The sequence below is a fragment of the Pseudomonas sp. LF-5 genome, from assembly GCF_037626295.1.
Classification (GTDB): Bacteria; Pseudomonadota; Gammaproteobacteria; order Pseudomonadales; family Pseudomonadaceae; genus Aquipseudomonas; species Aquipseudomonas monsensis.
Genome location: NZ_JARKMT010000012.1, coordinates 1 through 197890 on the forward strand (window position 1 = coordinate 1; position 197890 = coordinate 197890).

Here is a 197890-nt window from a genome sequence, read left to right on the forward strand (position 1 = left end):
GAACGACCCAGTCTTTGAAGTCGTTGTCGTAGCGTTTGCCCATTTTGGACATGGTTATTCACCTTCGCCCTCTTGATTATTTGAGTCAATCAATAAGGGCGACAGGTAGCCTGACACGGAGGGCGTCTGTAAAAAGTGACCCGCCGTAAGGGCGGAACCGCCAGCCGCAGCACCCAAAGAAACGGATATTCACCCAGTCAGCCAGAGCATGGTCGCCTATAAGGGCGCCATCGCTGGCAAGCCAGCTCCCACAGTGGAATGAAGTCGCCCTCCAAATCGCAGGCAACAAAAAACCCGCAGACAATCACTCATCTGCGGGTTTCCTGTTTAAGCAGCAAGAAAGATCAGAAATCTTCCAGCCGCCACACCTCATAAGCCGGCGTCTCGTACGGATGACTGAGCTTCAACGCCGCCACAACAGCCACGATCAACTCATCCGCCACCACAAGCTCAACCTTCCATTCCTCAACCCGCTCAACCTGCCCCGCCTCGCCAATGAACGGCTGACTGCCGTCCAAAGGTCGAAACTGGCCCAAACCAAGCACCTGCCAAGCACAGTGGTCATAGTCACCGATCCGCCCACCACCGGCAGCGAACACAGCCCCTTTGACCACCTCGACATGACTGTCAGGAACAAAAAACGCCAGCTTGTACACAGGCCTTAGTTCACCCAGACGCGCGCGTTACGGAACATGCGCATCCAAGGAGCATCCTCGGTCCAGTCTTCCGAACGCCACGAGTTCTGCACCGCGCGGAACACACGCTCCGGGTGCGGCATCATGATCGTCACACGGCCATCACGGCTGGTGAGACCGGTAATCCCGCGCGGCGAACCGTTCGGGTTGGCCGGGTAGGCTTCGGTGACCTTGCCGTGGTTGTCGACGAAACGCATCGCCACGCAACCCGACAGATCGGCTTCCAGCAGTGCTTCTTCGCTGGAGAACTCGGCATGCCCTTCACCGTGAGCGATGGCGATCGGCATACGCGAGCCGGCCATGCCCTGCAGGAAGATCGAGTTCGATTCCTGAATCTGCACCATCGCTACACGCGCTTCGAACTGCTCGGAACGGTTACGCACGAAGTGCGGCCAGAACTCGCTGCCCGGAATCAGCTCGTGCAGGTTGGACATCATCTGGCAACCGTTGCACACGCCGAGGGTGAAGCTGTCGTTACGCTCGAAGAAGCCCTGGAACGCATCGCGGGCGCGGCTGTTGAACAGTGCCGACTTGGCCCAGCCCTCACCGGCGCCGAGTACGTCGCCGTAGGAGAAACCACCGCAGGCCACCAGACCTTTGAACTCGTTCAGGTCGACACGGCCAGCGAGAATGTCGCTCATGTGCACGTCGATCGCGTTGAAACCGGCGCGATCGAACGCGGCGGCCATTTCCACCTGACCGTTGACGCCCTGCTCACGCAGCACGGCCACCTGTGGGCGGATGCCTTTCTTGATGTAAGGCGCGGCGATGTCCTGGTTGACGTCGTAGCTCAGCTTGACGCTCAGGCCCGGGTTGTCTTCTTCCAGCAGCACGTCGAATTCTTGCTCGGCGCAGTCGGCGTTGTCACGCAGACGCTGGATCTGGTAGCTGGTCTCGGCCCACTGACGTTGCAGCAGACGACGCTGGCCTTCGAACACGGTGTCACCGTTGAAGGTGATGTTGATCTGGCCATTGTTCATCGGCTGACCGATCACCGACACGCAGTCGCCCAGACCGGCCGCGCTGAATTGCGCGAGGATGTCTGGCGTTGCGTCCTGACGAACCTGGATCACGGCGCCCAGTTCTTCGTTGAACAGGATCGCAGCGATTTCTGCCGAAGACTCGGCAACGCTGTCGAGGTTCAGGCTCAGACCGCAGTGGCCGGCGAAGGCCATTTCCACCACGGAGGTCAGCAGACCACCGTCGGAACGGTCGTGGTAAGCCAGCAGGTGACCGTCGGCGTTGAGGCCCTGGATCACCGCGAAGAAGGCTTTCAGGTCTTCGGCGTCATCGACGTCCGGCGCGTGTTTGCCAAGCTTGCCGTGAACCTGTGCAAGGATCGAGGCGCCCATACGGTTCTGGCCGCGACCGAGGTCGATCAGGATCAGGTCGGTGGTGCCCTTGTCCATGCGCAGTTCCGGGGTCAGGGTCTGACGAATGTCAGCCACTGGCGCGAAACCGGTCACGATCAGCGACATCGGCGAGGTCACGGTTTTTTCTTCGCCGTTATCGTTCCAGCGAGTGGCCATGGACATCGAGTCCTTGCCCACCGGAATGGTGATGCCCAGCTCAGGGCACAGTTCCATGCCGACCGCTTTCACGGTGTCGTACAGACGCGCATCTTCACCCGGGTGACCGGCAGCGGACATCCAGTTCGCCGACAGTTTGATGTCGGAGATCTTGTTGATGCGCGAAGCGGCAATGTTGGTCAGGGTTTCGCCGATGGCCATGCGGCCCGACGCCGGAGCGTCCAGCAGAGCCAGCGGAGTACGCTCGCCCATCGCCATCGCTTCACCGGTGTAGACGTCGAAGCTGGTGGCGGTGACGGCAACGTCGGCCACCGGAACCTGCCATGGGCCAACCATCTGGTCACGGGCCACGAGGCCGGTGATCGTGCGGTCGCCGATGGTGATCAGGAAGCTCTTGCTCGCCACGGCCGGGTGATGCAGAACGCGCTCGATGGACTCGCTGATGTCGAGGTTCGACGGATCGAAGTCATCGCCCAGTTCTGCTTCACGAACCACCGAACGGTGCATGCGCGGGGCTTTGCCCAGCAACACTTCCAGTGGCATGTCCACCGGGTTGTTGCCGAAGTGGCTGTCGGTCACGGTCAGTTGCGGTTCGGCGGTGGCTTCACCGACTACTGCAAACGGGCAGCGCTCGCGTTCGCAGATCGCCTGGAAGCGCTCGAAGTCTTCAGGGCCGACCGCCAGAACGTAACGCTCCTGGGATTCGTTGGACCAGATTTCGTGCGGGGCCATGCCCGGCTCGTCGTTTGGAATGTTGCGCAGTTCGAAACGGCCACCGCGGTCGCCGTCGTTCACCAGTTCCGGGAAGGCGTTGGACAGACCGCCCGCACCCACGTCGTGGATGAAGCTGATCGGGTTCTTGTCGCCCAGCTGCCAGCAACGGTCGATGACTTCCTGGCAGCGACGCTCCATTTCAGGGTTTTCACGCTGTACGGAAGCGAAGTCCAGATCTGCCGAGCTGGTGCCAGTGGCCATGGAAGAAGCGGCGCCGCCACCCAGACCGATGAGCATCGCCGGGCCGCCGAGCACGATCAGCTTGGAGCCAACGACGATCTCGCCTTTCTTGACGTGTTCTTCGCGGATGTTGCCCATGCCGCCGGCCAACATGATCGGCTTGTGGTAACCGCGAACCTCGTCACCGTGCGGGGTGGTGATCGACTGTTCGAAGGTACGGAAGTAGCCGGTCAGGGCCGGACGGCCGAATTCGTTGTTGAACGCGGCGCCGCCGAGCGGGCCCTCGATCATGATGTCCAGTGCGGTAACGATGCGCTCCGGCTTGCCGTACGGCACTTCCCACGGCTGTTCGAAGCCCGGGATTTGCAAGTTCGATACGGTGAAACCGGTCAGGCCGGCCTTTGGCTTGGCGCCGCGACCGGTTGCACCTTCGTCGCGGATCTCGCCACCGGAACCGGTGGACGCGCCCGGGAACGGGGCAATCGCAGTCGGGTGGTTGTGGGTTTCAACCTTCATCAGGATGTGCACCGGCTCCTGCACCGCGCCGTACTGGCGGGTTTCCGGATCCGGGAAGAAGCGGCCGGCGACGTTGCCGACGATCACCGAAGCGTTGTCCTTATAAGCGGACAACACGCCTTCGTTGTGCATCTGATAGGTGTTCTTGATCATGCCGAACAGGCTTTTTTCCTGGCTCTCGCCGTCAATATCCCAACTGGCGTTGAAGATCTTGTGGCGGCAGTGCTCGGAGTTGGCCTGGGCGAACATCATCAGTTCGATGTCGTGCGGGTTGCGCTTGAGACCGTTGAAGGCGTTGACCAGATAGTCGATCTCGTCTTCGGCCAGGGCCAGGCCCAGCTCGGTGTTGGCCTTTTCCAGCGCGGCGCGGCCGCCACCAAGGATGTCGATCGCGGTCAGCGGCTTCGGTTCGGCGTGGCTGAACAGACCGGCGGCCTGTTCCAGATTGCCCAGGACAATCTGGGTCATGCGGTCATGCAGCACGTCGGCAATCTGCTGCGCTTCGGTGTCGCTGAACTGGCCGGCCACGTAGAACGCGATGCCGCGCTCCAGGCGCTGGATCTTGCTCAGGCCGCAGTTGCGGGCGATGTCGCTGGCCTTGCTCGACCATGGCGAGATGGTGCCGAAACGCGGCAACACCAGAAACAGACGGCCGGTCGGCTCTTGTACCGGAACGCTTGGACCGTACTTCAGAAGGCGCGCAAGCACCTGCTGTTCGTCGCCGGTCAGGACGCCGGTGACTTCGGCGAAGTGAGCGAATTCAGCATACAGGCCACTGACAGCTGGAACCTTCTGGCTCAGTTGCTCAAGGAGTTTGCTGTGGCGAAAGGCAGAAAGGGCAGGAGCGCCGCGCAGGATCAACATCTTCGGGACAGCCTCGGGAAGGGGTGTGCTTTGAGGCCGTGCATTCTAGCCTAAACCGCCCTCAACATCACCCGAAACGCTACGCACGGTTGCACTCGGGTATCAATCTGTGTTTCTGCCTTTGAAGTCAGATTTATCGGCTGGGCAACGCCGGCTTATTTTTACTGTAACAAAATGCCCTTGAGCCCCATTTCTGCGGGGTTTCGTCCGGTTTTGTGATCTCTAGCAGACAAGCCCTTCACTGTCGAGATATGGCGCCCGCAGCCGTTTGCGTATACTGCGCAGATGTTTTTCCCAACGGCTTTGCGTCCGCGGTACGCCAAATGGCTGATCGCAACCGGACTCTTCCTGATGCTCGGTGGTTGTGTTGATAAACCCAACACACTCGAGCGCGTAAAGGAGGATGGTGTGCTGCGGGTGATTACCCGTAACAGCCCCGCCACCTACTTTCAGGATCGCAGCGGTGAAACCGGCTTCGAATACGAGCTGGTGAAGCGCTTCGCCGACGATTTGGGGGTCGAGCTGAAGATCGAGACCGCCGACAACCTCGACGACTTGTTCGACCAGATCGGTAAACCGAACGGCCCGGTACTGGCAGCGGCCGGCCTGGTCAGCAGTGAAGATCGCAAGAAGCAGGTGCGGTTCTCCCACGCCTACCTCGAAGTCACCCCGCAGATCATTTATCGCAACGGCCAGTCGCGGCCGACCGATCCTGGGGATCTGGTCGGCAAGAAGATCATGGTGCTCAAGGGCAGCACCCACGCCGAACAACTGGCCGAACTGAAAAAGAAATTTCCCGGCATCGAGTACGAAGAGTCCGACGCGGTGGAAGTGGTCGATCTGTTGCGCATGGTCGATGAAGGTCAGATCGACCTGACCCTGGTCGATTCCAATGAAGTGGCGATGAACCAGGTGTACTTCACCAACATCCGCGTGGCCTTCGACCTCGGCGACGCGCGCAGCCAGAGCTGGGCGGTGGCCGCTGGCGAAGACAACAGCCTGCTCAACGAGATCAACGCCTACCTCGACAAGGTGCAGAAGAACGGCACCTTGCAGCGCCTGAAAGACCGCTATTACGGCCACGTCGATGTCCTCGGCTACATGGGCGCCACCACGTTCGCCCAGCACTTGCAGCAGCGCCTGCCCAAGTACGAGCAACACTTCAAGAACTACGCGAAAAAAGAGAAAGTCGACTGGCGCCTGCTGGCGGCCATTGGTTATCAGGAATCGCTGTGGCAACCGGCCGTCACGTCCAAGACCGGTGTGCGCGGGTTGATGATGCTGACCCAGAACACGGCGCAGGCGATGGGCGTGTCCAACCGCCTCGATCCGAAGCAGAGCATCATGGGCGGCGCCAAGTACCTGGCGTATATGAAGGATCAGCTCGACGATTCGATCAAGGAGCCGGACCGCACCTGGTTTGCACTGGCGGCGTACAACGTTGGCAGCGGTCACCTCGATGACGCACGCAAACTGACGGCCAAGGAAGGGTTGAACCCGGATAAATGGCTGGATGTGAAGAAGATCCTGCCGCGCCTGTCGCAGAAGCAGTGGTACAGCAAGACCCGCTACGGCTACGCCCGCGGTGGCGAGCCAGTGCATTTCGTGGCGAACATCCGTCGCTACTACGACATCCTCACCTGGGTGACCCAGCCGCAGCTTGAAGGCGACCAGGTGGCCGAGGGCAATCTGCACGTGCCGGGGATCGACAAATCCAAACCGGCTCAAGAGCCTGCCCCGCTTTAACCAACACCCCAAATCAATTGTAGGCGTGAGCCTGATCGCGATGGCGGCGTGTCAGCCAACCTGATGTTGTCTGGCACACCGCCATCGCGAGCACGCTCACGCCTACAGGGGTTGTGTGTGGTTGCTTAGTGCTTGGCGGCAGCCAGAATCAGCGCTTTCATCTCGGACACAGCGGACTTGAAGCCGACGAACAACGCATGTGCCACCAGCGCATGGCCGATGTTCAGCTCGTTGATACCCTTGATCGCTGCCACGGCTTCAACGTTGTGATAGTGCAGGCCATGCCCGGCGTTGACGATCAGGCCCTGCGCCAGACCAAACGCCACACCGTCCGCCACCCGCTTCAATTCTTCAGCGACGTCGGTCGGTGTTTCGGCATCGGCATAACGCCCGGTGTGCAGTTCGATTGCCGGTGCGCCAACGCGCTTCGACGCGGCAATCTGACGCTCGTCGGCATCAATGAACAGCGACACTTCGCTACCCATCTTCGACAGACGCTCAACCGCTGCCTTGATGCGTTCCTCCTGCCCCGCTACATCCAGACCGCCTTCGGTGGTCAGCTCCTGACGGGTTTCCGGCACCAGGCAAATATGCGCCGGGCGGATGCGCTCAGCGAACGCCATCATTTCTTCGGTGACACCCATTTCGAAGTTCATGCGGGTCTGCAGCACGTCCTTGAGCAGCAAGACATCGCGCTCCTGAATGTGCCGGCGGTCTTCGCGCAGGTGCACGGTGATGCCGTCGGCGCCCGCCTCTTCCGCGTCCAGTGCCGCCTTGACCGGGTCCGGGTAGCGCGTGCCACGGGCCTGACGCAGGGTGGCGACGTGGTCGATGTTCACGCCAAGAAGAATGCGATTGCTGGTGGTCACGGGTGCGCTCCTGAAATGAGAGATTCGGCGCACAGCATACGGGGTGATCAGGGCTTGCGAAACAGTTCGCGACTCACGAGCGGACGGCCGCCCAGATGCACCGCCAGTGCCTGACGCATCAAGCGCTTGGCGGCAGACAGTGCGCCGGGGGCGGACCAGTCGGCTTCGGCCATGGCCAGCAGCTCGGTGCCGTTGAACAGGCCTGGCTGCAACAGAAAGACTCGCTCAAGACCGGCATCGACTTGCAGACGATAGAGACCGTCTGGCGCGACAGACTCGCCATGGATGTCGGTGTTCAGGGCAAAGCCGTAACCGAGATCGTCGAGCAACCGCCACTCGAAGGAGCGCAGCAACGGCTCCAGCGGTCGGCCCTCGGCCAGAGCCAACAAGGTCGCCGCGTAATGATCGAACACGCCAGGGTGCGGATCTTCAGCCGGCAGCAGACGGATCAGCAATTCGTTGAGATAGAGGCCGCTGAACAGAGCCTCGCCGACCATCCAGGTCGCATTGCCGGCACTTTCCATGCGCCCGACATTCTTCAGTTCACCCTTGCCACGAAACTCCACTTCCAGCGGCACGAACGGCCGCGCCAGCGTCCCGGCCTTGCCCCGTGCACTGCGCAACACCGCCCGCAGCCGCCCTTGGGGCGTGAGGAAATCCACCAAGGCGCTGGTTTCGCGGTAGGCCCGACTGTGCAGGACGTAGGCGGGTTGGGCGGGAGGTGGTGTTGAGGACATGGAGCTCTCATTGATAAAAACGCGGCTTTATATTCACCCCAAAAACCAATGTGGGAGCGAGCTTGCTCGCGAATTCGGTGTGACAGTCAACATCAATGCTGAATGTTACATCCTCTTCGCGAGCAAGCTCGCTCCCACAGTGGGTATCGGTGTTCTCTGGATCGGTGATTACAGGTCGCCGTAACCCAGCGAACGCAGTGCACGCTCGTCGTCGGACCAGCCGCCCTTCACCTTGACCCACAGGTTGAGCATGATCTTGGAGTCGAACAGCAGCTCCATGTCCTTGCGCGCTTCGGTGCCGATGCGTTTGATGCGCTCGCCCTTGTCGCCAATGATGATCTTCTTCTGTCCGTCACGCTCAACGAGGATCAGCGCGTGAATGTGCAGGGTTTTGCCCTGCTGCTTGAACTCTTCGATCTCGACGGTGATCTGGTACGGCAGCTCGGCGCCCATCTGGCGCATGATTTTCTCGCGCACCAGTTCGGCGGCGAGGAAACGGCTGCTGCGGTCGGTGATCTGGTCTTCCGGGAAGAAGTGATCGTTCTCCGGCAGATGATCGGCAATGACCTTTTCCAGCGCTTCGAGGTTATGCCCGTGCTGCGCGGAAATCGGGATGATCTGCGCGTTCGGCAGCTGTTCCTGCAACCACGACAGGTGCGGCATCAGCTCGGCCTTGTCTTCGATGCGGTCGGTCTTGTTCAGCGCAACGATCAGCGGGCCGGTCACGTACTGCACGCGCTCCAGGACCATCTGGTCTTCTTCGGTCCACTTGGTGCGGTCGACCACGAAGATCACCACGTCGACGTCTTTCAACGCCGCCGAAGCGGTCTTGTTCATGTAGCGGTTCAGGGCCTTTTCGCCACCCTTGTGCATGCCGGGGGTGTCGACGTAGATCGCCTGCACGTCACCCTCGGTCTTGATTCCGAGCATGTTGTGACGGGTGGTCTGCGGCTTGCGCGAGGTGATCGCCAGCTTCTGGCCGAGGATGTGGTTCAGCAGCGTCGACTTGCCGACGTTGGGACGGCCGACGATGGCAACGTAGCCACAGCGAGTTGCGTTTGTATCAGTCATTGCCATTCTCCACGCCCAGGGCAATCAGTGCTGCGGCGGCCGCTACCTGTTCGGCAATGCGACGGCTTACACCCTGACCCCGGCTTTTTTCATTCAGTAAGACCACTTCGCATTCGACGAAGAAGGTTCGGCAGTGCGGTTCACCCTGGATATCCACCACTTCGTAGCGTGGCAGTTCGCAACCACGCGATTGCAGATGTTCCTGCAGGCGGGTCTTGGGATCCTTGTTGGTGTCCACCAGCGTCAGGCCTTCGAACTCGCCAGCCAGCCAGGCCAGAACGCGTTCGCGCGCCATTTCCATGCCGGCGTCGAGATAGATCGCACCGATCAAGGCTTCGAGGGCATCGGCCAGAATCGACTCGCGACGGAAGCCGCCGCTTTTCAACTCACCGGACCCCAGTCGCAAGTAATCGCCAAGGTCGAAACCGCGCGCCAGTACGGCCAGCGTCTCACCTTTCACCAGGCGTGCGCGCAAACGCGACAACTGGCCTTCGCGGGCCAGCGGGAAGCGATCGAACAGCGCCTCGCCGGCGACGAAATTAAGAATGGCATCGCCGAGGAATTCCAGGCGCTCGTTGTTACGCCCGGCAAAGCTGCGGTGCGTGAGGGCCAGGAGCATCAGCTCCTGATCCTTGAAGGTGTAACCGAGCTGGCGCTCGAGACGGCTTAGAGAAACGCTCACGGTTTACCCACGCTGAGTTCGTGGCTGGATTCCACCGCCATCGCCGGGGTACGGCGCAGGCCTGGGACAATTAACGCTGTGTTCAAAAATGACGTCCTGAATATCGTGGCTTCATGCCCTGGCGCCGATTTGTGTCGACTCCAGAAATGCATTCGGCGCTGTGGTCAACAGCGCCGTGATTGATTACTTGATCAGGCCAACCCGCGAGAAATTCGGCAGGTGGCTGAGTTTCGGTTCCGGCCAGCTCATCCAGACAGCGAAGGCTTTGCCGACGATATTCTGGTCGGGAACCATGCCCAGCAGATCCTTGGGAATGTTCGGATCATCCCAGTAACGACTGTCGTTCGAGTTGTCGCGGTTGTCGCCCATCATGAAGTAGTGCCCGGCCGGCACTGTCCACGAACGGTCCGGGGTCGCGCGGTAGCGGCTCATTTCCTTGCGGATCAAGTGCTCGGCGGCACCGAGTTTTTCCTTGTAGAGCTCTGCGCTGCCCAGCGTGCCCGGCTCGGAGCCGACCAGTTGCTCGGCAATCGACTCGCCGTTGACGAGCAGACGCTTGTCAGCGGTGTAACGTACCGTGTCGCCCGGCAGGCCGACTACACGCTTGATGTAGTTGACGTTCGGGTCGCTTGGATAGCGGAACACCATGACATCGCCACGCTGTGGATCACCGACTTCGATGATTTTCTTGTCGATCACCGGCAGGCGGATCCCGTAAGAAAACTTGTTCACCAGAATGAAGTCGCCAACGTCCAGGGTAGGTTTCATCGAACCGGACGGGATCTGGAACGGTTCCACCAGGAACGAACGCAGCACCAGCACGATGAACAACACCGGGAAGAACGACTTGCCGTATTCAACCAGCAGCGGCTCTTTGTTCAGCTTTTCGACCACCACGGGCTCGGGCTGGCTGACACTGCCTTGATAAGAGGCAATGGCAGCACGCCGACGCGGCGCCAGGAACAGCAGATCGAGCAACGCCAACAGGCCGCAGACGAACACGGCGATGACCAGCAACAGCGGGAAATTTAGTGACATAGGACCTGACTATTCCAACCTGAGCACGGCAAGGAAGGCTTCTTGTGGAATTTCCACGTTGCCGACCTGCTTCATGCGTTTCTTACCGGCCTTTTGCTTCTCAAGCAGTTTCTTCTTACGGCTTACGTCACCGCCGTAGCATTTGGCCAATACGTTCTTTCTGAGCGCCTTGACGGTTGTCCGGGCGACGATCTGACCACCGATAGCGGCCTGGATCGCTACGTCGAACATCTGACGAGGAATCAGTTCTTTCATCTTCTCGGTCAACTGGCGACCTTTGAAGTGCGAGTTGTCACGGTGCACGATCAACGCCAGGGCATCGACCTTGTCACCGTTGATCAGCACGTCCAGTTTCACCAGATTAGCCGATTGGTAACGATCGAAATGGTAATCCAGCGAAGCATAGCCGCGGCTGGTGGATTTGAGACGGTCGAAGAAGTCCAGGACCACTTCGTTCATCGGCAGGTCGTAAGTGACCTGTACCTGATTGCCGAGGAACAGCATGTCGACTTGAACGCCGCGCTTCTCGATGCACAGGGTGATGACGTTGCCCAGGTGCTCCTGCGGCACGAGGATGTTGGCGCGCACGATCGGCTCGCGCATGTCCTCGATCGCCGAGACGTCTGGCAGCTTCGACGGGTTGTCGACGTAAATCGTTTCACCGGTTTTCAGCACCAGCTCAAAAATTACCGTCGGTGCCGTGGTGATCAGGTCCAGGTCGTATTCGCGCTCGAGGCGCTCCTGGATGATCTCCATGTGCAGCATGCCGAGGAAGCCGCAACGGAAACCGAAGCCCAGGGCGTCGGAGCTTTCCGGGGTGTATTGCAGCGACGAGTCGTTGAGGGTCAGCTTCTGCAGGGCTTCGCGGAAGTCCTCGAAGTCGTCGGAGCTGACCGGGAACAGACCGGCGTAAACCTGTGGCTGGATGCGCTTGAAGCCGGGCAGTACCGGGACATCCGGGGTCGAACTCAGGGTCAGGGTGTCACCGACCGGTGCACCGTGAATGTCCTTGATGCTGGCGATGATGAAGCCCACTTCGCCGGCCTTCAGGTCAGCGGTGGCGGTGTGTTTCGGGTTGAACACACCGACGCTGTCGACCAGGTGCACCTTACCGGTGGACTTGACGAGGATTTTGTCGCCCTTCTTCACGCGGCCATGCCGCACACGCACCAGGGAGACAACGCCCAGGTAGTTGTCGAACCAGGAGTCGATGATCAGCGCTTGCAGCGGATCTTCGATATTGCCGGTCGGCGCAGGAATGGTGGCGACCAGACGCTCGAGCACTTCGTCGACACCCAGGCCCGTCTTGGCGCTGCAGGTGACGGCGTCGGTGGCGTCAATGCCGATGATCTTTTCGATCTCGTCTTTGACGCGATCAGGCTCGGCCTGTGGCAGGTCGATCTTGTTCAGCACCGGCATGACCTCGAGGCCCTGCTCGATGGCGGTGTAGCAGTTGGCCACGGACTGGGCTTCAACGCCCTGACCCGCGTCGACCACCAGCAAGGCACCTTCACACGCCGCCAGGGAACGGCTGACTTCGTAGGTGAAGTCGACGTGGCCCGGGGTGTCAATGAAGTTCAGCTGGTAGGTAACGCCGTCTTTGGCTTTGTAATAGAGGGTAACGCTGTGGGCCTTGATGGTGATCCCGCGTTCGCGCTCCAGATCCATGGAATCCAGTACCTGGGCTTCCATTTCACGCTCGGCCAGGCCACCGCACATCTGGATGAAACGGTCAGCCAGCGTCGACTTGCCATGGTCAATGTGGGCGATGATGGAGAAATTGCGGATATGACTCAAATCACTCACGGATCAACACTCAAAAAGGCTGCAGGCTTGGCCCGCCGAAAAATAGCCGGGAATTGTACCTGATACACGACGCAAGCGTCACGTTCGCCTGTCACCCGGATTGCATACGAAAACGCCCCGATCTGTCGACCGAGGCGTTTTCAAAGTCAAGGCACTGACAACGACAGGGCCATCAACCGGCCCGTCGCAGCAGCCAGACACCCGCCAGCCCACACACGCTGGCCGGCACCAGCACCGCGAACAGCGGCGAGAAACCGAATACCAGGCTTGAAGGCCCCAGCAGATCCTGAACGATGCGGAAGGTAAACCCGACCAGCACGCCGGTGAAGACCCGCTGGCCCAGGGTCACGGAACGCAACGGGCCAAAGATGAAGGAAATCGCCATCAGCACCAGGGCGGCGGTGACCAGCGGCTGCAACACCTTGACCCAAAATGCCAGCCAGTAACGACCGTTGCTCAGGCCCTGCTCGGCCAGATAGTGGATGTACCCCCACAGACCGCTGATCGACAGCGATTCAGGCGCCATCACTACGGTGCTGAGCAATTGCGGGCTCAGGGCAACATTCCAGCGTTCGGTCGGCGCATTCAGGACTTCAGTGCTGCGCTCATGAAACACAGTGGTCGCGACATCGGAGAGTTCCCAGTAAGTGCCGTCGAACTCGGCCTTTTTGGCAAAGCTCGAACTCAGCAGATGACGCTCCTTGTCGAATTGATAACGGGTCACGCCATACAGCAGGCCGTTGGGTTGCACGGCGTTGATGTGGATGAACTCGTCACCCTGACGGTGCCACATACCGTGCTTGGCGCTCTGCGCGTCGCCGCTGCCCTGGGCCAGCGAGCGGTTGGCCTGGGCCATGCTCTCGGTGGCCGGCGCAACGTACTCGCCGATCAGCACGCCGGCCAGCATCAGGACGAACATCGGTTTCATCACCGCCCAGACGATGCGCCCGATGGACACACCGGCCGCACGCATGACCGTCAGTTCGCTGCTGCTGGCCAGACTGCCGAGGCCGATCAGACAGCCGATCAACGCTGCCATCGGCAGCATTTCGTAGAGACGGCGTGGCGCGGTCAGCAATACAAAGCTCAGGACATCGACCAGCGTGTAGGTTTCGCTGACATCGCCCATCTCGTCGATGAAGGCGAACAGCGTCGCCAGGCCCAGAATGATAGCCAGCACGGCGATGATCGCCACGAACACACTGCTGCCGATGTAGCGGTCGAGTTTAACCACGAGCCACCTCCAGCGCAGCGGAACGACGGCTGGCCAGCTTCAGGCGCAGAGGCTCCCAGTACAACAGGCCGAGGCCAATGGCCAGGAAGATCGCGTGCACCCACCACAAGCCCAGGGCCGGCGGCAACTTGCCCTTTTCAAGGGCGCCGCGAGCGGCAATCAGGATGGTCAGGTAAGCCATATAAAGAAGAATCGCTGGCAGCAGCTTGAGGAAACGCCCTTGACGCGGGTTGACGCGCGACAGCGGCACCGCCATCAGGGTCACGATAAAGACCAGCAGTGGCAGGGACAGGCGCCATTGCAGCTCGGCCCTCGAGCGAATGTCATCGCTGCCCAGCAGAGTCGACGTCGCCATCGCATCGCGGTCTGTCACCTCTTCGCTGACTTCCGGCTTGGGCAACTGTACGCCGTAGGTTTCGTAGTGGATCGCCCGATAATCAGCCTGACCCGGGCTGCCGTCATAGCGGTAGCCATTGTCGAGAATCAGGTAACGGGTGCCATCCGGACGTGCTTCCTGACGACCCTTCTCGGCCACCAGCACGGAAATACCGCGATCCTTCTGATCGGCACCGAGGTTTTTCTGCGAGATGAACACACTGCCGAGATTGACGCGATCGTCGCTCAGGGTTTCGGTGTAGGTCACCCGGGTACCATCGCGCAGGGCCTGGAAGCGGCCCGGCTCAAGGGTATCGAATTCGGTCAGGGCGTCCTGCTTGTTCAGCAGCAACTGGAACTGGTTGGCGCCTTGCGGGGCCAGACCCAGGCTCAGCCAGGCCACCACCAGCGCGACCAGCGTGGCCGGGAACAGGGTCATGCGAAACAGCTTCTGCTGGCTCATGCCGGTGGCCGAGAGCACGGTCATTTCGCTTTCCAGGTACAACCGACCGTAAGCCAGCAGGATCCCGAGGAACAGGCCCAGCGGCAGGATCAGCTGCAGGAAGCCCGGCAGGCGATAGCCCATGATCAGGAACAGCGAGCCCGGATCGAGCTGGCCGGCAGCGGCCTGGGACAGGTATTTGATGAAGCGACCGCTCATGATGATGACCAGCAGCACGGCACTCACGGCGCTGAGGGTCAACAGGACTTCGCGGGACAGATAACGGAAGACGATCAAACCAGACACTCCAGGGTTGTCAGGCTAAGGCGGCCAAACAAGCAAACACTTCGACCGGCCCGCAACGCAAAGCCGTCGAAAAAAGATGCGGCATTATCCTGTGATTGAGGGCGCCTGTCACTGCGCACACTCATCCGCACGCGTAATACGTTGAAGATCGTACAACCGAGGGTTGTCAGGCGCGGGGAGCGAGGTTCAAACTGCGGCCCTTGTCGCAGGCTTTGGCCTGCGCCTCTTCTATCTATAAGCAGGCGAGTGCGGACACCGTCGAACGCCTGCGTGTTGACCATTCATTCAGGGATCCGGACATGGAACTGGTTGTAAAAAGCGTTAGCCCAGAAACGTTGAAAACCGCCACCCTGGTGGTTGCCGTCGGCGAAGGCCGCAAACTCGGCACCGCCGCCAGACAGGTCGACGAGTTGAGCGGTGGCGCGATCAGCGCCGTACTCAAGCGTGGCGATCTGGCCGGCAAGGTCGGCCAGAGCCTGCTGCTGCACAGCCTGCCGAACCTGAAAGCCGAGCGTGTGCTGCTGGTCGGCGTGGGCAAGGATGAAGAACTCGGCGACCGTCCGTTCCGCAAAATCGTAGCCGGCATCCTCAACACCCTCAAAGGCCTGGGCGGCAGCGATGCCGTGCTGGCGCTGGATGAAGTCATCGTGAAAAACCGCGACAGCTACGGCAAGACCCGTCTGCTGGCGGAAACCCTGGTGGACGGCAAATACACCTTCGACCAGTTCAAGAGCCAGAAAGCCGAACCGCGCGCCCTGAAGAAAATCACCCTGCTGACCATCAAGGCTGCTCAAGCCGAAGTGCAACGCGCCGTGAACCACGCCACCGCGATCGCCAACGGCATGGCCTTCACCCGTGATCTGGGTAACCTGCCACCGAACATCTGCCACCCGACGTTCCTCGGCGAACAAGCCAAGAACCTCGGCAAGGAATTCAAGGATCTGAAAGTCGAAGTCCTCGACGAGAAGAAGATCAAATCCCTGGGCATGGGCTCGTTCTACGCCGTCGGCCAGGGCAGCGCCCAGCCGCCGCGCCTGATCGTCATGCAGTACAACGGTGGCAAGAAGTCCGAGAAGCCATACGCACTGGTCGGTAAAGGCATCACTTTCGACACCGGCGGCATCAGCCTGAAGCCGGGCGCCGGCATGGACGAGATGAAATACGACATGGGCGGCGCCGCCAGCGTGTTCGGCACCCTGCGTGCCGTGCTTGAGCTGAAACTGCCGATCAACCTGGTGTGCATCCTCGCCTGCGCCGAAAACATGCCGAGCGGCAACGCTTCGCGTCCGGGCGACATCGTCACCACCATGAGCGGCCAGACCGTGGAAATCCTCAACACCGACGCCGAAGGCCGTCTGGTGCTGTGCGACGCGCTGACCTATTCCGAGCGCTTCAAGCCGCAAGCGGTGATCGACATTGCGACCCTGACCGGCGCTTGCGTCGTGGCACTGGGTGCACACACTTCCGGCCTGCTGGGCAACAACGACGAACTGATCGAGCAACTGCTCAGCGCCGGCAAGGCTGCAGACGACCGCGCCTGGCAACTGCCGCTGTTCGACGAGTACCAGGAGCAACTGGACAGCCCGTTCGCCGACATCGCCAACATTGGCGGGCCGAAGGCCGGCACCATCACCGCCGCGTGCTTCCTGTCGCGCTTCACCAAGAACCTGAACTGGGCGCACCTGGACATCGCCGGCACCGCCTGGACCAGCGGCGGCAAGGACAAGGGCGCCACCGGCCGTCCGGTTCCACTGCTGACCCAGTACCTGCTGGACCGCGCCAAAGCCTGAAACCGATGACGTGCGGCGGCGTCACTGAACGGTGGCGCCGCCCGCACATCAGGAACCGTAATGACCAAAGTCGACTTTTATATCCTGCCCAGCGCCGATCCGTCCGCGCGCCTGGATTTTGCCTGCAAGCTCACCGAGAAAGCCTGGCGCATGGGCCACCGCATCTATCTGCATTGCAGCGATGTTGCCCAGCGTGATGATCTCGATGCGCGCCTGTGGGCGTTCAAGGGCGAAAGTTTCGTGCCGCACGGTCCCGCCGACAGCGAACCGGGCGGCTTGATCGTATTGGGCCTGGGTGACGACTGCGGTCAACATCAGGACCTGCTGGTCAATCTCGACCTGAAAGTCCCGGCCTTCGCCAGCAAATTCGCCCGCGTGGCGGAGGTGGTGGTGGAAGATCCGACGATTCGCGCGGCGGCACGGGAGAGTTTCCGTTTCTACCGCGAACAGGGCTATCCTCTGCAAGACCACCGTTTACAGCGACTCTGAGTACGCCGATGGACACTCCAAAACCGCTGCAAAAGTCTGCGCACCTGCTGGACGATCTCGAATCGATCCGCCAGTTGCTCGGCGATGACAACCTGCAACCGCCGCTGCTGACCGATACGGTCGATGAAGGCGAACAGGAACAGATTCCGATGTTGTTCGACCCGGTCGTCAGCGAACCGCCAGCCGTCGAACCACCTCCCGCCCCCGTTGTACCCGCCGCACAACCTGCTGCGCCCGCGGCCAAAGGCCCGGACGCCCTGCTCCACCTGGACAGCGAACTGCGCGCCGCCGCGCAATTGATCATGCAAGACGTGATTGACGACTTCGCGCCGCACATCGAAACCGAAATCAAACGCCGCCTCGACGCGCGGATGGAGCGGCTGCTCAGCCAGTACGAATAACCCCAATCCCCTGTGGGAGGCAGCCTGCTGGCGATAGCATCAGTGCGGTTCTGCGGAAAAACCGCGGTGATGCTATCGCCAGCAGGCTGGCTCCCACATTTTAGATCTCCACCCAGCCCGCCCCGCTCGCCCTCGGCCCCATGCCCCGCTATACTTCCCGGCTTTTCCTGAATAAATGCCAATAGGGTCCCGCCGCGCATGGATAAGACCTACCAGCCGCACGCCATTGAAACTTCCTGGTACAACACCTGGGAGTCCGAGAACTATTTCGCACCGCAAGGCGCGGGCGATTCCTACACCATCATGATCCCGCCGCCGAACGTCACCGGCAGCCTGCACATGGGTCACGGTTTCAACAACGCGATCATGGACGCCCTGATCCGTTTCCGCCGCATGCAGGGTCGCAACACCCTGTGGCAGCCGGGCACCGACCACGCCGGTATCGCCACGCAGATGCTGGTGGAGCGTCAACTGGAAGCCACCGGCCAGAACCGTCATGACCTGGGCCGCGAAAAATTCCTCGAGAAAGTCTGGGAGTGGAAGGATCAGTCCGGTGGCAACATCAGCCGTCAGATCCGCCGCCTCGGTTCGTCCGTGGACTGGAGCCGCGAGCGCTTCACCATGGACGACGGTCTCTCGGAAGCGGTCAAAGAAGCCTTCGTGCGTCTGCACGAGGACGGCCTGATCTACCGCGGCAAGCGTCTGGTCAACTGGGACACCAAGCTGCACACGGCGATTTCCGACCTCGAAGTGGAAAACCACGACGAGAAAGGTTTCCTGTGGAACCTCAAGTACCCGCTGGCCGACGGCGCGAAAACCGCTGAAGGCAACGATTTCCTGATCGTCGCGACCACCCGCCCGGAAACCATGCTCGGCGACTCCGCCGTCGCGGTTAACCCGAACGATGAGCGCTACAAAGCCCTGATCGGCAAGTTTGTCGAGCTGCCACTGCTTGGCCGCCGCATCCCGATCATCGCCGACGATTACTGCGACCCTGAATTCGGCACCGGCTGCGTGAAAATCACCCCGGCTCACGATTTCAACGACTACGAAGTCGGCAAGCGCCACAACCTGCCGTTGCTGAACATCTTCGACAAGAACGCCAACGTGCTGCCAGCGGCCCAGGTGTTCAACCTCGACGGCACACTGAACGACAGCATCGACGGCAAGATCCCGGCTGAATTCGCCGGTCTCGAGCGTTTCGAAGCGCGTAAGCAGATCGTGGCTGCGTTCGACGCCGCCGGCCTGCTGGTCAGCGTCAACGATCACGCGCTGAAAGTGCCGAAAGGCGATCGCTCCGGCACCATCATCGAGCCGTGGCTGACCGACCAGTGGTATGTGTCGACCAAACCGCTGGCCGAGCCAGCGATTGCTGCCGTTGAAGACGGTCGCATCCAGTTCGTGCCGAAACAGTACGAAAACATGTACTTCTCGTGGATGCGCGACATCCAGGACTGGTGCATCAGCCGTCAGCTGTGGTGGGGCCACCGGATTCCGGCCTGGTACGACGAGTCGGGCAAGGTCTACGTCGGTCGCGACGAAGCCGAAGTGCGTGCCAAGCACAACCTCGGCCCGGACGTTGCGCTGCAACAGGACAACGACGTACTCGACACCTGGTTCAGTTCGGGCCTGTGGACCTTCTCGACGCTGGGCTGGCCGGAAAAGACCGAGTTCCTGAAGAAATTCCACTCCACCGACGTGCTGGTCACCGGGTTCGACATCATTTTCTTCTGGGTTGCCCGGATGATCATGCTGACCATGCACCTGATCAAGAACGAGGACGGCACCCCGCAGGTGCCGTTCAAGACCGTTTATGTACACGGTCTGGTGCGTGATGGTCAGGGCCAGAAGATGTCCAAGTCCAAGGGTAACGTCCTCGACCCGCTGGACATCATCGACGGTATTGAGCTTGAAGCGCTGGTGCAGAAACGCACCTCGGGCATGATGCAGCCGAAACTGGCGAAGAAGATCGAGAAGCAGACCCGCGACGAGTTCGCCGACGGCATCGCCAGCTACGGCACCGACGCCCTGCGCTTCACTTTCTGCTCGCTGGCTTCCACCGGTCGCGACATCAAGTTCGACATGGGCCGCGTCGAAGGCTATCGCAACTTCTGCAACAAGATCTGGAACGCCGCGCGTTATGTTCTGGACAAGGGCGAAGACTGCGGCCAGAACGGCGAAGCCTACGAGCTGTCGCTGGCGGATCGCTGGATCATCTCGCAACTGCAACGCACCGAAGCCGAAGTGACCCGTCAACTGGATCAGTTCCGTTTCGACCTCGCCGCGCAAGCGCTGTACGAGTTCATCTGGAACCAATACTGCGACTGGTACCTGGAACTCTCCAAGCCTGTGCTGTGGGACGAGAACGCGCCGGTTGAACGTCAGCGCGGCACCCGTCGCACGCTGGTGCGCGTCCTGGAAGTTGCGCTGCGCCTGGCGCACCCGTTCATGCCGTTCATCACTGAAGAAATCTGGCAGCGCATCGCGCCGCTGGCCGGCATTCAGGGCAAGACGATCATGCTGCAAGCGTGGCCAGTGGCCAACGAAGAGCGCATCGATCCGGCTGCCGAAGACGACATCGAATGGCTGAAAGGCCTGATGCTCGGCACTCGCAACATCCGTGGCGAAATGAACATCGGTCCGGGCAAGCCGCTGCCGATCTACCTGAAGAACGTCAGCGCTGAAGACCAGCGCCGTCTGACCGAGAACGAAGCGCTGCTGAAGAAGCTCGCGCGTCTGGAATCGATCACCGTTCTGAAGGCTGGCGAAGAAGCGCCGCTGTCCGCGACCGCACTGGTTGGCGAGATGGAAGTGCTGGTGCCAATGGCCGGCCTGATCGACAAGGGCGCCGAACTGGCGCGTCTGGACAAGGAAATCCTGCGTCTGCAGGGCGAAGTCCAGCGCGTTGGCGGCAAGCTGTCGAACGCCGGTTTCGTTGACAAGGCCCCGGCCGAAGTCATCGAGAAAGAACGCGCCAAACTGGCCGAGGCTGAACAGGCTTTGGGCAAACTGGCCGAGCAACACGCGCGGATTTCCAGCCTGTAACTGGTAAATCGCATTAAAAAGGCGCGCCACCCGATCGGGTGACGCGCCTTTTTTATTGCCTACTTTCCTTCATCCACTGCCAATCCCTGTGGGAGCGAGCTTGCTCGCAAAGAGGCCGTGTCAGGCGAAAGTGATGTTGACTGAGAGGACGCTTTCGCGAGCAAGCTCGCTCCCACAGAGATCGGTGGTGTTGCTGATATTGAGTTCGCAGCGGCTGGATGTGGGACAATACCCGCCACTTTCAGCCATACCCGAATCGACCACGCCCATGAACGCCCCCCGCACACCCAAACCTGCGCGCAAGAAGCCTGATTCCGCGACCCCGGCCAAGACCGTTGAGCCGCGTGAAAAGGCCAGCCTGCATCCGCGCAATCGCCATCAGGGTCGCTATGACTTCCCGGCGCTGATCAAAACCACGCCGGAACTGGCGAAGTTCGTGATCACCAACCCGTACGGCAAGGAAAGCATCGACTTCGCCAGCCCCGATGCGGTGCGCGTGTTCAACCGGGCGCTACTCAAGGCGTTCTATGGCATCCAGCATTGGGACATTCCAGCGGACTACCTCTGCCCACCGGTGCCGGGTCGTGCCGATTACGTGCATTTCCTCGCAGATCTGCTGGCGAGCATGAACGACGGCAAGGTGCCGCGCGGTGCCATCGTCAATGTGCTGGACATCGGCATGGGCGCCAACTGCGTGTACCCACTGATCGGCAACAGCGAATATCGCTGGCACTTCCTCGGCTCGGAAATCGACCCGACCGCCGTGGCGGCCGCCAGAGCCATCGTTCAGTCCAACGATCTGAGCAAAGTGATCCAGCTGCGCCAACAGGAAAACCGCAAGCACATCCTGATCGGCTTGCTGGAGCCGGGTGAGCGCTTTGACCTGACCATGTGCAATCCGCCGTTCCACGCTTCGATGGAAGAAGCGACCAAGGGCAGCGAGCGTAAGTGGCGCGCACTGGGCAAGGCTGATCCGAAACGCAAGCTGCCGGTGCTGAACTTCGGCGGTCAATCGGCCGAGCTGTGGTGTGAAGGCGGCGAAGCACGGTTCGTGACGCAATTGATCGCCGAGAGCGCGAACTTCCAGCACAAGGTGCTGTGGTTCAGCACGCTGGTGTCGAAAGCCTCGAACCTGCCTGCCATCGAGACCGCGCTGAAAAAGGCCGGCGTGCTGGAAAGCCAGGTGGTGGAGATGTCGCAGGGCCAGAAGCAGAGCCGCTTCGTGGCTTGGACCTTCCAGACCAAGTCCGAACAGCAGATCTGGCGCCGCGAGCGCTGGGTTCGCTAAACATTGCATCGCCGGACACAAATCAATTGTGGGAGCGAGCTTGCTCGCGAATGCGGCGCATCAGTCAATTCAACTTTGACTGACACACTGCCTTCGCGAGCAAACTCGCTCCCACAATGGCTTATGGTGCTCAGGAGTCGGCCATCAAATCACAGGCACAAAAAAACCGTGCCCGGATCGCTCCGGTGCACGGTTTTTTTATCGCTGCGTCTTACTTGTTCACAGCGTCGGTCAGGCCTTTGGCCACAACCAGCTTGATCACTTTCTTGGCAGGAATTTCGATGGCAGCGCCAGTCGAAGGGTTACGGCCAGTGCGGGCAGGACGCTCGGTCACTTTCAGCTTGCCGATACCTGGCAAGGTGATTTCGCCGCCGTTTTCCAGCTGATCGGCAACGATTTGGCCCAGTTGGTCCAGAGCGTTACGCGCGGTGGTTTTCGGCGCGTCGATAGCTTCAGCGATGTCGGCGATCAGTTGGTCTTTAGTAAGAGCCATGTAGTGTTCCTTCCCTATCAAATTCATATGGATTGCAGAGTGCAGTGTCAGCCATCGAGCCCGATCTTCTGGATCTGGCACCCTCGGCGATAACCACGACGAGTCGGGGTTATAGATGCCGAAATCAGGGTTTGGTTCGACCTGACAAATGCTGAATGCACGCTTAACGCAGTGACTTCGCGTAAGACCGGGCAAAACTAGCACAGAGACGGGGAAATATCCGCCTCTAGCTACCCATTTGGTCAGGTTTATTGCGCTAAATCGGTAAAAAACTGCATAAGGGCCGCCGCCCGCCCCGGATTTGCCCTTCACCCCGCGCCAAAACCAGTGGTTGCGGTACACTGGGCGCTTTTTCGGGGGAGCCTGCCCTCCTCCCTTCCAACAGCCGAGAAGCCCATGCCGATCCGTCATTGCATCGTCCACCTGATCGACAAAAAACCCGACGGCACGCCCGCAGTTCTGCACGCCCGTGACACTGAACTGGCCGAATCCGCAGCCATCGAGAACATGCTCGCCGACCTCAACGAGAGCTATAACGCCAAACAGGGCAAAGCCTGGGGTTTGTTCCATCCGGAATCCGGCGCGTTCCCGTTCAGCGGCTGGCTGAAGGAATACATGGACGGCGGCAAGGACTTCACCGCCTTCAGCAAAGTCGCGGTCGAACACCTGCAAAAGCTGATGGAAGAATCGAACCTGTCGGTCGGTGGCCATGTGTTGTTCGCCCACTATCAGCAAGGCATGACCGATTACCTGGCCATCGCCCTGCTGCACCACAGTGAAGGCGTGGCAGTGACCGACGAGCTGGACGTGACCCCGTCGCGCCACCTCGACCTCGGCCAGTTGCACCTGGCGGCGCGAATCAACGTCTCCGAGTGGCAGAACAACAAGCAGTCCAAGCAGTACATCTCGTTCATCAAGGGCAAGAACGGCAAGAAGGTCTCGGAATACTTCCGCGACTTCATCGGCTGCCAGGAAGGCGTCGACGGCCCGGGCGAGACCCGCACCCTGCTCAAGGCCTTCAGTGACTTCGTCGAAAGCGAAGACCTGCCGGAAGACGCCGCCCGCGAGAAAACCAAAACCCTGGTGGACTACGCCAGCAGCCAGGCCAAACTCGGCGAGCCGATGGGCCTGGAAGAGCTCTCGGAGTTGATCGACGAAGAGCGCCCGAAAGCCTTCTACGACCACATCCGCAACAAGGACTACGGCCTGTCGCCGGAGATTCCGGCAGACAAACGCACTCTCAACCAGTTCCGCCGCTTCACCGGTCGCGCCGAAGGCCTGTCGATCAGCTTTGAAGCACACCTGCTGGGCTCGAAGATCGAGTACGACGAAGAGGCTGGCACCCTGGTAATCAAGGGCCTGCCAACGTCGCTCACCGATCAACTGAAGCGCCGCAACTGATGCTCGGCAATGTGCTGAAGAAGGTTGCGCTGGTTCTGCTGGTGGTTGTGATCTATCAGAACTGGGGCAAGATCGAGCGGGTATTCAATCCGTCGCAGATGGTTTCGGAGCAGACCCGGGCGCAGGCCAATGTCGTGCTCTACGCCACCGACTGGTGCGGCTACTGCAAGCAGACCAAACGCTTTCTCGACAGCAAAGGGATTGCGTTCAAGGAGTTCGATATCGAGAAGGATGCCGAGGCGCGCAAGGCGTATGAGGCATTGGGCGGACGCGGGATTCCGTTGATCGACGTTAACGGCACATTGATTCGCGGATTCGACCCGGATGAAATTCTGGCGGCTTTGAAGTAACGCACACCCCTGTGGCGAGGGAGCTTGCTCGCTCGCCACAGGGTCGGTCGCTGTTACTTGGCTTCGATGCGGAAGCCGAAGCGCGGGAAGTGCACATGCACCACACCGCCACGCGGGTCTTCACGGCGCAGGATCAGCTCTTCACGCCCGGCAAACAGCAACTCGCCCACCACCGGATCCACCCCGTAGTCGGTGGCGGCAATCGCCACTTGCTGCCCGGCCTTGAACCCGTTCGGGTCTGCAAACTGCTCGTCCGGCAGCGCCGCCGGCGTCGAGCTACGCGCCACTTCCAGCGCCTCCTCGGCAGTCATCGCGCTTGCCGCACCATGACCGAAGCCCAGCACACGCCCGAGCCATGCCGCGACAGCCGGATAGTCATCGACCAACGGTGCGGTGACGTGCGTCGCCTTGAGGAACCACAGAGGATGCGCCAGGGCGAAGTCGGCAATCGACGGCTCGCCGAACAGGAAGTCGCCCTGCTCGCGCTGCAACTGCTGCTCCAGGCGCGCCATGATCGTTGGCCACTGGTGCTTGGCCTGCTCGGCCGACAACCGGGTGGCGCTGCCGCCACTGAACAACCCGGCCCGATCAGCGATGAACGCCTTGATCGCTTCCGGCGGCAACTTGCCGAAACGCACCGCCACCGACTCCGGCTGGAACACCAGGCTGACGGCATGCTGGAAGACCACCGAATCAGCCCACGCTGCGAAACTGGCGCTGGTCATTTCCTGACCTTCCGGGAAAAACGCCGGCAGGGCTTTTTCCTGCTCCAGGCGACGCGCGATCAGCGAAGTGTCGCAGTAAATGTCGGCACCGATCTGCAGCACCGGGGTCTTGCGATAGCCACCGGTCAGGGCGGTCAGATCTGGCTTGGGCATTACCGGCGAGATGTGCACCGAACGCCAGGACAAGCCTTTGAACCCCAACAGCAGGCGGGCCTTCTCGGCAAATGGAGAGGTCGGGTAATGATGGAGAATCAACTCGGACATGCTCGGCTCCGCCGCTCAGATAGTGAGTCGGCAGCTTAGCGCGCATTGGCTTAGCAGCCTACAGATCTGCCTGATGGGAACTGATCAGTCTGATTGATAAGACGCGACCAGGCATTCCTTGGCGCTCTTGCGCAGCTTTTTGATCAGCCGTTCCTGACGCAAGGCGTCGCTCTTGTCGCGGCAACGCTCGGTGTAGACCAGTGCCATCGCCGGGCTGGAGAGGAAAAACCGTGCGCCTTTGCCGCTCTGATGTTTGGCAAAACGGCGCACCGGGTCGTCACTTATCCCGCAATACAACGAACCGTTGGCTGCGCGAACGAGATAGACGAACCAGGATTTGCTCACCGGTTCGGCAGTATCGACAGAATTTTCGCCAGGGCTGGTCACTTCGGGATCAAGACGTGTAGGAAACAGGCCGCGATCTTATCAGCGACTGGTCTGAAATGCCTTCAGCCCTTTCAACGCCTGCGCACGCACGGCGTTGTGTACCAAAGGCGTCCAGCCCAGCAGCAGGCCTTTGAAACCCAGGGCCTGACGCGACCAGCGCCACAGGTCGAAATGATCGTGATGCTCGCAGATCTTGCCGTCACGGAAGACGAAACGTGCCTGGATATCGTTGATCACCACGTTGCCGGTCTGACTGAACAGATACGTCGCCACCCAGTGCGCACCACCGCTGCGCTCATCGGCGCGGACATTGTCGAAGGTCAGCGAGAAGTCTTTGGCGCGGGTGGTGAGCATGCGCCACATGTCGCCGGCCTCGCGCCCGCGCAACTCGCCGAACGCCGGGTCGCTGAACACCACGTCATCGGTGTAACAGGCGGCCATGGCTTCGGCGTCGAGGCGCTGGAAGGCCTGGTAGAAACGGGTGATCAGGGCGGCGTGGGCTTCGCTCATGGGCAAACTCCAAAATAGGTACAGAGTGCCAGCACCATAATCTGCAATGCGCAGAAACACTATCGGCATTCGTAAACCGAATACCACGCACGATCTTCAAGGCGCCCCAAAAACTGTGGGAGCGAGCTTGCTCGCGAAGAGGCCGGCACATTCAACATGATCTTTGCCTGAACCACCGTCTTCGCGAGCAAGCTCGCTCCCACATTGGATATCATTGGCCCCAAAAAAGGGTTACGCGTCAGATTTTTTCGCTTTGCACTTGCACGTACAGCGCCCGGCCCGCACCCAGCCCGGCAATGATCGCGCCGGTGCCGATGATCCCGAAAATCCAGCCCACCGCGTTCCAGCCACCGGTCCAGTCATGCACCACGCCGACCGCGAACGGGCCCATCGAGGCCAGGGTGTAGCCGAAGCCCTGGGACATGCTCGACAGGTTCGCCGCAACATGGGAATCGCGCGAGCGCAGCACGATCAACGTCAGGGCCAGGCTGAACGTGCCGCCCTGCCCCAGGCCCAGCAGAATCGCCCAGCCCCACAGGCCGTCGATCGGCGCATACAGACAACCGAACAAACCACCAAGGGTCAGGGCCATCACGATCACGATCGCCAGACGCTGATCCTTGCCGCGAGTCGCCAGCCACGGTGCCGCGAGGGAGCTGGCCAGTTGAATGATCACCGAACCGGACAACACCAGACCGGCCTGGGTCGGCGTCAGACCACGACCGATCAGGATCGACGGCAACCAGCCAAACACGATGTAGGCCAGCGACGATTGCAGGCCCATGTACAAGGTCACCTGCCATGCCAGCGGATCACGCAGCAGACCGCGCACACGATAGGCAACATTGTGCGCACCGTGTTTCTGCCCGACTTGCGGCAACCAGAACACTGCCGCAACCAGCGCCGGAATTACCCAGAAACCCAGGCCCATCGCCCAACTGTGATCGAAATGCTCACTCAACGGCACGCTGGAACCCGCCGCCATCGCCGCGCCCAGACACAGCGCCATGGTGTAGACACCGGTCATGGTCCCGGCGTGCCTGGCAAAGTCGCGTTTGACGATGCCTGGCAGCAATACCCCGACAATACCAATGCTCGCGCCACCCAATACGCTGCCAGCAAACAGGCCGATCTCACCAAAGTTGCTGCGCAAAATGATGCCGCCGGCCAGCGTCAGCAGAATCCCCAACACCACCCGCTCGGCACCGAAGCGGCGCGCCAGAATCGGCGCGAGCGGTGCAAACAAACCGAGGCAGAGCACCGGCAACGTGGTCAGCAAACCGGCCTGAGCTGCCGACAAACCAAGGCTTTTCGACACGTCGCTGAGCAGCGGCGCCATGCTCGACAGCGCCGGACGCAGGTTCAGCGCCACCAGAATCAAGCCCAGCAGCAACAGCCATGGCCGGCGCACCAGCGGATGGTTCTGCTGCACTTGTTCATCATCGGCCTCGGCGTCGATCAGCAGCTCTTCGAGTTCTGCCGTGCGCTTCGGGGTTGTGGATATCTCACTGCGTGACATGGACTTCTCGGTTTCAAGGTTCATTGATCAACTGCCTCGACAAGGCTTTGGCCCGTTCCGGATCGCGTTGCTCGACCGCATCGAGCAGCTCGATGTGCAAGTCGAACACTTCCTGACGGCGCGGGACGATGTTCAGGGTCTGGCGCAATTGCGCGCCGACGATGCTGGAGAAATAGCGATACAGCTCGCTGAGGGTCGGGTTGTGCGCGGCGTCGACCAGACGGCGGTGGAACACCAGATCGCAAGCGATGTAGGTGTCGAGATCGCCGTGGTAGTGGCTGCCGCTGGTGCCAAGCGCCTCACGTAATGCGACGAGGTCCTCGTCGGTACGGCGCAACGCCGCCAGGCCGATGGCCTCGACTTCGAGGATATGTCGGGTTTCCCGTGCCTGATCGAGCGAGCAGCGCGACAAGGCTTTGAGCGTGTCGAGCGGATCAACCACGGCGCGCAAGTAACTGCCATCGCCCTGGCGAATCTCGATCAATCCGGAAAACGCCAGCACGCGCATGGCTTCGCGCACGGTGTTGCGGCTGATGCCCAGCTCGGCACACAGCTCCGGCTCGGTCGGCAGACGCTCGCCGACCTTCCAGGCACCGCTGTTGATGCGCTGGCGGAGTTGATCCAGGGCCTGATCGACCAAGGATCGTTTGATAAGTGGAGAAATGTCTGACATAGGATTCGCCCTTTCATCCAATCATAGGATGAATTTTCTGACATGTTAGTCAGACCCGTGTAGGACGGCAACCACCTAGGGTCAATCGGAGACACATGGAGCGGCATTTTCGATTGGTCAAAATTACCCTTTAAGGGTAATTTCAGGGACAGGGTTTTGGTTTCTTATGGAAAAGAACACACCCCATTACGACTTGGCGGTAGTGAAGCAAGAGGTCATCAGACGGGGCGCCAAAGCCTTTACAGGAAGCGCGATGAGCTCGGGCAAGGGAATGGGGTTAAACCTCAAACATATGCAGCAAGCCATCTGCTCGCTGGATCGTCGAATGTTCTACAAGTCCATGACTAGCTACACCAACCACCGACACTGGCAGGACGTTTACCATATTGGATATCACGACTTGGAGTTGTATATCAAAATCACCTACTGCCCCAACGGCGGTCCTCCCGTGATCTCTTTCAAGGAGAAGAATTTATGAATACACGGCAATGCATGAGCTGTGGTACTCAAGAGGCGATGCAACATTTCGAACGTCGCAGTTTGACTGTCAACTACAAGAACGTTTCACGTTGGGTGCACGACATTGCAGGGTGGGAATGCGCAGCCTGCGGCGAGATCATTTTTGATAACGATACTGACAGCGCCGAACGTTATTCCGACGCCGGCGATAAATTGCTCGAAGAGTGCTTCCACGTAATGGGCGCCGAGATGAAACGCATCCGCCGCAAATTGCATCTCACCCAAAAAGAAGCAGTTAAATTGCTATCCGGTGGAGGTCACAACGCTTTTTCCCGCTACGAACGCGGCGAACTTCCGCCGCCTCAACCGTTGTTCAGCCTTATGCGCGTGCTGGATCGTCACCCTCATCTGCTCGCCGAAATACACGCGATGAACGAAGGCAGTGACTTGCGGCGATTGCTCGCCGCGCGCTTCCCGGAACAGGAGACGGCACCGGTGCCCTGACAAAATCCGGTAAAAATAAACCCGGAGCTCGGTCCGGGTTTATTTCAGAACGTAGGTCAGATCAATGCAAAATCTGACTCAAGAACAACTTCGTCCGATCATTCTGCGGATTATCGAAGAAGTCATTCGGGGCCGCCTGTTCAACGATTTCGCCCTTGTCCATGAAGATCACGCGGTTGGCCACGGTGCGGGCGAAGCCCATTTCGTGGGTCACGCAGAGCATGGTCATGCCGTCTTCAGCCAGACCGATCATGGTGTCGAGCACTTCTTTCACCATTTCCGGGTCGAGCGCCGAGGTCGGTTCGTCGAACAGCATGATTTTCGGCTTCATGCACAGCGCGCGGGCAATCGCCACACGCTGTTGCTGACCACCGGACAGTTGCCCCGGAAACTTGTGCGCCTGCTCTGGAATGCGTACGCGCTCCAGGTAATGCATGGCGATTTCCTCGGCCTTGCGCTTGGGCATCTTGCGCACCCACATTGGCGCCAGGGTGCAGTTCTGCAAAATGGTCAGGTGCGGGAACAGGTTGAAGTGCTGGAACACCATGCCGACTTCGCGGCGGATCGCTTCGATCTGCTTGAGGTCGTTGGTCAGTTCCACGCCGTCGACGACGATGCGACCCTGCTGGTGTTCTTCCAGACGATTGAGGCAGCGGATGGTGGTCGACTTGCCGGAACCCGATGGGCCGCACAGGACGATACGCTCGCCCTGTTTGACGTTGAGGTTGATGTCTTTCAGCACGTGGAACTGGCCGTACCACTTGTTGACGCCCTGCATCTGAATAATGCCTTCAGGACCTACAGGCTTTTTGATTGCTTCACTCATTTACAGAACTCCTAACGCTTGTGGCCAGTGTCGAGCTTGCGTTCCAGATGCATGGAATAGCGCGACATACCAAAACAGAAAATCCAGAACACCAGGGCGGCGAACACGTAGCCTTCGGTGGCCATGCCCAGCCATTTCGGATCGGCAGCGGCTTGCTTGACGCTGTTGAGCAGGTCAAACAGGCCGATGATGATCACCAGACTGGTGTCCTTGAACAGCGCAATGAAGGTGTTGACGATGCCGGGAATCACCAGCTTCAGGGCTTGCGGCAGAATCACCAGGCCCATCGAGCGCCAGTAACCGAGGCCCATCGCTGCGGCCGCTTCGTACTGACCTTTGGGGATCGCTTGCAGACCGCCGCGCACCACCTCGGCCACATAGGCCGACTGGAACAGAATCACGCCGATCAGCGCCCGCAGCAGTTTGTCGAAGTTCATGCCTTCGGGCAGGAACAGCGGCAGCATCACAGAGGACATGAACAGCACCGTGATCAACGGCACGCCGCGCCAGAATTCGATGAAGGTCACGCAGACCACACGAATCGCCGGCATGTTCGAACGACGCCCCAGCGCCAGCACAATCCCCAGTGGCAAGGCCCCGGCGATACCGACCGTGGCGATCACCAGGGTCAGCATCAAACCGCCCCACTGGCTGGTCGCCACATTGCTCAGACCAAAACCGCCGTGCAGCAGGATGTAGGCAATGATCGGGTACAGCACCAGGAAGCTCAGCCCGTATACCGCTTTACGCGGGAAGCGCGAGATGAACAGTGGCGCCACGCCGATCACCGCCAGCCACACGGTCAGGTCCACGCGCCAGCGCAGTTCCGTCGGGTAGTAGCCGTACATGAACTGACCAAAACGCTGCTGAATGAACACCCAGCAGGCGCCGTCCTTAGTGCAATCGGCGCGAGTGGTGCCGACCCAGTTGGCATCGAGAATCGCCCAACTGAGAATCGGAGGAACCACCAGATAGATCAGGTAGAACGCGAACAGCGTCAGCAGGGTGTTGAGCCAGCTGGAGAACATGTTCGCGCGCATCCATGCCACCACACCAATGCTGCTGCTCGGTGGGGGCATGTCGGGTTTGAAAGTATGAGTACTCATGCGCTTTTCCTTACCGCTCGATCAGCGCAATGCGCTTGTTGTACCAGTTCATCAGCAGGGAAATGCTGATACTGATCGCCAGGTAAACGCTCATGGTGATGGCAATCACCTCGATCGCCTGACCGGTCTGGTTGAGCACGGTGCCGGCGAACAGCGAAACCATTTCCGGGTAACCGATACCGGCCGCCAGGGACGAGTTTTTCGCCAGGTTCAGGTATTGGCTGGTCAGTGGCGGAATGATCACGCGCAGGGCTTGCGGGATGATCACCTTGCGCAGGGTCGGACCGTTGCGCAGGCCCAGGGAGCGTGCCGCTTCGGTCTGGCCGTGGCTGACCGACTTGATCCCGGAGCGCACGATCTCGGCGATGAACGCCGCGGTGTACACGGTCAGGGCCAGCGTCAGGGCGAGCAGTTCCGGGATCAGCACCCAGCCACCGACGAAGTTGAAGCCTTGCAGCTTCGGCATCTCCCAGTGCAGCGGGGCGCCGAAGATCAGCGCGCACAAGGCCGGGATCACCAGCATGATCGCCAGCCCCGTCCAGAACTTGTGGAACGGCACGCCGGTTTCTTCGAAGCGTTTGTTGGCCCAGCGGCACATCAGGACCGTGGCGATGATGGCCACGACGATGCTGATCACGAACGCCCAGAAACCGTCGGCTGCCAGCGCGGCCGGCATGTTCAGGCCACGGCTGCTGACGAAGAAGGTGTCGCCGAAGTTGTGGCTGTTGCGCGGCCCCGGCATGGTCAGGAACACCGCGAAATACCAGAACAGGATTTGCAGCAGCGGCGGAATGTTGCGGAACACTTCCACATACACGGTCGCCAGTTTGCTGATGATCCAGTTCTGCGACAGCCGCGCCACACCGATGATGAACCCGAGGATCGTCGCCAGGATCACGCCGATCACGGTCACCAGCAACGTGTTGAGCAGACCGATGACAAACACCCGGGCATAACTGTCCGCTTCGGTGTAGTCGATCAGGTGTTGAGCGATGCCGAACCCGGCACTGCGCTCCAGAAAGCCGAAACCGGAGGTAATGCCCCGGTGCTGAAGGTTGGTTTGCGTGTTGTCGAACAGGTACCAGCCCAGCGAGACCACCGCCACAACGGTGATGATCTGGAAGAGCCACGCACGCACTCGTGGATCGCTGAGGCTGAGCCTCTGCTTTGGTGCGCCGATTGAATTTTGCATGAAGTGCCCCGGAAGAAATGGAACAAGAACATCACCCGGCGGTTGGCCCGCCGGGCGATAGAACCATTAGCGCACTGGTGGTGCGTACTGAATGCCGCCGTTGTTCCACAGGGCGTTCAGGCCACGGTCGATTTCCAGCGGCGTGCTCTTGCCGAGGTTTTTCTCGAAGATTTCACCGTAGTTGCCGACTTGCTTGACGATCTGCACAACCCAGTCTTTCGGCAGTTTCAGGTCTTTACCGTATTCACCGTCAGCACCGAGCATCCGCGCGACGTCCGGGTTCTTGGTCGACTTGGCTTCGGCTTCGACGTTCTTCGAAGTGATGCCGGCTTCTTCAGCGTTGAGCAGCGCGTAGCCAACCCAGCGCACGATGGCCAGCCACTCGTCGTCGCCGTTACGCACGACCGGGCCCAGCGGTTCTTTGGAAATGGTTTCCGGCAGAACCACGTAGTCCTTCGGCGACGCCAGCTTGGAGCGCTGGGCGAAGAGTTGGGATTTGTCCGAGGTCAGCACGTCGCAACGACCGGATTCCAGCGACTTGGCGCTTTCATCGGAGGTGTCGAAGGTGATCGGGGTGTATTTCAGACCGTTGCCACGGAAGTAGTCGGAAACGTTCAGCTCGGTGGTGGTACCGGCCTGGATGCAGATGGTTGCACCGTCCAGTTCCTTGGCACTCTTCACGCCCAGCTTGTTGTTTACCAGGAAGCCGATGCCATCGTAGTAGGTGATGAAGCCCGGGAATTTCAGGCCCATGCCTGCGTCACGCGAGCTGGTCATGGTGGTGTTGCGCGACAGGATGTCGATCTCGCCCGATTGCAGCGCGGTGAAGCGCTCCTTGGCGTTCAACTGACTGAACTTGACCTTGGTCGCGTCGCCGAACACGGCAGCGGCCACGGCACGGCAGACGTCAGCGTCGATGCCGAGGATCTTGCCGGTTGCGTCCGGAACCGAGAAGCCCGGCAGACCGTCGCTCACGCCACACTGCACGAAACCCTTCTTCTGCACGGCATCCAGGGTTGCACCCGCCTGAGCGAACCCGCTGACGCCGAGCACTGTTGCTGCAGTCACGATCGCCAGAGTGGATTTCAACATCTTCATTCAAACCTCCAGTTTTGCTCTTGTTGTGTCGGAGCTTGAGTCCAGTCGCACCCTTTTGAGGCGTTGTTGACCCGTGTTGGCTTTTTTTGGGGTCAACCGACGTAAGACCTTCGCTATGAGTCTAGTAGGAGAAAATCCACATCATGGACAACTCACTTCTCACCAATCGGCCGAACGGGCTGTAGCCCTTTCACGTTCGCTAAGCCCGTAGTGGCCATTGGCGAACATCCATCACCGGATTCGTTGCAATCCCGTCGCAAGTCGTACACTGATAGTGTTACCGCCGCGCGCAGGATGCTTCGTACAGAGTCCTCCAAAGCAAAGCCCGTACCACACCGCTTGCTTAAGCGATTGCGCGACAGGTCAATAGCAAAACTTGTAGCCTTGCGACATCTTCTTAACGGATCGACCGGGCGCGCACGCAAATCACGCACTCAATGAGCGCGCCCGCACACTATTGGAGCAGCCATGACCGAGCCCCTTATTCTTGAACCCGTCAAGCCCGCAGACGCCTGCGTTATCTGGCTGCACGGCCTCGGCGCTGATCGCTACGACTTCCTGCCAGTGGCCGAAGCCCTGCAGGAAACCTTGCTGAGCACTCGCTTCGTCCTGCCGCAGGCGCCAACCCTGCCCGTCACCATCAATGGCGGTTATGCAATGCCGAGCTGGTACGACATAAAGGCCATGAGCCCGGCGCGGGCGATTGACCGCGAGCAACTGGAAGAATCGTCAGATCGCATCGTCAAACTGATCGACGTGCAGCGAGCTAGCGGAATAGACGCCTCGCGGATTTTCCTTGCCGGTTTTTCCCAGGGTGGCGCCGTAGTGCTGCACACCGCTTTCAGGAAATGGGAAGGCCCGTTGGGTGGCGTCCTTGCCCTCTCCACGTATGCCCCGACCTTTACCGACGAGATGGAGTTTTCCGCCAGTCAGCAGCGCATTCCCGCTCTGTGCCTGCACGGCCAGTTCGATAACGTGGTGCAGAACTCGATGGGGCGCAGTGCCTATGAGCATTTGGTGAAGCATGGTGTCACCGTGACATGGCAGGAATACCCAATGGAGCACGAAGTGTTACCCGAAGAAATTCGCGATATCGGCATCTGGCTGAGCGAGCACCTGCGCTGATTCGGCCGCTTGGCGGACCGCTTTGATCATCCCACTACGCCGCGCCCGTTTCTTGCATTACACTGGCCGGCGTACATTCCTTAATCAATTGATGAGATGACCGTGCTCGAAGCACTCAAGAAAATGTTCGGTAAAAGCGAGGCTGAGCAGCTCGCGCCAGTTCCCAGTGCGCCGTCGCACGCCCCCGGCCCCCGCAGCGATGCGCCCAAGGCTGAACGTCCGGCTCCGGTAGCGACACCCGAGTCCGAGCCGCAACCTGCTATCGCCGCCGCACCTGTGCGCACCGAAGCACCGAAACCGGCCAGGCCGCGCCGCGAACCGAAGCCCAAGGCACCGGTCATTCCCTGGAAACTCGAAGATTTCGCCGTCGAACCCCAGGAAGGCAAAACCCGCTTTCACGACTTCAAACTCGCTCCAGAACTGATGCACGCCATCCAGGACCTGGGGTTTCCGTATTGCACGCCGATCCAGGCGCAGGTGCTGGGTTTCACCCTCGCCGGCAAAGACGCCATCGGTCGGGCGCAGACCGGTACCGGCAAGACCGCCGCGTTCCTGATCTCGATCATCACTCAGTTGTTGCAGACACCGCCGCCGAAAGAACGCTACATGGGCGAACCCCGTGCGCTGATCATCGCGCCGACCCGTGAGCTGGTGGTGCAGATCGCCAAGGACGCCGCCGACCTGACCAAGTACACCGGCCTCAACGTGATGACGTTCGTGGGCGGTATGGATTTCGACAAGCAGCTCAAACACCTCGAAGCGCGGCACTGCGACATCCTCGTCGCTACCCCGGGCCGTCTGCTCGACTTCAACCAGCGTGGCGACGTGCACCTGGACATGGTCGAAGTGATGGTGCTGGACGAAGCCGACCGCATGCTCGACATGGGCTTCATCCCGCAAGTGCGGCAGATCATTCGCCAGACCCCACCGAAAAGCGAACGCCAGACCCTGCTGTTCTCCGCGACCTTCACCGAAGACGTGATGAACCTGGCCAAGCAATGGACCACCGATCCTGCGATCGTCGAAATCGAAGTCACCAACGTGGCCAACGAAAACGTCGAGCAGCACATTTACGCGGTAGCCGGTGCCGACAAATACAAACTGCTCTACAACCTGGTCAACGACAACGGCTGGGAGCGGGTGATCGTGTTTGCCAACCGCAAGGACGAAGTGCGCCGTATCGAAGAACGCCTGGTGCGTGACGGCATCAACGCCGCGCAACTGTCCGGCGACGTGCCGCAACACAAGCGCATCAAGACCCTGGAAGGCTTCCGCGAAGGCAAGATCCGCGTACTGGTGGCCACCGATGTCGCCGGTCGCGGCATCCACATCGACGGCATCAGCCACGTGATCAACTTCACCCTGCCGGAAGTGCCGGACGACTACGTGCACCGCATCGGCCGTACCGGTCGCGCGGGTGCCGACGGGGTGTCGATCAGCTTCGCCGGTGAAGACGACTCCTACCAGTTGCCGTCCATCGAAGAGAAGCTGGGCCGCAAGATCAGCTGTGAAACGCCACCGACGCATCTGCTGCGTGCGGTTGAGCGCAAGCGTCCGCAGTAAGCGACGCCATTAAAAGAAGCGCAGCCGGCAACGGACTGCGCTTTTTTTTCGCCCGGCAGTTCATCAGGCGCTTGCTAGACAAAACTAAAAGTCCATAATGGACAAATTAGTTTACATCTAGACCGCGGAGCCTGACATGTCCAGTAAGCCCTACGTGATTGACCAAGCCGAGGCTCGTGCGCTGCTGGCGCGCATTGATGTGCCGCAGATCCTGCGCAAGCTGTTCCGCGATCTTGCCGCCGGCCATGCCGTGCAACCGGCGCAGCAACTGGTGGAATTCCCGCAGGGTGCCGGCGACTTCATCAATTATCTGGGCGTGCTGGCCGAGGACGGTGTGTACGGCGTGAAAACCTCGCCGTATATCGTTCGCGAGCAAGGTGCACTGGTGACAGCGTGGACACTGTTGATGTCGATGCACACCGGTCAGCCACTGCTGCTGTGCGATGCCGGTGAACTGACCACCGCACGTACCGCCGCGACCACGGCAGTGGCGGTCGATGCCCTCGCCCCGGTGAATGCGTCGCGACTGGCGATCATCGGCAGCGGCAAGGTCGCTCAGGCACATCTTCATTATGTGAAAGGCTTGCGCGACTGGCAGAGCATCAGCGTGTATTCGCCGAGCCTGTCGGAAGATGCGCAAACCCGGGCGCAGCTGAAAGCGATCTTCCCGGGCGTGAAAATTGCCGACAGCCGCGACACCGCCCTCGACGATGCTGACGTGATCATGCTCTGCACCTCGTCCGCCGGGCCGGTCATCGACCCGACCACCTTGAGCAAACCGGCGCTGATCACCTCGATCAGCACCAACGCCCCGCGCGCCCATGAAGTGCCGCCGCAGAACCTGGGCGACATGCAGGTATTCTGTGACTATCGTCTGACCACGCCGGGTTCGGCAGGTGAGATGCTGATCGCGACCGAACAGCATGGCTGGAGCAAGGATTTGATCGTCGGTGACCTCGCCGACCTGCTCAGCGAGAAAGTGCCGCGCCCCGGTTACAACCGTCACGTATTTTTCCGTTCAATTGGTCTGGGCCTGGAAGACATCGCCCTGGCCAATGCGCTTTATCACTTGACCAACTAACACCCCAAATCCCCTGTAGGAGCGAGCCCGCTCGCGATAGCGGTATATCAGTCAACGATAATGTTGAATGCAAAAGCGCTATCGCGAGCAGGCTCACTCCTACAGGAGATCGCGAACTTCTTGATATCGCGTCCACCCCGGAGACATTCATGAGCCAGGCAGACTTCATCATCATTGGCGGCGGGATTGCCGGCGCTTCCACCGGTTTCTGGCTGTCGCCGCACGCCAAAGTGATCGTGCTGGAACGTGAGTCGCACCCGGCTTACCACTCCACCGGACGCTCGGCGGCGCTCTACACTGCCGCGTACGGAACGCCGCAGGTGCGCGCGCTGACCCTCGCCAGCCGTGAGTTTTTCGATAAGCCGCCGAGTGGCTTCTGCGAGCATCCATTGCTGACCCCGCGCGGCGAAATGACTGTCGATTTCACCGGCGACGCCGCTGAACTGAACAACCAGTACCTCAGCGCCAAAGCCACGGTGCCGGAGATGCAATTACTCAGCGCCGACGAAGCCTGCGCCCGTCTGCCGATCCTGCGTCGGGAGAAAGTCCATGGCGCGATCTACGACCCGACCGCCAGCGACATCGACACCGACGCCCTGCATCAGGGTTACCTGCGCGGCATCCGCCGCAACAACGGCGAAGTGCACACCGATTGCGAGGTGCTGAGCCTGAGTCGCGACGCTGACGGCCAGTGGCAAGTGCAAACCAATAGCCAGACGTTCAGCGCCCCGACCATCATCAACGCCGCCGGCGCTTGGGCCGACAAGATCGGCGCATTGGCCGGCGCCCGCCCGCTGGGCCTGCAACCGAAACGCCGCGCCGCGTTTATCTTCGCCGGGCCCGAAGGCGTCGACATTCATCACTGGCCGATGCTGGTCAGCCTCGACGAATCGTTCTACATGAAGCCCGACGCCGGAATGTTCCTCGGCTCGCCAGCGAATGCCGATCCGGTCGAACCTCACGACGTGCAGCCGGAGGAGCTGGACATCGCCATGGGCATCTACCAGATCGAAGAAGCCACGACGCTGACCATCCGCCGCCCGACCCGGACCTGGGCCGGTTTGCGCAGCTTCGTCGCCGACGGTGACCTGCTCAGTGGTTTCGATCAGCAGGTGCCGGGGCTGTTCTGGGTCGCGGCGCAGGGCGGTTACGGTATCCAGACTTCTCCGGCGATGGGCCAGGCCAGTGCGGCACTGGTGCGCGGTCAGTCGTTGCCGGAGCATCTGCAGCAGTTCGGCCTCAGCAGCGCCATGCTCTCCCCTTCACGGCTGCGCTGATGGCCCCTGCGGATGACGCGCCCAACGGATTGCGGCACACTCGCAGCGCCCCCGTGCACGGGGGCGCTGACGCCGCCTGGAGCTCCACAGTCATGACTGCCCCCGAATTCGATCCGGCACTGGATAACTTCCGTGCCATCGCCGACGCCATCGCCACGCTGTTCTTTCCCCACGCCGAAGTGGTGCTGCACGACCTGCGCACGCAAAAGGTCGACTACATCGCCAACAACCTGTCCAAGCGAGTGATCGGTGATGAGTCGTCGCTGGAAGACATGCTTAGCGAAGATGTCAGCGACCGCAACATCGGCCCGTACGAAAAGCTCAACTGGGACGGTCAGAAAATCCGCAGCCTGAGCACCGTATTGCGCGACAGCGAAGGTCTGCCGCTGGCGGTGCTGTGCATCAACCTGAATATTTCGCTGTTCGAAAATGCGAAGGCGGCGCTGGACCTGTTTCTGTCGCCGAGCAAACTGATCCCGCAACCGGACTCTCTGTTTCGCGATGACTGGCAGGAGCGCATCAACACCTTCCTCCACGCTTGGCTGCGCGAGCGGCAGCTGAGCCTGAATCTGCTGACCCGCGATCACAAACGCGAGCTGGTGCTGGCCCTGCACGCCGAGGGCGCGTTCAAGGGCAAGAGCGCGTCGAACTATGTGGCCAATGTGCTGAACATGGGGCGGGCGACGGTGTACAAGCACCTGAAGGAATTGAAGGGCTAGATATCTTCAACGATAGTTCCGGCCTCTTCGCGAGCAAGCTCGCTCCCACAGGGATTTGTGAATGCCACAGATCCAATGTGGGAGCGAGCTTGCTCGCGAAAGCGGTAGATCAGTCGCCGTAGATGTCGGACTTGAAATACTTCTCGGAAATCTTCTGATACTCGCCACTCGCACGAATCCCGTCGATGGCCGTGTTCAACTGGCTGACCAACTCGGCATTGCCCTTGCGCACCGCAATCCCGGCGCCCTCGCCCACGTACTTCGGATCCTTCAGCTCCGGCCCGACAAACGCATAGCCCTTGCCGCGCGGCATCGACAGAAAGTCGTTCAACGGAATGGTGTCGGCAAAAATGGCATCGAGGCGTCCGGCCGCCAGGTCCATGTAGATTTCTTCGTTGTTGCTGTAGCGCTTGACGTTGATGCCCTTGGGTTCGAACACCTCGGTGGCATAACGGTCGGTGGTGGTGGCGCGCTGCACGCCGACGTTCTTGCCCTTGAGGCTGGCGTACTGATCATCGACGGTGGCGCCGTCCTTCATCACCAGCCGCGACGAAGTGAAATAGTATTTGTGGGTGAAATCCACCGACTTCTTGCGATCTTCGTTGATGGTCATGGACGACAGGGCCATGTCGATTTTCTTCACCTTGAGCGAAGGAATCAGACCGTCGAACTCACCCTCCACCCACACACACTTGACCTTCATCTGCGCGCACAGGGCATTGCCGATGTCGTAGTCGAACCCGACGATTTCGCCCTTGTCGGTTTTCGAGGCGAACGGCGGGTAAGCCGCTTCAATACCGATGCGCAGGGGTTGCTCGGCGGCGAACGCGCTGGTGCACGCCAACAGGCTCAGGGCCAGACCGGTGATGAGGGGGAATTTCTTCATGTTCGTTCTCTCGCGGGTTGTTGTTGGTTTGGCAAGATGAAGAAGAGCAGCTAGAAGCGGGGAGCTACGAGCGGCCAGACTGAAGCTGTTTTTTTGTACTTGGAAATCCATATTGGACTCATAGGTACAAGCCGTCAATCAGGGAGAAGAGAGTGTCTGCGAGGTTATTGGGTGTTGCAGATGGCCTCATCGCTGGCAAGCCAGCTCCCACAGTTTCAGTGGTGCACAAAAAATATGTGCACGACGCAAAACCCTGTGGGAGCTGGCTTGCCAGCGATGGCGGATTGGAAGGCGCTAGAGAACTTATTTCTTCCAGCGATCGGCGGCGGCGTGATCGCTGTCACGCCCTTCGACCCAACGCGGGCCGTCGCTGGTGTTTTCTTTCTTCCAGAACGGCGCACGGGTTTTCAGGTAGTCCATGACAAAGGCGCAGGCATCGAATGCGGCCTGACGATGGGCACTGGCGGCGCCGACAAACACGATCGGCTCGCCGGGCTCCAGCGCGCCGATGCGGTGCAGCACTTCCAGCTTCAGCAACGGCCAGCGCTGCTCGGCTTCGATGGCGATTTTGCCCAGGGCTTTTTCGGTCATGCCCGGGTAGTGCTCGAGGAACATCCCGGCGACATCGAGCCCATCGTTGAAGTCGCGCACATAACCGACAAAACTCACCACCGCCCCGACGCCGACATTGGCCGCATGCATCGCATTGACTTCAGCGCCCGGATCGAACGGCGTGGCCTGCACACGAATCGCCATGCCTCAGCCTCCGGTCACGGTGGGGAAAAACGCCACTTCGTCGCCATCGACCACCGGCTCGTCGAGCTGGCAGAGATCCTCGTTGCGCGCACACATCAGGTTCTGCTCGCTCAATACCTCGGCACCGTCACGTTGCGCGAGCAATGCGCGCACGTCATCGACGGTGGCGAAATCACCTTCGACCTTTACCGAATCAACCCCCAGCGCCTCACGGTAACGGGCGAAAAACTTCACGGTCAGGTTCATGGCTGCTCCGCCTGAAAGTGCCCGCTCTTGCCGCCGACTTTCTCCAGCAGACGTACGCTTTCGATGGTCATGCCGCGATCCACGGCTTTGCACATGTCATAGATGGTCAGCGCGGCGACGCTGGCAGCGGTCAGGGCTTCCATCTCGACGCCGGTCTGCCCGGAGAGCTTGCAACGGGCGACGATGCGCACGCTGTCATCGCCTTCAGCGCTGAGTTCGACTTTGACGCCGGTCAGCATCAACGGATGGCACAGCGGGATCAGATCGCTGGTCTTCTTCGCGGCCTGAATGCCGGCAATGCGCGCCACGGCGAACACGTCGCCCTTGGGATGGCCGCCGCTGACGATCATCTGCAGCGTTTCGGGGAGCATGCGCACCAGCGCTTGAGCCGTCGCTTCACGGAACGTCACGGCTTTTTCGGTGACGTCGACCATGTTGGCGCGACCTTGGGAATCGAGATGAGTCAGCACGGGATTACTCCTGATCAGGAGCTGCGATTGTAAACCTGCGGGTCAAATTTCCGCATCATTGATTATGAAATCACCGTTGCACCCTGTGGGAGCGAGCCTGCTCGCGAAAGCGGATTCAGATTCACTATAGATGTCGACTGATACACCGCATTCGCGAGCAAGCTCGCTCCCACAGGGGACATGCATTTATCCATAAAAAAACGGGCGGCTGTTGGGCCGCCCGTTTTTGCGTGGAGGGTTACAAATGCGATTCGGCGTATTCGGCCAGGATCGAGCGAGGCACCCCTTGCAGGGTGATGTGCACACCGTTGGGGAAGTCCTTGAAGCGTTCGGTCAGGTAGGTCAGCCCGGAGCTGGTCGCGGACAGGTAAGGGGTGTCGATCTGTGCCAGGTTGCCCAGGCACACCACTTTGGAACCGGCGCCGGCCCGGGTGATGATGGTTTTCATCTGGTGCGGCGTGAGGTTCTGGCATTCGTCGATCAGGATCAGGCTCTGCTGGAAGCTGCGACCGCGAATGTAGTTGAGCGATTTGAACTGCAACGGCACTTTGCTGAGGATGTAGTCGACGCTGCCATGGGTGTTTTCGTCATCCATGTGCAAGGCTTCGAGGTTGTCGGTGATGGCGCCCAGCCAAGGCTCCATTTTTTCCGCTTCGGTGCCGGGCAGGAAGCCGATTTCCTGGTCCAGACCCTGCACGCTACGGGTGGCAATGATGCGCCGATAACGCTTGCTGACCATGGTCTGCTCGATGGCTGCGGCCAGCGCCAGAATGGTTTTACCGGAGCCTGCGGCACCCGACAGGTTAACCAGGTGAATGTCCGGATCGAGCAACGCGTACAGCGCCAGACTCTGATAGATGTCGCGTGGCTTGAGCCCCCAGGCTTCCTGGTGCAGCAGCGGTTCCTGATGCAGATCGAGGATCAGCAGCTTGGCCTCGTCGATCTCCTTGATCCAGCCCACGAAGCCCTGTTCATCAATGATGAACTCGTTGATGTGCACCGCCGGCAGGTTGTCGATCAGTTGCACCTGGTGCCAGGTGCGACCGTGGTCCTGACGGGTTTCGACCTTGCTGACGCGGTCCCAGAAGGAGCCGGTCATGTTGTGGTAGCCGTTGGGCAGCAAGGACACGTCATCGACCAGTTGGTCGGTGCTGTAATCCTCGGCATCAATCCCGCAGGCGCGCGCCTTGAGGCGCATGTTGATGTCTTTGGTAACCAGCACTACCGGTTTTTTCGGATCGCGAGTGTGCAGGTCGATCAGTTGGTTGATGATTTTGTTGTCGTTCAGGTGCTCGGGCAGAATCAGACTCGATTCGGCCTGCTTGCTCATCAGAATTGACAGCAAGCCCTTCGGACCGCCCTTGCCACGCTGGATCGGTACACCCAGTTCAACGTCTTCCGGGGAAGCATCGCCCAGGGTCTTGTCGATCAGCCGGATGGCCTGGCGGCACTCGGCCGCAACGCTGTGATGCCCGCTCTTGAGCTTGTCCAGCTCTTCGAGCACGGTCATCGGGATCGCGACGTGGTGTTCTTCGAAATTCAGCAGGGCGTTTGGATCGTGAATCAATACGTTGGTATCGAGTACATAAAGGATTGGCTGGTTGGAAGAAGGGCTACGTCCGTGATCATCCATACTCGGTCACCTTTGTGGGAGCCATTCGACGCAATACCTCGGCGGTGCTGCGCCTCGAAGTGACTGCCGAATTCACCTGCGAAGCTCTTGTTCGAGGAGCAGATGAACTGCACACAAAATGGGTCTTGGGAGACGCCACCTGTGTTGCAGGTTTCGGCGGTCTGTCTTCGTAATACTCCAAAACCCATGACATAAAAAAGCACTTTGACGGTTTTTTTAAGTTTATTTTGCAAAGTGACGAAAAGCCCTTGGCGGACTCCCCCGACACCGTTAGAGTCGGAAGTCCGCCCGCATCGTTTTCTTCAAGAAAACCGCCCCAAGCCCAATGTTTCCGGGCTTTTTCCGCTTATCAGCGAAACGCGTCCTGACAATCTTCCCAGCCGATACCGCTTTGTGCGGTTTGCGTGATCAGCCACGGCAACGACGTCTTCACCGCATCCTGTTTCATGTTGAAATTGATCACCCCGTGCCGCCACAACAGCATCAGGGTCAGCACCCGCTGCGCACTCGCACTGCCCTTGAGTTTGCCGGCGCCGTCCTGTGCATCTATGTCCCACAGGGCCACTTGCAGGCCCTGGGTATTGAAGAAACCTTGTGCATCACTGCGACGCTGCCCCTCCGGCGGCCGGAACAGCGGCACGTAGTTTTCCGGCAACTTGCTCTTCACCAGATCAGCACTGCGACGTACCGAGTCCTGCCAGTCCTGCCAATAGCTGTGGGAGCGGAACTCCCAGCCCTGCACGCCGACGCACTGTTTCGAGAACTCCGCTTGCAGGTTGTTCACCGAGCGATCGGCCAGACGTGCCTGAATATCCTTGCCCAAGACAAAGAATGTCCCGCTCAGATTCGCCTTGCGCAGGTAGTCCGCGAGCCAGTCAGTGTTGTCCGGCTGGAGGTTGGCGGCGCTGTCGAAAGTCAGCAGAAACAGCCGGTCATGCATCTCGTCGCCATTGCGCTCGTAGTCTCCGAAACGATCGACTTCGCTGCTGGTCTGCGGCGACAGCGCGGCTTTGCGCATCAGTTCGTCGAGGTACTGCACATGGAAGATCCGGCTCGGTTCGGCCCATTTGGTGTAATAGCTGTCGTCACTGACCACAAACTTGGCAGCCTGCTCGCGCAGGGTCGGCAGGTCTTCGACGAGGAAACAGAACGACGCATCCTGATCGCAGCTTTGCTGGGCATAGTTGTAGTTGCTCAGCAGCCGTTGCCACACGCGTTGGCGCAGGCTGTTGATCGCGTCGATATTGACCGTGCGCAGGCCCAGACGCTGGGCCAGTGCGGTTTCGTCCAGCGACTCGGTGCCGAGCAGGACTCGGGCGAACATCAGGATTTCCGCCCGTGACGCCACGTCGAACAAGGTCGGATTGCCGAGCTGTTCCGGCCAGGTACTGCGATCCAGCGTCGCCACATCGCCCGGTGCCGCTACGGCACCGAAGCTCAACAGCCACGCGGTGAAGAAAAGAACAATGCGCAAAGGGATGTCTCCATAACAAAACCCGCGCGGCACTATAGCTGATGTGCAAGGTTGAAGGACGCCGCCCTCTCCTCAGCCCTCTCCCGGAGGGAGAGGGGGCCGATCTGTGTGGATTTCAAATTCAGCATTCAACTCAATAGCTCAGTTCGGCGTAAATCGACAGTCCTACGCGTTCAGCTCCCTCGCCCTCCGGGAGAGGGCTGGGGTGAGGGAAAAATCCACCAGCCGTCGCAAATGCCGACCTTGGCACATACCTATAACCCCCATAGCTGGAGTCAACTCGGACAACCCCCTAGAATCGCCCCCACGATTAAAGGAGACGACTTCATGCTGATGGTGATTTCCCCCGCCAAGACCCTCGATTACGAAACACCGCCGGCGACCCAGCGCTTCACCCAGCCGCAATACCTCGATCACTCCCAGGAACTGATCCAGCAACTGCGCGACCTGACCCCGGCGCAGATCAGCGAATTGATGCACGTGTCGGACAAGATCGGCGGGCTCAACGCTGCGCGCTTCGGCAGCTGGACGCCGGCGTTCACCCCCGAGAACGCCAAGCAGGCGCTGCTCGCGTTCAAAGGCGACGTCTATACCGGTCTCGACGCGCAATCCTTCAGCGAAGCCGATTTCGACTATGCCCAAAGACACCTGCGCATGCTCTCCGGCCTCTATGGTCTGCTGCGTCCCCTGGACCTGATGCAAGCGTATCGCCTGGAAATGGGCACCAAACTGGCCAACGCCCGCGGCAAGGATCTGTATGCCTTCTGGGGCACACGCATCAGCGAATGGCTCAACGAAGCACTGGCCGAACAAGGTGATGACGTGCTGCTGAACCTGGCCTCCAACGAGTATTTCTCGGCGGTCAAGCGCAGTGCCCTGAACGCACGGATCATCAACACCGAGTTCAAGGACCTGAAGAATGGCCAGTACAAGATCATCAGCTTCTACGCCAAGAAAGCCCGTGGCCTGATGAGCCGCTTTGTGATTCAGGAACGCATCAACGATCCAGCCGCCCTCAAACAGTTCGATGTACAGGGCTATCGCTACAGTGCCGAGCAATCGAAAGCAGACAATCTGGTGTTTTTGCGCGACCACGCTCCGGAATAAAGCATGCCGGTTGCACGACGCTTTCTATAAAGAGTCGTGCAGCTCGCACGATGTCAAAAATCCCCCGCCGTATTTCGCCACTTTATTGGCGCCATAAAATCGTCCCCTCAAATTCTAATTTTAGTTTCACTCGACAGCCCCGCTTTTTTTCAGTAGTGGCACGTAAATTTTTTTACGGTAGTGGCACAAAACTATCTAGCGCGATTACACACCGATTAATAAAGGCCCAAGTCGAAAGTGCTATCAATTTGCGACCAGTGCCATCTTTATCAATATTTCAAAAAATTTCAGTTTTCGCGATGAGCGGGTAGGAACTATGTCCAAATGCATAGCTCATACCACCGGTAACGATTATCGCCGAGTTTGTACGAGATAACTTACGCAGTGCAGAAAACCATGTAACCAAGTTGTCACGGCAACTTGCCTAGATGGTTCACTCAACTGGACAACAAACGAAGGACAGGAGATACGCACCATTAATATCCCCTACAAGGCCATGGCCGCCCCCCTATAAACGTGCTCGCCAGAGCACCCAACCGCTTGATTTACGGGATTTTTCTCCTGTCATCAAGCGTGTAAGACGATTGCACGAGACTCTTCTGAAGAGAAGAGCGGCTGCATAACAGGGCAAGTCATAACAACAAGGCCTGTTTACGCACATCTTGAGTGCACTTATTTAGACACTCGAAACTTAGTCTGCCTGCACACGGCATTGTGGCGCCTGTATGCCGCACTTTCGAGTGCACTAGTGTCCGCTGCACACCATTAACTCCGGCCATCTAATGGCTTGATAAAACACAGAGGTAATTGCGATGCGCATCAGCATATTTGGTTTGGGTTACGTTGGCGCTGTCTGTGCCGGTTGCCTGTCTGCACGGGGCCATGACGTGGTTGGCGTCGATGTTGCCAAAGACAAGATCGACATGATCAACGCCGGCAAGTCGCCGATTGTCGAACCTGGCCTGGGCGAACTTCTGGAGCAAGGTATCCAGACCGGTCGTCTGCGCGGTACGACCAACTTCGCCGAAGCGATTCGTGACACCGACCTGTCGATGATCTGCGTCGGTACACCAAGCAAGAAGAACGGCGACCTGGAACTGAACTACATCGAAGCGGTGTGCCGCGAGATCGGTTTCGTGCTGCGTGAAAAATCCACCCGCCACACCATCGTGGTTCGCAGCACCGTGCTACCGGGCACCGTCGCCAACGTGGTGATCCCGATCCTCGAAGACTGCTCGGGCAAGAAGGCCGGCGTCGACTTCGGCGTCGCGGTCAACCCGGAGTTCCTGCGCGAATCCACCGCCATTGCCGACTACGACCTGCCACCGATGACCGTTATCGGCGAATTCGACAAGGCTTCGGGCGACGTTCTGCAATCGCTGTACGAAGAACTCGACGCACCGATCATCCGCAAGGACATCGCCGTTGCCGAGATGATCAAGTACACCTGCAACGTCTGGCACGCGACCAAAGTGACCTTCGCCAACGAGATCGGCAACATCGCCAAAGCCGTCGGCGTCGATGGCCGTGAAGTGATGGAAGTGGTCTGCCAGGACAAGACCCTCAACCTGTCCCAGTACTACATGCGCCCAGGCTTCGCCTTCGGCGGTTCGTGCCTGCCGAAAGACGTGCGCGCCCTGACCTACCGCGCCGGTTCGCTGGACGTCGAAGCGCCGTTGCTCAACTCGCTGATGCGCAGCAACGAATCGCAAGTGCAGAACGCCTTCGACATCGTTGAAAGCCACGACAAACGCAAAGTCGCCCTGCTCGGCCTGAGCTTCAAGGCCGGCACCGATGACCTGCGCGAAAGTCCGCTGGTGGAACTGGCCGAAATGCTGATCGGCAAGGGCTACGACCTGAGCATCTACGACAGCAACGTCGAGTACGCCCGTGTGCACGGCGCGAACAAGGACTACATCGAGTCGAAAATCCCGCACGTGTCGTCCCTGCTCAACTCGGACTTCGATTCGGTGATCGACAACTCCGACGTGATCATCCTCGGCAACCGCGACGAGAAATTCCGCTCGCTGGCCCAGGAAGCGCCGCATGGCAAGCAGGTCATCGACCTGGTGGGCTTCATGTCCAAAGCCACCAGCGCCGGTACACGCACCGAAGGTATCTGCTGGTAAAGCAGCGCCAAGCGACAAGCCTCGGGCTGCAAGCCAAAGCGTTTCACTTGCAGCTTGAGGCTTGCAGCTCGAAGCCTCTCTTACCTTGGATGACGTCGATGACCAAGCTCAAACATTTCTTTCTGCAATCCGCCGGCTGGCTGTTGTTTTTAAGCCTGTTGATGGGCCTGGCCTTGATGCTGCCCGCGTCCACATTCGACTCCGAGTCGAAGGACTTTATTTTCCTGATTGGCGCCGTGGGTATCTGGCGCTACTCGATGGGTGCAACGCACTTTGTGCGCGGCATGATTTTTCTCTACCTCGTTTACCCGCACCTGCGCCGCAAAGTGCGCAAGCTGGGTAAGGCGGCGGACCCGTCGCATGTGTTTCTGATGGTCACCAGTTTCCGTATCGACGCGCTCACCACGGCGCAGGTCTACAGCTCGGTAATCCGCGAAGCCATCGACTGCGAACTGCCGACCACCGTGGTCTGCTCGATCGTGGAAATGTCCGATGAGCTGCTGGTGAAAGCGCTCTGGGCGCGGATGAATCCGCCAGACCGCGTGAAGCTCGACTTCGTGCGCATTCCCGGCACCGGCAAGCGCGATGGCCTGGCCTATGGTTTCCGCGCGATCTCCCGTCACCTGCCGGACGACCGCGCCGTGGTGGCCGTGATCGACGGCGACACCGTGCTCGGCGAAGGCACTGTGCGCAAGACCGTGCCGTGGTTCCAGCTGTTCGGCAACGTCGGCGGCCTGACCACCAACGAGTTCTGCGAAGTGCGCGGCGGCTACATCATGAGCGAATGGCACAAGCTGCGTTTCGCCCAGCGCCACATCAACATGTGTTCGATGGCCCTGTCCAAGCGCGTGCTGACCATGACCGGGCGTATGTCGGTGTTCCGCGCCACCGTGGTGACCAACCCGGAATTCATCGCCGACGTCGAAAGCGACTCGCTGCAACACTGGCGCCTGGGCCGTTTCAAGTTTCTCACCGGCGACGACAAGTCGAGCTGGTTCAGCCTGATGCGCCTGGGTTACGACACCTTTTACGTACCGGATGCGGCGATCAACACCGTTGAACACCCGCCGGAAAAGAGCTTCATCAAGGCCAGCCGCAAACTGATGTTCCGCTGGTACGGCAACAACCTGCGCCAGAACTCGCGAGCGCTGGGCCTGGGGGTCAAACGCCTCGGCGCCTTCACCTCGGTGGTGCTGTTCGACCAGCGCGTGTCGATGTGGACCTCGCTGCTGGGCCTGACCGTGGCAATCATCGCCAGTTTCAAGTACGGCGGCGCGTTCATCCTCGCCTACCTGCTGTGGATCGGGATCACCCGCCTGATTCTGACCCTGCTGCTGTCGTGCTCGGGTCACCGGATCGGCCCGGCCTATCCCGTGATTCTGTATTACAACCAGATCGTCGGTGCGCTGGTGAAGATCTACGTGTTCTTCCGCCTCGACCAGCAATCCTGGACGCGCCAACCCACTTCCCTGACCCGTGATCTCGCCAGCTTTCAACGTTGGTTCAACACCTGGTCGTCTCGGACCATGACCTTCTCCGCCGGCAGCATTTTCGTCGCCGTGCTGCTGATGATGGTCTGACCTGCCCCTATTGAATTAACAAGGAAATCGCCCCCATGAATACCGCCGTCAACGCCAACGTAGTGCATGAATCCGAAGCCCAGCGCCAGCACGCCCGCGTGAAAATCCCGGCCAAGCTGCGGTTCTTCGGCCCCGACCGGACCCCGCTCGAAGCACGGGTCCTCGACCTGTCCGCCGGTGGTCTGGCGTTCAACGCCGGGCAAATGCCCCTGACCATTGGCCAGGTGTACAAGGCACGCCTGCAATTCGTCATCGACAACCTCGGCATCGGCATGGACGTTGAACTGCAAGTGCGCTCCTTCGACCGCCAGACCGGCCGCGCCGGTTGCCAGTTCCAGAACCTCGAGCCGCAGGATATTTCCACCCTGCGCCACCTGATCACGTCGCACCTGGCTGGCGACATCGTCAGCATCGGCGAAGTGCTGGCGACCCTGCAGCGCGACAACTTCACCAAGGCGCGCAAGGTCAAGGACGGCGGCAGCGGCATGACCCCGTTCGGGCGTCTGAAAGCGGTGACCTTCAGCGCCGGCATTTTCGCCATCGGCCTGGTGGCGTTCGGTTTCGTGTTCAAGTCGGTATACGGCATGTACTTCGTCAGCCACGCGCAGGCCGGTCTGGTCAGCGTGCCGGGGATGAACATCACCATGCCGCGTGACGGCACCGTGCAGAGCCTGGTCAAGTCCGACGGCGTAGCGGCCAAAGGCGCACCACTGGCGACCTTCAGCACCAGCATGCTCGACGTGCTCAAGGGCCATCTGGACGAAGATCAGTTGCAACCGGCCAAGGTTGAAGAGCTGTTCGGCAAGCAAATGACCGGTACCCTGACCTCCCCTTGCGATTGCACCGTGGCCCAGCAACTGGTGGCTGACGGTCAGTACGCGAGCAAGGGCGACGTGATTTTCACCCTGGTTCCCCGCAACACCCAGGCCACCGTCGATGCGCGCTTCTCCTATCGCCAGTTCGGCGACGTGCGTCCGGGTACTTCGGTGAGCTTCCAGATCGCCGGCGAAGACCAGACCCGCACCGGCAAGATCGTCAGCAGCACCAGCCTGAAAAGCGCCGACCTGTCCTCCGACATCCGCGTGCAGATCCAGCCGGACCAGCCGCTGGACAGCAGCTTCGCCGGCCGCCCGGTGGAAGTGAACAGCGACCGTGGCCCGAACCTGAACTGGCTGATCGACAAAGCCATGGCTGCCGGTCTTTAAGTCGAGGACATGCCTGTGACCTTTTTTCTGAGAACACCACAATCCCTGTGGGAGCTGGCTTGCCAGCGATGGGATCAATGCGGTCTAGCTGAAAAACCGAGTCGCCTGAATCGCTGGCAAGCCAGCTCCCACAAGGGATCAGTGTGCGCATTGGCATTGGCAGTCAGTCTCGCCGGTTGCGCCGGTCTGCCCGATCAACGCCTGGCCAACGAAGCGCTCAAGCGGGGCGACACCGCCACCGCCGCGCAGAACTACCGCGCCCTGGCAGACCTGGGTTACAGCGAGGCGCAAGTCGGCCTCGCCGATATCCAGGTCGACAGCCGCGACCCCGAGCAGATCAAACAGGCCGAAGCGACTTACCGCGCCGCCGCCAGTGTTTCGCCGCGTGCTCAGGCGCGTCTCGGCCGCTTGCTGGTGGCCAAGCCGGGTTCCACTGAAGCCGAGCACCACGAAGCCGAAAGGCTGCTGAAAAAAGCCGCCGCCCATGGCGAAGGCAATACGTTGATCCCGCTGGCGATGCTCTACCTGCAATACCCGCACAGCTTCCCCAACATCAACGCCCAGCAACAGATCGACCAGTGGCGCAAATCCGGTTACCCGGAAGCGGGTCTGGCGCAAGTGCTGCTGTATCGCACCCAGGGCACCTACGACCAGCACCTGGATGACGTGGAAAAGATCTGCAAAGCCGCGCTCAACACCACCGACATCTGCTACGTCGAACTGGCCACGGTCTATCAGAAACGTGCCCAGCCGGAGCAACAGGCCGAGCTGATCAAGCAAATGCAGGCCGGTTACAGCCGTGGCACCGTCACTGCGCAGCGTGTCGATTCGGTGGCCCGTGTACTGGCCGATTCGACCCTGGGCAAGACCGACGAGAAGACCGCGCAATCGCTGCTCGAACCGATCGCCCCGGGCTATCCGGCGTCGTGGGTGACCCTCGCACAACTGCTTTACGACTTCCCGGAACTGGGCGACGTCGATCAGATGATGCAGTACCTGGACAACGGCCGCGCCGCCGATCAGCCACGCGCCGAGCTGTTGCTGGGCAAGCTCTACTACGAAGGCAAACTGGTGCCGGCCGACGCGAAAGTCGCCGAGGAACATTTCCAGAAAGCCGTTGGCCGCGAGGTTGCCGCCGACTATTACCTCGGCCAGATCTATCGCCGTGGTTACCTGGGCAAGGTCTATCCGCAGAAGGCCCTCGACCATCTGCTGACCGCTGCGCGCAACGGCCAGAACAGCGCCGATTTCGCCATCGCCCAACTGTTTTCCCAAGGCAAGGGCACCCAGCCCGACCCGGTCAACGCCTACGTCTTCAGCCAATTGGCCAAGGCGCAGAACACCCCGCAAGCCGATGAACTGGCGACCACCCTCGCAGCGCAATTGCCGCCCGAGCGTCTGGCCGAAGCCCAGCGCCTGCTGCAACAGGAACAGGCCAGCCGTGGCGCCCTGAATAAGAACACGCTGCAACTGCACGCCCTGCAAGAAGAAGACGGCGAGGAATCCCTATGAAGTTGAATCCCTTTGTGAAGGCCGGCATTGGCCTCACGTTCGCGCTGATCTGGTCTTGCCCGACACTGGCCGCGATCACTGAATCGAAGAACTTCGGCCTGGAAGTGAAAATCACCGGCCAGTCCGAAGACGACCGCGACCTCGGCACCGCCAGTGGCGGCGACGTCAACGGCTTGGGCCTCGACCTGCGTCCGTGGGTCTACGGCGAAAGCGGTGCGTGGAGCGCCTACGCCATGGGCCAGGCCGTGACCTCGACCGACATCATCGAAACCGACACCCTGCAACAATCCGACGGTGAACAAGCCACCGACAACGGTGATCGCAAAACCAGGAAAAATTATCTGGCGATGCGCGAATTCTGGGTTGGCTACAGCGGCCTCACCCCATATCCGGGCGAGATGCTCAAGTTCGGTCGCCAGCGCCTGCGCAATGACGACGGCCAATGGCGCGACACCAATATCGAAGCGCTGAACTGGACCTTCGACACCACCCTGCTGCGTGCCAACGTCGGCGTCGCCGAGCGTTTCAGCGAATACCGCACCGACCTCAAAGAGCTGGCGCCGAAAGACAAGGATCGCCTGCACGCCTACGCCGACGCCGCTTACCAGTGGACGCCGGGGCAATGGGTCGGCATTCGCGGTCATCACACTCACGATGACGGCAAACTCGATTACGCCGAGCCGGGCGTCCCGCGCGACTCGCTGGATAAAACCCAGAACGGTGACATCAGCTGGCTCGGCCTGACCGCCGACAGCGACGCCTACAACTGGCGCAACACCAACACCGTCAACTATTGGGGCAGCATCACCGGCATGAGCGGCGACCGTGACACGGTCAACGCCCTCAACGCCGATGGCTCGCGCCCGGCACAAGCCAAGCGCAGCGAAGACGTCAACGGCTGGGCCACCGACATCGGTGTGCGTCTGCGCCTTGATCCGCAATGGCAAGTCGGCGGTGCCTATGCCCGCGCCAGTGCCGATTACGAGCAGAACGGTCTGGAGAGCAACCGCTCCAACTACACCGGTACCCGCTCGCGCGTGCACCGTTTCGGCGAAGCCTTCCGTGGCGAAATGAACAACATGCAGACCGCCACCCTGTTCGGTTCCTGGATGGTCAACGACGAGTACGACGCCAGCCTGATCTACCACAAGTTCTGGCGTGTCGACGGCAACAAGCCGGTCGGCAGCAACGGCATCAATGCGGTGGAAAACAACACCGACGACGCCACCGGCGCGATTCTTTCCAGCACCTCGCTGCCGCTTGAAGACGGCAACAAGGACCTCGGTCAGGAGATGGACCTGGTCGTCACCAAGTACTTCAAGCAAGGCTTGTTGCCGGCCGCCCTGAGCCAGTCGATCGACGAGCCCTCGGCCCTCGTGCGCTTCCGTGGCGGTGTGTTCAAGCCGGGCGATGCCTACGGCAAGCAAGTTGATTCGTACATGCACCGCGCGTTCATCGACGTGATCTGGCGCTTCTGATGCAAACCGCCAAGGGAGTGCCCGACATGATCAGCACCAGGACAGGCTCACTCAGCCTGCTGGCCGGCGCGATGCTGCTGGCCAGCGCCAGCGCCTTCGCGACTGTGGAACCGGTTAAGCCGGTGACCACCGCGAAAGAGCTGCAACAAGCCAAGACCTACACCGTCAGCAGCGCACCCACCGAGGCGCTGAATCTGGCCGCGCCGAAACTGCCGGACATTTCCGGCTACACCGCCGAAGCCGCCGCCGCGAAAATCGTCCGCAGCAAAACAGGCAAAGTCAGCGTGCGCCGGATGATGCAGGAAGACGCGCTGAAGGACTTCATCGGCGGCGACAACAAGATGGCCGAATGGGTGGTGCGTCAGCACGGCATCCCACAGGCGATCTTCGTCGACGACGGTTACCTGAACCTCAAGGATCTGGCGCAGAAACTGCCCAAGCAGTATTTCAGCGAGACCTCGCCGGGCGTGTACTTGTCGAAGTTGCCGATCGTGGTCGGCCGCAAAGGCATCCTTGAAATCGACGGTCAGACCCAGGAACTGCGCCTGTCGCAAGAGGCCGGTGCATTCATGGTCAACGACGGCCAACTGTTTGTGCGTGACACCAAAGTCACCGGCTGGCGCGAAAAGGACAACGGCCCGGCAACGTTCCGTTCGCCGAAGGAATTCCGTCCGTTCCTGCTGGCCTGGGGCGGCACCGAGACCTACATCGTCAACAGCAAGATGGCCAGCTTCGGCTACGCCAACAGTAAGTCGTACGGGGTGAGTATTTCCCAGTACACGCCGAACATGGCCAAGGTGCTCAAGCGTCCCGAGCCGACTGGCTGGATCGTCGGTTCCGAGTTCTCCGACATGTGGTACGGCTTCTACTGCTACGAGACCCGCGACTTTGTGGTCAAGGGCAACACCTACAAAGACAACATCGTCTACGGCATCGACCCGCACGACCGTTCCCACGGTCTGATCATTGCCGAGAACACCGTCCACGGTACGAAGAAGAAGCACGGGATCATTATTTCCCGTGAGGTCAACGACAGCTTCATCTTCAACAACAAGAGCTTCGACAACCACCTCTCGGGCCTGGTGATCGACCGGAACAGCGTCAACAACATCATTGCCTACAACGAGATCTACAAGAACCACACCGACGGCATCACGCTCTACGAGTCTGCCGACAACCTGCTGTGGGGCAACAAGGTCATCAGCAACAAGCGCCACGGCATCCGCATTCGTAACAGCGTGAACATCCGCCTCTACGAAAACGTCGCCATGGCCAACGGTTTGACCGGTGTTTACGGCCACATCAAGGACCTGACCGACACCGACCGTGACATCAAGCTCGACCCGTTCGATGCCCAGGTGTCGCTGATTGTGGTTGGCGGTGAACTGGCGGCCAACGGCAGCGGCCCGCTGTCGATCGACTCGCCCTTGAGTGTCGAGCTGTATCGCGTGTCGATGCTGGCGCCGACCAAATCCAGCGGCATCAGCTTCAACGGCATCCTCGGCGAGCGCCAGGATGAAATTCTCGACCTGCTGGTGCGCCAGCAGAAAGCCGTGCTGATCGACCCTGTCGAACGCCAGACCGAAATGCAGGACTGAGGATAATTTTATGCACCCACACTTGATCAGATTACTCAGCCTGTCGGCCCTGACCGTGGGCATTCTGGCGGCCAGCAACGGCGCCCGTGCGGACGAAGTGAAAGCGCCCGAGTTCACCGCCGAACCGTGCTGCAACCTGTGCCCGGCCGCGCATGACGCGAAGAACTACACCACGCGTTATCAGCAGAACTTCACCACCCTGGTGCAGGCGCAGGGCGACTGGCTGTTCCGCACGCAAGAAGACTTGCGTACCGAGTTCAACACCACCCCGGCCGGTTACAAACGCCTGCAACAGCTGCACGATGCGTTCAAAGCCAAAGGCGTCGAACTGGTGATCGTTTACCAGCCGACCCGTGGCCTGGTGAACCGCAACAAGCTCAACCCGCAGGAAAAAGCCGCGTTCGATTACGAGAAAGCGCTGGGCAACTACAAGACCATGCTCGGGCGTTTCGCGCAGATGGGATACGTGGTGCCGGACCTGTCGCCGCTGACCAACGAATCGCTGCCGGACACCCTGCCCGCCCACGATTTCTACTTCCGCGGCGACCAGCACTGGACCCCATATGGCGCCCAGCGCACGGCGAAAATCGTCGCCGAGAAGGTCAAGCAGATTCCGGCCTTCGCCGACATTCCCAAGCGTGAATTCGAGACCAAGCGCTCCGGGCGCATGGGCAAGACCGGCACCCTGCACAACATGGCCGGGCAACTGTGCGGCACCAGTTACGCGATCCAATACATGGACCAGTTCACCACCGAGCCGAAAGGCGAAGCCGGTGACGGCGACCTGTTCGGTGATTCCGGCAACCCGCAAATCACCCTCGTGGGCACCTCGCACAGCGGCAAGAACTACAACTTCGCCGGCTTCCTCGAAGAGGCGATCGGCGCCGACATTCTCAACGTCGCCTTCCCCGGCGGCGGCCTGGAAGGTTCGATGCTGCAGTACCTCGGTAGCGACGAATTCCAGAAGACCCCGCCGAAAATTCTCATCTGGGAATTCTCGCCGCTGTACCGCCTCGACCAGGAAACCATCTATCGCCAGATGATGTCCCTGCTCGACAACGGCTGCGAAGGCAAAGACGCGCAAATGTCCGCCAGCACCACGCTCAAGCCGGGCAGCAAACAGGAACTGCTGGTCAACAGCAAAAACCTGAACCTGCAGAACAGCAGCCATCAGGTCGACATCCGCTTCGCCGACCCTTCGGTGAAAACCCTGCAAGCCACCCTCTGGTACATGAACGGTCGCCACGAGGACATCAAGATCGAGAAACCGGAAACTTCCGACACCGACGGTCGTTTCGCCTTTGAGCTGCGCACGGACGAAGACTGGGCCTCGCAAAACCTGCTGGCCGTCGAAGTCCAGGGCCCGGAAGCGGGCACCGCGCCACAAAAAGTCGAAGCGAAAATCTGCAAACGCAACGTATTCCCGGGCGCTGGGCAACAAACCGCTCAGGTCGGGCAATGAGGTCTGCTATGCGAAATCGAACGATCAAACACTTGCTTGCACCATCCCTGCTGACCCTGGCGATGTTCGCCGGGGCCACTCAGGCCGCCGCGCCACTGCGTCCGCCGCAGGGCTACTTCGCCCCGGTGGATAAATTCAAGACCGGTGACAAGAGCGAAGGCTGCGACGCGATGCCCGCGCCGTACACCGGTCCGCTGCAATTTCGCAGCAAATACGAAGGTTCGGACAAGGCCCGCGCGACACTCAACATGCAGTCGGAAAAAGCCTTTCGCGACACCACCAAAGACATCACCACGCTGGAACGCGGCACCGCCAAACGGGTGATGCAGTTCATGCGCGACGGTCGCCCGGAGCAGCTCGATTGCACGCTGAACTGGCTGACCGCGTGGGCCAAGGCCGATGCGTTGATGTCGAAAGACTTCAACCACACCGGCAAGTCGATGCGCAAATGGGCGCTGGGCAGCATGGCCTCTTCGTACATCCGCCTGAAGTTCTCTGACTCGCATCCGCTGGCGCAGCATCAGCAGGAAGCGCAGGTGATCGAGGCGTGGTTCAGCAAAATGGCCGATCAGGTGGTCAGCGACTGGGACAACCTGCCGCTGGAAAAAACCAACAACCACTCGTACTGGGCCGCGTGGTCGGTGATGGCCACCGCCGTCGCCACCAACCGTCGCGACCTGTTCGACTGGGCGGTGAAGGAATACAAGGTCGGGGTCAATCAAGTCGACGCCGACGGCTTCCTGCCGAACGAACTCAAGCGCCAGCAACGCGCCCTCGCCTATCACAACTACGCCCTGCCGCCGCTGGCAATGATCGCCAGTTTTGCCCAGGTCAACGGTGTGGATTTGCGTCAGGAAAACAACGGCGCACTGAAGCGTCTGGGTGATCGGGTGCTGGCCGGGGTGAAAGACCCGGACGAATTCGAGAAGAAGAACGGCAAAGAGCAGGACATGACCGATCTGAAAGAGGACATGAAATTCGCCTGGCTCGAACCGTTCTGCACGCTCTACACCTGCCCGCCGGATGTGATCGAGAAGAAGCACGGCATGCAACCGTTCAAGACCTTCCGCCTGGGTGGCGACCTGACCAAGGTCTACGACCCTTCGCATGAAAAGGGCAACAAGGGTTCATGAAAGGCGAACAGCAAAAGCCCCTCACCCTAACCCTCTCCCGGAGGGAGAGGGGACTGACCGAGGTGCTTTTGAGAAATCCGCCGACCTGAAATATCGAGTCGATCTCAGGTGTTGAAAAACAATCGAGATCAGGCTGCAAGGAAATACCGAGTCGATCTCCATTTTTGAAAACCATGGAGATCAGGCTCCCTCTCCCCCCGGGAGAGGGCGGGGGGTGAGGGAGCTTTCAAGGCCCTGCACACCCCTGACAGCAACACCGTTTCACCCCTCCACTACCACGGGGGGTTTGGGGGGGCTTTGGCCCTTGACTGTTGGTTCAAACATGGAGAGATCGGGATGGTATTTTCATCCAACGTGTTCCTGTTTCTGTTCTTGCCGATCTTTCTCGGCTTGTACTACTTGAGCGGGCAACGCTATCGCAACCTGTTGCTGCTGATCGCCAGCTACGTGTTCTACGCGTGGTGGCGGGTGGACTTCCTGGCGCTGTTCGCCGGCGTCACCCTGTGGAACTACTGGATCGGCCTGAAAGTCGGTGCCGCCGGCGTGCGCACCAAACCGGCACAACGCTGGCTGCTGCTCGGCGTCGCGGTCGACCTGTGCATCCTCGGCTACTTCAAGTACGCCAACTTCGGCGTCGACAGCATCAACGCGATGATGACGTCGGTCGGTCTCGAGCCGTTCATCCTCACCCACGTGCTGTTGCCGATCGGTATTTCGTTCTACATCTTCGAGTCGATCAGCTACATCATCGACGTGTATCGCGGCGATACCCCGGCCACCCGCAACCTGATCGACTTCGCGGCGTTCGTGGCGATCTTCCCGCACCTGATTGCCGGCCCGGTCCTGCGTTTCCGCGACCTCGCCGACCAGTTCAACAACCGCACCCACACCCTCGACAAATTCTCCGAGGGCTGCACGCGGTTCATGCAGGGTTTCATCAAGAAGGTGTTCATTGCCGACACCCTCGCCGTGGTCGCCGACCACTGCTTCGCCCTGCAAAACCCGACCACCGGTGATGCCTGGCTCGGCGCGCTGGCGTACACCGCGCAGCTGTATTTCGACTTCTCCGGTTACAGCGACATGGCCATCGGCCTGGGCCTGATGATGGGTTTCCGCTTCATGGAAAACTTCAAACAGCCGTACATCAGCCAGTCGATCACCGAGTTCTGGCGCCGCTGGCACATCAGCCTGTCGACCTGGCTGCGTGACTACCTGTACATCACCCTCGGCGGCAACCGTAAAGGCACGCTGATGACCTATCGCAACCTGTTCCTGACCATGCTCCTCGGTGGTCTGTGGCACGGCGCGAACATCACCTACATCGTCTGGGGCGCCTGGCACGGCATGTGGCTGGCGATTGAAAAAGCGCTGGGCCTGAACACTTCGCCACGCAGCCTCAACCCGATCCGCTGGGCACTGACCTTCCTGCTCGTGGTCATGGGCTGGGTGATCTTCCGTGCCGAGAACCTGCACGTTGCCGGGCGCATGTACGGCGCGATGTTCAGCTTCAGCGACTGGTCGCTGTCGGAACTCAACCGCGCCAGCCTCACCGGTCTGCAAGTGGCAACCCTGGTCGTCGCTTACGCAACCCTGGCGTTTTTCGGCCTGCGTGACCTGTACACCAACCAGCCGCCGGCCAAGAGCAAACCTGAAGTCAACGTCGAGGCCAACGGCCCTGCCACCGCAACGCCAGGAATGATCAAAGCCGCCCCTGGGGAAAACCCAGCGAACATCCATGAGCCTGGCTACACCGTCGGCGTCGAAGCCCAGGTGCAACCGGCTTACTGGACGGCGGACTGGTCGCGCTACGTGATGCGCGGGCTGATCCTGCTGCTGTTCATCGCTTCGATTCTCAAACTTTCGGCGCAAAGCTTCTCGCCGTTCCTTTACTTCCAGTTCTGAGGGATCTGACATGACCCGCTCATTACGCATCTTCTACATCGCCCTGTTCCTGGTGACCTTGTTGGTCCTCGGTCTGTGGTCGGTCCGCAGCTTCTTCGGCTTCAGCACCAACGCCGACGCGACGGTGCTCAACGGCCGCTGGACCAAGGCTGTGGAAACCCACTACGACGACCAGTTTCCGATCAAGCGTCTGGGCACCAACCTCTGGGCCGCGCTGGATTTCAAACTGTTCAACGAGGGTCGTCCGGGCGTGGTGCTCGGTCGCGATCAGTGGTTGTACAGCGACGAGGAATTCAACCCGATCGTCAACGAAGAGCTGAACCTGCAAGGCAACTACGCGCTGGTTGAAGGCGTGCGCCAGACCCTGAAAGAGAAAGGCGTGAAACTGGTGATGGCGATCGTGCCGGCCAAGGTTCGTCTGTACCCGGAGCATCTGGGCGAAGTGAAACCGGCGAGCATTCACGAAAACCTTTATGAGGATTTCCACCACCGCGTCGCGGCGGACAAGATCCTTGCTCCTGACCTGCTCAAGCCACTGCAACAGGCCAAGCACAATGGTCAGCAAGTGTTCCTGCGCACCGACACCCACTGGACGCCGGAAGGTGCCGAGATTGCCGCCAACACTCTGGCGAAAACCATCGCCGACAAGTTCCCGCTCAGCGGCGAGCCACAGCGCTTCGTTACCACGCCGGCGGAGAAGGTCACGCACAAGGGCGATCTGCGTCTGTTCCTGCCGCTCGATCCGCTGTTCGAAAACCTGATGCCGGCGCAAGAGCCGCTGCAAAAGCGCAACACCGTGGCCGCCGAGCAACCTGCCGGTGACGACGCGTTGTTCGCCAGCAATGAGGTGCCGGTGGCACTGGTCGGCACCAGTTACAGCGCCAACCCCAACTGGAACTTCGTCGGTGCACTGAAACAAGCGCTGCACAGCGACGTGGTGAGCTACGCCGAAGACGGCCACGGCCCGATCCTGCCGATGCTCAGCTACCTGAAAAGCGATGACTTCAAGAACAGCCCGCCACAGGTGCTGATCTGGGAGTTTCCTGAACGTTATCTGCCTGTGAACAACGAAATCGGCGACGCCGACCCGCAGTGGGTCGCAGAGCTCAAACAAGCCGGTGCTCGCCAACAAAACGTAGCTATCAACACTAAATCCGAGACGCCCGATCGGGCGCAAAACTGAAAGAGAGGTACACCATGACTTTCACTACTACTCCTCGTCGTCTCGCTAAAAGCTTCGCACTGGTTGCAGGCCTCAGCGTGCTTTCCGTCCCTGCCTTTGCCGGTGGCGACGCCGCGCTGTACGGCCCGACCGCACCGAAAGGCTCGACCTTCGTGCGGGTCTACAACGCCAGCAACGCTGAAGTCAGCGCCACCGTCGGCAGCACCAACCTGAGCGACGTTGCGCCACTGGCCAGCAGCGATTTCAGCTTCATGCCGGGCGGTGACTACAGCGCCAAAATCGGCAGCCAGACCCTGCCGGTAAAACTCGCCGGTGACCACTACTACACCCTGGTCAACAACGCGTCCGGCGCGCCGCAACTGATCGAAGAACCGCCGTTCAAGAACAAGCAGAAATCCCTGGTGCGCGTGCAGAACCTCAGCGACAAGCCGCTGACCCTGAAGACCGCCGACGGCAAGACCGACGTGGTGCCGAACGTAGCAGCCAAGGGCCGTGGCGAACGTGAAATCAACCCGGTGAAAGTCAGCCTGGCGCTGTATGAAGGCGACAAGAAAGTCGGCGACGTAAAACCGGTCGCGCTGGAACGCGGTGAGGCAGCAGTGCTGTACGTCACAGGTTCCGGTAGCAGCCTGTCGCCAGTCTGGGTGAAACGCCCGGTATCGACTCGCTAACAAATTTCCCGAACTGACCCGGTTCCCTGTGGGAGCTGGCTTGCCAGCGATGCAGACGCCTCGGTTCTGCAGATACACCGAGGTGATGCCATCGCTGGCAAGCCAGGCTCCCACAGGAACCGGGGTGAGAGTTCGGATACGAGACAAAAACAAGAGTGAAACGACACATCGTTCGTGCCTCTAACCCAATTGATTTTTATGGAGTAACAACATGATTCCGGTGATCTTGTCAGGTGGTAGCGGTTCGCGTCTGTGGCCGCTTTCGCGCAAACAATTCCCTAAACAATTCCTCGCCCTGACCGGCGAACACACGCTGTTCCAGCAAACCCTCGAACGCCTGGTGTTCGAAGGCATGGATACGCCGATCGTGGTCTGCAACAAGGATCACCGCTTTATCGTCAACGAGCAGTTGGCCGCTCGCAATCTGGAAACCCAGCGCATCCTGATGGAGCCATTCGGCCGCAACACCGCGCCAGCGGTGGCGCTGACCGCGATGATGCTGGTCAATGAAGGTCGCGACGAATTGATGCTGGTGCTGCCGGCCGACCACGTTCTCGATGATCAGAAAGCCCTGCAACGCGCCCTGGCGCTGGCCACCGTCGCCGCCGAAAACGGCGAAATGGTCCTGTTCGGCGTGCCGGCGACCAAACCGGAAACCGGTTACGGCTACATCAAGTCCACTGCCGATTCGCTGCTGCCCGAAGGCGTCAGCCGCGTCTCGCACTTCGTCGAAAAACCCGACGTCAAACGCGCCACCGAGTACGTCGAATCCGGTGGCTACTACTGGAACAGCGGCATGTTCCTGTTCCGTGCCAGCCGCTTCCTCGAAGAGCTGAAAAAGCACGATCCGGACATCTACGACACCTGCCTGCTGACCCTGGAGCGCAGCGTTCAGGATCCGGACACCATCACCTTCGACGAAGCCACCTTCGCCTGCTGCCCGGACAACTCCATCGACTACTCGGTGATGGAAAAAACCCAGCGTGCCTGCGTGGTGCCGCTGACCGCCGGCTGGAGCGATGTCGGTTGCTGGTCGTCGCTGTGGGAAGTCAACGAAAAAGACGCCAACGGCAACGTCAGCAAGGGCGACGTGGTGATTCAGGACAGCAAGAACTGCATGATCCACGGCAATGGCAAGCTGGTGTCGGTGATCGGCCTGGAAAACATCGTCGTGGTCGAAACCAAGGACGCGATGATGATCGCCCACAAGGACAAGGTTCAGGGCGTCAAACAGATGGTCGCAACCCTCAACGAACAGGGTCGCAGCGAAACCCAGAACCACTGCGAAGTCTATCGTCCGTGGGGCTCGTATGACTCGGTGGACATGGGCGGACGCTTCCAGGTCAAGCACATCTCGGTGAAGCCGGGCGCGTGCCTGTCGCTGCAGATGCACCACCACCGCGCCGAACACTGGATCGTGGTCAGCGGCACCGCCGAAGTGACCTGCGATGACAACGTGTTCCTGCTCTGCGAAAACCAGTCGACCTACATCCCGATCGCCTCGGTGCACCGCCTGCGCAACCCGGGCAAGATCCCGCTGGAGATCATCGAAGTGCAATCGGGCAGCTACCTGGGCGAAGACGATATCGAGCGGTTCGAAGATATCTACGGTCGCTCCACCCCGGTTGAACGCGGCGTGTCGGTGAAAACCATCGCGCAGTAAAACGTCCGGCAACACAAAAAGCCCCCGCCCGCCCCATTGCGTCCCCTATCCGCAACGGGTCGGGCGGGGGCTTTTGTTCACCTAGCCGTAGGTCGACCCTCGACGAGGGCGCCTGGCTTCTCCGTCTCTGCTGTCCAGGTAATCGACCGCCTGCACAACGTCCGGTGCAGACGACACAAAGGCTGCATTAAACGCTTGCTGGACGAACGAACTCAGCCCTGCCGGTTGATCCGGGACCGGTGCTCGCTGCGGTGCAGCAAATGTTTGCTGGAGCGTCTGAAAAGACGCTCGCGGCACATCCACGGTCGCAGACATCAGCACATTGGCAGGCGCACTCATCTGCTTGTACTGAACGCGCGTCTGCGCCTCTGAGGCCACCATGATGTTACTCATCGCGACAGAGGCCGCGCCGACGATTTGCAGCGCAGGATTTGCCGTGTGCATGAGCATTTTTCCGCTGAATTTAATGGTCGTGGCCACAGCCCCCCGCCTGGCGGCAAGTACTTGTGGGTCTTCGACAGGACTGTTGAAAATGTCCGACATCGGGCCCATGACCTGACTTGCAGTTTTTTCACCGAACACCGTACTGATGCCGGCCGAAAGCACCTCGCCGCCGTGATACATCACGGGGCCCGACGGCGGTGAAGTCTGGGTTTTCACGGCGGCCCTTACGTGAGCCTGATGGGTGTTGAGCAGCGAATCGCTGGAGGCTCCAAGCCTGGCCAGTTCCACGGGAATTTCCCGTCGGTAATCCTGCACCCTGGGGTCTGGATTGTCGGCAAAATAATTGCGCACCGGTTGCATGCCGGCAGCCTGCACCGGGTTTACCAGTTTCTGCTTGCCCATATCGTGATAGGTCCGATCGTGAGGTTTCTTCTCTAACGTGTTCGGATTACGCCCGTCACTGTCGCCGTAGACCAGCGGGTTGTTGCGCATCGCTCGATAACGGTTGTGCCCATCAATAGCGCCCGCCGGATCCGGATTCAACCAGCGCTGCAACCAGGACAAGTAATAACGGTATCCGTAGTAATAAAGGCCGGTTGCATCGCGTTCCTTGGCGCAATAACGAATCGTTCGATAACTGACCTGCACCTCTTCACTCCACGCTGTCGCGCCGAACGGATAAAAATGCTCGCGGCTGACCACCGCTGCACTGGCGTCCAGTTCCAGCCCCATCGACCCCAAGTGATCGCTGAAACTGTAGCGGCAGTGGTCGTTGACACCCGAAGGTGGCGCCGTGTCCCAGTGCAGGATCCGTACGTGATTAAGACCGGTCTGAACCGTGATGACCTGCAACACCTCACCGGTGCCACTGTCCGTGCGCAACTCCAGTGCTGGCAGATAACGCACCTGCGCAACGACACGGCGGGCATTGGTCTGCAGCCAACGTATCTTGCGCCCCCGCTGTGCGTTGCCGTCATACAGGTAGACCTCGCGATCGTCCGCAGCGCTTTCGCGTTGCACTATCGCCACCGAATCCAGCTGATTGCGTCCATTCCAGTGCACCAGACGCCCTTGATCCAGCATGCGTAAATTGCCCCGGGCGTCGAACGCCGCCGCGATCTGCGCCTCGTCGGGCGGCACGCCATTGCGCCACGGCAGGCAGCGGTTGCTGTAGCGCGCCGCTTGCAGTTGATGGCCATGATTTTGTGCGCCCACGTGGGTCAATTCGAGCAGGTTGCCGCCGGCGTCATACCGGTAGTTTTGGGTGTAATTGGCGATTGCCGCCGGCCCGGCACTGGCAGCGCCTGCTTCCCACCCGGTGGCCGCACAGATCTGGTAGAGGCTGTCATAGTAAAAGCGACTGACCGGGTCGATGCGCTGATTGGCGAAGTAGCGCACAGGCAGCGCCTTGTCCTCGATGCTCAGCACGTTGCCCGTCAGGTCATAGGCGTAAACCCAATGTTGCACGACTTCACCCGTGGCTCTGCTGGCCTTTCGTTGCATTAGACGACCGTCCTCGGGCCGATAGCTCAGGGTGGTAAGCACCCCGTTGCCCGCGATTTCCTGCACAACCAGCCCGTCAGCGTTGTAGCGGATATCACTGACCAGCGTTGTCAAACCCGCGTGCGCCTGCAACTGCACGTGAATGGCCCGCAGGCGCCCAGCAATGGTCAACTCGAAACCCTGCCGATTGCCACACGCATCAACCTGTTCGAGGACATGGCCAAGCGCCCCGAAACGCCAGCCAGTCGTCGCGCCTTCGCCGGGTTCCAGCAGTTGCTCGCGTTGATTGAGCGGCTCCGGCCAATCCGGGTTAACCGGCTCCAGCGTGAAATGTCGGGTGTTCTGCAGACATTGGCCACCCAACGCATAAGCGTCGAATAGCAGGCTACCCAGCGGATCGTCGTGGCGAATCAACTGACCGCACTGGTTATGCAGCTCACCGACACCAGGCTCGCCGTAGATAAAACGCTCGGCGCAGCGTCGCGGTTCTTCCGCACCGGCTTCGAAAACGGCAACCGGGCGTAACAATAAGTCATGTTCAACTTCGCGCAGGGTGCCCCGACTGTCCCAACTCAACAGCACTTCATCGCCCAGCCCCTGCAAGACAACCTGCGTACCGGCATCGACGCTGTCCGAATGCAATACCTGACCATTCAATGTGTAAACCGTCGTCAGGTTGGCCGGCGCCAGCGGATCGCTCATCTGCAGCAACCACAACCGCGGATCCCATTGCTCGACTGCATGCCCGGCCGCATTAAAGCCAGTGCGGTTGATGCGGGTTTGCGCAGACGTGCCCTCCACGTCACGCCAATAATCGACCGCACGCACAGACAGCCCTCGCGGGTCGTTGGCCGAAAGTCGCGGTGTTTTGCTGTGCATGCTCATAAGTCCGCTCCGCACGACGACAGCGTCCTGTCAGCGGTCATCTGAACAGCCGAACACATGGGAGGCTACTGTCAGAAATTACAGTGCCGACCAACGGTAGGAAGGTTTGCTCGACGAATGTCCATTCCCGCCCCCCTTAGGTAGGATGGTGTTCACGAATTCAAGGAGTATTCCGACATGTTCATCGGCGTCCTGCTGATCATCACCTGGCTGGTCCTGTTGCTGCGGTACCCGGCCAAGGCTGTGCCGGTGTCCGTGGCCGCTGCTGTCGGTCTGGGCCTGGTGGCGGTGTGGGTGGTGTGGCTGGACAACCGCGAGATCAAGCAACTGGCGCGGCTGGAGATGCGCATCACCTACGCGCCTGAACAATGCCCGGCGGATCGTCCACTGCAACTGAAAATGAACAACGGCAACGACGTTCCGCTGACCGAATTGCGCTGGCGCATCGCTGCCTACGCACCGGGCGACACGGTCAATCTGGCCGACAACCAATACACCGCCCCGCGCTATCGCGGCCCTGGCGAATTGCAGGCGGGCGGCAGTTGGGAAGACTGCCTGCCGATGCCACCGCTGCGCCCCGGATATCGCCCGCAAACCCTGGAGTTTCGCGCCGAGCGATTGCAGGGTAGTTTCTCCGACTGATCCCCTCCTCCACTGTTAGCACAAGGAATGCGCCATGCCCGTTGCGTTGATTACCGGTTGTTCCAGCGGCATCGGCCGCGCACTCGCCGACGCCTTCAAAGCCGCCGGTTTCGAAGTCTGGGCCAGTGCGCGCCGGGCCGAAGACGTAGCGACTCTGGCCTCGGCCGGCTTCAGCGCCGTGCAACTCGACGTCAATGACGCGGTGGCACTGGAGCAATTGAGTGAGCGCATCAACCAGCAACACGGCGGCCTCGACGTGCTGATCAACAATGCCGGTTACGGCGCGATGGGGCCGTTGCTCGACGGCGGTGTGCCGGCCATGCAGCGCCAGTTCGAAACCAACGTGTTCTCGATTGTCGGTGTCACCCGCGCACTGTTTCCCGTGTTGCGCCGTGCCAAAGGCCTGGTGGTGAATATTGGCAGCGTGTCGGGGGTGCTGGTCACGCCGTTTGCCGGTGCGTACTGCGCTTCAAAAGCGGCGGTGCATGCGTTGAGCGATGCCTTGCGCATGGAACTCGCGCCGTTCGGTATACGCGTGATGGAAGTGCAGCCAGGGGCGATCCAGTCGAGCTTCGCCAAGAATGCCGGGCATGAGGCGGAGCAGTTGATCAACGAGCAATCGCCGTGGTTTCCCGTGCGCGAAGGTATTCGCGCACGGGCCAAGGCTTCACAGGACAAGCCGACGCCGGCCCGTGAGTTTGCTGCCGAGTTGTTGAAGGCTGTGCAACAGAGCAAACCGCCTCGGTTGGCGCGAATCGGCAATGGCAGCCGGGCGTTGCCGTTACTGGCGACGCTGCTGCCAAAGGGCTTGCTGGAATCAACGCTGATGAAACGCTTCGGCCTGCACGGCAAGCTCTGATCCCGGGGATAGCCCGTTCACCGCTGCATGGCAATGAAGCGTCCGGGTCAGCGTGGCACGGCCATGAGGTTGGGCAGGGATTCGAACTCAGGCGCTTGTCCCGCCGCTGCCGGGTAGAGCAACTGGATCGAAATCGGCAGTTCCTTGCCCGGCTCCAGCAGATACTGGTCACCCGGTGGCGTCACCAATTCGATGATGCCCTCGGTTGCATCATGCACAACATCGAGCCAGGGTTGGGTGTAGATTTTCGTGCCCGCCGGTAACCCTGCACTGGAAAATTTCCACTGACTGAATGGCTGGCTGTTGGACGTGACCTTAACGTCGTAACTGTAAATCCAGCCGCCCGAGGCATCCTGCCACTTTGCGGCGAATGCCTGTCGCGTTGAAATAGCCTGCTCTGCACCCGTCTGAACGAACACCGGCCAATAGCCATCCTCATACTCTGGCTGGTAATAAACCATGCCGATTACTTCGGTAACTTTCGACAGTTCGACATCGCGATCCGTTGTAAAGGTAAGTGTTCGTCTTGGGTTCCAGCCGGTAACTTGCGGCTCAGTAATAGTCAGGTTGCTGTAACCGGATGAGTGGCTCAAGGTTGCGCCCGACTGGGGCATTGACGCATGCAAAAAAGTGGCGCCATGGTAAGTCCTGAATTGCAGGCGCGAGCCCACGGGTGGGGGTGTACCATCGGTTTCAAGGGTAAAGCCGAGCGTCACCGGTTCGCCGGCAACAATACGGCTGACAGAATTATCCATCCTGATTTCAATCACTTCCATTATCTGAAACTTCCATTTTAATAATAATAAACAACACTACACCCGCCAGACATTGAACAATGCCAGACCGAGTGAAAAGTTGACTAATTAACGCCATCGACAGATGACAGGAAGAACACTAACACATCAAAAATGCTGTAAACGTAAATTCAACAGATACTTACAATCGACCAACTCAAACAACTATCATTAGTTGCTTAAAACAATAAGCATTACTCGCGAAGACTCCCTTCCTCGCGAGTAACTTCTTATTCCAACGGACTGACCACCACTGTGCACGTAATCCCTGCCGCCAACAAAACGCCCTCCGGCACTTGATCAATGTGAATCCTCACCGGCACTCGCTGCGCCAGACGCACCCAGTTGAACGTCGGGTTCACATCGGCGATCAATTCACGGCTCTCCGGGTTGTCGCGGTCGTAGATGCCGCGCGAGATGCTTTCCACATGGCCCTTCAAGACTTCGCCGCTCATCAGTTGCATGTCGGCCTTGTCACCCACACGCACATGCGGCAGTTTGGTCTCTTCGAAGAAGCCGTAAACCCAGAACGAATTCATGTCGACCACGGCCATCTTCGCCTCGCCGATACGCGCATAGTCACCGCGATGCACATTGAGGTTGGTCACGTAGCCATCCACCGCCGCACGCACTTCAGTGCGTTTGAGATTGAGCTCGGCCGCCTCGAGTTGCGCCTGCGCGTGTTGATAGTCAGCCAGTGCCGAATCGGCGATGTTGCTGGCGTCGTCGCGGTTTTCCTTGGAGATCACCAGATTGTCGAGGTCGGCGCGGCGATGGGCGTTGACCTTGCGCATTTCCCAGGTGGCCTTGCGCGAGGCGACCAGCGACTGCGCCTGCTTCACCGCGATGCGGTAGTGCTCGGGATCAATCTGCATCAGCAAATCGCCCTTCTTCACCAACTGGTTGTCACGCACCGGCACGTCGATCACTTCACCGGTGACGTCGGCAGCGACGTTGATGATGTCCGCACGCACCCGACCATCGCGGGTCCACGGGGTGTTCATGTAGTGCTCCCACAACGAGCGACCGATCCACAGCGCCAGGGCCAGCACCAGCAGGGTCGCGAGCAGGCTGAAAAACTTTTTCATCAGGGCCTTCTTCAGAGATAGAGAGTCAACGGTAAACAGTCAGCGCCATCGCGCCGAACAAACAGGTAAACAGGCTCAGGCGCAGCAGCGCCGGGTGCCAGAAGAAGCGGTACAGGTCGAACCCCGAGAGGAACCGGTCCAGCGCCCAGGCCAGCGCCGCAGCGATGAAAAACATCAGGGTCATGGTCGGCATGTACACGCCGTGGAAGGCGATTTCACGAGGCATGGGCAAGTCCTTCGGGCTTGGCGACGGCATAGGCCGCGAGTGGGGATTGCGGGTCGAGCAACGAGGTGCGGATAAAGTGCAGGTAGCTCTTCACCCGACGCAGGGCCGAGGTGTCGAAGTGCGGCGCGAACGGCTCGTCGGTGGCGGCAACCCGGCTGATTGCGTGATCGACCGCCACCAGTGCGCGCTCCAGATTGCTCTGGTTCGGTTGCAGGAACAGTCGCACCAGCGCCCGGCCCATCACGCGGATCGCCTGGCGCCACGGCTGCGATTCGGCATAGGCCGGGTGCACCGGCAGAATCGCCTGCTCCTTGCGTAACTCGATGATCGCGTGGCCGACTTCGAGCACCACGAACATCCAGCGCAGCAGGTTCTTTTGCACGGTCGGCTGCCCGGCGGCGAGCCCATACGCCTGATGCAGCAAATCGCGGGTGCGGCTCTCGAAACTCGACGCCAGGCCCTTGAGCTTGCCGCTGATCGCATAAACCACCTGACCGCGCAGATCCTGCTCCAGCCGCCGCCATAACCAGCGACTGTTCGGCGGCAGAATAATTGCGCCCGCTGCCGCGCAGACCAGCATGCCCATGACCATCGCGATGTAGTCGTTGATAAAGGTGTAGGGGTTGTAGACGGTCAGGTTGTCCGGCACCGAACCGGTGCTGAAGAAAATCAGCAGACCGAGGCCGACCCCGGCGTATTGCGGCCGCGAAGTGAGGAACGAACCGAGCACGATCACCGGTGCGAGCATCACGCACAGCAGCGCAAAACCGTCGATCCACGGGAAGATGAAAAACATCTCGACGAAGCCGATCAACGCACCAAGGAAGGTGCCGCACGCCATCTGGAACGCCATGCGTTTCGGGTTGGGTGTGGCAGCAGACAAGCCTACGGTGGCGGCGGCAATCAACGTCATGGTTGCGCCGCTCGGCCACGCGGTGGCAACCCAGTAACTGCCCAGCACGATCAGGATGAACGAGGCGCGAATCCCCGAAGCCGCAGCGGCCCACCAGTTGGTTTGCGGGGTGAACGGCTCGTCCCAACGCTCGCGTTCGTGGTGGTGATCGGCCAGCGACGCGTGGGTCTGGGCGTAACTGTGCAAGTCGTCGACAAAGCGATAGAGCAGTTCGTACGCGGTGTGGAAATCCAGTTGCTCGGCGTCGCTCGGTTCGCGCTCCTGAAAGATGGCGCGCAAGGTTCGCACCCGCGTCGGCAGGCCTTCCTTATAGGTCGCCAGCGCCATCGCCAGGCGTGCGGCGTCGGGGCTGGTCAGGGCGCGGCCGCTGAAACCGTCGAGCACTTCGGCCAGGTCCTGCAGGCCCGGTCTGATCGCAGCCACCACGTGCTCTTCACCGTTGCCGCGCAGGCGTTCGAGCAACTGATGCAAGGCGTTGAAGCGTGTGGTGATGCCCATGAACTCGCTGTTCAAGCGACTGAGGCGACCGTTGCGCCGACGCATGTGCGGGTCTTCGAACACCGTCACGCTGCGCAACCCTTCCAGGCCCACCGCTTCGGCGATGAAGCGCACGTTGCTGGCTTCGAAGGCCTCGGCCTTGCTGCGCCCGCGCAAGCCATCGGTGACGAACAGGGCAAACACGCCGAAGCGCTGATACAAGGCGTTGCGCATCGCCGCACTGGCGGTTTGCGGCAGGATTGCGGCGCTGATCACGGTCGAGCAGAGAATCCCCAGCGAGATCTCCAGCACGCGCCACACGGCGGCCATGAACGCGCCGTCCGGGTGCGCCAGCGCGGGCAACCCGACCATCGCGGCGGTGTAGCCGGCGAGGACAAAACCGTAGGCGCGGAAGTTACGGCAGCGCGCGGCTCCGGCCGAGCAGATACCGACCCAGATCGCCAGCGCCCCCAGGAACAGTTCGGTGTTCTGCGCGAACAGCGCGATCAGCGTGACCATCATGGCCGACCCGGCCAGGGTGCCGAGGAAGCGATAGAAACTCTTGGCAAACACCTGCCCGCTCTGCGGTTGCATGACGATGAACACCGTAATCATCGCGGTGCGCGGCTGCGGAAGTTCCAGACGCATCGCCAGCCACAGCGTGAGGAACGCGGCGAGCAATACCTTGAAGATGTAGACCCAGGTCACGCCATCGCTGCGTGCCCAGTCGAAAAAACCACGGCGCCATTCCAGGGCGTAGAGCCAGCGCAAAGGTGCGGGCAAGGGAGTCATGAATTCTGCTCAGAAAAGTCGGGTCGGACCGGGATCCTGTGGGAGCGAGCTTGCTCGCGAATGCGGTGAGTCAGGCAACCAATGTGCTGGCTGACACTCCCTCTTCGCGAGCAAGCTCGCTCCCACAGGTTGTGTGTTCAACGCAGGAGAACCGGGGTTTTCGGGGCCTGGGTTTGCTCGGCAGTCGGTACATCGTTGCCAGCCCCGAGACCGCCACCCAGCGCCGTCACCAGCTCGGCATGCGCCGTTAACCGCGCCGCCTGCACCTGCTGCTGCACTTGTTGCTGCTTGAACAGCAACGTCTGCGCATTGAGCACGTTGAGGTAATCGGTGAGGCCACGCTGATAGGCAATCATCGCGATGTCGTAGGTCTTCTGCGCCGTGGCCACCGACTCGGCGGCAAAGCCTTGCTGCTTGTCCATCGACTCGCGGCGGATCAACTGGTCGGAGATGTTCTTCAGCGCATTCACCAGCGTCTGGTTGTAATGCGCCACGGCGATGTCATACCCGGCAGATGCCTCACCCAGTTCGGCACGCAGCCGCCCACCGTCGAAAATCGGCAAGGAGATCGCCGGGCCGACGTTGTAGTTGAGTTTCTTGCCGGTCAAAAACTCCAGTGCCCCGCCGCCGGTGGCCATGTAGCCGAGGCTGCCGACCAGATCGACGTTGGGATAAAACCCGGCGTGCGCGACGTCGATCCCGCGCGCCTGCGCTGCCACCTGCCAGCGACTGGCAACCACGTCCGGGCGCTGCCCCAGCAACTCGGCGGGCAATGCCGACGGCAATTTCAACGCAGCCCCCAGCGACAGCGACGGCCGCTGCAACTGCGCGCCCTCGCCCGGGCCTTTACCCGCCAACGCAGCGATCTGGTTGCGGCTCAGGGCGATTGCTTCGTCCAGTGCATCGAGTTGCCGATGGGTTTCCGGCAACGGCGTTTGCGCCTGGCTGACTTCGAAGTGCGTGCCGATGCCGCCGTCCAGACGTTTCTGCGCGAGGTCGAGAATCTGTTGCTGCTGCTTGAGCGTCGCGGCGACGATGTCGCGCTGGGCGTAATGCAGCGACAACTCGATGTAGGCGCGCACGATGTTGTTCTGCAATTCCAGTTGCGCCAGCCGCGCTTCGGCCGCGCTCATGTGCGCCAGGTCGACAGCCCGCTCGCTGCTGTTGCTTTCACGGCCCCACAGATCGAGGGCGTAGCTGAAACCCAGCGCCGCGTTGTTGTCCCACGTCGTGGTATTGGCCAGCTCACCCGGCCCATAGAACTGATCGGTTGGCCAGTTGTGCCGTTTGAGGGTCGACTCACCCTTGATCTGTAGCGACTCGGCGGCTTCGGCGACACCGGCCATGGCTTTGGCCTGACGCACCCGCGCGGCGGCCATGGCCATGCTCGGGCTGCCTTGAACGGCAAGGTCGATCCAGCGGTTCAGTTGCGGGTCGCCGTAGGCTTGCCACCATTGTGCGGTGGGCCAGTGGGCGTCACGGGCGGCGTGGGCGATGGCGTCATCGGTGACCAGCGCACTGGCCTCCAGCGCCTTGTCCTGAGGGACAATTCCTTCGGTTGAAATGCAGCCGCTGAGACCCAGGGAAAAAGCCAGAACACTGAGCGGTAAAAGCGCTCTGTTGATGCGACGCGGCACAGCTGCGAATTCCTGAAAGAGGGGGAAAAACCAAAACCTGTGGGAGCGAGCTGGCTCGCAAAAGCGGCACCTCGATTGAACTGACCAACCGGCGTATCCGTCCCGATTCCCACAACGGCGCAATTCTAGGGGGGCGTCCCAACGGCGATAAGCTGGGAATCCTGTGAATCTTTGTTACCGTTAACGAGATAATCCCTTGGTCGGGGGTCTCAGCCCCTGAAACTTCGTGTCACAATTTGCCATCTCCCTTGAGAGCACACCATGGACACTTTGCAAAACATGCGCGCCTTCAGTTGCGTGGCCGAAGCGGGCAGCTTCACCGCTGCCGCCGTGCAACTCGACACCACCACCGCCAACGTCTCGCGCGCGGTCTCCAACCTGGAAGCCCATCTGCAAACCCGCCTGCTCAACCGCACGACCCGGCGCATCGCCCTGACCGAAGCCGGCAAACGCTACCTGCTGCGCTGCGAACAGATCCTGGCCTATGTCGAAGAAGCCGAAGCGGAAGCCAGCGAAGCCCACGCGCGGCCGGCCGGGCAATTGAAAGTGCACACCATGACCGGTATCGGTCAGCACTTCGTCATCGACGCCATCGCCCGCTACCGCAAGACCCACCCGGACGTGACCTTCGATCTGACCATGGCCAACCGCGTGCCGGACCTGCTCGATGAAGGCTATGACGTGTCCATCGTGCTGGCCCGCGAACTGCCAGATTCAGGCTTCGTCTCGCAACGCCTGGGCATCACCTACAGCATCGTCTGCGCCTCGCCGGCCTACGTGAAAGCCAACGGCTGCGCGCAAAAGCCCAGCGACCTGCTCAACCACGCCTGCCTGCGCCTGGTCAGCCCGGTGATCCCCCTGGAAAAATGGGCCTTCGACGGCCCGGAAGGCCAGGAAATGGTCACCATCAACAGCTCGCCGTTTCTGGTGAACTCGGCCGACGCGATGAAAACCGCAATCACCAGCGGCATGGGCGTTGGCGTGCTGCCGGTGTACGCGGCGATCGAAGGTTTGCGTAACGGCACATTGGTGCGGGTCATGCCGAACTACCGCTCGCAAGAGCTGAACCTGTATGCGATCTACCCGTCACGGCAATATCTGGATGCGAAGATCAAGACGTGGGTTGAATACCTGCGCGGCTCGTTGCCGGAGATTCTGGCGGCGCATCAGGCTGAACTGGCGGCCTACGAATTAAGCGGCAGCCTCGCCGGCGCGCGTGTCGCCAACTGATTTTCAACACACCGCTTTCACTGCAGGCGCTGCCGCAGGCTGCGATTTTTTGTCCTTGATGTTTAATCGCAGCCTACGGCAGAGCCTACAGAAACGGCGATTTCGCGGATGTTTCCGACAGGTTTTGCAGGTTGTCCGTCGGAAGTGCGGTGGCTAGGATTTGGGTGTCGCTGACGCATCAGCGACCGGGTCTGGAAAACCCGCAGGATCACAGCACATGACATAATGCCGCGTTTTTTCGGCGCCGAAGTTTTGTTATGGCGGCTGTACGTGGGAGACCTTCGGGTCTGCCGGGTTTGATCCTTTGCCGGTTTTTCCAGTCCGCGTACAGCTGCCACCCCTTTCGCCTGGAAAACGAAACATGGCAGCTCCATTTTCTTAAAAGGATATTTGCCATGATCAAACACAGTCCCAATCCGCCCGAAACCGACGACACCACCCCCTACGAATTCCCCGGCTCAAAGAAATTCCACGAAGCCGCCGAACGCGCCCTCGACCACTACCTCAAACCCAACGCCCTCACCCTGCGCTTTCACAAGCCCAGCACCATGTTCCAGGTCGCACCGGGTCAAGACAACGAAAGCCTCCTCGTCCACGCCTGCGAATCCCTGGCACAGGCCAGCCTGATGACCAGCGACATCGCCGCCTACATTGAGCTGCCGCAACGGCGGACGATCCTGGCGATCCAGCAAATCATCATGCTCGCCGAACTGGCCGTGAATCGGGTGCTGGATAACCACGAAATCCCCCAACCTCCGCCACACAGCTAAAAGCCCCTCACCCTAACCCTCTCCCGGAGGGAGAGGGGACTGACCGAGGTGTTTGGGAGAATGACGCCAACGTGCGATACCGAATCGAATTCAGATCTTGAAAAGCCCACAAATCGGCCCCCTCTCCTAGCGGAGAGGGGACTGACCGAGGTGTTTGGGAGAATGACGCCGACGTGCGGTACCGAATCGAATTCAGATCTTGAAAAGCCCACAAATCGGCCCCCTCTCCTAGGGGAGAGGGGACTGACCGAGGTGTTTGGGAGAATGACGCCGACGTGCGATACCGAGTCGAATTCAGATCTTGAAAAGCCCACAAATCGGCCCCCTCTCCTAGGGGAGAGGGCTGGGGTGAGGGGTAGATTCACCGCAAAATAAAAGCCCTCACCCTGTGCTCTCACAAGCCCAGCACGATGTTCCCATCGCCAGCAGGCTGGCTCCTACAGTGGGATCGCATGCAGCCTGCAAAACATTGGTCGGCTGTCAGGCCGCCACCGCTGGCAAGCCAGCCCCAACAGTTGGATTGCGCACATTCAATTAGAAAATTGATCGGCTGTCAGTTTTGATTTGTGTAAAACCCATGCGGCGCAGCCGCCCCACTCAACAGGATGAGCGCAAGCTCGGCTGCAGCTCTTGATCTTGATCCACGGGCGACATCGGAAGGCTGAGTGGAGGGATTCGTCCGGGGGTGGGAGCGCAGCGACCGTTTGGCGCAGCCAAACACATCGAGAGGAGGTGCAGCGAAGCAAACCGGAGGCGATGCGCCCGGATGGATCCCGGAGCGAAGGAACCTCGAGCCCCAGCGAGCGGGCCGCACGTAGGAGCAAGCGTTTTTGGTTACTTTTTAGGGCGTTTGTAAAAAGTGACCCGCCGTAAGGGCGGAACCCTAATCAGCAACACCCGCAGCAACGGATCCCCCCCAAAACCCCAAGAACATGGTCGGCCCAGAGGCCGCCAAGACAACCCAAAACAGAAATGTTAGCTTGCTTGGCATCAAGCCCGAACAAGAGCCAAAAACGATGAAAAAGACTGTCCTGGCCTTCAGCCGCATCACCCAGCCCATGATCGAACACCTCCAGCAAGAGTTCGACGTCATCGTCCCCAACCCAAAGAACGGCGACATCAACGCCCAGTTCAACGAAGCCCTCCCCCACGCCCACGGCCTGATCGGCGTCGGCCGCAAACTCGGCCGCGCGCAACTGGAAAGCGCGACAAAACTGGAAGTGGTCTCAAGTGTGTCGGTGGGCTACGACAACTACGACCTCGACTACTTCAACGAACGCGGGATCATGCTCACCAACACCCCGGACGTGCTCACTGAAAGTACCGCCGACCTCGCCTTCACCCTGATCATGAGCAGCGCCCGCCGCGTCGCTGAACTCGATGCCTGGACCAAGGCCGGCCAATGGCAAGCCAGCGTCGGCGCGCCATTGTTCGGCTGCGACGTCCACGGCAAAACCCTCGGTATCGTCGGCATGGGCAACATCGGCGCGGCCGTCGCCCGCCGTGGCCGCTTCGGTTTCAACATGCCGATTCTCTACAGCGGCAACAGCCGCAAGACCGAACTGGAACAAGAACTCGGCGCGCAATTTCGTAGCCTCGACCAGTTACTGGCCGAAGCCGACTTCGTCTGCCTGGTGGTGCCGCTCAGCGACAAGACCCGTCACCTGATCAGCCACCGCGAACTGGCGTTGATGAAGCCGGGCGCGATCCTGGTCAACATCTCTCGCGGCCCGGTGGTCGATGAACCGGCCTTGATCGAAGCCCTGCAAAACAACCGCATCCGTGGCGCCGGCCTCGACGTCTACGAAAAAGAACCGCTGGCCGAATCGCCGCTGTTCCAGCTGAAAAATGCCGTGACCCTGCCGCACATCGGCTCTGCCACCCATGACACCCGCGAAGCCATGGCCAACCGCGCCCTCGCCAACCTGCGCAGCGCCTTGCTCGGCGAACGCCCGCAGGATCTGGTCAACCCGCAAGTCTGGCGCGGCTAAGCGCTGAAACCACAACGGGCAGGCGCTGCGAAACATCTGCCCGTTGTTCCCTTCCGTTGCCTCAGGCCAGTTTGCCAGCAGCGGATACCGGCGCCACCCGCGGTTTGCGAAACACCAACACGTTGCCCAGCATCACCAGCACCAGCCCGACCAGCGCCGGCGCGGTCCACTGGTAACCTTCTGCGAACGCCGAAACGTTCAGTGCCACCACCGGGAACAGCACCGTGCAGTACGCCGCACGCTCCGGGCCCATGCGCCCGACCAGCGTCAGATAGGCCGTGAAGCCGATCACCGAACCCGGAATCACCAGATACAGCAATGCGCCGACGTAGCGTGGCGACCAGTCCATGTCGAACGGAATGCCTTTGACCAGGCACCACACCGAGAGCATCGCCGCGCCATAGGCCATGCCCCAGGCGTTGGTGGTCAGCGGCTTGAGGCCGGCCTTCTGCTGCAGGCTCGAGAGCATGTTGCCCGCCGAGAAACACAAGGTGCCGCACAGCGCCAGACCGAGGCCGAGCAAGGTTTGCGGGCTGGCTTGATGGCCCGCCAGTTCCGGCCAGAACAACAGACCCAGACCGAACAGCCCCAACGCCCCCCCCATCAGCACGTTACGTGCAATGCGCTGGCCGAAGAACACCCGCGCATTCAGGGCGTTCCACAACGTTGCGGTGGAAAACACCACGGCCACCAGACCGCTGGGAATCCACTGGCTGGCGGTCAGGAAGCACATGAAGTTGACGCAGAACAGGCACAGCCCCTGCGCCACGCAGATCAGATGCCCACGACGGTTCATCGGTTGCAGACGACGGCTGAGCAGCAACAATACAAACAGCACCAGTGCGGCGAGGCCGAAGCGATAAACGATAGACACCGGAATCGCGACCACGCCCAGTTGCCATTTCAGGGCAATCCAGGTGGTCCCCCAGATCAGCACGGTCAGCAGATACAACGACAGATTCATGGCAAATACTCCCTGATACGGCACAGCAAAACGCTTTTGCGTGGCGAGCGAGCTTGCTCGCCACAGGGTTTGCGCTTAATTGAGCGTCAGGGTGCTGCAACACGGGTCAAGGCACTTGCATAATCTTGCGCTTTTGTCTGACGGCAGGCTGGCAGCGCGAAGGCTACGGAGTAGGATGCAAGGCGTTGAAGAGAACCGATCATGGCAGCCATTGATACCCTGCAAGTCTTTCAAGCACTAAACAGTTCGCCGAACGCACGCCTCGTGCACAGCGCCGAGCTCGGTGACGGCTTGTCTGCCGCTTTGTGGACCAACCACCACGATGCGCAGGATTATGAAGCGCCGAGCCACCACACGTTGTCCTGCTACATCGCCGGAGGCACCGGCACCTTTCGTCGTGATCGACCTGGTCAAAAAGGCGGGCCGGACAAATTGTGCATCCTGCCGGCCGACCATGAATCGGGCTGGGTGATCAATGGCGATATCCGCCTCGCGCATCTGTATTTCAGCGCCGAACAATTTGCCCTCGGTTGCGTGACCCTGCTTGATCGCGAGCCTCGGGAAATGCAACTGCGCGAGCAAACCTTTCTCGAAGACCCGCAACAGGCTCAACGCTTCCGGCAGTTGCTGACGCTGAACTGGGACGAGCCCGGCGAACGCTTATTGACCAGCAGCCTGGCCCATGAACTGATCAGCCATACCTTGCTCAGCCAGGTGGGGGCGCGTCAGGGCCTGCGTTTGAAGGGCGGACTGGCAGCGCATCAGCGTCGGCAACTGGTGGAACTCATCGACAGTCAGTTGGCCGAGCCGATCAGCCTGGGGCAACTGGCCGGGTTATGTGCGCTGTCGGAATACCACTTTGCGCGGATGTTCCGCACCAGTTTCGGCCTGCCGCCGCATCAGTATGTGTTGGCGCGACGTTTGAGTCGGGCACGGGAATTGTTGCGCGCGACGGCGTTGCCATTGGGCGAGATTGCGCTGGCGTGCGGGTTTGCTAGCGCGAGTCATTTCACCAATCGGTTCAGGCAGGTTCTGGGCGGGACACCGGGTGAGTATCGGCAGGCGTTTTTGCGTTGAACCCTCCTCCCCTCACCCCAGCCCTCTCCCGGAGGGAGAGGGAGCCGATTGGGGGACGCTCAAGCATTACACCGACCTGAAAGTGCTGTTCTGAATCCAGAAGCGATTCGATAAATCCAGAATCGACTCGATGTTTCAGGACGACGTATCGCGCAACACACCTCGGTCAGTCCCCTCTCCCTCCGGGAGAGGGTTAGGGTGAGGGGCTTTTGATCTTGCCTTAAAACTCCAGGGTGCTGGACAGCGAAACCTGCCGCGCATCACCCATCGACACAAAGAACCGGCTCGCCGCCGAGGTGTAATAGGTGCGATCAAACAGGTTCTTCACGTTGAGCTGGAACTTGACCTTCTGCCCTTCGACCTTGGTGTCGTAAGTGGCGAACGCGTCAGCCACGGTATAGCTCGGCAGGTCGAAATCATTCACCGCGTTGCCCGCGCGCGCGCCGACATACCGCGCCCCGGCGCCGACACGCAATTGATCGCCGCCGATCACGCTGCCGAAGTCATACACCGCCGACAACGAGCCGGAATTCTTCGCCACGTTTTGCAGGCGCTTGCCTTTGTAGTCCGGGTCTTCGGTGACTTCGGCATCGGTATAGGCATAACTGCCGATCATGCTCCAGCGGTCGCTGAGCTGTCCGGTCAGGTCCAGCTCCAGACCACGGGAACGCACTTCGCCGGCCGCGCTGTAGATCGTGGTCGGGCCTTCCGAGTTGGCCACCAGCACGTTGCGTTTCTTGATGTCGAACAGGGCGATGTTGCCGGTCAGGCGCCCCGGTATATCCAGCCGCGCCCCCAGCTCCCACGACTTGGCTTCTTCTGGCGCAATGCTGCCGTCGAGCACGGTGCTGCTGCCGCTCAACGGGGCGATGGTCGAGTTGGGTTTAAACGACTCGGTATAGCTGCCGTAGAACGACAACTCGTCGGTGTAGCGATACACCAGACCGGCGCGCGGTACGAACTTCTGTCCATTGCTGTCAGTGTTGGCCTTGAACGGCACGCCTTTGCCGGCGTACTGGTCGTACTCCTGGAAGCGCCCGCCGGCGACCAGAATCCACTGATCATCAAGATGAATCGAGTCCTGCATGAACACCGAATCACTGCGCAGCAAATCAGTCTGGGCGCTGTCCGCCGGGCTGACCGTGGTGCCTTCCACTTCGCGGCCATACACCGGGTTGGTGTAGCTGAAGGTGCTCAGGCTTTTCTGGCGGATCAGGTCAGCACGATAGATCTTGCGGTACTCGTCATCGACACCGAACACCAGATCATGCTGCATGCCCAGCACATTGACCTTGCCTTCGAGGCTGGCGGTGGTGAAGCGGTCGGTGCTGATCGCACCATGCGTGCCGTCCATGCTGCGGGTCAGCGTGCCTTTTTTGGTGTCGATCGCGGTCACGCGCACCTGACTGGCGTCGTAGGTTTCGCGGTTCCAGCTGTAGCCGAAGTGAGCTTTCCAGTCGTCGGTGAGCTCGTGGTCGGCTTCGAAATGATAAAGGTCCGAACGGCCTTCCATGTCGTTGAACGGCTCGTCGAGGCGCTGCTTGCGCGAGATGTCCAGCGGGTGGTTGGTGCGCGGATCGATCAACGTGCCACGGTCGAACGGGGTGAGAAATTCGCGATGCTCGTAGCCGAACGACAGTTGAGTGCGCTCGCCGAACCAGGCCAGCGACGGCGCGATCAGCGTCTCGCGGTGGGTGCCGTAATTGCGCCAGTAATCTTCGTCTTCGTGATCGAGCACCAGCCGGTAGGCCAGGCCGGATTCACCCAGCGCACCGGTGCTGTCGAAGGTGCCGCCACTGCCATTCTTGCCGTCGCCGTAGGTCGAGCCGCGCAGGGTCAGGGCATTGTATTGAGTCAGTTCGGGTTTCTTGCTGACCAGATTGACCACGCCGCCCGGGTCCTGAATCCCGTACAACAACGAGGCCGGGCCCTTGAGCACTTCGACCCGATCGACCGTGGCGTTCATGCCCCGCCCCTGAACGATCGGCATGCCGTCGCGCATGATCGAGCCATTGCGGTTATCGCCAAAGCCGCGAGTCATCACCGAATCCTGGGTGCTGCCCAGCGTGTTGCCTTGGGTGATGCCGCTAACATTCGCCAGGGCGTCGTCGAGATTGCGCGGGGTCTGATCGCGGATGACCTGCGCCGGGATGACGTTGACGGTCTGCGGGATTTCCTGCAGCGAGGCCGAGGAACGCATCACCGAACTGGTTTCCGGTGGCTGGTAGCTCAGCGGATCGTCGCGCATCGAGGTAATGGTAGTGGCGCCAAGGTTCAGCGCGCCGGCGGTGGGTTGTGGCTCCAGCGCCAGGGTGTGGCTGTCGGTACGACGGAAGTTCAGCCCGGAACCGGCGAGCAGCCGTTGCAGCGCTTGTTCGGCACTCATTTGGCCATTCACCGCCGGCGCATTGAAGCCATACGGTGCTTCGTCGGTGTACACCACGCTTTGCCCGGTGACACGGGTGAAGTCGCTCAAGGCTTGCGGCAGCGGTTTGGCAGCCAAGGCGAAAGTAAACGGCTGTTGCGCCGGGCTGCTGACGGCTTCAGCCGCCAGCGCCACGCTCATCGGCAACAACGCCAATGCGGAAAAACTCAACGCCGAAACGCCTAACCACTGTTTGACCGAACCCGATTTTGCCCTGGACTTCATTGCTCAATGACCTGTGTAGAACCGCAACGGATGCGAATGACTCGCAGTTTCAGTCACTACACGGATGGGCCTGTGGTTTACCTCACCCCCATTCTGAAAATATTTTCAAAAATTGTGTTGGCGGATCTGGCTTGCGCGCGACCAGACCGAAAGCCTCAGCGCAAAATAATCAGATGCCCCAGCACCTGATGCTGCTCAAACCCCAACACCCCTTGCAGCGAACTCAACACCGCCTGCGGGTCCTTGCTCGGAAAACTGCCGCTGATCTTGCGTGCCGCCAGCTCATCGTCGAGCAGCACAATCCGCCCCGGGTAATAGCGCCGCAAATCCTGCACCACATCGGCCAGCGTGGTTTTGTAATACGTCAGCCAGCCCTGACGCCAGGCCAGTTGCGCTTCGCTGTCCACCGCATGCCATTTTTGCGCAGCGCCCTGACCATAGGCGACTTGCTGGCCGGCGGTGAGAATCTGTTGCTCGCCCTCACGCTGCGCCGTCACCCCGACTCGCCCGGACAACACCGTGACCTGCGCGCCGTGAGGTTGCAGACGCACTTCGAATTGCGTGCCAAGCACCCGCGCCTCGCCCTGCTCGGCCTCGACCACAAACGGAGCGCCCGTATGGGTGACGCTGAAAAAACCGGCACCACGGCGCAACTGCACATGCCGCTCGCCCTGGCTGAAATCCACGGCGATGGCGCTGTCGGCGTCCAGAGTCACTTGCGACTGATCGGCGAGGGTCACGGTGCGGATTTCGCCGGGCGCCGAGACATAGTCAGCGCCCAGATCAGCGATCCAGCGTTGCGGTTGCCAGCCGGTTCCAAGGCTGACCATCAACAACAGGCTCGCCGCCAGCGCCAGCACGCCGGCCCCGCGAACGAGCGACTTGCGGCGCGGGCGATCCATCGCGTTGAGGTAACCCTGCAATGCGAAAGCCTCTTCATCGGCCAGAGTGCGTGCCGGGCCTTCACTCAGTTCCCAGATCACCTGAGCCTGAGCATACGCCCGGGCGTGGGCCGGATCGGCGCGCAGCCATTGGCTGAACGTGAGTTGATCGCCAGCGCTCGGCCGGTCGTGCAACAGGCTCAGCCAGGCCAGCGCAGCCTGCTCCTGCGCGGGCGTCGGGGGAATAGAATCGGATCGGTTCACGGTGCTTTCCCTGGCAGGCGTGGCGCGGGTTCGCGCAGGCTGGCCTTGCAGGCCTCAAGGGCGCGCATCATATGTTTTTCAACAGCGCTTTGGGACAGGCCCATGGCTTTGGCGATATCCGCGTACCTGCGGCCGTGGATGCGATTGAGCAAAAAAATCTGCCGGGTGCGCTCGGGCAAGGCGCGCAACGCCGCTTCAACGTGGCGCAGATCGTTGCCGGCTTCTAGTGCGGCTTGCGGTTCGCTGCCGTGGCTGTGCGGTTCCTCCGGTTGCCAGCCTTCGTTGACCCGCACCCGCGTGCCTTCGCTGCGCAAATGGTCGATGGCGATGTTGCCGGCGCAGCGCAACAGATAGGTGCTGAGTTCTTCGACCTGCACCAGCGGCCGCCGCCAGAAACGCAGAAACAGATCCTGCACCAGGTCCGCCGCCGTCGCCCGGCACCCGACGCGGCGGTTCACCAGCGCTTCCATTTGCGAACGCTGGGACAGAAACACCTGAAGGAAATGCGCACGGGCACCCTGCGGCTCGTCGTCGCGCGATTCCGGTGGATGACTGATCAGCATGTCAGACCAACGCCCATGCGGCGGCCGGGCTGGCCAACAGGCTCAGCCAGATCCTGCTGGGCAGCCAGGCCATCAACGGGTGCAAGCCCTCTTTCATGCGTAACCCAAGCCGCGCGCCGCGCCGGAGATGGTCGCGAGCATCACGCTCGGCACCAGCAAGCCGACCCACGCCGACCACGCCGTGCGGCAGGCAAAGCACCAGAGCACGGCAACCAGATAGACCAGGAAGGAAACGGTCATGCCGGTCACCACCGCTTCGGCACGGCTCAACGGCAGCCAGAGGGTCAGGGTGACACTGGCCAGTGCCGCCACCAGATAGCCGCCAAACACCGCGGCCAACACTCGCGAGGTGATAGCCAGACGATAGGACAATGGGAGTGCGGCGAGTTTGCCTTTCATGTTTCGACCCTGAAACGAAAAACGTCCGACCGATCGACCGAACCTACAGGCGAGCAATATTAATGATAAATATTCTCATACGCAAAAGCATCTGATTGCCGGCCGACAGCTTGAACCCCTACAATGCGAACAGTTCTTGTTCTCTAACGCATGCTCTTTACCGCGTCCCCCAGGCGCCCGGAGTCATACCGTTGTCGTCCGCCCATCCTGTCGAATCGCTTTATCAGGCCCACCACCCTTGGCTGACCGGCTGGCTGCGGCGCAAACTCGGCTGCCCGGACAGCGCGGCGGACCTGGCACAAGATACTTTCATCAAGCTGCTCAGCGCCCGCGAACCGCCGTTGATCATCGAGCCAAGGGCCTTTCTCACCACGCTGGCCAAGCGAGTCCTGTTCAATCATTACCGTCGTCAGGACCTCGAGCGTGCCTACCTCGACACGCTGGCGCAGATGCCGGAAATGCTCGCGCCGTCGGAAGAAGACAAAGCGATCATCCTGCAAACCCTGATGGAGCTGGATCAGTTGCTCGACGGTTTGCCGCGCCCGGTCAAACGCGCCTTCCTGCTGGCGCAGGTCGATGGCCTGACGTATCCACAGATCGCTGGCGAATTGGGGATTTCCGTGGCCACGGTCAAACGCCATCTGAACAAAGCGGCAATGCGCTGCTATTTCGCCCTGTGAATCGCGTCCCGGATTTCTCTTCGCAGGTGGCCGAGCAGGCCGTGCACTGGCTGCTGGAAATGCAGCAAGGCACCTTTACCCCGCGCCAGCAGCAGGCGCTGCAACAATGGCTGGATGCACACAGCGAACACCGCCGCGCATGGGAACACATCCAGCGGGTCAACCAGCGCTTGCGCGGGGTGTCTTCGCCGCTGGCCCACGCGGCATTGAATGCGCCGCCATCCGCCGGCCGTCGTCAGGCGCTGAAACTGCTGGTGCTGCTCGGCGCCGGATCGGCACTCACCTGGGGGATGCGCGAGCACACGCCGCTGCCGGCGCTGCTCGCCGACTACCGCAGCCCGGTGGGGCAGCGGCGCAAGATTTCCCTGGGCACGGGGGATCAACTGCAACTCAACACCGCCAGTGCTGCCGATGTCGACGGTTCGCAGCGATTGATCCGTCTGCTCGAAGGGGAAATGCTGCTGAGCGCCATGCAGGCATTCGAAGTGCGTACCGCGCAGGGCGTCCTGAAGACCCACGGCGCTCGACTCAACGTGCGCCAGTTTGCCGATCGCACCCAGGTGGCATTGTTTGAAGGCCGGGTCGAACTGACCAGCAACGATCGTGCGCCAATGTTGTTGCCGGTGGCCCGGCAACTGAGTTTCAGCGCGACTGCGGTCAGCGAGGCCACACCACTGGACGCCAACAGCGGCGCCTGGACCGACGGTATGTTGGTCGCGGCGCATATGCGCCTGGGCGACTTCCTCGATGAACTGAGCCGCTACCGTCGCGGGCAGCTGAACTGCGCGGCGACAGTTGCCGACCTGCTGATTTCCGGGACTTATCCCCTGGATGACAGCGAACGGATTCTGGATGTGCTGGAAATCAGTTTGCCGGTGAAAGTCAGGCGCTTTACCCGGTATTGGGTAACCGTAGAAGCCAAAGCCTGAAAAGCTCCCTCGCCACAAAAACAGTCGAAAAAATGTTTGTAAACCATGAGCCGTTTTTCAGATCTGACGTGACAGAGAAGGAAAGCCCCTTGATTCAACCTTCTCAGGATCATCCGTCATGCACCCCACCCGCCTCACACCCCTGGCCCGCAGCCTGCGCAACCTTGTCCTCGGCGCCAGCCTGAGCTTTAGCGCCCTGCCCGCCCTGGCAGCCGAAACCAGGGTTTACCACATCGCCCCGGCGTCGCTGGAAAACGCCCTCAACCAGTTTGGCCGTGAAGCCGGCGTGCTGATTTCTTTCGGTTCGCAAGTCACCAGCGGTGTGCCAAGCCGTGGCCTGGAGGGCAGTTACACCGCCGCGCAAGGTCTTGATGCACTGCTCGAAGGCACCGGCCTGCAAGCCCGCGCCGAGGGCAACAATGCCTTCAGCCTGCAACCGGTGACCACCGGTGCTATTGAGCTGGACACGTCGAAAGTCGTCGGTGACTGGCTGGGCGATGCGGCGCAGGTCAACGTCTTCGAGCATCCGGGCGCCCGCGACGTGATCCGCCGCGAAGACTTCGAACGCCAGGGCGCGACGCAGGCGCGGGACGTGCTCAACCGCATTCCCGGGGTCAACGCCCCGGAAAACAACGGCACCGGCAGCCACGACATGGCGCTGAACTTCGGCATTCGCGGCTTGAACCCACGACTGGCCGCGCGCTCGACCGTGTTGATGGACGGCATTCCCGTGCCCTTCGCACCGTATGGTCAACCGCAGTTGTCCTTCGCGCCGATCAGCATGGGCAACATGGATGCGGTGGACGTGGTACGGGGTGGTGGCGCGGTGCGTTACGGCCCACAGAACGTCGGCGGCGTGGTCAACTTTGTGACTCGTGCCATTCCTGATGAGCCGACGGTCAAGGGCGGTTTCCAGACCGAAACCAGCCCGTCGTCGAGCCATGACGGCTTCAAGACCAGCGCCAATCTGCTGGCCGGCGGCACCAACGCCAATGGTCTGGGTGGCGCTTTGCTGTACTCCGGCACCCGCGGCGGCGACTGGCGTGAACACAGCGACACCGAGATCGACGACCTGATTCTCAAGGGCAAATACCAGCTCGATGAGGCCAACAGTTTCAACGCCATGGCCCAGTATTACGAAGGCAAGGCGGACATGCCGGGTGGTTTGAGCGTCGCCGATTACGACGCCGATCCGTATCAGTCGACGCGGCTGAAAGACCAGTTCTGGGGCCGGCGGACGATGTTCAACTTCGGCTATCGCTATCAGGAAGATCGACGCGAATTCACCGCCAACACCTTCTTCACCAAGACCCTGCGCAGCGGTTATCTCGATCAGGGCAGCTTCCTCTCGCTGTCGCCACGTGAGTATTGGGTGCGCGGTTTCGAAACCCGTTTCGCCCAGGGCTTCGACCTCGGCCCGAGCAGCCATGAAGTCGGCGTTGGCTACCGCTACATCAACGAGGCCGGCCATGAGTTGCGCTATCGCACGCCGATCAGCAGCAACCAGTACCCGACCAGCAACAGCCGCAACGACCGCGACACTCGGGGCGGTACCGAGGCCAATGCGTTCTTCGTCGACGACCGCATCGACATCGGCAAATGGACCATCACCCCGGGCGTGCGCTACGAGATGATCGAGTCGCAGCAGACCAACAACCTGACCAACGCCAAATACCAGGGCGATTACAACACCGCGCTGCCGGCGCTGAACGTGCTGTATCACCTGACCGACAGCTGGAACCTGTACGCCAACACCGAAGGTTCGTTCGGCAGCGTGCAGTACAGCCAGATGCCCAACCGCGTGAGCAGCGGCGAAGTGAAGCCGGAAAAGGCCCGCACCTGGGAACTCGGCACCCGTTACGACAACGGCGCACTGCGTGCGGAAATCGGCGCGTTTTTGATCAACTTCGACAACCAGTATGAAAGCAACCAGACCAACGATTCGGTGATTGCCCGTGGCGAAACACGCCATCAAGGCATCGAGACCAGCGTCAATTACGCGCTGGATGACGTGAGCCCGGCACTGGCCGGTTTCGATGTGTACGCCACTTACGCCTACGTCGACGCGACCATTCGCGAAGACGGGCCGAACAAGGGCAATCGCGTGCCGTTCTCCTCGAAACACAAAGGCACGATCGGCGTCGGTTACACCGAGGGACCGTGGAAACTCAACTTCGATAGCAGCTTCCAGAGCGACCAGTTCGCCGACAATGCCAACACCTCAAAAGAAAGCGCCGATGGCAGCACCGGCAAGATCCCGGGCTACATGCTGTTCAGCAGCCGTGCGGGTTATGACTTCGGCCCGCAACTGTCGGACCTGAATGTGGCGGTGGGAGTGAAGAACATCTTCAACACCCAGTACTTCACGCGTTCGTTCGATGACAACAACAAGGGCAAGTACGTGGGTGAGCCGCGCACGGTGTATGTGCAGACTTCTGTAGCGTTCTGACAGCGACACAAACAAAAACGGGCCTGCATTCGCAGGCCCGTTCTCATTCGGTGGCTTATGAAATCAGCGCATCAACTGTTGATCGCTGCCTGTTCATTCTCGTCAAACTCTTCTGCCAACAGCTTGTCGTTGGCCTTGGCGGTGAAGGGCACGATGGCGGCGCGGGGTTTGCCTCGCAGTTTGCCAAACAAGTGCTCCAGCGCGTGTTCCAGTTTTTCGGCTGCACCGTCGATCGCCTGTTCCAGCGAATCGGCTTTATGAGTGACGGAGATCGGTTGATGGCCTTTTGGCCGCGCTTCCAGCTGGCAGCGCATGTCATGGGGACCTGGTTTGTCACCGTTCTCGTCGGCCAGATGGACTTCGACGCGGGTCAGGTCTTCTTCATAACGTTCGAGCGTGCTCTCAATGGTTGTACGTACCCACTCCTCCAGTCGTTGACTACTTTGAATATGGTTATCGCTGTTGACTTGGATTTGCATAGTTCATCCCTTATTTCAGCTAGCTCGCAAGAGGCCTTGAACAGGATTTCGTGACCTCTTGATTACAACAATCGGCCCGACTGACGAACATTTCAACCCCTGGAAAAAGATAAATATTCATTCGCAAAAAAAGCCGGACAACCGAGCAAGTCACTGGTAAGGTCGGGAGTTGGGTCGCCTCGCAACCCTGCAAAATCTGCTCACAATTGCCCGTCGTTCAACGGGTGCAAACTGCGGAAAATCCCCGCCTCTTCCACCAGCCAGTCATGCACCGCACGCACGCCCGGATGGCTCAGCGCCCCCGGCGCGTAGAGCAACACGTAGCGTTTGTGATTTGGCACCGACAGCCCGAACGGCACGATCAAGGTGCCGCGTTCCAGCTCATCATTGAGCAGTGTGCGCCGGGCAATCGCCACGCCCATGCCGGCGATCGCGGCTTCGATCGTCAAGTGATTGCGATTGAAGGTATGGCCGCGCCGGACATCGGCGCCCTCGAAGCCGATCGCGTTCAGATAAAACTCCCATTCCGCATATTCGTAACTGCCGCGCCAGGCCGTGATGTCGTGCAGCAGCGGGAAATGCACCAGATCCGCCGGCCCATGCAGCGGCGGGCGTCCACGCAGCAGACTCGGCGCACACACGGGGAAAATCTGCTCATCGAGCAAGGCTGTGGATAACAGCCCCGGGTAGCTGCCGTCGTTCAGGTCAATCGCCAGATCAAAGTCGCCCTCGTGCAACGGCACGCTGCTGTCCTCGGCCACCAGGCGTAATTGGATGTCGGGATAGCGCTGCTGCAGGCGCGGCAGACGCGGGGTCAGCCATTTGCTGAGGAACGATGGAATCGAACGTACCCGCAGAATCCCGCTGATCATTCCGGCATCCAGTCGGCGCAGTTCGGCATCGATGCTGCCGTAGGCCTCATTGACCGTAATCGCCAGCCGCTGCCCTTCCGCGCTCAGCTCCACACCTCGCGCCCGACGATGGAACAGGCGAAAACCGAGGCGCTCCTCCAGTTGCCGGATCTGCTGGCTGACCGCCCCCGGGGTGATGTGCAGCTCTTCTGCACAGCGGGTGAACGACAGGTGCCGCGCGGCACAGGAAAACACCTGCAGCCAGACGTAGGTCTGGGCATGCAATTGACGGCTCATCGTTTAGTCCTGCTAAAGGCTTTCTTAGGAAGTTTCGTTGGTCACGTAGTACCGAGGTAGGCAGTATCGCCGACATTGCGCTTGGCCTACAAAAAATGGCAGCGATTTCCTACTCCATTGCTTGTAAGGCTTTAGCATGGCTATCAGTGTTTTCGATCTATTCAAAGTCGGCATCGGCCCGTCCAGCTCCCACACCGTCGGCCCGATGCGCGCCGCTGCGACCTTCGCCGAGGCGCTGATTGATCAGCGTGTGTTGAACGATGTCCGTCGTGTGGAAATCCGTTTGTACGGTTCGTTGTCGGCCACCGGCGTCGGTCACGCCACCGACCGCGCCACGGTCATGGGCCTGATGGGCGAATGGCCGGACCGTATCGATCCGTCGACCATCGACCCACGTATCCAGCAACTGCGCGAAACAGGCCGCCTGTCACTCGCCGGGCAAAGAGAAATTGCCTTCAACTGGCAGACCGATCTCCTGCTGCTCGACGAGAGCCTGCCCTACCACCCCAACGCCATGTCGCTGACAGCCTTCGGCGAAACCGCCGAGTTGTTCGCACAAACCTACTACTCGGTCGGCGGCGGTTTCATCATCGAGGCCGCAGAGGCGGAATCCGGTGTGGCGCCGGCTGGCGATGTGGTGTTGCCGTACGATTTTTCCAGCGCCGCCGAACTGCTGAGCCTGTGCAGGCAGCACAACCTGCGTGTGTCCGAGCTGATGATGGCCAACGAACGCGCCTGGCGTAGCGACGACGAAATCCGCCAGGGCCTGTTGCACATCTGGTCGGTGATGCGCGAGTGCGTCGAACAAGGCCTGCGCCACGAAGGGATTCTGCCTGGTGGCCTGAACGTGCCGCGCCGGGCGGCGAAACTGCACCGCAGCCTGCTGGAAATCGGCAAGCCGAATGTGATCAGTTCGACGCTGTCGGCAATGGAATGGGTCAACCTGTTCGCCCTCGCCGTCAACGAAGAAAACGCTGCCGGCGGGCGTATGGTCACCGCGCCGACCAACGGTGCAGCCGGGATCATTCCGGCAGTTCTGCACTACTACACGAAATTCAACCCGGACGCGTCTGACGATGATGTGGTCGCGTTCTTTCTCGGTGCCGCCGCCGTCGGCATTCTGTGTAAGAAAAATGCCTCGATCTCCGGCGCCGAAGTCGGTTGCCAGGGCGAAGTCGGTTCGGCCTGCGCCATGGCCGCAGCGGGCCTGGCCGATGTGCTCGGCGCCACCCCGGAGCAACTGGAGAACGCCGCCGAAATCGGCCTGGAACACAACCTCGGCCTGACCTGCGACCCGGTCGGCGGCCTGGTGCAAGTGCCGTGCATCGAGCGCAACGCCATCGCGGCGGTGAAGGCGATCAACGCCACGCAAATGGCCCTGCGCGGCGACGGTAAACACTTCATCTCCCTCGACCGGGTGATCCGCACCATGCGCGATACCGGCGCCGACATGCATGACAAATACAAAGAGACTTCACGGGGCGGCCTGGCCGTGAGCTGGGTGGAGTGCTGACGCGCATTCCCTGACCGCCCCGGCAGACCGCGCACAACGGTCTGCCAAACGTGAGCCCGAGCAAAAATAATAACGAGGCAAAAACGATGACCGATGTACGCACACCTGCTGCCGAAAATCCCGCTGTAGATCGCACACACAACACCGAAACGGCCCACAAGGGCTGGAGCAAATCCGACACCACCTGGATGCTCGGCCTGTACGGCACCGCGATTGGTGCCGGCACCTTGTTCCTGCCGATCAACGCCGGTGTCGGTGGTTTCTGGCCGCTGCTGATTCTGGCCGTGCTGGCCTTCCCGATGACGTTTTTCGCCCACCGTGGTTTGACCCGTTTCGTGTTGTCCGGACGCTCCGGGGACATCACCGAAGTGGTTGAAGAACACTTCGGTATCGGTGCCGGCAAGCTGATCACGCTGCTGTATTTCTTCGCGATCTTCCCGATACTGCTGGTGTACAGCGTCGCGCTGACCAACACCCTGAGCAGTTTTCTCGAACACCAGTTGCACATCGCTCCACCACCCCGGGCCATTCTGTCGCTGGTGCTGATCCTCGGCCTGATGGCGATCGTGCGTTGCGGACAGAACGTGATCGTCAAAGCCATGAGCGTGCTGGTCTATCCGTTCGTTGCCGCCCTGTTGCTGCTCGGCCTGAGCCTGATCCCCAACTGGAACGGCGCGTTCTTCGCCAGCGCTCAAGAGGCGATGCCGCTGTCGGTGTTCCTCAAGACCTTGTGGCTGGCGATCCCGGTGATGGTGTTCTCGTTCAACCATTCGCCGATCATCTCGGCATTCGCGGTCGACCAGAAACAGCGCTACGGCGCACAGGCCGAGCGCAAGAGCAGCGGCATCCTCGCCATGGCCCACGGCATGATGGTGGTGACGGTAATGTTCTTCTGCTTCAGTTGCGTGCTGGCGCTGTCGCCGACAGATCTGGCAGCGGCGAAGGCGCAGAACATTTCGATCCTGTCGTACCTGGCCAACCACTTCCAGACTCCGGTCATCGCTTACGCCGCGCCGCTGATTGCGCTGGTGGCGATCACCAAATCCTTCCTCGGCCACTACATCGGCGCCAGCGAAGGCTTTCAAGGCATGATCGTCAAAAGCCTGCGCAGCCGTGGCAAGGTGATGTCGGCGAGCTGGCTGAGCCGGGCGACCGCGCTGTTCATGATCCTCAGCTGCTGGGCCGTCGCCACGTTCAACCCGAGCATTCTGGGGATGATCGAAACCCTCGGCGGCCCGGTGATTGCCTGCCTGCTGTTCCTGATGCCGATGTACGCCATCCGCCGTGTGCCAGCCTTGCGCCAGTATTCGGGACAGGTTTCGAACGTGTTTGTGGTGCTGATCGGCCTGATTGCACTGTCGGCGATCATCTACTCGGTTATGCCCTGAAACGGGCCATAAATGACAAAGGCGAGCCAGGTGCTCGCCTTTTTTATCCCGTATCCATTGTCCAACAATTTTCCCGGCACAGCCCTTGCTACATCCCTGTGGGAGCTGCCGCGGGCTGCGATCTTTTGATCTTCATGACCGACATCAAGACACCGCAGATCAAAAGATCGCAGCCTGCGGCAGCTCCTGCACAAAGCAACACACAGGCCACGGAATGGCCGATGGTCCGGTATGGCGAACCAACCCGATCACGGCCGGTCAACAACTGCACGTTCAATCAGGCGGTGACGCATCATGGACAATCCTTTTCAGATCATTACCGATGCCTTCGCGCCGGACTATCAGATCAACCTGAGCATTCAGGGCCTGGACGGCAGCATCATGCTGACCCTGTCGAACAGCGGCCGCATCGTGGCCAAACGCATGATCAGCAGCGAACAACGCAATGATCCACAACGCTTGCGACGGCTGGTGCAAAGTATTCAATTCGGCATCGCCATCGAACAGGGCCACAGCGCCATGGCGATCCTCGAAGCGATGACCAGCGGCGACGGGCTGCCGCCGCCACCGCAGCAAATCGACAGCCAGTCTCGACCGTCGGCAGGCCTTTAGAGTTCGCCTTTCTCGATCTCCGGGTGTTCACCGGAACCGGCGCCCAGCTTGCGCTGCGGTTTCTCGATCTTCACCGAAGGAAATTGTGACGAGGCGTAACGCACCACCAGAATCGAGAACGCCAGCAGCAGAATGCCGCCGCACAGGTAGATGATGCCCATGTCCGGCGGATTGTGGTGCGAGACGTTGGAGATCAGCAAACGGGTCAGCGCAGTGATCGCCACGTAGATCAGGAAGCGCACAGGCATGTGGTTGGTCTTGAAATAAATCCCGACCATCGCCCCCAGTTCGAGATAGATGAACAGCAAAAGAATGTCATCAATCTTGATGTGGCCTTCCTCGAGCATCCCGAGAAACTCCATCACTGCCGCCCACGCCGTCACCGCACCGATGGCGAACAGCGCCAGGTAGTGGAAGGTTTCGACGAACAGGTTGCCCAGGGACTCGGCCAGTTGATGCACGTTTTGCCGCAGTTTCTCGGCCCAGTTGATTTTCACGATGATGTTCCTTAGCCCGACTCGGGCGGATGATGCGTGTTGGACGTGACGGTTTTTCTGCACGCGCTCTGTTTCATGCAGAAACGAGGCCACGCCATCATGGCGAGCCCCCGCAAAAGCCGCGCCGTGGCGTTTGGTCGCACATGCCAGCCTGCACCGAAGCCTGTGGGAGCGAGCTTGCTCGCGAATGGCCACCACGCGGTAATCCCCTGACAAACCCCGAATCCGGTCTACATTAAAAAGCCACTACCCAAAGCGCAGGGATTCGCTTATCCTTTCGCTGTATATAAATACAGTAGTCGCTAAGACAACTAAATGTGAAGGCATGTGAGGTGGTGAATGGCCGTCGAAGTGGTATACCGCAGCAGCCGAGATCTGGAGCGCTTGTTCATGGATAAAGCCGAAGCTGACCGTCATGACAAAATGCTCGAACTGGCTGAGATGCTGTCCGAAGTGTTGCAGAAAGCCGTGCCGTCGCTGAACGAGCAACAGGTTGAAGAAGTCGGGATCTACATGGCGAAGAACCGCGATGTGTTCGCCAAAGCCTTCAAGAGCCAGCCTGATGCGTTGTCGGAACTCATCAATGCATCGGCTGAGCCAGTGGCTGAAGTGGCTGATACGGCAGAGTCTGCTGAAGCACCGGCCAAACCCGCAAAAGCGGCGAAAGCTGCCAAGTAATCATCGCCTGATCAAAAGATCGCAGCCTTCGGCAGCGCCTGCAGGGAATACGTATTCCAATGCAGGCGCTGCCGAAGGCTGCGATCTTTTGCGTTTCAGCGATACAGAACCTTCTCCGCCAACTCATCGGCCACCCGCGCCGGCGAGCGCTTCTCGGCCTGGGCATGGGCGAACACTTCGGTCAGTCGCGAGGAAATCTTCGACAGGTGCGCGGTGATCGTCCCCAGCTCTTCGCCGCGATGCTTGAGCGAGACGTAGATCAGGCCACCGGCGTTGATCACATAATCCGGCGCATACAGAATCCCGCGCCGCTCCAGCTGATCGGCGACATCCAGGTGCGTCAGTTGATTGTTCGCGGAGCCCGCGACCGCCGAGCAACGCAATTGCGTCACCGTGTGACTGTTGAGCACCCCGCCGAGACCGCACGGCGCAAGGATGTCGCACGGCGTGCTGAGCAATGCATCGTTGGCAATCGGATGCGCATTGAGTTGCTCCATCGCCAGTTGCACCTTGCCATGGTCGATGTCGCTGACCAGCAATTCTGCTCCGGCCGCGTGCAGTTGTTCGGCCAGTGCATAACCGACATTACCCAGGCCCTGAATGGCGATGCGCAGACCTTCGAGGTTGTCGCTGCCCAAGCGCGCCATCGCCGTTGCCCGAATCCCGGTAAACACGCCCATCGCCGCATGCGGCGCCGGGTCACCGGCCGACGTGGTGCTGGTGACATGCTGAGTCTGCTGGGCGATGCAATCCATGTCGGCGACCGAAGTGCCGCTGTCGATCGCCGTAATGTAGCGGCCATCAAGCTGTTCGATGCAACGCCCAAAGGCTTCGAACAGTGCGCCACGGTTTTCCACATGGGCCGGGCGCACGATGACCGCCACCCCGCCGCCCTGCGCCAGCCCCGCCAGCGCAGCCTTGTAGCTCATGCCCTGAGCCAGGCGAATGGCATCTTCGACCGCGGATTCATCATTGGGATAGGCAAGATAACGGCATCCACCCAAGGCTGGCCCGAGGCGACTGTTATGGATGGCAATGACCGCCTTCAACCCGGTAACCGGGTCAACGCTAAGGTGCAGCGATTCCAGGCGAGTGCTTTGCATGAGCGCAAACATCGTTGGGCTCCCGAATCACTTCTTGTAGAACGCCAGTATAGGCTCGCGCCCAAAAATTGCTGAAGCGCACCGGAATAAGCACCCGCGCAGACCGCGGCTTTGCGGCATAACCCGAGACTGGCATGGCCCGGCACTGGACGAATGCCACGGACGGGGCTAAAACGAGGCATGCCCCGGAGATTTCGATGAGTCCGCGCCAACGCTTTTTCGACTGCCTGCACCGTTCACCGCCCGCGCTGTTCGAAGCCGCGCTGTGGATCGCGGCCGAACACGAAAAAGAGCTCGACCCCGAGGCGCTGCTGCAGGATTTCAAGGAGCTGCAACAACGGGTCAGCTACGGGCTACCGATGCTGCCGGTCAATGAACTGGCCCAGCCCCTGTTGCGGCGAATGATTGAACTGGGGTTTGCCCAGGACGATTTCCTGCCGTTGCGCCCCCAGGCGGCGCTGCTGCACAAAGTGCTGCACACCCGACGCGGGCAGCCGCTGACACTGGCGCTGATTGCGCTGGAACTGGCACGCGGGCTGGAGATTCCCTTGGTCGGCGTCAACTTTCCCGGGCATTTCCTGCTGCGCGTGCCCGGCGCCGATCATTTGCTCGATCCCTGCGGTGGTCGACGTCTGTATCCGAATGACTGTCGCGAGCTGCTACAGCGTCAGTATGGGCCGAACATGCAACTCAACGGCGAGCATTTGCTGACGGCGACACCGGTGCAAATGCTCCAGCGCCTGTCGCGCAACCTGCGTCAGTTACACCTGGCCCACGATGACTTCATCGCCGCGCTGGTCGATGCCGAACGCGTACTCGAACTGGGGAATGCGGCAGCCGCCGATTATCTGGCCCGGGCCAGTCTGTATCAGCGACTCGACTGCCCGAATGCCGAGCGTTTCGATCTGGAGCACGCGCTGCTGCTGAGCGACGACCCGATCCAGCGCCTGCGTCTGACGGAGCGGCTCGGACACCTGCCGCCAAATTCCGTGGTGCACTGAACGCCTTTGCGGAGCGCGCGCCTGCTCGCAAAGCAGGCACTTCCGTTTGTCCTGTCAGATCGCGTTATCGTTCTTTGCGAGCAGGCTCGCTCCCACAGGGGGCAGTGCGGCTTCTGCGGGTGATCGCACCTGAATGATCAACAACGCCGCCAGCACCGCCGGTATCGCACAAAAGAAGAAAATCTGCGCCACCGGAATGTGCATCGCCAACAACAGACTGCCGAACAGCGGCCCGAGAATCGAACCGAAACGCCCCACGCCCAACGCCCAGCCGGTGCCCGTGGCGCGCACCTGTGCCGGGTAGAAATTACTGGCGAAGGCGTTCAGCGTCAGTTGCCCGCCAATGATGCAGAACCCGGCGGCAAACACGCAGGCCACCAGATAGCGCGGATTGTCGTGATTCAAGCCCAGCAGAATGGTGCACAGCGCCGCGCCGGCCAGCACGCCGGACAACAACCGCACCTTGCGTTTCAGGCGGTCGGCGAACCAGGCCATGCAGATGGCGCCCAGCGTACCGGCGAAGAGGAACATCGACGTCACCAGGTTGGCCTCGTTGAGTTTCAGGCCACTTTCGAGCAGCAGCGACGGCAACCAGCTGATCATGAAATACAGCAGAATCAGGCTGACGAAAAACGTCGCCCAGATCAGTAAGGTCGGCCGTGCATAACCGTTGCGGAACAACTCGACCATGGTCAGTTTGCTGCCCTGCTCGCGCTCGTTCTGCGCGGCAGATGCAGGCGGTGGCTGCCAGTCCGGCAGCATCCGTGCGGTGACGTTGCGCAAGCGCGTATAGGGCGGCGCGTCGCGCAACAGCCGTGGCAGGGATTCCGGCAGCATCCACCAGAGAAACGGAAACAGCAGCAATGGCGTGACGCCACCGGCGAGGAACACCGCTTGCCAGCCAAACTGGTCAATGAAACCCGCCGCGACGAAACCACCCGCCGCACCACCGAACGAGAACCCGCACGCGGCCAGCGTCACCATCAACGTACGCAGGCGTGGTGGCGAGTATTCCGACATCAGCGCCATCGCACTCGGCATCGCCCCGCCCATGCCGACACCGCAAATGAAGCGCGCGATCATCAGCGTATTGAGGGAATCGGCGAACACCATCAGCACTGTCAGGCTGGCGTAGATCAGCACGCAGGCGAGCAGAATCCGCCGCACACCGAAACGGTCCGCCAGGGGGGTAACGGCAAGCGAACCGATAGTCAGGCCCAGCAGGTTGGCGCTGAAAACAGGCCCGAACGCGGCTTTCTCCAGGCCCCAGTCCTGAGCCAGTGCGGGCACGACGTAACCGAGCACCTGGGCGTCGTAGCCGTCGGTGACCAGCAACAAGGCGAGCAAGATCAAGAGCAACCACTGATAACGGGACACCGGACGGGCGTCGAGCGCCGCCCGGAAGCTGGCAATCTGGTTGTGCATCGCAAGGTACCTGTGTTGTTTTTATGATTTTCAGGCGTCGCCGAATCCCCACATTGGCATGGCGTGAAGCTTTACGGGGTATCTGGCTGGTTGGCCGGATGCGCCTTGATGAACGCCGGATGTTCAGCAGCCAGTGCGGCAACACGGCGGATTTTTGGATAGTCGTCCAGGCTGACGTTGAACCGCTCGGCCGCATACAACTGCGGAATCAGGTACACATCCGCCACGCACGGCCACTCGCCGAAACAGAAACCGCTGTCGCCAATCAACTGTTCCACTGTCGCCAGCCCCTGGCTGATCCAGTGACGGATCCACTCCACCACTTGTGGTTCGTCGTACCCCGATTGGCGCAGACGGTTGAGCACGCTGACATTGTGCAGTGGATGCACATCGCAACCGATCACCGCCGCAACGCCACGCACATGCGCGCGAGCGGCGAGGTCGGCTGGCAACAGCAGCGGTTGTGGATAACGTTCTTCCAGGTACTCGATGATCGCCGGCGACTGGATCAGCAACTCACCCTCGTCGGTACGCAAGGCCGGCACCCGGCCCTGTGGGTTGATCGCCAGATACGCCGTTTGCCGATGCTCGCCACCCGGCGGCGCGATCAGGTTGACCGGCAATGCCTGATGGTCGAGGCCCTTCAGTGCCAGCGCGATGCGCACCCGGTACGACGAGGTCGAACGGTAATAGGTATAGAGATCCATCAATCGCTCCTGTCAGCGCGCCGCCAGCACGGTGCCGCGGCATTCGCCGAAACCGATGGAGGCGAAACCGTCACGGGCGCAACGGGCGCGCAGGATGATTTCGTCGCCGTCCTCAAGGAATTTGCGCACTTCGCCGGAGGCCAGTTCGATCGGCTTTTTGCCGCCCTCGGTGATTTCCAGCAAGCTGCCGAACTGACCGTTTTCAGGACCGGACAAGGTGCCCGAACCGAACAGGTCACCGGCCTGCAACTGGCAACCGTTGACGCTGTGGTGCGCGACCATTTGCGCCACGGTCCAGTACATGTAGCGGGTGTTGCTCAGGGTCAGGCGATGGGCCGGCAGATTCTGTTCGCGCATTTTCCCGGTGAGCAGCAGCACTTCCAGTTCGATGTCGAACGCACCGCCTGCCTGATCGCGGTTGTCGAGCAAGTACGGCAGAGGTTGCGGGTCACCTTCCGGACGCGCCGGTTGTGGCGTGCGGAACGGCGCCAGCGCTTCGGCGGTGACGACCCACGGCGAGACGCTGGTGATAAAACTCTTCGACAGGAACGGACCCAGCGGCTGGTATTCCCAGGCCTGGATGTCACGGGCGGACCAATCGTTCAGCAGGCAGAACCCGGCGATGTGCTCGGCCGCGTCGCCAATGGCGATCGGCTCGCCCATCTCGTTGCCCTGGCCGATCCAGATGCCCAGTTCCAGCTCGTAGTCCAGACGCGCACACGGGCCAAAGATCGGCGCGCTGGCGCCGGCGGGCAAGGTCTGGCCTTTCGGACGACGCACGTCGGTACCGGACGCCCGCACAGTGGAGGCGCGACCGTGGTAACCGATCGGCACGTGCTTGTAGTTCGGCAGCAGCGGATTGTCGGGACGGAACAGTTTGCCGACGTTCTGTGCATGCTCGATTCCCACATAGAAGTCGGTGTAATCGCTGATACGGGCCGGCAGATGCAGCTGGCAATCGGCGGCCAGTGGCAGCAGTTTTGCGCCCTGGGCTTCGATGGCACCGCGATGGTTGCTGCCCTCGCTGAATAATTCCAGCAAGCGTTCGCGCAAGGCCACGCGAGCTTCGCGACCGAGTTCGAAGAAAGCATTCAACAGCCCGCCATGCATGGCTTCGACGGCACTGCGTGCGACGCCGTCGAACAGACCGGCCTCCAGCGCCACTTGCAGGTCGAAGATGTGCTCGCCGATCGCCACGCCCGCGCGCGGTGCCGAACCGTTGAGGCTGAACACCCCCAACGGCAGGTTCTGCAACGGGAAATCAGCGTGGCCATTGGCCGAAGCGACCCAACTGCGATTAATCGAATTCTGAGTCATGGGTTATCTCCGGGTCGGGTCGAACGTGGCGGGCAGCGTGGCCCAGCAGGCGTCGTAATTGGATTGCAGTTGCGGGCAGTCGAGGGCGAAGCGGCTTGGGCGCAGCACCTGACTGGTCTCGAACATGAAGGCCATGGTGTTGTCGATCTTCGCAGGAGCAAGCTCGGCGTTGATCGCTTTGGTGCAGGTCTCACCGTCAGGGCCGTGGGCGCTCATGCAGCTGTGCAGCGACGCACCGCCGGGCACGAAACCTTCGGCCTTGGCGTCGTACTCGCCCTGGATCAGGCCCATGAATTCGTTCATCAGGTTGCGGTGGAACCACGGCGGGCGGAAGGTGTTCTCAGCCACCATCCAGCGTGGCGGGAAAATCACAAAGTCGAGGTTGGCCAGACCGTGGACGCTGGTCGGCGAAGTCAGCACGGTGAAGATCGACGGATCCGGGTGATCGAAACTGACCGTGCCGATGGTGTTGAAACGGCGCAAGTCGTATTTGTACGGCACGTTGTTGCCGTGCCAGGCGACCACATTCAGCGGCGAGTGATTAAGCTCGGTGGCCCACAGCTGACCGAGGAATTTCTGCACCAGTGTCGTCGGTTGCTGCAGGTTTTCGTAAGCGGCGACCGGGGTCAGAAAATCGCGTGGATTGGCCAGGCCGTTGCTGCCGATCGGCCCCAGATCCGGCAGGCGCAGCGGCGCGCCGTGGTTCTCGGCGATGTAACCGCGGGCTTGCGCGTCGAGCAGCTCGACGCGGAATTTCAGGCCGCGTGGCAACACGGCGATTTCCAGCGGCGCGACTTCCAGCATGCCCAGCTCGGTAGCGATGCGCAGACGGCCGAGTTGCGGCACCAGCAGCCATTCACCATCGGCATTGAAGAACACGCGTTCCATCGAACGGTTGGCGGCGTAGCTGTAGATGCTGATGCCGGCGGGTTTATCCGCACCGGCATTGGCCGCCATGCTCACCAGACCGTCAATGAAATCGGTGGGCTCGGCCGGGATCTCCAGCGGGTTCCAGCGCAGCCGGTTGGGCGTCACTTCACCCAGCGGGCCGCCGGCCAGTTGCCGTTCCAGTTTGACGAAAGCCGGGTGATTGGCCGAAGGCTGAATCCGGTACATCCAGGTCCGCCGCGCTTCACTGCGGGTCATGGTGAATGCGGTGCCGGAAAACAATTCGGTGTAGAGACCGTAGGGGGCTTTTTGCGGAGAGTTCTGGCCGACAGGCAGCGCGCCGGGCAACGCTTCAGTACTGAATTCGTTGCCGAAACCGGACTGGTAAACCAGCGTCGACGCGGTTGAATCGAGGTTCATGGAGCCTCCTGAACAGGGAGTCGGCAGTGGCCCATCGCTCTGGCTCAGAGGTTTCGGCACGCCGGGGTTGTTATTATCGTAATTCGATTACGCATAACGTAATTTGCTCGCTATCCAGCGTCAAGCTATAAAGACGCCCATTCGTATCGGAACCCGACCGCACCATGGAAAAAACCAGCGACAGCAACGGCAAACAGAAAGTCCGCTCCGCCGAAGTCGGCACCGACATCCTCAAGGCCCTCGCCGAGTTGTCGCCGTCCACGTCGCTGTCGCGCCTGGCCGAACATGTGCAGATGCCGGCCAGCAAGGTGCATCGCTATCTGCAAGCCTTGATCGCATCGGGATTTGCCGAGCAGAACACCGCCACCAACCATTACGGCCTGGGTCGTGAAGCACTGCGTGTGGGCCTGGCCGCCCTCAACAGTATGGACGTGCTGAAAGTCGCCGCCCTGCCGCTGGCCGAGTTGCGCGACGAGTTGAACGAAACCTGCTTCCTCGCGGTGTGGGGCAATCAGGGTGCGACCGTGGTGCATATCGAACCGGCGGTGCGCGCGGTGACGGTGGTGACACAATTGGGCTCGGTCTTGCCCTTGCTCAGTTCATCGACCGGACTGGTCTTCAGCGCGTATCTGCCACACCGGGAAACCGATGAGCTGCGTGAGCAGGAAACCACCGTTGCCGATCACCCGCTGGCGGATGAAAAGGCCTATGCGACGTTGTGTGAACAGATCCGCGAACGCGGTCTGCATCATGTGCATGGTTTATTGATGCCGGGTGTGGATGCCTTGTCTGCCCCGGTGTTCAACGCCGTCGGGCAGATCGCCGCCGTATTGACCATCGTCGGCCCGACCTCGCTGTTCCACGCCGACGAAAACGGCCCGGCGGCGCAGCGCTTATTGGCTGCGACGCGGGCCGTGAGTTGGCGGATGGGCTATGAGTCCGAACATGTCTGAACCGTGCCAACAGCACGAATGACCGACAGCGGTGATTCGTGCTGTTTATCGCTTCAGTTGAGCAAGCGGGTCGTGCTATTCACCACCATGGGCGGCGCAGCCACAGCCGTGACATAGCTGATACTGACCTCAACGCCGGTCACTGCGCTCACCACGTCGGCAAAGTCTCTGACATTCGACAGTAAGGCAAGCGGATTCACGGGAGAACCAATGGCGCCGACCTTACCCACATACAGCATGATCGCGCCTCTCCAGGCCGATGCAAAATAAGCATTGGCCGCATCGTCGAGACCTTGGCTGGAGGCCACAATGCCTTGTACAACCGATGTCGTGATACGCAACACCGACGCTGCAAGACCAAGGGGCGGAATAAACATTGAAGCCACGTCCAGTGCGAATTCAGCAAGAATCCTCGCATCTTTCCAGAATGCTTCTGATGGGCTGGTCGTCTGGAAGTCCGTATCGGCAATAAGATGGCTGATCTTTGCCCGGTACTGTTGTCGGAAACTAAGTATCGGATAGCTATTTGTCAGATCAGGCGTCGATGTGACCAAGGGCTTCGCGTCCCAATAGTTATCAATCAGACTTTTGACAATCTGCTGGTGCTCCAGACGCACCAGACCCATGACAACCTTCCTGAAGGCAGAACCAGTCAATCGAGCAGCCAGCTGTTCAAGCGGGAAGAAGTCTTTGCCATCCGGAGTATTGGGCACGTAGACCATAAACTCGTCTCGGTTGTTGACTCTGCGCCCAAACACATAGGCGCCAGTCAGGGCCCGACCTTGGAGCGTGAACTCATAAACACCGATTCCCGGCTTGCCTCCCACAGCGATGACGTTTTCGCGAGGCAAATCATGATCAAAACCATCAATCAACCGCTGCAGCCAGTTGAACTGCTCTTGCGACAGCTCGCCCTTGATTTTCTGAATCAACGCGGCCCTGAGCATTTCATTCTGTTTTGTCTTTCGAAACAGCTTCACCTTCAAGTCGACATCAGATGGCTCAAGGAAGTTTTCTCTCAGATACTGAAGGTATTTTTCACCTGGCGTCAGACCGATCAGATCGTTGATGACTTTGGCATTCAACTGCTCGACAGGTTGGCCAGTAAACGTCCAGAAGCGTGCGGTTCTCAACTGTTCTGCGAGCGCTGTCAGATAGTTACCTGCGGGAGAAACCCAGGAAAAGAACTTCTGGAAGACACTTACATCACTGCGCCACAGCTGCCACTGAACGAACAGTTCAGTAAGGCTGATTTTCGAATCCGCATGAAATTTCACCCAGACTTCATCTGGATTAATTTCAGCAACAGTCCCCGAACGACCTAAGTATCGGTTGAGCTCCTGGCTGACCAACTTCCTCGAAAACTCTTTGAAAGGCACGATTTCGAGCTTTTCTTTAGCATGGTGGTAAACAGCCTTGAAATCATAGTTCAAACGATTAAGCAGGCGCTGATCCGCGACTTTGGCTTTTACATACCATTGCGGTGTAGCAACTTCAGCCTGATCGGCATCCCAACTGATCTGATTCTGAACCGCGCCCTTCAACGGACCATCTTCGGAAAAGCTTTTCACCTCGATAGCCGACCACCACCATTCTTGAAGCATCTCATGAAGGCTATCGTGCAGGTAGTACCGCTCTATATTCGCGCTATCGCTTGCGTATGCCTGATCTTTCAAATAGGCCCAGCTTTCCTTGTTTACTACCCAGCGTGCAATCTGATGCTGTAAAGATTTCAGATCAGGAAACTGATACCACTCCTTCCCTGTGGTAAGTCCAGGCATATGAAGGACATGAAGGTTTCGTTCGGCATCGACACCTTTCCTGCGATACACCAGCAAACTCTTAAAGGGTTTAATCCAGCCCCGGAGTGACACGCCCATGGTTTCGATAGAGTCGTCACCAAAGTTATAACGCATTGCCAGATCCTGAGCGATCGAAGTCACATGTTTTTGCAATACAGCGGCAAACAATGTGAGTGCGGTCTTTCGCCCGAAAACTTCCCGCATGGATTCGACAACATCGGATTGCGAGTAAAGCAGGCGGCGCGCCGTGTTATAGGCCACACGGATGTTCAGCGTCTGAATCGCACGCATCAGATTCGTGGGTGTCATTTTTGGATTGTCAGTGAATACTCGCGGGATAATTTTATAACTCCCCGCATCATCATTGGCGCCGTGCATGAAAACCTGCGTCAGCGTTTTACGCTCAGTGAGCTCAATCTTCTGCCCGTTCACCAACGGTACGGTATGAATGATGTCTACGGGTACATTGTCCGGATTAACGCGCTCATCATCACCCGGGGATAAAAAATCCTCCACGGCCACACGAGAATAGTCCTTGAGCGACGTTATGCCATGGGTGGTCTGATGATGTTTTACTTCGGCTTCGAGAAGTCGCTGTTGCAGTGCAACGTACACTTCCTGATTGGTATCCGAAGTAGTTTTCAACCAGTCTGGCCATGCATTCCGCTCCACAACCTTCAGAAGACCGGCCTGCCTTTTTTTGGCGTGATGAGTAATTTCCGGCAAGGACTGCGTCGACTCCACGGTCGCCATGCACCCATCCAGATCCGAACTGCCCCTGTTGAGTCGATCCAGGTGGTATTCGACGTCTCTGTAGGCCTTGTGCAACGTCTGCTCTGCGTAACGTTCGAACAGATTCCCATGGACTTTCAAAAAGCGAACATCGTAACCATAGGCAAACCCTTCTCGCTCATCGAGCGGCAGCGCCTGCAGAAACTCCTCCCGCGTGTCCGTCCACTTCAATCGCGAGACCAGGGCTTGCTGAAGTATCAGCGAGGAGGCGAACTTCTCGATCCCTCGATCTCGCGAATAGAGAACAACGGCACCCTCGCTTGCTGGAATCAGTTGTTCGTGAACCGGATTAGTCAGTGGCACCACAAACATCGAGTTTTGCTCAACATAACTGCCATTCCGGCCTTCGATATGGACGCTGTAACCCATGCCTGTCAAACCCGCTTGAACAGTACTACTGATGCGCGCCCTTTCCTCCTGAGTAATTTCACCGTGCGCCGTCCATGAATCGAGCTCCCGCTCAAACAAGACCGATTGAAGAACAGCCAACGCAGACTTGCGCGAAAGTTTTGGATACGCGTAGCCACTTTGGGAAACCTCGTTAATTTCCCAGTATCTTTTTAACGCGGAAACGTAACGGGTCGCAATATTCCCCAACAAATCAGATAGTATATTTTCGACCGCCGTAACATCCAGGCCCTTGATGATATCCCGTGAATCGGTAGAACCAGGATAATCGTAAATCGCATAGATAGCCGGAGAGTAAACAGGTACTTCGCCGCGCTGCAAACACTCCAGAAAAACCTCAAGTAAACGTCCCATTGGCGCGTTTGCTTTTTGGCTGCCCCCCTCAAGAACATTGATATGAATTTTGCTAACCAATACTCCTGGCGCAATCTTCGCAACAGCTTCCCGCAAACAATCCTGCACGATCACTTTGAAAGCCGGTACCAGTTCCAACTCTTTCACAATATTGGACAATGCTTCGCCCTGGCGAGCAAGAGCCGTATTTTCAACTTTTTCAAAGTTCATCAATAAAAATTCCGATCAGTTTGATAATTGCAACGACTGCCTGTCGACTGCATTCGCAAATCAAACTAATACCGGCACACATACAAAAGATAGCTCGAAAACTTTTCCAAGCGTGTTTAATCCGCCACGCCAATATACATCTGAATACAAAGCCACTCTGCCGTGTTTTATTTACAACTTAAAGCCAAGCAATCTCGCCTTGGCTACTGCGTGAGTCCGGCGTTCCACCGCCAACTTTGTATATATTCTTCGCACATGAGTTTTTACAGTATGCAACGAAAGGAAAAGTTTCTCCGCGATTTGCCGATTGGAATCACCCAATGCAACAAGCTCCAACACCTGCTGCTCTCGCCGACTGAGCACGCTGGCACACTCAAAACTTTCGGAACAGGCTAAAGAAACCTCTTTTTCTTCAGGAAAAAAATTCGAAGGAAGTAAAGAGAACTGATGCCGCACGCCATCCAGGTTCGCTCGTTGCACAATCCTGCAACCAAGCTCCCGGTGTTCGATCAGCCGGAATGGCTGTTGCTGCAGCGATGCCACTTCGGCCAACGCAAAATGCAATTCCGCTTCCAGTGTCAAAGCTCCGCCGCTCTGCGCTTGTTTCAGTAGCGGCTCGAGCTGGCCCAATAGATCTTCTTCACAATGCATATAAGCCTTGGCCAGTATCAACAAGTATTGAATGCGCGGGATTAACTCCACAGTGGCGGGAGGCGCCTGCAGCGCCTCGGGTGGTTGATAGTGCCGCAATACCCGGCTCAACGCTTCTTGCGCCAACTGCGGCCGCCCCTGCTGCAACCAGAACTGGCTGCTGAGTTGCAAAAGCGCTCCGCGGTAGACCGTGTCCGGTATCTGCCGTTGCTGCATCACCCTCTCGGCCTCATGCAGACGTTCGAACGCCTGGGCATAGTCCATTCGATTGGCCGCCAGTTGTGCCTGGCCCAAATAGCCATACAACACGCGTTTGTCGTGACTGCGCAGGCAGTCCTCTATCCCCTTGCAAAAAAAATCTGCTGCCTGTTGCTCGCGCCCCATGTACAAGGCCAGCCGACCTCGACGCAATGCGATGCGGCCCAGCAATGGCGTGGGGCGCTCGGCTCTGTGAGAAAGCAATTGCTCGATGCTCAGTAACAGATTTTCGGCCCTTGCCGGCGCGCCACGCTGCTCAAGCACCTGAGCATGGTCGAGTTCGAGCAGACCTTCGAACAGCAGCGAGCCTTGAGCACGGGCCAGGCATAGGGCCTCCCGATTGATGCCATGGGCCAGTTCGAGGTCACCACACAACAACGCCTGTTGCGTCTGCCCCGACAGGCACAGCAACCTTGCCGGCCAGGCATCGACAGCCAGTTCCTCCAACGCTTGTCGAAAATATTCCCGCGCCGGAGCCATTTGTCCCTGCAAATGCATCAACCACCCTTGCAGCATCTGCCAACGCGCGATCAGTTGCTTCTCTTGTTGAGCCGAGGGTTGCGGCATGAACCGCGACAGCTGCCCGATACAATGTGCCGCCTGTTCAAAACGACCGGCGAAGAGCAAAGCGGCGGTGATCAAACCGATCAACTGGGGGGTGCTCAGGGTCAGCTCTTCGCTGTGGCATTCATGCAGGCGCAGCAACAGCACCACCGTCTGTTCTTCGAACAGGTGCTCGAAGTTGAAATGCTGCAAAAGGCTGACCGCCGTCTCGTACTCCTCGGCCAGGAGCGCTTGCTCGAAGGCCGAGCGCCAGTCCTGCTCGGCACTGAACCACTGGCAGGCCCGACGGTGCCAGGAGCGGGCCGAGGGCCATTGTTCCTCGCGCATGACCCGGGCCAGCGGCGCAAAGATCTGTAACCAGTGCGGCGAGTCATTCCACGGTTCGATAAAACAGCCAAGCGCATGCAGCGTCCGCAGGTGTTGCGCGCCCTCCCCGGCACCCAACAAGTGCTCACACAGTTCGGCATTGAAGCGCGGCAGATGCGCCAGTACCCGCCACGCCTCGGTCAACTCCGGGGTGAGGCTGCTGAAGAGTTCGTGTTGCAGATAATCGAGCAAGGTGTCGACGCGCTGTTGCGGCTGAATGCTTTGCGACCAGTCGCACTTCTGCAGCAGTGCCATGCGCACACCGGCGCACCAGCCACCGGTGCGCTGGACGATGCGCGTGGCGACATGGCCAGCCTGTTCCGGCGCCAGATGCCGCAAGGCACCGGCGATCTCGTGTTGCGTCAGCGCCAGTGTCGTGCTTTCGCACTCGTACAATTCATCGCCAAGCAGCAGTCGCGGCCAGTTGCATTGTGGACGTCGGCGCGTACCGATCCACCAGATCAGCGCCGGACTGCTGACAGCCAACAGGCGATCGAGCAAAGCGTCCAGCGCCGGATCCGGCAGTCGAGCGTAGTCATCAATAAACAGCCATGTGGGTGTCGACCAATGCGCCAGGGTCGCGATCAAACCCGACTCATCAACGTACTCCGCCAGCCCCAGCGCCTGGGTCAGACGCTGGCAGAATTCGCCGACACTCAGCGTGGCGCCCGCCATTGGCAACCAACGCACCTCGCACGCCACAGGTGCCTGGAGCATGCACTCGGTCAGCAGCGCGCTTTTGCCACTGCCAGCAGGGGCGCAAATCAGCCTGACCCGCGCCACCGAGGCCAGCAATGGCTCACTCAAGCGCGGGCGCGATTGATGATGGGAGGAGAGTCTGGGTAAAAATCCGGGGCGATCCAGACACAGCGTCATGGCGGTCATCGGGTGAGCCTTTTTATAGTTGTGGGTTCACCCTAGCCCTCTCCAGACCGCTTGTTGACGAGTATTCAGCACGCTGATTGGCGGCCATAAAAACGCGACCACCTGGTCTTATTCTGATCATTTGAACAGAACCGCTGTGGCGAGGGAGCTCGCCACAGGTTCACGGCGGTATTCGACGAATTACCGTACACCCTCAGCGCGCAGGGCCGATGGCGTGTAGTCGGCCGCCTTGGCTTCGAAGCCGAATTCGAAGCTGTGCTTCTCTTCGTTCTTCATCCCCAGTGCAATGTAACGGCCGGCAATGATGTCGTAGAGCGCCTCGAGGGTGTAGGCCTGGGCCTGGTGATCGTAGTAGTACTGAGCATGCCCCTCGGCGACGCGCCACAGTTGCCCGCGACCGTCATAGTGGTCGGCAAGAGCCACCTGCCAGCTGTCTTCGTCGATGTACATGTGGCGCTTGGCGTAGATGTGCCGCTCGCTCGGTTTGACCGTGCCGATCACTTCCCACACGCGGTGCAGTTCATAACGCGTCAGATCCTGATTGATATGCCCGGCCTTGACGATGTCGTCGTACTTGAGCTTCGGCGAATCGAGCTTGTAGCTGTTGTACGGAATGTACATTTCCTTCTTGCCGACCAGTTTCCAGTCGTAGCGATCCGGGGCACCGGAGAACATGTCGAAGTTGTCCGACGTGCGCAGGCCATCAGCCGCAGTGCCCGGGCCGTCATAGGCCACTTGCGGTGCGCGGCGCACCCGGCGCTGACCGGCGTTGTAGATCCATGCCAGACGCGGCTCCTTCACCTGATCGAGGGTCTCGTGCACCAGCAGTACGTTACCGGCCAGACGTGCCGGCGCAGTCACCGACTGCTTGAAGAAGGTCAGGACATTGGCGGCTTTTTCCGGATCGAGATCCTTCATCAGTTGCGGCACGGCGATCTCCTCTTCGAAGCGGATCGGCGTGTAGCTGCCATTGGTCTGTGGCGTCACCTGAGTGATGATCCGCCGCAGGTTGCCGCCGTGATAGCGGGTGATGTGGTTCCACAACACCTCAACGCCATTCTTCGGAATCGGGAACGCGTAGTAACGGTTGCCGGTGAAATTGGCCAGGCCGTTGCCCTCATTGATGCTGGTCACGTTGAGTGCGCTGCGCTTGGCCGACTCATAGATTTCCGGCGGCACCGCGACCGTGCGGTGGGTCGGGTAGACCGGGATCCTGTAGGTTTCCGGGTAACGTTTGAACATCGCCACCTGGCCGTCGGAGAGCTTGCTTTTGTACTGATCGACGTTCGCCGCGGTAATGGTGAACAACGGTTTTTCATTGGCAAACGGGTCAGCGAGGAAGCCTTTACTGTCTACCGCCCCGGCATTTTTCGGAATGCCGCCGGTCCAGGCCGGAATCGAGCCGTCAGCGTTGCCGGCCTTCTCGGCACCCAGCGGAGTGAGGCTGGTACCCAGCTTGTTGGCCTCATCCGGCGACACCGCCGCCATCACGTTGGCCGCCAGCAGACTGAGGGCGAGGACACCACATTGCAGAATCATTTTGCGCATTGCATTCATCCTTCTCGGGCAGATCAGAAGTTCACGCCGAAGCTCAGGGCCACGAAGTCACGGTCTTCGAGGACGTTGTAGTCACCGCCGAAAAAGTCGGTGTAACTCAGGCTTGCGGTGTAGGTGTTGCGGTAGTCGGCATCGACGCCGACGCTGATCGCTTTCGCGCCTTCGTTGAACAGGCCGTTGGGGCCGTAACCGGCAACGTCATGCGACCAGGACAGGTTGGGTTTGAGGTTGATCCCGCCGATCACGTTGGCGTAATCGAGGATGGCCCGCGCGCGATAGCCCCATGAGGTCGAGGTGACGAAACCGTCGGTGTCGCCGCCGAAACCGTACTGCCCATACACCGAGTCACGGCCATAACGCAGCTTGTTGCGCGACTCCAGGCCGCCGACCCGCACCACCGCGGCTTCACCCACCAGGGTCAGACGTTGAGCGCCCCAGACCTGATCGAAGAAGTGCGTGAGCGTGCTCTGGATTTGCGTGACTTCTTTACGGCGATAGCCCTTGTTGTCAGAACCCGGTGTGGTGGCGATCGGTGACGCGGCACCGCCGGCAATCGGGTTTAGCAGCGCCAGTGTCAGGTCGTTGGTGTTGACCTGCACCGGAGCGTTGGGCCGGTAGCTGATCTCGCCGGTCCACGCGGTGCCGGTCGGCAACGTGGTCGAAAAACTCGCACCGTACAGACGAATGTCTTCAGGGTATTCGAGGTAGTACTGGCCACGTCCGAGCATCACACTTTGCGCCAGTCCCGAACCGCTGCCGGGGGCCAGACGGTTGGCGATGCCGACCATACCCGGCAATGCCGCCAGGGTCGAAAGCCCCGCGGTGGTGGTCCCCACCGTGGGTGTGCGGCTGTGGTAATTCATGAAGTAGAGGCCGTACTCGGTGTCGTCACCGAGCCAGCGCAATGCCGTGCCCCACTGGCCGGAATCCCGCGCATCGCGGTCGCCGCCACGGGGTACCACCACGCCTTCGCGAGTTACCTGAATGCCTTGACCAAAGGCTTGGGTCAACGGCACAAACGGTGCAATCGCAGGGCTGCCGACGGTGTAGTTGTTGTTGCACCCGTCCGACGCCACATCGACACCGAAGAACGTGCCGCAGTTGTCGAGAACCGTCTGATCCCACTCCAGTTGATAGAAACCTTCCACCGAGAGTTTGTCGGTGAGGCTTTGCGAGCCGAACAGCATGTTCACCGGAATCAGGCCTTCCTTGATCTCGGCACCGGGGCGCCGAAACGCCGAAACGTCGATCGGGTTGATGCTGTTGATCGAGTTGCCGATGAAGGTACTTTCACCCCAACTGACCACTTGCTTGCCGGCGCGCACAGTGCCCGGCAAGTCCGCGATGGAATAGTTGTGATAAACGAACGCATCGAGAATCTGCGCCCCGGAGGACTTCGCGCCTTCCTTGCGGCCGCTGTCGCTGATCGGTTTGAACTCGCGGTCTTCGTCCTTGAGTTCGAAGTCGTACCAATACTTGCCACGCACGAACACACCGGTGTCGCCGTACTTCAATTCGAGGTCGTGGATGCCTTTGAAGATTTTCGAAAAGGTCTCACCCTTCTTGAAGTTCAAGCGTCCGTCATCACCGGTCGAGGATTGTCCGGTCCCACCGTTGACTGTGCCGACCAGCGACTTGTCGGCATCGCGCATGCCCCAACTCGCACCGATCGACAGCGACGAGTCGAACGTCCCCTCGATTTCCCCGATATTGAACGAAACCGCCTGCGCCTGAGCACAGCAACCCAAAGCCACCGCGGCTGCCAGCGCCTGCGGTGTGAAGATGGCGCGCATTGTTTTTGTTGTCATGCGTCTTCCCCGGTGAGTGACAGAAGGCCCCACCCTACTGCCGGGTGACCGGGTCGATAAGCGCACCAAGGAGGTATTCGTGTTGTCGCTCGAAAGGATGAATGCCCTTGCGGAACGGGCCTTTGCGCGAGCCATGGATTGGCTGGATGGAGGATCATCAGTACCGCGCATGAAGCCGGTGGGGCGAGATGACTGTTACATGCCCCGTAACAGTGCATGTCAGAGATCGGTATTTTTCCTACAGGCTCAACACCTTATTCTGAGCGCGCTTTCAGGCAATACACCGAAAAGCACGAAGCCAGCTACGCTGAGTCATGGAAGCGACTGGCAACAGATTTCAGATGAATCGAGATGTCGGTTCATCGCCCCGGTGTTCACTGACGTTGATTTGTAGCTCCTTGATCCAACGTCTTACCTTGGCCGCTGCGTTTGCAGCGGCCTTTTTTATGGCTGTTGAAAAACCATTCCCTAAGACCTGCAAACACTTTCCGAGAACAACGTCGGACCTTTCCTGCTGCGTAGGCGAATTCTCCCCGCTTTGTGATTAGTCGGCGAAAACCCTCTCAAAACAACACCCTGTTACTTACGGGCTTCTCAGATTTTGTAACAGCGACTCTGATGTAACTTGAAACACCTCAATCACTCGCTGGTGTCACGGACGTCACTATCGGCCGCGCTGACTTGCCAGCAAGTTATCACGCACATTCAAAAGGACATGAATATGCAAAGACCTCCACCCCTGATGCTTGATGAAATCCGTATTACTGCCATTGGCGAGCGGCGGTTATCACTAAAGCCAGAATTGATGCTGTGAAAATACATATCGCGAGGCTTGACCAATCAGAAGCCAACGGAATCATGATTCAACGTCTGGAAAAAATTCTCAGCGGGCACTGGATGCTCACCGATACGGATTTACGCTATTACACTCATGAGATCAGGGAGCTGGAAAGGTTTCGAGCAATGGGGCTTAGCGATGAGTTCAAACCTGAAAGCGGATCTCCTGCCTGGAACAACGCGCACACCGCAACACTGGAGGATTACAAACTAGGTAGTGAAGACCATTTGTTGTACTCACCAGACGCGGTTCAGGCAGTAAACAGCCAGATAGATCGCATATATGAACAACTGCTTAAAGGAACCTACCAATGAGCCCGATCGAGCAAATCGTAAAAAACGAACCCATCGCAGACGTTCTGACAGCCTTTGGTATCGGACTGGCGTATCCATCGCTGGATAGAATGATTGGTCGCTACAAATTCGAACTCATTGCCAATGGCGAACTGCTGAAAACCTATGCACAACTTTTCGAACAGGGTGTGTTGGCCAATGGCGACGGACCCGTTGCCGTCAAAGGACCTAACTGGCGAGCTCCCAGATTTATAACTGACAACACGTATTCTTAAGTCGCAATTCAAGCCACCAAGCCCAAACCTGGTGGCCTCCCCTCTTAAAGCGAATACTTCTGCAAATTCGCCATCATCTCTTTCAGCGCCTCAATATTGTCCTTCGGATGCGCCGCCCCCTCGAAATCGCAAATCTGCTGCCAGTGCGCCGCGACATCTTCCGGCGAGAAACCCACCCGCGGATCAAACCCGGCCCCGAGGCTGCGCTCCCAGCGCACCTTGCCCATCCAGCCGCCACCGACCTCGAACAGCCCGGAGGTTTCCTGGCATTGCTCGCTGGCCAGATACACCACCAGCGGGCTGACCAGTTCTGGCTTCAATTGCTCGAACACTTGCGGCGGGATCAGCCCCTCGGTCATGCGCGTGCCGCCGGTAGGCGCGATGGCGTTGACCAGGATGTTGTTCTTGCGACCCTCGATGGCCAGTGTGCGCGTCAGGCCGTAGAGGCCGAGCTTGGCCATGCCGTAGTTGGACTGGCCAAAGTTGCCGTAGATGCCCGAGGTCGAGGCGGTGAAGATCACCCGGCCGTAGTTTTGCTCGCGCAGGTGCGGCCATGCGGCGCGGGTGACTTTGTAAGCGCCTTCGACATGGACGCGATAGACCAGATCCCAGTCGGCATCGTCCATCTTGTGAAAGGTCTTGTCGCGCAGGATCCCGGCGTTGTTGACCACCACATCGACGCGACCGAAGGCATCGAGGGCGTTCTGCACCAGTTTGTCGCCGTCGGTGACGGAGTCGTGGTTGGCTTCGGCAATGCCGCCGGCCTCGCGGATTTCCGCCACCACGCGATCAGCGGCGGAAGCGTTGGCGCCTTCGCCCTGAGTCGAGCCGCCAAGGTCGTTGACCAGCACTTTGGCGCCTTGTCTGGCGAACAGCAGCGCGTGAGCCCGTCCGAGGCCACCACCGGCTCCGGTGACGATCACGACTTTATCTTCGAAACGCACAGACTCATTCATCGGGGCAACTCCAGCAGGCCAATGGGACATTGACCCCGAGTGTCAGGCACGGGGCTTCGGGTCACAATGAACACGGCTGAGGCTGAATGGTGCGCGATAAGGTTGGGGGATAGTGAAAAGGATGAGACACCCTGTGGCGAAGGCGCTTGCTTCCGCCGGGGCGCGGAGCAGCCTCCGATCCTGAGCTCGCAATTGAAAAGGGCCAGAAGATTACGACGGCGGCGCAGCCAAGCGGGACGGTGCGGCAAGCTCCCTCGCCACAACCGTTCGCTCAAGCGAACGGAGATTCATGAACACGCCACCTTGCGCGGCGGCGACACCAGGCGATCACGGAACGCCAGATAGTGCTTGAGCACCTGCACCGGCGCCTCGGTCTGCGGATAGTGGCCGATGCCTGGCAGCAACACCGTGTCGGCGTCCAGAATCAGCTCGCGGTAACGCTCGACCATGTGCGCACCGGAGATCGGATCGAACTCGCCATCAATCACCCGCATCGGCACTTCACCACGTTGCATCGCAGCGACCCAGCGATCACGTTGCACGCGACGTTCGGGAATGTAGCCGATCAGCTTGTGCATGATCCATGGCCCGTGATTGCTGTCGATCAGACTCCAGAAATCGTCCAGCTCACTTTCACTCGGAGCGGTCTGCGGACCGAAGATCTGGCGGAAGCTTTTCACCAGTGCGTCGCGGGTGAACGCGCGCCCGATCATCCAGCCCAGCGGGCTGAGCAGTAACTTCTGCATCAGCACCGGGCGATGGGTTTCCGGGAACAGGCCGCCGTTGAGAAATACACAACTGGCCATCTCGAACGTGCCTTCGCCATGACGGGCGAGCAGTTCCTGAGCGACGCTGTCGCCGTAATCGTGTGCCAGCACATGCACCGGTTGCTCGACCTGCAAATGCACGAGCAAGGCCTGCTGCAGATCGGCCTGCTCCAACAGGCTGTAGGTGTGATTCAGGGGTTTGGCGGAATCGCCGAAGCCGAGCATGTCACAGGCAATTACCCGATATCGCTGAGCCAATGGCTGCCACAGGTAATGCCAATCCCAACTGGCGGTCGGAAAACCGTGGATCAACAGCAGCGGTTCACCCTGCCCCGCCACCCAGTAGCGGATCGAATGCCCACGAAAGACAAACGTCTGGCTGCGTTTACGCCAGACACACAGAGGAATCTCGGCAAGAGGCATTAGAGTTTATATCCGGGGTCTTGTTTATCGAGTTTGCGTAGCAGCGCCGGCCAGGCCAGCGCGCCACCCATGCCTTGAGCGCTTTTGGTGACGCCGGCGATCATCGCTTTGGCGCCCGCCAGAATCTGCGGTTCGATGGCGATCAGTTGCGCCCCGCCGGTCTGCGCCATGACCTGAATGTCGCAGGCGCGCTGGAAGGTGAACATCATCAGAAAGGTATCGGCGATGGTGCCACCGCAGGTCAGCAGACCGTGGTTATGCAACATCAGGAAATTGCTTTCGCCGAGGTCGGCCTGCAACCGCGCCTTCTCTTCGTGATTCAGCGCGACCCCTTCATAAGCGTGATACGCCAGGCTCGAGAGAACAAACAGCGACTGCTGACTGATCGGCAATACGCCCTGCTTTTGCGCCGACACCGCAACACCGGAGGCGGTGTGCGTATGCAGCACGCAAACCACATCGTGCCGCACTTCGTGCACGGCGCTGTGGATCGTGTAGCCGGCCGGGTTGATTTCGTAGGGACTGTCCATGAGTTTGTTGCCGGCCTGGTCGACTTTCACCAGGCTTGAGGCAGTGATCTCGTGAAACATCAGGCCGAACGGATTGATCAGGAAATCTTCGGTGCCCGGGACCTTGGCGGAAATGTGGGTGAAGATCAGATCGTCCCAGCCATACAGCGCGACCAGACGATAACAAGCGGCGAGATCGACACGGGTCTGCCACTCGGCAGCACTGACCTGGTCTTTGACATTAAGGGACGATTGGACGGGGGCTACGCTCACTGTATGCACCTCTGCGTTCTTATTGTTCTGCACGTGTCAGCAGTCTAGTCAGGCGCAAAGGATCGTGTAGTTGCATTGCCAGCCAGCTTGATGACTGAGCGGGTCAGCCATGCAAACACCTTGGATCCATGTCAAAGCAACGACGCCAGCAAAGGCGCGGCAAACAGATTCAGCAGCCCGGTAAGCACCATCACCAGCCCGGCGACAGAACCTTCTTCACCGCCGACTTCGTGCGCCCGGCTGACCCCGGCACCGTGGGCGCCGACACCGAACAAGGCGCCGCGTGCGAGCGCACTGCGCAACGGCAACCACTTCAACAGAACGCCGCCGAGCATTGCGCCGAACACGCCCGTAAACATCACGAACACCGCCGTCAGTTCCGGCACGCCACCGAGATCCTGCGCCAGTGGCATGGCGAATGGCGTGGTGATCGAACGAGGCACCAGCGACAGGGTCACCGAACTGTCCAGCGCCAGTGCCCTGGCCAGACCGAACGAGGTGGCGATCGACGCCGCACTGCCGGCGACCATGCCGAGCAGCAACGCCGACCAGTGCCGCATCAACAATCGCCGTTGCTGCCAGATCGGCACGGCGAAAGCCACAGTCACCGGCCCCAGTACAAGCATCAGCCAATGGGTGTTGCTCGCATATTCGGAGTACGCGGTGTGCAGCGGCACCGCAAGCGCCAGCAACAACCCCGGCACCAGAATCAGCGGCGACAGCACGTAACGTCCAGTGCGTCGATAAATCCAGCGGCTGAACAGGTACGCCAACAGAGTGAAAACGAGCCAGAACATCGGCATCCATTCAAGCTTCATGGGAACGCCTCATGCGCACGGCCAGTTCCACGGTGAACGCGGTGACCAGCATCACCATCAAGGTACTGGCGGCGATCACCAACAGGATGCGCCAGCCGTCATGGCGCAGCAGCGCGCCGTAATCGAGCAGGCTCATCAACGCCGGAATAAAGAACAACAGCATTTCCGCCATCAGCAATCCGGCGCCCAATTGCAGCGCCGCCGGTTTCACCCAGCCGCAGGCGAACGTCAGCAGCAACAGGGCCATGCCGATGACGCCACCGGGAATCGGCCACGCCAGCCACGCGGCCAACTGGCAACCGAGCAGATAAAGACTCAGCAACACGGCGAGTTCGGCGAGCAGACGGAAAAGGTGTTTGAGGACGACGGTATTCATGCTTTTGCTCCTGACAGGCCGTTATTTTACGAACCGGCCTGCCATCCCAAAAGCGAATTGTTAGACTTGCAGCCATTCCACTTTGGAATCACAGCTATGGAATTCAAACAACTGCGCAGCTTCGTCGAAGTCATGCACCAGGGCGGTTTTACCCAAGCCGCAAAAACCTTGCACATCAGCCAGTCAGCGGTGAGCAAGCAGGTGGCCCAACTGGAACAGAGCCTTGGCACTCCGCTGCTCGAACGGCTCGGTTCACACCTGCGCCTGACAGCCGCCGGCAGCGTGGTGCTGCAACGGGCCGAAGGCATGTTGCGTTTGCGCAATGAACTGCTGAACGAACTGGATGACCTCAGCCATCTGGCGCGCGGCGAGTTGCGCCTGGGCTTGCCGCTATTGGGCAGCGATGCGCTGTTTGCCGGGGTGTTTGCCGAATACCGGCGGCGTTATCCGAACATCAGCATTCAGTTGCTTGAAGGCGGTAGCCGCCATATCGAGCAAGCGGTGTTGAACGGTGAACTGGAACTGGGCGGCAGTCTGTTGCCCAAGGACCCACAGTTCGACTGTCAGCCTTTTTGCGATGAGCGACTGGACGCCTTGCTGCCCGCTGATCACCCATTGGCTGCACGCGGCGAGATTGGCCTGGAGGAATTGGCCGATACGCCCTTCCTGCTGTACCAGCGCAGCTTCGTGCTCAACGACCGTTTACTGCAGGCCTGCCAGCAAATGGGCTTTACCCCGAAAGAAGGAGGCCGCAGCGGTCAGGCGGATTTTCTCGCCGCACTGGTGGCCGCCGGGCAAGGCGTGGTGCTGTTGCCCAGCGTGGTGGCGCGCGGTCTGGTGCGGCCAGGCGTGGTGCGCCTGACCTTGCGGGCGCCGGATTATCTGCGCTGGGACATCGCGTTCATCTGGCGCCAGGGGGCTTATCTGTCAAAAGCGGCTCAGGCATGGCTGGCGCTGTTGCGCGAGCGCGGGATCAACCCTTGAGTGCAACGATCAACTCCGCCAGCCAAGGCTCTGAGTCGGTTTCCGGGGTGACGCTTTCGCTGGCGTCGATGCGCAGCATGTCTTGCACTTCACGCACGCCCAATTCGGCAAACAACTCACGTATTTGCTCACCGCCGCCGCAGAACGTGTCGCCATAACTGGCGTCGCCCAAGGCGATCACCGCGCCCGGTAAACCACGCCACGCGGCGGGCAATTGATCGCGAATCATCGAGTACAGCGGTTGCAGGTTGTCTGGCAACTCGCCCATGCCAGTGGTCGAGGTCACGGCAAGAAACGCTTGCGGTCCGAACGCCTGGATATCGGCCAGACTGGCGCGGGCGTTGTAGAAGGTTTCAAAACCGGCTTCTTTCAGCAAGTTCTGAGCGTGGCGGGCGACTTCTTCGGCGGTGCCGTAGACCGAACCGGAGAGGATGGCGACTTTCATCAATCTGATCCTGAAACTGAAAAAAAGAGCGGCGATAGTAACAGTCTGGAGGACGAAGTTACGATTGGCTCTCAATAGGGGCTGATGGCCTATAGACAGCCTCTACCGATCTTCTAGAATGCCTGCCACTGATAACTCTGAAAGGATTCAAAGATGATCAACGCCAGTTTGCTGCAAATGGTGATCAACGCATCGAATGACGGGATCGTGGTCGCCGAAAAGGAAGGTGAGCAGGACAACATCCTGATTTATGTGAACCCCGCTTTTGAGCGCCTGACCGGCTACACCAGCGAGGAAATTCTCTATCAGGACTGCCGCTTCCTGCAGTCTGGAGACCGTGACCAGGAAAACCTGGCGCTGATTCGCGACACCCTGCGCAACGGTGGAGCGTGCCGCGAGATCCTGCGCAACTATCGCAAGGACGGCACGCCATTCTGGAATGAACTGTCACTGTCGACGGTGAAAAACGCCGATGACGGGCAGACCTATTTCGTCGGCGTGCAAAAAGATGTGACGGTGCAGGTCAAGGCGCAACAGCGTGTTGCACAATTGGAGGCCCAGGTCGCCGCTCTGCAAACCGAACTGGCAGCGGTGAAAGCGACGAACGGCGCAAACAAAACTGCGAACTAATGGTCATTAACTACAATCACCAATGACTTTGTAACTATTCCCTTCGAGCTAACCATGCAGCGCGACGCCCTCCTGACCCAGGATGAGCTGGATTTCATCCAGACCATGCAGCACAACCCGCAACTCAATGTGCGGGATGCAACGTCGAGCCTGCTGGTCAATGGTGGTTCGCAGATTCGTGATTTGCTCACGCGCCTGGCCGCTCATGAGCAAGTCACCATTCAGGCCAACTTCGAAAACCAACAGATGACCTTCCCGTTGCATCTGGTCGAAGACGAGTTTCACGCGCTGCATCTGCGTCTGGGTGTGCCGAGCATTTACGAAGACGGACCGATGGTGCGCCCGTGGCGCCTGACGCTGGAAGAACCGGTGGCTCTGGAAAACGCCAAAGGCCAGCCGGGAACGATGTGGGTGCATGAGGTTTCGCACAAAGGCGTGCTGCTGGAGATGCGCAACAAGACCAAACCGCCCAAGCATTTCGCCCTGTGGTTCAGCCCCTCAGGGTATGAGCGGATTTCATTGCGTGGCAACTTCGAGCGTGAAACCGAGCACGGTTTCTACGCCTATGAACTGAGCCAGACCGATGCCGATGAAACCGAGCGTCTGCGCCAGTTCATCCTGCAACAACATCGCTTGACCCACCCCGCCCTGCACACCTGATTTCAGGTATCGAGCGTTCCCGAGAGAAACTGGTTCAGACGCTGACGCATGGTTGCCCCTTCGTTGCCAATACAGCCGATCGAGCTGCCCGCCAGACTGTCCTGCGCCAGATCCGATGCATCCCCCGCCAGCAGCAACTGACAATCGAGACTCAATGCCAGGCGGTTCAAACGCCTTGGCAATTCGGCACCCGGCGCGTGATTGGAAAACAGCACCAGAACCTGCAGTTTGATTTTCTCGCAGACCAGGGTCAATTCGTCGAACGGCTGGCCGGTGGTCAATACCCGCACACCGGATTCACTGCTGCTGAGAAACAGCGCGGCCACCAGCAACTCGAGTTCACGACACTGACCGGCCAAGGCACTGACGATAATCTTGCGCGGTTGTGAGCCACGCAACACGATGATTCGCTGCAACACCCGTGAGCGCAGATAGCCATCCAGAAACAGCCACTCGCTGGTTTGCCCGAACGCTTCCTGACGCTGCAACAGTTGCCGCCACAGCGGCATCAGAATGTCCTGGAACACCACCGGCAACGCGTACGAGGAAAAGATCTGCCCATAGACCCGATCCAGCTCGATGTCGTCGAACGCACTCACGGCACTCTGCAACTGGTGCTGCCATTGCTGGTAGTCGGCCTGGACCAGATCATCGGGAATAATGTGCGCCAGCGCTTTCAAGGGCTCGGTCTTGGCGAGGATCTTGCCGATTTTGCTGACGGCCACCCCGCGGTCGATCCATTCGACAATGTTGCGAACACGCTCGATATCGGTCATCGAATACAGCCGATGCCCACTTTCGGTGCGCGTGGGCTGAATCAGACCATAGCGCCGCTCCCAGGCACGCAGGGTCACCGGGTTGACGCCCGTCAGGCGCGAGACCTCACGTATGGGAAACAGGTCTTCGCGCTCAAGCGCAACAGATGCCTGGGAAACAGGGCTAACGTCCGTCATGACAGGCATTCTGCATCTACGTCCACGCTATTGAATTGGATCCTATTCTAACCCCGCACACCTGATTGCGTTCAAGTGTCGATCTGCGACGAAAGTCACTGGTTAAATCACTAAATTCAGGAATAATCCTTGCTTGTTGCAGAACGCAGGCCTCTACCCCGGCCTGCGTCAGGCGAAACTCCTACCCGGAGTGACGCAATCGAAATACGGAGATACATAATGTCTACTTCCCCCGTCACGCTAATGGTCGCACGTCGTGTTGCTGATGGTCGCTATCAGGACCTGATCGCCTGGCTTCGTGAAGGCGAACAACTGGCAACCGACTTTCCCGGTTACCTCGGCTCCGGTGTATTGGCGCCGCCACCCGGCGACAACGAATTCCAGATCATTTTCCGCTTTGTCGACGAGCAGACCCTGCATGCATGGGAGCACTCGGCGTCGCGCACCGCCTGGCTGGAACGCGGCAGCGATCTGTTTGCCCACCCGAAAGAACACCGGGTCAGCGGCATCGAAGGCTGGTTCGGCGCCGCCGGCCAGCGTCCGCCGCGCTGGAAGCAGGCTGTCGCCATCTGGCTGGCATTCTTTCCCGTGTCATTGCTGTTCAATTTCGTGCTGGGTCCTGCGCTCGCGCCAATGGGCCTGCTGCCGCGCGTATTGATCAGCACAGCGTGCCTGACGCCATTGATGGTTTACTTCTTCATTCCGCTGTCGACGCGGTTGCTGGCCGGCTGGCTGAATAGCATTCCGGCACGCCGACTGCCGGTGGAACCGGTATCTGAAAACCGTTGACTCCCCGCTGCCACTCAAGCCACAAAGCTCGTCCTGCAATAGGAGTACAAGGCACGTCGCTGTTATAGTTTTTGCTCTGACTGCGACGTGAGCCGTTCATGACCTCAACCTCCGCCCCGATTCTCATCACCGGTGCCGGCCAGCGTGTCGGTTTGCACTGCGCGCAACGTTTGCTTGAAGACGGCCACCGCGTCATCTTCACCTATCGCACTGAACGTCCGGGGGTGCAGGCATTGCGGGATCTGGGCGCCGTCGCAGTGTTCGCGGACTTTTCCAGCGAAGCCAGCATTCTCGCCTTCATCCAGGCACTGAAAGCCCACACCGACCGTCTGCGCGCCATTGTCCACAACGCCTCCGAATGGCGGGCGGAAACCCCGGACCACGAAGCCGAAGCCTTCGTGCAGATGATTAACGTGCACATGCTTGCGCCGTATCTGATCAATCTGCACTGCGCCGACCTGCTCAAGCAATCGACGCCAGCGGACATCATCCACATCAGTGACGACGTCACCCGCAAGGGCAGCAGCAAGCACATCGGCTATTGCGCGAGCAAAGCCGGGCTCGACAGCCTGACCCTGTCGTTCGCCGCGCGTTATGCGCCGGCGATCAAGGTCAACGGTATCGCTCCGGCCCTGCTATTGTTCAATCCCGACGACGATGCGGCGTACCGTGCCAAGGCACTGGCGAAATCCGCGCTGGGCATCGAGCCCGGCAGCGAAGTGATCTACCAGAGCCTGCGCTATCTGCTCGACAACCCTTATGTCACCGGCACAACCCTGACCGTCAACGGCGGAAGGCACGTCAAGTAAGCCTTGCTGCGAGGATGATCCATGACCCGCTCCCTGCCCGAGCACTACCGCGACATCCTGATTGGCCTCGGTGAAGATCCCGATCGCGAAGGATTGCTCGACACACCGGTGCGTGCGGCCAAGGCCATGCAATACCTGTGTCACGGCTATGGGCAGAGCGTCGACGAGATCGTCAACGGCGCGCTGTTTGCCTCGGACACCGACGAGATGATCATCGTCGCTGACATCGAGTTGTACTCATTGTGCGAACATCACCTGCTGCCCTTCATCGGCAAGGCCCATGTGGCTTATATTCCGACAGGCAAGGTGCTGGGGCTGTCGAAGATTGCGCGACTGGTGGACATGTTCGCCCGACGCCTGCAGATTCAGGAAAACCTCACCCGGCAGATTGCCGATGCGGTGCAACAGGTCACCGACGCCGCCGGTGTCGCGGTGGTCATCGAGGCCAGACACATGTGCATGATGATGCGCGGTGTCGAAAAACAGAATTCAACCATGAACACCTCGGTCATGCTCGGCGCCTTTCGCGACTCGAGCAACACCCGCCAGGAGTTCCTGCAATTGATTGGACGGAGCAAGTAAATGCCACAACTTCAACCAGGAATGGCGCGCATCCGGGTCAAGGATCTGCGCTTGCGCACCTTTATCGGGATCAATGAGGACGAGATCCTCAACAAGCAGGATGTGCTGATCAACCTGACCATCCTGTACGCCGCGCAGGAAGCGGTACGCGACAACGATATTGATCACGCGCTGAACTACCGCACGATCACCAAGGCGATCATCGCCCACGTCGAAGGCAACCGCTTTGCGTTGCTGGAGCGCCTGACCCAGGAATTGCTCGATCTGGTGATGAGCAACACGTCGGTGCTGTACGCCGAAGTCGAAGTCGACAAGCCGCACGCGCTGCGCTTTGCCGAATCGGTGTCGATCACCCTCGCGGCAAGCCGCTGAGCTTCAAGCTTCGAGCTGCAAGCGTTAAGCTAACGGCCGACCCCGATCCAATCTTGCAGCTTGAAGCTTGCCGCTCAAAGCTGTCTCGCAGAGATTCCCATGACTGAGCAACAACGCCTCGAACTCGAAGCCGCCGCCTTCCGCCGGCTGGTCGCCCACTTGGACGGCCGCAAGGACGTGCAGAACATCGACCTGATGAACCTCGCCGGGTTCTGCCGCAACTGCCTGTCCAAGTGGTACAAGGCTGAAGCCGACGAGCGCCAGATCGAGGTCAGCCTCGACGACGCCCGTGAAGTGGTTTACGGCATGCCGTACGCCGAGTGGAAAGCCCAATACCAGCAAGAAGCCAACGCCGAACAACAGGCGGCGTTCGCCAAAGGAAAAACCCATGAGTGATTTGAATACCCTGCGCGCCAGCCTCAAGAGCGGCGAACACGTTTTCGCCGACACCCTGGCCTTCATCGCCGCCGGTTACGACTACCAGCCGCAAGCATTCAACAACGGCGGCGTGGAAAACGCCGCCGGGCAGAACGAAGGCTCGTGCAAGACCCTGAGTCTGGCGCTGCTGGAAGGTCTGAGTGACGAAGAAGCGCTGCTGGCGTTCGGCGAGCATTACCGCTCGGTGCTGGCGACGCCTGAGGGCAGTGATCACGGCAATATCAGGGCGTTGATCCAGCACGGGCTGGCCGGCGTCAAATTCACCGCTCAACCCCTGACCCGCCGCTGATTCCTACAATGTAACTGCGTTGCGCCATAAATAACGGGCATAAAAAAACCGGCCGAAGCCGGTTTTTTTGTGTATGCGATTTAGAACGAAGCGTTCTGCAGACCGTCCAGGTAACGCTCGGTGTCCAGTGCCGCCATGCAGCCGGCGCCGGCCGAGGTAATGGCCTGGCGGTAAACGTGGTCAGCCACGTCACCGGCGGCGAAGATGCCTTCAACGCTGGTGGCAGTGGCGTTGCCATCGCGGCCACCCTGCACCACCAGGTAACCGTCTTTCAGGGTCAACTGGCCTTCGAACAGCGAAGTGTTCGGGGTGTGGCCGATGGCGATGAACACGCCGTCGACCTTGATTTCGTCGAAGCTGCCGTCGTTGTTCTTCAGGCGCGCACCGGTCACGCCCATGTTGTCGCCCAGCACTTCGTCGAGGTTGGCGTTCAACTTGAGGATGATCTTGCCTTCGGCCACACGGGCGTTGAGCTTGTCGATCAGGATCTTTTCGGCGCGGAAGGTTTCGCGACGGTGGATCAGGGTCACGGTGCTGGCGATGTTGGCCAGGTACAGTGCTTCTTCAACAGCGGTGTTGCCGCCGCCGACCACTGCAACAGGCTTGTTGCGGTAGAAGAAGCCGTCGCAGGTCGCGCAAGCCGAAACGCCTTTGCCCATGAACGCCTCTTCCGACGGCAGGCCCAGGTAGCGAGCGCTGGCACCGGTGGCGATGATCAGGGCGTCGCAGGTGTAGGTCGCGCTGTCGCCGGTCAGGGTGTACGGCTTGGCGGCAAAGTCTACGGCGTTGATGTGATCGAAAACGATCTCGGTTTCGAAACGCTCGGCGTGCTCGCGCATCCGCTCCATCAGCGCCGGGCCGGTCAGGCCGTGAACGTCACCCGGCCAGTTGTCGACTTCGGTCGTGGTGGTCAGTTGACCGCCGGCCTGCATGCCGGTGATCAGCAGTGGCTTGAGGTTGGCACGGGCGGCATAAACCGCAGCGCTATAACCGGCAGGGCCGGAACCGAGAATAATCACTCGCGAATGACGGACTTCAGACATGACCTGCTCCTGTTGACCGGGCCGAAACACTGGCGCGGAACGCCGGACTGCCGGCGGGAATAAAAAAGGACTGTGGATAACCTTGGGGAAGGCATGAGCTCGACAGTCCTGTAAAAAGTTGGGTGCAGCGTATCGAGGGGGGCAAGATTAAGGAAATACGGTTTAACAATCCAGCTCATAGGTGGTCTCTATGCGCAGACACTGACGAGATGGACGTCTTTGTTACAGTGAATGTCGATCGCTCTGCCGCGCTTTCCCGCTTGGTGCAAAGTCGGTAAGGTCGGCGCGTTTTCCCTTGCTCGGAGCACCTTATGCCCGCACCCGTTCTGTCCGGCCCGCAATACCTGCGCGAAGGCCTCAAACTGGTTCTCAGCCCGGCCCTGCGCCTGTTCGTGTTGTTGCCACTGGCGATCAACCTGGTGCTGTTCGTCGGATTGATCTATCTGGCCGGCCATCAGTTCAGCCTGTGGGTCGATACGCTGATGCCATCGCTACCCGAGTGGCTGAGTTTCCTCAGCTACATTCTTTGGCCGTTGTTTGTGGTGCTGGTCGCACTGATGGTGTTTTTCACTTTCACCATGCTGGCCAACGTCATCGCCGCGCCGTTCAACGGTTTCCTCGCGGAAAAAGTTGAAGTGGTGGTGCGAGGTACTGATGATTTCCCAGCGTTCAGCTGGGGCGAACTGATCGCGATGATCCCGCGCACCCTCGCCCGGGAAATGCGCAAGCTCGGCTACTTCCTGCCCCGGGCGATCGGCCTGTTCATCCTCTCGTTCATCCCGGTGGTGAACATCATTGCCGCACCGCTGTGGCTGTTGTTCGGCGTGTGGATGATGGCGATCCAGTACATCGACTACCCGGCGGATAACCACAAACTGGGCTGGAACGAGATGCTCGCCTGGCTGCGGCAGAAGCGCTGGCAGAGCATGAGTTTTGGCGGGATTGTCTATCTGGTGCTGCTGATTCCGGTGGTCAACATCCTGATGATGCCGGCGGCAGTGGCCGGAGCGACGTTGTTCTGGGTGCGTGAACGCGGTGGCGAGGTGCTGGCTCAGGAAAAGGCCTGAGCCAGACGCTGTTGTTTTGTCGCTGCTTCAGTGGAGAAAGCTCCACGTCCCGATCAGCACCAATGCCCACAGGGCGATGCCTGGAACGATGATCAAAAAATTCCAGGCATTCAGGCGGTTGTTGCCCAAGCCTTGCGGATCGTTGGCGGCCAGGTTGATCAGTTGCTGGCCTTCACTGGCGACATAGGCCCTGAGCGGCAGCAGTGCCGTGGCAAACAAACTCAGGTACAACAAGCCTTCGAAATGGCTCGATAGTTTATCGAGCACCACTGCAAGCAACGTCAATACAACAAACACCGTTGCCCACTGTTCAAGATCCCAGCTGGATTTTCGGCCGCTGTCGTGAATGATTTTGTCTGCATGGCGATACAGCCTGTGCACGAAAAATATATAGAAGATACCGCGCGCCACTGGCCACAGCTCTTCCTGCGTCCGTTGTTTGTACAGGCTCCAGTTTTTGTACGACCAATAATAGAAATACAGGCCAAAACTGAGCACCGACAGCAGAATGAATTTCCACCGGGCGACCACGTAAAATCCCGCAGCCTGCACATCTTCGTTCAACAGATTCGCTTCAGGGGGCGCGTAGATATTTTCCGACATAGCCATTTTCTTGGTTCAAACGTTCAATCAAGGGTAACGACCGACTGGCGAAAATATTGAGCCCGGCGGGGCCAGTGGCTGTCATCAATCCATCATCAACTCGACACAATGACGACATGGCCTCAGTCGACACTGAGGTCATGACGACAGCTCTACATATCACTCTGATCAGCGAAACCTTCCCACCGGAAATCAACGGGGTGGCCAATACCCTTGGCCGCTTGTGCGATGGCTTGCGCGCGCGCGGCCACCAGGTTGAACTGGTGCGCCCGCGTCAGGCCGGTGATCCGCAGCGCAGTGAAGATGACGCGCTGCTACTCTGCCGCGGCTGGCCGTTGCCGGGGTATCCGGGGCTGCAATGGGGCCAGTCGTCGATGCACAAACTGCTGCGACGCTGGAAACGTCAGCGCCCCGATGTGCTGTATATCGCCACGGAAGGCCCGCTGGGGTTGTCGGCACTGCGTGCGGCGCGCCGTTTGGGGATATCGGTGGTCAGCGGTTTTCACACCAATTTCCAGCAATACACCAGCCAATACGGGCTCGGTCTGCTGACGCGGATGCTCACGCATTATCTGCGCTGGTTTCACAATCGCTCGGCCATGACGTTGGTGCCGAGCGTCAGCCAGCGCCTGGAACTGGAGCGGCGGCATTTCGAGCGGTTGGCGCTGTTGTCGCGCGGTGTCGACAGTCAGTTGTTTCATCCGAGCAAGCGCCTGAACGCCCTGCGTGAGCAATGGGGACTGAGCGAGCACGACGTTGCCGTCATTCACGTAGGACGACTGGCGCCGGAGAAGAACCTGGGTCTGCTCAAACGCAGCTTTGAACAACTGCGCAGCACCTATCCACAGCGCAATCTGAAAATGATCGTGGTCGGCGACGGCCCGCAGCGCACGGCCCTGGAAAAGGACCTGCCCGAGGCGATTTTCTGCGGTTCGCAGCGCGGCGAAGCGTTGGCCGCGCACTATGCATCCGGTGACATGTTTCTGTTTCCGAGCCTGACCGAAACCTTTGGCAATGTCGTGCTGGAAGCCTTGGCTTCAGGCCTTGGCGTGGTGGCTTACGATCAGGCGGCCGCCGCGCAGCATATTCGCCACGGCTACAACGGCGTGCTGGCCATGCCCGGCGATGAGCAGGCCTTTTGCGAAGCAGCGGCGTGGTTACTGGAGGAAGAAGAGACGTTGCGTTGTGTGCGCCTGAATGCGCGGCAGCACGCAAGTCGCCAGGGCTGGCCGGCGGTTATCGAGCAGTTTGAAAAGCATTTGCGCGGGGCTTGTGTGGGGGAGCAAGTGGTGCCGAATGCGCAAACATTGCCCTGATTCTTTGCTGACGTTAGAACCGCCTTCGCGAGCAAGCTCGCTCCCACAGGGGATCTCCAGTGAACACAAATTTTGTGAACAGCAGAGAAACCTGTGGGAGCGAGCTTGCTCGCGAAGGGGTCAGTGAGAGCGCCGCTTAAACCAGCGTCATCAACGCCTCACGGCTGAACGGCAGAATGTCCTGTTCACGCCCCTCGCGGACTTTCTGTGCCCAGTCCGGATCCACCAGCAGCGCACGCCCCACCGCGACCAGATCGAACTCTTCCTTATTCAAACGCTCCAGCAGATTCTCCAGACTGGCCGGCTGCGCGACCTTGTCGGTGTTGACCATGAACTGCAGGAACTCGCCATCCAGGCCGACGCTGCCAACGGTGATGGTCGGCTTGCCAGTCAGCTTGCGGGTCCAGCCGGCCAGGTTCAGTTCAGAACCGTCGAACTCCGGCTCCCAGAAGCGGCGCGTCGAGCAATGGAAAATATCCACGCCAGCGTCAGACAGCGGCTTGAGGAACTCACCCAGCGCTTCCGGGGTTTGCACCAGACGCGCCGTGTAGTCCTGCTGTTTCCATTGCGAGAAACGGAAGATGATCGGGAAGCCTTCACCGACCGCTGCACGTACTGCCTGAATCAGCTCGATGGCGAAACGCGAACGGTTGGCCAGGCTGCCGCCGTATTCATCGGTGCGCTGGTTGCTGCCTTCCCAGAAGAACTGGTCGATCAGATAACCGTGGGCGCCGTGGATCTCCACGCCGTCCATGCCGATGCTTTTGGCGTCTTTGGCCGCTTGGGCGAAGGCTGCGATCACATCCTGAATGTCTTGTTTAGTCATGCCGTGCACCACGACCTGACCGTCCTTGAGTTTTTCCGACGGACCGTAACCCGGCACGCTGGCATCCGGCTCAGTCCCGATACGACGTACGCTGCCGACATGCCACAGTTGCGGAACAATCTTGCCGCCTTCGGCGTGAACCGCATCGACGACCTTCTTCCAGCCGGCCAATGGCGCGTCGCCAAAGAATTGCGGCACGTTCGGATAGCCGTTGGAGGCAATGTGGCCGACGGTGGTGCCTTCGGTGATGATCAGGCCAACGCCGGCCGCGGCACGACGACGGTAGTACTCGATGACTTTGGAGTTCGGTACGCCGCCCGGGGAAAACGAGCGAGTCATCGGCGCCATGACCACGCGGGTCGGCAATTCGAGGGCACCGAGGTGGAACGGTTTGAACAAGGCTTGGACCGGCATTGGAAACTCCGCAGGGAATGGCTTTATGACGGCGATAATATGGAGTGTTACAAGCCTTGAACAGCATTATTGATTTGGGTGATCAAGGATCAGAAACGAAAAGATCGCAGCACCGGCAGGCCCCTGCAGGCGCCGCCGAAGGCTGCGATCTTTTGATCTTGCTGTGTCAGCTCAGCGCTTTTTCAATCGCATGAACGATGGTCGGATCATCCGGCGCCGTGCGCGGCGAGAACCGGGCCAGCACGCGGCCGTCCTTGCCGAGCAGAAACTTTTCGAAATTCCAGGTGATGTCACCGGGAAACTCCGCACCCTCGCCCGCCAGCAAGCGGTAGAGCTGATGACGATCGTGACCGTTGACTTCGAGCTTGCTCGACAAAGGAAACGTCACGCCGTAGTTGAGGCTGCAGAACTCTTTGATTTCCTGCTCGGTGCCCGGCTCCTGGCCGGCGAACTGGTTGCACGGCAGGCCCAGCACACTGAAGCCCTTGCCCTTGAATTGCTGATAGAGGTTTTCCAGCGCCGCGTACTGAGGGGTCAAGCCGCATTTGGAGGCGACGTTGACCACCAGCACGACTTGGCCCTTGAAAGGCGCCAGCGGTAGCTCCTGACCATCCAGGGCTGTCAACTTAAGGTCGTGAAAAGCACTCATGACGTACTCCAGGATTCCCGTGTTCTACTCGAAACAGCCACTTGGCGAGACCACCAAGGACAGCCGCGGACTAAAAAGGCGCCCACAGGCGCCTCTCCAGTACTCGAAGCTTAGCGCAGAAAATCAGTGGTGATGGCCACCTTCGCCATGGACGTGGCCATGAGCGACTTCTTCCTGGCTGGCGTCACGCACAGCAACGACCTTCACTTTGAAGTTCAGGCGCTGACCGGCCAGTGGGTGGTTGCCGTCAACCGTCACGTCATCGCCGTCCAGATCACGGATGGTCACGATCTGCATCTGGCCGTCCGGCGCCGAAGCGTGGAACTGCATGCCGACTTCCAGCTCGTCGACGCCTTCGAACATGCTGCGGCTCAGGGTGCTGACCAGTTCGGCAGCGTATTCGCCGTAAGCGTCTTCCGGCTCGACGGAGACTTCCAGCTCGTCACCGACAGCTTTGCCTTCCAGGGCTTTTTCCAGGCCCGGGATGATGTTGCCTGCGCCTTGCAGGTAGACCAGCGGAGCGCCGCCGGCGGAGCTGTCGATGACCTCACCAGCGTCGTTGGTCAGGGTATAGTCGATGGAGACAGCCTTATTGGCGGCGATCAGCATGGGGCGAGACCTTTTGCATAAGAATATAGAAAGGCCAAGTTTAGCGAAGCAATCGCGCGAAAGCGAACACAACCCGGACAAACGGGATTCGACGATTGCCGGCTTCCATCAGGATGAGGACGGCCATTGGGTCGTTGAGCTTTCCTGCGGCCACACGCAACACCTGCGTCACCAGCCGCCGTGGCAATCACGGGCGTGGGTGCTCGACCCGGCGCAACGTATTGAAAAAATAGGCCAACCCTTTGCCTGCGGTTGGTGCGCACAAGGCGTGGTTAGCGATAACCTTGGCAACTGAATTTCGGCAGATTGTCAGAGATAGATGATCGCCATTGCCATGCACCCTTAGAGAATCCGCATGCAAACTTTTTTTATCGCGCCCACCGATTTTGGTGTGGGTCTGACCTCCATCAGCCTCGGGCTGGTACGTACGCTTGAGCGCGCCGGGCTGAAGGTCGGCTTCTTCAAACCGATTGCCCAGCCGCACCCGGGCGACACCGGCCCCGAGCGCTCCACTGAACTGGTGGCGCGCACCCACGGCCTGAAACCGCCGCAACCCTTAGGCCTGGCCCACGTCGAGCGCATGCTGGGCGATGGGCAGCTCGATGAACTGCTCGAAGAAATCATCGCCCTCTATCAGCAAGCCGCCGTCGGCAAGGACGTGCTGGTCGTCGAAGGCATGGTGCCGACGCGCAGCGCCAGTTACGCCGCGCGGGTCAACCTGCACCTGGCCAAGAGCCTGGATGCCGAGGTGATTCTGGTCTCGGCGCCGGAAAACGAAGTGCTCGCCGAACTGTCCGGCCGCGTCGAGTTGCAGGCGCAATTGTTCGGTGGCCCGAAGGATCCGAAAGTCCTTGGCGTGATCCTCAACAAGGTCAAGACCGAGGAGAGCATGGACGCCTTCGCCGCACGTCTGAAGGAACATTCGCCGTTGCTGCGCAGCGGTGATTTCCGCCTGCTCGGCTGCATTCCGTTTCAGCCGGAACTCAACGCGCCGCGCACCCGCGACGTCGCCGATCTGATGGGCGCACAAGTGCTCAACGCCGGCGACTACGAAACCCGGCGCATGACCAAAATCATCATTTGCGCACGGACCATGCGCAACACCGTCGAGCTGCTCAAGCCCGGCGTGCTGGTGGTGACCCCGGGCGATCGCGACGACATCATCCTCGCCGTCAGCCTCGCGGCGATCAACGGCGTGCCGCTGGCCGGCCTGCTGCTGACCAGCGACACCCTGCCCGATCCGCGCATCATGGACTTGTGCCGTGGCGCGTTGCAGGCCGGTCTGCCGGTGTTGTCGGTGAGCACCGGCTCGTACGACACCGCCAACCTGCTCAACGGCCTGAACAAGGAAATCCCGATTGATGACCGCGAGCGCGCGGAGATCATCACCGATTTCGTCGCCAGCCATCTCGATGCCAAGTGGCTGCACCAGCGTTGCGGCACCCCACGGGAAATGCGCCTGTCGCCGGCGGTGTTCCGCTATCAGTTGATCCAGCATGCGCAAGCGGCGAACAAACGCATCGTCCTGCCCGAAGGCAGCGAACCGCTCACCGTGCAGGCAGCGGCGATCTGCCAGGAACGCGGGATCGCCCGTTGCGTGTTGCTGGCAAAACCTGCAGACGTCGAAGCCGTGGCGCGCGCCCAAGGCATCGTGTTGCCGCCGGGGCTGGAAATCCTCGATCCGGATCTGATTCGCGAGCGTTACGTCGAACCAATGGTTGCCTTGCGCAAGAGCAAAAGCCTCAACGCACCGATGGCCGAACAGCAACTGGAAGACACCGTGGTGATCGGCACCATGATGCTCGCCCTCGATGAAGTCGACGGGCTGGTGTCCGGGGTGATCAACACCACCGCCAACACCATCCGCCCGGCCCTGCAGCTGATTAAAACAGCACCGGGCTGCACGCTGGTGTCGTCGGTGTTCTTCATGCTCTTTCCTGAAGAAGTGCTGGTCTACGGCGACTGTGTGATGAACCCGCACCCAAGCGCTGCGGAACTGGCCGAGATCGCCCTGCAAAGCGCCGACTCGGCAGCGGCCTTCGGCATCACCCCGCGCGTGGCGATGATCAGCTATTCCAGCGGCGAATCGGCCAGCGGTGAAGAAGTCGAGAAAGTCCGTGAGGCCACCCTGCTCGCCCACGAACAACAGCACTCGTTGCTGATCGACGGCCCACTGCAATACGACGCCGCCGCCAACGCCGATGTTGCCCGGCAACTGGCGCCGAACAGTCAAGTGGCCGGTCGCGCCACGGTGTTCGTGTTCCCTGACCTGAACACCGGCAACACCACGCACAAAGCCGTGCAGCGCAGCGCCGATTGCGTCAGCCTCGGCCCGATGCTGCAAGGCCTGCGCAAACCGGTGAACGATCTGCCGCGCGGCGCGCAGGTCGATGACATCGTCTACACCATCGCCCTGACCGCGATTCAAGCCGCCAACCGACCTATGGATGTGTAAATGCTGGACTTTCTCCCTGCACCGTTGCGCGGTGTGATCGCCTCGCTGCTGTTGGCACTCAATACAATTCTGCTGTGCTCGTTTCTGTTCTGCGTGGCGCTGATCAAAGTGCTGCCGTTCGACCTCGCACGACGCGCCTCGTTGTGGCTGATGAGCCACACCCACGAAGCCTGGATCAGTAACAACAAGGCCTGGATGAACCTGGTACGGCGCACGCGCTGGCATATCAGCGGCCTGCAAGGCCTGGACTACCAGCACTCGTACCTGATCACCAGCAACCACCAGAGCTGGGTCGACATTCTGGTGCTGCAATACGTGCTCAACCGCAAGATCCAACCGCTGAAGTTCTTCCTCAAGCAGGAGTTGATCTGGGTTCCGGTGATCGGTCTCGCGTGGTGGGCGCTGGGCTTTCCGTTCATGAAGCGCTACTCCAAGGCCTACCTGGAAAAGCACCCGGAAAAGAAAGGCAAAGACCTGGAAACCACACGCAAGACCTGCGCGAAGTTTCGCGACAATCCGGTGGGGATTTTCAACTTCGTCGAGGGCACGCGCTTCACTGAAGGCAAGCATGCGCAGCAGCAGTCGCCGTTCAAATATTTGCTCAAGCCCAAGGCTGGCGGGATCGCCTTTGTGCTGGATGCGATGGGTGAACAACTGGAGTCGATCGTCAACGTGACCATCCACTACCCGGCCGGCCGTCCGGGGTTCTGGGATTTGCTCTGCGGCAATGTGCGCGATGTGGTGGTGCACTTTGAAGAACTGCAGATTCCGCAGCAATTCATTGGCAAGAACTACGACCAGGACGGCGAATATCGCCTGCAGTTTCAGGGCTGGATCAATCAGCTTTGGCTGGACAAGGATGCATTGCTCGAACAGATGCACCGCGAATACCCAGCGAGGTCTTGAGGCGCCTTTTCCGGCCTCATCGCTGGCAAGCCAGCTCCCACAGGTTTCTCTGCCTTACACAATATTTGAGTGTGCTGAAAATCCCTGTGGGAGCTGGCTCGCCAGCGATAGCAATCTCAAGGCAATAAAAAACCCGCAGACAATCACTCGTCTGCGGGTTTCTTTTTTCCGACTAAGCGCTTAGATCGCGCCACGCTTGCGCAGCAGATCCAGCACTTGCTTGACGCTTTCTTCCAGCGACAGCGACTGGGTGTCGATCACCAGGTCGGCGTTCAGCGGCACGTCGTACGGGAAGGATTCGCCCGGGATGTTGTCGCCACCGGCGGCATACAGACCCTGCGGATCACGTTCGGCACACACGGCCGGCGAGGCCTGCACGTAGACCGTCAGCAGACGATCCTTGCCGATCAGCTCCTTGGCCTGCTCGCGACCTTCAGCGCTTGGCGCGACGAACGCTGCCAGGGTCAGCAGACCGGCTTCGTTGAACTGACGCGCGACATGCGCGGCACGGCGCCAGTTCTCGGTGCGACCGGCGCGATCCTGCGGCAGACCTTTGTTGAGGTCATGACGCAGATTCTGACCATCCAGTACAAACACCGCCCGGCCCATGTCGAACAACTTACGCTCGACCGCATAGGCCAGCGTGCTTTTGCCCGCGCCCGACAAACCGCTGAACAACACGGTGGCCGGCTGCTGACCGAAACGCTGAGCGCGTTCTTCGGTGGCAACATGGGCGAGTTTGCCGTGATGCGTGGCAGTGCCATGCGTCACTGGCTGAGCAACGATCATGCCCGCGCCGACGGTGCCATTGGTCAAACGGTCGATGACGATGAAGGCGCCAGTGGTGCGGTTGCTCTCGTAACCGTCGAGGGCGATCGGCGCGTCGAGCGCGATCTTCACCTTGCCGATTTCGTTGAGCTGCAACGCGCTCGCCGGGCCTTCTTCCAAGGTGTTGACGTCGACCTTGTTGACGATGCTGGCGATCGAGCCCGGCACGTAACTGGTAGCGCGCTTGATGTCGTATTTCTTGCCCGGCAGCATCGGCTCTTCAGCCATCCACACCAGCATCGCTTCGAAGCTGTCGGTGACCGGCGGCACGTTGTCGGCATGCACCAACAGGTCGCCACGGGAGATGTCGATTTCGTCTTCCATGGTCAGCGTCACCGCTTGACCCGGGCCGGCGTGCTCCAGTTCACCTTCGAAGGTGACGATGGATTTCACGCGGCTGCTCTTGCCCGACGGCAGCACCACCACTTCGTCGCCCTTCTTGACGATGCCGCTGGCGAGGGTGCCGGCGAAACCGCGGAAGTTCAGGTTCGGACGGTTGACGTACTGCACCGGGAAACGCAGATCGGTGAAGTTGCGGTCGCCCGCCACTTCCACGGTCTCGAGGATTTCCATCAGCGACTGGCCGGTGTACCACGGCGAGCGCTCGGACTTGTTCACCACGTTGTCGCCCTTCAGCGCCGACATCGGCACGAAGTGCATGCTGGTCGGCTTCATCTTCAAGCCTTCGGCGAACTTCAGGTAATCAGCCTTGATCGACTCGAACACGCCTTCATCGAAGTCCTTGAGGTCCATCTTGTTGATGGCGACGACGATGTGTTTGATGCCCAGCAGGGACGCGATGAAGCTGTGGCGACGGGTCTGGGTCTGCACGCCGTAACGCGCATCGACGAGGATGATCGCCAGGTCACAGGTGGACGCACCGGTGGCCATGTTGCGGGTGTACTGCTCATGGCCGGGGGTGTCGGCGATGATGAATTTGCGTTTGGCGGTGGAGAAATAGCGGTAGGCGACATCAATGGTGATGCCCTGCTCACGCTCGGCCTGCAGACCGTCGACCAGCAACGCCAGGTCGATGTCGTCACCGGTGGTGCCGACTTTCTTCGAATCACGGGTGATGGCTTCCAGGTGATCTTCGTAGATCATCTTGGAGTCGTGCAGCAGGCGCCCGATCAGGGTGCTCTTGCCGTCATCGACGTTACCGCAGGTCAAAAAGCGCAGCAGCTCTTTACGCTCGTGCTGGCCCAGGTAGGCGAGGATGTCCTCGCTGATCAAATCAGATGCGTGCGACATGACAGCCCCTTAGAAATAGCCTTGACGTTTTTTATCTTCCATCGAGCCTGCGCCATCGTGGTCGATGACCCGGCCCTGGCGCTCGGAAGTTCGCGTCAGGAGCATTTCCTGAATGATGTCCGTCAGGCTTTCGGCCTCGGACTCTACCGCGCCCGTCAACGGGTAGCAGCCAAGGGTGCGGAAACGCACTTTCTTTTTGACGATGCGTGCCTTGTCCTCATCGGACAGGTGTTCGAGGATACGGTCGTCGTCGATCATGATCAGCGTACCGTTCTTCTCGATCACTTCGCGTTCGGCGGCGAAGTACAGCGGCACGATCGGGATGCCTTCGAGGTAGATGTACTGCCAGATGTCCAGTTCGGTCCAGTTCGACAACGGGAACACACGAATGGATTCGCCCTTGTTGACCTTGCCGTTGTAGACGTTCCACAGCTCCGGACGCTGGTTTTTCGGGTCCCAGCGGTGCTTGCTGTCGCGGAACGAGTACACGCGCTCTTTGGCGCGGGATTTCTCTTCATCGCGACGGGCACCGCCGAAGGCTGCGTCGAAACCATGCTTGTCGAGCGCCTGTTTCAGGCCCTCGGTCTTCATGATGTCGGTGTGCTTGGCGCTGCCGTGGGTGAACGGATTGATGTTCTGTGCCACGCCATCGGGGTTGATGTGGGTGATCAGGTCCAGGCCCAGTTCTTCGACCATCTTGTCGCGGAACTTGTACATCTCCTGGAATTTCCAGCGGGTGTCGACGTGCATCACCGGAAACGGCAGTTTGCCCGGGAAGAACGCCTTGCGTGCCAGGTGCAGCATCACGGCGGAGTCTTTACCGATGGAGTACAGCATCACCGGGTTATCGAACTCGGCGGCCACCTCGCGGATGATGTGGATGCTTTCCGCCTCCAGCTGTTTCAGATGCGTCAGTTTGTCGACCATGGCTACTCACGAAAGCTTTCTTATGAACGGCCAGCGGGCCGTGTTCGAGCGGGGAATCCTAGCACAGCGTCCTTCTTCTAATCAGGGCGCAAGCTAGAACGAAAGGGCATATGAATATGCCCACTCGTTTGGGCGCGCGCGCCCCTTTAGGAGCGAGCCTGCTCGCGATAGCGGTGTGTCAGTCAGCGCTATGTCGAAAGCGACAACGCTATCGCGAGCAGGCTCAGTCCTACAGGAGAAATGCGGAGTTCATCAGATCGGGTTGGGGCAGTCGATGAAGATGTGTTCGACGGCGAAGCGTTTCGCCAGATAGTCGCCCAAGGCCTGTACGCCGTAGCGTTCGGTGGCGTGATGACCGGCGGCGATAAAGCTGATGTCGTTCTCGCGGGCGCTGTGGAAGGTCTGCTCGGACGCTTCACCGCTCAGATACAGGTCAACACCTGCCGCGACCGCCTGATCGATATAGCCCTGCCCGCCGCCGGTGCACCAGCCGACCCGACGAATCATCGGGCTGCCTTCGATCAGCAGCGGTTCACGGCCCATGACGTCTTTTACCTTGCGGGCGAAATCACGCGGGGTCATGGGTTCGTTCAACGACCCGACCAGGCCGACAATCTTCAGGTTGTCCGGGTCCAGCGGCCCTTCGACGGTGATGTCCAGTTGCCGCGCCAGTTGCACGTTGTTGCCGACCTCCGGGTGCAGGTCCAGCGGCAAGTGGTAGGCGAGCAGACTGATGTCGTGCTTGAGCAAGGTCTTCAAGCGACGCTGCTTCATGCCGGTGATGCAGGGGTTCTCGCCCTTCCAGAAGTAACCGTGGTGCACCAGTATCAGATCGGCCTCGGCTTCGACGGCGGCATCGAGCAATGCCTGACTGGCGGTGACGCCGCTGACAATGCGCATCACCTGTGGCCGGCCTTCGACCTGCAGGCCGTTGGGGCAATAATCGGCAATTTTCGCACTGCCAAGGTAACGGTCGGCTTCTTCAACGAGGGTGCTGAGGGCAACGGCCATGAAAGACTCCTAAATATCCCGTTCAGAGGCGCGCGCGGCCTCGTATAATGCGCGACATTATGGGCGGTCTGACCCCGCCTGCAACTTTTCCAGGACGTGCTTAATGCTCAAGGCGCTGCGTTTTTTCGGCTGGCCGCTGTTGGCCGGTGTGCTTATCGCTCTGTTGATTATTCAACGTTACCCGCAGTGGGTCGGGCTCCCGAGCCTCGACGTCAACCTGCAACAGGCCCCGCAAACCACCAGCGTGCAGCAAGGGCCGGTGTCCTACGCCGATGCGGTGACCATCGCCGCGCCGTCGGTGGTCAACCTTTACACCACCAAAGTCATCAACAAACCCGCGCATCCGCTGTTTGAAGACCCACAGTTCCGGCGTTTCTTCGGTGACAACTCGCCCAAGCAGAAGCGCATGGAGTCGAGCCTCGGTTCCGGCGTGATCATGAGCCCGGAAGGCTACATTCTGACCAACAACCACGTCACCAGCGGCGCGGATCAGATTGTCGTGGCGCTCAAGGATGGTCGCGAGACATTGGCCCGGGTGATCGGCAGCGATCCGGAAACCGACCTCGCCGTGCTCAAGATTGATCTGAAAAACCTGCCGGCGATCACTATCGGTCGCTCCGACAACATTCGCATCGGTGACGTCGCGCTGGCCATCGGCAACCCGTTCGGCGTCGGCCAGACGGTGACGATGGGCATCATCAGCGCCACCGGGCGCAATCAGCTGGGCCTGAACAACTACGAAGACTTCATCCAGACCGACGCCGCGATCAACCCGGGCAACTCCGGCGGTGCGCTGGTGGATGCCAACGGCAACCTGACCGGCATCAACACGGCGATCTTCTCCAAGTCCGGCGGCTCGCAGGGCATCGGTTTTGCCATTCCGGTGAAACTGGCGATGGAAGTGATGAAGTCGATCATCGAGCACGGCCAGGTGATTCGTGGCTGGCTGGGGATTGAAGTGCAGCCGCTGACTCAGGAACTGGCCGAATCGTTTGGCCTGTCGGGACGCCCGGGGATTGTGGTCGCGGGGATTTTCCGCGATGGCCCGGCGCAGAAAGCTGGCCTGCAGTTGGGTGACGTGATTCTGAGCATTGATGGCGAACCGGCCGGAGATGGCCGCAAGTCAATGAACCAGGTCGCGCGGATCAAGCCGACCGACAAGGTGACCATCCAGGTCATGCGCAACGGCAAAGAGCTGAAGCTCACCGCTGAAATCGGCCTGCGCCCACCACCGGCACCGGCGCAGGAAAAAGAAGGGTAAGAGATTGTTCGCGCCAACGGCGCGAATAGCAGACATTCTCAACAGGCATGTTATATTGTTTCAATTGAACAATTGGAACAACATAACATGTCGTCTCGAAAAAGGGCCTCCCTGCTCCGTCTGACCCTGGGTCTACCCCTTGGCTTGCTGGGCGATCCGGTCTTCGCCGAAGAACCGCAACCGCTCGAACTCGACGCCATCAGCGTCACCTCCGACTACGAATCAGCCACCGACCCGGTCAAGGGCTATCGTGCCACGCGGTCGTCGAGCGCGACGAAAACCGACACCGCGATCCGCGACATTCCGCAAGCGATCAGCGTGATACCGGCCAGCGTGCTCAAGGATCTGGGCAGCAGCAGCGTCGAACGCGCACTGGATTTTGCCGGCGGCGTCTCGAAGCAAAACAACTTCGGCGGTCTGACGCTTTACGAATACAGCGTGCGCGGTTTCACCACTTCGGAGTTTTACAAGGACGGTTTCAGCGCCAACCGCGGTTATCCGAGCACGCCGGACGCCGCCAACATCGAGCGCATTGAAGTGCTCAAAGGCCCGGCTGCCAGCCTGTACGGCCGTGGCGATCCGGGCGGCACGGTGAACATCGTCACCAAGAAACCGCAGCCGCAAGCCTTCACGACGCTGCAAACCAGCGCTGGCAGTTGGGACCGTTATCGCAGCGCACTGGACGTCAACACCCCGCTCGATGAACAGGGTGACGTGCTGTCGCGGGTCAACCTCGCCGTCGAGGACAACCACAGCTTTCGCGATCACGTCGACAGCCAGCGCGTGTTTGTCGCCCCCTCGATCAGTTGGCAACTGAACCCCGACACGTCACTGCTGGTGGAAAGCGAAATCGTCCGTCACAGCTCCACCTTTGATCGCGGCATCGTGGCGCCGAACAACAAATGGAGCGGCGTCTCGCGCTCGACCTTCCTCGGCGAACCGAACGACGGCAACATCGCCAACCATAACAACCTGCTGCAGGCGACACTCGAGCATCACCTCGACGACCGCTGGAAACTGCGTCTGGCCAGCCATTACAAGGAAGGCAAGCTCTGGGGCGACGCGTCCGAAAGCCGACCGCTGAACGCCGATGGCCATACCGTCAACCGCCGTTATCGCGAACGCGACACCAACTGGCACGACAGCATCACCCAACTGGAACTGCGCGGACTGTTCGACCTCGGCCCCTGGCAGCACGAACTGCTGATCGGTACCGAGTATGAAAACTTCCGCAAGAACGAACGCGTCACCACCATCGCCGGCCGCCCGTACGCCATCGACATCTATAAACCGATCTACGGCCAGGCGAAACCCGACGGCGCGCGCTCAGGCAGCGACTTTTTCGAGCACGTCGAGAGCCAGGCGCTGAACCTGCAGGATCAAATTGTTTTCACCGACAAGCTGCGCGGGATGATCGGCGCGCGTTTTGAACATTTCGATCAACACATCAATGATCGCAGCCGCAATGCCACCAGCCACCAACGTCACGACACCCTCACCCAACGCGCCGGCCTGCTCTATCAAGTGACGCCGGATACCGGCCTGTTCGCCAACGCATCGACCTCGTTCAAACCAAACAATGGGCTCGACGCTTCCGGCAAATCATTCGATCCGGAAGAAGGTGTCGGTTATGAAATCGGCATCAAGAACGAGCTGTTCGACGAACGCCTGAGCAGCACCCTTGCCTTCTTCCACATCGACAAGGAAAACGTCCTCGCCCTCGACCCGGCTACCGACAGCAGCCGCGCGATGGGCAAGGCGCGCAGTCGCGGGTTCGATTGGCAGGTCACCGGGCAAGTGACCGACGCCGTGCGGGTAATTGGCGCCTTCGCCTACATTGATGCCGAAGTCACTCAGGGTGACGCGGTGATTCCCACCGGCAGCCGCATTCTCGGCGTGGCTAAACGCAGCGGCAGTCTGCTGGGTGTGTACGAGTTTCAGGACGGCCACCTGCGCGGCTCGGACGTCGGCGCGGCGTTCACCTACGTCGGCGACCGTTCCGGTGAAGCCGGCAGCGACTTCGAATTGCCGGCCTACCACACCGTCGACCTGCTGGCCCATTACAAGGCCAGCGACACCGTCACCGTCGGCCTGAACCTGAACAACCTCTTTGACGAAAAGTACTACGAGCGCGCCTACAGCAACTACTGGGTCAACCCCGGCGAACCGCGCAATTTCACTGTCAGCCTGACTCTCAACCTGTAAAAGGAAGTCCCCATGCAATACGGCAAAACCCTTGTGCTCATCGCCGCGCTGTTCGCCGGCCAGGTCTCGGCCCACGGCCTGTGGACGGAACAACGCCGTGGCAATATCGAAGTGATCTACGGCCATGGCGCCGAAGACAACGCGTTCAAGGCGCAGAAAATCAGCGGCGCCTGGGCCTATGACGCGGGCGGCAAGATGATCCCGGTCAGCGTCGAGCGCCTGGCGGACCATGCACGCTTGAAACCCTTGAAGTCGCCGGCGGTGATGGCCGTGGCGCTGAACAACGGGATGTGGTCGCAGACGGCTGACAAGAAGTGGATCAACGAAGGGCGCAGTAAAATACCAGGGGCGGTCGAGGCGACCGAGACGTTCAAATACAGCTTGGCGATTTACCAGCCGGGGGCAAAGTTGCCCAAGCTCGATCAAATCAGGTTGCTGATTTTGCCGGAGGTCGATCCGCTGACCGTTGGCCCGGGCAAATCATTGCCGGTGCGGGTATTGCTCGATGGCAAACCGGCAGCGGGCGTGAAGTTGATCGGTGATTATCGCAGTGCGCCGAACACGCTGAGCATCGAGACCGACAAAGACGGACGTGCGCAGGTGTTGGTGAGGAATGAAGGGTTGAATGTGATTGCGGCGCAGGTGGAAGTGCCGGTCAAGGACAGCGCTGAAGTGGACAGTCGTGGCCTGTTCAGTTCGCTGACGTTCCTTGGCGAACCGCATCACGAATAAAAGCCGACCCTCACCCCAACCCTCTCCCGGAGGGAGAGGGGGCCGACCGGGTTGTCTTGCGGGATACATCGACCTGAAAGATCAAGTCGATTAGGGATTCGGCACAGCACTTTCACGTCGGCGAAACTCTGCAATATCCCGCAATCAGTCCCCTCTCCCTTCGGGAAAGAGGGCCGACCGGGTTGTCTTGCGGGATACATCGACCTGAAAGATCAAGCCGATTATGGATTCGGTACAGCACTTTTACCTCGGCGAAACTCTGCAATATCCCGCAGTCAGTCCCCTCTCCCTTCGAGAAAGAGGGCCGACCGGGTTGTCTTGCGGGATACATCGACCTGAAAGATCAAGTCGATTAGGGATTCGGCACAGCACTTTCACGTCGGCGAAACTCTGCAATATCCCGCAATCAGTCCCCTCTCCCTTTGGGAGAGGGTCAGGGTGAGGGCTTTGCTTTTAGAGCTCGCCAAGCCCAACGATCAGCGCCTGGTTCTGCTCCGGCGTACCGATCGAAATCCGCAGGAACTGCGCAATCCGCTCCTGCTTGAAGTGCCGCACAATCACGCCCTGCTCACGCAACTTCGCTGCCAGACCCGCCGCATCATGCTGCGGGTGCCGCGCAAAAATGAAGTTGGCCGCCGACGGCAACACTTCAAAACCCTTGGCCTGCAATTGCGCGATCACCCACTCGCGGCTCTCGATCACCAGACGGCAAGTCTTGTCGAAATACTCGCGATCTTCGAACGCTGCTGCCGCACCGACAATCGCCAGGCGATCCAGCGGATAAGAGTTGAAGCTGTTCTTGATCCGCTCCAGCGCTTCGATCAGATCTGGATGCCCCACCGCCAGACCCACGCGCAGCCCGGCCAGCGAGCGCGACTTGGACAGCGTCTGCGTTACCAGCAGGTTCGGATAACGGTCAACCAGACTGATCGCCGTCTCGCCGCCGAAGTCGATGTACGCCTCATCCACGACCACCACCGAATCCGGGCTGGCCTTCAGAATCTGCTCGACCGCCTCCAGTGCCAGCAGGCAACCGGTCGGCGCGTTCGGGTTCGGGAAAATGATCCCGCCGTTCGGCTTGGCGTAGTCCGCCGGGTTGATCTGGAACTGCGCGTCCAGCGGCACGGCATCGAACTGGATGCCGTACAGACCGCAATACACCGGATAGAAGCTGTAGCTGATATCCGGGAACAGCAGTGGCTGCTCGTGTTGCAGCAGACCGTGGAAGATGTGCGCCAGCACTTCGTCCGAACCGTTGCCGAGGAACACCTGATTGCTCTGCACGCCGTAGTAGTTGGCGACGGCGGTTTTCAGCAGATCGCTGTTCGGGTCCGGGTACAGACGCAGGTTGTCGTTGAGTTCGGTCTGCATCGCCGCCAGGGCTTTTGGCGACGGGCCGTAGGGGTTTTCGTTGGTGTTGAGCTTGACCAGTCTGGTCAGCTTCGGCTGCTCGCCTGGCACGTAAGGCACCAGATCCTTGACGAACGGGCTCCAGAATTTACTCATGTTCATTCCCCTTGCCCTTGAAGAAAGTCTTGGTCTTTGATGCGGTATTCAGCGCTGCGTGCGTGCGCGCTCAGGGATTCGCCACGGGCCAGCACCGATGCGGTCTTGCCCAGCTCGGAAGCACCGGCTTCGGAGCAGAAGATGATCGACGAACGTTTCTGGAAGTCATACACACCCAGCGGCGAGGAGAAACGCGCGGTGCCGGAGGTCGGCAGCACGTGGTTCGGGCCGGCGCAATAGTCGCCCAGCGCCTCGGAGGTGTGACGGCCCATGAAGATCGCGCCGGCGTGACGGATCTGCGGCAGCCAGGCCTGCGGGTCGGCCACCGACAGCTCCAGGTGCTCCGGGGCGATGCGGTTGGCGACTTCGATGGCTTGCGCCATGTCACGCACGTGAATCAGCGCGCCGCGACCGTTGATCGAGGTTTCGATGATGGTCGCGCGGTCCATGGTCGGCAGCAGCTTGTCGATGCTCGCGGCCACCTTGTCGAGGAACCCGGCGTCGGGGCTGACCAGAATCGCCTGGGCGTCTTCGTCGTGTTCGGCCTGGGAGAACAGGTCCATGGCGATCCAGTCCGGATCGGTCTGGCCGTCGCACACCACGAGAATCTCGGACGGGCCGGCAATCATGTCGATACCAACCTGACCGAACACGTGGCGCTTGGCGGTGGCGACATAGATGTTGCCCGGGCCGACGACCTTGTCCACTTGCGGCACGCTTTCGGTGCCGTAAGCCAGCGCGGCAACCGCCTGCGCACCGCCGATGGTGAATACCCGGTCGACGCCGGCGATGCACGCCGCCGCCAGCACCAGCTCATTGATTTCACCGCGCGGGGTCGGCACGACCATGACCACTTCGTTCACGCCGGCGACCTTGGCCGGAATCGCGTTCATCAGCACCGACGACGGGTACGACGCCTTGCCGCCCGGCACGTAGAGGCCGGCACGATCCAGTGGCGTGACCTTCTGGCCCAGCACCGTACCGTCGGCTTCGGTGTAGCTCCAGGAGTCCTGTTTCTGTTTTTCGTGGTAGCTGCGCACGCGCGCTGCGGCTTTTTCCAGCGCTTCGCGTTGCGCCACGGTGATGCGGGTCAGGGCCAGCTCCAGGCGCTCGCGCGGCAGGATCAGGTCAGCCATCGAGGCGACTTCAAGGCCGTCGAATTTCTGGGTGAACTCGACCAGCGCCGCATCACCGCGCTCGCGCACAGCCTTGATGATGTCCAGCACGCGCTGATTGACCGAGTCGTCAGACACACTTTCCCAGCTCAGCAGATGATCCAGATGATGCGCGAAATCCGGGTCAGCAGCGTTGAGTCGGCGAATTGCAGTCGGTGCGGTCATAGCGAGAGCCTCATAGGAATGGCAAAAACTCAGGCGCCCTAACTTAGCAGTCGTTTCCGCTTGGGCACCTGAGATTCTGGCTATGAGGCGGATAGACGGGCGCGACTCAAGGTCGCGCAGGTACATCAGCCGCGGTGTCGCGATTCCACTGCCTTGCGCAGGGTATCGATCAACGCCTGGATCCGGGCGTGCTGCATCTTCATCGAAGCCTTGTTGACCACCAGGCGCGAGCTGATCGTGGCGATCAGTTCCTGAGGTTCCAGGCCGTTGGCGCGCAGGGTGTTGCCGGTATCGACCACGTCGATGATCTTGTCGGCCAGACCAATCAGCGGTGCCAGCTCCATCGAGCCGTAGAGCTTGATGATGTCGACCTGACGGCCCTGTTCGGCGTAGTAACGCTTGGCAACGTTGACGAACTTGGTCGCCACGCGCAGACGGCCTTTAGGCTCAGCTGCGCCAATCTTGCCGGCGGTCATCAGCTTGCACTGGGCAATCTGCAAGTCCAGTGGCTCGTAAAGGCCCTGGCCGCTGTATTCCATCAGCACGTCCTTGCCGGCCACGCCGAGGTCGGCCGCGCCATGCTCGACATAGGTCGGCACGTCAGTGGCGCGCACGATCAGCAGACGAACGTCGTCCTGGGTCGTGGGGATGATCAGCTTGCGGCTCTTGTCCGGATTCTCGGTCGGCACGATGCCCGCTTCGGCGAGAAGCGGCAGGGTGTCGTCAAGGATTCGGCCCTTGGACAGTGCGATGGTCAACATGGGAAACGTCAGTCCTTATCAAGGTACTCATGTCCGGTCGCAATCGGCGCCGGACACACATCGAGCCGGAAACCGGCTCGACTCAAAACGAACTCAGCGGACACGTCCCTGTGTCCCGATGCAGCATCAGCCCGGAACGCGACGGATCTTGGCGCCCAGCATCTGCAGTTTTTCTTCGATGCACTCGTAACCACGGTCGATGTGGTAGATGCGATCGATCAGGGTATCGCCTTCGGCCATCAGTGCCGAGATCACCAGACTGGCCGACGCCCGCAGGTCGGTCGCCATCACTGGCGCACCCTTGAGGATTTCGGTACCGGTGACGATGGCAGTGTTGCCTTCGACCTGGATCTTGGCGCCCATGCGGTGCAATTCGTACACGTGCATGAAACGGTTTTCGAAGATCGTCTCGATCACGGCACCGGTGCCTTCGGCAATGGCGTTGAGCGAGATGAACTGCGCCTGCATGTCGGTCGGGAACGCCGGGTACGGCGCGGTGCGCACGTTGACCGCTTTCGGGCGTTTGCCGTGCATGTTCAGCTCGATCCAGTCTTCACCGCAGGTGATTTCTGCACCGGCTTCACGGAGTTTTTCCAGAACGGCTTCGAGAATGGTCGGATCAGTGTCCTTGACCTTGACGCGGCCACCGGTGACCGCAGCGGCCACCAGGTAGGTGCCGGTTTCGATACGGTCAGGCATGACCTTGTAGAACGCCGAACCCAGGCGCTCGACGCCATCAATGGTGATGGTGTCGGTACCGGCGCCGGAAACCTTGGCGCCCATGGCGTTGAGGAAGTTCGCCAGGTCAACCACTTCAGGCTCGCGAGCGGCGTTCTGCAGCACGCTGCGGCCCTTGGCCAGAGCAGCGGCCATCATGATGTTTTCGGTACCGGTCACACTGACGGTATCGAAGAAGAAGTGTGCACCGCGCAGGCCGCCTTCCGGCGCCTTGGCCTTGATGTAGCCGCCTTCGACGTCGATGACCGCGCCCATGGCTTCGAGACCACGGATGTGCAGGTCGACCGGACGCGAACCGATGGCGCAACCGCCAGGCAGGGCGACTTCGGCTTCACCGAAACGGGCAACCATAGGGCCCAGCACGAGGATCGACGCACGCATGGTTTTCACCAGTTCGTACGGGGCGATCAGGGTCTTGATGGTGCGCGGGTCGATTTCGACGCTGAGTTTCTCGTCGATCACCGGCTCGATGCCCATGCGACCGAACAACTCGATCATGGTGGTGATGTCGTGCAGGTGCGGCAGGTTGCCAACGGTCACCGGGCCATCGCACAGCAGGGTGGCGGCCAGGATCGGCAGGGCAGAGTTCTTTGCCCCGGAAATGCGGATCTCGCCATCAAGACGAGCGCCACCGGTAATAATCAATTTATCCATAAGAATCTCGACGCCCTAGGGCTCAGGTGCGCTCGGCCCAGGCCGCGCGGCTGAAAAATTTCATAGTGACCGCGTGGATGCTGCCATCGGCGATCCATGGGTTCAAATGGGCATAGATGCTTTGCTGACGCTTGACCGGGCTCAACGCCGCCAGTTCATCGCTAATCACGTTCAGCTGAAAGTTGCACCCTTCGCCTTCAACTTCTACCAGCGTTCCTGGCAGCTTCCCTTCAAGGAAGCTCTTCACTTCTACGGCCTGCATGCTCAACCTCAATCGGCGCCCTGTGCGCACGGGTCGGACATCATACAAAAAAGCCCCGCGCCTGCGAACCCCGCATGGCAGGACTCTGACGGGGGGCTATTTTACTGATGCGGGTTCAGGGGTGCGCCAACAACTCGGTCAATTCACTGACCTGAGCGATTTCACGCATGTCTTCGGGCATCGCGCGAATGCTGACGGCCTTGCCGGCCGCCTGGGCATCACGCATGAAGCACAGCAGCAACGACAAGCCGACGCTGCTGGACTTCTTTACCGCCGAGCAGTCGATCACCAGCGACGACGCCTTGCTGGATTTGATCAGCGCCTGGCCTTCCTTTCGCAAGTCCGGCCCGGTGCGATAATCCAGCACTCCGCTGAGCAATAGCTCGTCGACATCACTCATACGAACTGCCGCCTCACTCATTGCGCTGGTTTCTTTTCGGTGGCTTCCTTGGCCTTGGCCACTTCACCGGCCCAACCATTGATGGTCTTGTCCAGATCGTTGCCATTGCGCTGCATCGCATCCGCGAACTGGTCACGGAACAGCTTGCCGATGTTGATGCCATTGATGATCACGTTACGCAGCTTCCACTCGCCGCTGATCTTCTCGAGCGTGTACTGCACAGGATAGATCGCGCCATTGCTGCCCTTGACGGTCATGCCGACGCTGGTGCGATCGCCCGACTCATCCTTGGCAGGATCAACCGTGATGCCCTGATTGTTGTACTCCAGCAAAGCGTTGCCGTAGAACTGGAACAGGCCTCTCTTGAAGTTTTCCTGGAAGGTCTTCATCTGCGCGGGCGTGGCCTTGCGCGAATACTTGACCGTCATGATGCTTTTGGAAATGCCTTCGGCATCCACCACCGGACCGACGATGGTATTCAACGCCGTGTAGAAATCCTGCGGATCCTGCTTGTACTTCTCTTTGTTCGCTGCCAGGTCGGCAAGCATCCGGTTAGTAGTGTCCTGAACCAGATCGTGCGCGGATTGCCCGGGCGCAGCGTTAGCCATCAGAGGCAAGGCCGCGAGCAACACCAACAGGCCACGTCGCAAGGTAGAGATCATTCAAAAGCTCCTCATTTGGCATCTTTGCTAACGGTATTGAGCAGGAATTTACCGATCAGGTCTTCCAGTACCAGTGACGACTGCGTGTCGTGGATGGTTCCACCATCCTTCAGACGGGTGTCCTCCCCGCCTACGCTGATACCGATGTACTTCTCGCCCAGCAGACCAGCGGTCAGGATAGACGCTGTGGAGTCAGTCGGCAGGTTGTCGACCTTTTTATCCACTTGCAGCGTGACCCGACCGGTGAAGCTGTCACGATCCAGATCGATCGCCGTGACCTTGCCGATGGTTACGCCGGCCATGGTCACTTTGGCTCTGACCGTCAAACCGGCGATATTGTCGAAATAGGCATAAAGTTTATACGTGTCGGTGGTCGAAGTCGGAGACAGGCCACTGACCCGCAGAGCAAGCAGCAACAAAGCCAGGATCCCTGCCAGCAGGAACAGGCCGACACCGATTTCCAGGGTGCGGTTTTGCATCAGAAATCTCCAAACATCAAAGCGGTCAGAATAAAGTCCAGGCCGAGCACTGCCAGCGAGGCAAATACCACGGTCTTGGTGGTGGCGCGACTGATGCCCTCGGAAGTGGGCTCACAGTCATAGCCTTGGAATACGGCAATCCAGGTCACGACGAAGGCGAACACGATACTTTTGATGACGCCGTTGAGCACATCGCTGGTGAAGTTCACGCTGTTCTGCATGTTCGCCCAATAAGAGCCTTCATACACACCCAGCCAGTCGACAGCTACCCACGAACCACCCCAGATACCCACCACGCTGAAAATCATGGCCAGCACCGGCAGGGAAATGAAACCGGCCCACAGCCGCGGGGCAATGATGTACTTGAGCGGGTCGACACCGATCATTTCCAGGCTGGAAAGCTGTTCGGTGGATTTCATGTTGCCGATTTCGGCGGTCAGCGCCGAGCCGGCACGCCCGGCGAACAACAGCGCGGTCACCACCGGCCCCAGTTCACGCAGCAGGGTCAACGCAACCATCTGCCCCACGGCCTGCTCCGAACCGTAGCTCGACAGAATGCTGAAGCCTTGCAGCGCCAGGACCATGCCGATGAAAATCCCGGAGACCACGATGATCACCAGCGACATGACGCCAACCGAATGCAGCTGCTTGACCAGCAGGCCGAAACCGCCGCTGATGCCGCCACGGCCGAGCAAGGCGTGAAACAGGAACAGCGTGGCACGCCCGAACACCGCAACGGCGTCGATTGCCGACTCGCCGAACCGGCGTACGCGCTCTATTAATGAAATTCTGCGCATCAGCGCTTCCCCAGAAGATCTGCGCGGAAATCCGTCGCTGGAAAATGGTACGGCACCGGGCCATCGGGATTACCGGTCATGAACTGGCGGATACGCGGTTCATCCGAGTTCATCAATTCATCCGGCGTGCCCTGCCCCAGCACCTGACCATCACCCACTACATAGATGTAGTCGGCGATGCTGGCGGTTTCGGCCAGGTCGTGGGAAACCACGATACTGGTGATCCCCAGGGCATCGTTGAGCAGACGGATCAGGCGCACCAGCACGCCCATGGCGATCGGGTCCTGACCGACGAACGGTTCGTCATACATGAGGATCTGCGGGTCGAGGGCAATGGCCCGGGCCAGCGCCACACGACGCTTCATGCCTCCGGACAACTCGTCGGGCATCAGATCGATGGCGCCGCGCAGACCCACCGCCTGCAACTTGAGCAAAACGATGTCGCGGATCATTTCATCCGGCAGATCGGTATGAACGCGCAGGGGAAACGCGACGTTCTCGAAGACATCGAGATCGGTAAACAGCGCGCCGCTCTGAAACAGCACGCCCATGTGCTTGCGCGCATCGAACAGATCGCTGCGCGACAGCGCCGGCAGGTTCTGACCGTTGACCCAGACTTCGCCGCTGCCGGGACGCAACTGTGCGCCCATCAACCGCAGCAGCGTGGTCTTGCCACACCCGGAAGGTCCCATGATGCCGGTGACCTTGCCGCGCGGGATGCGAATATCGACGTTATTGAAAATGCTGCGCGCACCGCGCTTGAAGGAGACTCCCTTCAGCTCGACCGCGTAAGCGTTATCGGCACTCATCTAAACTCCTTGCGATGCAGCCTCTCACTCGGACGCCTGGCTTTCCTGGGAAAGCACATACCTCGAGGGCAGGCCGAACTGGCGGCGAACTATATCACTGCAAAGCCCAAGCGCCCAAGGCCTCTACCGGGCTGTGTTCAGCGACATGACAGGCTTTGAGGGGCTTTTTCCGGGTTTTGGTTACGAGGAATGACAAAGCACGACGAACTTGCGTGAGGCTTTGCCACATAACCGCTATAATCGCCGCCTTTTCATCGGGCTATACGATTCTGACATGAGCCAAACCAGCGACCTGATTCAATCGGCACAACGCACCATTCGCCTCGAAGTGGAAGCCATACAAGGCTTGTTGCCCCATATCGACGCCGATTTCGTACGCGCTTGCGAGATGATTCTGGCCAGCAAGGGCCGTGTCGTCGTGGTCGGCATGGGCAAGTCCGGGCACATCGGCAACAAGATTGCCGCCACCCTGGCCAGCACCGGCACCCCGGCATTTTTCGTCCACCCGGCCGAAGCCAGCCATGGCGACATGGGCATGATCACCCGCGAAGACGTGATTCTGGCCCTGTCGAACTCCGGTTCGACCAACGAAATCGTCACCCTGCTGCCACTGATCAAGCGACTGGGCATCCAGTTGATCAGCGTGACCGGCAACCCGGCCTCCCCCCTGGCGAAAGCCGCCGAAGTGAACCTCAATGTTCACGTCGAACACGAAGCCTGCCCGCTGAACCTGGCGCCGACGTCCTCGACCACCGCCGCCCTGGTCATGGGCGATGCCCTCGCCGTGGCATTGCTGGAGGCGCGTGGCTTCACCGCTGAAGACTTCGCTTTCTCGCACCCGGGAGGCGCCCTTGGCCGCCGCCTGTTGCTGAAAGTGGAAAACGTCATGCACGCCGGTCAGGAGCTGCCGCAAGTGCAACGCGGCACCCTGCTCAAGGACGCGCTGATGGAAATGACCCGCAAGGGTCTGGGCATGACCGTCATTCTTGAAACCGACGGCAAACTCGCCGGGATCTTCACGGACGGTGACCTGCGTCGCACCCTGGATCGCAGCATCGACATCCGCAGCGCCACCATCGACCAGGTCATGACCGCGCACGGCAAGACGGCCCGCCCCGAGATGCTGGCTGCCGAGGCCCTGAAAATCATGGAAGACCACCGAATCAACGCACTGGTCGTTGTTGATGAAGAGGATCGCCCGGTGGGCGCCTTCAACCTCTCCGATCTGCTGCGCGCAGGAGTGATGTAATGAGTAACGATCTGCTGCAACGCGGCAAAGCGATCAAACTGGCGGTTTTCGACGTCGACGGCGTACTCACCGACGGTCGCCTGTACTTCCTTGAAGACGGCAGCGAATTCAAGACCTTCAACACCCTCGACGGCCAAGGCATCAAAATGCTGATGAACGCCGGCGTGCAGACCGCTATCATCAGCGGTCGCAAGACCCCGGTGGTCGAGCGTCGGGCGAAAAACCTGGGGATTCCCCACCTGTTTCAGGGCCGCGAAGACAAACTGGTCGTTCTCGACGGCCTGCTTGAAGAACTGGGCCTAAGCTATGAGCAGGTGGCCTACCTCGGTGACGACCTGCCTGACCTGCCGGTGATTCGCCGCGTCGGCCTCGGCATGGCCGTGGCGAATGCCGCCGACTTCGTGCGTGAACACGCTCATGGCGTGACCCGGGCACGTGGTGGCGAAGGTGCCGCCCGCGAATTCTGCGAATTGATCCTGCGCGCCCAGGGCCGCCTCGATGCGGCCAACGCCGCGTACCTGTGAGCCAAACCATGTTTAGCAAAAAATTTCGCAATTTCCTGCTGTTCGGCTGCATCGCGGCGCTATTCGCAGCGGTCGGTTACTGGAACATCAGCCCGGGGCGCTTCCTCGACAAGCCTGCGGTCACGTCCATCGAGAACCCGATCGACTGGTATGCGACCAACACGCATACCCTGCAATACCTGCCGGACGGCAAGGTGCAGTACGAAATGACCTCCGACAAGGCCGAGCACGTAAAGGCCACCGACATCACCCTGGTCACCAAGCCCGACCTGAACATGTACCGCGGCACGGAATTTCCGTGGCACGTGACCAGCGAGCGCGGCGAAGTGAATTCGGGCGGTACTCAGGTCGAATTGATCGATTCTGTGCGCATCAAGCGCACCGATGAGAAGAACCGCGATCTGCTGGTCACCTCCACGCGCATGACAGTGTTCCCACAGGACCAATATGCGCAGACCGAGCAACCCGTTAGAATCGACGGCGCTGGCGGTGTATCGACTGGCGTAGGCATGAAAGCGTATCTGAAGGAAAGCAGGATACACCTGCTATCGAACGTAAGAGGACAGTATGAGGCTCGTTAAAACCCTCCCTATTTTGCTCAGTCTGGGCGCAGCACTGGGAAGCGTGAGCGCCTGGGCTCTGCCGAACGATCAGCAGCAACCAATCCGCATCCAGGCCGACGACGCCCAACTGGACGACAAGAACGGCATCGCCACCTATAAAGGTGACGTGATCATCACCCAGGGCTCGATGAAGGTGACCGGTAACACCGTGACCATCACTCGTACCCCGAGCGGTGATATCGACGTGGTGACCTCGGTGGGCAACCTCGCCTACTTCGAACAACTGCAGACCGCTGGCGACACCAAGCCGGTTCAGGGCTGGGGCGTGACGATCCAGTACCATGCCGCGCAGAATCGCGTCGTACTGATCGACAAGGCCAAGGTTGTCGACAAGGACAACAACACCACCCAGGGCGAGAAAATCGTCTACGACACCGTGAAGAAACTCGCCAGCGCCGGTCGCGCGACCGGCAGCAAGGTCACCGAATCGCGTCCGCGTATCGACATGGTGATCCAGCCGAAGAAGAAAACCGACGAGAAAACCCAGTAATGGCAACTCTGAAAGCTCAGCACCTGGCCAAGGCCTATAAAAGCCGCCAGGTCGTGCGTGACGTCAGCCTGTCGATCGACAGCGGCCAGATCGTCGGCCTGCTCGGCCCTAACGGCGCCGGCAAGACGACGTGCTTCTACATGATCGTCGGCCTGGTGCAGGCCGATCAGGGCCGCGTACTGATCGACGATCTGGACGTCAGCCACCAGCCGATGCACGGTCGTGCCAAGGCAGGTATCGGCTATCTGCCGCAAGAAGCGTCGATCTTCCGCAAACTGTCGGTGGCCGACAACATCATGGCCATCCTCGAGACCCGCCCGGAACTCGACAAGGCAGGCCGTCGCAAGGAGCTGGAAAGCCTGCTGCAGGAATTCCACATCAGCCACATCCGCGACAACCTCGGCATGAGCCTGTCCGGTGGTGAACGCCGCCGGGTGGAAATCGCCCGCGCCCTGGCGACTGCACCGAAGTTCATCCTGCTCGACGAACCGTTCGCCGGTGTCGACCCGATCTCGGTCGGCGACATCAAGCAGATCATCCACCATCTCAAGGCCAAGGGCATCGGCGTACTGATCACCGACCACAACGTCCGCGAGACGCTGGACATCTGCGAAACCGCTTACATCGTCAACGACGGCCAGTTGATTGCCGAAGGCGACGCAGAAACCATTCTGGCCAACGATCTGGTCAAAGAAGTGTATCTGGGTCACGAGTTCCGCCTGTAAGCGCGACGTCCCGGTGGTTCGCGAGGGCGCTGTATCGTTGAAGCAGTTTTTTATACGTTTTAATTGTTACAGCGCTCTAGGCAAACACTTCAGTTTCAGGCATATAATTTGCTTAAGTTTGGCGCTTCGGCGCCCTGTAGTGGATGGCGCATAGCGCCGGCGAATAAGGTGTTAAGCCCCTGCCATGAAACCATCGCTAGTCTTGAGAATGGGCCAGCAGCTGACGATGACACCGCAGCTGCAACAGGCCATCCGCCTGCTCCAATTGTCGACCCTGGATCTGCAACAGGAAATCCAGGAGGCCCTGGAATCCAATCCGATGCTCGAACGCCAGGAAGAAGGCGACGACTTCGACAACTCCGACCCGCTGGCCGACAACGCCGAACACAAGCCCAATACCGAAATCCAGGAACCTTCCTACCAGGAATCCGCCCCGACGGTGGACAACCTCGAGGAGGGCGAATGGAACGAGCGCATCCCCAACGAGCTGCCGGTCGACACCGCGTGGGAAGACGTCTACCAGACCAGCGCCAGCAGCCTGCCCAGCAGCGATGATGACGAGTGGGATTTCACCACCCGCACTTCTGCCGGCGAGAGCCTGCAAAGCCACTTGTTGTGGCAACTCAATCTTGCCCCGATGTCCGACACCGATCGCCTGATCGCCGTGACGCTGATCGACTGCATCAACAACCAGGGCTACCTGGACGAGACCCTTGAAGAGATTCTCGAGGCATTCGACCCGGAGCTGGATATCGAACTGGACGAAATCGAAGCCGTCCTGCACCGCATCCAGCAATTCGAGCCGGCCGGTATCGGTGCGCGCAACCTCGGTGAATGCCTGCTGCTGCAACTGCGCCAGTTGCCCGCCAAGACGCCGTGGCTCGCGGAAGCCAAACGCCTGGTCACCGATTACATCGACCTGCTCGGCAGCCGGGATTACAGCCAGTTGATGCGCCGCATGAAGCTCAAGGAAGACGAGCTGCGCCAGGTCATCGAACTGGTGCAAAGCCTCAATCCGCGTCCCGGTTCACAGATCGAATCGACCGAAGCCGAATACGTGGTACCGGACGTCATCGTGCGCAAGGACAACGAGCGCTGGCTGGTCGAACTGAACCAGGAATCAGTGCCACGCCTGCGGGTCAACGCGCAGTACGCCGGTTTCGTCCGTCGCGCCGACACCAGTGCCGACAACACCTTCATGCGCAATCAGTTGCAGGAAGCCCGCTGGTTCATCAAGAGCCTGCAGAGCCGCAACGAGACCCTGATGAAAGTTGCCACGCAGATCGTCGAGCATCAGCGCGGCTTTCTGGAGTACGGCGACGAGGCCATGAAACCGCTGGTCCTGCATGACATCGCTGAAGCGGTAGGCATGCACGAATCGACGATTTCCCGGGTGACCACGCAGAAATTCATGCATACCCCGCGCGGTATTTATGAACTGAAATACTTTTTCTCCAGCCACGTCAGCACCTCCGAAGGCGGCGAATGCTCGTCCACGGCGATCCGCGCGATCATCAAAAAACTGGTTGCCGCGGAAAATCAGAAAAAGCCGTTGAGTGACAGCAAGATCGCTGGTTTACTGGAGGCACAAGGCATTCAGGTGGCTCGCCGCACCGTCGCCAAGTACCGCGAATCCCTCGGGATCGCGCCTTCGAGCGAACGCAAGCGGTTGATGTAAGCCACGTTACAGCGTTCCAGTGGCAGGCTATCCAGCCTGCCGCTTTATGCACTGGCAACGAAGGAGAAGCTGTATGCAAGTCAACATCAGTGGACACCAACTGGAAGTGACCGAACCTCTGCGCGATTACATCAATGAGAAACTTCAACGATTAGAGCGCCATTTCGACAAGATCACCAACGTGCAAGTCACGATGTGCGTCGAAAAGCTGAAGCAGAAAATCGAAGCCACCTTGCATATTCCCGGCAGCGAAGTGGTCGCCAACGCAGAAGATACTGATATGTATGCTGCGATCGACTCACTCACCGACAAGCTGGATCGCCAACTCAAAAAGCATAAGGAAAAGACCCAGAGCCTGCTCCAGGGCGCTACCGGTCGATAACCCCCCTACTCCATGATCCGACTTGAAAGTATCCTGACCCCCGGCCGTTCCCTCGTGAACGTGCCGGGCGGCAGTAAAAAGAAAGCCCTCGAACAGATTGCCAACCTGATCGCCCGTGAAGTGCCTGATCTGGAGATGCAAGATGTCTTCGAGGCGTTGATTGCCCGTGAAAAACTCGGTTCCACCGGTTTTGGTAACGGCATCGCCATTCCTCATTGCCGCCTCAAGGGTTGCGAAGCGCCAATCAGCGCATTGATGCACCTTGATGCACCCATCGATTTCGATGCCATCGACGGCGCTCCGGTTGACCTGCTGTTCGTCCTGCTGGTGCCGGAAGCTGCCACCGATGCTCACCTGGAATTACTGCGCCAGATCGCCAGCATGCTCGATCGCAAGGAAGTTCGTGAAAAACTGCGCAGCGCATCGAGTAACGAAGCCTTGTATCAGGTCGTCCTGAGCGAGCAGAACGGTCACTAATCATGCGCTTGATCATTGTCAGCGGCCGCTCCGGCTCGGGTAAAAGCACCGCCCTGGATGTCCTTGAGGACAACGGCTATTACTGCATCGACAACCTGCCAGCCGGCCTGCTGCCGGAACTGGCCGAACGCGCGCTGATTCATACCGAGCTGGCGCAACCGCTGGTGGCCGTGTCGATTGATGCGCGCAACCTGCCCAGCCATCTGTCGCGCTTTCCGGAGCTGCTTGAAGAAGTCCGCAGCCGCCACATCCAGTGCGATGTGTTGTACCTGGATGCCGACGAAGAAACCCTGCTCAAGCGTTTTTCGGAAACCCGTCGCCGCCACCCTTTGAGCACGGCCAATCGTTCGTTGGCCGAAGCGATCAGTGATGAAACCGCTCTCCTCGGCCCGATTGCCGATCTGGCCGACCTGAAAATCAACACCACCAACCTCAACCTCTACCAGTTGCGCGACACCATCAAGTTGCGCCTGCTGAACCAGCCGGAGCCGGGAACGGCCTTTCTGGTCGAGTCATTCGGCTTCAAGCGCGGGATGCCGGTGGATGCGGACCTGGTGTTCGACGTCCGCTGCCTGCCCAATCCTTACTGGAAACCGGAGCTGCGCGCGCAGTCCGGGCTGGACGCACCCGTGGCCGAGTACCTGGCGGCGCAACCGGAAGTCGAGGAGATGTTTCAGGACATCTTCAGCTATCTGCACAAGTGGCTGCCGCGCTTCGCCGCGAGTAACCGCGCCTACGTCACCATTGCCATTGGCTGCACCGGCGGGCATCACCGCTCCGTCTACCTGACCGAACGCCTGGGTCAGGCCCTGCAGAAAACCCTGAAGAACGTCCAGGTTCGCCACCGCGACCTCACTTAAAGGATTCACACCGCGATGCCTGCTCTGGAAATCGAAATCATCAATAAACTGGGCTTGCATGCCCGCGCGTCCGCCAAGTTCGTTGGCGTGGCCGGCCAATATCCCGATTGCACGATCAGAGTGGGTCGCACACCGGAGACCACGGTCGATGGCAAAAGCATCATGGCGATGATGATGCTGGCTGCCGGCAAGGGCACCAAAATCTATCTGAGTACCGAAGGCCATCAGGAACAGGAAGCGCTGGATGCGCTGGTGGCGTTGATCAATAACTACTTCGACGAAGGTGGTTGAAAGCCACCAAGGCCATCGCAGCCCACAGCGCACATATCCCCCTGTAGGTGCTGCCGAGGCTGCGATCTTTTGATCTCTTCAACCCAACGCCGTATCCATCACCATCATCAAACAGAAGCCGACCAACAAGCCAAGACTGGCCAGCTTGTCATGACCATTGCGTCGCGACTCCGGGATTACTTCGTGAGTCACCACCAGCAACATCGCCCCCGCCGCCAGTGCCAGCCCCAATGGCAATAACAACTCCGCCAGGCTGACCAGCCACGCACAGAGCAGTGCAAACACCGGCTCGACCAGACCTGACGCCGCGCCGATCAGAAACGCTTTGCCCCGTGACATTCCCGCCCCGGCCAGTACCAGCGCAATCACCAGACCTTCCGGCACATCCTGCAGGGCAATGCCCATGGCCAGGCTGTCGGCATCGGGCATGCCGCCGCCGGCGGAAACGCCGACCGCCATGCCTTCCGGGATGTTATGGGCAATGATGGCGAACACGAACAGCCAGATCCGTGGCGCAATCACTGGATGCTCGACAGTGCCAACGAGCATTTCCGGTGAAACTCCCGAGACCTTGCGATCGACCAGAAACAGGCCGAACGCCCCGAGCATGATGCCGAAGCAGATCAGCCCGCTCGCAGCCCACGGGGTCAAGCCAAGACCTTCTGCAGCGGCGATGCCTGGCACGATCAGCGAAAACGCCGTCGCCGCCAGCATCACCCCGGCACCGAAGCCGAGCAAGGTATCGCCAAGCGCCTGCGGCATGTTGCGAATCACCAGCACCGGCACCGCGCCGAGCGCGGTGCCCAAGGCGCAGAGCGCTCCACCCTGCAAGGCCCGCGACAGTCTCGGTTCAAGCTCCAGCCATTGCAGTCCGTGGGCGACCAGCAAGGTCATGCCCGCCAGCAGCAATAGCGATCCCACCGCGTAACGAAACATACGCCCACTGCCGATCGCCAGTGTTTCAGTGCCCATAGTCAACCCTGGATGGTTTTTGTAGAAGGCTTACACCAGTGCGGCCCGATAGCGCGCAGCGACTTCAGGCCAATTGATCACGTTGTAGAACGCGCTGATGTACTCCGGGCGACGGTTCTGGTAGCGCAGGTAATAGGCGTGCTCCCAGACGTCCAGACCGAGAATCGGTGTGTTGCCGTTCATCAACGGGCTGTCCTGGTTGCCGCTGCTCTCCACCAGCAGTTTTTTCTCCGGCGTGACGCTGAGCCAGGCCCAGCCACTGCCGAAGCGGGTCAGCGCAGCCTTGGTGAACGCTTCTTTGAAACTGTCGAGGCCGCCCAGTTGCTCATTGATGGCTTCGGCCAGCGCACCTTCCGGCTTACCGCCGCCGTTGGGCGCCATGACTTCCCAGAACAGCGAATGGTTGGCGTGTCCGCCGCCCTGATTGATGACCGCCGCACGGAGTTTTTCCGGCAGTTGTTGAACACTGGCGACCAGTTTCTCGACCGGCCACTCGGCAAACTCGGTACCTTCAATCGCTGCGTTGAGGTTGTTGATGTAGGTCTGGTGATGCTTGGTGTAATGAATCTCCATGGTCTGCGCGTCGATGTGCGGTTCCAGCGCATCGTAGGCGTAAGGCAAGGCAGGCAAGGTAAAAGCCATTTCAATGAACTCCATGGTGATGGGTGGCAGGCGCACGGCGCGCATTGCCGGTGTCGGGATGCAGCAGACGCTGGGTACGCGGGTACTCGCCGTGTTCGCTGATGAAATTCAGCAGTTCGACATAGGTCTTGCTGCTCTGGCGCAGTGCCGCTTCCCGCAGGGCCATGCGCAGGCGCTCGTCCTGCATGGTCTGCAACAGCCGTTGGTGGATCGCGCAGAGATATTCGGCGCTTTCCTCCGGCTGATTCAGGCGCAGGTGCAGATCCGCCAGGTTGTGGTGGGAGATGACGCAGGCCGCCACCGCTTCATCGGCATCAGGCCAGCGCTCGAACAACACTTGCGCCAGGGCCAGCGCTTGCAGATAAGCCTCACGAGCATCGATCAGCTCGCCCAGCATGAAGCAGCGATTGGCCCGTTCGATCGTGCGTTTCCAGTGCTCCATGGTGAACCTCCAAAGCGGTTACGGGATTTACACGCCGCCGGCGGTGAGTTTCTCGGGATTGAGCAACTCTTCCAGTTGGCTGCGCGACAGGTTGGTGTGTTCCAGCGCGACGTCGATCACCGGGCGCCCCTGCTTGTAGGCCTGCTTGGCGATTTCCGCAGCTTTCTGGTAACCGATGATCGGGTTGAGTGCGGTGACCAGAATCGGGTTGCGCGCCAGCGCTTCCTTGAGCCGCGACTCGTTGACCTTGAAGCTGGCGATGGCCTTGTCACCGAGCAGACGGCTGGAATTGGCCAGCAGTTCGATGCTGCTCAGCAGGTTCTGGGCAATGATCGGCAGCATCACATTCAGCTCGAAATTGCCCGACTGCCCGGCGATGGTGATCACCGAGTCGTTGCCGATCACTTGCGCGGCGACCATGGCGGTGGCTTCCGGAATCACCGGATTGACCTTGCCCGGCATGATCGACGAGCCGGGTTGCAGGCCTTCAAGCTCGATTTCGCCAAGGCCGGCGAGCGGGCCGGAGTTCATCCAGCGCAGGTCGTTGGCGATTTTCATCAGTGACACGGCGGTGGCCTTGAGCTGGCCGGAGACGGCGACGGCGGTGTCTTGCGAGCCGATCAGCGCGAACAGGTCCTTACCCGGCGTGAACTGCACATGGGTCAATTGGCTGAGTTGACGGCTGAAACAGGCGGCAAACTCGGGATGCGCGTTGATCCCGGTGCCCACCGCCGTGCCGCCCTGCGCCAGACATTGCAGGCTCGGCAGCAAATCCTGCAGATGGCTGATGTTGGCCTTGAGCTGCTGCGCCCAACCGTTCAACACCTGGCTCATGCGCACGGGCATCGCGTCCATCAAATGCGTGCGCCCGGTTTTGACGTGGTGATGCACTTGCGCGGCTTTCTTTTCGATCACCTGCACCAGGTGCAGCAGCGCCGGCAGCAGTTGTTCGTGCAACGCCAGGGCGGCACTGACGTGAATGGTGGTCGGGATGATGTCATTGCTGCTCTGGCCGCAGTTGACGTGATCATTGGGATTGACCGGCTCGTCGAGCAGACGGCTGGCGAGGGTCGCGAGCACTTCGTTGGCGTTCATGTTGGAACTGGTGCCAGAACCGGTCTGGAAGATATCCACCGGAAAATGCTGCATGAAATCACCTTCGAGCAAACCTTGGGCGGCGTCACTGATGGCCTTGCCCTGGGCGGCGCTGAGCTGGTTGAGTTCAACGTTGGCGCGGGCGGCCGCAGCTTTCGCCAGAATCAGCGCGCGGATGAATTGTCTCGGCATCGGCTTGCCGCTGATCGGGAAGTTATCCACGGCGCGCTGGGTCTGTGCGCCGTAGAGAGCGTCCACCGGCACCTGCAGTTCGCCCATGCTGTCACGCTCAATACGTGTCTTGGTCATCTGAAAATCCTTGTACCCGGTCAATGAGAGAAATCGAGGGAAGCAACTCACAGGTCGCGAGCTGCCAGGTGTAGCGTTGCCAGCGCTGGAGCCGGCAGACGCACAGCGACAGGCGCTCCATGTCCCGCAATGGGCGCCAGGCTTGATCGAGACACAGGCTGCGCCAATGCCACGGCAAGGCGATGTCGGTGGCCGTGTCGAGCAGCAGACGGAAGGAAGTTTCAGCGATGGTCCACGGAGAAGTTGCCGTACAACAGGCCAGGTACCGGCCTTCGGCGAGGTAGTGTTCGATCAGGCGCGGCTCGTCGGAATCCATCGCGCAACGGATCTGGCGACTCATCCAGCGCCAGCTTTCGAGGTACGGCTGCTCGTGCAGGGCAGAACTCATGATCCGGGACTCATTCTAAGATGAGATTTATTATTAAATGATAATGAGAACCAAAACAAGCATGGGTTGTGCATCAAATGGTGGGAGCGGGATTTGTGCGCTACAAAAAAAGGCGCGCCACCCAGAGGGATGGCGCGCCTTTTTGTGTGTGACGGGCCGAGCTTAGCTGCCTGCCACCGTCATGCGCTCAATCAACACCGAACCGGTGCGGATATTGCTGCGCAGCTCCAGATCATTACCGACCGCGACAATCTGCTTGAACATGTCGCGCATGTTGCCGGCGATGGTCACTTCCTGCACCGCGAACTGGATTTCGCCGTTCTCGACCCAGAAACCCGCTGCCCCGCGCGAATAGTCGCCGGTGACCATATTCAAGCCGTGGCCCATCAATTCGGTGACCAACAGCCCACGGCCCATGCGCCGCAGCAGCGCCGCCTGGTCTTCTTCACCATGGGTGACGAACAGGTTGTGCACACCGCCGGCGTTGGCGGTGCTCGGCATGCCCAGCTTGCGCCCGGAGTACGTGCCAAGGATGTACGAGACCAACTCACCCTTTTCGACGAACGGTTTGGCATACGTTGCCAGACCATCACCGTCGTACGAGGCGCTGCCCATCGCACGCATCAAGTGCGGACGCTCGTCGATGGTCAGCCATTCCGGGAACAGCTTCTGCCCCAGCGTGCCTTCAAGGAACGACGATTTGCGGTACAGACTGCCGCCGGACACCGCCGACAGGAAACTGCCGAACAAACCACCCGCCAGTTCTGCAGAAAACAGCACTGGCACCTCGCAGGTCGGCACCGGACGCGCGCCCAGGCGGCTCGCCGCCCGTTGCGCGGCACGCTGGCCGATACTCACCGGATCCGCCAGCAAACTGCCCTGACGGTTCACGTCGTACCAATAATCGCGCTGCATCTGGCCATCGGCCTCGGCGATCATGACGCAACTCAGGCTATGCCGCGTCGAGGCGTAGCCACCGATGAAACCGTGGCTGTTGCCGTAAACCCGGCAGCCCTGATGGGTGCTGAGGGTGGTGCCGTCAGCATTCTTGATCCGCGCATCGGCATCGAACGCCGCGGCTTCACAGAGCAGGGCCTTCTCGATCGCCTGCTCCGGGGTGATGTCCCATTCGTGGAACAGGTCGAAATCCTGCAGATCCTTGGCCATCAGTGCCGCATCGGCCAGGCCCGAGGCTTCGTCTTCCGAGGTGTGTCTGGCAATCGCCAATGCGGCGGCGACGGTTTCGCGAATCGCGTCCGGTCCGGTCGCCGACGTACTGGCCGAGCCTTTGCGCTGGCCGACGTACAGGGTGATGCCAAAGCCCTGATCGCGGTTGAATTCGACCGTTTCGACTTCACGCTGACGCACCGACGTCGACAAGCCTTGCTCCAGCGACACCGCGACTTCACAGGCGCTGGCGCCCTGACGCTTGGCCTCGGCGATGATCTGCTCGACCTGTTCCTGCAGTGCCGGCAATGCCTGCGGGCCGACGCTTTCAACTGCACTCATGCTCATCTCCACTCAAATTCTGCTTTCGGCTGGGGTCATCGAGCGACCGGGCCGGACAAGCGGCCCCCGACTGGTTATCATGGCGGCGTTTCTTTGCGGACTGCCACCATGGTTGATTCTTACGACGACTCCCTCGATACGGGAGAAAAAAGCAAATCTCAGGTCAAACGCGAGCTGCATGCTCTGGTTGACCTGGGCGAGCGCCTTACAACACTCAAGCCCGACTTGCAGGCAAAACTGCCGTTGACCGACGCCTTGCGTCGAGCACTGGCCGATGCGCCCAAGCACACCGCGAATATCGCGCGTAAACGGCACCTGCAGTTCATCGGCAAACTGATGCGCGATCAGGACACTGACGCCATTCTGACCCTGCTCGATCAACTCGATGCCTCTACCCGTCAGTACAACGAGCGTTTCCACAATCTCGAACGCTGGCGTGACCGCCTGATCGCCGGTGACGATGCCGTACTGGAGAAATTCGTCGTCGAGTACCCTGACGCCGATCGCCAGCAATTGCGTTCCCTGATCCGTCAGGCCCAGCACGAGGTTGCGCAAAACAAACCGCCTGCTTCCAGCCGTAAAATCTTCAAGTACATCCGCGAGCTGGACGATACGCAACGCGGCCTGCGTTGATATTCGTCATCGGGTGGCCGCCCTGCGTGCCACCCGAAGCTCCGCCTCGTCTTATGCGCCCGTGCCACCCACGGTAATCGCATCGATCTTCAGCGTCGGCTGACCGACACCCACCGGCACCGACTGTCCGTCCTTGCCACACGTCCCCACACCGCTGTCCAGCGCCAGATCGTTACCGACCATCGACACCCGGCTCATCGCCTCGGGGCCGTTGCCGATCAACGTCGCGCCTTTGACCGGCGCGGTGATCTTGCCGTCTTCGATCAGGTACGCCTCGCTGGTAGAGAACACGAACTTGCCGCTGGTGATATCGACTTGACCGCCGCCAAGGTTGGCGCAGTAGATGCCTCTCTTCACCGAAGCGATGATTTCCGCCGGATCGCTTTCCCCGCCAAGCATGTAGGTGTTGGTCATCCGTGGCATCGGCAGATGCGCATAGGATTCGCGACGACCGTTGCCAGTACGGGCCACCCCCATCAGCCGCGCGTTGAGCTTGTCCTGCATGTAGCCCTTGAGCACACCGTTTTCGATCAGCGTGGTGCACTCGGTCGGCGTACCTTCGTCGTCGACGCTCAGCGAACCGCGACGACCGGCCAACGTGCCGTCATCAACGATGGTGCAGAGTTTGGATGCAACCATTTCGCCCATGCGCCCGCTGTAGGCAGAGCTGCCCTTGCGGTTGAAGTCGCCTTCCAGACCGTGGCCGACTGCTTCGTGCAGCAGCACACCGGACCAGCCCGAACCTAACACCACCGGCAAAGTGCCGGCCGGTGCCGGAATCGCTTCCAGGTTCACCAGGGCCTGACGCAACGCCTCACGGGCATAGCCCATGGCGCGGTCTTCGGCGAGGAAATACCGGTAATCGGTACGCCCGCCACCGCCGTGCCCGCCGCGCTCGCGACGGCCATTCTGTTCAACGATCACACTGACATTGAAACGCACCAGCGGCCGCACATCGGCCGCCAGACCGCCATCGGTGGACGCCACCAGAATCCGTTCCCAGACCCCGGCCATGCTCACACTGACCTGCTGAATCCGTGGATCGAGGGCGCGGGTGGCGACGTCGATGCGCTTGAGCAGTTCGACCTTCTCCGCACGGCTCAGCACTTCCAGCGGGTTATCCGGCGCGTACAACTGGGCAACGTCCTGCGTGGTAAACGCCTGCACTTTGCCGTTCTGCCCGGCACGGGAAATCGAACGCGCGGCACGGGCCGCAGCACCGAGGGCTTCGAGGGTAATTGCGTTGCTGTAGGCAAAACCGGTCTTTTCGCCGGATTGCGCACGCACACCGACACCCTGGTCGAGGTTGAAGCTGCCTTCCTTGACGATGCCGTCTTCCAGCGCCCAGGACTCGGAGATCTGCCCCTGGAAATACAGGTCGGCCGCATCGATGCCCGGACCGGCCAGATCGCCGAGCACGCCTTGCAGGCTCTCGAGGGTCACACCGCCCGGGGCCAACAAGTGATCACTGACTGAGGACAACAACTCGCTCATAGGTTTACGCCTTAAATTCGTGTTCTGAAGCAGGTCGCTGTGCGCCCTGCGAGAAAAACCGCCGATGGCTCACCACCGGCATGCGCGCCCGGATGGACGCTTGTTCGTCGATATCGCGTTCGGCCAACAACACCGCTTCGCCTTGATCCTGATGCGCCAGCACACGACCCCATGGGTCGATGATCGCCGCATGCCCGAAAGTTTCTCGCGGTCCCGGATGGGTCCCGCCCTGTGCTGCCGCCAATATGTAGCACTGAGTCTCGATGGCCCGTGCGCGAATCAGCACGTCCCAATGCGCCGCGCCGGTCACCGCGGTGAAGGCCGACGGCGCCGTAATCAATTCGGCACCGGCAGCACGCAACTCGCTGTACAGCTCAGGAAAGCGCAGGTCGTAACACACCGTCAGGCCGACTCGGCCGACCGGGGTGTCCGCGACCACCACGCCGCTGCCATAAGCATAGTCATCGGATTCGCGGTAACGGCCCCGATTATCCGCCACATCGACATCGAACAAGTGCAACTTGTCATAGCGGGCCACGGTGTCGCCCTGATCGTTGATCAGCAGCGAACAGGCATTGGCCTTGGCCGTCGGTTGATCCAGCGGCGGCAACGGCAACGTGCCAGCCACTATCCATAACTTGAGGTCGCGGGCGGTCTGTTTCAACCACGGCAGGATCGGGCCTTCGCCCAGTGCTTCGGCGCGGCCAATGTCAGCGATGTCGCGACGGCCCATGGCAGCGAAGTTTTCCGGCAACACCGCCAGCTTCGCACCGCCGGCCGCAGCCTGCTCGAGCAGGCGTCGGGCCTGGGCCAGATTGGCCAGCACATCGCTCTGGCTGACCATTTGAATCACCGCTAAAGACATGGCCGTTCCTTATCCGCAAATCAACACAAACCCTGCAGAAGCTGGCGCAGGGGGCTTCGGCCATGCTACTAGCGGCGGTTCAAAAAGGCTTGTCGAATGTGATTTTCGGCTCTTTCCACGGGCCCTTGACGGTGTATTTCACACTGGCAAAGCGCGCCACACGGTCGCCGATCAGTTTGTCGATCAGGAATAAGGCACCACCAACAGCCGGTGCGCCCACGATCAGCGCGGCAATCGGCAGGTTGTTGGTCACCGGCAAGGTCACCAGCAACTTGGCATCGACCTGTTCGCCGACCAGATCCAGCGTCCCGTCCAGTTCGATGTTGCTCGACGGCCCGGTCAGGCGGATCGGCTCGCGGGTCACGTAAACGCCGTTGTTCGCCACCAACAGGCCTTTGACCCGGTCATAGCTCAGGCCTTTGCCGAACAGGTCGGAGAAGTCCAGACGCAAGCGGCGGCCGATGGAGTTGAAGTTAAGCAGGCCAAACACCCGCAATGCCTGGGCCCCGCCCTCCACTTCGACAAACTGGCCCTTGTTCAACGATGCATCGAGGGTGCCCGAGAAACGTTTGGTCGCCAGCCACGCCGGCGAGCCCGGCCAGCGGCCGTCGACGTCCATGCGGAATTCCTCGCTGGTCACACTCGGGGCAAAGCCCCAGCCTTTGAGGACATCGGCCAGGTTCTTGCCAGCGATCCGCCCCTTGAACCAACTGTTGGTCGCCCCCGGCGCACCTTCCCAGCCACCGTTCCCCTGCAACAGGATGCCTTTGAGGCCCATATCGAGGCTGTTCAGGGCGATGCCTTTGGCGGTCGGTCGCACCTTGAGCGACCAGCCGCCAACCAGATCCTGGCCGAGAAACAATTGATTGATGGTGATATCCAGCGCGGGGATTTTCGTCGGGTCGACCGAGACCAATGGATCGGGCGAGTTCTCATCGGCCTGGACCGACGGGTCTGGTGCCGGCAAGCGGACGTATTGCAGATTCACCGTAATCGGCGTGCTCTTGGCATCCGGCAAGCTCGCCCAGCCTTTGGCCTGCTGGCTGTCCAGTGCCAGGTTCCACGTACTCGGCTTGCGGTTCACCTGGACCGAGGCCTGGTCAAGTGTGGTGCCGAACGCCGTGAGCTTGCCGATCTTGAAATCGGCACTGTTCAACAGTTGCTTGGCACTGCCACCCGGGTCCTGACCGGCGTATTTGTTGACCAGATCCTGCCACGGCGCCACGTCCAGCTCCGACAGCACACCGCGAATGCGCAAGCCTTTGGCGCCCGGCAGCACGGCTTCGCCGGCACCGAGGAACAGTTCGCCACGTCCGTCGGCAAAACTGCCTGGTGGTGCCGCGAAGGTAAAATTGGCCAGTTGATCGTAGTTGACCCAATAACGTCGCTCCTGCCCTTGCAGGGTCATACGGAACACCGTGCTGCGTCCGACATCCGCCGCCATGCCGAACGGTGCCGGCAGATCCACCGCCACGCCCTTCATGCTGGAGCTGACCAACAACTGACTGTCGGCACCGTCCAGATTCAATTGCAACTGGTACGGGATCGTCCCGGACACCGGCAGCGGTTGCGTCACGCCCAGCCAGTCGGTGAGTTTCTTGACTTCGACCTGCCCCGACGCGGCCACCCGGGTCTTGAGTTTTTTGGCGCTGCCGTCGGCAAAAATCTGCGCCGTGACAGGCTTGTCGAACGCGCGCGCCGCGATGTTCTGCCCGCTGAGGCCTTTGCCGCTGTCGAAACGGAAGTCACCTTTGAGCTGCGTCAGTTCCAGCTTCGGCTCTGCCAGCTGCAACCGTGCATTGGCGGTCTTGAAGTCGACCAGAATCTTCGGCTGATCGCCGCCCTTGTCCAGCGGCACGTCCAGCTTGAGCTTGCCCTGCAGATCGCCGGCGCCTTCCCAGCCGGCGAAGGTTTCGCCCGTACCGATCGGCGCCTCTTGAAGAATCTTCAAGCCATCGCCCAGGCCACCGGCAAAAGCCCCGTCGAGAAACAGATGGGTATGTTGGCCGGCAGGCACATGGGGAATATTGACGAACACATCACTGACCTGAGTATCGAGCAACTGGCCCTTGTCGGCCCAGATGCGCACACCGCTGTCTTCGATGAACACGTCGCCACTGACGTTGCTGACGTGAGGCCAGCCCGGCTGGAAGGCCAGTTCGGCGTCATGCACCTTGAAGAACAGGCTGATACTGCGATCCGCATCGCCCGCGTCCTTGTTCAGCGAGCCTTGATACTGGAAGAAGCCCTGATCCACTGCGCCTTTGAGAATGGCGGTGCGCAGCCATTCATCCAGCGCCGGGCTCAAGACCTTGGGCAGATACTTGGCAGTGTAGCGACCATCGCCCTCGACCAGCCCGACCCGCAGGTCCATGTAGTCTTCCTGGCTATGGTCGAAGTGCAGGCGAATCAGGAAGTCGCCGGCAATCTTGCCCTCTTCGCCGAGCACCTTCAGGTACGGTGCGATCAGGGTGAAACCGTCTTTATCGAGTTTCCAGGTCAGCCGCGCATTGGCCTGCAGATACTGCCAGGGCTTGGCGAAGATCGGATCAAGGTGCAGGACGAAATCCTTACTGTCCATGCGCAACTCGCCACCGTCGAGGTTACCGCTGAGACTGCCACTGACATTACGGGCGGCCGGCGCACCGTGATAGGCATCGAAACCGACGCTATCGAGATTGGCCGCGAAGCTGAACTTGCTGCCATCAGTGGCGTTGGGTCGGAAATCCAGCAACACATTACGCAGGCCGCCGGTGACGTTGAGGTGATCGACCACGGTGGCGAAACCTTGCGGCAATGGCCCCAGGGCGTTGAGCAATGGGGTGATCGGGGTCAGGTCGAGACGATCGGCCTGCAGATGCCAAAGCTCTTCAACCTTGTCACTCGCACGGGTCTGTTGCAGCTGCACGCGCGATTCCCAGCGGGTTTCGCCAATGCTCATCGCCAGTGAATCGAGGGTGACCGTCGCACCCTCGGCGCTGTTACGGTAGTAAGCGTTGAGCGCCAGATTGTGTATCTGAATCGGTTTGCGCTCGGCATAGGCACCGGTCAGTTGCGGCGCGTTCAGGCGCAGCGAGGCACTTTGCAGGGCGCCCTCGGCCCAGTTGAACCAGAGCTCGCCACCGGCCTTGAGCTCGGAGAAATGCCATTGCCGGGTCAAGCGCTCGGGCAACCACTTCGCCCAGTCGCTTTGCGGCAGGCTGGCATAGCCGTCCACCACACTGTCCTGCCATTGATCAGGGCGAATCCGCGTACGCAGGCTCAGCGCAACGGGCTGGCCATCCGGCAGGGTCAAACGCGCATCGAGGCGTTGCCGACTGGCGCCGGTTTTCAGGTTGAGGCCGACATAGGTCAGCGTCATTGGCGCGTGATCATGCGGCTGCAAGGTCACCTGACTGTCGAGCACCGACAGTTGCTGGATCATTTGCGAGCGGTTGAACAGTTGCTGCGGATCGAGCGGCTGATCGTTCTGCACCGGCAGACCTTCCAGAGCCCAACTGCCGTCCGCCGCTTCCTTGAGGCTGATCTTCAGACCGTTGAGTTCCAGATGAGCGATGCGCACTTCGCGGGTCAACAGGCTGGCCCACAGATCCGGTACGGCACGCACCCGATCCAGGCGCAGAGCATTGGCACCGTCGCCAACCATGACGTCGTGGGCGAGCAGGATCGGCGCAAACCCGCTCCAGTTGCCTTCCAGCTCACCGATCTGCAGCGGCATGCCCAAAGCCGCACTGGCCTTGTCTTCGATGTCGGCGCGATACTCGGCCACCAGCGGGGTCAGCTCACGGCCAAGACTGACGTACAACGCCATCAACACCAGAACCAACGCGCACAGGCCCAATCCCCAACGGGTGAGCGCGGCCAGAATGCGTGTCAGACGCTCCATGTCAGTTGGCTCCCATGGCGAAAATACTGCGAAAAGCTGAGGCCAGCCGCGGTGGATTGAATGTGACGCAGGTGATCAGAGCAGCACCACGTCGTATTGTTCCTGGGAATACATGGTTTCCACCTGAAAGCGTATGGTGCGACCGATGAACCCTTCAAGCTCGGCGACGTTACCGGATTCTTCGTCGAGCAGGCGATCGACCACTTTCTGGTTCGCCAGCACTCGATAACCCTCGGCCTGATAGGCGCGGGCCTCGCGAAGAATCTCGCGGAAGATCTCATAACAGATGGTTTCCGCCGTCTTCAGTTTGCCGCGCCCCTGACAACTGCTGCACGGTTCGCACAATACCTGCTCAAGACTTTCACGCGTACGCTTGCGAGTCATCTGCACCAGGCCCAGCTCGGTGATGCCGATGATGTTGGTCTTGGCGTGATCGCGCTCCAGCTGTTTTTCCAGGGTGCGCAGCACCTGGCGCTGATGCTCTTCGTCTTCCATGTCGATGAAGTCGATGATGATGATCCCGCCCAGATTGCGCAGGCGCATCTGCCGGGCAATCGCCGTGGCCGCTTCGAGATTGGTCTTGAAGATGGTTTCTTCCAGATTGCGATGGCCGACGAACGCCCCGGTGTTCACATCAATCGTGGTCATGGCTTCCGCCGGATCGACCACCAGATAACCACCGGACTTCAACGGCACCTTGCGCTCAAGGGCTTTCTGGATTTCGTCTTCGACGCCATACAGATCGAAAATCGGTCGCTCGCCCGGGTAGTGTTCCAGACGATCGGCGATTTCCGGCATCAGTTCGGCGACGAACTGCGTGGTTTTCTGGAAGGTTTCCCGCGAATCAATGCGGATCTTCTCGATCTTCGGATTGACCAGATCACGCAGGGTGCGCAACGCCAGGCCAAGGTCTTCGTAGATCACGCTCGGTGCAGCGATGGTTTTGATCTGCTCGTTGATCTGATCCCACAGACGGCGCAGGTAACGGATGTCCATGAGGATCTCGTCGGCACCGGCACCTTCGGCGGCCGTGCGCAGAATAAACCCGCCCGCCTCCTTGATCCCTTCCTTGGCCACACAATCGCTGACCACCTGCTTGAGGCGCTCGCGCTCGGCTTCGTCTTCGATTTTCAGGGAAATGCCAACGTGGGCGGTGCGCGGCATGTAGACCAGATAGCGCGAAGGAATCGACAACTGCGTGGTCAGGCGCGCGCCCTTGGAACCGATCGGATCCTTGGTGACTTGCACCACCAGACTCTGGCCTTCGTGCACCAGCGAACTGATGCTCTCCACCGCTGGCCCTTCGCGCAGGGAGATTTCCGCCGCGTGAATGAACGCGGCACGGTCCAGTCCAATGTCGACGAACGCTGCCTGCATGCCCGGGAGTACGCGGACAATCTTGCCTTTATAGATGTTGCCGACGATCCCGCGTTTTTGCGTGCGCTCGACATGCACTTCTTGCAGCACACCGTTTTCGACCACCGCCACGCGCGACTCCATCGGCGTGATGTTGATCAGAATCTCTTCACTCATGGCAGGATCTCGTTCAGGCATGTTCACGATAATGGCTGCATCTTTTGTGTACGACGCTTATTGCGCATTCAGGTTTTGCCAACAGGGTATGCCGAAATGGTCCAACAGTTCTGCGGTTTCGCAAACGGGCAGGCCGACCACCGCCGAATAGCTCCCGTTGAGGCCGGCGACAAACACCGCGCCAAGCCCCTGAATGCCATAGCCACCGGCCTTGTCCCGGGGCTCGCCGCTGGCCCAATAGGCGGCGGCTTCGTCGCGACCGATCGGCCGAAACCGCACCAGACTGCGCACCACCCGCGACTCGCAGCGCTCGCCTTCGCGCACGGCGATCGCAGTCAGCACTTCATGCTCCTTGCCAGACAACATCATCAGCATGGCGCATGCATCGGCTTCGTCCACCGGTTTGCCAAGAATTTTGCCGTCGAGCACCACTGCGGTGTCGGCGCCCAGGACGCAGAACGCTGCGTCGGAAACGACCGTGCACTGCCCGGCCTCGGCCTTGCCGCGAGCCAGGCGCTCGACATAAGCCGAAGGCGATTCTTCGGGTAGCGGGGTTTCGTCGATGTCCGCGCTGATGGCGGAGAATGGAACGCCGATCTGCGTGAGCAATTCTCGGCGACGCGGCGATCCGGAGGCGAGGTAAAGCGGCTTCATCAAAACATCTCCCTGTTCAGTGCCCTGCTTCACCGGATCAATTGATTTTGTAGCGGCGGCGCAATCCACGCAGAGCAAAGCTGACCCACGGCCAGAGCAAGGCACTGACCAGTGCCGGAAGGACCAGCGCAAGGGTCGGCTGACGGTTGCCGGTCAAGGCACTGAGCCACAGCTGGACCAGTTGCGCGAGGCCGAAAATCACCAGGATCACCAGGCACTGCTGCCACATCGGGAACATCCGCAGGCGTTGCTGCAATGACAGCACCAGAAAGGTGATCAGGGAAAGGATCAAGGCGTTCTGACCGAGCAGGTCGCCCTGCAGCACGTCTTCGGCCAGTCCCAGGCAGAACGCCGTGACCATGCCCACCGTATGCGGCAGGTACAAGGCCCAGAACGTCAGAAGCAAGGCCAGCCACAGCGGACGCAGGATCTCCATGAAGATCGGCAATGGCGACACGCTGAGCAATATGCCGACGACAAACGTCAGCCAGACGATCCAGCCGTTACGCGATGCGGTAGCCCCGACCATTATTCTTGCCTCCCGGTGGTTGCCGGCGCGGTGACAGGCGGTTTGGCCGCCGGTCGAGCAGCAGGCTGATTCGCCGGTGGTTTACTGGCGGCCGGTGTGGCGGCCGGTGGTTTTGCAGGCACTGGCGGCTTGCTTGCTGCGGGTTTGGCCGGCGCAGCGCTGGCGGCCGGTGCAGCCGGCGATGTCGCTGGCGTTGTTGCGGCAGCCGGCGGGGTCACGGCTTTCGGCACTGTCGTTGGGATCACCGGGCCACCGCCCTGTGCATCAAGATTTTCCTGCGCCTGCGCTGCGTCGTTGGCACGCTCTTCGGCGGTGCGGTTGTCGCTGAACACCAGCAACATGTAGCGGCTGCGGTTCAGTGCGGCCGTCGGTACGGCGCGGACAATGGCAAACGGCTGGCCGGAATCGTGAATCACTTCTTTCACGGTGGCGACCGGATAGCCCGCCGGGAAGCGCTGGCCAAGGCCGGAGCTGACCAGCAGATCGCCTTCCTTGATGTCTGCCGTATCGGCGACGTGACGCAATTCCAGTCGTTCAGGGTTACCGGTACCGCTGGCAATCGCCCGCAGACCGTTGCGGTTCACCTGCACGGGAATGCTGTGGGTACTGTCAGTGAGCAGCAGGACACGGGAGGTGTAAGGCATCAACTCGACCACCTGCCCCATCAAGCCGCGGGCATCGAGCACCGGCTGACCGAGCACCACGCCGTCGCGCTCACCTTTATTGATGATGATGCGATGAGTGAAGGGGTTGGGGTCCATGCCGATCAACTCGGCCACTTCGACCTTTTCGTTGACCAGTGCGGAGGAATTGAGCAACTCGCGCAGCCGCACGTTCTGCTCGGTGAGGGCGGCAAGCTTTTGCATGCGGCCCTGCAACAGCAGGTTCTCGGTCTTGAGTTTTTCGTTTTCGGCAACAAGCTCAGTGCGGCTGCCGAACTGGCTGGCGACACCTTCCCACAGGCGACCGGGCAGGTCAGTGATCCAGTAGGCATCCATCAGCACCAGCGACGCTTGTTTGCGCGCAGGCTTGAGCAGATCGAAACGGGCATCGACCACCATCAGCGCGACCGACAGCACGGCCAGCACCAACAGGCGCACACCCAACGAAGGGCCCTTGGCGAAAAGCGGTTTAATAAGCCGCTCCTCCCAGGCAAATGTTCTGTTTATTCATACGGCATCAAACCGGCCTGGATGAAGACTGACAGAAGATAAACGCCAACAGGCAGCACTGCAAAGTGCTGCCTGCGCGCTCACCCACGTATTGCACTCGGCGACTTATTCGCTCGAGAGCAGGTCCATGGTGTGTTTATCCATCATTTCCAATGCACGGCCACCGCCGCGAGCAACGCAGGTCAGCGGGTCTTCGGCAACGATCACCGGCAGACCGGTTTCCTGGGCCAGCAACTTGTCGAGGTCACGCAGCAGCGCGCCACCACCGGTCAGCACCAGGCCACGCTCGGCGATGTCGGAAGCCAGCTCCGGCGGCGATTGCTCCAGGGCGCTTTTCACAGCCTGAACGATAGTGGCCAGGGACTCTTGCAGAGCTTCCAGCACTTCGTTGGAGTTCAGGGTGAATGCGCGTGGAACGCCTTCGGCCAGGTTGCGACCGCGAACGTCGACTTCGCGAACTTCGCCGCCCGGGTAGGCCGTACCGATTTCCTGCTTGATGCGCTCGGCCGTCGATTCACCGATCAGACTGCCGTAGTTGCGGCGCACGTAGGTGATGATCGCTTCGTCGAAGCGGTCGCCGCCCACGCGGACGGATTCGGCATAGACCACACCGTTCAGGGAGATCAGCGCGATTTCAGTGGTACCACCACCGATATCGACAACCATCGAACCGCGTGCTTCTTCAACCGGCAGACCGGCACCGATCGCAGCAGCCATTGGCTCTTCGATCAGGAATACTTCACGGGCACCGGCACCAAGGGCCGATTCACGGATGGCACGACGCTCCACCTGGGTGGATTTGCATGGAACGCAGATCAGCACACGAGGGCTAGGCTGCAGAAAACTGTTTTCGTGAACCTTGTTGATAAAGTATTGCAGCATCTTTTCGCAGACGCTGAAGTCGGCGATTACGCCGTCTTTCATCGGACGAATGGCAGCAATGTTGCCCGGCGTACGGCCGAGCATGCGCTTGGCTTCGGTGCCGACAGCAACGACACTTTTCTGGTTACCGTGTGTCCGAATGGCCACAACCGATGGCTCATTCAGGACGATACCGCGCTCGCGCACGTAAATAAGGGTGTTGGCAGTGCCCAGGTCAATGGAAAGATCGCTGGAAAACATGCCACGCAGTTTCTTGAACATGGGAAAGGGACCCTAGGCAACGCGTGGGTAAAAAAGTGCGGCAAACTCTAACAACGACAGGGATTTTGGGCAAGGCGCCAATATGTTAAATTGGCCGCTTTTCTGTGCACCAAGCCCCACAATCGCGGCCTTATGACCGTAGAAGTGCGGTAGTGTTCCGACAATCTAACACACGGACGCCGTCCGTTCTGTTTTCCACTGGAGAATCCCGATGGCGCTAGAACGCTCCGACGTGGAAAAAATCGCTCATCTGGCCTGCCTTGGCCTCAATGATGCCGATCTTCCGCACATTACTTCCGCCCTCAACAGCATTCTCGGGCTGGTCGACGAAATGCAGGCCGTCAATACCGACGGTATCGAGCCTTTGGCCCACCCGCTGGAAGCCAGTCAGCGCCTGCGCGCCGACGTTGTGACCGAGACCAATCACCGCGAGGCCTACCAGTCCATCGCACCAGCGGTCGAAAACGGCCTGTATCTGGTTCCGAAAGTCATCGACTAAAGGGAAAGAGCCTGCAATGCATCAAATGACTCTGGCCGAGATCGCCCGCGGTCTCGCCGATAAAAAGTTTTCCTCCGAAGAGCTGACCAAAGTCCTGCTGGCGCGTATCACCCAGCTCGATCCGCAGCTCAACAGTTTCATCAGCCTCACCGAAGAGCTGGCGCTCGAGCAGGCGAAAGCCGCCGACGCACGCCGGGCCAACGGTGAGAGCGGCGCCCTGCTCGGCGCGCCGATCGCTCACAAAGACTTGTTCTGCACCCAGGGCATCCGCACCAGCTGCGGCTCGAAGATGCTCGACAACTTCAAGGCCCCGTACGACGCCACCGTGGTCGCGAAACTGGCGGCTGCCGGTGCCGTGACTCTGGGCAAGACCAACATGGACGAATTCGCCATGGGTTCGGCCAACGAGTCGAGCTGGTACGGCGCGGTGAAAAACCCGTGGAACCTGGAACACGTACCGGGCGGTTCGTCCGGCGGTTCGGCGGCGGCGGTTGCCGCTCGTCTGTTGCCTGCGGCCACGGCCACCGACACCGGCGGCTCGATCCGTCAGCCGGCGGCGTTCACCAACCTCACCGGCCTGAAGCCGACCTACGGTCGCGTGTCGCGCTGGGGCATGATCGCTTATGCCTCCAGCCTCGATCAGGGCGGCCCGTTGGCACGCACCGCCGAAGACTGCGCGATTTTGTTGCAAGGTATGGCCGGGTTCGACCAGAACGACTCCACCAGCATTGATGAGCCGGTTCCGGATTACTCCGCCAGCCTCGGCGATTCCCTGCAAGGCCTGCGCATCGGCGTGCCGAAGGAATACTTCAGCGCCGGTCTTGACCCGCGCATTGCCGAGCTGATCCAGAACAGCATCAAAGAGCTGCAGAAGCTCGGTGCGGTGATCAAGGAAATCAGTCTGCCGAACATGCAGCACGCGATTCCTGCGTACTACGTAATTGCGCCGGCAGAGGCCTCCTCGAACCTGTCGCGTTTCGACGGCGTGCGTTTCGGCCATCGCTGCGAGAACCCGGAAAACCTGATCGACCTGTACAAGCGCTCCCGTGGCGAAGGCTTCGGCCCTGAAGTGCAGCGCCGGATCATGGTCGGTGCCTACGCGCTGTCCGCCGGTTACTACGATGCCTACTACCTGAAAGCGCAGAAGATTCGTCGTCTGGTGAAGAACGACTTCATGGCGGCCTTTAATGAAGTCGACATCATCCTCGGCCCGACCACGCCGAACCCGGCCTGGAAGCTCGGCGCCAAGAACAGCGACCCGGTCGCTGCCTATCTGGAAGACGTCTACACCATCACCGCCAACCTCGCGGGCCTGCCGGGCCTGTCGATGCCGGCCGGTTTTGTCGACGGTCTGCCGGTTGGCGTGCAGTTGCTCGCGCCGTACTTCCAGGAAGGTCGCCTGTTGAACGTTGCCCACCAGTATCAGTTACACACTGACTGGCACACCCGCACCCCGCAGGGGTTTTGAAACTGCTGCGCCCGGTAATGCTGCGTTGAAAACTGGCTCGTAATGCTCATTGACTAACGTCAACTCCGCTTACTCGCCAGTTTTCGCCTTGCCTTACCTTCGCTCGCAACGTTTCAAAATCCCCAGCAAAAGGCTAGGAGACACACATGCAATGGGAAGTCGTGATCGGGCTGGAGATTCACACTCAGCTCACCACCCGGTCGAAAATCTTTTCCGGTAGTTCCACCCAGTTCGGCTCCGAGCCGAACACCCAGGCCAGCCTGATCGACCTGGGCATGCCCGGCGTGTTGCCGGTGCTGAACCAGGAAGCGGTGCGCATGGCGGTGATGTTCGGTCTGGCGATTGACGCCGAGATCGGTCAGCACAACGTGTTCGCCCGCAAGAACTACTTCTACCCGGACCTGCCGAAGGGCTACCAGATCAGCCAGATGGAATTGCCGATCGTCGGCAAGGGCCACCTGGACATCGCTCTGGAAGACGGCACGGTCAAACGTGTCGGCATCACCCGTGCGCACCTGGAAGAAGACGCCGGCAAGAGCCTGCACGAAGAATTCAACGGTGCCACCGGCATCGACCTGAACCGTGCCGGCACGCCGCTGCTGGAAATCGTGTCCGAGCCGGACATGCGCAGCGCCAAGGAAGCCGTGGCTTACGTCAAGGCGATCCACGCGCTGGTGCGTTACCTGGGCATCTGCGACGGCAACATGGCCGAAGGCTCGCTGCGTTGCGACTGCAACGTCTCGGTACGTCCAAAAGGCCAGGTCGAGTTCGGCACCCGCTGCGAGATCAAGAACGTCAACTCGTTCCGCTTCATCGAGAAGGCGATCAACTCCGAGATCCAGCGTCAGATCGAGCTGATCGAAGACGGCGGCAAAGTGATCCAGCAGACCCGTCTGTACGATCCGAACAAGGACGAGACCCGCCCAATGCGTTCGAAAGAGGAAGCCAACGACTACCGTTACTTCCCCGATCCGGACCTGCTGCCGGTGGTCATCGAAGAGTCGTTCCTGGGCGAGGTGCGCGCCACCCTGCCAGAACTGCCACCGCAAAAACGCGAGCGCTTCCAGAGCCAGTTCGGTCTGTCGGCCTACGACGCCAACGTGCTGGCCACCAGCCGTGAGCAAGCGGATTACTTCGAGAAAGTCGCGGCCATCGGCGGTGACGCCAAACTGGCAGCGAACTGGGTAATGGTCGAGTTGGGCAGCCTGCTCAACAAGCAAGGCCTGGACATCGAAGATTCGCCAGTCTCCGCCGAGCTGTTGGGCGGCATGCTGCAGCGCATCAAGGACAACACCATCTCCGGCAAGATCGCCAAAGTGGTGTTCGAAGCGATGGCCAATGGCGAAGGCACTGCGGACGAGATCATCGAAAAGCGCGGCCTGAAGCAGGTTACCGACAGCGGCGCGATCTCGGCGGTGCTGGACGAAATGCTCGCGGCCAACGCCGAGCAGGTCGAGCAATACCGTGCGGCAGACGAAGCCAAGCGCGGCAAGATGTTCGGTTTCTTCGTCGGTCAGGCCATGAAAGCCTCCAAAGGCAAGGCCAACCCGCAGCAAGTGAACGAACTGCTGAAGAGCAAGCTCGAAGGCTGATGAAAATGGAGCCAGACAAACAGCCTGGCTCCATCCCCTGTAGGAGTGACCTGTGGCGAGGGGATTTATCCCCGTTGGGCCGCGAAGCGGCCCCAATGGCTGAGCTTGATTTGCACCAGACAAACCGAGTTCTCAGATTTTGGGACTGCTGCGCAGTCCAACGGGGATAAATCCCCTCGCCACAGGTCACTCCCACATTTGATTCGGGAAACCTTTGAATGAAGCGTTTGTTCATCAGCTGCGCCCTGCTCTCTCTACTGGCCGGTTGCGCCAGCAACGACATCATCGACCCGCACGGTTACGACCAGACCGGCGTTGCCTCTTATTACGGCGCCAAACACCACGGTAAACGCACCGCCAGCGGCGAAGCGTTCAACCAGCATTCCCTGACCGCCGCCCACCGCCAGTTGCCTTTCGGCACCCGGGTGATGGTCACCAACCTGAAAAACGCCAAGTCCTGCGTGGTCCGCATCAATGATCGCGGGCCGCATATCCGTGGTCGCCTGATCGATGTTTCACGCGAAGCGGCCGAACGACTCGGTATGCTCGGCAGTGGCACCGCCCGGGTGCGCATCCAGGCCCTCGACGACTGATGGAGCACCGACCATTTTCGGACTGACCGATTTACCGCTGATCAGCGTGATCGAATTGCTCGCCGGCCTCGGCCTGCTGATCTTCGGCGCCGAACTGATGGTGCGCGCGGCGGTGCGGCTGGCGGCCCGTCTGCACGTACGGCCGCTGATCATCGGTCTGACCATCGTCGCCCTCGGCAGCAGCGCGCCGCAAATGGCCGTCAGCCTGCAAGCTGCGCTGACGCATAACTCCGACATCGCCGTCGGCAGTGTGGTCGGCAGCAGCATCTTCAACATCCTTGTCACCCTCGGCCTGTCGGCGTTGATCATTCCGCTGCGTGTGTCGCGGCAACTGGTGCGCCTCGATATTCCGCTGATGATCGGCGCCAGCCTGCTGGTGTTCGTCCTGGCATGGAACGAGGAGATCGGGCGTTTCGACGGCATCGTGCTACTGGCCGCCCTGGCGTTGTACCTCGGTTTGCTGTTTCGGCAGTCGCGCCACTCGACGCGACCGCATTCCGATCCCCCGCAAGCGCTGCAGGCGTCATGGATCGCCAGCGCGCTGATGATCATCGTCGGCCTGGCCATGCTGGTGTTCGCCGGGCACCTGTTGCTCAACGCTGCGGTTGTGGTAGCGACTGATCTCGGTTTCTCGGAACGCGTCATCGGCCTGACCGTGGTCGCCGTCGGCACGTCGCTGCCGGAACTCGCTACGTCGTTGATCGCGGCCTTGCGCGGGCAACGCGACATCGCTGTCGGCAACGTGATCGGCGCCAACCTGTTCAACCTGCTGGGGGTGCTCGGCCTGACCGCACTGATCGCACCGACGCCACTGTCGGTGTCGCCGAACGCGCTGGATTTCGACCTGCCGGTGATGCTCGGCGTCGCCGCGCTGTGCCTGCCGGTGTTCTATTCCGGCTACCGCGTGACACGTGCCGAAGGTTTGCTGTTGCTCGGTTTGTACCTGGCGTACGGGTTGCACGTGGTGTCGTTCACCACCGGCATGCCGCTGGCCGGCAAGCTCGAGCGGTTGATGCTGTTTTATGTCTTGCCGACGCTGTTGACGTTTCTGCTGTTCACGTCGATCCGCGCCTGGCGCCGCCAACACCACAAGAGGGATATGCCATGACCGAATCGAAGAAGTCCGGGGTTGAAGTCCGCCGCCAGGTAATGGGCGATGCATTTGTTAATCGCGCCTTGGGCAACGCCACCGAGTTCACCCAGCCGCTGCAGGATTTCGTCAATGAACACGCCTGGGGCGGCGTGTGGAATCGTGAAGGTCTGCCACTGAAAACCCGCAGTCTGATCACCCTCGCCGCACTGACCGCGCTGAAGTGCCCACAGGAGTTGAAGGGCCATGTGCGCGGCGCGCTGAACAATGGTTGCACGGTGGATGAGATTCGTGAGGCGCTGCTGCATTGCGCAGTGTATGCCGGCGTGCCGGCGGCGATTGATGCGTTTCGCGCGGCGCAGGAAGTGATCGATAGCTACCAGAAACCTGAGTGACCTTCCGGGCCTCATCGCGGGCAAGCCCGCTCCCACAGGGATCTCAATGTTGATGAAATTTGATTAACAACCGAAAAACCTGTGGGAGCGGGCTTGCCCGCGATGAGGCCGGAAAAATCACCGAAAATCTTTCGGTCAGATCCATCCACCCCACTGCAAAACAAAGATCCCGACATTGGTGGTCACCGCCGCCATCAGCGTGGTCAGCACAATGATCGCCGCCGCCAGCTCATGATTGCCCTGCGCCGCCCGGGCCATGACGAAACTCGCCGCCGCCGTCGGGCTGCCGAAGTACAGAAACAGAATCCCCAGCTCCGCGCCGCGAAATCCCCACAGCCAAGCCCCCAAAGTCGCCAGCACTGGCAAACCGATCATCTTCACCAGGCTCGAACTGAGCGCCATGTTGCCGCTCTTGCGCAACGCCGCCAGTGACAGGGTTCCGCCGATGCAGATCAGCGCCAGTGGCAACGTGGTCTGCGCCAGATACTGTCCGGATGTCTCCAGCCACCCCGGCAAACCGATTTTGAAATAGGCAAACGGCGCCGCGGCAATCACGCTGATGATCAGCGGGTTGCTGAACACGCTTTTGCAGATGCTCCACGGATCGGACTTGATCACCGGGCTGTACACCGCCAGGACAATGGTCGACAGGGTGTTGTAAAACAGGATCACCAGCGCGGCGAGAATCGCCCCGAGGGAAATTCCGTAATCACCGTACATGCTCGCCGCCAGTGCCAGACCGATCACCCCGTTGTTGCCGCGAAACGCGCCTTGGGTGTAAATGCCGCGATCTTCGCGGGGGCAACGCAGAATCGCCCAGCCCCAGGCCAGGGCAAAACTCGCCAGCGTGGCGACGGCGAAGTAGATCAGCAGTGCCGGTTGCAACGCGGCGTGCAGGTCCGCATGCAGAATGCCGAGAAACAGCAGCGCCGGCATGCTGACGTTGAACACCAGCGACGAGGCGGTGTGGATGAAGTTGTCGTTGATCCAGTCGATGCGTTTGAGCAACACACCGAGAAACAGCATGGCAAACACCGGCGCGGTGATGTTCAGGGTTTCGAGGAAGATTGCCAGCATGCCGGGGGAGCCTTGGGTGAGCGTCGTTAGGTGGCAATGATAAAGCAAAAGCCCCTCACCCTAGCCCTCTCCCAAAGGGAGAGGGGACCGATCGCGGGATATTGGAGAAATCCATCGACCTGAAATGACATGGCTGAATCCAGCAATGCCTATAGCAGGCCATAATCAATTCGGTCGGCCCCTCCCTAGCCCTCTCCCCAAGGGAGAGCGGACCGATCGCGGGATATTGGAGAAATCCATCGACCTGAAATGACATGGCTGAATCCAGCAATGCATGTAGCAGGCCATAATCAACTCGGCCGGCCCCTCCCTAGCCCTCTCCCCAAGGGAGAGCGGACCGATCGCGGGATATTGGAGAAATCCATCGACCTGAAATGACATGGCTGAATCCAGCAATGCCTGTAGCAGGCCATAATCAATTCGGTCGCCCCCTCCCTAGCCCTCTCCCCAAGGGAGAGGGGACCGATCGCGGGATATTGGAGAAATCCATCGACCTGAAATGACATCGCCAAATCCATAATCGACTCGCTCTTTCAGGTCGATGTAATGCGCAAGACACCTCGGTCGGCCCCCTCTCCCTCCGGGAGAGGGCTGGGGTGAGGGCCAAGCCGATCACGCATCAAGTAATCGGCGCCGGATTGAACAGCGTGATGTCGTTATGCAGCTTGTGCTTCTCCGCCCACGTCTGCTGCTTGCCGCTCGCCACATCCAGATAGTAGTGGAACAACTCCCAACCCAACTCCTCGATGGTTGCGCGCCCGGTGGCAATCCGTCCGGCGTCGATGTCGATCAGGTCCGGCCAACGCTGCGCCAGCTCGGTCCGGGTCGAGACTTTTACGACCGGTGCCATCGCCAGCCCGTAGGGCGTGCCGCGACCGGTGGTGAACACATGCAGGTTCATCCCCGCCGCCAATTGCAACGTGCCGCAGACAAAATCGCTGGCCGGGGTCGCGCAGAAGATCAAACCTTTCTGCTTGAAGCGCTCGCCCGGGCCGAGCACGCCGTTGATCGCGCTGCTGCCGGACTTGACGATCGAGCCCAGCGACTTCTCGACAATGTTCGACAGCCCGCCCTTCTTGTTGCCCGGCGTGGTATTGGCGCTGCGATCCGCTTCACCCTTGGCCAGATAACGGTCGTACCAGTCCATTTCGCGCACCAGTTCCTCGGCGACAGTTTTGCTCTGCGCACGTGAAGTCAGCAGGTAGATCGCATCGCGCACTTCAGTGACTTCGGAAAACATCACCGTCGCCCCCGCACGCAGCAGCAGGTCCGAGGCGTAGCCCAGTGCCGGGTTGGCAGTGATCCCGGAAAACGCATCGCTGCCGCCGCACTGCATGCCGAGGATCAACTCGGACGCCGGCACGGTTTCGCGGCGGCGCTGGTCGAGCTTCTTCAGGCGGACTTCGGCTAGCGCCATGATCTGCTCGATCATCTCGGTGAAACCGTGACTGGAATCCTGCAGGCGATACAGCCACGGCTCGCTCAGATCAACCGAAGCGTCGTCCTCGTGCATCACCTGCCCGGCCTGCAATTTCTCGCAACCGAGACTGATCACCAGCGCCTCTCCCCCCAGGTTCGGGTTGCGCGCCAGATTGCGCACGGTGCGAATCGGGATGTAGGCGTCGGTGGCGGTGATCGCCACGCCGCAGCCGTAACTGTGGGTCAGCGCCACCACGTCATCGACGTGCGGGTATTTGGGCAGCAACTCGTCCTTGATGCGCTTCACCGCGTGATCGAGCACACCGGTGACACACTGCACCGTGGTAGTAATCCCGAGAATGTTGCGCGTGCCGACAGTGCCGTCGGCATTGCGATAACCCTCGAAGGTGAAGCCTTCCAGCGGTGCCTGGGCGGGCGGCACTTCGGTGGACAACGGCAGGCTGTCCAGCGGCGGCGCGGTCGGCATGCGCAGTTGATCTTCCTTGACCCAACTGCCGCGCGGAATGGGCTGCAACGCGTAGCCGATGGTCTGGCCGTAACGAATCACCTGGCCGCCCTCGGGAATGTCTGCGAGGGTGACCTTGTGGCTCTGCGGTACAAAATCCACGGTCACCAGACCGTCGGGAAATTCGGTGCCGGCCGGCACGCCCTGGTCGTTGACCACAATCACTACGTTGTCCCGCTCGTGCAGGCGGATGTAGCGCGGCGAGTCGGAATGTTCAATCAACTGCATGACGCCGCTCCTCAGGAATGCGCTTGAGACAATTTACCGGTGGCTTCAGCACCGCCATGGGTTGGCGGCTCTTTGAGTACCACGCGTTTGATCGGGCCGACGATCACCAGGTAGCTGAACACCGCAACCAGTGCGTTGGCACCAACGAACACCAGCGCCCATTTGAACGATCCGGTGGAGCTGATGATGTAGCCGATCACGATCGGCGTGGTAATCGAAGCGATGTTGCCAAAGGTGTTGAACAGGCCACCGCTCAGGCCGGCGATCTGTTTCGGCGAGGTGTCGGAGACCACCGCCCAGCCCAGCGCGCCCACGCCTTTGCCGAAGAACGCCAACGCCATGAAGCCCACGACCATCCATTCAACGTCGACATAGTTGCAGGCCACGATGCTGCTGGACACCAGCAACCCGGCGATGATCGGCGCCTTGCGGGCAAAGGTCAGCGAATGCCCTTTGCGCAGCAGGTAATCGGAAATCACTCCGCCGAGCACACCACCGATGAAGCCGCAGATCGCCGGCAACGAGGCGATGAAACCGGCCTTGAGAATGGTCATGCCACGCTCTTGCACCAGGTACACCGGGAACCACGTCAGGAAGAAGTAGGTGATGCCGTTGATGCAGTACTGGCCCAGGTACACGCCGAGCATCATACGGTTGGTCAGCAACTGACGAATGTAATCCCACTTCGGCCCGTCAGCCTTTTTGCCTTTGTTCTGGTCCATGTCGACCATGCCGCCGTTGTCGGCGATGAACTGCACTTCCGCTGCGTTGGCCATCGGATGCTGACGCGGGCTGTGGATAACCTTGAGCCAGATCCCCGAGAAGACGATGCCGAACACGCCCATGACAATGAACACGTGCTCCCAGCCAAAGCTATAGACGATCCAGCCCATCAGCGGCGCGAACAGCACGGTGGCGAAGTATTGCGCCGAGTTGAAGATCGCCGAAGCGGTGCCGCGTTCAGCGGTCGGAAACCACGCGGCGACGATGCGCGCGTTGCCCGGGAAGGATGGCGCCTCCGCCAGACCGACGAGGAAGCGCAGCATGAACAGCGCAACAATCGCCGTGGACATGCCGAACTCACCGACAAAGCCTTGCAGCACGGTGAACAGCGACCAGGTGAAAATGCTCAGGGCATAGACTTTTTTCGAGCCGAAGCGATCGAGCAGCCAGCCGCCGGGGATTTGCCCGGCCACGTAGGCCCAACCGAAGGCAGAGAAGATATAGCCGAGGGTGACCGCGTCGATGCCCAGATCTTTTTGCAGGCTGGAGCCGGCGATGGCGATCGTGGCGCGATCGGCGTAGTTGATCGTGGTCACCAGAAACAGCATGAGCAAGATCAAATAGCGGACGTGAGTCGGCTTGGAGGATTGCATGTAGATGTACTCCCACTGATTATTTTTATGCGCGGGTGAATCTGCTTTGGTCTGTCTTTTGTGGGAGCTGGCCTGCCGGCGATAGCATCACTGCGGTTGTTCAGTTACACCGCGGTGATGCTATCGCTTGCAGGCAAGCCCCCACAGGTATTGCGTGTGTCAGGAGCCTATGTAGGCGGTTTTCACCACGGTGTAGAACTCTTGCGCATAGCGGCCTTGCTCACGTGAGCCATAGGATGAACCCTTACGGCCCCCGAACGGAACGTGGTAATCGACGCCAGCGGTCGGCAAATTGACCATCACCATCCCGGCCTGCGAGTGACGCTTGAAGTGGTTGGCGTACTTCAGCGAAGTGGTGGCGATACCCGCCGACAGACCGAACTCGGTGTCATTGGCCATTGCCAGCGCCGCGTCGTAATCCGCCACGCGAACAATGTTGGCCACCGGGCCGAAGATTTCTTCGCGGCTGATACGCATCGACGCTTCACTGTCGGCAAACAGCGTTGGCGCGAGGAAATAACCTTCGGTGTCGCAGGTCACCAGACCGCCGCCGCTGACCAGACGCGCACCTTCGGACTGGCCGATGTCGATGTACTTCAGGTCCTGTTCAAGCTGCGCCTGGGAAACCACTGGACCGATGTCAGTGCCGGATTTCAGGGCGTGGCCGACCTTGATCGACTTCATGCGCTCGGCCATCGCCTCGACGAACTTATCGTGGATCCCGGCAGTGACGATCAAGCGGCTGGAAGCGGTGCAACGCTGGCCAGTGGAGTAGAACGCACTCTGCACCGACAGCTCGACCGCTTGTTTGAGGTCGGCGTCGTCGAGAATGATCTGCGGGTTCTTGCCGCCCATTTCCAGTTGCACTTTGGCTTGGCGCGACACGCAGTTGACCGCGATCTGCCGACCCACGCCCACCGACCCGGTGAAGCTGATGCCGTCGACTTTCGGGCTCTGCACCAGCGCATCGCCAACCACACGACCGCTGCCCATCACCAGGTTGAACACGCCGGCCGGAAAGCCTGCCCGGGAGATGATTTCGGCCAGTGCCCAGGCGCAACCCGGCACCAGATCGGCCGGTTTCAATACCACGCAGTTGCCGTAGGCCAAGGCTGGCGCGATTTTCCACGCCGGAATTGCAATCGGGAAGTTCCACGGGGTGATCAGACCGACCACGCCGAGTGCTTCGCGGGTGACTTCAACATTGACGCCCGGACGCACCGACGGCACGTAATCGCCGGACAGACGCAGGCATTCACCGGCGAAGAATTTGAAGATGTTGCCGGCGCGGGTCACTTCGCCGATGGCTTCGGGCAAGGTCTTGCCCTCTTCGCGGGCCAGCAAGGTGCCGAGTTCTTCGCGACGAGCCAGAATCTCGGTGCCGACTTTATCCAGCGAATCGTGACGGGCCTGAATGCCCGAAGTCGACCACGCCGGGAAGGCCTCGCGGGCGGCGTCGATGGCGGCGTGAACCTGAGTCAGGTCGGCCTTGGCGTAATCGCCAATGTTGTCGCTCAGTTCCGACGGGTTGATGTTGGCCGAGTAGTCGGCACCGGCAACCCATTCGCCGTTGATGTAGTTGTCGTAGCGTTTTGCAGTTGTCACAGGGGCAGCCCTCACATCTCAAAGCCTTCACGCAAAAAGCCGCTGATTGCTCAGCGGCCTCGCTTTTATCGGGTGTTACTGCGCACCTTGCTTGTCGATCAGCGCGGCGAGCATTTCGTACTCTTCGCCGGTCAGGTCGGTCAGCGGTGCCCGCACCGGGCCGGCGTCATAGCCGGCGATTTTCGCGCCTGCCTTGACGATGCTCACGGCGTAACCGGCTTTGCGGTTGCGGATGTCGAGGTACGGCAGGAAGAAGTCGTCGATGATTTTGCCGACGGTGGCGTGATCTTCACGGGCGATCGCGTGGTAGAAGTCCATCGCAGTTTTCGGGATGAAGTTGAACACCGCCGACGAGTAAACCGGCACGCCCAGCGCCTTATAGGCTGCGGCGTAGACTTCGGCGGTCGGCAGGCCGCCGAGGTAGCTGAAGCGATCACCGAGGCGGCGACGGATCGACACCATCAACTCGATATCGCCCAGGCCGTCCTTGTAGCCGATCAGGTTCGGGCAGCGCTCGGCCAGACGTTCCAGCAGCGGCGCGTTGAGGCGGCAAACGTTGCGGTTGTAGACGACTACGCCGATGTTCACCGATTTACACACGGCTTCAACGTGGGCGGCAACCCCGTCCTGGCTGGCTTCGGTCAGGTAGTGCGGCAGCAGCAACAAGCCTTTGGCGCCCAGACGCTCGGCCTCTTGAGCGTATTCGATGGCCTGGCGGGTTGAACCGCCAACTCCGGCCAGAATCGGCACGCTGGTCGCGCAGGTGTCGACGGCCGTCTTGATGATTTCCGAGTATTCGCTGGCAGCCAGGGAGAAGAACTCACCGGTGCCACCGGCGGCGAACAAGGCTGAAGCGCCATACGGGGCCAGCCATTCCAGACGTTTGATATAGCCCGCGCGGTTGAAATCGCCCTGCGCGTTGAAATCGGTGACCGGGAAGGACAGCAGGCCGGCGGAGAGGATGGACTTCAGTTCTTGTGGATTCATTTTTCGAACACCCTGGGTAGCAACGTTTTTTGTGAGTTTTATGATTCAGCCAGCGCTGAAGTTGTAGGTCATCGTACAACTTAAAAGATAACCGTCAACTGCATTTCATCGCTGACAGCATTTTTTGTCGGACAGGATTCTTTCTTGACGTAGGAAAATTCTCATCTAGGCTCGATTTAACTGTATATGCATACAGTTAAATTAAATCCGCCGATGACATATCAAGGAGAAAGAAATGTCCGGACTACAGCCCAAACCACAGGAAAGACCCAAGCCGGTCATCGCCCGTTTCGATGATCTGTTCACCAAGACCGGCATCCGCTTCAGCACCGACAACCCGCATCTGGTGCTGCACATTGCCGACGCCCACAGCGATGTCGAACCGGTCACCGGCCTCCCCGGCAAACCGCTCAAAGGCAAAGCGCAATTGCGCTTCGAAGGCGCTGAACACACGGCCATCGGCGACAACACCCTGCTGCGCTTCAGCGAAACCGCCGAACCGATCCGTGCGCAAAACGTGCCGTTACACCTGCCCAACGGCCTCGCCCTGACCTACGGCCAGATCCTGGCACTGGGCGGCGATTTCTACGGTGTGGTCGACCGGCCGATCAACGAAGGGGCGACCCCGGCCGATCGCCTGAACCGCTTCATCGCCGCCTTCGATTCCCTTGCCGTGCTGCCGGCGTCCCGTGCCGAGGCGCCGCAGATCCTCGCGGTCATGCAGAAAGAGATCGACGCGGTTAAACAGGCGATCAAGGACGGTAAACAACCGCATGAAGCCTACGATGCGCTAGGAGATACGTTGTCGGAAGAGTGGAACAAGCTCACCGGCGGCGGCAGCTTTGTCTCGGCGCTGTTCCCGCTTGGGCGTTATCTGAAACTGGCGGCGAACAACGCCGATCACTTCGGCGAATGGGCCAGACTGGCCTACATCGCCGGCCACACCGCCGCCCTGCAGACCGCCGTCGCGGCCCGGGCCAGTCACGATGAGCAACAGCTGGAAAGGGCCTACGCGATGAACGCGTTCGCCGACCATTTCCTCACCGACCTGTTCTCCTCCGGGCACCTGCGCGTGCCGCGCAAAGAGATGGCGGCGGTGGTGACGCCGAGCGATCTTGGCTCGCTGGTAACCCGCTTCATGCATGACGAAGACAGCAAATTCGGCCTCAAGGTGCGCAACGCCCATGGCGCTCAATGGCGCGCCTTCGGCGACAAGCGCTATTTCGAGGCCAGCGACGCGGACAACCGCACCCAGGTCAATCTGGCTGTGCAGGCCTCGGCGGATGAAGTCTTTGCCGCCTACCTCAGCGGCAATGCGCCCGCTCCGTCGGCGTTCGCCGCGCTGCAACGGCTGCCGGATCTGACGGCGGTACTGAATCTTTCCAGCAACTTCTCGCCGCTGTTCCGGGTCGAGGGCGGCAAAGTACTGCGGCGCAAGGACGTCAACAACCTCAACGACACCGCGACCATCGACGACTGGTGGGGCTGGAGCACCTATCTATTGCTAAAGGACTACCAGCCCACCGGCAACGTCAATTGAGGAGAACACCATGAAGATCACATTGAAACTGGAACTGGCCTCAGGCCAATCGCTCAAGGGTGCGCCGCTGGAACTGTTGGCCAAAGGCCTGCCAATTGCCCGGGCGACCGTGGATGATCAGGGATACGCGACGTTTAACGCCAACCCCGTCACCGGGCCGCTGGCCGTGAGAGTGGATCGCTCGATTCTGCCCACCCTCTAAACCCTTCCCTGCAGGAGCTACCGCAGGCTGCGATCCTTTGACGTTGATTTTTAATGATCAAGATCTAAAGGTCGCAGCCTGCGACAGCGCTTGCAAAAGGAAATTGAAATAGCTGGCAACGAACGGTTTAAAGCACCTCTGCGCAAAGGCCCGTACCGTGCACAAACCGCCGTGAACGGATCACGGCTCACCTCGCACGGAGAGCGAACCCATGACTTTTGCCCCACCAATCCTTTCCCAAGCCCCCGGTCACCCACCGGAAAAAGCCACTGTCAGCCTGTCGACACTCGGCGACGAATTGATTCTTCAGGTGCCTGACGCGACCGACATTCCGGCGAACTGGGAGGTCTACCCGATTCTCGGCGCCGATCCCGAAGACCCCGACTGGCAAGGGCAGACCCAGCCCACAGGGATCTGGGACGATGCCAGCGAAGAGGCACTGAAACTCAACGGTATCGAGTTGCGCATCCCCAGGGAGGCGCTCGAAACCTATCTGAACGAAGAGGTTGAGCTGCGCTACAAGTTCGCCGATGAGTCCAGTCTGGAGCCGTGTTCCGAGCCGCTGATGCTCTGCATCGAAACCTGAGGCTCAGCGCTGCGCCTGCGCCTCTTCATGGGCCTGGCGCAATCGTTCGCGGCTGTTGGTCAGGTGCAGACGCATGGCGGCACGGGCCGCATCGGAATCCTGACGGGCGATCGCTTCGTAGATTTCTTCGTGCTCGCGGCTCAGACGGCTCATGTAGTGCTGCTGATCGTCATGCGCCAGCCGCGCGGAATTCAGCCGCGTACGCGGAATGATGCTGGTACCCAGGTGGGTCATGATGTCGGTGAAATAACGATTGCCGGTGGACAGCGCGATTTCCAGGTGAAAGGCGAAGTCCGACGCAACCGCGTCACTGGCGTGTGCAGCGCTTTCGTTGAGCGCATCGAGAGCGGCACGCATGGTTGCCAGTTGCTCCGGGCTGCGGCGTTGCGCCGCGAGCCCGGCCGACTCGACTTCCAGGCTGATGCGCAATTCGAGAATGGCCAGCACATCCCGCAGAGTAACGACGGTGGCCGGGTCAATCCGGAAACCGCTCGGGCTCGGGGTATCGAGCACAAAAGTGCCGATGCCGTGGCGGGTTTCCACCTGACCGGCGGCCTGCAAACGGGAAATCGCCTCGCGCACCACTGTGCGGCTGACCCCATGAGCTTCCATGATCGCCGACTCGGTGGGCAGCTTGTCGCCACGCTTGAGCAGGCCATCGCGGATCTGCTCGCTCAGCACCGTCACCAGTTCCTGGGCCAGGCTGCGGCGCTTGCGTGGGAGGCGCGGGGTGTCGATCAGGTTTTCCATGGTGTGCATCGGGTCTCGAAAATTCGGCTTGTGGGCATGATAGCTCAAGCGGGTTGTACGATCACTTTCCATTTCCATACAAAACCTGTGGGAGCTGGCTTGCCAGCGATGAGGCCATACCTGTCGATGAAGATGTCGACTGAACCGACGCCATCGCTGGCAAGCCAGCTCCCACATGGGATGTGTGTTGATCAGGCAGTCACGGTCTGTTCAACCAAATGGCCGCTGTCGATCCGCACATGCCGTGGGTGGAAGCGTTTCAGACTGCTGCGATGGCCGACGCTGACAATGCTCAGCCCCGGCAACTGATCGATCAGCGCTTGGTATAGCGTTGCCTCATCCTCTTCATCCATCGCTGAGGTAGCTTCATCCATGTACAGCCACTGCGGTGCGTAAAGCAATGCACGAGCGAAGGCCAAACGTTGCTGCTCGCCCGGCGACAACATGCGCTGCCAGTGATTGGCCTCGTCCAGCCGCGCGACCAGATGCGGCAAGCGGCAGGTTTCCAGCACTTGTGCATAACGTTCCGGCGCGTAGGTGTCGCCCGGTTGTGGATAACTGAGCGCCTCGCGCAGGGTGCCGATCGGCAGATACGGTTTCTGCGGCAGGAACAGATACCGCGCCGCCGGCAGCCGAATGTTGCCGTGCCCCGCCGGCCACAAATGCCCCATTGCCCGCAGCAACGTGGACTTGCCGCTGCCGGAGCGGCCGCTGAGCATCACCCGCTCACCCGGCTCGACAGTCATATCGGCATTGGTCAGCAGATGACGACCGTCGGCCAGATCCAGACCGAGGTTGTGCACCTTCAATTCGCTCCCCTGATTCTGCACATCAATGGCGGGAGTGCGGTCTTCGTTGTCGGTCATGGCCTGGCGGAAACTCAGCAGTCGATCACAGGTGGCTCGCCAGGAAGCGAGGCTCTGGTAAGCATTGATGAACCAACTGAAGCTTTCCTGAACGTTGCCGAATGCCGAGCTGATCTGCATCAGCTCACCGAGCTCAATCTTGCCGGACAGGTAACGCGGCGAAGCCACGATAAACGGAAAGATGATGGCCGCCTGACTGTAACCGGCGGTAAAGAATGTCAGGCGTTTGGACACTTTCATGATGTCCCAGAAGTTGTGCCAGACATTACCGAAGCGGGCGCTCAATCGGCGATTCTCGTTCGGTTCACCGTTGTACAACGCGATGCTTTCGGCATTCTCGCGAATTCGCACCATGGAAAAACGCAGGTCGGCTTCGAAACGTTGTTGCTGGTTATTCAGACCGATCAAGCGACGACCGATCAAATGCGTCAGCCAACTGCCCACTACCGCGTAAACCAGCACACACCAGAACATGTAGCCGGGAATGGTGATGCCGTAGACCTCGATACTGCCCGACACGCCCCACAGAATGATCGAGAACGACACCAGGCTGACAATATTGCGCAGCAGCCCGATGCCCAGTTCAAGCGTGTTGGAGGTGAAGTTGTTGAGGTCTTCGGAAATCCGCTGATCCGGGTTATCGGTGTAACCGCCCTGCTCCAGCTGGTAATAATTCTTGTCGGCAAGCCATCGGGAAAAATGCTTTTCAGTGAGCCAGGCCCGCCAGCGAATCGTCAGCATCTGAGTCAGATAAAGCCGGTAAACGGCACCGATAATCGCCACAGCCGCAATCGCACAGAAATACAGGATCAGTTGCCAGAACGCCGCTTCATCCTTCTTTTGCAGCGCATTGTAAAAGTCCTTGTACCAAGTGTTGAACCACACCGAGATACCCACGCTCAGTAGCGAGAGCGCGATCACTGCGATCAACAGCGTCCAGGCCTTGCCCTTCTCTTCACTGCGCCAATAAGGCGTGATGATTCCCCAAACCTTGCGAAAAAACTGCCCGCGCACAGCATCGTTGACCGCGGAATATTCAGCGTTCTGATTCATGGATAAGGCTCAATATAGAAAAGAACAGACACGCACCGATCATAGTAGATCGGTGCGTTTTATCGCGAGGGCTGAAGATAGCCGTTCAGCGCAGGTTCAGCGACGAACCGGGCGCTTCTGCAGTTTGCGCTGCAGGGTGCGGCGGTGCATGCCCAGGGCGCGGGCAGTGGCGGAGATGTTGCCTTCGTGCTCGGTCAGCACACGCTGGATGTGCTCCCACTGCAGGCGATCGACCGACATCGGGTTTTCCGGCACCAGGCTGTCGAGGTCGGCGTGCTCGGAGAGCAGCGCGGCCAGCACGTCGTCGGCGTCGGCCGGTTTGCACAGGTAGTTGCAGGCACCGCGCTTGATCGCTTCGACAGCGGTGGCAATGCTCGAGTAACCGGTGAGGATCACTACGCGCATTTCCGGGTCCAGTTCCAGCAACTTCGGCAGCAGCACGAGGCCGGAGTCGCCGTCCATTTTCAGGTCCAGCGCGGCGTAGTCCGGCAGGTCAGCCTGGGCGATGGTCAGGCCCTCTTCAGCGGAACCTGCGGTACTCACGCGAAAGCCGCGGCGGGCCATGGCGCGAGCCATGACTCGGGTAAAGGTCGCGTCGTCGTCGACCAGCAGCAGATGCGGCAGCTCTTCGCCTTCGACTTGGATTTCGTCACTCATGTTGGTCTCCTCGGGCGCCGTGGGGCAGACGCAGCTCGGTGAGCGTGCCGCCTTCCTCATGACTGTAGAGTTTCACTGAGCCGCCGGCGCGTGTCACGCTGGCCTTGCTCAAAAACAGGCCCAGGCCAAAACCTTTGCCCTTGGTGGTAAAAAACGGTTTGCCGATCTGTTCGGCGATGGCCAGCGGCACACCGGCACCGTGGTCACGAATACTGATGGTCACGTTCTCGACGTCCCAGTCCAGGGTGACCTGGAGATTTTCCGGGCAAGCGTCGGCGGCGTTGTTGAGCAGGTTCAACAGCGCCTGAGTCAGATCCGGCGGCGGCGCCATGCGCGGCACACTGCCCTGACCGAGACGCTGGAAGCGGTAACTGGCTTCCGGACGCATCAGGTGCCAGCGATTCAGCGCTTCGTCGAGCCACTGGGTGACGTCCTGCATCTCCACGGCCATCCGCCGGTTGGCCTCGGCAGCACGCACCAATTGTTGCAGGGTCTCTTTGCACAGTTTGACCTGATCCTGCAGCACTTTCAGATCGTCTTGCAGCATCGGGTCGGGATGATCCTGCTGCATTTCCTTGAGCAATACACTCATGGTTGCCAGCGGCGTGCCCAGTTCATGCGCCGCGCCGGCAGCCTGGGTGGCGACGGCGAGCAACTGCTGATCGCGCAGGCCTTCTTCACGGCGGATCGCCCGCAGCTCTTCCTGGCGGCGCAGCTCCTCGGCCATGCGTGCAGCAAAGAACGTGATGACCGCCGCCGCGAGGGCAAAGCTCAGCCACATGCCATAGATCTGCAGGTTCTCGCGGGCCACCGGCAGGGTTTCCAGCGGGTAGAAACGCGTCAGCATCAAGGTGTACAGCGCCAGCGCAATACCCGACAGAATCACCGAATAACGCCACGGCAGCGTCACGGCGGCGATGGTCAGCGGCACCAGGTAATAGGAAACGAACGGGTTGGTCGAACCGCCGGAGAAATACAGCAGCGCACTGTGGATCACCAGATCGCACGCCAGCTGCAACGCGTATTCGAGCTCGGTCACCGGCCACGATGTGCGCAGGCGCACGGCGGTGAACACGCACAGCAGCGTCGAGCAACCAAGGGTCATCGCCAATTGCACCCACGGCAACGGCAGCAGTTGCAGCCAGTAGGCCAGGCCGACGGAGCCCGCCTGCGCAGCGAGCACCAGGGTGCGGATGAAGGTCAGCCGCCAGAGGTTCTGGCGAGTGGCGGAAGTCAGTTGTACGGGGGCGAGCATGAGCTCTCCTGATGAGCGCTCCAGGCGGATCGCACGGAGTATAACCAAGCCGCGGCCTTGAGAGGCGAAAGTGCGGCAAACGACCACATGGCGTGGCGGGCAAATTCGGCTAAGCCGCCCTCAACTTCTCAGTGAGTAGAGTCCAATTGTGGCAAGGGTATTTATCCCCGATGGGTGGCGAGGCCGCCCCAAAAATCTCCAGCGTCGTTCTTTCAGGCATTTCTCGTCAGCTGGATTGGCGACTGCTTCGCAGCCGATCGGGGGTAAATCCCCTCGCCACATGAGCGCTCTCAGTCCAGCCTTGGCCATCTGTATAGAAGTTGTAACTGGGCGAACCGGATCGCAGAAGCTAGAGTCTGATGGTTCACGCAGGCCCGAACCAACACCTGCGCCCTTATCAAGGAGCCTTCATGCACACATTTCGCCGCAGCGCCGCCCTTCTCGCCCTGACCGTCGGCAGCGCCGCTAGCCTTCCAGCCCTGGCCGCCGATGAGCTGCACTACAATCAGATTGCCCTGCGCGCCGAAGTCAGCCAGGAAGTGGCCCGCGACCTGATGATCGTGACCCTCTACACCGAAGAACAAAACACCGACCCGGCCAAACTCGCCGCCGACGTCAGCACCACCATGAACAAGGCTCTGGCCCAGGCCAAGCAAGTCAAAGACATCACCCTGCGCCAGGGCAGCCGCAACAGCTACCCGATCTACGACACCAAGGGCCAGAAAATCACCGGCTGGCGCGAACGCGCCGAACTGCGCCTGGAAAGCGCCGACTTCGCCGCCCTGTCCAAACTCACCGGCGAACTGCTGACCGACCTGAAAATGGGCGGCATGGACTTCGCTATCGCCGACCCGACCCGCAAGGCCAGCGAAGACCAATTGCTCAAGGAAGCCGTCACCGCCTTCAAGGCCCGCGCCCAACTGGCCACCGACGCCCTGGGCGGCAAGGGCTACAAAATCGTCAACCTGAACCTCAACAGCAACGGTTATCCACAACCGTACATGCGCGCCCCGATGATGATGAAAGCGGCGGCCATGGATTCGGCGCCAGTGACGCCGGAAGTTGAAGCCGGTACCAGCCAGGTCAGCATGACGGCTGATGGCTCGATTGAAGTGTTGATGCAGTGATTTGATGTGGGCTGAATGAAAAACCGCCGATCGGTGAATGATCGGCGGTTTTTTTATGCCCGGGATTTTTGTGTTGAATGTTCCGTCGCCATCGCGAGCAGGCTCACTCCTGCAATTTGGAATGTGTTCCCCTGTAGGAGTCAGCCTGCTCGCGAAGAACGATAACGCGGTCTCAGGTCTGCGGATCAACCCGATCCAGCGCCCGGTTCACCGCCAGCTCAGCCAGCATGATGATCTGCTGAATCGCCAACGCCGTATTACGCTCGGGCCGGCCCAACTGATCGGCAAAATTACCTGCCAGCGTATTCGCCGACGCCAGTGACTCACAGGCATGCGCCAACAGGCTTTCAGTGTCGATGTTTGGCTGGATCAGGAACATCGTACTGGGTTGCCGGGGTTTGACCGGGTCGGGGCTGAGGTAAAAATCCAGGGCGCGTTTGATGGCTTCGCGGTTTTTGGCGAGGTCGTCGGCGCGGATGGCTTCGGCGAGTGGGGTTGTGGGTTCGAGGGGTGGATCGGGGACAATTTTATCTTTCATAAAAATCTGCTCGTCATTCGAGCCAGCCCTTAGCCATTTCTCACGTGGTAAAGGGTGGCAGCTATGTGCGGAGTGAGAAACCGGTGAGCAGAAAACCGGCCAGACCGAAGTCTGCCCGCACACAGCCGCCATAAGGCACCGCGACAGCTTATAAGCCGGCCGCAATTATGGTCTTACTGGTGCTAGTTTCAAGCTCGACGGGTTCTCACACCCGATCGCTGAACATTCAGCGACAACCAGAGCCTAGAGAGCCCACGTCCGACGGACAACCTGAAAACCTTGTGGGAAGGTTCTGATTATTTGACACAAATTTAAACAACCAAAAGCCAACCCTCACCCTAGCCCTCTCCCGGAGGGAGAGGGGACTGACCGAGGTGTTTGGGGGAGCTACGCCCGACGTGCGATACCAAGTCGAACTCAGATTTTGAAAAGCCCACAAATCGGCTCCCTCTCCCTAGGGAGAGGGCTGGGGTGAGGGGTAAATCCACCACAAATCCAAAGCCGAATACCCGTGCTCTTCACCACTCAATAGGCCGAGTGTCAGCTCGCCTGCTTTTGATCTTGATCCACGGGCGACATCGGAAGGCTGAGTGGAGGGATTGATCCGGGGGTGGGAGCGCAGCGACCGTTTGGCGAAGCCAAACACAGCGAGAGGAGGTGCAGCGAAGCAAACCGGAGACGCTGCGCCCGGATCGATCCCGCAGCGAAGGAACCCCGAGCCCCAGCGAGCGGGCCGCACGTAGGAGCAAGCGTTTTTTTGCTTACTTTTTTTAGGCGT

General features: G+C 60.1%; 180 protein-coding genes and 1 pseudogene. 83 read left to right on the forward strand and 98 right to left on the reverse strand.

Annotation, left to right across the window (positions count from 1 at the left end; translation table 11 throughout):
• Window positions 1-344: 344 nt before the first annotated feature.
• Both PseuLF5_RS24510 and purL read right to left on the reverse strand, forming a co-directional pair.
• Window positions 345-656 (reverse strand): Nif3-like dinuclear metal center hexameric protein, encoded by a 312-nt coding sequence (locus PseuLF5_RS24510; protein WP_042607740.1) that lies wholly within the window; start codon window positions 654-656, stop codon window positions 345-347.
• A gap of 5 nt (window positions 657-661) precedes the next feature.
• Complete coding sequence (gene purL, locus PseuLF5_RS24515; protein WP_123464910.1) at window positions 662-4558, reverse strand: phosphoribosylformylglycinamidine synthase; 3897 nt, start codon at window positions 4556-4558, stop codon at window positions 662-664.
• A gap of 285 nt (window positions 4559-4843) precedes the next feature.
• On the opposite strand from purL, the gene mltF reads away from it, so the two are divergent.
• A complete protein-coding gene (gene mltF, locus PseuLF5_RS24520) occupies window positions 4844-6304 on the forward strand; it encodes a membrane-bound lytic murein transglycosylase MltF (protein WP_123464908.1) in 1461 nt (486 codons plus the stop codon).
• 125 nt (window positions 6305-6429) lie between these two features.
• On the opposite strand, the gene pdxJ is transcribed toward mltF, so the two are convergent.
• From pdxJ to lptF, 8 genes are all read right to left on the reverse strand, one after another.
• Window positions 6430-7173, reverse strand: a complete 744-nt coding sequence (pdxJ, locus tag PseuLF5_RS24525; RefSeq protein ID WP_222833599.1) for a pyridoxine 5'-phosphate synthase — start codon at window positions 7171-7173, stop codon at window positions 6430-6432.
• A 47-nt stretch (window positions 7174-7220) separates the two neighbouring features.
• A complete protein-coding gene (recO, locus tag PseuLF5_RS24530; protein WP_123464903.1) occupies window positions 7221-7910 on the reverse strand; it encodes a DNA repair protein RecO in 690 nt (229 codons plus the stop codon).
• Window positions 7911-8078: 168 nt separating this feature from the next.
• Window positions 8079-8981, reverse strand: a complete 903-nt coding sequence (gene era / locus PseuLF5_RS24535; RefSeq protein ID WP_064586098.1) for a GTPase Era — start codon at window positions 8979-8981, stop codon at window positions 8079-8081.
• Entirely contained in the window at window positions 8974-9663 is a 690-nt protein-coding gene (gene rnc / locus PseuLF5_RS24540) for a ribonuclease III (protein WP_123464899.1), read from the reverse strand. Before rnc ends, era begins: the two co-directional genes overlap by 8 nt.
• 183 nt (window positions 9664-9846) lie before the next feature.
• The gene (gene lepB / locus PseuLF5_RS24545) at window positions 9847-10701 is read right to left on the reverse strand and encodes a signal peptidase I (RefSeq protein ID WP_123464897.1); all 855 of its coding nucleotides are present in this window, start codon (window positions 10699-10701) and stop codon (window positions 9847-9849) included.
• A 9-nt stretch (window positions 10702-10710) separates the two neighbouring features.
• Complete coding sequence (lepA, locus tag PseuLF5_RS24550; RefSeq protein ID WP_085608162.1) at window positions 10711-12507, reverse strand: translation elongation factor 4; 1797 nt, start codon at window positions 12505-12507, stop codon at window positions 10711-10713.
• A gap of 172 nt (window positions 12508-12679) precedes the next feature.
• Window positions 12680-13741: an LPS export ABC transporter permease LptG gene (gene lptG / locus PseuLF5_RS24555; protein WP_123464895.1), complete on the reverse strand. Its 1062-nt coding sequence runs from the start codon at window positions 13739-13741 to the stop codon at window positions 12680-12682.
• Window positions 13734-14855 carry an LPS export ABC transporter permease LptF gene (gene lptF, locus PseuLF5_RS24560; protein ID WP_123464893.1) on the reverse strand — a complete coding sequence of 374 codons (1122 nt, stop codon included), beginning with the start codon at window positions 14853-14855 and terminating at the stop codon, window positions 13734-13736. The genes lptG and lptF overlap by 8 nt, the downstream gene beginning before the upstream one ends.
• Before the next feature lie 308 nt (window positions 14856-15163).
• Here lptF and PseuLF5_RS24565 point away from each other — a divergent pair, with 308 nt between their 5' ends.
• From PseuLF5_RS24565 to rlmF, 5 genes are all read left to right on the forward strand, one after another.
• Window positions 15164-16654, forward strand: a complete 1491-nt coding sequence (locus PseuLF5_RS24565; RefSeq protein ID WP_336347071.1) for a leucyl aminopeptidase — start codon at window positions 15164-15166, stop codon at window positions 16652-16654.
• A 60-nt stretch (window positions 16655-16714) separates the two neighbouring features.
• The gene (locus tag PseuLF5_RS24570) at window positions 16715-17143 is read left to right on the forward strand and encodes a DNA polymerase III subunit chi (protein WP_340134891.1); all 429 of its coding nucleotides are present in this window, start codon (window positions 16715-16717) and stop codon (window positions 17141-17143) included.
• Window positions 17144-17151: 8 nt separating this feature from the next.
• A complete protein-coding gene (locus PseuLF5_RS24575; protein ID WP_340134892.1) occupies window positions 17152-17544 on the forward strand; it encodes a DNA polymerase III subunit chi in 393 nt (130 codons plus the stop codon).
• A 198-nt stretch (window positions 17545-17742) separates the two neighbouring features.
• The gene (locus tag PseuLF5_RS24580; RefSeq protein WP_222833602.1) at window positions 17743-20589 is read left to right on the forward strand and encodes a valine--tRNA ligase; all 2847 of its coding nucleotides are present in this window, start codon (window positions 17743-17745) and stop codon (window positions 20587-20589) included.
• Window positions 20590-20857: 268 nt separating this feature from the next.
• Window positions 20858-21877 (forward strand): 23S rRNA (adenine(1618)-N(6))-methyltransferase RlmF, encoded by a 1020-nt coding sequence (rlmF, locus tag PseuLF5_RS24585; RefSeq protein ID WP_123464883.1) that lies wholly within the window; start codon window positions 20858-20860, stop codon window positions 21875-21877.
• Window positions 21878-22088: 211 nt separating this feature from the next.
• Here the strand turns inward: rlmF and PseuLF5_RS24590 are convergent, their stop codons facing one another.
• Window positions 22089-22370: an HU family DNA-binding protein gene (locus tag PseuLF5_RS24590; protein WP_003221909.1), complete on the reverse strand. Its 282-nt coding sequence runs from the start codon at window positions 22368-22370 to the stop codon at window positions 22089-22091.
• Window positions 22371-22766: 396 nt separating this feature from the next.
• Here PseuLF5_RS24590 and yejK point away from each other — a divergent pair, with 396 nt between their 5' ends.
• On the forward strand, window positions 22767-23771 hold the full coding sequence (gene yejK / locus PseuLF5_RS24595; RefSeq protein ID WP_123464881.1) for a nucleoid-associated protein YejK: 1005 nt from the start codon (window positions 22767-22769) through the stop codon (window positions 23769-23771).
• Window positions 23771-24121, forward strand: coding sequence for a glutaredoxin family protein (locus PseuLF5_RS24600; protein WP_340134893.1), 351 nt, complete (start codon window positions 23771-23773; stop codon window positions 24119-24121). The genes yejK and PseuLF5_RS24600 overlap by 1 nt, the downstream gene beginning before the upstream one ends.
• A 53-nt stretch (window positions 24122-24174) precedes the next feature.
• Here the strand turns inward: PseuLF5_RS24600 and PseuLF5_RS24605 are convergent, their stop codons facing one another.
• The 5 genes from PseuLF5_RS24605 to PseuLF5_RS24625 all read right to left on the reverse strand — a co-directional run bounded on the left by PseuLF5_RS24605 (window position 24175) and on the right by PseuLF5_RS24625 (window position 28199).
• Window positions 24175-25110 (reverse strand): glutathione S-transferase family protein, encoded by a 936-nt coding sequence (locus PseuLF5_RS24605; RefSeq protein WP_186745480.1) that lies wholly within the window; start codon window positions 25108-25110, stop codon window positions 24175-24177.
• 84 nt (window positions 25111-25194) lie between these two features.
• Entirely contained in the window at window positions 25195-25497 is a 303-nt protein-coding gene (locus PseuLF5_RS24610; RefSeq protein WP_123464875.1) for a GIY-YIG nuclease family protein, read from the reverse strand.
• 39 nt (window positions 25498-25536) lie between these two features.
• Window positions 25537-26007, reverse strand: coding sequence for a nuclear transport factor 2 family protein (locus PseuLF5_RS24615; protein WP_340134894.1), 471 nt, complete (start codon window positions 26005-26007; stop codon window positions 25537-25539).
• A gap of 238 nt (window positions 26008-26245) precedes the next feature.
• Complete coding sequence (locus PseuLF5_RS24620) at window positions 26246-27550, reverse strand: CynX/NimT family MFS transporter (RefSeq protein WP_123464871.1); 1305 nt, start codon at window positions 27548-27550, stop codon at window positions 26246-26248.
• Window positions 27540-28199, reverse strand: a complete 660-nt coding sequence (locus tag PseuLF5_RS24625) for a FadR/GntR family transcriptional regulator (RefSeq protein ID WP_123464869.1) — start codon at window positions 28197-28199, stop codon at window positions 27540-27542. The genes PseuLF5_RS24620 and PseuLF5_RS24625 overlap by 11 nt, the downstream gene beginning before the upstream one ends.
• Before the next feature lie 166 nt (window positions 28200-28365).
• Between PseuLF5_RS24625 and PseuLF5_RS24630 the strand changes: the two genes are divergently transcribed.
• The gene (locus PseuLF5_RS24630) at window positions 28366-28677 is read left to right on the forward strand and encodes a type II toxin-antitoxin system MqsR family toxin (RefSeq protein WP_222833605.1); all 312 of its coding nucleotides are present in this window, start codon (window positions 28366-28368) and stop codon (window positions 28675-28677) included.
• Window positions 28674-29162: a type II toxin-antitoxin system MqsA family antitoxin gene (locus PseuLF5_RS24635; protein ID WP_222833606.1), complete on the forward strand. Its 489-nt coding sequence runs from the start codon at window positions 28674-28676 to the stop codon at window positions 29160-29162. Before PseuLF5_RS24630 ends, PseuLF5_RS24635 begins: the two co-directional genes overlap by 4 nt.
• Before the next feature lie 61 nt (window positions 29163-29223).
• Here the strand turns inward: PseuLF5_RS24635 and PseuLF5_RS24640 are convergent, their stop codons facing one another.
• From PseuLF5_RS24640 to PseuLF5_RS24655, 4 genes are all read right to left on the reverse strand, one after another.
• Window positions 29224-29988 carry an amino acid ABC transporter ATP-binding protein gene (locus tag PseuLF5_RS24640; protein WP_003221897.1) on the reverse strand — a complete coding sequence of 255 codons (765 nt, stop codon included), beginning with the start codon at window positions 29986-29988 and terminating at the stop codon, window positions 29224-29226.
• Window positions 29989-29999: 11 nt separating this feature from the next.
• Window positions 30000-31094 carry an amino acid ABC transporter permease gene (locus PseuLF5_RS24645; protein WP_123464865.1) on the reverse strand — a complete coding sequence of 365 codons (1095 nt, stop codon included), beginning with the start codon at window positions 31092-31094 and terminating at the stop codon, window positions 30000-30002.
• Between the two features lie 10 nt (window positions 31095-31104).
• The gene (locus PseuLF5_RS24650; protein WP_123464863.1) at window positions 31105-32286 is read right to left on the reverse strand and encodes an amino acid ABC transporter permease; all 1182 of its coding nucleotides are present in this window, start codon (window positions 32284-32286) and stop codon (window positions 31105-31107) included.
• A 66-nt stretch (window positions 32287-32352) separates the two neighbouring features.
• Window positions 32353-33384, reverse strand: coding sequence for an amino acid ABC transporter substrate-binding protein (locus tag PseuLF5_RS24655; protein WP_095050968.1), 1032 nt, complete (start codon window positions 33382-33384; stop codon window positions 32353-32355).
• A gap of 468 nt (window positions 33385-33852) precedes the next feature.
• Here PseuLF5_RS24655 and PseuLF5_RS24660 point away from each other — a divergent pair, with 468 nt between their 5' ends.
• From PseuLF5_RS24660 to PseuLF5_RS24680, 5 genes are all read left to right on the forward strand, one after another.
• Window positions 33853-34509 carry an alpha/beta hydrolase gene (locus tag PseuLF5_RS24660; RefSeq protein ID WP_123464861.1) on the forward strand — a complete coding sequence of 219 codons (657 nt, stop codon included), beginning with the start codon at window positions 33853-33855 and terminating at the stop codon, window positions 34507-34509.
• Window positions 34510-34605: 96 nt separating this feature from the next.
• Window positions 34606-36072 carry an ATP-dependent RNA helicase RhlB gene (gene rhlB, locus PseuLF5_RS24665; RefSeq protein WP_123464859.1) on the forward strand — a complete coding sequence of 489 codons (1467 nt, stop codon included), beginning with the start codon at window positions 34606-34608 and terminating at the stop codon, window positions 36070-36072.
• 136 nt (window positions 36073-36208) lie between these two features.
• Window positions 36209-37153 (forward strand): ornithine cyclodeaminase family protein, encoded by a 945-nt coding sequence (locus PseuLF5_RS24670; protein WP_340134895.1) that lies wholly within the window; start codon window positions 36209-36211, stop codon window positions 37151-37153.
• Between the two features lie 149 nt (window positions 37154-37302).
• Window positions 37303-38430 carry an NAD(P)/FAD-dependent oxidoreductase gene (locus PseuLF5_RS24675; protein WP_340134896.1) on the forward strand — a complete coding sequence of 376 codons (1128 nt, stop codon included), beginning with the start codon at window positions 37303-37305 and terminating at the stop codon, window positions 38428-38430.
• 92 nt (window positions 38431-38522) lie between these two features.
• A complete protein-coding gene (locus PseuLF5_RS24680) occupies window positions 38523-39149 on the forward strand; it encodes a helix-turn-helix transcriptional regulator (protein ID WP_123464853.1) in 627 nt (208 codons plus the stop codon).
• Between the two features lie 109 nt (window positions 39150-39258).
• Here the strand turns inward: PseuLF5_RS24680 and PseuLF5_RS24685 are convergent, their stop codons facing one another.
• The 6 genes from PseuLF5_RS24685 to PseuLF5_RS24710 all read right to left on the reverse strand — a co-directional run bounded on the left by PseuLF5_RS24685 (window position 39259) and on the right by PseuLF5_RS24710 (window position 44614).
• The gene (locus PseuLF5_RS24685; protein WP_340134897.1) at window positions 39259-40035 is read right to left on the reverse strand and encodes an ABC transporter substrate-binding protein; all 777 of its coding nucleotides are present in this window, start codon (window positions 40033-40035) and stop codon (window positions 39259-39261) included.
• Window positions 40036-40338: 303 nt separating this feature from the next.
• Window positions 40339-40791, reverse strand: coding sequence for a molybdopterin synthase catalytic subunit MoaE (gene moaE, locus PseuLF5_RS24690; protein ID WP_038357637.1), 453 nt, complete (start codon window positions 40789-40791; stop codon window positions 40339-40341).
• 3 nt (window positions 40792-40794) lie between these two features.
• On the reverse strand, window positions 40795-41037 hold the full coding sequence (locus PseuLF5_RS24695) for a MoaD/ThiS family protein (RefSeq protein WP_016985014.1): 243 nt from the start codon (window positions 41035-41037) through the stop codon (window positions 40795-40797).
• Window positions 41034-41507 carry a cyclic pyranopterin monophosphate synthase MoaC gene (gene moaC, locus PseuLF5_RS24700; RefSeq protein ID WP_007972660.1) on the reverse strand — a complete coding sequence of 158 codons (474 nt, stop codon included), beginning with the start codon at window positions 41505-41507 and terminating at the stop codon, window positions 41034-41036. Before moaC ends, PseuLF5_RS24695 begins: the two co-directional genes overlap by 4 nt.
• Window positions 41508-41745: 238 nt before the next feature.
• Window positions 41746-43140 carry a PhoH family protein gene (locus PseuLF5_RS24705; protein ID WP_128614819.1) on the reverse strand — a complete coding sequence of 465 codons (1395 nt, stop codon included), beginning with the start codon at window positions 43138-43140 and terminating at the stop codon, window positions 41746-41748.
• A gap of 349 nt (window positions 43141-43489) precedes the next feature.
• Window positions 43490-44614: a polysaccharide deacetylase family protein gene (locus PseuLF5_RS24710; protein ID WP_267805404.1), complete on the reverse strand. Its 1125-nt coding sequence runs from the start codon at window positions 44612-44614 to the stop codon at window positions 43490-43492.
• A gap of 327 nt (window positions 44615-44941) precedes the next feature.
• Here PseuLF5_RS24710 and yaaA point away from each other — a divergent pair, with 327 nt between their 5' ends.
• The 13 genes from yaaA (at window position 44942) to PseuLF5_RS24775 (ending at window position 63237) form a co-directional block, all read left to right on the forward strand.
• Window positions 44942-45721 carry a peroxide stress protein YaaA gene (gene yaaA / locus PseuLF5_RS24715; protein ID WP_123464846.1) on the forward strand — a complete coding sequence of 260 codons (780 nt, stop codon included), beginning with the start codon at window positions 44942-44944 and terminating at the stop codon, window positions 45719-45721.
• An 812-nt stretch (window positions 45722-46533) separates the two neighbouring features.
• On the forward strand, window positions 46534-47850 hold the full coding sequence (locus PseuLF5_RS24720) for a nucleotide sugar dehydrogenase (RefSeq protein ID WP_123464844.1): 1317 nt from the start codon (window positions 46534-46536) through the stop codon (window positions 47848-47850).
• A 98-nt stretch (window positions 47851-47948) separates the two neighbouring features.
• Window positions 47949-49430 (forward strand): mannuronan synthase, encoded by a 1482-nt coding sequence (gene alg8, locus PseuLF5_RS24725; RefSeq protein ID WP_177490524.1) that lies wholly within the window; start codon window positions 47949-47951, stop codon window positions 49428-49430.
• A 35-nt stretch (window positions 49431-49465) separates the two neighbouring features.
• Window positions 49466-50635 carry an alginate biosynthesis protein Alg44 gene (locus PseuLF5_RS24730; RefSeq protein WP_123464840.1) on the forward strand — a complete coding sequence of 390 codons (1170 nt, stop codon included), beginning with the start codon at window positions 49466-49468 and terminating at the stop codon, window positions 50633-50635.
• A gap of 9 nt (window positions 50636-50644) precedes the next feature.
• Window positions 50645-52147, forward strand: a complete 1503-nt coding sequence (gene algK, locus PseuLF5_RS24735) for an alginate biosynthesis TPR repeat lipoprotein AlgK (protein ID WP_340134898.1) — start codon at window positions 50645-50647, stop codon at window positions 52145-52147.
• Entirely contained in the window at window positions 52144-53625 is a 1482-nt protein-coding gene (locus PseuLF5_RS24740; RefSeq protein ID WP_340134899.1) for an alginate export family protein, read from the forward strand. Before algK ends, PseuLF5_RS24740 begins: the two co-directional genes overlap by 4 nt.
• 26 nt (window positions 53626-53651) lie before the next feature.
• The gene (gene algG, locus PseuLF5_RS24745; RefSeq protein ID WP_123465982.1) at window positions 53652-55223 is read left to right on the forward strand and encodes a mannuronan 5-epimerase AlgG; all 1572 of its coding nucleotides are present in this window, start codon (window positions 53652-53654) and stop codon (window positions 55221-55223) included.
• Window positions 55224-55233: 10 nt separating this feature from the next.
• Complete coding sequence (locus PseuLF5_RS24750) at window positions 55234-56685, forward strand: alginate O-acetyltransferase (protein WP_322376395.1); 1452 nt, start codon at window positions 55234-55236, stop codon at window positions 56683-56685.
• Between the two features lie 8 nt (window positions 56686-56693).
• The gene (locus PseuLF5_RS24755; protein ID WP_340134900.1) at window positions 56694-57818 is read left to right on the forward strand and encodes a mannuronate-specific alginate lyase; all 1125 of its coding nucleotides are present in this window, start codon (window positions 56694-56696) and stop codon (window positions 57816-57818) included.
• Window positions 57819-58154: 336 nt separating this feature from the next.
• Window positions 58155-59720 (forward strand): MBOAT family O-acyltransferase, encoded by a 1566-nt coding sequence (locus tag PseuLF5_RS24760; protein WP_123464831.1) that lies wholly within the window; start codon window positions 58155-58157, stop codon window positions 59718-59720.
• Between the two features lie 10 nt (window positions 59721-59730).
• On the forward strand, window positions 59731-60903 hold the full coding sequence (locus PseuLF5_RS24765; RefSeq protein WP_186745515.1) for an alginate O-acetyltransferase: 1173 nt from the start codon (window positions 59731-59733) through the stop codon (window positions 60901-60903).
• Between the two features lie 14 nt (window positions 60904-60917).
• Window positions 60918-61574, forward strand: a complete 657-nt coding sequence (locus tag PseuLF5_RS24770) for an alginate O-acetyltransferase AlgF (protein ID WP_123464827.1) — start codon at window positions 60918-60920, stop codon at window positions 61572-61574.
• 211 nt (window positions 61575-61785) lie between these two features.
• A complete protein-coding gene (locus tag PseuLF5_RS24775; protein ID WP_123464825.1) occupies window positions 61786-63237 on the forward strand; it encodes a mannose-1-phosphate guanylyltransferase/mannose-6-phosphate isomerase in 1452 nt (483 codons plus the stop codon).
• Window positions 63238-63318: 81 nt separating this feature from the next.
• Here the strand turns inward: PseuLF5_RS24775 and PseuLF5_RS24780 are convergent, their stop codons facing one another.
• On the reverse strand, window positions 63319-66069 hold the full coding sequence (locus PseuLF5_RS24780) for an RHS repeat domain-containing protein (protein WP_340134901.1): 2751 nt from the start codon (window positions 66067-66069) through the stop codon (window positions 63319-63321).
• Window positions 66070-66246: 177 nt separating this feature from the next.
• Here PseuLF5_RS24780 and PseuLF5_RS24785 point away from each other — a divergent pair, with 177 nt between their 5' ends.
• Together PseuLF5_RS24785 and PseuLF5_RS24790 are read left to right on the forward strand one after the other, a co-directional pair.
• The gene (locus PseuLF5_RS24785) at window positions 66247-66711 is read left to right on the forward strand and encodes a multidrug transporter (protein ID WP_123464821.1); all 465 of its coding nucleotides are present in this window, start codon (window positions 66247-66249) and stop codon (window positions 66709-66711) included.
• A 34-nt stretch (window positions 66712-66745) separates the two neighbouring features.
• On the forward strand, window positions 66746-67570 hold the full coding sequence (locus PseuLF5_RS24790) for an SDR family oxidoreductase (protein WP_123464819.1): 825 nt from the start codon (window positions 66746-66748) through the stop codon (window positions 67568-67570).
• A gap of 47 nt (window positions 67571-67617) precedes the next feature.
• On the opposite strand, the gene PseuLF5_RS24795 is transcribed toward PseuLF5_RS24790, so the two are convergent.
• The 5 genes from PseuLF5_RS24795 to PseuLF5_RS24815 all read right to left on the reverse strand — a co-directional run bounded on the left by PseuLF5_RS24795 (window position 67618) and on the right by PseuLF5_RS24815 (window position 73497).
• Window positions 67618-68346, reverse strand: a complete 729-nt coding sequence (locus PseuLF5_RS24795) for a hypothetical protein (RefSeq protein ID WP_340134902.1) — start codon at window positions 68344-68346, stop codon at window positions 67618-67620.
• 248 nt (window positions 68347-68594) lie between these two features.
• Window positions 68595-69452, reverse strand: a complete 858-nt coding sequence (locus PseuLF5_RS24800; protein ID WP_123464815.1) for an efflux RND transporter periplasmic adaptor subunit — start codon at window positions 69450-69452, stop codon at window positions 68595-68597.
• A gap of 25 nt (window positions 69453-69477) precedes the next feature.
• Window positions 69478-69678 carry a DUF1656 domain-containing protein gene (locus tag PseuLF5_RS24805; protein WP_015096751.1) on the reverse strand — a complete coding sequence of 67 codons (201 nt, stop codon included), beginning with the start codon at window positions 69676-69678 and terminating at the stop codon, window positions 69478-69480.
• Window positions 69668-71860 carry an FUSC family protein gene (locus PseuLF5_RS24810; protein WP_123464813.1) on the reverse strand — a complete coding sequence of 731 codons (2193 nt, stop codon included), beginning with the start codon at window positions 71858-71860 and terminating at the stop codon, window positions 69668-69670. Before PseuLF5_RS24810 ends, PseuLF5_RS24805 begins: the two co-directional genes overlap by 11 nt.
• Before the next feature lie 137 nt (window positions 71861-71997).
• Window positions 71998-73497 (reverse strand): efflux transporter outer membrane subunit, encoded by a 1500-nt coding sequence (locus PseuLF5_RS24815; RefSeq protein WP_340134903.1) that lies wholly within the window; start codon window positions 73495-73497, stop codon window positions 71998-72000.
• A gap of 261 nt (window positions 73498-73758) precedes the next feature.
• Here PseuLF5_RS24815 and PseuLF5_RS24820 point away from each other — a divergent pair, with 261 nt between their 5' ends.
• From PseuLF5_RS24820 to PseuLF5_RS24830, 3 genes are all read left to right on the forward strand, one after another.
• A complete protein-coding gene (locus PseuLF5_RS24820) occupies window positions 73759-74727 on the forward strand; it encodes a LysR family transcriptional regulator (RefSeq protein ID WP_103305180.1) in 969 nt (322 codons plus the stop codon).
• Window positions 74728-75122: 395 nt separating this feature from the next.
• Window positions 75123-75497 carry a DUF6124 family protein gene (locus PseuLF5_RS24825; RefSeq protein WP_340134904.1) on the forward strand — a complete coding sequence of 125 codons (375 nt, stop codon included), beginning with the start codon at window positions 75123-75125 and terminating at the stop codon, window positions 75495-75497.
• A 1016-nt stretch (window positions 75498-76513) separates the two neighbouring features.
• The gene (locus PseuLF5_RS24830; RefSeq protein WP_340134905.1) at window positions 76514-77488 is read left to right on the forward strand and encodes a 2-hydroxyacid dehydrogenase; all 975 of its coding nucleotides are present in this window, start codon (window positions 76514-76516) and stop codon (window positions 77486-77488) included.
• Window positions 77489-77549: 61 nt separating this feature from the next.
• Here PseuLF5_RS24830 and PseuLF5_RS24835 read toward each other — a convergent pair whose 3' ends face one another.
• Window positions 77550-78452 carry a DMT family transporter gene (locus PseuLF5_RS24835; RefSeq protein ID WP_222833627.1) on the reverse strand — a complete coding sequence of 301 codons (903 nt, stop codon included), beginning with the start codon at window positions 78450-78452 and terminating at the stop codon, window positions 77550-77552.
• A gap of 201 nt (window positions 78453-78653) precedes the next feature.
• On the opposite strand from PseuLF5_RS24835, the gene PseuLF5_RS24840 reads away from it, so the two are divergent.
• Window positions 78654-79529, forward strand: coding sequence for an AraC family transcriptional regulator (locus PseuLF5_RS24840; protein WP_340134906.1), 876 nt, complete (start codon window positions 78654-78656; stop codon window positions 79527-79529).
• A 220-nt stretch (window positions 79530-79749) separates the two neighbouring features.
• On the opposite strand, the gene PseuLF5_RS24845 is transcribed toward PseuLF5_RS24840, so the two are convergent.
• The 4 genes from PseuLF5_RS24845 to PseuLF5_RS24860 all read right to left on the reverse strand — a co-directional run bounded on the left by PseuLF5_RS24845 (window position 79750) and on the right by PseuLF5_RS24860 (window position 84286).
• On the reverse strand, window positions 79750-82179 hold the full coding sequence (locus tag PseuLF5_RS24845) for a TonB-dependent siderophore receptor (protein ID WP_340134907.1): 2430 nt from the start codon (window positions 82177-82179) through the stop codon (window positions 79750-79752).
• A 155-nt stretch (window positions 82180-82334) separates the two neighbouring features.
• Window positions 82335-83324, reverse strand: coding sequence for a FecR family protein (locus tag PseuLF5_RS24850; RefSeq protein ID WP_340134908.1), 990 nt, complete (start codon window positions 83322-83324; stop codon window positions 82335-82337).
• Entirely contained in the window at window positions 83321-83887 is a 567-nt protein-coding gene (locus tag PseuLF5_RS24855; RefSeq protein WP_340134909.1) for an RNA polymerase sigma factor, read from the reverse strand. The genes PseuLF5_RS24850 and PseuLF5_RS24855 overlap by 4 nt, the downstream gene beginning before the upstream one ends.
• A gap of 93 nt (window positions 83888-83980) precedes the next feature.
• Complete coding sequence (locus PseuLF5_RS24860; RefSeq protein ID WP_340134910.1) at window positions 83981-84286, reverse strand: DUF3649 domain-containing protein; 306 nt, start codon at window positions 84284-84286, stop codon at window positions 83981-83983.
• Window positions 84287-84477: 191 nt separating this feature from the next.
• Here PseuLF5_RS24860 and PseuLF5_RS24865 point away from each other — a divergent pair, with 191 nt between their 5' ends.
• The 3 genes from PseuLF5_RS24865 (at window position 84478) to fecA (ending at window position 88344) form a co-directional block, all read left to right on the forward strand.
• A complete protein-coding gene (locus PseuLF5_RS24865) occupies window positions 84478-84966 on the forward strand; it encodes a sigma-70 family RNA polymerase sigma factor (RefSeq protein WP_123464791.1) in 489 nt (162 codons plus the stop codon).
• The gene (locus PseuLF5_RS24870) at window positions 84963-85895 is read left to right on the forward strand and encodes a DUF4880 domain-containing protein (RefSeq protein ID WP_340134911.1); all 933 of its coding nucleotides are present in this window, start codon (window positions 84963-84965) and stop codon (window positions 85893-85895) included. Before PseuLF5_RS24865 ends, PseuLF5_RS24870 begins: the two co-directional genes overlap by 4 nt.
• A gap of 118 nt (window positions 85896-86013) precedes the next feature.
• A complete protein-coding gene (gene fecA, locus PseuLF5_RS24875; protein ID WP_340134912.1) occupies window positions 86014-88344 on the forward strand; it encodes a TonB-dependent Fe(3+) dicitrate receptor FecA in 2331 nt (776 codons plus the stop codon).
• 71 nt (window positions 88345-88415) lie between these two features.
• Here fecA and PseuLF5_RS24880 read toward each other — a convergent pair whose 3' ends face one another.
• Together PseuLF5_RS24880 and PseuLF5_RS24885 are read right to left on the reverse strand one after the other, a co-directional pair.
• On the reverse strand, window positions 88416-88823 hold the full coding sequence (locus PseuLF5_RS24880) for an HPF/RaiA family ribosome-associated protein (RefSeq protein ID WP_123464785.1): 408 nt from the start codon (window positions 88821-88823) through the stop codon (window positions 88416-88418).
• A gap of 200 nt (window positions 88824-89023) precedes the next feature.
• The gene (locus tag PseuLF5_RS24885) at window positions 89024-89971 is read right to left on the reverse strand and encodes a LysR substrate-binding domain-containing protein (protein WP_007914183.1); all 948 of its coding nucleotides are present in this window, start codon (window positions 89969-89971) and stop codon (window positions 89024-89026) included.
• A 136-nt stretch (window positions 89972-90107) separates the two neighbouring features.
• Here PseuLF5_RS24885 and PseuLF5_RS24890 point away from each other — a divergent pair, with 136 nt between their 5' ends.
• The 3 genes from PseuLF5_RS24890 (at window position 90108) to PseuLF5_RS24900 (ending at window position 93484) form a co-directional block, all read left to right on the forward strand.
• Complete coding sequence (locus PseuLF5_RS24890) at window positions 90108-91484, forward strand: L-serine ammonia-lyase (protein ID WP_340134913.1); 1377 nt, start codon at window positions 90108-90110, stop codon at window positions 91482-91484.
• 86 nt (window positions 91485-91570) lie between these two features.
• A complete protein-coding gene (locus PseuLF5_RS24895) occupies window positions 91571-92872 on the forward strand; it encodes a serine/threonine transporter (protein WP_340134914.1) in 1302 nt (433 codons plus the stop codon).
• A 294-nt stretch (window positions 92873-93166) separates the two neighbouring features.
• Window positions 93167-93484, forward strand: coding sequence for a DUF3509 domain-containing protein (locus tag PseuLF5_RS24900; RefSeq protein ID WP_123464779.1), 318 nt, complete (start codon window positions 93167-93169; stop codon window positions 93482-93484).
• Here the strand turns inward: PseuLF5_RS24900 and PseuLF5_RS24905 are convergent.
• Entirely contained in the window at window positions 93481-93981 is a 501-nt protein-coding gene (locus tag PseuLF5_RS24905; protein WP_003221775.1) for a phosphate-starvation-inducible protein PsiE, read from the reverse strand. The genes PseuLF5_RS24900 and PseuLF5_RS24905 overlap by 4 nt on opposite strands.
• A gap of 339 nt (window positions 93982-94320) precedes the next feature.
• Here PseuLF5_RS24905 and PseuLF5_RS24910 point away from each other — a divergent pair.
• Window positions 94321-94575: pseudogene (locus tag PseuLF5_RS24910) on the forward strand (YebG family protein); the annotation flags it as partial.
• A 179-nt stretch (window positions 94576-94754) separates the two neighbouring features.
• Here the strand turns inward: PseuLF5_RS24910 and PseuLF5_RS24915 are convergent.
• Window positions 94755-95774 (reverse strand): Glu/Leu/Phe/Val dehydrogenase family protein, encoded by a 1020-nt coding sequence (locus PseuLF5_RS24915; protein ID WP_123464767.1) that lies wholly within the window; start codon window positions 95772-95774, stop codon window positions 94755-94757.
• Between the two features lie 185 nt (window positions 95775-95959).
• Here PseuLF5_RS24915 and PseuLF5_RS24920 point away from each other — a divergent pair, with 185 nt between their 5' ends.
• Window positions 95960-96763, forward strand: coding sequence for a SirB1 family protein (locus tag PseuLF5_RS24920; RefSeq protein ID WP_123464765.1), 804 nt, complete (start codon window positions 95960-95962; stop codon window positions 96761-96763).
• A gap of 54 nt (window positions 96764-96817) precedes the next feature.
• Here PseuLF5_RS24920 and PseuLF5_RS24925 read toward each other — a convergent pair whose 3' ends face one another.
• From PseuLF5_RS24925 to hmgA, 4 genes are all read right to left on the reverse strand, one after another.
• Window positions 96818-98188: an MFS transporter gene (locus PseuLF5_RS24925; RefSeq protein ID WP_123464763.1), complete on the reverse strand. Its 1371-nt coding sequence runs from the start codon at window positions 98186-98188 to the stop codon at window positions 96818-96820.
• A gap of 71 nt (window positions 98189-98259) precedes the next feature.
• A complete protein-coding gene (gene maiA / locus PseuLF5_RS24930) occupies window positions 98260-98895 on the reverse strand; it encodes a maleylacetoacetate isomerase (RefSeq protein ID WP_340134915.1) in 636 nt (211 codons plus the stop codon).
• 12 nt (window positions 98896-98907) lie between these two features.
• Window positions 98908-100212: a fumarylacetoacetase gene (gene fahA, locus PseuLF5_RS24935; protein WP_340134916.1), complete on the reverse strand. Its 1305-nt coding sequence runs from the start codon at window positions 100210-100212 to the stop codon at window positions 98908-98910.
• 3 nt (window positions 100213-100215) lie between these two features.
• The gene (hmgA, locus tag PseuLF5_RS24940) at window positions 100216-101520 is read right to left on the reverse strand and encodes a homogentisate 1,2-dioxygenase (RefSeq protein ID WP_123464757.1); all 1305 of its coding nucleotides are present in this window, start codon (window positions 101518-101520) and stop codon (window positions 100216-100218) included.
• 164 nt (window positions 101521-101684) lie between these two features.
• Here hmgA and PseuLF5_RS24945 point away from each other — a divergent pair, with 164 nt between their 5' ends.
• Window positions 101685-102473, forward strand: coding sequence for an IclR family transcriptional regulator (locus PseuLF5_RS24945; protein WP_123464755.1), 789 nt, complete (start codon window positions 101685-101687; stop codon window positions 102471-102473).
• 53 nt (window positions 102474-102526) lie between these two features.
• Here the strand turns inward: PseuLF5_RS24945 and PseuLF5_RS24950 are convergent, their stop codons facing one another.
• The 4 genes from PseuLF5_RS24950 to PseuLF5_RS24965 form a co-directional block, all read right to left on the reverse strand.
• Window positions 102527-106039, reverse strand: a complete 3513-nt coding sequence (locus PseuLF5_RS24950) for a dermonecrotic toxin domain-containing protein (protein WP_340134917.1) — start codon at window positions 106037-106039, stop codon at window positions 102527-102529.
• Window positions 106040-106210: 171 nt separating this feature from the next.
• Window positions 106211-108763, reverse strand: coding sequence for a LuxR C-terminal-related transcriptional regulator (locus PseuLF5_RS24955; RefSeq protein WP_340134918.1), 2553 nt, complete (start codon window positions 108761-108763; stop codon window positions 106211-106213).
• A 180-nt stretch (window positions 108764-108943) separates the two neighbouring features.
• A complete protein-coding gene (locus PseuLF5_RS24960; RefSeq protein ID WP_123464749.1) occupies window positions 108944-110311 on the reverse strand; it encodes a DUF1329 domain-containing protein in 1368 nt (455 codons plus the stop codon).
• Between the two features lie 23 nt (window positions 110312-110334).
• Window positions 110335-112128 (reverse strand): DUF1302 domain-containing protein, encoded by a 1794-nt coding sequence (locus tag PseuLF5_RS24965; protein WP_123464747.1) that lies wholly within the window; start codon window positions 112126-112128, stop codon window positions 110335-110337.
• 858 nt (window positions 112129-112986) lie between these two features.
• Between PseuLF5_RS24965 and PseuLF5_RS24970 the strand changes: the two genes are divergently transcribed.
• Entirely contained in the window at window positions 112987-113280 is a 294-nt protein-coding gene (locus PseuLF5_RS24970) for a hypothetical protein (protein WP_340134919.1), read from the forward strand.
• Window positions 113277-113534 carry an immunity protein gene (locus PseuLF5_RS24975; protein WP_222833638.1) on the forward strand — a complete coding sequence of 86 codons (258 nt, stop codon included), beginning with the start codon at window positions 113277-113279 and terminating at the stop codon, window positions 113532-113534. Before PseuLF5_RS24970 ends, PseuLF5_RS24975 begins: the two co-directional genes overlap by 4 nt.
• A gap of 44 nt (window positions 113535-113578) precedes the next feature.
• On the opposite strand, the gene PseuLF5_RS24980 is transcribed toward PseuLF5_RS24975, so the two are convergent.
• From PseuLF5_RS24980 to PseuLF5_RS25000, 5 genes are all read right to left on the reverse strand, one after another.
• Complete coding sequence (locus tag PseuLF5_RS24980; RefSeq protein WP_123464741.1) at window positions 113579-114490, reverse strand: SDR family oxidoreductase; 912 nt, start codon at window positions 114488-114490, stop codon at window positions 113579-113581.
• Window positions 114491-114777: 287 nt separating this feature from the next.
• Window positions 114778-115680 carry an alpha/beta fold hydrolase gene (locus PseuLF5_RS24985; RefSeq protein WP_340134920.1) on the reverse strand — a complete coding sequence of 301 codons (903 nt, stop codon included), beginning with the start codon at window positions 115678-115680 and terminating at the stop codon, window positions 114778-114780.
• Window positions 115680-116462: a class II aldolase/adducin family protein gene (locus PseuLF5_RS24990; protein ID WP_340134921.1), complete on the reverse strand. Its 783-nt coding sequence runs from the start codon at window positions 116460-116462 to the stop codon at window positions 115680-115682. The genes PseuLF5_RS24985 and PseuLF5_RS24990 overlap by 1 nt, the downstream gene beginning before the upstream one ends.
• Before the next feature lie 131 nt (window positions 116463-116593).
• Complete coding sequence (locus PseuLF5_RS24995) at window positions 116594-117280, reverse strand: LrgB family protein (RefSeq protein ID WP_123464735.1); 687 nt, start codon at window positions 117278-117280, stop codon at window positions 116594-116596.
• A complete protein-coding gene (locus PseuLF5_RS25000) occupies window positions 117270-117656 on the reverse strand; it encodes a CidA/LrgA family protein (protein ID WP_340134922.1) in 387 nt (128 codons plus the stop codon). The genes PseuLF5_RS24995 and PseuLF5_RS25000 overlap by 11 nt, the downstream gene beginning before the upstream one ends.
• Window positions 117657-117752: 96 nt before the next feature.
• Between PseuLF5_RS25000 and PseuLF5_RS25005 the strand changes: the two genes are divergently transcribed.
• Complete coding sequence (locus tag PseuLF5_RS25005) at window positions 117753-118640, forward strand: LysR family transcriptional regulator (protein WP_128615110.1); 888 nt, start codon at window positions 117753-117755, stop codon at window positions 118638-118640.
• On the opposite strand, the gene PseuLF5_RS25010 is transcribed toward PseuLF5_RS25005, so the two are convergent.
• Entirely contained in the window at window positions 118630-119085 is a 456-nt protein-coding gene (locus PseuLF5_RS25010; RefSeq protein WP_336347097.1) for a flavodoxin, read from the reverse strand. The genes PseuLF5_RS25005 and PseuLF5_RS25010 overlap by 11 nt on opposite strands.
• A 153-nt stretch (window positions 119086-119238) precedes the next feature.
• Here PseuLF5_RS25010 and PseuLF5_RS25015 point away from each other — a divergent pair, with 153 nt between their 5' ends.
• Both PseuLF5_RS25015 and PseuLF5_RS25020 read left to right on the forward strand, forming a co-directional pair.
• The gene (locus PseuLF5_RS25015) at window positions 119239-119715 is read left to right on the forward strand and encodes a PAS domain-containing protein (RefSeq protein ID WP_186745569.1); all 477 of its coding nucleotides are present in this window, start codon (window positions 119239-119241) and stop codon (window positions 119713-119715) included.
• 54 nt (window positions 119716-119769) lie between these two features.
• On the forward strand, window positions 119770-120375 hold the full coding sequence (locus PseuLF5_RS25020) for a hypothetical protein (RefSeq protein WP_123464725.1): 606 nt from the start codon (window positions 119770-119772) through the stop codon (window positions 120373-120375).
• A 2-nt stretch (window positions 120376-120377) separates the two neighbouring features.
• On the opposite strand, the gene PseuLF5_RS25025 is transcribed toward PseuLF5_RS25020, so the two are convergent.
• A complete protein-coding gene (locus PseuLF5_RS25025) occupies window positions 120378-121337 on the reverse strand; it encodes a MerR family transcriptional regulator (protein WP_340134923.1) in 960 nt (319 codons plus the stop codon).
• 210 nt (window positions 121338-121547) lie between these two features.
• Between PseuLF5_RS25025 and PseuLF5_RS25030 the strand changes: the two genes are divergently transcribed.
• The 6 genes from PseuLF5_RS25030 to PseuLF5_RS25055 all read left to right on the forward strand — a co-directional run bounded on the left by PseuLF5_RS25030 (window position 121548) and on the right by PseuLF5_RS25055 (window position 124607).
• Window positions 121548-122117 carry an antibiotic biosynthesis monooxygenase gene (locus PseuLF5_RS25030; protein WP_128615112.1) on the forward strand — a complete coding sequence of 190 codons (570 nt, stop codon included), beginning with the start codon at window positions 121548-121550 and terminating at the stop codon, window positions 122115-122117.
• 98 nt (window positions 122118-122215) lie between these two features.
• The gene (folM, locus tag PseuLF5_RS25035) at window positions 122216-122926 is read left to right on the forward strand and encodes a dihydromonapterin reductase (protein WP_340134924.1); all 711 of its coding nucleotides are present in this window, start codon (window positions 122216-122218) and stop codon (window positions 122924-122926) included.
• 21 nt (window positions 122927-122947) lie between these two features.
• Entirely contained in the window at window positions 122948-123508 is a 561-nt protein-coding gene (folE, locus tag PseuLF5_RS25040; RefSeq protein WP_123464717.1) for a GTP cyclohydrolase I FolE, read from the forward strand.
• Complete coding sequence (folX, locus tag PseuLF5_RS25045) at window positions 123509-123880, forward strand: dihydroneopterin triphosphate 2'-epimerase (RefSeq protein WP_123464716.1); 372 nt, start codon at window positions 123509-123511, stop codon at window positions 123878-123880.
• A gap of 99 nt (window positions 123881-123979) precedes the next feature.
• Window positions 123980-124276 (forward strand): DUF1244 domain-containing protein, encoded by a 297-nt coding sequence (locus tag PseuLF5_RS25050; protein ID WP_222833642.1) that lies wholly within the window; start codon window positions 123980-123982, stop codon window positions 124274-124276.
• Window positions 124269-124607 carry a HopJ type III effector protein gene (locus PseuLF5_RS25055; protein WP_340134925.1) on the forward strand — a complete coding sequence of 113 codons (339 nt, stop codon included), beginning with the start codon at window positions 124269-124271 and terminating at the stop codon, window positions 124605-124607. Before PseuLF5_RS25050 ends, PseuLF5_RS25055 begins: the two co-directional genes overlap by 8 nt.
• An 80-nt stretch (window positions 124608-124687) precedes the next feature.
• Here the strand turns inward: PseuLF5_RS25055 and trxB are convergent, their stop codons facing one another.
• Window positions 124688-125650 (reverse strand): thioredoxin-disulfide reductase, encoded by a 963-nt coding sequence (gene trxB / locus PseuLF5_RS25060; protein ID WP_003221727.1) that lies wholly within the window; start codon window positions 125648-125650, stop codon window positions 124688-124690.
• Between the two features lie 311 nt (window positions 125651-125961).
• Here trxB and cysZ point away from each other — a divergent pair, with 311 nt between their 5' ends.
• Window positions 125962-126717: a sulfate transporter CysZ gene (gene cysZ, locus PseuLF5_RS25065; protein WP_340134926.1), complete on the forward strand. Its 756-nt coding sequence runs from the start codon at window positions 125962-125964 to the stop codon at window positions 126715-126717.
• Between the two features lie 27 nt (window positions 126718-126744).
• Here the strand turns inward: cysZ and PseuLF5_RS25070 are convergent, their stop codons facing one another.
• A complete protein-coding gene (locus PseuLF5_RS25070) occupies window positions 126745-127320 on the reverse strand; it encodes a hypothetical protein (protein WP_340134927.1) in 576 nt (191 codons plus the stop codon).
• A 116-nt stretch (window positions 127321-127436) separates the two neighbouring features.
• Here PseuLF5_RS25070 and PseuLF5_RS25075 point away from each other — a divergent pair, with 116 nt between their 5' ends.
• Window positions 127437-128636 carry a glycosyltransferase family 4 protein gene (locus tag PseuLF5_RS25075; RefSeq protein ID WP_123464706.1) on the forward strand — a complete coding sequence of 400 codons (1200 nt, stop codon included), beginning with the start codon at window positions 127437-127439 and terminating at the stop codon, window positions 128634-128636.
• A 136-nt stretch (window positions 128637-128772) separates the two neighbouring features.
• Here the strand turns inward: PseuLF5_RS25075 and PseuLF5_RS25080 are convergent, their stop codons facing one another.
• The 3 genes from PseuLF5_RS25080 to PseuLF5_RS25090 form a co-directional block, all read right to left on the reverse strand.
• Window positions 128773-129876, reverse strand: a complete 1104-nt coding sequence (locus PseuLF5_RS25080; RefSeq protein WP_123464704.1) for an NADH:flavin oxidoreductase — start codon at window positions 129874-129876, stop codon at window positions 128773-128775.
• A 166-nt stretch (window positions 129877-130042) separates the two neighbouring features.
• A complete protein-coding gene (locus PseuLF5_RS25085) occupies window positions 130043-130525 on the reverse strand; it encodes a glutathione peroxidase (protein WP_123464702.1) in 483 nt (160 codons plus the stop codon).
• A gap of 123 nt (window positions 130526-130648) precedes the next feature.
• Window positions 130649-131134 carry an FKBP-type peptidyl-prolyl cis-trans isomerase gene (locus tag PseuLF5_RS25090; RefSeq protein ID WP_003221719.1) on the reverse strand — a complete coding sequence of 162 codons (486 nt, stop codon included), beginning with the start codon at window positions 131132-131134 and terminating at the stop codon, window positions 130649-130651.
• On the opposite strand from PseuLF5_RS25090, the gene PseuLF5_RS25095 reads away from it, so the two are divergent.
• The 3 genes from PseuLF5_RS25095 to PseuLF5_RS25105 are packed head-to-tail and all read left to right on the forward strand — an operon-like array spanning window position 131103 to window position 134495.
• Window positions 131103-131429: a DUF3565 domain-containing protein gene (locus PseuLF5_RS25095; protein ID WP_123465978.1), complete on the forward strand. Its 327-nt coding sequence runs from the start codon at window positions 131103-131105 to the stop codon at window positions 131427-131429. The two genes, PseuLF5_RS25090 and PseuLF5_RS25095, sit on opposite strands and share 32 nt — an antisense overlap.
• Before the next feature lie 60 nt (window positions 131430-131489).
• On the forward strand, window positions 131490-133589 hold the full coding sequence (pta, locus tag PseuLF5_RS25100; protein ID WP_267804465.1) for a phosphate acetyltransferase: 2100 nt from the start codon (window positions 131490-131492) through the stop codon (window positions 133587-133589).
• A complete protein-coding gene (locus tag PseuLF5_RS25105) occupies window positions 133590-134495 on the forward strand; it encodes an acyltransferase (protein WP_123464698.1) in 906 nt (301 codons plus the stop codon). It abuts the gene before it with no gap.
• A gap of 180 nt (window positions 134496-134675) precedes the next feature.
• On the opposite strand, the gene cysN is transcribed toward PseuLF5_RS25105, so the two are convergent.
• The 3 genes from cysN to PseuLF5_RS25120 form a co-directional block, all read right to left on the reverse strand.
• The gene (gene cysN, locus PseuLF5_RS25110; protein ID WP_222833646.1) at window positions 134676-136574 is read right to left on the reverse strand and encodes a sulfate adenylyltransferase subunit CysN; all 1899 of its coding nucleotides are present in this window, start codon (window positions 136572-136574) and stop codon (window positions 134676-134678) included.
• A gap of 9 nt (window positions 136575-136583) precedes the next feature.
• Window positions 136584-137501, reverse strand: a complete 918-nt coding sequence (cysD, locus tag PseuLF5_RS25115) for a sulfate adenylyltransferase subunit CysD (protein ID WP_098967227.1) — start codon at window positions 137499-137501, stop codon at window positions 136584-136586.
• A 252-nt stretch (window positions 137502-137753) separates the two neighbouring features.
• Window positions 137754-138512: a Nif3-like dinuclear metal center hexameric protein gene (locus PseuLF5_RS25120; protein WP_222833647.1), complete on the reverse strand. Its 759-nt coding sequence runs from the start codon at window positions 138510-138512 to the stop codon at window positions 137754-137756.
• A 103-nt stretch (window positions 138513-138615) separates the two neighbouring features.
• On the opposite strand from PseuLF5_RS25120, the gene algW reads away from it, so the two are divergent.
• From algW to PseuLF5_RS25135, 3 genes are all read left to right on the forward strand, one after another.
• Window positions 138616-139773: a Do family serine endopeptidase AlgW gene (gene algW / locus PseuLF5_RS25125; RefSeq protein ID WP_123464691.1), complete on the forward strand. Its 1158-nt coding sequence runs from the start codon at window positions 138616-138618 to the stop codon at window positions 139771-139773.
• Between the two features lie 87 nt (window positions 139774-139860).
• A complete protein-coding gene (locus tag PseuLF5_RS25130; protein ID WP_340134928.1) occupies window positions 139861-141978 on the forward strand; it encodes a TonB-dependent siderophore receptor in 2118 nt (705 codons plus the stop codon).
• A 12-nt stretch (window positions 141979-141990) separates the two neighbouring features.
• Window positions 141991-142710 carry a DUF4198 domain-containing protein gene (locus PseuLF5_RS25135; RefSeq protein ID WP_340134929.1) on the forward strand — a complete coding sequence of 240 codons (720 nt, stop codon included), beginning with the start codon at window positions 141991-141993 and terminating at the stop codon, window positions 142708-142710.
• Between the two features lie 453 nt (window positions 142711-143163).
• Here the strand turns inward: PseuLF5_RS25135 and hisC are convergent, their stop codons facing one another.
• The 10 genes from hisC to PseuLF5_RS25185 all read right to left on the reverse strand — a co-directional run bounded on the left by hisC (window position 143164) and on the right by PseuLF5_RS25185 (window position 151118).
• Window positions 143164-144216 (reverse strand): histidinol-phosphate transaminase, encoded by a 1053-nt coding sequence (hisC, locus tag PseuLF5_RS25140; RefSeq protein ID WP_123464686.1) that lies wholly within the window; start codon window positions 144214-144216, stop codon window positions 143164-143166.
• Window positions 144217-144218: 2 nt separating this feature from the next.
• Entirely contained in the window at window positions 144219-145556 is a 1338-nt protein-coding gene (gene hisD, locus PseuLF5_RS25145) for a histidinol dehydrogenase (RefSeq protein WP_340134930.1), read from the reverse strand.
• 125 nt (window positions 145557-145681) lie between these two features.
• The gene (hisG, locus tag PseuLF5_RS25150; protein ID WP_123464681.1) at window positions 145682-146317 is read right to left on the reverse strand and encodes an ATP phosphoribosyltransferase; all 636 of its coding nucleotides are present in this window, start codon (window positions 146315-146317) and stop codon (window positions 145682-145684) included.
• 126 nt (window positions 146318-146443) lie between these two features.
• Window positions 146444-147709, reverse strand: a complete 1266-nt coding sequence (murA, locus tag PseuLF5_RS25155) for a UDP-N-acetylglucosamine 1-carboxyvinyltransferase (RefSeq protein ID WP_042608749.1) — start codon at window positions 147707-147709, stop codon at window positions 146444-146446.
• A 22-nt stretch (window positions 147710-147731) separates the two neighbouring features.
• A complete protein-coding gene (locus PseuLF5_RS25160; RefSeq protein ID WP_123464679.1) occupies window positions 147732-147971 on the reverse strand; it encodes a BolA family protein in 240 nt (79 codons plus the stop codon).
• Window positions 147972-148086: 115 nt separating this feature from the next.
• The gene (locus PseuLF5_RS25165) at window positions 148087-148392 is read right to left on the reverse strand and encodes an STAS domain-containing protein (protein ID WP_064387999.1); all 306 of its coding nucleotides are present in this window, start codon (window positions 148390-148392) and stop codon (window positions 148087-148089) included.
• The gene (locus PseuLF5_RS25170; RefSeq protein WP_123464677.1) at window positions 148389-149033 is read right to left on the reverse strand and encodes an MlaC/ttg2D family ABC transporter substrate-binding protein; all 645 of its coding nucleotides are present in this window, start codon (window positions 149031-149033) and stop codon (window positions 148389-148391) included. The genes PseuLF5_RS25165 and PseuLF5_RS25170 overlap by 4 nt, the downstream gene beginning before the upstream one ends.
• An 11-nt stretch (window positions 149034-149044) precedes the next feature.
• Complete coding sequence (gene mlaD, locus PseuLF5_RS25175) at window positions 149045-149512, reverse strand: outer membrane lipid asymmetry maintenance protein MlaD (RefSeq protein ID WP_007967220.1); 468 nt, start codon at window positions 149510-149512, stop codon at window positions 149045-149047.
• The gene (gene mlaE, locus PseuLF5_RS25180; RefSeq protein ID WP_064119368.1) at window positions 149512-150309 is read right to left on the reverse strand and encodes a lipid asymmetry maintenance ABC transporter permease subunit MlaE; all 798 of its coding nucleotides are present in this window, start codon (window positions 150307-150309) and stop codon (window positions 149512-149514) included. The genes mlaD and mlaE overlap by 1 nt, the downstream gene beginning before the upstream one ends.
• Window positions 150309-151118: an ATP-binding cassette domain-containing protein gene (locus tag PseuLF5_RS25185; RefSeq protein ID WP_123464675.1), complete on the reverse strand. Its 810-nt coding sequence runs from the start codon at window positions 151116-151118 to the stop codon at window positions 150309-150311. Before PseuLF5_RS25185 ends, mlaE begins: the two co-directional genes overlap by 1 nt.
• A 274-nt stretch (window positions 151119-151392) precedes the next feature.
• Between PseuLF5_RS25185 and PseuLF5_RS25190 the strand changes: the two genes are divergently transcribed.
• From PseuLF5_RS25190 to PseuLF5_RS25235, 10 genes are all read left to right on the forward strand, one after another.
• Entirely contained in the window at window positions 151393-152367 is a 975-nt protein-coding gene (locus PseuLF5_RS25190; RefSeq protein ID WP_123464673.1) for a KpsF/GutQ family sugar-phosphate isomerase, read from the forward strand.
• Complete coding sequence (locus PseuLF5_RS25195; protein ID WP_123464671.1) at window positions 152367-152891, forward strand: KdsC family phosphatase; 525 nt, start codon at window positions 152367-152369, stop codon at window positions 152889-152891. The genes PseuLF5_RS25190 and PseuLF5_RS25195 overlap by 1 nt, the downstream gene beginning before the upstream one ends.
• A gap of 8 nt (window positions 152892-152899) precedes the next feature.
• A complete protein-coding gene (gene lptC / locus PseuLF5_RS25200) occupies window positions 152900-153472 on the forward strand; it encodes an LPS export ABC transporter periplasmic protein LptC (protein WP_123464669.1) in 573 nt (190 codons plus the stop codon).
• Window positions 153459-154004 carry a lipopolysaccharide transport periplasmic protein LptA gene (gene lptA / locus PseuLF5_RS25205; protein WP_123464667.1) on the forward strand — a complete coding sequence of 182 codons (546 nt, stop codon included), beginning with the start codon at window positions 153459-153461 and terminating at the stop codon, window positions 154002-154004. The genes lptC and lptA overlap by 14 nt, the downstream gene beginning before the upstream one ends.
• The gene (gene lptB / locus PseuLF5_RS25210; protein WP_024011621.1) at window positions 154004-154729 is read left to right on the forward strand and encodes an LPS export ABC transporter ATP-binding protein; all 726 of its coding nucleotides are present in this window, start codon (window positions 154004-154006) and stop codon (window positions 154727-154729) included. Before lptA ends, lptB begins: the two co-directional genes overlap by 1 nt.
• 184 nt (window positions 154730-154913) lie before the next feature.
• A complete protein-coding gene (locus PseuLF5_RS25215) occupies window positions 154914-156407 on the forward strand; it encodes an RNA polymerase factor sigma-54 (RefSeq protein WP_128615211.1) in 1494 nt (497 codons plus the stop codon).
• Window positions 156408-156480: 73 nt separating this feature from the next.
• Entirely contained in the window at window positions 156481-156789 is a 309-nt protein-coding gene (gene hpf, locus PseuLF5_RS25220; protein ID WP_077571130.1) for a ribosome hibernation-promoting factor, HPF/YfiA family, read from the forward strand.
• Window positions 156790-156801: 12 nt separating this feature from the next.
• Window positions 156802-157266: a PTS IIA-like nitrogen regulatory protein PtsN gene (ptsN, locus tag PseuLF5_RS25225; RefSeq protein ID WP_123464663.1), complete on the forward strand. Its 465-nt coding sequence runs from the start codon at window positions 156802-156804 to the stop codon at window positions 157264-157266.
• 2 nt (window positions 157267-157268) lie between these two features.
• The gene (gene rapZ, locus PseuLF5_RS25230) at window positions 157269-158126 is read left to right on the forward strand and encodes an RNase adapter RapZ (protein WP_123464661.1); all 858 of its coding nucleotides are present in this window, start codon (window positions 157269-157271) and stop codon (window positions 158124-158126) included.
• A 15-nt stretch (window positions 158127-158141) separates the two neighbouring features.
• On the forward strand, window positions 158142-158417 hold the full coding sequence (locus tag PseuLF5_RS25235) for an HPr family phosphocarrier protein (RefSeq protein WP_008085079.1): 276 nt from the start codon (window positions 158142-158144) through the stop codon (window positions 158415-158417).
• A 78-nt stretch (window positions 158418-158495) separates the two neighbouring features.
• Here the strand turns inward: PseuLF5_RS25235 and PseuLF5_RS25240 are convergent, their stop codons facing one another.
• The 6 genes from PseuLF5_RS25240 to pmbA form a co-directional block, all read right to left on the reverse strand.
• Window positions 158496-159389: a ZIP family metal transporter gene (locus PseuLF5_RS25240; RefSeq protein ID WP_340134931.1), complete on the reverse strand. Its 894-nt coding sequence runs from the start codon at window positions 159387-159389 to the stop codon at window positions 158496-158498.
• A 30-nt stretch (window positions 159390-159419) separates the two neighbouring features.
• Entirely contained in the window at window positions 159420-160031 is a 612-nt protein-coding gene (locus PseuLF5_RS25245) for a superoxide dismutase (RefSeq protein WP_128615213.1), read from the reverse strand.
• 1 nt (window position 160032) lies between these two features.
• Entirely contained in the window at window positions 160033-160473 is a 441-nt protein-coding gene (locus PseuLF5_RS25250; RefSeq protein WP_123464655.1) for a hypothetical protein, read from the reverse strand.
• A gap of 27 nt (window positions 160474-160500) precedes the next feature.
• The gene (locus PseuLF5_RS25255; RefSeq protein ID WP_123464653.1) at window positions 160501-161877 is read right to left on the reverse strand and encodes a class II fumarate hydratase; all 1377 of its coding nucleotides are present in this window, start codon (window positions 161875-161877) and stop codon (window positions 160501-160503) included.
• Entirely contained in the window at window positions 161858-162265 is a 408-nt protein-coding gene (locus PseuLF5_RS25260; RefSeq protein ID WP_123464651.1) for a FagA protein, read from the reverse strand. The genes PseuLF5_RS25255 and PseuLF5_RS25260 overlap by 20 nt, the downstream gene beginning before the upstream one ends.
• A gap of 162 nt (window positions 162266-162427) precedes the next feature.
• A complete protein-coding gene (gene pmbA / locus PseuLF5_RS25265) occupies window positions 162428-163774 on the reverse strand; it encodes a metalloprotease PmbA (protein WP_123464649.1) in 1347 nt (448 codons plus the stop codon).
• 108 nt (window positions 163775-163882) lie between these two features.
• On the opposite strand from pmbA, the gene yjgA reads away from it, so the two are divergent.
• Window positions 163883-164407, forward strand: coding sequence for a ribosome biogenesis factor YjgA (gene yjgA, locus PseuLF5_RS25270; RefSeq protein ID WP_025109468.1), 525 nt, complete (start codon window positions 163883-163885; stop codon window positions 164405-164407).
• A gap of 51 nt (window positions 164408-164458) precedes the next feature.
• On the opposite strand, the gene tldD is transcribed toward yjgA, so the two are convergent.
• The 8 genes from tldD to mreB form a co-directional block, all read right to left on the reverse strand.
• Window positions 164459-165901 carry a metalloprotease TldD gene (gene tldD / locus PseuLF5_RS25275; protein WP_123464647.1) on the reverse strand — a complete coding sequence of 481 codons (1443 nt, stop codon included), beginning with the start codon at window positions 165899-165901 and terminating at the stop codon, window positions 164459-164461.
• A gap of 4 nt (window positions 165902-165905) precedes the next feature.
• Window positions 165906-166766, reverse strand: coding sequence for a carbon-nitrogen hydrolase family protein (locus PseuLF5_RS25280; RefSeq protein WP_340134932.1), 861 nt, complete (start codon window positions 166764-166766; stop codon window positions 165906-165908).
• A gap of 79 nt (window positions 166767-166845) precedes the next feature.
• On the reverse strand, window positions 166846-170652 hold the full coding sequence (locus PseuLF5_RS25285; RefSeq protein WP_340134933.1) for a YhdP family protein: 3807 nt from the start codon (window positions 170650-170652) through the stop codon (window positions 166846-166848).
• Window positions 170653-170727: 75 nt separating this feature from the next.
• The gene (gene rng / locus PseuLF5_RS25290) at window positions 170728-172185 is read right to left on the reverse strand and encodes a ribonuclease G (RefSeq protein ID WP_064119353.1); all 1458 of its coding nucleotides are present in this window, start codon (window positions 172183-172185) and stop codon (window positions 170728-170730) included.
• A gap of 57 nt (window positions 172186-172242) precedes the next feature.
• Window positions 172243-172839, reverse strand: coding sequence for a Maf family protein (locus PseuLF5_RS25295; RefSeq protein ID WP_123464641.1), 597 nt, complete (start codon window positions 172837-172839; stop codon window positions 172243-172245).
• A gap of 37 nt (window positions 172840-172876) precedes the next feature.
• Window positions 172877-173368: a rod shape-determining protein MreD gene (mreD, locus tag PseuLF5_RS25300; protein WP_123464639.1), complete on the reverse strand. Its 492-nt coding sequence runs from the start codon at window positions 173366-173368 to the stop codon at window positions 172877-172879.
• Complete coding sequence (mreC, locus tag PseuLF5_RS25305; RefSeq protein WP_340134939.1) at window positions 173368-174504, reverse strand: rod shape-determining protein MreC; 1137 nt, start codon at window positions 174502-174504, stop codon at window positions 173368-173370. Before mreC ends, mreD begins: the two co-directional genes overlap by 1 nt.
• 141 nt (window positions 174505-174645) lie before the next feature.
• Window positions 174646-175683 carry a rod shape-determining protein MreB gene (mreB, locus tag PseuLF5_RS25310; RefSeq protein WP_002555108.1) on the reverse strand — a complete coding sequence of 346 codons (1038 nt, stop codon included), beginning with the start codon at window positions 175681-175683 and terminating at the stop codon, window positions 174646-174648.
• Window positions 175684-175894: 211 nt separating this feature from the next.
• Between mreB and gatC the strand changes: the two genes are divergently transcribed.
• The 6 genes from gatC (at window position 175895) to PseuLF5_RS25340 (ending at window position 181320) form a co-directional block, all read left to right on the forward strand.
• Window positions 175895-176182: an Asp-tRNA(Asn)/Glu-tRNA(Gln) amidotransferase subunit GatC gene (gene gatC, locus PseuLF5_RS25315; RefSeq protein WP_007901429.1), complete on the forward strand. Its 288-nt coding sequence runs from the start codon at window positions 175895-175897 to the stop codon at window positions 176180-176182.
• Window positions 176183-176198: 16 nt separating this feature from the next.
• Window positions 176199-177650 carry an Asp-tRNA(Asn)/Glu-tRNA(Gln) amidotransferase subunit GatA gene (gene gatA, locus PseuLF5_RS25320; protein WP_007961566.1) on the forward strand — a complete coding sequence of 484 codons (1452 nt, stop codon included), beginning with the start codon at window positions 176199-176201 and terminating at the stop codon, window positions 177648-177650.
• 146 nt (window positions 177651-177796) lie between these two features.
• Complete coding sequence (gene gatB / locus PseuLF5_RS25325; protein WP_123464635.1) at window positions 177797-179242, forward strand: Asp-tRNA(Asn)/Glu-tRNA(Gln) amidotransferase subunit GatB; 1446 nt, start codon at window positions 177797-177799, stop codon at window positions 179240-179242.
• A gap of 218 nt (window positions 179243-179460) precedes the next feature.
• Complete coding sequence (locus PseuLF5_RS25330; protein ID WP_340134934.1) at window positions 179461-179835, forward strand: septal ring lytic transglycosylase RlpA family protein; 375 nt, start codon at window positions 179461-179463, stop codon at window positions 179833-179835.
• 46 nt (window positions 179836-179881) lie between these two features.
• The gene (locus tag PseuLF5_RS25335; RefSeq protein ID WP_222833656.1) at window positions 179882-180943 is read left to right on the forward strand and encodes a calcium/sodium antiporter; all 1062 of its coding nucleotides are present in this window, start codon (window positions 179882-179884) and stop codon (window positions 180941-180943) included.
• Complete coding sequence (locus tag PseuLF5_RS25340) at window positions 180940-181320, forward strand: carboxymuconolactone decarboxylase family protein (protein WP_340134935.1); 381 nt, start codon at window positions 180940-180942, stop codon at window positions 181318-181320. The genes PseuLF5_RS25335 and PseuLF5_RS25340 overlap by 4 nt, the downstream gene beginning before the upstream one ends.
• 135 nt (window positions 181321-181455) lie before the next feature.
• On the opposite strand, the gene PseuLF5_RS25345 is transcribed toward PseuLF5_RS25340, so the two are convergent.
• From PseuLF5_RS25345 to kdgD, 5 genes are all read right to left on the reverse strand, one after another.
• On the reverse strand, window positions 181456-182397 hold the full coding sequence (locus PseuLF5_RS25345; RefSeq protein ID WP_123464628.1) for an AEC family transporter: 942 nt from the start codon (window positions 182395-182397) through the stop codon (window positions 181456-181458).
• Window positions 182398-183016: 619 nt separating this feature from the next.
• The gene (garD, locus tag PseuLF5_RS25350; RefSeq protein WP_123464626.1) at window positions 183017-184570 is read right to left on the reverse strand and encodes a galactarate dehydratase; all 1554 of its coding nucleotides are present in this window, start codon (window positions 184568-184570) and stop codon (window positions 183017-183019) included.
• 11 nt (window positions 184571-184581) lie between these two features.
• Window positions 184582-185946 (reverse strand): MFS transporter, encoded by a 1365-nt coding sequence (locus tag PseuLF5_RS25355; protein WP_267804475.1) that lies wholly within the window; start codon window positions 185944-185946, stop codon window positions 184582-184584.
• A gap of 159 nt (window positions 185947-186105) precedes the next feature.
• Window positions 186106-187551 (reverse strand): aldehyde dehydrogenase family protein, encoded by a 1446-nt coding sequence (locus PseuLF5_RS25360; RefSeq protein ID WP_340134936.1) that lies wholly within the window; start codon window positions 187549-187551, stop codon window positions 186106-186108.
• A gap of 75 nt (window positions 187552-187626) precedes the next feature.
• Window positions 187627-188538 (reverse strand): 5-dehydro-4-deoxyglucarate dehydratase, encoded by a 912-nt coding sequence (kdgD, locus tag PseuLF5_RS25365; protein WP_007915340.1) that lies wholly within the window; start codon window positions 188536-188538, stop codon window positions 187627-187629.
• A gap of 235 nt (window positions 188539-188773) precedes the next feature.
• On the opposite strand from kdgD, the gene PseuLF5_RS25370 reads away from it, so the two are divergent.
• The 3 genes from PseuLF5_RS25370 to PseuLF5_RS25380 all read left to right on the forward strand — a co-directional run bounded on the left by PseuLF5_RS25370 (window position 188774) and on the right by PseuLF5_RS25380 (window position 190866).
• Window positions 188774-190078: a phospholipase gene (locus PseuLF5_RS25370; protein WP_340134937.1), complete on the forward strand. Its 1305-nt coding sequence runs from the start codon at window positions 188774-188776 to the stop codon at window positions 190076-190078.
• Window positions 190079-190088: 10 nt separating this feature from the next.
• Complete coding sequence (locus PseuLF5_RS25375; protein WP_267804477.1) at window positions 190089-190280, forward strand: hypothetical protein; 192 nt, start codon at window positions 190089-190091, stop codon at window positions 190278-190280.
• 211 nt (window positions 190281-190491) lie between these two features.
• Complete coding sequence (locus PseuLF5_RS25380; RefSeq protein ID WP_123464617.1) at window positions 190492-190866, forward strand: hypothetical protein; 375 nt, start codon at window positions 190492-190494, stop codon at window positions 190864-190866.
• A gap of 3 nt (window positions 190867-190869) precedes the next feature.
• On the opposite strand, the gene PseuLF5_RS25385 is transcribed toward PseuLF5_RS25380, so the two are convergent.
• The 4 genes from PseuLF5_RS25385 to PseuLF5_RS25400 all read right to left on the reverse strand — a co-directional run bounded on the left by PseuLF5_RS25385 (window position 190870) and on the right by PseuLF5_RS25400 (window position 195447).
• Window positions 190870-191616: a FadR/GntR family transcriptional regulator gene (locus PseuLF5_RS25385; RefSeq protein ID WP_177490658.1), complete on the reverse strand. Its 747-nt coding sequence runs from the start codon at window positions 191614-191616 to the stop codon at window positions 190870-190872.
• Between the two features lie 191 nt (window positions 191617-191807).
• The gene (locus PseuLF5_RS25390) at window positions 191808-193535 is read right to left on the reverse strand and encodes an ABC transporter ATP-binding protein/permease (RefSeq protein WP_340134938.1); all 1728 of its coding nucleotides are present in this window, start codon (window positions 193533-193535) and stop codon (window positions 191808-191810) included.
• A gap of 96 nt (window positions 193536-193631) precedes the next feature.
• Window positions 193632-194192 (reverse strand): response regulator transcription factor, encoded by a 561-nt coding sequence (locus tag PseuLF5_RS25395; protein WP_003221630.1) that lies wholly within the window; start codon window positions 194190-194192, stop codon window positions 193632-193634.
• Complete coding sequence (locus PseuLF5_RS25400; RefSeq protein WP_123464611.1) at window positions 194185-195447, reverse strand: ATP-binding protein; 1263 nt, start codon at window positions 195445-195447, stop codon at window positions 194185-194187. Before PseuLF5_RS25400 ends, PseuLF5_RS25395 begins: the two co-directional genes overlap by 8 nt.
• Window positions 195448-195857: 410 nt before the next feature.
• On the opposite strand from PseuLF5_RS25400, the gene PseuLF5_RS25405 reads away from it, so the two are divergent.
• On the forward strand, window positions 195858-196574 hold the full coding sequence (locus PseuLF5_RS25405; RefSeq protein WP_123464609.1) for an SIMPL domain-containing protein: 717 nt from the start codon (window positions 195858-195860) through the stop codon (window positions 196572-196574).
• Window positions 196575-196746: 172 nt separating this feature from the next.
• Here PseuLF5_RS25405 and PseuLF5_RS25410 read toward each other — a convergent pair whose 3' ends face one another.
• Window positions 196747-197112 carry a DUF6124 family protein gene (locus PseuLF5_RS25410; RefSeq protein WP_128614580.1) on the reverse strand — a complete coding sequence of 122 codons (366 nt, stop codon included), beginning with the start codon at window positions 197110-197112 and terminating at the stop codon, window positions 196747-196749.
• Window positions 197113-197890 lie beyond the last annotated feature (778 nt).

Excerpts from the sequence above, each read along its gene's own strand:
- purL (WP_123464910.1), bottom strand. The coding sequence starts at position 4,558 with ATGTTGATCCTGCGCGGCGCTCCTGCCCTTTCTGCCTTTCGCCACAGC.
- mltF (WP_123464908.1), top strand. The coding sequence starts at position 4,844 with ATGTTTTTCCCAACGGCTTTGCGTCCGCGGTACGCCAAATGGCTGATC.
- recO (WP_123464903.1), bottom strand. The coding sequence starts at position 7,910 with ATGTCCTCAACACCACCTCCCGCCCAACCCGCCTACGTCCTGCACAGT.
- era (WP_064586098.1), bottom strand. The coding sequence starts at position 8,981 with ATGACTGATACAAACGCAACTCGCTGTGGCTACGTTGCCATCGTCGGC.
- lepB (WP_123464897.1), bottom strand. The coding sequence starts at position 10,701 with ATGTCACTAAATTTCCCGCTGTTGCTGGTCATCGCCGTGTTCGTCTGC.
- PseuLF5_RS24565 (WP_336347071.1), top strand. The coding sequence starts at position 15,164 with ATGGAACTGGTTGTAAAAAGCGTTAGCCCAGAAACGTTGAAAACCGCC.
- PseuLF5_RS24570 (WP_340134891.1), top strand. The coding sequence starts at position 16,715 with ATGACCAAAGTCGACTTTTATATCCTGCCCAGCGCCGATCCGTCCGCG.
- PseuLF5_RS24575 (WP_340134892.1), top strand. The coding sequence starts at position 17,152 with ATGGACACTCCAAAACCGCTGCAAAAGTCTGCGCACCTGCTGGACGAT.
- PseuLF5_RS24580 (WP_222833602.1), top strand. The coding sequence starts at position 17,743 with ATGGATAAGACCTACCAGCCGCACGCCATTGAAACTTCCTGGTACAAC.
- rlmF (WP_123464883.1), top strand. The coding sequence starts at position 20,858 with ATGAACGCCCCCCGCACACCCAAACCTGCGCGCAAGAAGCCTGATTCC.
- PseuLF5_RS24590 (WP_003221909.1), bottom strand. The coding sequence starts at position 22,370 with ATGGCTCTTACTAAAGACCAACTGATCGCCGACATCGCTGAAGCTATC.
- yejK (WP_123464881.1), top strand. The coding sequence starts at position 22,767 with ATGCCGATCCGTCATTGCATCGTCCACCTGATCGACAAAAAACCCGAC.
- PseuLF5_RS24600 (WP_340134893.1), top strand. The coding sequence starts at position 23,771 with ATGCTCGGCAATGTGCTGAAGAAGGTTGCGCTGGTTCTGCTGGTGGTT.
- PseuLF5_RS24605 (WP_186745480.1), bottom strand. The coding sequence starts at position 25,110 with ATGTCCGAGTTGATTCTCCATCATTACCCGACCTCTCCATTTGCCGAG.
- PseuLF5_RS24615 (WP_340134894.1), bottom strand. The coding sequence starts at position 26,007 with ATGAGCGAAGCCCACGCCGCCCTGATCACCCGTTTCTACCAGGCCTTC.
- PseuLF5_RS24620 (WP_123464871.1), bottom strand. The coding sequence starts at position 27,550 with ATGAACCTTGAAACCGAGAAGTCCATGTCACGCAGTGAGATATCCACA.
- PseuLF5_RS24625 (WP_123464869.1), bottom strand. The coding sequence starts at position 28,199 with ATGTCAGACATTTCTCCACTTATCAAACGATCCTTGGTCGATCAGGCC.
- PseuLF5_RS24630 (WP_222833605.1), top strand. The coding sequence starts at position 28,366 with ATGGAAAAGAACACACCCCATTACGACTTGGCGGTAGTGAAGCAAGAG.
- PseuLF5_RS24635 (WP_222833606.1), top strand. The coding sequence starts at position 28,674 with ATGAATACACGGCAATGCATGAGCTGTGGTACTCAAGAGGCGATGCAA.
- PseuLF5_RS24640 (WP_003221897.1), bottom strand. The coding sequence starts at position 29,988 with ATGAGTGAAGCAATCAAAAAGCCTGTAGGTCCTGAAGGCATTATTCAG.
- PseuLF5_RS24645 (WP_123464865.1), bottom strand. The coding sequence starts at position 31,094 with ATGAGTACTCATACTTTCAAACCCGACATGCCCCCACCGAGCAGCAGC.
- PseuLF5_RS24650 (WP_123464863.1), bottom strand. The coding sequence starts at position 32,286 with ATGCAAAATTCAATCGGCGCACCAAAGCAGAGGCTCAGCCTCAGCGAT.
- PseuLF5_RS24655 (WP_095050968.1), bottom strand. The coding sequence starts at position 33,384 with ATGAAGATGTTGAAATCCACTCTGGCGATCGTGACTGCAGCAACAGTG.
- PseuLF5_RS24660 (WP_123464861.1), top strand. The coding sequence starts at position 33,853 with ATGACCGAGCCCCTTATTCTTGAACCCGTCAAGCCCGCAGACGCCTGC.
- rhlB (WP_123464859.1), top strand. The coding sequence starts at position 34,606 with ATGACCGTGCTCGAAGCACTCAAGAAAATGTTCGGTAAAAGCGAGGCT.
- PseuLF5_RS24670 (WP_340134895.1), top strand. The coding sequence starts at position 36,209 with ATGTCCAGTAAGCCCTACGTGATTGACCAAGCCGAGGCTCGTGCGCTG.
- PseuLF5_RS24675 (WP_340134896.1), top strand. The coding sequence starts at position 37,303 with ATGAGCCAGGCAGACTTCATCATCATTGGCGGCGGGATTGCCGGCGCT.
- PseuLF5_RS24680 (WP_123464853.1), top strand. The coding sequence starts at position 38,523 with ATGACTGCCCCCGAATTCGATCCGGCACTGGATAACTTCCGTGCCATC.
- PseuLF5_RS24685 (WP_340134897.1), bottom strand. The coding sequence starts at position 40,035 with ATGAAGAAATTCCCCCTCATCACCGGTCTGGCCCTGAGCCTGTTGGCG.
- moaE (WP_038357637.1), bottom strand. The coding sequence starts at position 40,791 with ATGGCGATTCGTGTGCAGGCCACGCCGTTCGATCCGGGCGCTGAAGTC.
- PseuLF5_RS24695 (WP_016985014.1), bottom strand. The coding sequence starts at position 41,037 with ATGAACCTGACCGTGAAGTTTTTCGCCCGTTACCGTGAGGCGCTGGGG.
- PseuLF5_RS24705 (WP_128614819.1), bottom strand. The coding sequence starts at position 43,140 with ATGGATGATCACGGACGTAGCCCTTCTTCCAACCAGCCAATCCTTTAT.
- yaaA (WP_123464846.1), top strand. The coding sequence starts at position 44,942 with ATGCTGATGGTGATTTCCCCCGCCAAGACCCTCGATTACGAAACACCG.
- PseuLF5_RS24720 (WP_123464844.1), top strand. The coding sequence starts at position 46,534 with ATGCGCATCAGCATATTTGGTTTGGGTTACGTTGGCGCTGTCTGTGCC.
- alg8 (WP_177490524.1), top strand. The coding sequence starts at position 47,949 with ATGACCAAGCTCAAACATTTCTTTCTGCAATCCGCCGGCTGGCTGTTG.
- PseuLF5_RS24730 (WP_123464840.1), top strand. The coding sequence starts at position 49,466 with ATGAATACCGCCGTCAACGCCAACGTAGTGCATGAATCCGAAGCCCAG.
- algK (WP_340134898.1), top strand. The coding sequence starts at position 50,645 with ATGCCTGTGACCTTTTTTCTGAGAACACCACAATCCCTGTGGGAGCTG.
- PseuLF5_RS24740 (WP_340134899.1), top strand. The coding sequence starts at position 52,144 with ATGAAGTTGAATCCCTTTGTGAAGGCCGGCATTGGCCTCACGTTCGCG.
- algG (WP_123465982.1), top strand. The coding sequence starts at position 53,652 with ATGATCAGCACCAGGACAGGCTCACTCAGCCTGCTGGCCGGCGCGATG.
- PseuLF5_RS24750 (WP_322376395.1), top strand. The coding sequence starts at position 55,234 with ATGCACCCACACTTGATCAGATTACTCAGCCTGTCGGCCCTGACCGTG.
- PseuLF5_RS24755 (WP_340134900.1), top strand. The coding sequence starts at position 56,694 with ATGCGAAATCGAACGATCAAACACTTGCTTGCACCATCCCTGCTGACC.
- PseuLF5_RS24760 (WP_123464831.1), top strand. The coding sequence starts at position 58,155 with ATGGTATTTTCATCCAACGTGTTCCTGTTTCTGTTCTTGCCGATCTTT.
- PseuLF5_RS24765 (WP_186745515.1), top strand. The coding sequence starts at position 59,731 with ATGACCCGCTCATTACGCATCTTCTACATCGCCCTGTTCCTGGTGACC.
- PseuLF5_RS24770 (WP_123464827.1), top strand. The coding sequence starts at position 60,918 with ATGACTTTCACTACTACTCCTCGTCGTCTCGCTAAAAGCTTCGCACTG.
- PseuLF5_RS24775 (WP_123464825.1), top strand. The coding sequence starts at position 61,786 with ATGATTCCGGTGATCTTGTCAGGTGGTAGCGGTTCGCGTCTGTGGCCG.
- PseuLF5_RS24780 (WP_340134901.1), bottom strand. The coding sequence starts at position 66,069 with ATGAGCATGCACAGCAAAACACCGCGACTTTCGGCCAACGACCCGCGA.
- PseuLF5_RS24785 (WP_123464821.1), top strand. The coding sequence starts at position 66,247 with ATGTTCATCGGCGTCCTGCTGATCATCACCTGGCTGGTCCTGTTGCTG.
- PseuLF5_RS24790 (WP_123464819.1), top strand. The coding sequence starts at position 66,746 with ATGCCCGTTGCGTTGATTACCGGTTGTTCCAGCGGCATCGGCCGCGCA.
- PseuLF5_RS24795 (WP_340134902.1), bottom strand. The coding sequence starts at position 68,346 with ATGGAAGTGATTGAAATCAGGATGGATAATTCTGTCAGCCGTATTGTT.
- PseuLF5_RS24800 (WP_123464815.1), bottom strand. The coding sequence starts at position 69,452 with ATGAAAAAGTTTTTCAGCCTGCTCGCGACCCTGCTGGTGCTGGCCCTG.
- PseuLF5_RS24805 (WP_015096751.1), bottom strand. The coding sequence starts at position 69,678 with ATGCCTCGTGAAATCGCCTTCCACGGCGTGTACATGCCGACCATGACC.
- PseuLF5_RS24810 (WP_123464813.1), bottom strand. The coding sequence starts at position 71,860 with ATGACTCCCTTGCCCGCACCTTTGCGCTGGCTCTACGCCCTGGAATGG.
- PseuLF5_RS24820 (WP_103305180.1), top strand. The coding sequence starts at position 73,759 with ATGGACACTTTGCAAAACATGCGCGCCTTCAGTTGCGTGGCCGAAGCG.
- PseuLF5_RS24825 (WP_340134904.1), top strand. The coding sequence starts at position 75,123 with ATGATCAAACACAGTCCCAATCCGCCCGAAACCGACGACACCACCCCC.
- PseuLF5_RS24830 (WP_340134905.1), top strand. The coding sequence starts at position 76,514 with ATGAAAAAGACTGTCCTGGCCTTCAGCCGCATCACCCAGCCCATGATC.
- PseuLF5_RS24835 (WP_222833627.1), bottom strand. The coding sequence starts at position 78,452 with ATGAATCTGTCGTTGTATCTGCTGACCGTGCTGATCTGGGGGACCACC.
- PseuLF5_RS24840 (WP_340134906.1), top strand. The coding sequence starts at position 78,654 with ATGGCAGCCATTGATACCCTGCAAGTCTTTCAAGCACTAAACAGTTCG.
- PseuLF5_RS24845 (WP_340134907.1), bottom strand. The coding sequence starts at position 82,179 with ATGAAGTCCAGGGCAAAATCGGGTTCGGTCAAACAGTGGTTAGGCGTT.
- PseuLF5_RS24855 (WP_340134909.1), bottom strand. The coding sequence starts at position 83,887 with ATGCTGATCAGTCATCCACCGGAATCGCGCGACGACGAGCCGCAGGGT.
- PseuLF5_RS24860 (WP_340134910.1), bottom strand. The coding sequence starts at position 84,286 with ATGAAAGGCAAACTCGCCGCACTCCCATTGTCCTATCGTCTGGCTATC.
- fecA (WP_340134912.1), top strand. The coding sequence starts at position 86,014 with ATGCACCCCACCCGCCTCACACCCCTGGCCCGCAGCCTGCGCAACCTT.
- PseuLF5_RS24880 (WP_123464785.1), bottom strand. The coding sequence starts at position 88,823 with ATGCAAATCCAAGTCAACAGCGATAACCATATTCAAAGTAGTCAACGA.
- PseuLF5_RS24885 (WP_007914183.1), bottom strand. The coding sequence starts at position 89,971 with ATGAGCCGTCAATTGCATGCCCAGACCTACGTCTGGCTGCAGGTGTTT.
- PseuLF5_RS24890 (WP_340134913.1), top strand. The coding sequence starts at position 90,108 with ATGGCTATCAGTGTTTTCGATCTATTCAAAGTCGGCATCGGCCCGTCC.
- PseuLF5_RS24895 (WP_340134914.1), top strand. The coding sequence starts at position 91,571 with ATGACCGATGTACGCACACCTGCTGCCGAAAATCCCGCTGTAGATCGC.
- PseuLF5_RS24900 (WP_123464779.1), top strand. The coding sequence starts at position 93,167 with ATGGACAATCCTTTTCAGATCATTACCGATGCCTTCGCGCCGGACTAT.
- PseuLF5_RS24915 (WP_123464767.1), bottom strand. The coding sequence starts at position 95,774 with ATGTTTGCGCTCATGCAAAGCACTCGCCTGGAATCGCTGCACCTTAGC.
- PseuLF5_RS24920 (WP_123464765.1), top strand. The coding sequence starts at position 95,960 with ATGAGTCCGCGCCAACGCTTTTTCGACTGCCTGCACCGTTCACCGCCC.
- PseuLF5_RS24925 (WP_123464763.1), bottom strand. The coding sequence starts at position 98,188 with ATGCACAACCAGATTGCCAGCTTCCGGGCGGCGCTCGACGCCCGTCCG.
- maiA (WP_340134915.1), bottom strand. The coding sequence starts at position 98,895 with ATGGATCTCTATACCTATTACCGTTCGACCTCGTCGTACCGGGTGCGC.
- fahA (WP_340134916.1), bottom strand. The coding sequence starts at position 100,212 with ATGACTCAGAATTCGATTAATCGCAGTTGGGTCGCTTCGGCCAATGGC.
- hmgA (WP_123464757.1), bottom strand. The coding sequence starts at position 101,520 with ATGAACCTCGATTCAACCGCGTCGACGCTGGTTTACCAGTCCGGTTTC.
- PseuLF5_RS24945 (WP_123464755.1), top strand. The coding sequence starts at position 101,685 with ATGGAAAAAACCAGCGACAGCAACGGCAAACAGAAAGTCCGCTCCGCC.
- PseuLF5_RS24950 (WP_340134917.1), bottom strand. The coding sequence starts at position 106,039 with ATGAACTTTGAAAAAGTTGAAAATACGGCTCTTGCTCGCCAGGGCGAA.
- PseuLF5_RS24955 (WP_340134918.1), bottom strand. The coding sequence starts at position 108,763 with ATGACCGCCATGACGCTGTGTCTGGATCGCCCCGGATTTTTACCCAGA.
- PseuLF5_RS24960 (WP_123464749.1), bottom strand. The coding sequence starts at position 110,311 with ATGCGCAAAATGATTCTGCAATGTGGTGTCCTCGCCCTCAGTCTGCTG.
- PseuLF5_RS24965 (WP_123464747.1), bottom strand. The coding sequence starts at position 112,128 with ATGACAACAAAAACAATGCGCGCCATCTTCACACCGCAGGCGCTGGCA.
- PseuLF5_RS24970 (WP_340134919.1), top strand. The coding sequence starts at position 112,987 with ATGATTCAACGTCTGGAAAAAATTCTCAGCGGGCACTGGATGCTCACC.
- PseuLF5_RS24975 (WP_222833638.1), top strand. The coding sequence starts at position 113,277 with ATGAGCCCGATCGAGCAAATCGTAAAAAACGAACCCATCGCAGACGTT.
- PseuLF5_RS24980 (WP_123464741.1), bottom strand. The coding sequence starts at position 114,490 with ATGAATGAGTCTGTGCGTTTCGAAGATAAAGTCGTGATCGTCACCGGA.
- PseuLF5_RS24985 (WP_340134920.1), bottom strand. The coding sequence starts at position 115,680 with ATGCCTCTTGCCGAGATTCCTCTGTGTGTCTGGCGTAAACGCAGCCAG.
- PseuLF5_RS24995 (WP_123464735.1), bottom strand. The coding sequence starts at position 117,280 with ATGAAGCTTGAATGGATGCCGATGTTCTGGCTCGTTTTCACTCTGTTG.
- PseuLF5_RS25000 (WP_340134922.1), bottom strand. The coding sequence starts at position 117,656 with ATGAATACCGTCGTCCTCAAACACCTTTTCCGTCTGCTCGCCGAACTC.
- PseuLF5_RS25005 (WP_128615110.1), top strand. The coding sequence starts at position 117,753 with ATGGAATTCAAACAACTGCGCAGCTTCGTCGAAGTCATGCACCAGGGC.
- PseuLF5_RS25010 (WP_336347097.1), bottom strand. The coding sequence starts at position 119,085 with ATGAAAGTCGCCATCCTCTCCGGTTCGGTCTACGGCACCGCCGAAGAA.
- PseuLF5_RS25015 (WP_186745569.1), top strand. The coding sequence starts at position 119,239 with ATGATCAACGCCAGTTTGCTGCAAATGGTGATCAACGCATCGAATGAC.
- PseuLF5_RS25020 (WP_123464725.1), top strand. The coding sequence starts at position 119,770 with ATGCAGCGCGACGCCCTCCTGACCCAGGATGAGCTGGATTTCATCCAG.
- PseuLF5_RS25025 (WP_340134923.1), bottom strand. The coding sequence starts at position 121,337 with ATGCCTGTCATGACGGACGTTAGCCCTGTTTCCCAGGCATCTGTTGCG.
- PseuLF5_RS25030 (WP_128615112.1), top strand. The coding sequence starts at position 121,548 with ATGTCTACTTCCCCCGTCACGCTAATGGTCGCACGTCGTGTTGCTGAT.
- folM (WP_340134924.1), top strand. The coding sequence starts at position 122,216 with ATGACCTCAACCTCCGCCCCGATTCTCATCACCGGTGCCGGCCAGCGT.
- folE (WP_123464717.1), top strand. The coding sequence starts at position 122,948 with ATGACCCGCTCCCTGCCCGAGCACTACCGCGACATCCTGATTGGCCTC.
- folX (WP_123464716.1), top strand. The coding sequence starts at position 123,509 with ATGCCACAACTTCAACCAGGAATGGCGCGCATCCGGGTCAAGGATCTG.
- PseuLF5_RS25050 (WP_222833642.1), top strand. The coding sequence starts at position 123,980 with ATGACTGAGCAACAACGCCTCGAACTCGAAGCCGCCGCCTTCCGCCGG.
- PseuLF5_RS25055 (WP_340134925.1), top strand. The coding sequence starts at position 124,269 with ATGAGTGATTTGAATACCCTGCGCGCCAGCCTCAAGAGCGGCGAACAC.
- trxB (WP_003221727.1), bottom strand. The coding sequence starts at position 125,650 with ATGTCTGAAGTCCGTCATTCGCGAGTGATTATTCTCGGTTCCGGCCCT.
- cysZ (WP_340134926.1), top strand. The coding sequence starts at position 125,962 with ATGCCCGCACCCGTTCTGTCCGGCCCGCAATACCTGCGCGAAGGCCTC.
- PseuLF5_RS25070 (WP_340134927.1), bottom strand. The coding sequence starts at position 127,320 with ATGTCGGAAAATATCTACGCGCCCCCTGAAGCGAATCTGTTGAACGAA.
- PseuLF5_RS25075 (WP_123464706.1), top strand. The coding sequence starts at position 127,437 with ATGGCCTCAGTCGACACTGAGGTCATGACGACAGCTCTACATATCACT.
- PseuLF5_RS25080 (WP_123464704.1), bottom strand. The coding sequence starts at position 129,876 with ATGCCGGTCCAAGCCTTGTTCAAACCGTTCCACCTCGGTGCCCTCGAA.
- PseuLF5_RS25085 (WP_123464702.1), bottom strand. The coding sequence starts at position 130,525 with ATGAGTGCTTTTCACGACCTTAAGTTGACAGCCCTGGATGGTCAGGAG.
- PseuLF5_RS25095 (WP_123465978.1), top strand. The coding sequence starts at position 131,103 with ATGGAGACAGCCTTATTGGCGGCGATCAGCATGGGGCGAGACCTTTTG.
- PseuLF5_RS25090 (WP_003221719.1), bottom strand. The coding sequence starts at position 131,134 with ATGCTGATCGCCGCCAATAAGGCTGTCTCCATCGACTATACCCTGACC.
- pta (WP_267804465.1), top strand. The coding sequence starts at position 131,490 with ATGCAAACTTTTTTTATCGCGCCCACCGATTTTGGTGTGGGTCTGACC.
- PseuLF5_RS25105 (WP_123464698.1), top strand. The coding sequence starts at position 133,590 with ATGCTGGACTTTCTCCCTGCACCGTTGCGCGGTGTGATCGCCTCGCTG.
- cysN (WP_222833646.1), bottom strand. The coding sequence starts at position 136,574 with ATGTCGCACGCATCTGATTTGATCAGCGAGGACATCCTCGCCTACCTG.
- cysD (WP_098967227.1), bottom strand. The coding sequence starts at position 137,501 with ATGGTCGACAAACTGACGCATCTGAAACAGCTGGAGGCGGAAAGCATC.
- PseuLF5_RS25120 (WP_222833647.1), bottom strand. The coding sequence starts at position 138,512 with ATGGCCGTTGCCCTCAGCACCCTCGTTGAAGAAGCCGACCGTTACCTT.
- algW (WP_123464691.1), top strand. The coding sequence starts at position 138,616 with ATGCTCAAGGCGCTGCGTTTTTTCGGCTGGCCGCTGTTGGCCGGTGTG.
- PseuLF5_RS25130 (WP_340134928.1), top strand. The coding sequence starts at position 139,861 with ATGTCGTCTCGAAAAAGGGCCTCCCTGCTCCGTCTGACCCTGGGTCTA.
- PseuLF5_RS25135 (WP_340134929.1), top strand. The coding sequence starts at position 141,991 with ATGCAATACGGCAAAACCCTTGTGCTCATCGCCGCGCTGTTCGCCGGC.
- hisC (WP_123464686.1), bottom strand. The coding sequence starts at position 144,216 with ATGAGTAAATTCTGGAGCCCGTTCGTCAAGGATCTGGTGCCTTACGTG.
- hisD (WP_340134930.1), bottom strand. The coding sequence starts at position 145,556 with ATGACCGCACCGACTGCAATTCGCCGACTCAACGCTGCTGACCCGGAT.
- hisG (WP_123464681.1), bottom strand. The coding sequence starts at position 146,317 with ATGTTGACCATCGCACTGTCCAAGGGCCGAATCCTTGACGACACCCTG.
- murA (WP_042608749.1), bottom strand. The coding sequence starts at position 147,709 with ATGGATAAATTGATTATTACCGGTGGCGCTCGTCTTGATGGCGAGATC.
- PseuLF5_RS25160 (WP_123464679.1), bottom strand. The coding sequence starts at position 147,971 with ATGCAGGCCGTAGAAGTGAAGAGCTTCCTTGAAGGGAAGCTGCCAGGA.
- PseuLF5_RS25165 (WP_064387999.1), bottom strand. The coding sequence starts at position 148,392 with ATGAGTGAGGCGGCAGTTCGTATGAGTGATGTCGACGAGCTATTGCTC.
- PseuLF5_RS25170 (WP_123464677.1), bottom strand. The coding sequence starts at position 149,033 with ATGATCTCTACCTTGCGACGTGGCCTGTTGGTGTTGCTCGCGGCCTTG.
- mlaD (WP_007967220.1), bottom strand. The coding sequence starts at position 149,512 with ATGCAAAACCGCACCCTGGAAATCGGTGTCGGCCTGTTCCTGCTGGCA.
- mlaE (WP_064119368.1), bottom strand. The coding sequence starts at position 150,309 with ATGCGCAGAATTTCATTAATAGAGCGCGTACGCCGGTTCGGCGAGTCG.
- PseuLF5_RS25185 (WP_123464675.1), bottom strand. The coding sequence starts at position 151,118 with ATGAGTGCCGATAACGCTTACGCGGTCGAGCTGAAGGGAGTCTCCTTC.
- PseuLF5_RS25190 (WP_123464673.1), top strand. The coding sequence starts at position 151,393 with ATGAGCCAAACCAGCGACCTGATTCAATCGGCACAACGCACCATTCGC.
- PseuLF5_RS25195 (WP_123464671.1), top strand. The coding sequence starts at position 152,367 with ATGAGTAACGATCTGCTGCAACGCGGCAAAGCGATCAAACTGGCGGTT.
- lptC (WP_123464669.1), top strand. The coding sequence starts at position 152,900 with ATGTTTAGCAAAAAATTTCGCAATTTCCTGCTGTTCGGCTGCATCGCG.
- lptA (WP_123464667.1), top strand. The coding sequence starts at position 153,459 with ATGAGGCTCGTTAAAACCCTCCCTATTTTGCTCAGTCTGGGCGCAGCA.
- lptB (WP_024011621.1), top strand. The coding sequence starts at position 154,004 with ATGGCAACTCTGAAAGCTCAGCACCTGGCCAAGGCCTATAAAAGCCGC.
- PseuLF5_RS25215 (WP_128615211.1), top strand. The coding sequence starts at position 154,914 with ATGAAACCATCGCTAGTCTTGAGAATGGGCCAGCAGCTGACGATGACA.
- hpf (WP_077571130.1), top strand. The coding sequence starts at position 156,481 with ATGCAAGTCAACATCAGTGGACACCAACTGGAAGTGACCGAACCTCTG.
- ptsN (WP_123464663.1), top strand. The coding sequence starts at position 156,802 with ATGATCCGACTTGAAAGTATCCTGACCCCCGGCCGTTCCCTCGTGAAC.
- rapZ (WP_123464661.1), top strand. The coding sequence starts at position 157,269 with ATGCGCTTGATCATTGTCAGCGGCCGCTCCGGCTCGGGTAAAAGCACC.
- PseuLF5_RS25235 (WP_008085079.1), top strand. The coding sequence starts at position 158,142 with ATGCCTGCTCTGGAAATCGAAATCATCAATAAACTGGGCTTGCATGCC.
- PseuLF5_RS25240 (WP_340134931.1), bottom strand. The coding sequence starts at position 159,389 with ATGGGCACTGAAACACTGGCGATCGGCAGTGGGCGTATGTTTCGTTAC.
- PseuLF5_RS25245 (WP_128615213.1), bottom strand. The coding sequence starts at position 160,031 with ATGGCTTTTACCTTGCCTGCCTTGCCTTACGCCTACGATGCGCTGGAA.
- PseuLF5_RS25250 (WP_123464655.1), bottom strand. The coding sequence starts at position 160,473 with ATGGAGCACTGGAAACGCACGATCGAACGGGCCAATCGCTGCTTCATG.
- PseuLF5_RS25255 (WP_123464653.1), bottom strand. The coding sequence starts at position 161,877 with ATGACCAAGACACGTATTGAGCGTGACAGCATGGGCGAACTGCAGGTG.
- PseuLF5_RS25260 (WP_123464651.1), bottom strand. The coding sequence starts at position 162,265 with ATGAGTTCTGCCCTGCACGAGCAGCCGTACCTCGAAAGCTGGCGCTGG.
- pmbA (WP_123464649.1), bottom strand. The coding sequence starts at position 163,774 with ATGAGTGCAGTTGAAAGCGTCGGCCCGCAGGCATTGCCGGCACTGCAG.
- yjgA (WP_025109468.1), top strand. The coding sequence starts at position 163,883 with ATGGTTGATTCTTACGACGACTCCCTCGATACGGGAGAAAAAAGCAAA.
- tldD (WP_123464647.1), bottom strand. The coding sequence starts at position 165,901 with ATGAGCGAGTTGTTGTCCTCAGTCAGTGATCACTTGTTGGCCCCGGGC.
- PseuLF5_RS25280 (WP_340134932.1), bottom strand. The coding sequence starts at position 166,766 with ATGTCTTTAGCGGTGATTCAAATGGTCAGCCAGAGCGATGTGCTGGCC.
- PseuLF5_RS25285 (WP_340134933.1), bottom strand. The coding sequence starts at position 170,652 with ATGGAGCGTCTGACACGCATTCTGGCCGCGCTCACCCGTTGGGGATTG.
- rng (WP_064119353.1), bottom strand. The coding sequence starts at position 172,185 with ATGAGTGAAGAGATTCTGATCAACATCACGCCGATGGAGTCGCGCGTG.
- PseuLF5_RS25295 (WP_123464641.1), bottom strand. The coding sequence starts at position 172,839 with ATGAAGCCGCTTTACCTCGCCTCCGGATCGCCGCGTCGCCGAGAATTG.
- mreD (WP_123464639.1), bottom strand. The coding sequence starts at position 173,368 with ATGGTCGGGGCTACCGCATCGCGTAACGGCTGGATCGTCTGGCTGACG.
- mreB (WP_002555108.1), bottom strand. The coding sequence starts at position 175,683 with ATGTTCAAGAAACTGCGTGGCATGTTTTCCAGCGATCTTTCCATTGAC.
- gatC (WP_007901429.1), top strand. The coding sequence starts at position 175,895 with ATGGCGCTAGAACGCTCCGACGTGGAAAAAATCGCTCATCTGGCCTGC.
- gatA (WP_007961566.1), top strand. The coding sequence starts at position 176,199 with ATGCATCAAATGACTCTGGCCGAGATCGCCCGCGGTCTCGCCGATAAA.
- gatB (WP_123464635.1), top strand. The coding sequence starts at position 177,797 with ATGCAATGGGAAGTCGTGATCGGGCTGGAGATTCACACTCAGCTCACC.
- PseuLF5_RS25330 (WP_340134934.1), top strand. The coding sequence starts at position 179,461 with ATGAAGCGTTTGTTCATCAGCTGCGCCCTGCTCTCTCTACTGGCCGGT.
- PseuLF5_RS25340 (WP_340134935.1), top strand. The coding sequence starts at position 180,940 with ATGACCGAATCGAAGAAGTCCGGGGTTGAAGTCCGCCGCCAGGTAATG.
- PseuLF5_RS25345 (WP_123464628.1), bottom strand. The coding sequence starts at position 182,397 with ATGCTGGCAATCTTCCTCGAAACCCTGAACATCACCGCGCCGGTGTTT.
- garD (WP_123464626.1), bottom strand. The coding sequence starts at position 184,570 with ATGCAGTTGATTGAACATTCCGACTCGCCGCGCTACATCCGCCTGCAC.
- PseuLF5_RS25355 (WP_267804475.1), bottom strand. The coding sequence starts at position 185,946 with ATGCAATCCTCCAAGCCGACTCACGTCCGCTATTTGATCTTGCTCATG.
- kdgD (WP_007915340.1), bottom strand. The coding sequence starts at position 188,538 with ATGAATCCACAAGAACTGAAGTCCATCCTCTCCGCCGGCCTGCTGTCC.
- PseuLF5_RS25370 (WP_340134937.1), top strand. The coding sequence starts at position 188,774 with ATGTCCGGACTACAGCCCAAACCACAGGAAAGACCCAAGCCGGTCATC.
- PseuLF5_RS25375 (WP_267804477.1), top strand. The coding sequence starts at position 190,089 with ATGAAGATCACATTGAAACTGGAACTGGCCTCAGGCCAATCGCTCAAG.
- PseuLF5_RS25380 (WP_123464617.1), top strand. The coding sequence starts at position 190,492 with ATGACTTTTGCCCCACCAATCCTTTCCCAAGCCCCCGGTCACCCACCG.
- PseuLF5_RS25385 (WP_177490658.1), bottom strand. The coding sequence starts at position 191,616 with ATGGAAAACCTGATCGACACCCCGCGCCTCCCACGCAAGCGCCGCAGC.
- PseuLF5_RS25390 (WP_340134938.1), bottom strand. The coding sequence starts at position 193,535 with ATGAATCAGAACGCTGAATATTCCGCGGTCAACGATGCTGTGCGCGGG.
- PseuLF5_RS25395 (WP_003221630.1), bottom strand. The coding sequence starts at position 194,192 with ATGAGTGACGAAATCCAAGTCGAAGGCGAAGAGCTGCCGCATCTGCTG.
- PseuLF5_RS25400 (WP_123464611.1), bottom strand. The coding sequence starts at position 195,447 with ATGCTCGCCCCCGTACAACTGACTTCCGCCACTCGCCAGAACCTCTGG.
- PseuLF5_RS25405 (WP_123464609.1), top strand. The coding sequence starts at position 195,858 with ATGCACACATTTCGCCGCAGCGCCGCCCTTCTCGCCCTGACCGTCGGC.
- PseuLF5_RS25410 (WP_128614580.1), bottom strand. The coding sequence starts at position 197,112 with ATGAAAGATAAAATTGTCCCCGATCCACCCCTCGAACCCACAACCCCA.